Origin of the sequence: Bacillus sp. 5mfcol3.1 (genome assembly GCF_900114335.1) — a bacterium.
GTDB lineage: Bacteria > Bacillota > Bacilli > Bacillales > Bacillaceae_G > Bacillus_A > Bacillus_A thuringiensis_S.
The window spans coordinates 1,537,284-1,699,093 of the sequence record NZ_FOST01000002.1 but is presented as its reverse complement, the minus strand read 5'-3'; the positions used below and the strand labels follow the sequence as shown (position 1 = coordinate 1,699,093).

Below are 161,810 nucleotides of genomic sequence, written 5' to 3'. Positions count from 1 at the left end.
CAAAGTTGAGTAAGAGAGGTAGTAGCGATTTGTTGATTTAACCATACACACAAAGATAAGAAATGGTGCCCGTGGCACTTGCGTTTTCGTTTCATTCCGCCTGCTTCTATAGCTAATTGATTAAGTGTAGCGGGAGACATATATCGATATAGCTCTTCGGCAAATAAAGATAACTCTTGTTTTTGATGCATATTCATAAAAAGCACGTCACCCTTTCTCATTAACATAAGAAAATAGTAACGTGCTTTTAACTTCAAAAATAGTCTAAATCCTTAAGTTGATGGATGTGGGGTAGCACCACATGCCCATCAACTTAAGGTATATTTTTATACAAAATGCGGTCTTTCCATATAGCTTTTTATTATCTTTTATAGATTTTATAAAAGTGGGCATATCAAATAAACCCTGACAGGCTTCAATTTTTTACTATGCTACATGATGAGTAGAAGTGGTATAATCATACACAACACCCAAAATATCAAAGACTGTCTTTTTCTCATATCGATGAGATTTTCGTCCGTTGTGCTGTAGGAGGTTAAACAGACGAAGGAGAACCTTTGATAATTCTTGGGTGTTTTTGTGTAATGCTTGGTAAAAAAGTAAAAAATAATCCTTAATTATGTACATCGCTTTATATTCACTTAGCTCTTTCTGTTTCTTCCGTAACAGGAGTTCTCGCATTTTAAACATAGTAGAAGAACATAATAGAATACTAATGAGTTGCCCATAAAGGTGACATTCTAATCGTTCTTGTTTAATAGATTTACAACGATGAATTTGAAACCAAGATTTCCATATTTTAAATAACAGCTCAATTTGCCAACGCAGTGAATATAGATCATAAATTTTCTCTTTTGGTACCCATTCCGTAGGAATGTTTGTCATATATACCGTAATACCTTGTAAAAGCTTCGTACGCTCTGTATAAGTAATTCCTTTTTTCTTTTCGCGAATAGCTCGGTCACGTAGGCGTTTCTGTTTTTGCTCCTCGGTACATCTATAAACCACAATGCGAGTAGGTAGTTTGTCTTTACTCCCTACATAAACATCATGTAATTCATACACTTGGCCAGGTTGTAATTGTGTCATGATGTCTTCCAAATGAATTTGTATATATACCGGTCTCAATTGAGTGGGCTTTGTTTTAAATACAACTGTTTCGAACTTTTTTCTGTATATTTTAGTTGGTAACTTAAGACGTGATAAATAATATCCTTGCTTGTCTTGAATAGACTTAAAGTCTTGTAGACGAAAATATCCTAAGTCACGAATATATAGTTCATTCTTTTGTGCCATGCCTGTTCGAGTCGCACTATATGCCTGATCACTTCGTTTTCCTGGTTCAATTTCCACATCAGAAAATTCCCCACTCAACAAGTCATACTCTAGTTGAATTTGCACACCAGCTTTATGACTGCATCCTCCGGCACCAGGATAAGTAGTTGCGAATCGATCTGGAACTTGGAAGGTTGTAGAATCAAGGATGCGAATGCGCTCAAAGTAAGCTGAAAGAGAATGAGAAATCTTAGATAAACCTCCAATTTTAGCTTGTAGAAGTGTAGTAAATACAGTGCGAAAGAAGGCTACAGAATCCGAATTAAATCGTCGATTAAGTCCCTCCGGACTTAATAAAATTCCTGTTGAGGTTTCTAACTGACTACAAAGTTGAGTAAGAGAGGTAGTAGCGATTTGTTGATTTAACCATACACACAAAGATAAGAAATGGTGCCCATGGCACTTACGTTTTCGTTTCATCCCGCCTGCTTCTATAGCTAATTGATTAAGTGTAGCGGGAGACATATATCGATATAACTCTTCGGCAAATAAAGATAACTCTTGTTTTTGGTGGATATTCATAAAAAGTACGTCACCCTTTCTCATTAATATAAGAGAATAGTAACGTGCTTTTAACTCCAAAAATAGTCTATATACGGATTTGGAATAAAGTCACGAAGTTTAAAAAAGACGTGTTGTTTTAATAAGGTGCAACGCTTTTGCTCGAGATTACTTATCTAGAGCTTGTTTTATTGAACTAACAGGGCAGGTTACTTCAATAAAAAGAGGGGTTTTAGTGACAAAAGCTAATTCTTATTGCTATAAACAATTATATAGGGGAGTATTTACATTGATAAATTTTTTTAAATATAACTGGCAAGTAAGAGACGAATGGTTTGAATGGTGTAATCAACTATCAAATGAAGAGTTGATAAAAGAGCGAACTGGAGGAGTAGGAAGTATTTTATATACCCTTTTTCACATTATTGATGTTGAATATAGTTGGGTTCGTGGTATTCAAGGCAAAGAAGACATAGTAGTTGAATTTGCTGATTATGATACACTTGAAAGGGTTAAATCTCTTTCAGATAGATTCCGGAATGAAATAGCTGAATTTCTCAAAAAAAATTTAGATGAATTAAAAGAGAAAGCTGTATGTGTTGCTTGGGATGAAGATAAATATACTGTTGAGGAAATATTACATCATATAATTGCTCATGAGATTCACCACATTGGTCAACTCTCTGTTTGGTCAAGAGAAATAGAACTCAACCCTGTACCTGCTAACTTTATTGGAAGAAAGTTTAAATCCATTCATTCTTATTAAACTAAATGGTGCGTTAGTGGTATAAGGAAAATTAAATTAATCAGACTTTTTTATGAAAAACAGTTCTGGAAAATAAAAGAGAGCCATCGTTTTGTTCAATTACTGTTTAAAACAATGGCTTTTTATATGCATTGAAATTATGGGTTTAGAATGATTTTTTAACCAAACTTTATTTTAAACCAGCACAAAATCCTTAAGTTGATGGATGTGGGGTAGCACCACATCGCCATCAAGCTAAAATTTTATAGCATCCCCAGAACGAAATTTTGTACTATCTTGTAATAAAATGCTCATTTTTTCGTTTTGAGGTATTTGCGTTTCTTAGTCTGATAGTGATGGGGTGGGCCCCCACACAGTACGATTTTATTTCAAAAACACAACGATTTTACTACACACTTTTTATTTATCCCAAACTCTCATCTGCTAGTATTACTATTTTTCATTACTAATGTTGCCGTTTCACTCGGATGGCTAAGAGGAAAATGATGGCCATATGGAACAAAATCAACCTTACCAAGATGCGATGGAGCAGAATAACCTCTGTCATAATCCCCCCAAATAATGTGAAGATTATACTTTGTTACTTCATTGAAATCACCTTGATCGTTTTTCAGTAGTAAACTGTTAAGCTGAACCGTAGTATTTAAAATTCTAGGAGAAGTAAAACTGCTCCTTATTTTTTCAATATAATGTTCAGGGATACTCTCTATACTTTCAAACAAACCATTACTTAATAAATATCGCTCTATGAAATTAGTAGTTGCCAGTTTTAATGTCCATTTGTTCATAAATTGAGGAACATTTAGCAATTTAGCATTTTTTTTAACAACAGGTGGCTGAAGTAAAGTGATTGAATACTTCTTATCTATGTACTCTTGTACCAATGCTTCCAGAAGAATAAATGCACCGAATGAATGACCAATTAGATGTGCACCATTCGTAGCTTTCTCCAATAACTTTTTCACTACATTCAAATAGATATCTAGAAGATTTTTCTCTCGTTTAAAAGGAGAACGTCCCAAACCTGGAAGATCCAAGATCCATACAGGTTGACCAGTTTTTTCATGAAGCTCTTGTGCTAAAGGAAATAAATCCTCTCCATCACTCAATAAACCATGTAATAAAATAAACGGTTTACCCTCTCCTTGTAATTGGTAAAGGGTAGTGTTATCGCATAATGTTCGTTTAAATAAATGATTATGCTGGCCATTTTGATCTATCATTCGATAATCCAGATCAGCTACTACGGCAGGGAGAAATTTCATTACACTCGTCTTCTTAAACCAATCCCCTCCCATAATTTTTTTCGCTGAAACATTTGAAAATTTTCGTTTTGTAATAAAATTCAGTCCATCAGAAGGAATTTTTGTTATTTTACTTACTCCACTATTCATAATTGCTTTCATAAGTGGCATTGGGACAGAGATTTTTGGTGCCCTCATATTCATACTTTCTGACATAATACTTAATAACTCAGCAATGTTCTGATCGTGCTGTTTGTCTTCAACAAGTCTATATGTTTGAATAGTCGGTTGCTCTAATCTGAAAACCTGCACAATAAACTTCGCAAGCTCATCGTTTGAAATAAGTGGTAACCTATATCCCTTACCTCCAGGAATCATTGGCATGAGCCCTCTTCGCATACTCATCACAAGCAAACCTAATCCTGCTATCTGCTCTGTACTCCCTGTTTTACTACTACCGACTACAGTTGGCGGATTAATTACAGAAAGCGGATAACCTACTGCTGATGCCTGCTGACGGATATAAAGATCTGCTAAAAATTTTGTTCTCTCATATGGATTTTTTATTTTCAAATAATTATTTCCTTCTTGAAACACATCAATTGCAATCTTGCTATTTTTATCATTAAAGGGACTCATATAACCTACAACATGAATAAATTGTTGCAAGCCCTTCAATTGATGAATACTTTTAGCTAAGTCACTAATATGTTTGGCACCATGTAAAAATACGGAAGCTGCCTCTTTACTTGTCGCTTGAATATCCATGGGGCCTCCTGCGTGAATAATCACATCCGTTTTCAATACCCTCTCCTTATCTTCAGCACTTAGATCTAAATCTATTTTCGTCAAATCACCTTCAATAAAGTGCATAACTTCCTTTTTTAAGTTTCCTCTTTCTTGAAAAAGGCGTATTGCTTTACTTTTCGACCTTACTAAAAGAAGAATTTTAACATCCTCTTTGGCTAATTCTTTCACTAATTGCTGTCCAATAAAGCCTGTTCCACCAGTTAAAAATACTGTTCTCATATAAAATCCCCCTTTTAGTACTAATCAGTACTAATTTGATTTTAAAAAAATGCTTCTTTTATCGAAGCAATTTTAAAAAATGATCTGCTGTTTTCGTGATTACAGTTGCATCCTTCAATGTTTCTGAAATAAATAACGCTCCTTCAAGATTTGTAATAAAAAGTGATGCAACCTCATCAATATGAATCGTATTTCTAAATTCTCCATTCTCTACCCCTTGTTTAAGTAATAGAGAAACTTTCTTTTGTAATCCTGTAAAAAAAAGACCTATTTTTTCTTTTATTTGCGTGGCCTGTTTAGGACTTTGAATATAAAGAGTAATAAATGGACAGCTCCCCTTATACTCTCTCGACTGAACTCCTTGTGATAATTGCTTTAAAAACAGTTGGATACGATCTTCAACTAAAAATTGGTTCTGAGAAAGTACGTCATCAATTGCAGATTGATACATTTCAATCCAATAATCAACGACCGCTTCTAATAATACTTCCTTATTAGAAAAGTGATAATACACATTAGACTTTGAAACTTTGCTTACACGTACTAATTCATCCATACTTGTATAAGCAAACCCTTTTTCTAAAAATAATGTTGCAGCTACTTCAATCACACGTTTTTGATTCATTAATTTTACCTTTGTCATAACTAGAACTATATAGTACTAATTTAAATATTACAAGTATTTATGTTAATTTAGAAAAAAGTTTGTTTAAAAAAGTTCCACTAACATTGACTGCAAAAAAAATCTTATTTTGAATAAAGTTGAACTGAACCCCGAAATTGTTAATTCACTATCGTCTAATAGAGGTCACCATACATACCCATCAACTTAAGAAAAAGAAATGCCCCCTTATTCAAGTTGCCTAGCCAAAAAATCACGTTTTAATAGACTTCTTTAGCATGCCTATCTTTCTATAAATTACCAGATATGAAACAAGGATCGTTTCATATCTAGTAATTTACTTGATTAGCTTGATGGGTATGGAGCAGTGCCCCTATAAACAAAACCCTCCAGAAACATCTAAAATCTGCCCTGTTATCCAGCGGCTATCAGCAGAAGCAAGGAATGCTACTGCATCTGCAATATCTTCAACTTGCCCTATTCGTTCGAACACAGATGAATTCGTAGCAAAATTTCGTATTTCCGGATCATCTAGCAATTTCGCATTTATATCTGTCTTCGTATATCCAGGCATAATTGTATTCACTGTTATACCTCTTTCTCCAAGATGTTTAGCTAGAGGAAGTGTCATCGTATTTAGTGCACCTTTACTTAAACCGTATGCAATGGACCCTGTAAAACCAAGTCTTACTTCCGCTGATGAAATGTTAATAACGCGCCCTTCTACTCGTAGTAACGGTAATGTTTGCTGAATTAAAAAGAATGGCGCCTTAATATTTACGGCCATAATTTCATCAAAAATTTCTTCTGTCGTATTTTCAATCGTCCCTTGTGTACCTATCCCTGCATTGTTTACTAAAATATCAATCTCTGATGTACCAACTCTTATTTGTAATTCATTCTTCAATTGTTCTACTAACTGTTTGACACCATCCATTGAATTGAGTTCTGCTTCAATTAAGAATGCTTTTCCTCCATTAGATTCAATCTCACTAATTGTTTCATCTGCAGCTGCCTTATTTCGGCCGTAGTGAATCGCAACTAATGCACCGTCGTTTGCCAATCTCATCGCAATCGCACGACCAATTCCTCGACTCGCCCCTGTTACTAACGCTACTTTCCCATCAAGATTCTTCATATATTTCCAACCTTCCTAAATTCCCTTTTGATAAATCCTATACTTATATTTTCATGCAAAAACCAAACATTTTAAATACAGATTTATAGGTAATTTAGTTCGTTCACTTATGATATTATAGTTATAATTTGTGATTCACTTTAGAAAATAAAATAAGGAGGCTACACAATGCAAAACACAGTAAAACTGGATGAAATCGATCATAAGATTATGAACTTGTTGTATGAAAATGCGAGAATTTCTGTTTCAGAAATAGGACGGATTATATCCATGACGCAACCTGCTGTAAAGGAGCGTATGAATAAACTTGAAGATCAAGGAGTTATAGCGGCTTACCGAACGAAATTTGAGCCTTCCAAAATTAATAAAAGCATTCAAGCATTCATCATGTTTAAAACGAGCCAATGCTCTGATTTCATCCAATATTGTAATGCCGCTCCTGAAGTAACTGATTTATATCGAATTAGCGGGGAATTTAATTATATGATGAAGGTCATGAGCGATTCGATGGATTCCCTCGCTGCGTTTTTAGACTCGTTAATGCAATTCGGATTATCATCTCCTTTAATTGTTTTAAAGAGTGAGTTCGAGGAGAAATTGTCATTCTAATAAAGGGATACGTATTATTATCCTCACTAACAGTAAAATTTTCTCTTTCTTGAGAAAAACCAACAAAATCAATGACTAGCAAACAAAAAAGAACATTGATTTTTCAATGTTCTTTTTATATCTCTACTTATTAATTCGATTGCTATTCGAAAAAAGCACCTTAATCCCTTACCCTTGATTCCTCTGTGTCTCCCTAAACTCCTCCTTCACCTTCTCTAACAACCCTTCTTCTGTAATTAATCGATACGCTGTATTCGCTAATGCTTTTGCCGATGTAATTAATGCTTTATCTCCTAGTTCTGAACGTGCTGCTTCTCTAAATTCATTCGTATGCGCAATTAAGTCATCTGGACCAATTTTAATGTACGGATGAATTGTCGGCACAACTTGGCTGACGTTTCCTGCGTCGGTTGAACCAATCCCTACTCTTTCTTTACGATTTACATCTTCACCTAATAGTTCTAGTTCTTCCGCTACGATATCGTTATATGTTTTTGTTACGAGTAATTCATCGATTTCATTTTGGAATTGATGGATTTTTACTTTTGCACCTGTTGCTAACGCTGCTCCCTCAGCAATGTTTCTTACTTTTTCTGTTACTTCCGCGCATCTTTTTCGCGTTGCTGCACGGATGAAGAACCTAGCCGCGGCATAGTCAGGAATAATGTTAGGTGCTTTTCCGCCTTCTGTAATGACGCCATGAATTCTCACGTCTGCCGGAAGTTGTTGGCGAAGTGCGTTTATACCGTTATAGAGCTGAATAACCGCATCTAATGCATTAATCCCTTCTTCCGGCGAAGCTGCAGCGTGAGCTGTTTTTCCGTAAAAATGAAAATCAAGTGGATCGACTGCTAGTGAAGGACTCGTTGTTGCTGTTTTTCCGCTCGGATGAATCATAAGCGCCGCATCAATGTCTTTAAATAAACCTGCCTTTACATAACTTGATTTCGCGCTACCATTTGGCCCACCTTCTTCTGCTGGTGTACCAAACACGACAACTTCCCCGCCAATTTCTTCAAGTGTTTCTGATAATGCAATTGCTGCTGCAACGCTAATTGTGCCAATTAAATTGTGACCACACGCATGACCGAGTCCTGGTAAAGCGTCGTACTCCGCTAAAAATGCAATTGCCGGTCCTTGCTTTCCAGAACTTTTTCGCGCAATAAACCCCGTTTCATGTCCAGCTATATTGTGCTGCAACTGAAATCCTGCACTGCCTAGCAATAAACTTAACGTCCTAGATGCGTAAAACTCTTGGTTACCAATCTCTGGATTCGCATGAATATCATGACTTGTTTCTATGTACTTTTCCTTATTTCTTTCGATACTCTCTTCAATTGTTTTTCTTTGTGACGTTACTCCTGTCGCTCCCATTGTTCTTCCTCCTTTTATTTTCACGTAAAAAAGCCTCTTTCTAAAAGATAGAAAGAGGCTTCTGTATATACAGTCAAAATGAGCTTCTTTCTTATCTTTCAAGTTACCTTGCTGGAATTGGCACAGTATTCATAACGAATCCGCTGCCGAGGTATCATAGGGCCAGTCCCTCCACCTCTCGTGATAAGAATTTTCATAAAATTATATTAAATTATTTTTTATTCTAAGTTCATTCCAAGTAAAAGTCAAGGAATTCCTATCCGAATTTACCGAATATCTAAAAATCCTTTTAATACACCAATTGTCTCAGGTGCTTGCAGTCTTGCACATACGTACGGAAATTCCGTACTACCTTCAAATATCATTTGAGATGTAAGCGGTGCGCCTGCCCAGAAGATTTCATCATCAATTACTAAGAATGGGAATGCTTTATTTTGTCTTTGTAACTTTACATTTTTCAGCGGAACTGGTCCATCACTATAAACTGTTATTTGTGCATTTGTACGCATTAACGCTTGCCATACTCGTTTATCTACTTGTTTCGTACTTGGCAGTGAAATAATAATTTTTCGTTTTGCGGCTAAAATATCTTTTAATAGCCCTTTCGGCTCTTCAAGATTCATTTCCATAAACCAGCGTAAACGTTTCGAAATTTTCCGTTCCCACAATTGTCTTGATGTCGTGCGATCATACACATCTCCGTGACGTTCTATATGAGCTGTTAATTGTGATAACGCTTGTTTTCTAGAAAGATTTTTACGCATATAATGGCAATCTGATAATTGAATGAACTTCCCTCTCGCCCTTGTCACTGCTACATTGACGAGGCGATGATTTTTATGGTCAAAGAATAACACGCCAGGTCGTTCTTGCGGATAACTGTCAACCGTATCAAAGATCATCATATCTCTTTCAGAACCTTGAAACTTATGAACTGTCGCCGCTAAAACTGGTATGTTTTGATATTTCGTTCTCTGCAACATTTCTCTAATATACGTCGATAAAAAGCGTGACTGCGCCCTGTAAGGTGTCACAACACCAATCGACTGAACACCGTCTAACAATCCGATTAACATCATTTGCATCGCTACTAAACCAGACATAATGTTAAAACGGGAACCAGAAGCAGCATCTTTTAACGAAAAAGCTCCCATTTGGCTCGTATCAAATAAAACACTCGCTTCATTTGCGAACGGCTGCAATTGCGCAAGTTCTTTACGCTCTGAAACAGACGGATGATCGTATACTCTATTTTTATAAATAAACGAATTCGTAAACTTCGATATATCCGCATGCATACGTCTTTGTTCCTGCAACATAAATAGGTTTGGGTGTGCTTCTGATTTATTAACAGACTCAACAATCCCAGCATGGTAAAACATATCTTCCCCAAGCCATTTGCGAACGAGTTCATGGTTCGCCATCGCAATTGGAGGTAACTGTAAAAAGTCACCGCAAACGACGATACGTTTCCCAAGTGAAGCAGCTAATGCGATTTGCGGAACGAACGCCATACTCACTTCATCTACGACAACTAAATCGAATGTACGCTCATAAATAAGTGAATCAATGGCACATTTCGATAAAGTTGCACCAATTACTTTCGCATTTTCAATATATTCTTTTTCTACTTCTTTAATTTTCGCCTTTTGCTTTCGAAGCTCACTTTCAATCTCTTGTATACGCTTCTTATCAGCAGATGTTGCTTTATACGATAAGATTTTTTCACGAAGATCTTGGCGTGTCTCTTCTAAGTAGAGTCTTTCCTCACCCCATGATCCGTTCGTCGTTTCAACTAATTTCGATGCAAGTAACGTTTCATGATTTCGTATATGTTCATGCTGACTATAACCGTAACGAACAATTTCGCCAGGCGTCCATTTCTTTTTCTTTTCAATTTGCTTCGTTACTTCACTCATTAATACGTCTACTGCCGCGTTACTATGAGCTAACACAAGTACCGATTTTCCTTTTTGATAATGAGCCGAAATAATACGTGATAAATTGTAAGACTTCCCTGTTCCAGGTGGTCCCCATACGTACGTTGTCGGATTGTAAAATGCGCGATATGCCAGTTCATTTTTCGGATTTTTCATCTTCTCAATATGTTTCGGACTGCTCGTCCCATCAACGAGACGCTTTATACGATTACGTTTTAGCTTATCTTTACGTGCTTCTTTCAATCGCTCTTGCAGTTGCTCTAAAAGTTGCCACGGTTCACTGTATAAAACCGCTTCTCTTATTTCACCTTGTATATAATCATTTAATTTCAGTTCTATTTCTAATCCATGTACAGATAATACTTCTCCTGTCGCTTCCTCACCATCGAACTCAATTCGAATTGGTGAACCTTCAGGTAAGCTTACTTCCGAAATAAGCTGAAATACATACACTGTATTCTCATAATCTGTATATAAAAAACGACCGTTCATGATAGAAATTTTACTACCACCTATCGTTTTCCAATGTTTAATTTCATATGCTAATGCATAATGCCACTCTTTCATCGTTTCTGATAATGAAGGAGTTTGAGTAGGTGTATTCATCGTATAATCTCCTTCCTTCTCCCCAAACATACTTTCTCACTATACCATACAACACGCTAAAATTTGTAAGGTTTTTATCTTGCTTATTTTCTTAATTTTCAATAATATATTGTATATAATTTTCAGAAAGAAGGAATCTACATGCCAGTTAGAAGAATTGAACACGTAGGACTTATGGTTGCAAACTTAGAAGCATCTATCTCATTTTATGAAGAAGTAGTCGGCTTACAGCTCCTTCAACTTATGGGGCACCCGAATCCAGACTTAAAACTCGCTTTTTTAGGTGTGGAAGAATCGAAAGAAACGATACTCGAATTAATTGAAGGCTACAATTCTTCCTTGCCAGCAGAAGGAAAAGTACATCACATTTGCTTTAAGGTAGATTCATTAGAAGATGAAATCGAGAGACTAAAGAAACACGCAGTAACCTTTTTACTAGGAGAAGAAATCGAAACATTACCAGATGGAACACGTTACATATTCTTCGCTGGTCCTGATGGGGAGTGGATTGAGTTTTTTGAAACGGAGAGATAATCTGAAGAGACTTTTTACTTCAATAAAGTATAATAAAAGCCGTAGGAGTTTAATGCCTACAACTTTGTAAAAGGATCTTGATTCACTATAAAATATCCTCTATAGGTTTATTCTTAAAATTTACTTTTAACTTGATATTGATGTGACGTAACCTTAAATATGTAGAAATTTAAAAAGCCCCCTAATATTGTTAAAGGGGCTTTACTCATACGAATGATAATTTTTATAAATAATTGCTAAATAGTGAATTTACATAAATGCTTTTAGAAGCTCTTGAACTAATGGGATTGCTCCACCTATAAATTTTAAAACTGCCATTGCGATTTCCATATTATTTCCTCCTCTTTTGTTAGTACTGGGATGTGATTAAACTTTATACACTTATTATAGTAAACGCTTACATTTGTAACAATACATTTCTGTATGCAATATTGCATATTTATACGTTTTGACAATATTTGACCTCTATTAGCCATTCTTTAATGGTACCATAACGAAGTGAGAGTCTTTAAGGGTTCGCCTTAATAGGAGGAAATATGGAAAAAGTTCAAGATATTTACAGTAATATAAAATTTAAGAGTTGGTTTAAACAAGTATTAGCTGTAGGAGGAATATTAGGATTCTGCTACTTGGTGTTATATGGTTTCTGTTTTTTAGTTGATATGTAAATATTATACAGCTACACTAGTGGAGTCTTGCCTACAGAGGTAAGACTCTTTTATTGTACTTGAGATGAACAAACTACATACAATAGTTTTCAGGTTCTTCAGATTTCTCTATATGTTTCCTTGTTCCTCTATGTTCTAGCCCCACTATTTCCTATCATTGAAAATAAATAAACTTCCGTTTATATTGAAAATACAATTTTATTGATGAAAAATGTCTTTTTACTAGATACATATTAAAAAGAAAAGTATAAGTTTTATTCCATTTCGGTACAATCTTTTTATCTTTGAAAAGGACTTAAATCTTATTAATAAATTTGAGTCTTTTTGTATACGTCCATTTCTATATAACCATATAAATATAATATATTAAAAATAATTTAAATGCAAGAATACTTGTAGAGGAACCGCCAGCACTTCGAAAAAAAACAAGCTAAACCAAAAAATACAATAAGCTGCCCATATGGACAGCTTATTTACATAATTTTCTTTATGGGAAATATACTTAAGGCCATTTTTAACTTAATAGGAGTCTAATATCTCAAGTTTCTTAGCTAATACCCAGCTATTTAGACCTAAATATGCATAAATATTGTAATAAAAATAATTCCGGTTTCTCAGTGTTTCCTATAATCTTTTAATATCTTCATAGAATATAGGCCAACCTTGCATTAAGATATTATATATATATTTCTTACTACAAATATGGACGGTATTATCCTTGTTGCAGTTTTAATTTTAATCAAGTCTATTGTAATTACACAGATTGAAATATCTATTCAATTTCAAAAATAGCAAAGGAAATGTATATAAAAAGATCACTTGTCTTAGAAACAAGTGATCTTTTCATTAGATATACTGCAACTTGCTAACAGCAGGTAATTGTTATCCTATTCATATGTTCAATAGATATTATAATACATTTTTTAGTTATATAGACGGAATTGTTTCTAATGAAATGAGACCAAAAATATTTCAAAAGGTAGCATTAATTATTTAGTGCTTTAAAAATGCAATTTTGAACCTCTCGAAGCACTAAATCAGGTAAATTTTAATAAACTTCAAACTTTGTCTGCATCTGGATCTCACAATTGAGCCTGAGTAATTAATCCTGTCAACATAACAAAAAGAGTCCTGATTGAAACAAACTCTTTTATGAGTTTTTACAAGAGTAAACTTTTAAGCACATAATTACATTTCTATTATTTATTTTACCACTTGTACAGATGCTGGTTTCCACCCCTGATTCTCTACCCAATCAATATTAACCTTATATTTTTTATTACTTTGTTTATCTCGTACATTACCGTAGGCTTTATTATTACCATTATTTCCAATAAAATCGAAAATCAATTGGCTCTCTGGAACATCAACAGCATAAGAGATTGCTTTTTTCATCTCACTCCAATCTACTGTTCCTTCTTTAAATTTCATATCAGGTTTTGCTCCTTGCTCTGTACCAATTGGCTTCCATGAAGGATTAGTTTGAGGATCCTTTTCTTGAGATACCGTTTTTTCTTCCTCTTTATTTTCAGTTCCGTTCGTTTTTACCGATTTTTCTACTTTTTGTTTCCCTTCTAACTGTGCTGCTTCTTTATCTTCGCTTTTCTTTTCTTCTATCTTTGCCATTTCTTTATCTTCAGTTTTCTTCTCTTCTATCTTTGCCATTTCTTTATCTTCAGTTTTCTTCTCTTCTATCTTTGCTGTTTCTTTATCTTCGGTTTTCTTCTCTTCTATCTTTGTTGCTTCTTTATCTTCAGTTTTCTTCTCTTCTATCTTTGTTACTTTCTTTTCTTGAGCAATTGCTTTCTTTGATGTATTAGAAGGGGTAAACAACTGGTATGTCACTATACCAACTGTCACTAATACCAAAGTAAATGCAATATTAAAAATTGCCTTTTGACGACGATTCTGTTGTTTTTCTTGAAATCTGCTTACTTGTCCCATTCTTCAAACCTCCGTTTTTACTTTCTCCTCTACTCTTTATGTATTATCCCTAAAATTCTTAATATTTTTATTAAACAATAGAAATAAACTACACTTTCCATACAGGATTTCATATCATAATATAATTTGTGTTTTTTCAAGTATCTGACATATGTTATTCAAAATAGTTTAATACATTAAAAATTGATAAGCTTCTGCACTTAAGAAACCTTCAATTTTATTCAAAGGTGATTCCAATTACGTCCACATTAGATCTCCTGTAGAAAGCTTTTTAACAATTAAGCCTCTTCTTCCCTTATTTATAATTTTTAAATTAAATTTCCCTCTATAGTATAATAAAGATGTTTCGTTTTCTAATGGGGTATGTCGTAAAATCAAAAGAGATTTTATCTCTTTTACCTTCTTTTCAGAGTAAATTTCACCACTAGGAAATTCTATTATTCCTAATGTAATCTTTAATTCGCTCTCATCAAAAGTCCACTCTTTATTAAGTTCTCTTATCTTTTGTATAAAGCTTCTTTTGGTTTGTCCTATATAGAGCAATGTTACATTCTTAGCATATACTCTAGAGATTGCAAATATCCCCTTCTTAGAAGCTTCTTCCCTATTATAAAAGTCATTTATACTATACATGCCATACCACTTAATATGTACTGTTTCTATGAATCTCACCTCGTTTTTAGACAATATTATAATTTCTGAATGTTCAAATTATTATAGGTACATATGCTTGATTACTTGAATTATAAATTGTGCTTTTCAATAATACATTTTATTATTACTAATTTCAATAATGAAGAAAAAATATAATACTATAGTTTAATTACAAAGCTATATAAAAAACAAAGTGATGTCGTGCCACATATTTTCTTTTTTTACAATATCAAACTATCGTGAACAAAATTTTAAAAGTTATGGAATGAAAATACAATGTGTATGTACATACATTTCTATTAATTGAAGAAACCTTCTTAATTGAGGTCGTACCCCAATTAAGAAGAAAAAGAGTAGAAATTTAATCTCTCTACGCTGTTAAAATTATTCAACTCCCAAAAAACTGTACATCTTCTAGAGATACTAATTTTCTAGTTTTGATGTTTTTATAGTGCTTGAGAGTGATATTATTCAAGTTTTTTCATTGAGAATGCATAAATACAAACAAAACCAGTAATACATCTTTTCTGTACCGTACTGGTTTTGTTTAAGATCATCTTAAATTATAGCTAGTTCACCGAGATTGCAAATTCCGATTTCGGTGCCCCAGCGAATACGATTGTTCCGTTCTTCGGAAGTTCCACCTTGTTATTGCCACTCACAATGGTGAAGTTGACGCAAACTCCCTTCTCATCATACACCGCAAATGAACCATTTGATGGCAGCGTTACGGTCATCCTTTTGTCTGTTGCCGCTTGTGGAATTGTAAACCATTTCGCATGTCCATTTGCATCCAACGTAACTTTGGATGATTGGCCTACATCAATTGGTTTTACATTAGATTCACTTACGTATAACAATCCAGCCATCTCCATATATTCATTGCCGCCTTCTGTATAGAAATGCGTTTCCGTCGTATCACGACCATTCATCACGGGTACTTGGATCTGATGCACCGCGGTGTTCGGACCTGTAATTTTTCTGCCATCCCAATAGCCTGCTGGGCCTTCCTTGCGAGTAATTTGAGTACTAAGAAGTTTCGGTTGAACGAGATATTGAATAGAACTAAATTTCTCGTTCACAAGATAAAACTTGACACCTTCCCTCTTTGCCCATGCAGCAGCGGTTTTCTTCGAAAGCACGTTGTCTTCTAGTTTCTCAGCTAAATAGTGGGTCATCACACTTTGCCCTAAACCTGGATGCGATTTATATGCGCTCTCCTTCAAATAAGTTCTTCCATTCTTCTCGGTTACGAAGTTGAGCTTGGAAGTACCCCCCTCATTAATAAAGCTTCCATCAGCAGTATATACATATTTTTCTTGTGGATTAGATGGTAAGAATAGTTCACCGTTCTTCGTAATTTCAATCTTGAAATGAGTTTCGCTATTACCATAAAATCCAGCTTTCTTTGCTACGCCTTGAGGCATTTTGACTTTGACCGGCTTGCCAAAGGATTTGTTCGGCTTGATGTCCTTAATAGTACCTTTTTCTTTAAGCGTGGCGAGTAGCAATTCAGTTGCCATTAGTTGATTTGTAGAGCTCCGTCCACCAGATGACAATACAGCCGCTGCTATTTTCTGTTCCGGAAGCACGACTAATATAGCATGTTGCAGTGCCGTATCGCCGCCCTTAGTCAAAGCTTTGATCCCATATTCACTGAATGGGTATAGTTTCACACTATCCCAGCCAAGACCATAGTTAAAAATATTATCACCATCCCCCGGCCACATTCCTTTTTTATATTCATCTTGCTCCATCGCCTTGACTACCTTATCAGAGAGGATTCCTTTTCCCTGTCCCATAAATAGTTGTGAGAATCGCACCATATCTTCTGCCGTAGAAGATATGCCTCCCGTACCAATAACATTCACCGATTCAATTGGAAGTTGTCCTTGGTACGCCGGGAAATATAGTCCAGCCCGATTTTCATCCCTCCATTTGTCCTGCGGCGTTTTCGTATGATTCATCTTTAAGGGTCCTGTAAAGCTTTGATGTAGATATTCGGTAAAGCCCATACCACTAACTCTTTCCACCAAAATTTCGGCCAGCGTAAAGCCATCGTTACAGTATACCGAGAAAGCACCAGGGTCCGCCTTCAAGTTTTGATTTGACAATTGTTGTAACAAGGTATCATGGGCATAGGTATCATTATCGTTAAATAAAAATGCATTACCTAACGTAGAACCTTGCAATCCAGAGGAGTGGTTCAATAACATACGTGGTGTAATACGTTTATATCGACCGTCTTTCATCTTAAAATCAGGAACATAGCGGACAACAGGAGCATCTAAATCGACTTTTCCTTCATCGACCAATTTCATTACAGCCGCTGTTGCATACATTTTACTGACTGAACCAATCCCATATTGAGTATCTTTGGTTAGCGGCTTTTCCCCTTCCAAATCATTCTTGCCAGCCTGACCCGACAAAATAAGTTTTCCATTATCAATTAGCGCATACTGCACGCTATTCGCTTCATAAGACTTTGTAAGTAGCTCCGCCTTCTCTGCTGCAATCTTCTTCAGTTCCTGACTAGCTACTTCTTCACCAGTTACAACTGTAGTCTCACTTTCAGAAAATGCTTTCACTCCTGTTGGTAGAATCATAGTTACCGCTAATGCAGTGGCTAACACACCAGTTAGCTTATTTTTCATCACGGAATTACCTCCTTAGATAAGTGACCGTTTTCATCATTTGTTTGTTCCACTATGAAAATATGATAAAATTTATCCGTTCTCCTCTTTGACCTACTTGCTAAATTCAGCAAGTAAAATATTTTTAAAAGGATCAGGACTATCAGCTTTAATACTGTTTAAATTGACGGCCAATGTATGCTTGCCTCCAAGTGTGCCCCCAGCAAAAGTTAAAAAGCCAGGAATGGTTCCTCCATCCCCCCATATCGATTCACCGTTTGAAAGCTTCATTTTGAAAATTCCAAGCCCGGAATCGCCAAGCTCATCTACTCCTGTAGGGACTGTTGTAAGCATTTGCTTTAGTTGCTGTTCTTTCAATAATTTGCCCCCAAGTAAATAAGAAAAGAATTTGTTTAAATCATCAGCTGTAGAAATCATATCTCCGGCCGAGCTCCCCATACTTGGGTTATAATAAGTAACATCTTTCGGCTCACTTGCTCCGTCTAATTGGATATATCCACGGGCATGCTTGGTTCCTGGAATGACGCTTGAATTTCCAGGTAAGAATGTATTCGCTAATTCAAGTGGTTCAATAATTCGATTTTCAATCTCTTCCGCATAGCTGTTCCCAGTTACTTTTTCAATAAGAATTCCTAGTAATACATATCCTGTATTTGAATACGACCAGCTCTTTCCTGGAGCAAAATCTGGAGGCATGGATATTCCCATCTTTACTAATCCTTCAGCAGTATAGGATTTTTTTGTATCCATCATATTAAAATCCTTTGACCTTGTGTAATTAGCGATACCACTTGTGTGATTCAATAATTGCCGGATAGTAATTTGTTTATCATCATATCCATTCCCTTGAATGACACCAGGCAACCATTTTTCAATAGAATCGTCTAGATTTAGGCGGTTTTCTCCTGCTAATTGAAGCACAACTGTTGCAGTGAACGTCTTTGTCACGCTGCCAATCCGAAAACGAAAATCTGTTTTCATTGCTTTCTTGTTACTCAGATCAGCTACACCAGCCGCATAACTCCATGTTTTTCCACCCTCAGAAGTTTTAGCAAGTATCCCTGGATATCCAAGTTTCAATGTATCCCGCATGGCCTCTTTGACGGAATTTCGATTTCTTTGGTTGCTTGTTTGTAACGAACTAGATACATTTTGAATGGACTCCGCTTTTACACTTGAGGTTGGAGTTGTATAAAACAGGGAACCTCCAGTTATTAAAAGGGCTAAACCTGTACATGTAATTTGACGATGCTTTTTCATCAAAATAATCCTCTCCCCTATTCATATTGTATAAATGGTTATTTGCTGTTTGGAACTAATCACACAGCTTTCTTCTTAACCCACTGCAAAAGGACGACATTGAATCTGTAATGTCTCTTTTCCTCCAAACAAGTCTTATTAATTGATTTGTTTTTTATAGAAATATATAGTATTTTTCTCCTCTCACTCTTCTTTCCATTTTCATCTTACACAAGGAAAATCTCTTTTTTCTTACCTCTTCCTTACAAATTCCTTACGTTCAAAATCACTTTTATAATTGATTATTTTTTATGTGAGCCCCCTTACCATCAATTTAAGAATTAAAAAAAGAGGGGATTATCCCCCTCCTTTTTACGCTTGCTCCAACTGTCGAAATTATTTAATATACCCACGATTCAGTTCCGTTAATTTTTCATTGATGTTAAAAATTCTTACTCTAATATCTTTAACACCAGCTGCTTCAAGTCTGCTCTTGTGCATTTCCGCGTATTTTTCAGCATCTTGTTTTTCTTCAAATATATAAATGCCTCCAGCTTCTTTTGTTTCTTCATTCTCAGTCCATATTTTCCAGTGGAATCCTTCTTCTTCGTTAATACTATTTGCTAAATCCCAAAATCCTTTTTCCATTTCTTCACCAAAAGGACCTTCAAACGGAAAATCAACTTGTAATAAATATGCCATTTTCACTCACTCCTATTTTTAATATAAAATTCATCGGGAATTCCTTTGTATAAAAATTCTTCCCATTCTTTTACTGATTATGATCCGAATGATCGTAATGTCTAAATTCGTATTGCTATTATTATTCAAGCACTAATTGGAGAATCCCCCTATTTGTAACATAATCACAAAACGATAGTAACTTGAACGCATAAAGTGAAAGTTTAATAGTTTTCAGTTATGTTTAAAAAATGTGATACAAACTTATCCCTAAACTAAGGACAAACAAAACAAGTGCAGGTATTGCTTTCTTAAAGGGATCTCTCGCTAATACAATTAGAGTTAATGCGGCTGCAAGCATCGTACCGCCTAATAACAATCCTGCTAATAAAGCTACTGTTGGAATCCAAATTCCTATCAACATTCCAATCGCTCCTACAATCTCAAAAGCTCCAGTTAAGAAATTAAAAAACGAAGGTAAACCAAATCGTTTGAATTCATCTGCCATTTTCCCGGATATAATTTTCGTTCCTGTCATTAAAAAGAACAGAAACAACACTACTTTTACAATATTGATGAAAATTAAAATAGTAATCACACCTTTCTTATTATTTGATAAAAACTCAGTATTGTTCAGGTAGTAGTCACTACCTTTACCCTATTTCCTGAGATTACCCGTATGGAAGTCGCTTCAATTTACATTACCCTTCTCAATATTAAAGGGCCGAAAATTATATGCTATAGCATATATAATACAAAAATTTGACTGGTACTAGGCAAAAAAGTGACCCTGAATCAGATATCATACAAAATAAAGTTATCTTCCCATTCGTCCAAACAAAAATTATATGCTATAGCATATGTAATACCTAAAACAAAGTTTGTTCCTTATGAATAGCGTAGCATCAATAAGGAACAAATATTAATAGTGTGTATCATACAATTTGTTTAATAACGATTGTAATACTTTAATTTCTTCCTCGCTCAAATTACTCGTAACGAAATGGTGAGCGTCTTTCACTACAGGCAAGATTGTTTTCTTTAACTCGTCACCTTTTTCAGTTAAAAATAGGTTATGTGAACGCCTATCTTGGTCATTCAAAGCCTTCTTTACAATCCCTTTTCTCTCCATTGACTGTATCATTCTAACAACAGTAGTTTGATCTTTATCAATAGCTTCCGCCAACTCTTTTTGAGTAGTGCTCCTTTGGCTACAAAGAACACTAATAATCCCCCACTGCTCTGGCGTAACTCCATAAGGCTTTAATTTCTTCGTAAAATAGTTGGTCATTTTCACATCAGTACGATGAACAAGATAGCCTATTAAATCATGTAAGTTCATATATCACCTCTATAAATTAAGATATAAAAGGATATAGCATACCAGTCAATCATTCACAATGAATGTATTTGTTTCACCATATATATGCTATGGCATATATATTAAAGTAGATTATTTTAATTGTCAAATGATTTACCTATTATTTTTCGAAAACAAAAACGTCCCCTTAGATTATAGAAGGAATGACTAATTTGACGTATTTCTCTGGCGATTTCTCCCCTGTCGTTTTATGATATGCTAATAACATTTGATAAAATATGGTATATACGGACAGTCAAAAACTTTTAAAGATACCTCGTCCAGTTTTTGCTGTTGCAAGATAAACAGCATATAATCCGTTAACCACCCACATTAGTAACGAAAACATAAAGAAAAGGCATTCCAAATATGAAACACCTTCTTTCGTTTTATAAAACCATCCAACACGCTGAACTTTTCAATTTAATATAATCACTCGTTTAACTAAAGAAATTGATTACGTGCATAACGCTCTTCTCACTTTTCTTGCAAAATTTAGTGGATCATCAACGTCTTCGATATTAACGTAAATCAAATTTGGATCATCACATAACCACTCATTGTGTATAGACGAAACGATTATTCCTTGTTTAATAATTGTCGCCACAAATTCAGTGACTTCTTTTTGTAAGAGTGCTACTCGGCCTAGGCATAATGCCCGTCCAGTTTTATTGTCTCGTGATTCGAATGAAAAGGAAGTTGTTACTCTAAAACGTTTTCCTAAGATTGTTGCTCGTATTTCATCCCTGTTTATTGTTGCCACGCATTTCCCACCGGCGAATCCTTCTTGCCCGCCGATAATTCTTGCAAACTGTTGACAAATTAATTCATCATTAAACGCCATACCTTTAATCATCCCCCCTTTTACTGTTAAGTTATGAATGAATACATAGGTCTGAAACGGTAATGAATCTAATCTATTAAAAAAATGATGGCAATCTACCGAGAGCTATTAGCTCAATTATTCTTGATTATTTAAATTAACTCGGCTATATATGTTAAGACATTTTTAAAGAGCGTAAAAAAAGACACCCTAAGGTGCCATCCTCCGACTTGAGAATCGTATCTATGTATGGAGAAATTTAGAAAAGACAAATACAAAAGGGAAGATTCTAACTATAATTTATAGAGCTCTTATGCCATGAATTACTTGCATATTTCCTTATTTACCAGAAGAAGAATCTCAATTACTTTATTGTCTGATCAGTCTCGTTAAAGCCATCCCAAGAAATCCAGCGCCCATTCCTATTAGCCATCCAGTTTGGGCATTACCTAACATAGATCCTACTCCTCCACCAAGGAACATACAGCCAACGAATACTAATCCTCCAATTCCCCAATTCGGCCGTTCCATAATTCAATCACATCCTTTCAATAAAATATATGCGATTAGCTCCCTCAACTTTCTTCCATAGGATAGTTCATTATTTTACTTAGGTTTAGCACTTCAGGGCATTCAAAAGATGCGAAGCTTGAGTCATTTATATAGATTGTAGAAGTATGGAGATTTTCCACATTTTAAAATAGTAAAGTATAAACATGAAAAAACTCCTAACAAATTTTGTTAGGAGTTTTTTCAAATAAGCGATATTTATTTAATCTTCATTATTGAGTTCTATTGTACCTGTTCTAGCACTAACTTTTAAAATATTTAACAGATTATCAGGTGTCTTGATTTCCACTTCATATTCAAATTTTGATTGTGCTAAGTTGTCATCTTCTAATTCAAATTCTTTTTTCACATTAATAATTTCTCCATTTGTATGAGCTAAAGAAATTTCACGAACTTGTTTCTCTGTGTAGTTTTCATTCTTTTTTGCATAATTGTAACCCATACCATAATATCCACCAACAATAGCAATACCACTTACTAAAATAGTAATTACACTTATAATTATTTTCTTTTTATGTTTTAACATTTTCATCCACTCCTTAATGATTAATCCTCTATTCCAAATCTTGCTTCAAGTGCATTTTCTGCTTGCTCTAATTGATCTTCCAGTATATCGTGTTCTTTTTCTTGCGTTTGATATTGCTCAACAGTTATCGTTCCAGCGTGATAATCTGCTTCTAGCTGATTATCAGATAGATCTATCTTGTCATCCAATTGGTCAATTTCTTTTTTTGCTGCTAAGTACGTATTTAAGTTATCTTCTTTTGCTCCAACTGGTTTCGTGTTATTTGCTTTTTCTACAATAGATGTGACTTCGTTTTTGAAATCTTGTGTTTGCTTCGTATCATTCGTAGCAGGCCCTATTTTGTTTGGTTCTTGTTGTAGTTGAGCAACTTCTTTTTGTAATTTATCATTTTCCACTTTCAGTTGTTGTACTTCTGTATTGTTATCAGCTTGAGTAGAACAAGCTGTTAAGAATAAACAGGACATTGCTCCAATCAGCATCCATTTTCCCATTCTGTTTTCCTCCCTTTACAGGTGCACCTTATCCTTGCCTTTATATTACTGAACAAACATTAAAGGAAGATTAATGTACAAAAAAATAAAGTGAAGGCTTTTACAGGCAGTTAATCCCTACCTACCTCGCATTCACCGAATTTTGAGGGAGTAGTCGTACTGCCCGTTAATGCGGGATAAAATGATATAATTAACTAGTTTCTAATCTTTCTTTAATGTTTTGAAATTATAGTGATACATATTAATAAGAAGAAAAGGAGAATGTTAATGCGAGTTCTTATCGTCGAAGATGAACAAGACTTACAAAATATATTGGTGAAACGATTAAATGCAGAACATTATAGTGTCGATGCATGTGGGAATGGAGAAGATGCCTTGGATTATATAAACATGGCTACCTACGATTTGATTGTGCTTGACATTATGATTCCCGGAATAGATGGTTTACGCGTATTACAAAGATTACGCGCGGACAATAATGCAACTCCTGTCTTGCTTCTTACAGCTAAAGATACAATTGATGATCGTGTAACAGGACTCGACTTAGGTGCAGATGATTATTTAGTAAAGCCGTTTGCTTTTGATGAACTGTTAGCAAGAATTCGAGTGTTAATGCGAAGAAAAACAGGAAATACATCTAATGTGTTTGAAATCGCTGACCTAGTGGTAGATTGCAATATGCATAAAGTAACAAGAGGAGACCAAGTTATCACTCTTTCCAGTAAAGAATTTGCTATTTTAGAATATATGATTCGTAATAAAGAAGTTGTGCTGACACGAGATAAAATTGAGCAACATGTGTGGAATTACGACTATGAAGGCGGATCGAATATTATTGATGTTTACGTCCGCTATCTTCGTAAAAAAATTGATAGCCAGTTTGAAACGAAGTTAATTCATACAGTGCGCGGAACTGGTTACGTATTGCGAGTAGAATCATGAAAAGACTATCAATAAAAATGAGAGTGACCCTGTGGTATACGGGGCTAATTGTAATTATTATGGCACTCGTGTTAGCTTTTATTTTAACTTCTTCAGATAAAGTTTTGCTTTTTAATATGAAAGATCAATTGAAGAGCACAGTAAAAGAAAGCATGGAAGATATCAAATATAAGCATGGGCAGTTAAAGATTGACGATGATTTTGAAACCTTAGAAGATGGAGTAAATATTAGTATTTATAGTAAACAAGGTGAGCTGTTGGTAGGACATAGTCCAACAAGCTTTAATAAAAAGATATCGCTTAAATCCGATGAAATACAAACCATTAAAGACGGCAATAAAGAATGGATAGTATATGATTTTCTCCATAATGCAGGCGGCGATGAGCAAGTCTGGGTTCGTGGAATAATGACTATGAACCAATTATCCTCAACGATGAATACGCTTATTGTGGTAACAATCATCTCATTCCCATTACTTATTCTCATTGCGGCAGTCGGGGGATATTTTATTACGCAAAGAGCGTTTCGACCTGTGCAACAAATGAGTGATTCAGCCAGTAAAATTGGTGATGGTAAAGACCTTTCGAAGAGAATTAATTTACAAGGTTCACCGAAAGACGAAATGTATCATTTAGCACAAACCTTTGACAAAATGTTTGAGCGATTGGAGACATCATTCGAAAGTGAAAAACAATTTACATCTGACGCATCTCATGAATTAAGAACACCAACATCTGTTATTATTTCGCAATGCGAATACGCTTTATCGCAGAGAAATAATCCGAAAGAAATGGAAGAATCGTTAGAAGTAATTTTAAAACAATCACGTAAAATGTCCGCTTTAATCTCACAACTCTTATTATTAGCACGAGCTGACCAAGGAAACCATAATACTTTCCAATTTGAATGTATCAATATGAGTGAATTAACGGAAATCGTTGTAGAAGAGCTTTCATTAATGGTTCAAGAAGCTTCGATTGATATAACAACTAATATAGAGGAAGACCTATTTATTAAAGCAGATCAAACATTGATGATGCGTTTATTAATGAATTTACTAACGAATGCGATTGCTTATAGTAAAGCGAGCGGAACTGTGCATATGCAACTATTCCGTGATGAAACCAACATAATAGGTAAAGTCTCCGATAATGGCATCGGCATCAGCGAGCAACATATTACAAAAATATGGGACCGCTTCTATCGAGTTGACGCAGCACGAACATCTTCAAACATCGGAAACACAGGTTTAGGATTGTCGATGGTAAAATGGATTGTCGAACTACATGGAGGAGAAATTACGGTTGAAAGTAAATTAGGAGAAGGCAGTACTTTTACATTTAAACTACCAATTGAAAAAAGAGCATAATTTATACGTGTCTGTCGCTTCAGAATAAAGATTGATTCAAAGGCTCTCTACAATCCTTATGTAAAAATAACTGACGCATTTTAAACATCATCGATTTTATCATTTTGGACAACCTATTCTGTTAAATTAATATACATGCGAAAAAACTATCAAAATAAAACCCCAGAAATCCAATGGTCTCTGGGGCTTCATTATATATTTAGCTCTTTTTGCTTTTTGTTTTGTTTATGTCTATACAGTAACTTTCGACTTATTAGAGAAATCACTAATAAGGTCAGAATTAATAAGATAAGTTGCATAAATGATAAATCAAAATATTTAGCACCTGTAACGATTAAAAGTGTAGAAATCGTGCCTTTTACAACGAAAAAAATAATAACCCATAACCCGCCTTTTTTCCAGTTCATTTTATATTACCCTTTCCTACGTTTAAATTCTTAAAATATTTAATAATAGTTCGTAAATATGACAACTTAATAGAAATCTATTATATTAACAAAAAATTCATGTCTAATTAAATGCGACGATTCTATATTAAGTGAAAATGATATTCATTGTCAATTTTATTGATTATTTGAATACTTATTCTTAATCTCTTTCTACTTTGTTTCTTATAAGCAATACACTCTTGTATTCAAACAAAAACACCTCCATTGCATTTGCACACTTAGTATGCGAATGCAAGAGGTGTTTTTTCATATACCATCAGATAAGATTTCCTGCTTTGTTTATTTCTTGATACGTAGCTATTTTCTAGTACACGATAACTGGATCATACGTGTTCAAACTATCATATACAGTTTTTGCAACATTAGGAAGAAGGTTCACACACCCACCTGATCCACCTGTTAAATAAGCATTATTTGCCCAGTCTTTTCGCCAGCCGGCATCGTGGAATCCTTGACCGCTATTTGTGAATGGAACCCAGTAATCTACTTTAACCGCATAATCAGCTTTCCCTACTGCGCTACCTCTTAGCGTGTATGGTGTTCGTTTGTATAGGACGTACCAAACACCTGGTGATGTATCTTCACCCGTGCTATGTTTACCCGTTACTACATTTGTTGTAACGACTAATTTTCCATCTTTATAAATCCAAATTTGTTGCTCTGCAATTGAAACTTCCGCATACGTGTCTCCGATGCCATTATTCGCTGTTGTTTTATAACCGATACCTTCCTTCTCCCAACCATTTCCGTGAATATTAGAAGCAGAAAGCGACTTTTCGCCTTTCTCAAAGGCTTGTTGAACTTGTTTAGTTTCTTTTTCAACATCTAGTGCCCAGCCGTATCCTTGCCCTTTTACTGATATGACTGAACCGGAATGCGTTTTAAATGAGAAATCTTTATTTAATGTTGATTTGGCATTATTAATTTCAGTAATTTTCTTCTTAATGTCACTCGCATCAATTGTAACTTTCATATCCTTTGACATAGAGGCATTTTGAATTAAATCTTTCGCTTTTAAAGGATAAACTTCATCCTGCACTTTATACTCAACAGACTGCCCAAGAAGATTCTGTAGTGCTTTCTCCTCTTTTTTGACAATCGGATCGTCTTCTTTAATAGGTTTTATGTATGCAGACTTCAGATGAATTTCGCTTTTATATTTTTGCTTATCGTAATCTTTCAGTAGACTAGTAACATCATACTGTTTTCCTTCAACACTTTTCGAGATAACAATTTTCCCTTGTTCTAGCTTCGCCATAGCATCTTGAGGCGCTTTTAATTTTTCATTCATAGAGATGAGCGTTTCTTCTACAAGTTTCTTCATCGTTTCACTACGATACTGATCTGCCTTCTCTGGTAGCAATGAATAATTTTCTCCCTTTGAGGAAGGGAAAAATGTCCACTGACTTTTTAATAGTTTCTTAACTTGAGGCAAATCTTTTTCCGTAAGTTCCGTTTTTGTATCTTTTTCATCTAAAATTTGTTGTTGATCAACATAGACTTTGTTTGCTAGTCCAGATGTCTTTAATTTCTGTATTGCCTGATCAGCGCTCAGACCACCAACTTTTGTGTCATTAATTGTAACATTCGAATTGAAGTGAGTTGCCTGATAATAACTCATTCCCCCAATAAGAAGTGCAATTACACCAATACCCGCTGCGATAAACTTCCAATTTGTATAACGTTTTTTTGATCTTACTCGTTTTTGATCAATTTCTTCAACTGATTCATTTGTTGTATTGTTGTTCATCAATCTTTCCCCCGTATGCATTAACGTCAAACGATTTTTAACTAAAATCATAGACTAGTGTACCTTATTTTTCCTAAAATTTCATTATTTCCGACCACATTTTATCGCAATTTAATGATTTAATTTAGATTTTTTAATAGTACGATGCATTGAACAGCCCTTTACAAGTCATAAAGTGAAACTTAAATTAACCGTCACACCAAGAAATTTAGCTTAATATTCTAGGGGAAAATTTTTCTCTTTACGTAAAATACGAATTATATTATCCATTTTTATGAACATCAACCCCTAATTTTGTCAAAAAAATAAACGATAGTCCTTCTACATTTTTGATAAAAGGACTATCGTTTTTTCAGTTAGAGTATTTGTATAATCGTTTAACTTTTTATTTCCTGAAGGTCAAACTTGATGAAGATGATGAAATTTCATCTCATAGCCTTTAAATGAAAACATTATGTTTTTTATGGCAACCAAGTTTATTTTTATAAATTAAACCCTTAGCTTGATGCCTCCCATATATCCAGCAGCCTAAGATTAAGTAAGAGTCCATTCAACTAGATTTTTTCTAATATTTTTAGGTGCATCTTATTTCGCCTCGTCATATTTCACTAATTGAATTTAAAACACATCCGTATGCTATTTAGTAAAATTTACGATTCGAGACGTAATTATTGCAGTAACCAAGATAATAATAGCGGTTATCAAGCCAGATTCTCCAATCCAAATCTCAGTTTGATATCCTGTACTTGCACGTGCGAAAGGTCCTTGAATAATGGCATTCCAAGTAGTATGGATGATAACCGAAGGCCAAACGCTACCTGTGATAAGTCGTAAATAGGCTGTAATATAACTGAAGGGCACAATACAAAAATAGATGCCAAGTACTGAAAGTAGGACAGATGATCCCTCTACATATAGACCAGCAATAACAATTGGAACATGCCACGTTGCCCAAATCAATCCACTAATAAGGATAGGCCGTGAAAACTCTGCATCGACTAGCCTTGTAAGCATATAACCTCGCCAACCCATTTCTTCTCCTAAAACTGGGATTAAGTTAAGCAAACTTCCTAAAACGCCGCTCAATACTACTAGATAAATAAAACTGAATGGTTCCGGTACATACTGAAGTCCAAGTATATTGTAGATTGGTTCTAACATACCACCTTCGGGATGCTGAAACCCCGCAATTCCGCTCAACCAGGCGATAGAATAAGTAATTCCACAAATAATCATAGGTATTAGCAGAGCAAACCCAATCCCCTTCCATATCTTTAAGTTACCGAGACTAAAAGATACATCTTTAAACCCTTCTTTCAGTATTATGCGAGTCAAAATAGAAGAAAATGCTGGGGTAAACATATATACCACAATAAGCGGCATACTTTTCGTAATTATTACTACTACATTTAGGATAATAGAAGTAATGATTAAGACACTCAAAAAGAGTTGAAGTCCTATTTTAGCACGTTGGATTTTATCTTTATTGTGGAACGATTTTGCGTGTAATATCATTTTAATCCGCCCTTCCCCTTTCATTCACTTGTTTATCGAATTTACTTCTTGTCATTTCCACAGACACAACTTAGAATAAAAATGTTTTTGTATACAGATTCATTCATCTTTAAAATCCCTCCCCAATTTATAGTCTAGTCTTACTTACGACTCATCAATGTAATTATTATTTATAAGTTGTCATAACCGATAGTACAAAAGTGTAATGATTAGTCTATGACCTGTGTCAATTAACCTTATGACAATATGTAACTAGAAAATATGATATGGAATAGATAACAATTGAATTAAGGCAATTGATTCATGCAAGTACAATGAATCAATCTTGCTTTACAAATAATTCAATTGAGGTGGAAAAAATGAATAAGAAAAGCATAATTGCAATGGTTAGTACAGCTTTATTAGTCACAGGATGCGCGGAAGTAGGAAAGGCTCAAACAGTAGCAGTCGAAAATTCAGGTCAATCAATACAAAAAAATATAGTTAAATCCATACAATCACAGGCTTACCCATTAAAAACGATAGAGCCGTCAAAATCATTTGAGGATTTAAAACCACTTAAGAAAATGATTGGGAGCGCACAATATGTAGGATTAGGAGAGAATACTCATGGAAGCTCTGAAATTTTCACTATGAAGTTTCGCCTTGTGAAATATTTGGTTACTGAGATGGGTTTTACAAATTTCACAATGGAAGAAGATTGGGGAAACGGCTTAAAACTAAATGAATATATCCAAACAGGAAAAGGAAACCCTAGGGAATTTTTAAACTTGTTATATCCTACTGATGAAATTATAGCCATGATTGAGTGGATGAAAGATTATAATGCTGATCCATCCAATAAAAAAAAGATCCAATTTATTGGGCTCGACTTAAAGGAGTTGGACCAAGGTTGCTTTAATAAAGTGATTGATTATGTAAGACTACATCGACCAGATTTGCTGGCAGAAGTAGAAGGAAATTATAAAGAATTGTCGGCTTTTAATGGAAGTACAAAGGAATATATGGACCTTGCTCCTGAAATAAAAGAAAAGTTCAAAGCAAACGCTGAGAGAGTAGCCCAATTACTAAAAGATGAGAATGGGCAAGCCAACACAGAAATAGCTTCACCCGAGTACATCTGGGCGCAAGCAACGGCAAGTGCAATAGAGAAATTTACCACAATGCTAATTCCTAACGACTATCCAAGTATGTTAAAGCTACATGAGCAATACTTGGCCGATCATGCAATGTGGGCACAAGAAACATTTGGTGGTAAAACGATGGTATGGGCACACAATATTCATATAGCTAAAGGAATTATCGATGAGAAATTATACCCTTATGTTGCGGGGCAATTTTTGAAGGAACGTTTAGACAATAATTATGTCACAATTGGTAGTACAACTACGGAGGGGAATTTTACCTTATACAGCGAATATGATCCTTCCACTGGAGGTAAGATTACAACCGACACTATTCCACAAGATGTAAAAAGTTTCAATTATACTCTCGGAAAAGTACCATATAACATGTTTTTATTGGATAACCGTCACCTTAAAGGACAAGCTGAAAAATGGGTTAAAGCAAAAAGACCATTACTAAGTATAGGGGGACAAATCTTCCCGAACGAATCGGCATACTTTGATACGTCATTGCTTGAGCAATTTGATATTATGTTTCATATTCGAAAAACAAGTCCATCTCATATTAAATAAAAGTATAAAACAATCCCGTTCTTGCATCTGCAAGAACGGGATTGTTTTATGGTGATTGATATAAGCATCTTTTTTAACCAGAAGTAGGTTACTCTCCCCCTTTTTATCATCATTTAGAAATGTCATATGACACTTTTACACTAGTGAGAATGACAAAAAAAGCAGTACAATTCGGTTATTACATAGATAGGAGCGAGAACTTTATGAAATCAAGATTCATCCAGAATGGTTATTTTTTATTGCTAACTTTCGTTACAGGATTTTTTTATTTTTGTTTTTATCTAATAGCTCTGCTATTCAGCTTCACCCTTTCATTTACGGTAATTGGAATTCCACTAGTTATACGCGTACTACAGACTACTACACCTTTTATCCAATTCGAGCGCATACAGACGAAAATTTATACAGATATTTCAACAGACTCTTATGATAGAAGTATAACAATAGATACATCAAACTGGGCTCAGGTGAAATTAGTGCTTACAGATCGTCGTACTTGGTGTGCTATCTTTTGGTTAATGCAGAAATTAGTGATTGGCATTTTCAGTCTCATTAGCGCAATCATTTTTTATGTAATGCCACTTATGTTGCTATTGGCACCACTACTGTATCAATACATCGAAATGAATATTATATTCATACAGATAGATACCTTTACTAAGTCACTCTTTGTAATGTTTATGGGTATAGTATTTACCGCCATAAGTATTAGAATAGTAGATCGTTTGACAAAGAAAATCGGTGGCTATACACGTAGCATGATTCGGCAACTAAATCGATAGAAGTTTGCAATCTGTGAGTAGTATCACAGTTTTAAATTTAAAAGTATAATAGGCATGAAGGATTAAATTATAATATATGAAGTAAAAAGGTAGGCTACTTAGGGGGTAAATGACTTGTTAGATATGGTTAAGTATTGGTTTTGGTACGATTGGATTATGTTAGGAGTCCGTATACTTGTTAGTGTCTCTATCGCCATAACCACATTCGATTTTCAGGATAGTTTAACATTGCCACTTTGGATTGTTATTTTTTGGGAGGTTGTTGCCTTCTCGATTCCATGGGTAGCCTTACTGTTCAATTACAAATATTATTTGTTCACAGAAATACTGCTATATGGTGGACTGTGTATATATTTAACCTCTTTATTTCCGGAAGCTAACGTTACATTTCTGATATCGGCTTTTCTAATTGCTGCGAATAGTAAGCATTTGTCCTATTATTGGACAGCTCCAACAACAGTTTTTATAACAACTGGAATTCTCTATGCGGTTGCGCCAAGTAATAGCTATTGGATTTTAGTTACCTACTATGGACTTGCTTATGTAATGGGCTTCGCTTTCCATTTATTAATCGTCAATCATAAGCAAAATGAAGCGATTCGTAAACAAAACGCGGTACTTGAGCAATATATGTCTCAGATTGAACGCATTACACTGGCGGAAGAACGAAACAGACTGTCGAGTGAGCTTCATGATACAGTTGGTCACGCTTATACTTCTATTATTATGGGGATGGAAACGTTGCGTACCGAAATTGCTACTGAAATGGGTATACAGAGGCTAGATTCTCTGCTTGAAATGGGACGTAAAAGCATCGAGGATGTGAGAGGTTACTTACATCAAATGGAGTCTCCGTGTCAATCGCCTTCCTTAATTCAATCTCTACAAAATCTTGGAGTCGAATTTCAGGAGCACGCTCAGGTAAATGTAAGTTTTAGGACATTCGGAGAGGAATATCCACTGTCTCGGCAAGCGAAGATCGCATTCATTCGTTGTTTACAAGAGTCCCTTACGAATGCAGTACGTCATGGTCAGGGAACTGAAATTATAGTTTCATTGCAGTTTGAACAACAATATACGAGATTAGAAGTTCAAGATAATGGAAAAGGAAATGTAGAATGGCAGGAAGGCTTCGGTCTGAATGCGATGAAAGAACGAGCAATGAATTTACAAGGGCAATTGTCTGTATATACAAAGCCAGAGGAAGGAATGCTTGTTACATGTACCATACCGCGACAAACTGAAATAAAAGATGGACTTATTCGTTTGTTAATTGTAGACGATCAACCATTTGTTCGGGAAAGTTTGAGGACACTACTCGATAGATATGAAGATTTAAATGTAGTCGGTTTAGCTGAGGATGGCAATCAAGCCATCGATTTGTGTGGACGTCTTCAACCCCATGTTATACTTATGGATTTAGATATGCAGCACATGGATGGAGTTGAAGCAACCAAAAAGATTAAGCAACAATGGCCACATATCCGCGTATTGATTTTCACAACTTTTCAGGATACCGAACAGGCGTTGGAATCGCTTCGCAACGGTGCGGATGGCTTTTTACTCAAATCCATTGAAACATTGGAGCTAGCTAATACGATCCGACTTATTCACAAAGGTGGGACACTGATTGATCAAGGAATGTCTCACAAAATATTTGAGAAATTTGATGAGCAAAAAGAGACACCACAATCAAAAGCAACCGCTTATGAGCTAACAGCTAGGGAGATAGAAATATTGCAACTAGTAGCAAAGGGACTTCGATACACTACCATAGCATCAAGGTTATATTTATCAAATGGTACGGTCAGAAATTATGCTTCCACAGCTTATACAAAGCTAGGAGTCCGCAACAAAGAAGAAGCTGTGCAAAAGGCTCTAGAAATTGGAATTATTGAATAAAAAAACGTTTTTTGTTTCTTTACAGCAAGGTAAAATGTAGTTACAAGGTACAGTAAAAGATAAAGTGAAACTTTAATCAGTGGGGTTTGTTCATCCCCCACTGATTATCTGCCCTCACCAATCGTGCTGCCCGTTAATGCGGGATAAACAACATCATTACATTAATCTTTTTTAGGGAGTACAATTCCTTTAAATAATTGAACAGTAATCCAGTAATACATCGAATAAATTACTACAAAAATAACAAGTGGTAACCAAATGCGAGAGTACGGATCGATTACAAGAGGGCTAAACATGTTCATACCAACTAATATATGAGTAATCCCTACAATTGCTGGGAATAAGAATATGAAGAATAACTCTTTATAGATTGATTTTGTTAATAATTCTCGGCGAACACCAATTTTACGAAGCATTTGATAACGTGCTACATCTTTTGATGCTCCCGACAGAACTTTAAACATTAAGCAACTTGCCATCATTGCTAAAAATGCAACTCCAACGAAAAAGCCCATAAACATTAGTCCGCTGGAAAAATCATGACTCACAATATTGTGACGCAAAACCGGGAAAATAATAATAACTAGTTACTATTATTATTTATTTGTCACTTTTAAAGCATCTAACACTATTTTGGTTGCTTCTGCAATAAGCTTATCATCGTATTTAGCATCCTCTTTATCATGATTAGAAAGTATCGCAAGAACAATTGGCTTTTTATTTGGTGGCCAAATAATTGCGATATCATTTCTGGTTCCATAAGATCCCGATCCCGTCTTATCAGCTACTTCCCATCCTCCTGGAACTCCAGCACGAATTAAGTTGTCTCCCGTAGTATTCCTTTTCATCCAATCTATTAATAAATCCCGTTTCTCAGTTGAAAGTACATCTCCTAGCGCAAAAGCCTGAAGACTAGTAGCTAATGCCTTTGGGGTACTAGTATCATGTACGTCTCCTGGATGCACTTCGTTTAACTCTGGTTCAAAACGTTCAGGATTTGTAACGGTATCTCCTATTTCTCTCAGTGATTTTTTGAATTCACTAGGTCCACCTAATTGTTTAAGAATAAGATTTTGCGCAGTATTATCACTATATCGAAGGGAAGCATCTGCAAGCTCTTTCAGAGTCATACCCCTATCAATATACTTTTCTGTAATTGGATTGTAATTAACAAGATCTTCACGAGTATACAAAACTCTTTGATTTAGATCTTCTATTGATTTCTTTTGTAAAAGTACTCCCACAGCTAAAGCTTTGTGGGTAGATGCGTATGCAAACCGTTTATCTGATTGATACGTAACGGTTTGATTCGTATCAGTGTCCAATGCATAAATACCGAGTTTAGCATCAAATTCTTTTTCAAGTTTAGCAAAAGAATCATTACCGTTAGTTTCTTGTTTGGTTTGATTTGTTTGTTTCGTTTGTTTAGGTAATTCAGATTGAGTATTGCCATCGGAACAGCCTATAAGCGTTGCACATGAAAGAAATACTACAGGTACCATCTTTTTGTAATGTAAAATGTTAAAAAACTTGTTTAAGACTATCATACATTTTCAACCTCTTTCAAGAATATATGTTTTTTTAGGTGTTATACATATCGATACAATTAAAGAGTGTATCGGATATCACTCTTCTTGCATCTCACTTTTCATAAAATGATTGAACTATCATGAACACCTGTTTTATACGTATACTTAATAGACAACCTAAGTAACAAGTTTGTTCCATTTTTATCAGTAGTCGTATCTAGAAACCTAAAAAAGTCCATTTAGAAGATTTAAATGGACTTTTTCACTCATATAATACTATCTATAGTTAAACAAATAAGATTAAATACATTTAAATTTTCTTGTTTTATCTAATAAACTGTTTAGGCATTTCTTTAACGTGCTTATCATCATCACGCCAATCATAGGTTTCTTTCTGCGAAACATCTAAAGTTTGATCTCCAATTCTAACAATATTCTTATTTACCCATTCAATATATGGATCGGTATCTGGATAATTCCAATATATATTTTTCTCTGAATCTGTATCAAGGTTAACTAATTCACCCCTAACAGCATCCGCACTTAATGATCCTGCATTATGAAAATAAGTCTTGATGAGATATTTTCCATCTGGAGATTTCACTGTTCGAATGAATTCCCCTTTTGGAACACCTTGCAAACTAAAAAGTTTCCAATATCCAAATCCAATTATAATTACTAACATAGTAAGTATAGTTAGTAATACTTTTCTTTTTGTTTTTTTTATTTCACCTTTTGTATTTATAATACTCATTCAACTCCATTCCACAGAACACATACCATATTATACCATTAAATAAATGGTATAATATATCAAAAATAAAAATCCTCCCGTAATAGTATTATAAAAAGAGCATGTGATGGTCTCCCTATTTATAAAGTGAAACTTTAATCACCCTCACCAATCTGGCTACCCGTTAATGCGGGATAATCATGAAAATTCCCCTTTAAGAAAAATATAAAAAATCAGACAGTATACTTGAATTGCTCTTCGCAAGAGAATATACTAATAAAGCAGGCTATGACGTTCCTTCCTTCTAACTTCTTTGGCGAAATAGGGATGTTACTTTCCTGCTAAACACATAGGCTATGACAATTCTTCCTTCTTTGTAGAAATTTCAAATTGTTTTAGAGTTGTCAATTTCCTATGAAAATAATTAGACTATAAAACCTCTTTCTTCTTTGGGATTGAATAAACTTTAGTTTATCAACCATTGATGTAGAGGTTTTCTTTTCTTAATTAACAAATTACCACTTAACAACTAAATGTTATACCTCTAATTTTTCACTAAAAAATAACTATGTATCCTCTGTGCATTTCTCTACAATTAGTGTCTTTATGCATGTAAAAATAAAAATCTACCACTGAAAGGAGGACAGTCGGACTATTCCCCCTCTTTTATAAGGAGTGAATAGCTGGCGTTCTCATGAAAAATTCTATTTACATAAGAAGAAGTTTGAAAGTAATTATAAAAAGAGAAGAAAATAAACTACCGAACATGTATTTAGCCACTGTTTTAAAAAACTTGGAAAGTTTAGGATTTACTTTTTCCGAGCCTTTAATAGAAGAGTTGCAAACACTTTCGGTTGATGCATTCACATCGTTTTACAAAGAATTGGTAAAACATTTAAAAGAAATGGTTGGTGCACATATTCAGTTTACTCCTATGTATCCAAACTTTCCGCAACAAATGATGGATTTAAGTGACGCTGATTTATACATCAATGCCGTTATTCATTATGTGACGTTGTGCCTACCTGTATCAAAAGTAGAAGAACGACTTCCTCTTTTAGATAGCGTTGATTTGAAAGTTATTGACTTAGGAAGTGAAGAAGATTTCAATCAAATGATTTCTCAATTGATTAGTGCAAACAGCTCTATTTCCTCAACTGATAAGACAGATGTAGAATGGGCTATTACACACACTGAAGATGTTTCCTGTTTTCTACCTAATGTAATTCCTCATAAGGAAAATATGTCTTTTATACTTGGGGTTTTATTAATAAACAGAAAAATATCAGCCGATGCTGCTGCAAAGTATTTTAAAACAGCAACTGATGTTCTTCGCCTTGCAGTTGCTTTATCTGAAGGTGATGTGAGTTTAGCATCCTCCGTTCGATTCAAGAAGTTTAACCGAGTAGAAAGACGCTTCCTTTTAGGATTGTTAGAGCAATGCGGAAACATTACCGAAGATATGATTCGATACAAAAAACGTTGGATTCGTTTAGGTGAAATTCTTCATCCAGCAGAATATCATACTCGTTTCCCAAAAACCCACCGAGCATTTGAGATGCTTCGCAACAACATTAAAGTTGAAACATTTAATGGAAAAATAGAAGCAGCTTTGTTGAATCGTGATATCATGACAGCAAAAAATCTTTTAAAAACTCGCCCGGGGGAATTTGCCAGACGCTTGGATCATTTAATCCGTTTATGTAGTGATAAGTCAACAGATGTTTTCAATATTCTCGAAGATTTTCTAAGTATAATAGGAAACGTTTCTACTCCTGTATTACTTCAACTCACAGCTCATTTTAAGCATCGAAATGATAAAAATGAATTTCGTACCTTTTTTCCAAAGGGAAATGTAGCAAAAGCTATAGGTATCGAAAATACACTTCCATTTATCTCAGAGGATATTTGTTTAATGATTGTAAAAATGTGTGAAGATACTTTAAAAAATCGCTTCGCAGAACTTCCAAGTCTCGGAAAAGTATTTTTGGATGAACAGTTAAAAAATCACTTAGTTCCCTTCTCTCAACGTTCAGCCAGCAAAGCGCTTCGCACATTATCTCGAGGAAGTAAAGTAGATTTACCAGAAGGAGATACGATTCGTTTTTTCCTATGGTGGAAAGAAGGCTATGTGAATGGACAACATACAGGACGTGTTGACATTGATTTGTCTGCTGCAATGTACGACGAAGATTGGCAATACAAAGAACATGTATCCTTCACGAACTTACGTTCAAAAAATTTCAAAGCCTACCATAGCGGAGATATTACTTCTGCACCAAAGGGAGCATCTGAATTCATTGATTTCGATATTCCGTCTGTGCTGAAATATGGTGGACGCTATGTAGTTATGACTTTGCTTTCTTACACAGACCAACCATATAAAGATTTACCAGAATGCTTTACTGGTTGGATGGTTCGTCAATATCCTGGTTCAGGTGAAGTATTTGAACCTTCTACTGTTCAAGATAAAGTGGATATTACTGCCGACACCCAAATCTCTATTCCAGTTATTTTAGACTTAAAGGAACGAAAATTGATTTGGACAGATTTGTCTCTTACAAGAGATCTAACTTATGATAATACCATCGAGGCTAATCAAAAAGGTATGATACTAGTTGGAAAGGCTTTAACTAATTTAGTTAAACCGAATTTATATGACTTGTTCCGATTACATATTGAAGCTAGAGGTGAACTCGTTCAAGAAATCGAAGAAGCAGAAAGCATTTTTTCTTTGGATAAAGGGATTACTCCTTTCGATATCGAAAAAATAATATCTGATTTTATTGCTGACCCACAAGACTAACTACATTACAAACATTGATAATGTGTGGAAAATATCCATGTATAATGTCTATGTGAAACAGGACCTGATAGATGAATATCAGGTCCTGTTTTTTATTTAGTAGATACTAAATAGTCCGGTTAATCACTATTCATCTAAATACACTATACTAATAAAGTGAAATTTATTCGAAAAAAATTCATTAGTTAATACGTAACTAATTAAGAAACATTCATATACCAGCCCAAACATCTTTTCCATATCGCCCTTCATCTTGCACACGATCCAACCAATTTCTTGCTTCTTGTTCACTGACTTCATGAATTTCTTGATACGCTTGACAAAGGGTATCTTCTACATCCGGAGCCATTTTACTTCCATCACCACATATATAAAGATGAGCTCCATTATCTAATAACGAAATTAAATTGATTCTATCTTGTTTTATTAAATGCTGTACATATGTTTTTGGATGTCCCTCTAGACGAGAAAAAGCTGTGTGTAAAGAGATTAATCCATCTCTTTCATCATTTTCTAGTTCTGTACGATAGAGATAATCTTTTTCAGGATGACGACAACCAAAATATAGATGCGCTTGTCCTAAGTTAATACCTTTTTGCTTTTGAACACGACGCGCTTGCAAGAATCCACGGAATGGTGCAATTCCAGTACCTGGCCCAACCATAATAATTGGTGTTTCTGGATCTTTAGGCAATTCAAAGTTTGATTGTGGCGTTCGAATGAAACAGATAATCTCATCTTTACTATGACGCTGAGCTAAGTAATTAGAAGCGACGCCTTCATATGTCCCTTCTCCACTCCATGCAGGCGCATTAACAACACCGACCGTAATGCTCAGACGATTGTGTGCAACGAGTGGAGAGCTTGAAATAGAATAGTAACGCGGTTTGAGCGCAGGAAGAAGTTCTAAAAAGCGTTCAAATCGGATTTCACAAGCCTCATACTTTTCAAGAAGGTCCAACATTGAAATCCGTTTCTTTAGTATTTGTTCATGGTAAACTCCTTCTTCTAATAATGCTTCCAATTCTTTTTTATGAGGAGGACATGCTGTGAATGTTACCATTTCTCGTATTTGTGCTCGAGTGGCAGCTTCTTGAACTTCAACACTATAACTAAGAAGGTCCAATAAACTAACAGGACTGTCTAAAGGTATGTGATTTATACTTCGTCCACTTGCACTCAGTATAACTTGATCCTTCCCATTTAATCCAAAACGTTTTAAAATTCGGTTGATATTTTTCTCGCTATTAACTGGCAACACTCCAAGGTGGTCTCCTTCTTTATATGTAGCGCCTTCTGGCAAAGATACCTCGATATGTCGTGTACTTCTATCACTGCTGGGTGATTGGAGTTCACGATTTTCTAGTATAGATGCATAAACTGCTTCATATGTTCGTGCAAGAGGAGATCCTCCAAGACGACTAACAAATTGCAGACTCAAAGTACTGCGCTCTTTTTCCATATTTTTGTTGAGCTCCAATCCAAATGCCTTCATCGCATCAGACCACATGTTTTGTTTCCATTGCTCAAGCTGTTCCTCGAAATCACCACTTGCATCTGCTTCTCCGCGTTTAGAAAATCTTGTTGCTCCTTTTTGAGCCATCTGCTCATCAATGTATCTTGGAATCCGTTGGTAGGTACTAGCCCAATTATGATCTCCACAACCAAAAACTGCGTATTGAACCCCTTTTAGCTCATCTGGTTTTAGTTCCTCCAACCATTGCACAAACTGCCCTGCATTACTTGGCGGTTTTCCATTATAAGAAGAAGTCACAATAAGTACCGCTCCTTCTTTTGGCAAATTTCCAATTCGATCGTTAAGAGCTACCACTTCCGTTTGAACTCCTTCTAAACTAGCTGTATCTGCTAATTCTCTTGCAATACCTTCTGCTACACCTGTATCCGAGCCATACAGAACAAGAAGTGAAAGATTATCGGCCCCAATAATAGAAGGTGTCTTCTGGACGTGCTGCTTAATTTCATCGTTTTTCAGCTTGTCCTCTGTAGGTGCAAGAACAGTAGGATGACTAATAGTTTGTTTTCGGGGTAGAATCCTAATCTTAAAATCACCGGGCTTTAGCGTTAATGTTTGTTTTACGTCCAGCTGATAGTTTTGATAATCGATTAATTCAAAATGTTGAAGAAGCATTCCCATTACAAGAGTCGCTTCATGAAGTGCAAATTGCATACCGATACATGCTCTCTGGCCATTTCCAAATGGCTTATAAGCATGATGAGGAACCTTATCCAGCTCTTCAAATCGTTCAGGTTGGAATTCTTCTACATTGTCTCCCCATGCATCTTTATCCCTATGTAGCTGTGGAATAAGAACAGAAATACGATCTTCTCCTTTCTTAATTGGGTATTTCCCGCCAATCACTGTATCTTCTTTTGCATAGAGACTGAATGCTGGAGCGGTAGGCCATAGACGTAGCGATTCATTTAAAATCATCCGTATATACTTCAGTTTCATAACTTGTTGGTATGTTGGAGTAGGATCCGTCAAAACACGGTCTACTTCTTCATAGGCTTTTTTCAACTTATCCGGATTCTTTAATAAAAAGTAAATTGCAAAAGATAACAATCCACTTGTTGTCTCATGTCCAGCTATTAAAAAAGTGATAATTTGGAAACGAATGTTTTCATCATCTAATTTTTCACCAGTTTCCGGATCCTGTACATTTAACATACGGGAAAGTAAATCATTTTCTTCCTGATTTCCACTACTTTTACGTTCAGCAATAATATTATCTACTAAAGAAAACATAGATTGGATATCATGTTGAAATTGACGTTTCGTTCTCCACATGAGTTTGTCTTCTATATCTAGCCGCTGCAATTGGTGCATCGCCTCATCTAGAGCACGGCTCATGCTAGTGATAAAAGGATGAGGGGTCTCACGATAAAAGCTATTAAATCGGTAATTAAAACCACATAGACCAATTGTATCTAACGTAAGACGAGTCATATCCTCCGGAACATCTACGTTTTCATTCGGATTAAGCCGTGCCCATTTTTGAACGAGTTGTACAGCAAGATCGACCATCATGGCATGGTAATCTTTCATTGCCCGTTGGCTAAATGTAGGCATCAAAATATTATGAGCTTTTTTCCAGTTAGGCTCGTGAGTCTCGCTAGTAAATAATCCGTCCCCAGCAAAGGCACGAACTTTTGCTAAAGCACCCTCTATACTTTTATCGAACCGTGTTTCATCACAAACTTCTGCTACCAATTCATGTCCAGAAACGACAATGATGGTATCACTTAAAGTTTGAATTTGAAAAATGGGACCATACTCTTCCGCTATCTTGATAAAGGATAGCGTCGGTTTATCTTTATCGATTAATGGGAGATTACCCAGCGGTCCATATGTTTTCGGCTGAGGAATGGCAGATACTTTTTTTTCCATTTAAAACACCCTTTCAAAAAAGCATGAAATAAAGTGAAACTTTAATCAGTGGGGGTTTTGTTCATCCCCCACTGATTATTAGTTGAACCAATCGGGCTTTTACGGGCAGTTGGTCCCCCACCTAACTTCTTTGCTTCCGCTAAATTTTGAGGTGGGGGTCTTACTGCCCGTTAATGCGGGATAACATATCCCATTTAATAAAGAAGAAATAGCAACTAATCGCCTGGGATAAAGATATGTAATTGATTACCTTATTTTATCTTTTCCCTAACTATTCATGATTATGATATTGAGTATAAGCTTGGCAATTAGATTTATAACTTGTAGAAAAATACTAAATTAAAATGAAGCGAATAAATATAATTGGAGCCTTTTAATGTTGGTGTTAAAAGATAATCTAAACTTGTAATGTTTATGAGAAATTGCAAACGGATCTCATCTCTTGTATTTGTTTATAAAAAAGATTATTTTGATTCATTTTCTTCTAAAACACCCAAAAATAGAGAAGTTGACGAGCTTAAGATTGTAGTATTCGAAAAATCAGTAGTTTAGTTAAACCAATACGATAAGCAAGTATACCTTGTTATTAATGAAAGAGGACCTGATATGAACATCAGGTCCTCTTTTACTATATAATTATTTCCCTGCTTCTTTTAGTTTTTTCTAGCTTTAAATACCGGCGCCTTAGCAGCAAAAAAACTTGTAGGAATCTTTATCTAGCGTTTTATTCTTCTCTACCGATTTAACTTCTCGACAGCCTCCGCACTTGTATCTACACGTTTAACGAAAAAAACTAATAGTAGTGCAACAACATTCATGCCAAGCGCTACATAAAATGAATATTGAATTCCAGATAATAAAGCCTTCTGAGTTACTATTGCCTTCGTAGTTTCTGTAAAGGTTGTTGGATCTATATGAGACATTAAACTTTCAGCTTTTGTTTTTGTTACAGAGTTCATAATCGTAACAAGGATAGCAGTACCAATCGAACCGGACACTTGTTGAGCTGTATTATTAACAGCTGTACCGTGCGGATTTAAACGAGTTGGTAATTGATTAAGACCATTTGTCATAAGTGGCATCATCACCATCGCCATCCCAAACATCCGCAGTGTGTAAATAAGAATAATATGTGTGTGACTAGAGTCGAGTTGCAGGTTTGCTAGCATATAAGTTGAAACAGCTGTAATGGAAAGCCCCACTATGCCAAGAATCCGAGGACCATATTTATCAAATAGTTTACCTGTAATTGGTGACATAATCCCCATTATAACCGCACCTGGAAGCATCATCAGCCCAGAGCTCAGCGGCGAAATACCACGGACGTTTTGTACATAAGCTGGTGTTAAAATCATACCCGAAAACATGGCCACCGCGTTAACAATTGCAATTACAGACGCAAGTGCAAACATTGGGTACTTGTAAACACGTAAATCCAATAACGGCTCATCCATTTTTAATTGACGAATAATGAAAGCAATTAGGGCAATAGCACCTATGATTAAGGTTGTTAAGACAACTTTATTTGTCCAACCATCGGAGCTTGCAGAACTGAATCCATATAACAAACCGCCAAAACCGACAGAAGATAATAGTAATGAGAGATAATCAAGTTTTGCATTTTTGTTTTGTTTCATGACATTCTCAGATTTCCAAATCCCTAACAGTAAGCTAATGATTGCTAACGGTAAAATCATTTCAAAAAGCAAACGCCAGTCATAATACTCTACAATATAACCTGATAGTGTCGGTCCAATTGCTGGAGCTGTAATCATAACTAGTCCAAAAATCCCCATTGCTGTTCCCCTTTTTTCTCTCGGAAAGCTTACTAGCATAATATTCATTAACAAAGGCCCCATAACTGAAGAGCCTGCCGCTTGAACCATCCGACCAGTAAGTAATAAACCAAAATTCGGCGCTACAGCCGCTAAGGCAGTACCAAGAATAAAAATCACCATAGAGGTAATAAATAGGCTTCTATTCGAGAAACGCGTTATTAAAAATGCTGATGCCGGAATTAATATACCACTTACAAGCATATACCCTGTAGAAAGCCACTGGATCGTTGAATAATCTTGAATGTCTAAATCTTTCATTATTGATGGCAAGGCTACATTTAAAAGCGAGTTATTTAGAAATGAAACAAATGCCCCAATAAAAAGAATTACAAGCATTAAATATGGTGGTTTTCTTTTATGTAATGTTTCACTCATATATTTAATTGCCCCTTCATTATAAATTTCATTGATTCGTTTAAATCGTTTACATATTTGCACAAGAAAACATTACCCTTGCAGTATTTTGCCAAACTCTTCGAATGGATATTCTCTTTTTAGCAATTCCACTTGCCCAACATAACATTTTAAAATCTTTTTGTTGATTAAACCTTTATAAAAATGTTTGTTAACGAAATTTAAATTAGGCTGAAATATATAAAAGAAGCAACTGAAAATACCCTTCTAAAATAAAGTGAAACTTTAAATCAACAAGTCCACACACCCATTCCTTTAAATACAGGCTTGTAGATCTAGTTATGTAACCATCCATAAAAAGGAATATTACATAGGCTAAGTCTAACATTACATTTTTAAAGTGAGGAGAATAAGCGTATGCACCAATATTGGTATTTGAATTCAAAGGGAAACGGGGAACAATATACTAACCAAATTTCATTATATTCACAGCCCGAAATAACTAAATCTGAGGTAATGAATGATTTGAAGCTTCCTGAGAATTGGAGTTACCGAGTCTATCCAGTTAGTTGGGATTCACCAGCCAATTATACGGGGTTCAGTCCCCAACCCCCTCCCTTCTCTTGGGGGCAGCCAATCAATTATGCAGGGATGATGCCCCAAGGACATCCCGATAATTGGACTCCACTACCAGGTCATGAAGGTTTTAATTTTCAAAAACCTTCCTTCCCCTGGGCGCAACCATTCAATCATACAGGGATGTTCGCACAAGGGCATCTTGCCGCTTTACTATCGCCGCCAACTAAGCCTTTTCATTTCAATACCAATAACTCGGGTGTTTTTGGAAACCCTCCAGGATGGGGTAGTCCGTGGGCCCCAATGGGATGGGGAAATAACGGAGGTAACGGTCAGCCAGGAATGCTTGGAAACTTACTTACAGCAGGAAAAGGCACCATGAGTGGAATAGGAATGATCAGTAGTCTAATCGGGATGGGGAAGTTCTTCTTTTAGTTAATTAAAGTGATAGAATTGGTCCGCAGCTCAGACATTCCAACAAAATATTTCATTTTCCATTGATTTAATGTTTTCAAACATGTACTCCTCAATATATTTATTGTGTGCTTCCAATACTCCATCCAAGTTCGTCTCCTTGTCTTTCAATTTATAAAAAAATCTGTTGCAACTCTTTAGACAACAATTCCAGTTCATAAAAAATCGATAAGTTCATAACAAAAACGCCATCTCTTCCTATGATTCTAGGGAAAGAATAGCGTTTTTGTTACGTAACAATTAAGTTGTTTCATTCTTGTTTATTCAATAATTTCATTGTCATTTCTCTGCATTTTTAGCCTGATAGCGATATGATCATAACCCGTAAAATGCCATTTCTTTTACTTATGCTTTGCTAAAAATTCTGTTATGCGACGATATACATATATTTCATTTTCTTTTTTTGAAAATCCATGCCCTTCATCGTCTAATACTAGGTATTCTACATCTACTCCTTGTTTTTGCAACGCTTGAAAAATTTGATCCGATTCTTCCTTTACAACTCGTGGATCATTTGCCCCTTGGATGATAAGGAGTGGTTTATTCATTTGATTTAAGTAAGTAATTGGTGAATCTTGTATAAGCTTATCTTTATCATTATTAATATCACCTATTAAATTAACTGCGAGCGGTTTCCAATTTTCAGGCATAGATTCGATAAAACTAAATAAATTGCTAGGTCCAAAAATGTCAATGGCTGCACGGAAATACTCTGAATGACGCCCGTGAAGCAATAAGGTCATATATCCTCCATAACTACCGCCCATAACAAATAACTTATCAGGAGTTGATATCCCCTGTTCAAATAACCATTCGATCCCTGCTACACAATCTAAACGCGGTGCTTCTCCCCAATCACCTTCAATCATTTTTGTAAACGTTGAACCATATCTTGTACTACCTCTAAAGTTTGGCGCAAAAATATTATATCCCTGCCTTAATAAATATTGAAATAATGCTCTGAAATCTTTCGTCTCAGCACTTTGTGGACCACCATGAGGCCAAAATATTGTATATCCGTTTTGTACTTCTCCTTTCGCCCGGAATAATAATGCTTCTATGTTTAACCCATCAAAAGAGGCATATGTTATAACATCCGGTTCAACAAAAGAAGATTCAGATAAACCAATAACATAGTTTTTTGTTAATGCTGCCCATTCTGTATCTCTATTCTTCTTGTAATAGATGTTTGCTGTTTTCTTCGCACTTTCACCTAGTAAATATAAATTTTCCGATTTTGTAATTTCAATTTGACTTATCGTATCTACCGGAGAATTCAATAGAATTAACTCTTTTTTATCCCATACAAATTTATATAACCTATCTGTAACACCTTTCGACGAAACAATGTAGCCATTTTTTGTTTCAGCATGCCATTTTATATCGGAAATATCTTCCTTCTCTATTTTACAGATTGGTTTGAATTCCTGTTTATTTAAATCAAAAGAAGCTACATAGGAAAACTCTTCTTCATAATTTGTAACGAAAATCACTGTATTTTCATCAATATAAGAAATGGAGCCTACAGTATGTTCTTTCTCAATGGAAGGTACTAAACAAATAAGTTCTTCTCCTTTTTTTACATATCCTACATTATATGTATTACTATATGACTTTAAAACAATGTAATTTGATTCATTCGGACTTACTGCCTCTACATATGTAGGTGTCTCCACACCAGTTAACAACAGCGTATCTTCTTTTGTGCGTATATTATAACAACGAGAGTTTAAGAACATTGGGTTATCTTTACTTGTGACATAGTATAATCGTTCCCCATCCTCTGTTAAATGCACAAAGTAATCCTTTTCTGTCTCTCCTGCTGGAATCAATTCAAGCAATCCACCACCCTCTGGTTTTAATGCATAAATATGATAATTTTCATCCCCATCTTTATCAAATCCAGCTAAAATAAATCGATTTAAAGAATCCATTTTAATAAAATTGCTTGATTGATTACAATATGTTAATGGATAAGGGGATAAATTGGGTAAATCCATCGCCCATAAATTAGAATGACCATTTAAGTTTGTACTAAAAATTAATTTCCCTTCATCTTCACTAACTGTAAACCTACCAATACTATAGGATCTAAAAAATTGTTCAGCATCTTCCATAGGAAATTGAATCATCTTTCTTCCTCCACTCTACCTTATATCTAAAAATTCAGAACATCTTATATATAAAGATTCTACATTTTCCTATTTATCCCTTTTGGGTTTTATTTAGATTTACTTCTACCTTCTACTTCTTCTTATTAACATTACATAACGATGCGGAGAGTTTTTTAAACAACTCCTCTTTTAGCCGTGAATATATTCTTTACTATTTCACGATTACTTCTCATTCGATATTTCTCACTAATTATCCCTCAAAGCGAAAAATAAGTGGGGAATTAGAGAGCAAAATCTACCATATACTTTTATTCAGCTAACTTCTCACCAGTAACAATCTTCATAAAAGCAGCTGCGTCTTTCTCTGCTAATTGAGCGTACTGATTATCCCCCGCCATTATTTCTAATTTATCCTTATTAGGACTAATCCACATTTGATATAAAACAGCTTTCGCTTCTATTTTCGGATTTTTAAACTGAAAAACAAACTGATAATCAGCTGAACGAGACATTTCCACCTTTTTATTTTCAAAGTTAGTATCATTTAATATTTTCTTTACTTGCAATACTTTATTCTTGTCTGTAATTACCTTCAAATCCTCATAATGATTATCACCAGCATATTTTTGCACTTCGATTGTTTGATTATGATTTCCTATATTATTTGAACAGCTGGTTACTACAAATAAACAAATCACGCTGAAGACTAAATACAAATTTCTCATTTGCATAGCGCTCTCCGCCTTTAGTGTATATAATAGTTCACTTCCATTACGCTTTTAAAATGTAAAATAAGAATACACCCCATAAGCCACAAATAAGATTAATAGAATAGAAATGCCGAGTACCGTATATATAATCCATTTTAAATTTGAATTCATATCATCCTCCTACCTCTCGATAATTCCAGTATATAACAAAAAAGCATTGGATACCCAATGCTTTTTACACTTACGCAAATAGAGACGTATTCGCATATAAAGCTGGTGAACCACCTGAATGTACGAATAAAATATTGTCTTCCTTATTAAAATTACCTTTTCTAATTAAGTCGATTAATCCCGCTACTGCCTTACCTGTATACACTGGATCAAGTAAAATACCTTCTGTTTTCGCAAGTAACTGAACTGCCTCTACCATTTCCGGCGTTGGTAACGCATAGCCTGGCCCTACATATTCATCAAAGCACATAACAGCGTCGCGCGGGATAAAGTTTGGAATACCAACGTGTGCTGAAGTTTCATCTACAAGTTTTGCTACTTTCTCTTCTTGCTCAGCTTTTCCTCTACTTACGTTAATCCCGATTACAGGAATATGGCTTTGCGTTCCAGAAAAACCAGTAATTAAACCCGCATGCATACCAGCGCTACCGCTTACGCAAACAACTGAACTGAAATCAATTCCTTGCTCAAATGATTGCGCCATAATTTCTTGGGCACAAGCAACGTATCCCATTGCGCCCGTAGGGTTTGATCCACCAACTGGAATTACATATGGTGTACTACCTTTTTCACTTACTTCTTGTGCTACTTTATGCATCTCTTCCATCAGGTCTGCTCCGTTCGGTACAACAATGACGTTTTCAGCACCTAATAAGTGATATAAGAAATAGTTTCCGTTAAAGTCTCTCTTCTCTTCTGGCTCAAGCCCTTCCTCTAATACAAGAATACATTTCATTTTTTCTTTTACCGCAGCAGCAAGTGTCAGGCGGCAATGATTTGACTGAATACCACCAGCTGTAATTAACGTATCTGCACCCTTTTCCTGTGCATCCGCAACTAAAAATTCTAACTTTCTCGTCTTATTACCACCGGCTGTTAAACCAAGTAAATCATCTCGTTTAAAATAAATAGTCGGGCCACCAAGTGCTTCTGAAAAATTGTTTAACTTTTCAATTGGTGTATATGATTCTGTATATTTTTTTCTCGGGAATTTAGCTAAATTCATTGTAACGCTCCTTTTGTACTTCTTTCACAATATATGTAACGTTACTATTATTACATGTAAAAATGGTGAAGTCACCTTTCTGGGTTAAAAATGTATTAGAATTTCATTTTGATAAGTAAAACCGTATTAATGATTTTAACTTAATTACGGTACATGAAATTTACATCAACGATTTTTTTAATATATCGTTCATTACTTACAATATATCAACGATTTTTCAAATATATCGATCGTAACTTGCAGTATATCAACGATTTTCTTAATATATCGATCTATCGACAAAAAACGACAGACAGGCAACCCCTTTCTCATCAACAAAAAAAGAGCCCACACATTCAAATGCAGACTCCCTCCAATCACTTATTTACCGAAAAACGAAGTAACTGCGTTAATCCCGGCTCTAAATTCATTTCACCTTTATGACGTACGTATACAGTTTTATCTCCATCAAATTTCGGAGGATTTGCTTGACTATACGTATGCCACTCATTCGTTCCTTCTATAGAATACTCCATATATTCATTTGCACCGACAATTATATTTTTACGATCATCTGCCGTTACATTTGGTGCCATCTGCGCAATTTTTGAATCACTAATTAATAACTTCTTTATATCCTTATCACGTTTGTAATCGTAAGCTGTCACAATTACATCGTTACCATATGCTTTCACTTGTAACCCTTGTTTAAATGAATAGCCATCTGGAGCAGTTTTCTCTCCTCCATTTGGCCCTGCTGACATCCAGCCTGTTTCAATCCCGCCCGTATTTACAACAGTGAAACCTTTTTCATCTCCGCCTGTAATTTTCTTTTTACCAGCCCAGTCAGGTAAGTTTAAATCCCAATGTGTATGACTCGTGAAGAAAACAACCTGCGGATAGTCTTTTAATATATCGTACAATTTATCCACGTTTAAATAATCTTGTAAATATGGTGATTGTCTTGATCCAGATACTGTATCAGGTAAAACGTGATGAGAGAAAATAAAGATTGGCTTATTTTTATCTTTTTGACTATACTCTTCTAAATTTTGTTTTAACCAACCTAATTGCTCATCACTCATATATACTTCGTCCCACATTTTTGAATCGTGGTATTTCATATATTTTTCAGTTCCTAAAAATAAAAGTGGATAGCCATCTAATTCTTTTTTATGATATACCTTTTCTTGTCCACTAAATTGTAAGTAGCGACCAAATAGTGTTTCTTCCGTTACACCATTTGGCCATGTACTTTGAGAGAGTTTCCCATCCGCTGTCCATTTACCAGCATAAAACTCATGATTCCCAACAGTAGACCATACATTTTCTGGATGCTTATTTTTATTTAACACACGCTTTACATCCTCATATTGTGACTGTTGTCCAGTCGGCGTTATATCCCCATTCATAATAAGCGCTCTAGAAAGTGGCGTCACTTTGTTCATATCTTTTAGCACATGATCAAAATCCCCTAAATCACCTTGAATATCACTAATAACATTAAAAGTTGTAGCTGATTTTCGCGCTTGCTCTTTCCCTTCCGCATGCACTGAAAACGTCGGTAATAATGCCGCCATAACTGCTAACGAAGCAACTGTCTTTTTCATACAAATTCTCCCCCTAATAATAGAATGTACAAACTGACATGTTCTGCTTTCTCTTAGGTGCTTGTCCAATTCACATTATAAGGAGGGATTGTAAAGATAGATGGAATAAAAAATTAAGTGTTTTTTAAGAGATTTTGTCTTTTTTTCACACTCCACAATTAGTAATTCGCGCCAATCTAGCTTTCTAGTCTTTAACATTACATAAATGTAAATGAATATGATGAATCTCTTCGTTTGATATGTTGTCTTTTTAATCTTTGTTATATAACCGCCACAAAATACGCTCTCTTTTCAAGTTCTCTTCATTTAATAAACGTTACTCCCCTTCTAGTTCGCTTTAAAATTATAAATCGGCTTAATAATATGTTTAATATCAATTGTTTCTTTTGTATTCTTAATAATTTCATCCATTGGCTTATATACCATTGGTGCTTCATCTAAAGTACTTTCTGCAACAGATGTAGTCCAAACCTCTGTCATTGTATTTTGAAAATCCTCTAAGTTAAGTACTTCTTTCGCCTTCTTACGGCTCATAATACGTCCTGCTCCATGAGGGCCAGAAAAGTTCCAATCTGGATTTCCTTTACCAAATGCAATGATAGAACCGTCTCTCATATTAATTGGAATGATTACTCGTTCATCTTTCTGAGCTGAAATAGCACCTTTTCGTAGAATCATATTTTCCATATCGATGTAGTTATGAATTGTAGTGAATTGATCGGTTACATTCCAATCCATTTTAGTGACGATTTCATCAATCATTGCTTTACGATTTAACTCCGCATATTTTTGAGCAATTTTCATATCATTCATGTAATCTTTAAATCCTTGTCCTTCTAAATAAGCTAATTCTTTGCGAATCACCGGTTTCTTAATTTCACGTAAAGCTTCATGTATTTCTTGTTGTCTACCTTCTTTCGTTAAACGTTCAATGATTTCTTCTTTAATAGATTTAACGTTTATAAGTTGCTCGTAAGCAAAGTTTTGATAATACTCTGCTACCTGTTTCCCTAAATTACGCGAACCACTATGAATGACAATGTATACATTCCCTTTATCATCCTCATTCAGTTCGACAAAATGATTGCCCCCGCCAAGTGTACCAATACTTTTTTGAGCACGTTGCAATGTAAACGGGGCTCTTACACTATCAAAATCAATCATTTTTGAAAATCTATGTTCCTTATCTCGAATACGAAAACCACTTGGGACAAATTTACGTATCGTTTCGTCTAAGTGATCGAAGTTGATTTCCTCTTTTTTCTTATTAATCATAACAACTTCCATGCCACAACCAATATCGTACTTACCTCTCAGTTTCCTGAAAGAGTGGACTATACCTTCTCTACAGTCATCGAGATATGCAGTCTCTACTGTAGGCTCACCGTATTAATTATTCCTCTTCAATTCAAAATGGATGAGGAATAATTCTGTACCTTAGTCTGCTAACATGGTACAAGTCTCTGAACCATTCGATTATGTCACCATAACCACTGGCTGCTGATTGCCCTCGCCTTTTATCGTTAGGGTTCCCAGTCAATTGAGTGAGTAGTTTAAAGTCTGAGCCGATTAGTTAACCCCGACTAAATTAGGAACAATCTTATCTTGAATTGTCATTGTTGTCCCAATCGTACAACCTGCGCCCGCATGTGTATCTGGCATAATACGGATCTTGCTATCCTTTACGAATTGTTGGTTACAAAGATCAATAATTTGACCTGCTGCAGTTTTTTCTACATTCGTAGTAAACACTTTTGCTTCATTGTATTTCCCTTGTAATTTCAACATCTTCTATTTCCCCTTTCCTTTAGTTTCTACAAAACATTAATTTATAGATATTATATATTTATAATTATATTTTCCACCACTACAGCTCATTTCCTTTTTTATAAAGAAAGACACAGAGATTCCTCCCCATGCCTACTAATTTCCTACCTTTTTACCGCATGTACATAATGTACTGTCTCAAAAGCTTCTAAATAATCGTTTCGTCCTTCAAAATATAATACATCAATATCCTCTGGTGATAAATGCTCATAAATGAGTAAGCCCGCCTTCTCTAACAGTGCTTCCATTTCAGCATAAGAATAACATGATTTCATCGGTTCTCCGCCTACCGCAGCCATTTTCACCATATTTTCAACTCGATTGGACAGTCCTTTTTTCGTAAATAAGTTTTCATCGGGATAATCGAAAACGATAGAACTCCCTTCTGGAACCATAGCGAATAAACATTCTATTAAACTAGAAAACTCTTCTTTTGTTAAATAATACGAAACACCTAAAAGACTAAAGAAAGTCTTTTTATTTTCAAATCCTTCATTGCGTAACTGTTCATAGGAAAATCCTTTCGTAAAATCCATTGAAACAAAATGAAGGTTATTTGGAACTTCAAGTTCTACTTCTTTTATTCTTTCCTTCTTAAACGCCTGCGTAGAAGGATGATCCACTTCAAATGTTTCTATTTTATTTTCTAATTCTCGGTGTCTAAAACTGAACGTATCTAAGCCTGCACCGAGTATGACGTATTGTTTCGCTCCTAATGTAATTTCATGTAGTAATACTCTTTCACAATATGCAGCACGTGCTAAAGGTGTTGGTGATAACTGAACTTGCGTAATCCATTTTAATATTTCTTTTGGATTGTCTTGAAACTGCTCTGCAATGTCTTTATTGAAAAAGTGAATCCCTTGAACCATGTTCGTTTCAATATTGTTACGTTCTTTTTGTGAAATGAAATCTTTAGCTACATAATCATCAAAGATTTTAGGATTATCAAATTCACTATGATACGCCCTTCCGAAAGCTGATACTAACGACGTTACACTTGCTTCACCTTGTTTCACGCACATACACTCTCCTTCATTTTCACAACAAAAATAGGGTTCCCCTGGCCAGGAGAACCCTATTATACACCTTATTTTTATATTGGTAAATTATAGCATAAATAAGTTTTTTTGTCAAGTTTTCAACCTACTAACGCTCCAACAATTTGTGTAATCTCTAGCAGGAAGACTTCGATCTACACCGAATATTCCAGTTTATAACAACACAAATGGAGGGCGTCATGAAAAGATTAGTCATCATTACAGTAGGGAAAACACACAGTGGAAAAACTACATTTGCAAAAGAGCTAGAAAAAGAGTTACCTAATTCTTTTATTATGGACCAGGACAACCAAGCTGAATTTATTAACACACATTATGAAAAATTACAGCCGACAGAAGGTTCAAATATACTAAAGCACGGTCTTTCAAAATTCATTGTTGATTATGCGAAAGAACATACAAATTTACACCTTATTATTTGTAACTCCAATCGCAGTAAAAACGGAAGATTCTATTTACTAAACGAAGTATTTCCACAAAATGAATATATACGCATACTCGTTCATTTTGCCATTCCAGATGATGTACTTTATGAAAGAGTAGGCCTTAGTAAACGAAGTACAAATATTTTTAGGGGAAACTATTCCAGTTTCAAAGAAGTCCTCCACCGCCAACAAGTTAAATCACTACATGAAGACGTAGTAGATCCTATAGAAAATGGAGCTGATTATTTGTTTGTTATTCGTAACAGTAAGGATGTAAACTCTACTATATTAAAAATTGTCCATCTTGCTAAAGAGTTCTCCCCTACTCCAAAATAAGAGACTATAAAAATTACATAATCATAGATTATTATGCAAATACTTCCTCTAGACGGCGCAGATGGTATATAATGATGGAAGAATCTACTTCTATATGCTCATTTTTACACAAAACAGCTCATGCATATGAAAGAAAAGAGGTACAAAAATATGAAAACAAAACAAACAATCGCTGCGTCTACACTAGCTTTAGCAATGATTGCTGGCGCAAACTCTGCTCATGCAGAAGTAAATGATGCTACTCCTCAGCAAAGTACGGGAGATCGATTAGCTGAAATTAAGCAACATAAACAAGAGTTAGATGCGAAATTACAGCAACACAAAGAAAACGTGGATCAAACATTAAATGAACTTAACAAAGTTAAGGAAAATGTTGATACTAAGGTGAATGAACTACATGAACGTAAACAAGTTGCTGATGAAAAGATTAACGAAGTTAAACAGCATAAACAAGAACTAGATGCAAAACTTCAGCAAGACAAACAAATCGCCGAAGATAAAATTGCTGAAATTAAAGAGCATAAAAAACAAGTAGAAGATAAAGTTGCTGAAGTAAAAGAGCATAAGCAAAATATCGATAACAAAGTTAATGAGATTAAAGAACATAAACAAACTGTCGATGAAAAAGTGAATGAAATGAAGCAACATAAAGAGAACATTGATCAAAAGGTTAATGAACTTAAGGAAGTTAAAAAACAAGTAGATGAAAAATTAGCTGAGTTAAAGAAAGCGAAACAAACTGCTGAAGACAAACTCGCTGAACTAAAAGAAAACAAGCCGAATACTGGTAACACGTTAGAGGAACTTAAGAAAATTAAAGGCAATTTAGACAGTCTTTCCGCTAACTTAGAACTAGCTAAACAAGATGTAAAAAACAAACTAGCTGAATTACAAAAGGCTAGAGAAGATTTACTAAATAAAATTAACGAAATTAAACAATCGAAACAAACTGTTTCAGACGATTTAACAAAGAAAAAACAAGACTTAGATATTAAAATCAACGACTTTAAGCATACTGAGAAAAAAATTGACGACAAATTAGCTGAGTTACATACAACGAAGCAAAATGTTGATAACAAGATTAATGAAGTATCACAGTCTAAACAAACGCAAACAGATAATGGTACTAAAAGCAATAACGCTAAAGAACTTCCTAACGCTGGTAGCGAGCAATCAAACAATATGGCTCTAGGAATGCTATCTGTATTAGGCGGGATTTTATTACTTACTCGTAATAAAATTAAAACGTTATTCTCTAAATAAATCCATTAAAAAAAGGAAAACCGCACATACAGGTACGGTTTTCCTTTTTTTATATTAACTGTCCATCTCGAAGCGTCAATATACGATCACATACATCAAGCATTCTTTCATCATGTGTAATCATAATTGCTGCTTTTTGGCTCTCTTTCACTTCACGTTTCATCATTTCAACAACTTCACGTGCGCGTTTTGAGTCTAAGCTTGCCGTTGGCTCATCCGCTAATATTAAATCTGGGTTGTTCATGAACGCACGAGCAATTGCTACCCTTTGTTTTTCCCCGCCAGATAGTTGATTTGGATAATGATTCTTTCTTTCTCCTAATCCAAATGCCGCTAATAAATGATCTGCACGCTTTTCGGATTCTTGTTTACTTTCTTTTTTTAGCTTTGCAATGTAAAGTAACTGTTCTTTCACATTTAAATATGGAACAAGGTTTGCAAACTGGAAAATGAATCCAATTTTTTTCAAACGAATGTCTGTCATTTCCTTTTCTGATAGCTTCGTAATATTTTGCTCACGAATGTAAATATCTCCTTTTGACGGTGATAATAAAGCACCCGCGATCGATAATAACGTACTTTTCCCTGATCCAGAAGGGCCAACGATTCCGATAAATTCTCCAGCTTTCACATCAAGCGACATCGGATGAAGGGCTGTTACTTCCGTATTTCCTTCTCCATACACTTTACTTACTTTGTCTAATTTTAATAATGAAGTCATTACATCCCGCCTCCAATTGCTTCTAATGCATCAACTTTTAATACTTGGTATAACGAAATAAGTGTTCCTAAAATACTAATTACGATAAAGATTGCTGCGTATTGTGCAATCATCGGTGTTGTTAATAAGAACGGCATACCCGCTGGTAAAATTTGTTCTAACCCTTGTACAAGAACGATACTAATTACCATCGCAACCACTGATAAGAATAACGCCTGTACGACTAAGCTATTTGCTAAATACGAGTTCTTCGTACCAATTGCTTTTAATACACCTAGTTGCTGTGTTTTTTGCAGTGTAATGACGTAGAAGAATACACCAATTAGTAATGCAGCGATTACAAGTAAGAACGCAATAATCATCGTTAACGTTCCTTGCTCTTCTTTAAATCCTGGAATACTTTGCAGTACTTCTTTTTTATCGATAACGTGAGCATTTTTAATTTCTTTATCTGTGTTAAGTGCGATTGCACTATAATCTTTTTGGTTTGGTTGTGAAATAGCGCCCCATACGTCTTCATTTACATAAACGACTGGTGTATGGCTAAACATTTGATCTTTCGTAAATCCGACGATTTTAAATTCTTTCTTTGAAACAGGATCGATAATTGTATCCCCAATATCGATTCCTTTTTCTTTAATTGATTCATCAGCAACCATTTCGTTGTTTGCTGTACCTAACTTCTCACCTTTTACAATGTTCGGTTCTAAAAATGTATCGCGTTCACTTGAGAAAATAGCGATATCAACCTTTTTCGAACTATCTTTCTTTTCATATGTTGAAACTTTCACACGAAACGGAACTGCCTCTTTCTCGCCTACTTGACTTACTACATTATCTACATCGTCTTTCTTAATTTGTGAACGAAGTAATTTATTTTCCGCATCATCTGCTAAAACGAACTTATTTGCCTCCATATTTTGAATCGATGAAGCATTATCATATGATAATCCATTTGCTAATCCTGAAATAACAAGGACTAAAAATGATAGTAACACCATAATGAGTCCGATTAATCCGTATCTTAATTTTGATTGTTTCAATTCGCGCAGAGCTAAAAACATTTCGCTCGCTCCTTCCTCTTTCTTTCTATGCACTAATCATAAAAAAGAAATATGAACGGAATATGAACAGAAGATTACAGAGTAAAAAAATAAATTTTCTGAAAGTATTGAAAATAAATAGAATCCTTGATACAATTCAGTCAAATAATATTGACCGAGTAATTTAATTCAAGGAGTTGATCATGTTGAAGCCCGTATTAACACTAACTACTTATAGCCAACTAAAAGCATTAAGCGATCCATTACGTGCCGAAATGATGATACGTCTATGCGAACGTCCTTATACTGGACAATTACTATCTGAGAAATTCGGCATTTCAAGGGCGAAAATTCATTATCATTTAAAAGAATTAGAAAAGAATGGTCTTATAGAGATCGTTTATACAGAAGAAAAGAATGGGATTGTTCAAAAGTTTTATCAATCTGTCGCTAAAGGCTTCACCCCTGCTACAGATCTATTACCTCATTTAGAAATATTAAGCGAATCAGGTCGCCAAATCTTTTTACAAATGATAGAAAGAACGAAAAGCCAAATTCTCGCTGCACCAGAAGAAGCTTTTACATTACGAAATGCAAGTGAAGATCCAGCTAAGTGGAATTACGTTTCATCCTGCTGGGAATTTGATGCTACGCCAGAACAATTTCAAGTGTGGGTGAAAAAGTTTCATCAATTGATGGCTGAATTAAACGAAATTACAAAAGGTGCAGATAAAGATCCGAATAGTAAACCTTATTATATTTCTACTACTGCACTTCAAATCGCTGAGAGAACAATGCAGCAATTTATTAAAAAAGAAGAAAAATCGTAATACGATTTTTTTTACATAAACGGTCAAATTTATTTTACCGAATAAATTTATTATAAAGGAGTAGATAAAGTGGACATATTAAAAAACCGGAATTTCCTCTTATTATTTTTAGGAAGAATTTTCACCAACATAGGAGATAGTTTGTATTATGTAGCCGCGATGTGGCTCGTATACAAATTAAGTGGTAATCCTTTTTATTCTGGATTGGCTGGTTCCCTTACGTTATTACCTTCTGCATTACAATTTCTTACTGGTCCATTCGTTGATAGATGGTCCATTAAAAACACCCTCGTCATCACACAAGTTTTGCAATGCATTCTTATTTTAATCATTCCTATTACACACTACTTCGACCTATTAACAGTCCAACTACTACTCATCATCATGCCCATCGTAGCCTTTATCGAACAATTCGCCTATCCCGCACAGTCAAAAGCTTTACCACTTCTACTGCATAAAACACAATTATTAAAAGGAAATTCACTTTTCTCATTTGCATACCAAGGCATTGATTTAATTTGCACGACTCTTTCCGGAATATTAGTAGCACTATTTGGCGCAATTACTTTATATGTGATCGACTCTTTTACATTTGCGATTACTGCCCTTTTGTTCGTTTCATTGAAAATGCCAAAACAAACCGAAGCAAACACAGTACTTTCAACTAAGCAATATTTCACTGATTTAAAAGAAGGGTTTTCAATCGTCTTTCGTTCCTTAATGGGCGTCTTCTTAATCGGTTCCGTTGTCGCTAATTTTTCAATCGGTATGACGATGGCAATACTCCCTTCTTTCGCTGATTCTTTAGGCGGTGTAAAATTATATGGTTTCTTTTTAGCCGCTATATCCGCCGGTTGTTTAATTGGAGCACTATTCAGTTCATGGGTTGGTAAACATAATGTTGGCCGTGTCTCCATTATTAGCTTCGCAACTGGCGCTTTCTTTTGGTTTCTCTCTACAGTTGTACCGTTTCAATGGTTATCCATTTTTTTATTCGGCTTAGCTTGGATACCAATTGGTGCGACCAACATATTATTTGCGACTATTGGTCAAATTGTAATTCCAAACCAATATCTTGGGCGTATCAATTCAGTCACACGAAGCATGGGCACAATTGCTATGCCACTCGGCTCTTTAATTGGCGGATATACTGCGAATGTATATAGTAGCCAACTTATTTTCGCGCTTGCTAGCATTGGGATTTTATTCATTTCCCTCGTATGGCTACTTCATCCGAAATTACGGACTTTTCCAAAAGCTGATGAAATTACAGCGGATACTTTTGAGCTTCGGTTTAAGGAAGAACGCGGGAAAGGTGCGGCTTTATAGCAGAAACAAGCATAACCCCGTTCTAAATTTAGAACGGGGTTATGCTTGGATGTTAAGTTTTATTCAATAATAACGCCTTTAATAGAACGATCTAAAACGTTCAATCAACGTTTTGCTGGCCATGCCCCCTGCATTTTCCTTAATTGAATAATTTGGCCTGTATGATAAGCATCATGAAGCATGATGTCCAGTAATTTACCTTCAATTGAATTTTGTTCAAGCTCTCTTTCAGAAATTGCATTTAATACCTGTCTTAAATTACGCTGAGCATTTTCAGAGCGTTCAACGACTTCCTTCCATTCCGTATCATTATTAGATTGCTTAGTAAGATAAAAGGTGTCATTACCGTCAAGATTATGTGTCCATTCACGTCCTTCCAAGTTTGCAGCAAATCTTTCTTTGTAATAAGTGAGATGATTAACATTCTCCCAAATGGTATTTGTTGTCTCTCCAGCTGGTTTCCACATAGCCTGTTCAGCTGTAAGTCCTTCTATAGCATGTTTAAACGGTGCATACCAACTCTCTTTATCGAATGTTGAATCTAGTACGTTTAATAACAAGTCAATTCGTTTCAAAATAATCTCCTCCCTACACAGTTCAAGTTTTAATACACTCCCTCTAACTCTGTAGAGATTCTACATTTTTAAATAAACTTCCTCCTAATCCCACTCCATAAACTCATCCGATTATGCAATTAAAATGACTCATATTTTTTCATTTTACACGTATACTAGCGACAAAAAAAGAAGAGGCCGCTCCAAACAGCCTCTTCCCTTACATCTATTTCGGAAGCTCCACCCGAACAGTCGTCCCTTCCCCTTTCGTGCTATATACCGAAACGTTTCCGTTATGCAGTTTAACAATCTTCTGCACGATTGATAATCCTAAACCGCTACCTTCTATGTTTCTTGCCCTTGCTGTATCTACTTTGTAAAAACGATCAAAAATACGTTCCATCTCTTCTTTTTCCATTCCGATTCCGTTATCGGATATAGAGATAATGACACTAGACTCTAACTCTTCCACGAAAAACTCAATCGTCCCAGCATCGTTTGAAAACTTAATACTATTCGTAAAAATATTACTCCACACTTGATGAAGCAAGTTTTCATCACCTTTAATTGTAATGTCCGGCACATCAAACTCAACAGCGATATCTTTCTCACGCCATTTCCACTCAAGCATAAAAATGACGTCTTTAATTTGCTTCTGCAAATTGAATTCCCTTATTTGTAGAACCTTCTCTTCTTTATCTAAAGAAGCGAGTGTAAGTAACTGTTTACATAAACTAGACATTCGCTTACTTTCGCCTTCAATAATTTGTAAGTAATGATTTCTTTCTTCCTCACTCATCTTTTCTGTTTGCAACGTCTTTGAAAAACCTTGTATGGAAGAAAGCGGCGACTGAAATTCATGTGAAACGTTCGAAACGAATTCTTGTCTCATTTCATCTAGTTCTTTTATACTTTTCGTCATCTTTTGGAAGCTTGTAGATAACGTTCCTATTTCATCTTTTCGTTTTACATCTAATTCAATTTCATATTCCCCACTCGCAATTTTTTGCGTAGCCTTCGTAAATTTACGGATTGGGCGAACGATATAACCTGCTGCAATCGCTATAAAGATAATGCTTAATAGTACGATAAACCCAAGTAATACCGCTAAGAAAATTCGCATTTCCCCAAATTGGTTCTGAATGTCGGGGCGAATAAATAACGCGTACTGTTTATCACCGTGCTTTACCGGTACACCAACACTATTTATTAATTCATTATCGAAAAATCCTGTAATAAAAAGACGCGTTGGATACGTAGAAACACCATTAAACGTTTCTCCTTGCAATACTTTATGAACAGTAGCATCGCTAATAGACGTCTTACGAAACGCATTGCCGATACGCTTTCCATTCTTTTGATCATCGACAATATAAATTTCATACCCTAACTTTGCGATAGAATGTAAGTACGCCTCTTGATTTTCTTCACTTTGCTTTTCATATAACGATTTAACTTCTTCAGCATACTTTAAAATCTTTTCACTGTTATACGGTTTTAACTTCACTTGATAATATACGTTCGTTAATAAAAAGCCGATAATACTACTAAGTAGCATAATGCCGACCGTCATAAATACAAATCTAGAATATAGTGATTTCATCTTATTTCAACTCCAACTTATACCCGAGGCCGCGCACTGTCGTAATTTGAAAATCATCCGTTCGTTTTGAGAAACGATCTCGTAGTCGCTTCACATGAACATCAACTGTTCGTTCATCTCCTTCAAAATCCATTCCCCATACTAATTCAATTAATTCTTCTCTTGAAAATGTTCTTCCAGGATAACTAGCAAGTTGTGATAATAGCTCAAATTCCTTTAAAGGAAGCAAAATTGTTTGACCGTTACACTTTACTTCCACACCTTTTCGATCAATTGTCGTTCCGTGCAACGTAATAATATCTGCACTCAGCATTTGATAACGACGTAATAAAGCTTTCATACGAAAAATCACTTCAGCTGGTTCAAATGGTTTCACAATATAATCGTCTGTACCAGAAATGAAGCCTTTTTCTTTATCCACTAACTGGTCTTTCGCAGTTAATAAAATAACAGGAATATCATGATACTTCCGTATTTCTTCACATAACGTATAGCCATCAACAAATGGCATCATAATGTCTACGATCGCAAGATGAATATTTTCCTTCTCTAATACGTCTTGCGCTACCTTTCCATCTTCCGCCTCAAAAACTTGAAATCCCTCTTTTTGTAAATGATAATGCAACAACTCTCTAATATGTTTATCGTCATCAGCTAATAAAATATGTATCATCTTCATTAAACCCTCTCTCGTTCATCCTTCTACATCACTACATTAAGAAACAATTGAATTTTTTGCAAGAAAAAGAAAAAGAATCTATTTTGAAAAAAGATTATTCAAAATAGATTCTTACGTTTTAGTATTAAGATTATTTTAATGAAAAATAATTTCTATGCTTTAGAAATATCAACGAATCCTTCTCCAAATACGTCACGAACATCGTGTATAGCGATGAACGCAGCCGGATCTGTAGTTTGAACAATCCGTTTTAGCTTCACTACTTCTTGCTTATTAATAACAACATAAAGAATTTCCTTCGGAGTTTTCGTGTAATAGCCATGACCTGAGTACACAGTAACCCCTCTGCCCATTAAGGTAGTTACCTTCCCGGCAATTTCATTCGGATTATCAGAAATAATCGTAATGGCTTTCTTCGGATTTAAACCTTCAATTACAAACTCCATCACTTTCGTTGCTACATATAACATAATAATTGTTATCATCAGTTTTTCTGCACCAATGATGAAATACGATGAAAACGCAACAATTAAATCGAAGAACAGTAGACCGTAGCTAATGCTCCATCCTAAATATTTATGTGTCATCCTTGCTAAGATGGTAGTACCTGCAGTTGTTCCGCCAACACGAATGATTAGACCAATCCCGCATCCAATAAATATTCCTCCGAAAATGGCATTTACGAGCATTTCATCCGAAGCGATCGTCCAACCTTCTGTCAAATGAAGAAATAGTGAGTTTGTAACTACAGCAATGATTGTATAAATTGTTGTAATCTTATTTAAAAATTTATAACCGGCTATTAACAAAATCGCATTTAAAATTAAGTTAACTAAACCCGGTGACCATTCAAATAAATAGTACGTAATAATCGTGATACCTGTTACCCCGCCCTCACCAAACTCATTCGGGATAACAAACAAATTGACACCTAACGCAAAAAGAAATGCACCGATAATAATAAAAATAATGTCTGTCGTTCTTTTTTTCATACAGTACCTCACTTCTTATGTAAATATTTATTCTGTCATAAACTCTCACCATTATATCGTGGAATATTCAAATCGAACAGTGGTTTGTTTTTATTTTAATATAAGATAAAAAATCAACATTATTTATTATGTACTGCAAATAAAGTTTTGATTTCACCCGTAATTTACTCTTAAAAAGAAATGCTGAACATTGACTTGCACAAATTTCAAATAAAAAAGTATCCACCTAATTGTCATACGCAATGATAATTAGATGGGTACTGCATGATACATTTAGTTTTTACATGTATTGTTTGGAGAAAATTGCAAATAACGACTTATACTCGCCTTATTAAGACCAAATCCATACATCATCATTATTTTCAACGTTCGTCTTTGCTTCATGAACTTTTTCAATATGGTCAACTGTGTTCCAGTTAATAGAACTTCCGCCCCACCCTACATACTTCATATCAATTTTCACTTTCTCACCCACATTAAATACTTGTCCCTTTGTTAAGAGAACATCAATAATATCTTTCTTCCCGTTTAGCGATGGATACTCAACTACAACATATTTAGTAGCACCGTCTCCCTCATCTTCCATCGTTCCTACTTTTGATACTTCTCCAATTACATAATCGGGCGAGCCATCTTCTTTCATGTGCATACCTAACTTGTTTGTTGTATTTTCAACTGCAGTTGCAACCATGTATTCTGTAAAATTACGCATCATAGATCCAGTAGCTTTTACTTCATCTCCTACTTTCACGTTTGAAAGTGAATCAATATACACACTAACAGGTTCCTCATATTGCTTAGATTTTACAACAATCACACCGTTATCTACTTCTACTACTCGTCCTTCTAACGTCGAGAAATTCGATTCAATAGAAGCTGCACTCGCTTTTGTTAGTTCTAATCCTGGTACATTTGTTCCTGATAATGCTGCGATCCCTAAAGCACCTGCTAAAATTATTTTTTTCATACCCATATGTAACATCTCCATTCATGATAATTTTATTTTTTTTGATTGGTATCGACCAACCTGTAATCATTATAGTTACAGGTTGTAAAAATAACAACCGTTTTCCTCATGCAATGATGCATACTGTGATTTTCAAATATAAATTTTAGCAAAAAATATTTGTAAATTATTCCTATATTCAGCACTAATACTAAATTCTCAAATTACAGCAGGTGAACTTATTGAAGGCGGAGAAACTAATGTCATGTACAATGTTCTTCAACTCTACGGTTTGTATAGCCGTAGTTCATTAAATTATATAGGAGCGGGATTCATATGTTAATAAAGCCAAAGAGATTACAGCCAGGAGATATCGTAGCAACAGTAAGTCCTTCATGGGGCGGTGCAGGTGATTCTGAAATAAGATGGCGATATGAACAAGGAGTAAAAAGATTAGAAGAAGTTTTTAGTCTTACGGTTATCCCAATGCCAAATAGCTTAAAAGGTAGCGAATACCTTTATAACAATCCAGAGGATCGTGCGGAAGATATAATGACAGCATTTAAAGATACACGCGTGAAAGCAATTATCGCGAATATTGGCGGTGAAGATAGCATCCGGTTACTTCCCTATATAGATTTTAATGTGATACGCGAAAACCCGAAAATTTTTATGGGGTACTCTGACGTTACTATTTCACATTTATTTTGCCATAAAGCAGGGCTTTCCTCTTTATACGGTCCAGCAATTTTGACCGACTTTGCCGAAAATGTAGAGATGGATCCATATACAATTGAAATGGTAAATCGTACTCTCTTTTCAAATGAAACGATTGGAGAGATTCAACCAGCTTATGAATGGACAAGTGAGCATTTAGAATGGATTGAAATAAATAAGGATACAAGACGTACGATGCAGCAAAACAATGGATATGAGCTACTTCAAGGCTCTACCACTGTACAGGGGCGCTTAATTGGTGGTTGTATTGAAGTATTGGAATTTGCAAAAGGAACGGAACTTTGGCCTGAGAAAAAACATTGGGAGAATAGTATTCTCTTCTTTGAAACTTCTGAAGATCATCCAGAACCAAGTTATATAAAATATTGGTTACGAAATTATGCAGCACAAGGTATTCTGCAAAAAGCAAAAGGAATCATTTTTGGTAAACCGAAAGATGAACAATACTATGAAGAATATAAACAGGAAATATTGCAGGTTATGAAGGAACATAACTTAGAAGATTTGCCGATTCTTTATAATTTAAATTTTGGCCATACTGAACCGAAGTTTATTTTACCTTACGGTGCAATGGCAGAAATTAATTGTGAAAATGAATCTTTCTCTATTTTGGAAAGTGGCGTGGAATGAATAAAAACACTCCTATGAGATATGTCTGTGAATTGGTACTTTTTAAAAGTATATAATTGGAGGGAGATTACGTGTATGGAAGTAACATTTACAGTAAGTAAATGGGATGAAAAACCAATTGATGATACTAGAAAAGATTTCCCTTTTAATATTGCTCATGTCGAATATGATATTGATGGGGAATTAAAAGGAAAGGCTTTTGTTGAATACTTATTATATTATTTAGACTCAAATATAAATGATGGTCACTTAGCTACTGCTAAAATTTCTGGATTTTTACACTTTGAAGGGATTTATAAGGGGCAACAAGGGACATTTACAGCTCTAGAGCAAGGAATATTTGATAAAGGAAATTTAGATTCCCCAGGAACAATTATTAAAGCTACCGGTAACTTAGAAAACCTGAGAGGATCCTATAATTATCAGTTTACAGGTCAAACTAGTAAACTAATTTTAGAGTTTGAATTTCAGCAAAATACCTTATAATTTAGTGGAAAGGACATTTCTTGTAATACTAGGAATGTCCTTTTTGTTGACGAGTTTATTCAAGTTAAAAATGAACAGAGTATATTATCAGTATTCAGCAATGTATAAAATTTCTTCATGGGGGAATTAAAAATCTACACCCTAGAGACATCATGCCCCCACCTATTCATTTCTTTTCTTACTAATTAAAGAATAATCCCCGAAAAACTCCCCTTCATAACTTCCTTTTCAAGTTGATTCCTACATATAAACGTCGCAATAATTTTTGTACGATTTTTTTCATCAGGCTCAAATTGTTCAATAGTTACGTCACAACGAATGGTATCACCACTAAAAACAGGACGTAAAAATTCAAAACCCATTTTGCGAGCTAGTACGTTATAATCACCGCCAATTTTTGTAGGCAATGTTGATGTTAACAGCCCTTGTACAACAAATCTTCCCTGCTCATCTGGTGTAACATGATGAACGCCTTCATCTTTCGATACTTCTGTAAATAACGCAACATCCTCTTTCGTAAAAGTTCGTTCAAAGGTGATTTTTTCGCCTACTTGCAATTTCATCCATACCCCTCCTCAAAAACACTTGTAAAATAAGAAAAACCGAAACTAAAAATCATTTCGGTTTTTCTAACTAAAGAAGTCTATTTATTTTAAAGAATGTACAAACAACCCGCTACGCAGTTTCGGTTCAAACCACGTTGATTTTGGCGGCATGACTTCTCCGGCATCTGCGATTGCTAATAAAGCTTCCATTGATGTCGGATATAGTGAAAACGCCACTTTATATTCACCGCTATTTACAAGACGTTCTAGTTCTTCTAATCCACGGATTCCTCCGACAAAGTCGATGCGTGAATCAGATCGCGGATCATGTATTTCAAGCACTTGGCTTAATAAATGATCTTGCAGGATAGATACATCTAAACCTCTAACAAGATCATTCGCATCAAACGTTTCCTCTTTCACAGTAAGCTTATACCACTTCTCATTTACATACATACCAAATGATTTGGGCTCATTTGGTTTATACGGAGAAACAGTTGCTTCTTCTACATAAAAGTACTGCGTAATTTGATTTAAAAACTGTTCCTCTGATAAGCCATTTAAATCTTTCACAACTCGGTTATAATCCCAAATCGATAATTCATCATGAGGGAATAGAACCGATAAGAAGAAATTAAATTCCTCTTCTCCTGTGTAATTTGGATATTGTTCTCTTCGCATAAGTCCTACTTTTGCAGCTGATGCAGAACGGTGATGCCCGTCTGCAATATAAAGATTAGGAATATCTTCAAATGCGTTTACTAAAGTCGTAATTACATCTTCATCTACAATCTTCCACACAACATGCTTAACACCGTCTTCTGCTGTAAATGTATAAATTGGCGTATGTTCTTCTTTCCAGCTCCTAATTAAATGCTTTACTTCATCTTTTGTACGGTACGTTAAAAAAATCGGACCTGTATTTGCGTCACACACATCTACGTGGCGAATACGATCTAGCTCTTTTTCATGACGTGTTCTTTCATGTTTTTTAATTGTATCATCTTCATACTCATCAATAGATGTACAAACGACAAGGCCTGACTGCGTTCTTCCTTGCATCGTCAGTTCATAAATATATAGCGCTGGCTCTTCATCTTGTATGAACACTTCTTCTCGTATAAATTGCTTTAAATTGTCGCCCGCTTTTTCATACACGCGATCATCATACGGTGACAGTTCAGGATCTAAATCAATTTCTGCTTTATCAACATGCAAGAAAGAATATGGATTCCCTTTTACAACTTCCCTTGCCTCTTCACTATTTAATACGTCATACGGTAAAGCTGCCACTTGTGCCGCTTTTTCCTCTACTGGACGAATGGCCCGAAACGGTCGTATTTTTGCCACATTCCTCTCTCCTTTACACAATCATTCGAACGGCTACAACACCTGTAATTTTGCTTATATTTTCTACAATATTCTCTTTTATTATATCATCAATTCCGTTATCGATATCAATCATTGTGTATGCCCAAGAATGTTTACTACGATTAATCATATCGGCAATATTAATATGATGTTCTGCTAAACATCCTGTAATTTGTCCTACCATGTTTGGAACGTTTTGATGCATAATTGTAATTCGTTTCTTTCCGATATACGGCAATTCTACGTTTGGATAGTTTACTGAATTACGAATATTTCCTGTCTCTAAATATTCACGTAATTGACGTGCTGCCATTACTGCACAATTTTCTTCTGATTCAGACGTAGATGCACCAAGGTGAGGCGTCGCTGTTACATTTTTCATCTTTATTACATTTTCATTTGGGAAGTCCGTTACGTAATGTGTAATAATATCTTCTTCTAATGCTTTTTGAAGAACCTTTTCATCTACAAGTTCTCCTCTAGAGAAATTAAATAGACGCATCCCTCTTTTCATCTTCTCTACAGCGTGTTCCCCAATAATCCCCTTCGTTTGATTCGTAAGAGGAATATGCAGTGTAATATAATCACACGTTGCAAAAATTTCATCAAGGCTAAATGCTCTTTGCACATGTGTAGAAAGACGCCAAGCTGTTTCAACTGAAATATAAGGATCATATCCGATAACATCCATCCCTAATGCTAACGCATCGTTCGCAACTAAAGCACCAATTGCGCCAAGTCCGATAACACCTAGACGTTTCCCTGCAATTTCTGATCCAACAAATTGTTTTTTTCCTGATTCAACAAGCTGTGGTACTTCTTCACCCTCTAAGTTTTTCGTCCAACTTACACCATTAATAATGTTACGTGAAGACATAATAAGACTGGCAATAATGAGTTCCTTTACAGCGTTTGCATTTGCCCCCGGCGTGTTAAATACTACAATTCCTTTTTCTGTACATCGCTCGACAGGAATATTATTTACACCAGCGCCAGCTCTTGCAATCGCCTTTAAGTCTTTTGAAAACTCTTCTTGATGTAAAGAGTAGCTACGAAGCAAAATCCCATCTGGGTGATTGATTTTATCCCCTACTTCATAACGTTCTTCAGTAAAAACTTGTAAACCTTTTTCTGCAATTTGATTTAACGTTTGAACACGAAACATATCCCCATCTCCCTATCTATTCTCAAGCTCAAATTCCTTCATATAATCTACTAATTGTTGTACGCCGTGTGCTGGCATCGCATTATAAATACTTGCACGCATACCGCCGACTGAGCGATGTCCTTTTAGCGTAACGAAACCGCGTTCCTTCGCCTTTTGTAAAAACTCATTATTAAGTTCTTCTGACGGTGTTGTAAATGGAATGTTCATAAGTGATCGATACGCAGGGTCAACTGGTGAAGTAAACAATTTAGATTCATCTAAAAAATGATAAATAAGTGAAGATTTCATTTTATTTTGTTCTTCAATCGCAGATACTCCGCCTTGCTCTTTCAACCACTCTAGTACAAGTTTTGTTACGTAAATACTAAAGGATGGCGGTGTATTATATAAGGAGTTATTTTTACTGTAAGTTTCATAATTTAACATTGTCGGACAAGAGCGATCTGCTCCCCCAATTAAATCTCTTTTTATAATAGCAATCGTTAAACCCGCAGGTCCTAAATTCTTTTGCGCCCCCGCATATATAAGACCAAACTTCGAAACATCATATCTCTCTGATAAAATATTTGAGGACATATCCGCAACGAGCGGCACTCTTTCTACATGTGGAATTTCCACATATTTTGTCCCCTCAATTGTATTATTCGTTGTAATATGTACATAATCTAGTTTTTCATCACTTAATAAACCGTCCAGTTTAGGAATCGTAGTAAACTTCTCTTGCTCGGAAGAAGCAATCACTTGTACTTCCCCAACTTTTTCGGCTTCTTGCAATGCCTTTTTAGACCATGAGCCAGTTAGTACGTATCCAGCTTTTTTATACGTATTCATTAAGTTCAACGGTATCATAGAGAATTGTAATGACGCACCGCCTTGTAAAAATAAAATATCATACTCATCAGGGATGCTCATTAATTCACGAAGTAAGTTACTCGCTTCCTCTATAATACTTTGAAAATAAGAAGATCGATGACTCATTTCCATAATAGACATGCCTGTCCCGTTATAATTTAATAGCTCCTTTTGCACTTTCTCTAAAACTGGCAAAGGGAGTATTGATGGTCCTGCTGAAAAATTATAGACTCTCTCCATTACCCTCATAACCTCCCTATTTCTCATCGGATTATTTTTTAAACTTTCTGAATTATAACCCAAAATATAATATGTGGTCAATTTGTTTTCTATTATTACGGCGCAAGACGCGATGGAATCGCTTGCAAGTGCAGACTTTTTTATGAACATATAAAAAAGTGTTAAGTACATAATCGTACTTAACACTCTAATAATGAAAGAATAATAGCTAATCGTTCGTAAAGAACCGATCAAAAATTTGATAAATAGCAGAGAGACCAATGAGCCAATAAATAGTGTCCACAAGCGCCGGCATAGAACCAAACCATTTCTCAACTACATTGTAATCTAACGCTACAAATAACCAATTCAAACCGCCAAGAATCACCAAAATTACTGTAAGGTAAGACAAAAATTTCATTATGATTGCCCCCTAGGTGATAAGATGGTGAAAGGCCTTTCACTAGAAATATATGTAGTAAACTTTAAAACTTACCTATTTTATAAAATTTATTTTCGGTACCACCCGTTAATAACTGCCTCTGCTTCTTTACTATGTATTTGATACGGATGTGTACTATCATTAGAGCCAATAAACCAAATTGAAAAACCTTTAAAATATGGTTTCGGTTCTAATACATCGCGGTAAGCACGCCATCCATTTAATTGTACATCTTTCGAAAACACATTTGAAACATCTGGATTCCATGGATTTTGTAATCCAAGTTCACGTGCTGGAACGTTAAATCCACCGAAGTAAACTGGCTTTCCTGTTGCATTATGTAATTGTTCCAATTGCTGAACAACATTTTGCCCACGATTATATACTGTTGTCGCAAATAAACTTTGTTTCACTTCTTCATATGTTGGATTCCTTTTTCCTGAAACTTCAAACCAACTATCTATGCTAACAATATCCACCTTTTTTAAATACGGGCGATTGATTTTTTCTTTAAACTTCGCTTCATAAGAAGAGTCCCAACTTGCTGTTAACCACCAGTTCATTTGATACAAAACATTTCCTTTATACTGATTACGAACAAAATTAATTGTATCGCTCCAGTATCCTTCTGCATACTCCATATTCACGAAATTAGAAGCAATCTTTAGTCCATACACATTGTATTTACTTGTAATGGAATTAAAAATATCTTGCAGAATAACCGTCTTCCAATTCCAGAAGAAATCATTAATGTTACTTGGGTTCCATTCTGTCTCTCCAACATTCCCCTGCTGAATATACGGGAACGGTTCCACTATAACTTGAATATTACGCTTTAATAATTCTTGAATTAAAATAGTAGCTTGTTGCTTTTGCGCTTGATTAATTACCATATTCGTAGAAGTCACATTCGGGATATCCACTTGAATCGGTACATTTACTGTATTTAAATTTAAGCGCTCCACATCCGCTAATACTTTCGCTACATTTCCAACTTCCCATACTGTTACGTTTCCTGATTTGATTTTTCCAGATTGAACAGTATTTACATCTGCCTGTACATTTCCTTGAAAACAAAAAGAAAACAACATAATAAACACTCCTAAAAAACTTATTAAACTCTTATTTTTCTTCACAACTTTCCCCCTATAATTTTTGGCTTTCTTGATTATTTTATACAACGTTTCATATATATTCCACAAAAAATCCAATAAATTTTTATTGATAAAAATGCTATTCATCCTTTATTCACATCTTACTCATACTAAGCTCCTAAAAATAGTAAGATAAATAAAAAAGGAACGGATTTCCGCTCCTTTTTTATCTTTTTACGATTATCAATCCATTTCCCTTTTAGGCTCTACCAACATGATGTGGGATTCCTTTTCAGTGAAAGGTTTATGCTCAACGCCTCTCGGGACAATAAACATCTCGCCCTTAGAAATTTTCACCTGTCCATCACGGAAATCGATGAACATCTCCCCTTCAAGCACAATAAATAGCTTATCCGTATTAGGATGCTCATGCCATATAAAATCTCCATTAGCTTTAAAAAGCTGAATTTGATCATCATTCATTTCACCAATCACTCGTGGATACCAATAATCGTTGATTTTAGATAACTCGTCATTTAGTTTAATAGGTTGGTAATGGATAATAATCCCTCCTCATTTTTAACTTCCACTATATTACAATAATCTAAGTAAAAAAGTCGTCATTACGCTTAAAAAGAAAATGCTCCGGCCAGAACTTTTCATTCAGATAGTACAAAGGAGTGATTTCAATGAAAGTTCTTTCAATCCAATGTTTCCTTTAACTCTCCATAAGTATAGAACAGTGATTTTCAAATAAGAATGGACCCCTGTTGACATTAGTATGGATTATTGATGAACTTCTCGCGATATTTAGTAGGCGAAATGCCAACTCGCTTCTTGAAAACTCTACTAAAATAAAAAGGGTCTGCGATTCCAACAGCCTGCGCAATTTGTTGTACAGGCACACCACTTGTACATAACATTTTTTGAGCCATCTTTATACGATAGTTCAATACATATTCTGCTGGCCCCATACCTGCATGCTTTCTAAACACGTAAGAAAGACGATTTCGATTAACATTATTTTGTTCTGTAAGCGTATGTATTGTAATATCTTTATAATAGTATTTACGAACATAACTAGATATTCGTTCGAATAAAGTATGCGACTCATAGTTGTTTTCTCTATTGACAACACTTAATAAAGCTTCATTCAACGCTTCGCGAAACAGCATTTCGGTCTGAAGCATCGAAATGCCTCCACGCTGATTATACACATCCCAAAGACGCATAAGTAATTCGACAAGACGAGGAGATTGTCCTGTTAATAATTCAAAATGCTGATGAGTAAAGCCAGAGTCTTCTCGTTCTGAATTACTTATCTGATATAAAACAAGAATATATTCCCAGTTTATTTCACCAAGCATTTTATGGGCTAATGTCATTTTTGCACCCCCATGTATAACTTTTCCTGGGGAAAGGATATACGGCGTACCATTAAATTGAAATTGCGTCTTCCCTGTAAGTGGAAATACAAATCCTGGGAAAGAATCTGTAGACTCAGCACAAGGCACACCTGGATTTTTAGCATAACGATATACTCCTTCTACTCGGAAAGGATTATTGGCAAGATACTCTGCTAACTCATTCACGTCCAACTTCACAATGCACGCCTCATTTCAATAATAGTTTTCTTGTAATTCGCGAGATTAATTGGTGTACATTCTGGGCAACGCTAAACTAAAAATAGTACATACGACTTAACAAGATCTGGTTATTAACCTATAAATATATTGTTTTTCATTTATTGACAAAAGTATCCTCCCTATATTATTGATAATGTTTTTCATTGTAGTTTGATAAAAAAACATTTGTCAAGTTGGATGGCGTAGAAAAATGACGAAACAAGGGGTACAGAGGGACCGTTCTGTTGCAAATAATACCTGGTCTTTGTTAACTAATTCCCCTCAAAACTGGAATAATCATGTTAATAGTTGTAATGGCTTTATTTGTTACAGCACTTGCAGCATGTGGAAATAATCGTAATCCTGAAGAAGTTGCTACAGCGTATTTCGAAGATGGAAACAGCCTACTATCAAATTAAATGATAGTAGGCTGGCTGTTAAAATTATTTAAGAACTGGGTTATGTTCTAAATGATAAGCTTTCATTATCAAAAAGATTATTACTAGTCCCTCCACAAACAAAAACACCCTATCACTTCGGTTCTAAATTTAGCACCTTCCCCTCTATTCCCTCCGTATTCAATGTAGTCGTATGATACGTTCCACTTACCCAATCATCTATTTGATCATGATACCAATCGCTTCTAAAATGTCCCGATTGTCCTGGCCCTACGATATGATAACCGTTTGACATATCTTTCGTATCAATAACAAATCGCCAAGAAGCCCCGTGATTTACAATGCCGTTATCGCCGTAACTCGCTGCTTGAACGGTAACTTGACTTCCGCCAATTGGAACTGGTTTCTCACGATTAAAAGCGAGTAACGCTAACATACTAGATGATTTCGAAATTGGATGTGTAAAAGCGAGTTGATGATAATCGCCCCACTTCCAGGCCCCAACATCGGGTCCATATTCCTTCTGCAATTTCTTCATTACATTCTCGTACGATGTATGCACAATTTTTGTGAAACCTCCGTACTTAGAAAACCATGCACTATTTTCTCCTGCTACTTGTTTCCGGATTAATTCATCCACAACTTGTGACTTCCCTTTAAATAACTCCATTACATCTTTCGGTATTTCTTTTGAAAATAACGTATTTGAAATCTCTTTCATTAATAAATGGAATATTAATGGTGCCGCTTCATCTTTACTATCGTAAAAATTCCACTTTGTTAATTGGTTTACACCTTCTTTCTCTACCTCATTTAAAGATGCTTTATTTAACTCTTTTAAAAATATAGGAGTAAACTCTTTCCCGTATAAATTCTTTTGATCCATCTGTAACTCTTCTAAATCTTTCACCGTATACTTTTCCTTCTCTTGCAAAAATTCTTGAATACGCATTTGCCTATATGGCTGTGCCCACGTATTGCTAATATGGTACGGATAATCATCATCAACAATTTTATTATTCGCAGTTGAAATAAAACCTTCTTTCGGATTTATAACTTTCGGCAGCTGATCAAATGGAATATATCCTTCCCATTCATATTCATCTGTCCATCCTGGAACAGGCAAGCTACCATCGCCTTTTTTACGCACTGGTATATTTCCATTCGCTTTATAAGCAATCGTGCCATCGTTTGATGCAAACACAAAGTTTTGCGTTGGTGTATGGAAATCTTGAAGAGCGGTTTCAAACTCCGTCCAGTCTTTTGCTTTGTTCATATTTAATACAGCTTTTAACTCAGCTGACGGTTCTAAAGCTGTCCACTTTAAAGAGAATACGGTTTTCGTTTTCTCCTTCCCCTTATTCGCAAACTCTGAAATTACTGGTCCATGCCTCGTAATTGTAACGTTATAAGGAATTGTCTTCCCGCCTTTTACTTTAATAGACTCGTCTACAACGGTAGCTTTCTCCCATTTATCGTTATACAGAAATTCATTTTCATTATTAGGATTTCTCTTCTCAATATATAAATCTTGCACATCAGGCCCTGTATTCGTAACGCCCCACGCTATTTTGTCATTGTGTCCTAATATAACACCTGGTACTCCAGCGAAAATAACGCCACTCACATTTAAACCTTGCATTTCAAGTCTCGTTTGATACCAAATAGAAGGCGTCGCAAGAGATAAATGAGGATCATCTGCTAAAATTGGCTTACCTGATGCACTCTTCTCACCGCTCACAACCCAGTTATTACTACCGTTAAACTCCGGCGGAATTATCGTTTTTGAAAAACTTTGCGCTACGTCCACATTTGTATTTTTCAGTTCAGCTAGCAATCTAGGAGCATCTTTCGGATATTTAGGAAATAGCTCATTTGCTTGCTCTTTCGGAAGGTTTTTCAGCGCCCAATATCGAAACGCCTGTCCATGCCAATGTCCTCCTAAGTCAAACGCCATATACTTCCCGATCGTTAAAGTATCAACAATTGACCACTCAGCAGGTTCATAACCTAATATAGTAAACTCAACTGGTAATTTCTTTTACTTTTTCGCCTCACGTATAAAAGCGTTCACCCCATCAGCAAATGACTGCAGGGCATATTTTGCTTCTCCATCATATTGACTAACTGAAGCTTCTGCCGCTCGCCGTAAACCGAGTGTTCGAAACAATTTATCTCGGTCAACAGCTGCTTCCCCAACAACTTCACTTAACATACCAGAAGCTTGTCTTCTACTTAAATCCATTTGAAACAACCGATCTTGCGCTTGTACATACCCTTGTGAAAAATATAAATCATGTGCATTTTCCGATTTAATATGCGGGACACCTTTACTATCCCGCTTCACCGTAACAGCGTGTTGTAAATCCTCTAGCTTTATCGTTCCATCTATCTTTGGCATAGATTTCAGCGTATATATATTCAAAAAAATCGCAGCGGAAATAACTAACAAGAGAACGATACTACTAGCCCAAATAAAAATTCTTCTTCCCCTTTTTCGTTTCTTCTTTATAACTACCTCCATATAACCACCCCTTTCTCACACTATTCGCTTCTTTTTGAGAATGAACCTTTTAAAAACATTAAAAAACCCCCTTCATTTTCCTACCAATGAAGGGGGTCTTTCTTATCGTTTGCTACGCCAACTTTCATTATGCCCAAGATTTGCACCTGTCGCTACTTGCACATCATATAACATTTCACTAAAGAAGCGTTTATCTACTTCTTTTGGTACAATGCGTCTTTCATCATCAATTTCATCGTACTCATATGAACCACGATTCACTGTACCTGCTTTATAAAATTGAATGTCAAATACACATACATCTTCTTCATCTTCATAACCAATCAGCGCTCCGCTAAATGACAATTGCACTCCTAATCCGTTACAAGTATCTTCTTTGTAAAATGTATAATACACACCGCCATCTTGAACAGATCCACGGATCCATCCAAGCTTCGTCATCTTACCGAATAACGAACGACCATTTAGTAAAATACCACCAAATCTCTCAATAGCACTCTCATCATTCTCTTCTACTACAAACATTGGACGCTCAATTTGTAGGAACGGCTGAACAATTCCCGCACTTTCTAATTGCTCTTTCCATAATTCCTTCTCCGCCCCAGACAATTCTAACGGATGAACGAAACCAATAACAGTGCCAAATGAAAGTTCATAACTCTTCCCTTCAATTGTACAGAACACGCCACCTTCTGCATAACGGAATGCGTTCAGCAACTTCCCTTCCTTATACTCACCCCAAATGAGTGAAATAGAAAATTGCTTCATAATTGAATTATCCATAAATACAGACTTCCATGCATTATGTGACCAATAACGCTTTAACGAAAGTGCCGCTTCTAATCGTTGTTTTTGCATTGAAAGAGTAGTTCGGAGCTCCTTCTTTAAAGAGGCTAATTCTTTTTTAGCCTCTTCAGCCTTTTCTACATCATCTTTTGCATTCGGCTTTGGAAGTGACTTCATACGTTTTCCTTCCTCTGTCTCTAATTCAATTTTTGACTCTGTAGTTAAAATGGCAGTAAAACTTCGATTCCCGAAATCAATTATCTTTTCACCATGTATAGTAAAGCCAAGGTCCGGCACCAATTGATCTTCCAGCTCTTCCTCTGTTATACCACGTGTTTTCGCAGCAAGACTTAGGGCTTCTTTTGCTGCATTACGTACTTGCTTATGTTTATATTTAAATGCTATTGCATGAATAGACATAAGTGCAAGCTTAGATGAAGACAAACCTAAAGCACGAACGGCATCCGCTGCTATCTTTCCTCTCATTTGAAGCACCCATTCATCAATTTGCTTTATAAGTATGTCGACCATTTTGTCGTCACTATACATTCCGTATAACGAAAGAATTCCACGCTTCTTCACATCTGCGTCTTGAGAAATCCATATTTGATATATTGTTTGCACATATTCTTTTAAGTCCTCTTCATTTAAAGCTCTACCAATTACTTCTGCCGTTTCTTTCTTTTCAATAACAGCATCTGAAATATACTGTTGTAAATAGGCTAACGGAATTGCAGCATCAGCAATTTCATTAGAGTCACGTAAACGGATTTGTGGCTCATCCCCAATCAATTGCAGAAGTGAATTTCTTGTTTGTTCCGTTAAAATACGTGCACATAGTTCTTCGATCTTTTCTTCCTCCGTTTGAAATAAAAACGACAATTTTCCTGCGAAAGATGCATTTTTACTTTCTTGCAAAGCTTCCTGTACAAGTTTCGTATATTTTTCAAGCTTATACTCTATTAGTATTTTCATCACATTTTCACGAACAATCTTCTTTTTATTATGAAGTTCAACTGCTACATCTGCTGCAGCTTCTATATCTTTTGAAAGCAGTTTAACTACAGACTCACGCATTTTTTTAGATGAATCTCCTAAGCTTTTAATTAAAATCGGACGCATTTTAACCATGTTATCCTTTGCTAACTCTTCTAAAATATATGCTTTTGCCATAGCAGAATACTCATCAAACCGTTCAATTATATATGCTTGTTCTTTTACAATTACACAAACAAGCGCTTCCTTCGCCTTATTTCTCTCTTCACTGTAGCATGCAGCTTCTTCAACTGCATAAGCGATAAGTTTTTCCTTACTTAACCCATACGAAAGCAGATCTTCTAATACTTGTTTCGGCTCTACTCCTCTGACAGAACATTCGTAAAGAAGTTCGTATAAATTAACACTATCATCATCTCCAAACTGTAGTGTAAGTACAGCTTCCCTTTTCGCTACATCATCTATATCCCAAAGAAGCGCAACCTCTAACACCGGCATACCCCAATACATACTTCTATATTTCGGATTTTTAAGTATTTGCTTTATATCCTCAAGTGACAACTTCCCTAGTAAATAATCACAATATGTATCCCGCACTGTAGACAATTTAATTTGCAAAGCAGCAACAAAAAATTCTTCTCGCATTTTCCCTCTATTTAGCTCATATCCTTTTTCGGCTAGCGTTCGTGCGATGATGAGATAATTCATTTTACTTACATATTGCAAAGTTTGTTGAATAAATTCAGGGTTTTCCTCCAACATAAAGCATAGCAATTCATATTCATACGTCTTACAAAAATCCTCACTATTCAAATCATGTTGCCTTAGACGATGCGCAAAAAATCTTTCCTTAGAAATCCAAAACTGTGTACAAAAACTTTGAATTTCTTCATATGTTTCTCTATTTACACTACCAGTTTTTTTGTGGTTTTGAGACTGACCGAGAGTGTGACACATATAACGTGTTGCATAGTTTATAAAACCCCAAACATTTTTCTTCGCCAATATCTCAATATATCGCCTCGCAACATTCGAATGTTTATGAACACAAAATAATAGCCGCCAAATATGTTCCGGTAAATTCCCACCTATAAATACTTCACTATCATCTTCACCTTTTAAATACCGTTTAACTGCTTCAACCTTTTCCTTTTCCCCTAGCAGTTTCAATATAAATTCTGTATGTTCTTCTAACCTCTCATTCAATAAAGAACTATATGTACGAAACTTTTCATACTCTACATCAAACATTACGAGAAGTAATGTTAATTGCTGCTTAGTTGGTAAAGTATGTAATTGTTCCTCTATATAGTTCGGTTTCTCTTTTGTTAACTCTCTAAGAAAAACATCTGCTTCATTGACGTAACTTGAAATACTAGATAAATACCTACATGCAATTGCTACAAGTTTGTCCAAAGGTAGTGCACTTTTTTCTAAATAAACCTTCATTTTAGAAAAACTGACATGCGCAAAACGGACTACAAGAACATTTAATAATTGCTCCTCGAGTATATGATAAAATAACCGAAAGAAACCCGGATCTTGTTTATGTACTTTCCTAAAATCGTTTATAAATCGCTCCGCAAAATCGCTTCTTTTTTGATCACGAATCGTCGTTAGTTCAATATCTTTTAAAATCTCTTCTTCTTTTGTCTGTAAATATCGTAGTGATAATTGTTCCTGTTCTTCTATCATATTAATATATTGAAACAACTCAGATGTACTAGTAGTCAAACTTTGTACCCCCGCATCTTTTTATCTATTATAAAAATACCCTTATTTAATGGTAGTATAGCATAAAACCCACAAAAACGAACGTACATTCTACATTAAATTAATTTAAATTAAAATACACTACTCAACATACATTTCCTTCTCTCTAAACTTCCCATTACACACTTCTCTCCACTAAAATCCTTTAACTTTTTGCTACACCAATTCCTCAAAATCCCCTTCACATAAGCTAACGTTTTCTTATTATTTTCAAACGCAATTTTAAGTGCCACTAACACTTTCTCTCCAGAAAATCTTTGTATCCAATTCTTCAATTCTTTCACAATATATGGGGATAAACTACTAATATTTTGTTCATAAAACTTATAAACTTCACTATTTGGAACGTTCTCTTCTATACTTTCTACCTCTTCCGCTTCTTCTTTCTCTTCAATAACTACTTGTGAACTACTATTATCCTCTTCTTTTGGCATACCAAAATGCTGCAATAATAATGGAATCGTGTATTCTTCTTCAAGGCATTTACGTAAAAAGATATGTATGAACTCATTACTTTTTACAGTCTTTAACTCACGTAATACGCACTTTTCTACATTCGTATTTGAAATAGGGTTATAGTGTAACCAGTTTATTATGAATACCTCTTTCGTTTCCGTATCATATAAAATCTTTCCATACTCAACAAACCTGTTTAGCAACTTCTCAACAGTCTCCATACTATAACCTGTTTCAAGCTCTGCCACACGCTTCGGTAATATGTAAATACCACATTGCTTCGTTTTCGTACCAGTTAACAAATATATGTAAAAATAACGCTCCTCTGGCGTTAAATCTAATATGAATTCATCTTGCCAAAAGTTCACCTGCACATTACGGTATACCGCCATATGTTTCCCTCCACTCTTTGCTAGTAAATAGGAAGATTTTAATCCTTCATTATAAAAATAGGAATGCGGGAATGGTTTTGGCATTCGAATTACAATTTTTTTTACTACTACAACGCCGGTTTCATTTTTTCGTGCTTGTTTTGTTCTTGTAGTTGTTTTTGTTTTTTCTTAGTGATTTATTACTTGGTAGGGACTTATGAGGGGCTTATGAGGGGCTTGGAAGGGCATTCTGCATTACAATCTATGAAATACAATTTGTTCTTCCTACTAAATAGGAGCTATCCCAAATTATTATTTTGGATAGCTCCTTTCAAATTCTTCTTATTTTTTACTTCTACCAATGTCAGCTTCTACATACAATTTATTCTGCTATTTGCAGGCAGTAAAACCCTCATTTCAAAATTCGGTGAATAAACTGCTCGATTGCAACGCGAGTGGCCCCACTGATTAAAGTTTTATTTTTGCATTGAATCTAACATCTTCACAATAAAAGCAGCTGCCTGACCACGAGTCGCTGTACCTCGGGGATCAAACTCATTATTTCCAACACCATTAACTACCTTTAAGCTGTATAATCGTTGAACCGATTCTTTATATGTTATTAAATGCTTATCTGTAAATGGTAATGCTACTAACTCACCTGTAATTCCTTTGTATCGTAATGCTTTGTCAATCATAATAGATACTTCTTCACGAGTAATTGGTGAGTTAGGATCAAAAACCCCTTCACCACGACCATTAATAATTCCTGCACTTGCACAACGTTTAATACCGTCATGAAGTGATGGATGTGCCTCATTAATATCTACAAATGACTTATTTCCCTCTGGTAGTTTAAGAGCATTCGAGATTAATTTCGCAAACTCCGCTCTCGTTACATTTCGATATGGCGCAAATACACCATTGCCTTCGCCTTGCATAATACCTAGACTGTTTAATTTACGAATATGCCCTTCAAACCAGCCACCTGTAATATCATCTTTTGGTTTTTGTACTTCTTCCTTAGGCTTTTGTACCTCTTCCTTTGGTACATTGTAGTTAATTTTAATCCAACTTGGGTCATAGAAAATCCATTCTCCATTACCTACTTTATACCAACCATTTTTAACCGCTAATACTTTGTAACGATCTCCGTTTGAAGCTTTACGTACAACACGATGTTCAATACCCGCATCACTACGTACATTGATGCCACTACCATTTACCACTAGTTCCATGCTAGGTTCAGCTGGATTATTTTCATTTGGATTAAATGAGTCATTTTTATCTTGTAAAGGAGTATCAATCTGCGCATTTATATTTGCATACCACTGAATTCCTTGTACGAAACCAGCCCAATTACCACGTGAAATTAAAATGTCAGGACATTTTTTCCCGCTCCATTGTTGATGCTTGTAAATATGATCTGCACCAATTCCTTCTTTGTTCATTAAATAACCCGCAAGTCGTTTTGCATTTTCTAAAGCTTTATTGTAATCACCGTCTTGGTTAACCGCGATCTCGATACCGATAGACTCCCTGTTTCCTGATCCATCTCCATCTCCTGCATGCCAACCGTTTTCGTTTGTTGGTAAGTGTTGATAAATTTGTTTATCGTCTACTGTAAAATGCCATGAAGCTGTTCGGAACGTCCCCTCTGTTGCTTGTTTATACAAATATTTCGCATGATTTTCAGCATTAGCACCAGCGGCCGTATTTGCCGTCTCATGGATTGTAATGTAACGTGCTTTCATCGGATTTGCAGGACGAATATCAGAGTTTCCTGCTGGAACAATCCACTCTACAAATGGAACTCCTGCAAGTGTTCCATATTTCTTCGTACTCGGTGCACTATATTGAATACCTCTTGGCTTTGCAACAGGTTTCATTTGACGATCAGATCCATCATTTCGACCATCTACAGATTCAAATGCCTTTTCAATATTTAAAATAGCTTCCTTTTCTGCTACTTGCCCCTTCTTTGCATCTTTCATTTTGTTTAATTCTTCTGTTTCATCATGTTTATGCTTATATTCTTCTAAAAGCATTTTTTCATTTTCAGATACTTCTGCTTCGTTAACTTGTACATAATCAGGAACTTCCAACTTGAAATTAGAATAATTTAATCCGCTCGTTCCATGTTCTCCTTGGGCAATATTTAGTTGATCAGTTTGAGCTTTGTTTATCTCTTCTGCTGATGCTGATAAAGGTACACTCCCTAAAATCACTAGACTTGTTGATAGTGCGATTACTTGTTGTTTGATTGTCTTATTCATTATTATAAATAGATATACACACATTTTCGCCGTGTATATATCTCAACCTCCTTTTGTTGTCACATTAATTTTAAAAATACGAATCTATTATGTACTTCTAATATATTTTCTTTTTATTTATATATTTAAATTATATTATTTTATGCCCGTTAAGAAAATATTTATATGTCATACCTACAAATGAATTTCATCTAACATACTTTTTACAAAATCCGTCAACAAAAATTATTTTACAACTAATTACCAATACCGTCAAAAGCATTTTCAACAATCCACACTTTAATAGCTATAGTAAATGCTATTTCTTTCACATTATATACTATTACAAATTATCTTTAACTTGTCCGACAATTTCGTTTATCGTATTTCGATCAAACTTATCACTAATTTCGTATGGCTCACGATCTCCTACGAATTGCACGCCTACAATATCATTGCGATCCTTACCGTATTGCACTTCAATAATAGATCCACGCTCTATTTGTTTCCAAATGAGACCTACTTCATCTTTATTATCTAAAATAATGCAGTCTTCAATATTTTCATCAATCCCAATTAACTTGTTATCATCTATATATCCAATCTCGTATTGTTGCCGTTCTTTCGCTTTTCCGCTTACTAGTATACCTTTGCTACCATATGAGTAATCCGTATAGTCCTTTTTCTCCTTTTGTACCCCTTTCGGCTTTTGTGCTTCAGTTTTTTCAGCAGCTCCACAACCTGTAATAAGACTGATTGGCATAACCATAGTTAATACTACTCTAGTAAATTTCTTTATCATTTATAACTAACCTCACATACTTAATTTAAAATGCTATTTATTTCCTTATTATAAAATAACATGATAATACAGAGAAAGAGCCAAAGATAAAATATTATTTACATCCGTATTGTCCCTCCCTTTACATTAATATAGTACCCTCATAAGTATGAATAGCTAGGCTTTCAAAATTAATACGGGAATATTATAGAAAGTAGACATCCTACTCACATACGATTAGTATTAGAATTGAAAATATATAAACTAGATGATTACTTATATTAAGGAAGGAAGTGCACAGCTATGGATTTTAAAACAGTCATGCAAGAGCTTGAAGCCCTTGGTAAGGAAAGAACAAAAAAAACATACATCTCTAACGGTGCACACGAGCCGGTTTTTGGCGTAGCTACAGGTGCTATGAAACCAATCGCTAAGAAAATAAAAGTAAATCAAGAGTTAGCTGAGGAACTTTATGCTACAGGTAACTACGATGCTATGTACTTTGCAGGCATTATTGCAGATCCAAAAGCTATGAATGAGTCTGATTTTGATCGCTGGATGGACGGGGCATATTTTTATATGCAATCTGATTATGTGGTAGCAGTAACTTTATCGGAGTCAACTATCGCCCAAGACGTTGCGGATAAATGGATTGCAAGTGGGGATGAGCTACGAATGTCAGCGGGCTGGAGTTGCTACTGCTGGCTTTTAGGAAATCGCAAAGACAATGAATTTGCCGAAAGCAAAATTTCCGATATGCTTGAAATTATAAAAAATACAATTCATGCTGCGCCAGAACGAACAAAATCTGCTATGAATAATTTTATAAATACTGTAGCAATTTCATATGTGCCACTACACGAAAAAGCAGTCGAGACTGCAAAAGAAGTTGGTATAGTTGAAGTAAAACGTGATAATAAAAAAAGCAGTTTGTTAAATGCTTCCGAAAGTATTCAGAAAGAAGTCGATAGAGGAAGAGTTGGTTTCAAACGTAAATACGTTAGATGTTAGATTATTAAAAAAGGTGTCAATCAAGAAAGATTGGCACCTTTTTTAATGTAGAAGTAGAAAATGGACTACCTCCCTAAAAATCATTCATTTCCCTCTTTACAACTTATATGTTAGAAATTTCTTCTTTCACTTTATACACCCTATCTCTTTTCTCATCGTTTTTAACAAAAGTAAGCTTTCCTTCTGTAACAAAACCTTCCAATGCTAAGCATACTTTTCCATATGCTTTTGGCTTATTCGTTGTAAATCTTTCATCTGATATTTTACCAGATCGTATTAATTGTTCGCATAGCTCCAGTGCACTTATTTCTTCAGAATCCATTAATTCCAATATATCTTTTTGCAATGCTGATAAAGGTGCAGGTATTTCGGCTACCTCTACCTTTTCTTTTTTATCTTCTTTTTCGTCTTCAAATAAATCTTCAAATGAAATTTGATTCATTACATCTTTTCCTTTCTCATAACGAATTTGCTTAACATGAACTGAATCCTATATGTACTAGAACTTTTACATTTAGTTATTGTTATGTAGTCCTTACCTCTTTACATAGATTTTATAACTCATGTACATTATTTTAAGTAGTATATTTCCATTATACCAAATATACGTTCTGTCATCTATTGTAGAATTCGTTATTACTGAACTGAAATCAATAGTGAATATCCGGTGCACAAATCATGCAAACAAAAAAATGCTAATCGCATTGTTTGAACTACTTCCACATGTCTATCAAGCTAAGAAAAACGAACATCCAAAATAAAAAAGCGAGGTTACTATTATAGTACCTGAAAAGCAGGCAGTCTTTAAAGCTTAGTTAAGTAAGTATTCTATGTTGTGAATGAAAAAGGATCTGATATGAATATCAGATCCTTTTTCATTGTTTCTTTTATAAATGTAACTTTTTTTATACATACATCGTTTCACACGATAACTGGTTCATACGTGCTTACATTATCATACACAGTTTTCGTAATTCTAGGAGGAAGATTAACACACCCTCCAAATCTGACTTTTTAATAGAATCAAAGTGTATTTTTACTTACCAGACTTAATTTTTTCGTTATATTCTTCTAAAGTTAACCCTTTTTCTTTTAGATAAACAGCAACTTCTTTTCCTACATAACGATAGTGCCATGGCTCATACTTAATGCCAGTAATATTCTCTTTATCTTTTGGATAGCGGAGAGTAAATCCATACTCTGCAGCATTCTTATCTAACCATTTGAATGCATCGGTAGTTTCAAATTTTGCATTTAAATCTTCTACAGTATTCTGCCATTCAACTGAAATAATGTCTAACGCTAATCCAGTATGATGTTCACTTGCACCAGGATACTGAAGATATTCCAATGCTTTAGCACTAGCCTCTTTATCCGACAAACCTTGCGATTTATAGCTTTTAACTGAAGCATCATAATACGTTTGTTGTAATTTTATAGCTCGATAACCTGATCTTAAATAAAGATTGATTCCCTCTTTTTTTGCAGCCGCTACCATATCCTGATAGGAAGTTGCAATTCTACTATCTATTTTCATATTCGGCTTAGCATTTTGGGTAATACTTGTTAATTCAATTCCTAGTTCCTTTGATAACATATGCTCTCTATTTACAAGAATAATTCTCCAATCATTAGGATCAGAGATAGGTAAAACATCTTTTTTATTCGCATGTATCTCTTTTTTATTTTTATCGTTATTATTAGTAGTTTCCTGAGATGTTTGCTTTCCACTACAAGCAGCAAGACTCCATCCCATTGCCAATACCAATGCTAAAATTATAAATTTTTTAATTGTATCTCATTCCCTTTTTGTTTATTAGTCTTTATACCAATTTCCCAACACGTCTCTAGGAATCTCCTTGAAATCCTTCAAAGAAACGGGGCCGACAAATTTTTTAATTCCATGTTTTTTAGACTCTTCATCCGAATAATCTTTTAAAAATTGAATTTTAAATTGTTTCTTACCATCAGCGTAGTCGGTTACTGTCGGTACGATTGCCGCTTGTCGTATACCAAAAGTTTTATCTTCATACTTGACGAATTGTATATAAGATAGTCCTCCAACCAATGTTTCTAATTTTTCTTGCGCAGAAATAAGATTTCCAAGAGAATAATAGATTAGCGTTTCATGTCCATCTTTATTTTGTTTCCACTCAATTGGTTGAATTACATGTGGATGATTTCCAATTACTACATCTACACCTAAATCTGTTAAATATTGAGCAACTTCTTTTTGTTGCTTTGAAGGTGTTGAGGTATATTCTACTCCCCAATGCACCATAACAATCACCATATCAGAGCTACTCTTTGCCTTTTCCACATCATTTTGTATCGCTTTTTTATCAATTAAATTTAAAGCCCAAGACTTATCAGCTGGAATTTTAATTCCATTCGTACCATATGTATAATTTAGTAACGCAAAGCGAATACCATTTTTTGTAATCGTTTTTATTTCATTACGCTCGTTTTGACTCCCATTAATGCCTACTGGGATAACATCCGGATATTTCTTCCAGTATTCTCTTGTATTCGCAACACCTTTAATACCCATATCCATAGCATGATTTGTCGCTTGAGTCACTATATTGAATCCAGTGTCCACTAAAGATTGGCCTACTTCTTCAGGTGTATTGAAAGTCGGATATCCCTGTACTTTTAGATTATTTCCTGCAATTGGAGTCTCCTGGTTCACGATAGCAAGATCACTTGATTTAACAGCTTTTTTGATATTTTCATAAATATAGTTATAATCATATGAACCGTCTTTTTGTTTGCCATCTTTAATTACTGCGTCATGATATAAATTATCACCCGTTGCTATTAAATTCACAACCGATTTTACTTTTTTATCTTCCGTAAAATTAGGAGACTGTTGGATAGGACTCTTCTCTACCCAATTTGGTGCTTTTAATGATGTATCTATATTAGATTCAGCCGGTGGTAATGAAGCTTTAGATGTCTTAACATCTGTATTACCACAAGCAGTTAAAAGCACTAAAAAAATAAGGCATAATAAAAAAAACTTTTTACTTCTCTGTAAAGTATCTAACATGTGATCCTCTTTTCTGTTTTATTACTTATAACCAGTTCTAACAAATCATTCTTTAAAACAACGTATTTTGGTTTTACCCTTAATTATGGAAGGACACTCTGTTACATCTGCTTCGGAATATACAGATAATCATTTTCCATTCTCTAGCAATCTATCAATTCCATCAGGATGTCGACTAGTTTCATATACCTGTTCCAATTGCAGTAACTCGTTTAATCTAAACAAGATAGAAGAATAGTTCATATAGCCTCTTCTCTTGCTTTACGTTTGTGAGTGGCTCCAAAAAGAGGGGATCGTTGCTGTACCCCCTTTAAATATTATGGAATCTTTGTAACTAATTTCTTTACGTTAAGCGACAAACATTATACCGATAACAATAAGTAAGACCCAAGAACTTATTTTACCAATATACGAAAAAAGTAGCAATCTTTTGACCCATATAATGAAGCCAATTAGGAGAAATGAAAGGGAGATTCATTTTAATTAATTCCTTCCTTCATTGATTAATAAAAAAACAAGCCACCCAGCTATTGGATGGCTCTATACGATAAAGAGAATTTGTTATTGGATTACTTCAATTTCCCTTCAAAAACAATCTTCCTACCGCACGGCTCAACTACTGTTTTGCCGTCTTTCTTTACTTCATGAAAGATCGGCTCTTCCATACGACGAGACGGAGCGTAGCCTTCTTGTTCCATACGTGCTAAGCAGTCTGTAATTGTTTCATTTTCAAGTACTTCAAATTTCTTTTTATTAGGTTGTTTTGTCATGCCCTAACCTACTTTCTATTTTTCTTGATGCGAATTGATTCTTCATGTAGACCATGTATAACATTGCTAGAATTCCCATTATAATCATAACCGCAATAAAAAAGCTTGTATACTGTATTTTTTCTATAAATACGCCGCCTAATACAGGCCCCATAATACTTCCTAAACTAAAAGCGATTCCGGATAATATATTACCTGCCGGTAGTAAGTGTCTCGGTAATAAATCAGTCATAAATCCAAGCCCTAAAGAGAAACACGATCCAATAACCATACCCGCTAAAAGCATGCAGGCAAAGACGATCCAGTAATATTGATCAAATACGGCGGCAAGTAGAAAAATGCCCGTACTTATGCTAAACGTCCAGGTTAATATACGATCCCTTCCGTATTTATCACTCAATATACCGAGCGGAATCTGTGTAATAATACCCCCAACTGCAAATGCTGGTAATAAGAAGGATACATCTGAAACAGACCACCCTTTACGAAGTGCGTATACTGGTAAGTTACTATTTAACATCGCCTCAAGTACACCGTATGCAAGTGGTCCTAGTAACGCAATCCATCCTAATCCAACAACTTGTTTATAACGAGAAAATGATGATTCACTCTTCACTTCTCTTTCATCTTGCGCTGGGAATGCATTTTTTGTTGGTAATAGTAACAGCCAACCTATTAGACAAAGTATAGTAGATATAATAAATGGCGTTGCAAGACCGTACTGTACAGTGCTTGCTAAATACGGACCAACGGCAAAACCAATTCCGAAGAATACACCGTATATCGATACTTGTCTCCCTATTTTACTTGGGTCCGATGTTGTCGTAATCCATGTTTGTGTTCCGACATGAAGCATATGATCTCCGACTCCAACTAGAAATCTAAGGATAAACCATACCCAAAATGAAAATGTTTGTGTAAAAAAGAATAATGAAATAATAACGAGAAACCCACCTATAACAATAATTGGCTTCATTCCAAACCTTTGCATCGGTTTTTCAAGAAACGGCGAAATAACTAATATCCCGATGTACAATGCCGTCGCATGAATACCGTTAATACTTGAACTAACCCCTTCTTGTTCAAAAATCATTGCAATGGCAGGTAAGAGCATTCCTTGTGATAAACCAGAAATTGCTACAATCCCAACCATAATCCAAAATGTAAAACGCATTGACATCCCTTTCCCTCTCCTTCTCACGCTTTCCACTTTTCATTATAAACTGTTTCTGCAAATGCGTGTACGAATATTCGCAATAAAAAACAAGCTAAAAGAATGAACCTTTTAGCTTGTTATCTTATCCTTCCCAAACTTGTGCTTTCACATTATAATGAAAATGTTTAAAATATGGATTTTCATAAAATGATGGTCCATATAAGTAATGTTGCATATGAGCTGTTAGTGGCTGCTGCATTTGTAAAGGAACTACAGCTGGTGAAACTTGCATATACATCGGATCTATCATTATTTTTGTATAGATATGATGATCATATGGCGAATAAGCGATTAAGGATGGTTTATGCATTGATAATCTCCCCTTATACATACAAATGTTATAGTATATGCAAAACTTTTCATTTTGGGGATTCTTTCTATTCTAGCCAATCTTCTACATGTTTTATAAATACATCTAAACAATCAATAAACGGTGAGTGTCCGCAATCTTCTAATACCTTCAACTCTGCATTTGGCAAATGTTTCGCTAATTCCTCACCGACTACTTGCGGTACGACATAATCTCTATCACCTTGTATGACGAGTGTCGGCGCTTTAATATGATGAATTTGCTTACTTCCCTCTACAACCCCATTATGTTCATCCGAAATATTAAATGTAATGAGCGCATAATTCACATCTACGAAATTACGTTGCGTTAACATATCATCTAAATACTTTTCATAACGGTCCGGTTCAGGTTGATTATGTGTATATATTAATAGATTCCATACTGTACGGTAATATAGTTTGTTCATATTTTTTATCGCGTCTAATACTGGAGCGATTTGTACTGGATCTTGCGCAATTTCTTCTTTTGTCTTTACTAAACTTGATACGATTGGCTGCCCATTCGTATCTTTTTTAAAGATTGGGTATCCTTTCATTCCTACTGATTCTACTAAAATTAACTTTTCTACAAAAGTTGGGTGATTCGCTGTAAATTGCATCGCAACGCCACCGCCCATTGACCAGCCCATTAATGAGAATTTCTCTAGCTTTAACTCGTCGATAAATAATTTTACATCTTCTGCAAAGTCTTGTAATGAATCTATCGACTGATTATACGTTGATTGTCCAAACCCTCTTAAATCAAGAGCGTAAATATGGTATTGATCTTGCAACTTTTCAATAACTAAATCCCAATGTTGTGACGATGTCATGTTCCCGTGAATGAGTACAAGAATATCTGTATTTCGCCTTCCAACTTCCTGATATGCAATCGTTTCTCCGTTCGATAGTGAAACAAACTCCATTGTTGCAGGCTTAATCATCACAAGTTCCCCCATTCTATTTAATAGAAAGAAAATTCTTTACTTAATTAAAGAATAGCACGTAGAATATACGTTCGCAACATAAAACCTATAAGAATTTTTCACATAAATCAATATGTCTATTACTAGACAATTATTATAAAAAAGTATATAGTTAGCTAGGTAACTAATTTGAAAGGATCAAAATACATGGACGAAAAACAACATTTTTTTCATATCGTCAGCCAGACTTCTCGAAAGTTTACGAAGAAATTTAATGAACGTGTATCTCCAACTGGGTTATTTAGTGCGCAGTGGGCTGTTATTTTCCGCATTAATCAAACTGGTTCTTGTACGCAAACAGAATTATGCCAATATTTAAATGTTGAATCACCAACGATGACTCGTACGTTAACACGTATGGAAACGATGGGATGGATTATTCGTACAGAAGGTAAAGATCGCCGCGAGAAGCTCATTTCTTTATCCGAAACAGCGATAAAGATGATTCCAGTATGGCAAGAAGAAGTTGATACTTTCGAAGAAAAAACGCTAGAAGGTATTAATGAAGATGATTTACATCAAGCATTTCAAGTGTTACAACAAATTATTAAAAATTTAGATTAAATTGGAGGGATGACGATGCAAAGTGAGAAACTTTGGACGAAGGATTTCCTCGGAACTTGTTTTAGTAGTCTATTTCTCTTCTTAACATTTTACATGCTTATGACTACTCTGCCTGTCTATGTAATAGACGGCCTAAAAGGAAAACCTGAGGAAATTGGTTTAGTTGCAACTGTGTTTCTTATTTCTTCTGTTTTATGTAGACCATTCACAGGAAAATGGCTCGATGATTTAGGAAGAAAGAAAATATTATTTATTTCACTTTCATTATTTTTAGCCGCTACTGTTATGTATTTCGGTGCGCAAAGTTTATTCTTATTACTTGCCCTTCGCTTCTTGCACGGTATTGGGTTCGGGATGGCAACGACAGCTACCGGTACGATTGTAACTGATGTTGCGCCAGCTCATCGACGAGGCGAAGCACTTGCATATTTCGGCGTATTTATGAGTCTGCCGATGGTAATTGGTCCTTTTTTAGGTTTAACAATTATTTCTCATTTTTCGTTTACTGTTTTATTTATCGTTTGTTCCGTATTTTCATTACTTGCATTTTTATTAGGACTACTTGTAGATATTCCGCATGAAGCACCTGTGAGCAAACAAAAACGTGAAAAAATGAAATGGAAAGACTTAATCGAACCATCTTCTATTCCGATTGCACTTACAGGATTTGTTTTAGCCTTTTCTTATAGTGGTATTTTATCCTTTATTCCTATTTATGCGAAAGAACTCGGTTTAAGTGAAATTGCAAGTTATTTCTTTATTGTATACGCACTTGTTGTTGTCATTTCTCGTCCATTTACAGGAAAGATTTTTGATCGCTTCGGTGAAAATGTACTCGTTTACCCCGCTATCATTATTTTCACAATCGGAATGTTCATATTAAGCCAAGCACAAACTTCATTTTGGTTCCTTGGCGCAGGTATGCTAATCGGTTTAGGTTACGGAACATTAATTCCGAGTTTCCAAACGATTGCGATTTCTGCTGCTCCAAACCATAGACGTGGTTCTGCGACAGCTACGTATTTCTCATTCTTTGATAGTGGTATTGGCTTTGGTTCTTTCATTTTAGGTATTGTCGCAGCGAAATCTAGTTATCATAATATGTATTTTATCGCAGCTATTATCGTTGCTTTCACTTTACTTTTATATTATGGATTACACGGACGAAAACAAAAATTCAAGAAACAATCTACAGATGGAAAAATTTCCGCTTAACGTTAATAAGGAAAGTAAACTTCCCCGTTTACTTTCCTTATTTTGTATTTCTTTCAAGACGAGCGTATACTTATAGTAGAAATAAAAAGGAGGGCCATATATGAAACTAAAAAAATCTCCCCTACTCTTACTTATACTAACATTCATATTTGTAATTACAGGACTTGGGTTTACTTACTTCAAACAAAATAAAACGACCCCATCAAAACATAATGTGACAAAAGAAAACTGGTTAAATGACCCTTACTTACGTTGGTCGTATACACATATGAAAGAATTCACTTTAGTTAATGACGTAAAAATCAATCCTGACCAAACTGCTCACTTCCCTTCCGCATTGCAAAACTTAGACGATTTTGCTGTGGAGCGTAGATTCGGAAATACAACTCCTCTAAAAAAACTTTTAGACGATAACAAAACAGATGCTTTTGTCGTTGTACATAATGGACAACTTGTTTATGAACGATATTTCAATGGGTATAAACAGAATGAACCTCATGGTATGGCATCATTAGCAAAAGTCTTTACCGGGGCAATTATACAATCTCTCGCTGAAGAAAATCGTATTGATTTAGAGAAAACAGCTGACACTTACATAAAAGAATTAAAAAATACACCGTTCGGAAAAGCGACACTTCAGCAATTAATGGACATGCAAGTTTCAGCAGAATACCCGACCCACGGATATGAGCAGCCTGGGCTAGAAAATCAAGATGCACAATTATATTTAGCTAGCAATATTTTACCCCGCGGCAAAAATTACGATGGTCCGATGAAAATTTATGATATGTTACGAGAAGCCGAAGAAACTGCACCGCCTGGTTCTTCCTTTTCTTACAATAACGGATCAACAGAAACGCTCGCTTGGATTATTAGAACTATTACTGGTAAATCACTAGCTGAAAATGTAAGCGAACGAATTTGGTCTCAAATTGGTATGGAAGAAAACGCGTATTACGTTACAGATGAAACAAAAATAGAACAAGCAAGCGCTGGCTTAAATGCAACTGCTAGAGATATGGCGAGATTCGGGCAATTACTATTAAACAACGGGGAATATAACGGAAAACAAATTCTCCCTTCTTCTATTACTGAAGATATAAAAAATGTCCAAGAAGGTGAACTTGCAATTGGCCCTGGAGCTTCCATTTCTTATCATAATCAATGGTGGATTCCCCACAATGAACAGGGTGCTTTTGAAGTGTTAGGTAGTTACGGACAAACACTTTACATTGATCCGAAAGCAAATATGGTAATTGTCCACTTCTCTTCTAACGCTACGCCAAGTAATGAAATACATTCAGTTTACTCAAATATGTATATTGATATTGCACATCATTTGGAGAAGCTTCCACGGTAGTGGAAGCTTCTTCTTATTGCGTTGTTTTATTTGAAACCACTACCCTCATCACGGTTATTCATAATGAAACTTTTTATTAGCAATCCAATAATACGTTACGAAGAGTGTCAATAAAATCCACACTATAGTTAGTAATCCAGTAATTATTGCGTTTGAATTTACTACCCCCGTGACTAACGTTTCCATTGCATACTTACTCATACCGGCTGGATTAAGCTGATCCATTATTGGATTCAAACCGACGATTACTCTGCAGGCTAAAAGGAATACAATTGAAATTAATGCAATAATACCTTGACTGTGAAAAATAGCACTTATCATTGTTGTGAAAGATACGATAAAAAGAACCCAAATTAGATAAAATAGTAATCCAGTAATTAGGTGTGCAAATGGAACGGCAGTAAAAAGAAAATTTACATATAGATAAGAAGCTACGTATCCAATTGTTACACTAAACGCTACCATTAAATAGTTTGACACTATTTTCCCACCTACATATGAAGTAACAGTAACGGGCCTTGTTAAAATAAAGGCCAACATACCATTAGCTTTATCTGTTTGAATTGCACCCATCATAGAAATCACTAGAATCATAAGTCCAAGCTGATCAAACTGGGATCCCAAAGTACTCGCTAATACTTCGCCCCCTTTTTGCGTTGCCATACTCGGATCAATGGTAATTCCCTGTCCTCCACCTAACGCTTCTAAAATTGATGGCAAATAATGAATTACTATCGGTTGTGTTGCGCCTAAAAATATAAAAACAATTGGTAGCCAAATAATCTTGAAATCACGTAACATTTGAACACATTCTTTTTTTATCAATACAATTGAGTTATTCATTTTTGCACCACCAAATTCAAGAAGATTTCTTCTAAAGTATCGTTGCTCATTTCAAATTTAACGATGTTCACTTTCTGTTCGAGTGCATTTTGCAATAACATATTTTTATTTATTTCAATACTTTCAACCTTCACTTTGATTTTAAGCCCAACCACTTCAACGTCCTTCACATACGGTAATTTTTTTACAATTTCAATCCACTTTTGATCTTTTGCTGTTATTTCAATCATTAATTTATTTTCACTATTACGATGTAAAAGTTCCGTAATCGTTGTATCTTCTATTTTTGTTCCATCTTTTATAATGACAAATCGTTCACAGATTTCTTCTGCATCGCTTAAGATGTGGGTTGATAATAAAATGGTTGTATCTTTTTTTATTTCTTTAATCAGATTCAATACTTCCCGCCGGCCGATCGGATCTAATGCGGATACTGGTTCATCCATGACAATAAGCGAAGGTTTATGCAATAATGCTTGTGCAATACCAAGTCGTTGTTTCATTCCACCAGAAAATGTACTAACCTTTGCATTTTCTTCTTCCTTTAGTCCAACTTTCTCCAACATTTTTGGAATCGACTTTGACAATTCTTCTTTTTTCAACCCCGAAAGTTGGCCCATAAAGGTAAGTGTTTCTCTCGCTGTCATCCAATGAAAAAAATTAGGATATTGCGGTAAATAACCAATTTCACTTTTCATTTTTGATATTTTTATCCCATTCAATAAAACTTCACCAGCAGTTGGATGAATAATATCCGAAATTACTTTTATTAATGTGGATTTCCCTGCTCCGTTCGGTCCAATTAATCCGACGCATTCCCCCGCTTGCAGTTCCATCGAGAAATTATTCACAGCAATTTTTCCTTTAAATGATTTTATTACATTTTTAATCTCTAATTTCATAATTTCTCACTGTCCTTTCTCCCTATAACAAAGTACAAGATAGGTCCCAATATATTAACGAAAAGAATAATTAACGTCCATACAAGTACATTTTTTCTTGTTTTCCTATGTCGATATAAATCAATGAATGCAATTAAAACTAAAAGTGCTCCCACTGCAATAACTGGTAATATAATGGGTAGAAAAGCCATAATATCAATGTCTTTAAGATCATTCAATCCATAATGTATTTTCATTGTCATCACTCCTTTTAAATCTCATTATCATTATTGATAATGATAAAATAAAAACGGATGGATTGCAATCATTATTCTCATTATTTATAATGAGAATAAAAAACAATACATAAGGTGATATAATGAGTAATAAAGTTGAAATTTTAATGCATCCGGTAAGAATGAAAATTTGCCAAGTGTTAATGAGAAATAAAGAAGATGGGTTAACACCATTAGAAATGGTAAAAATCATTAAAAATGTACCACAAGCAACACTATATAGACAGCTACAAACTATGGTTGATTCAGGTATCGTTCATGTAATTAAAGAAAAAAAGGTAAAATCTGTTTCTGAAAAATATTACGCAATCAATGAAGAAGATGCAAAAATTGAAGGAAGTGAATGGAAAGGATTATCTGATGATGAAAAGTTAAACTACATTTCCTATTATCAGTTATCACTTATGACACAATATCAAAGTTACCTTAAGAAATTAGAGGAACAAAACAGTCAAGAAGATAAGGCTACTTTTTCTGTAGTAGAATTAAAGCTAGATGAGGAACACTTTGAAAAATTTCAAAACGAACTTAACGAATTAATGATTAAATACTACAATAACCAAAGTAAAGATAACGAAATAGAGGCTCCGATTCGGACCGTTGCTATTACAATTATTCCAGAAACTTAAATTTAATCGATATAAAAATGCAAATCAATAATCTTAACTAAATCCTGAAAACAGGATACTTCTCAAAACATCTAAACCATCTGCTTCCTATATTCTCTTTAGGAGCTAGGTGGTTTAATTTTTCTTGAATTCGCACACAAATGTAGTAATGAATGTATTATTTTTGTTATCTTTTATAAGTAGAAAGCTTCATCTTTTTAATGAAGCTTTCTATCACTTTATTAAAAAGATAATAAATTAATCGTTTCCTTTAAAACACTTCCCTTACAAAGATTGTCTGTTCATATTGGTCGAAAATTTCTTCTATAGATGAAAATAAAGTTTCTTCCGGGATGATGAACTTTATTTTTTGACCATTTTGCAACAGTTGCTTTGAAGCAAGCTAGTAACCTTTCTCTATACTATCCCTATAAGTGCTACCCCATTTCCAACCGTTTTCTTCTAGTATATTAAAAGCAGAATCTGATACAAGGCTCTATATCAACCTATCAATAAATTACCACTCTATAAATATCTGAATTTTCTTTGCATTAAAGGTTATCTCCCAAACAACCTCGAATAATTTTAATACATATACATAAGGAGGTTGATCTATTTTGTTTCGTTCCTTTACAAATGGTTGCGTCGCCTTAGTGCAACGCTTCTTGCCAGAACCGTTTATTTTATCATGTTTACTAACTGTTTTCGTTATCTTCTTTGGTATGTTTGCGACTCACCAAACACCTGTAGAAATGATTAATCACTGGGGTAATGGAATTTGGGGACTCCTTGCCTTTTCTATGCAAATGGCACTTGTACTCGTGACTGGATCTGCTTTAGCAAATGCTCCTCTTATTAAAAAAGGATTAACGAAAGCTGCCAGACTACCAAAAACGAATGGCCAAGGCATTATTGCCATTTCAATTGTAAGTTTACTTGGTGCATACATAAACTGGGGCTTTGGAATTATTGTATCTGTTTTATACGCAAAAGAAGTGGCAAGGCAACTGGACGGATTAGATTATAGACTAGCAATTGCCTCTTCTTACTCTGGATTTCTCATTTGGCATGCCGGTCTTTCTGCCTCTATCCCTCTTACGTTAGCAACAGGCGGTGAAACGTTAATTAAAACGACTGCTGGAAGTATTAAAGAGGCGATTCCGATAACAGAAACGTTATTCTCACCATACGCTCTCGTTCCAGTTATTATTTTTCTCGTTACGATGCCTCTCATTAATAAAGCGATGCATCCAGATGAAAAACATACGATAACTGTAGATCCTAGCGTGTTCCATGAAGAAGCTGCTGCTCAAGAAGTAGAAAATAATACGTTCGCTGAAAAGATGGAAAATAGCATTATTATTACACTTTGCGTTGGATTGTTAGGTCTCATTTATATTTTCAATTACTTTTATACGAAAGGTTTTAACCTTACTCTCGATATCGTGATTTTTATGTTATTAATTGCAGGTCTTATTTTCCACCGTACTCCGATTCAGTATATTCGCGCTTTTTCAGACTCTACGAAAAGTGCTTCTGGCATTTTACTTCAATTTCCGTTTTACGCAGGAATTATGGGCATGATGATTGGAGTAAATAGTGAAGGACTTTCACTTGGAGGAGCTATTTCTAATTTCTTTATTAGCATTTCAAATGAAACGACTTTTCCGCTCTTTACATTTTTAAGTGCTGGCATCGTTAATATTTTCGTTCCATCTGGTGGCGGTCAATGGGCCGTGCAAGCACCAATTATGATTCCAGCTGGCGCTGAACTTGGTGTACCTGCTGCAAAAACTGCAATGGCCATTGCGTGGGGCGATGCTTGGACGAATTTAATTCAACCTTTCTGGGCATTACCAGCATTAGCGATAGCTGGTTTAGGTGCTCGTGATATTATGGGATTTTGCGTTGTGAACTTACTATATGCAGGTTTTATCATTAGTCTATGCTTCTTATTTATTTAAACGAAAAGCTAGTTTTATACTAGCTTTTTTACATAATAAATCATTTATTTCCCATGCAATTTATAACTGTATTCCACTCTATGTCCTTAAGATGTAATGACTCAAATGCAAAAAAATCTTCGCAAATTTTTCCAATCAGGTGTGGATGTTCCCTCAAAAAATTCCACTGTAATACTTTAGGAAGAAAATGCATTTCATATTCTTTACTTCCCCGTACTACCTCATCAACTTCTCTTTCACAAATTCCCCTTATTAAATAATCATTTCTTAACTCTATTTGAATTTGTTGAAATGTATCGCTGCATTTTTTCAATTGAAGTAAACACGTAATATACTTCCGAAAAAGTTCGTTATCATACTGACAACAGTTTATAATACGATCGACTTCATTCATAATGTACGAGCCTTTTCTTCTATTTGTAATAACCATTTTTCGCGCTTTGATACTTTACTCGTTTTCACAGATTGAAAAACTGACCGTTTTATATCACGAATGCCACAAAAACGTAAAACACCTCTCTTCATCATAATCCAATCTGCTGATCGATATAACAATGCGACGTACCATAGAGGCGAGTCTAACGTATTAATAACCCACGTTTTTTTCCTTTGCAATAATCCTTTCGGCAGAGCCCCTTCATATTTATAAGCAAATCCAGCTACGAAAATACGGTCAATAAAACCTTTTAAAATAGCTGGCATCCCCCACCACCATATCGGATATATAAAGAGAAGTGTATCTGCTTCTTCCACTAATTTTCTATACCGCGCTGTCTCTTCTTCATTTATTAAATCACGTCTTTTCTTCTCTTCATTGAATACAAGTACCGGATCAAATTGTTCCTTGTATAAATCAAGCAACGTAACCGAATGATTTGTTTCCTGTAGCCCTTTTTGCACATGCTCTAAAATTGCCCCGTTAAAACTTGAAGGATTAGGATGAGCGTATATAATCAGTACGTTCACTACAAAACAACTCCCTCTATCGTTAAAGTTACCCCTTCTTTAATAACTTCTCTACAATTTGTACGTTTTTCGAACTTTGCAACAGTCGATTTAATACAGTAAGTAACTCTTCTTTTTCTAAATCTTTCAGTTTCTCTTTAACTGCACTCTCACCAGCACCTTGAATATCATAAACAACTGCCGCCATATGTTTACAATAATTTTCATACGGACATTCGCAACTACTTTTTGAAAAATCTTCGAGATCGATAACTACTTCATAATTCCCTGCATTTCCAGTAACGAAAGCAAACACTTTTTTATCTTGTATTTCAACATCTTCTACATGTCCATCTTCATAATATTCATATCCCTTATCTACAATGTACTTTGGGATCCATTTCGTTATATCTTTTAATAAGTAAGCGTACATAATTGTACCCCTTCCTTTAATTCCCTTTTGACTTCAAAAATCCTGCATGTTATTCTAATTACTGTTAAGTAGCAAGTCTACGTGACAAAACGACTGACACCTATTCGGCGAAGGTGTCTCTTTTCATTTGCAGCCGATACGAATTGCCTCTTTCAGGCACATTCAATTTTTGACACTACACACTCAACACCATTCCCTGTATCAGGCTGCTTAAGCAGTCTTTTACTCTACATACTCCGTTATTTTAAAAAAAAGAGAGCTTAGCTCCCTTTTCTCGCCTTATAAAATACCCCTTTTTCAGTATAGAGATATTCATCAGCTAATGTAATTTTCCCATCCAGTTTCAGTTCATCTAATAGTCTTGATAAATAAAATTGATGTAACATCTTTTTCGTGAATTTTCCTTCATGATGCGAAACGATATGTTCTTGAATATCTAACAATGATATTGGCTTATCTTGCTCTATCATATATTCATAAACTGTACTACGCAGTTTTACGTATTTTTCGAGTGTCACAGCAATGCGCAACCCCTTTCTTCTTAATATAAATTTTCGTAATCGGTTTTTTTGCAACAAAAAAACCTCTCCGATAAGAAGAAGTTACGTATATATCTTCGTCTTATCTCCCAGAACAAATATGTTCTGCTGGAATTAGCACCTGCATCGCGGTTGCTGGGTTTCATCGGGCCAGTCCCTCCACCTCTCTGGATAAGAAAATATTCACTTAATTCTTACTATACGTAATTTCATTTTAATTGTCAAACAAATATAACAAATAATATTTTCTTCTTTACTGTTCATACTATACATATATGAATATGCAAGGAGGATTATGAAATGCATCAAAATGCTCGCGGATATGTACAAGATTCTTTTCAATCATTACAAGAAGCAAAACATTGTTTAGAAGAAGCACTACAGACTGTTGAAAAAGATTTTAATCGCGCTCGTATTGAGCAATCCCTTTATGCGATCGAACAAGCTATTCAACGCTGCGATTACACCGTTCACATTTTAGAACAAGATTGAAAAAACTTCCCATCATAAGGTGGGAAGTTTTTTCAAATGGCATACTTCATAATTATTGCCGTTATGATTAAAAAATATACAGAATTCACAATTTCTAAAATCCCTACTTTTATAATAGAAATTTTTTTGCCATACAATATAATGGCTCGAATGACACTTGGTATAAAAATAAGGGAGCACCACGGATTAATTGCAAATACAATGATTGTTAATAGAATATGATAACCCCAAGATATAAAACGATACTTCGGATTATTTTTCTCACGTATCATCGTTTTCACATAAAACGTACTACCTAAAAAGTATAAGAATGAAATAAGTGCAATGAATAATGCTGTATGATCGATTTGTTTCATTGAAAAATAATAACTAATTAACCCACCAACACAAAACACAATGATCGCACAAATATCATTTAATAGTGCTCTTTCATTTTTTTGACGAGCGTAATACATATTCACTATAAATAATGGAATCATTACTATTACGAATAAAAGAATTCGCCACTCATATAATAAAGAAATCATCCCAAATAGGAACGCGATAGTAAAGTAAACAATAGCAGCATGTAAAAATTCTTTTTTTCTTCTTTGCTTTATGTACGTAAGAAATGGATACGTGGCTAAATAGATAAAGAACCATGCTATAAACAATGGAATATGATAAATAGTAGGTTTCCCAAGTATGATACTTAATAGAAAAGGTATAACAAGCATAGCCCATGCACCATGTTGCTTCGGAATAACTAACTTCATTAACTATACACCTCCCTTTTGAAAAGAGTTCTCACGTACTATTATACAAATAATTTTATATAATAGCGGATGCATATTGAATCTATTTTTTGACAAAAAAATGCTCCTTACAATATGTAAGAAGCATGAAAGAGGCAAACGAATATGTAAGTCGCGACCCTACCTTATATGAGTATGCTTTTCTATGCTATGTTATGCTTATCTAATATACCGTATTTCTTTTTAAATCTTGTGAGAATCGTAATCCAAGACGTACTAAATAGTAGTAAGAAAATAACATTCGAAATCGCATGACTTAAATCAAAGTAAAAACTTGCGATGTAATACGAAATGACAGTTTCCCACGTTGCTTCTCGTATAAAACCGAGAAGGCCCCAGAAATTCATAATCCAACCAAATAAAAAACCAACAATTACTCCGTAAAGAAGTCTCCCCCATAGCTTTTTCATTAAAAATGTATTACGCAATAATCCAGCTATAAAACCAATCATACCCCATGAAAACATTTGCCACGGCGTCCACGGACCTTGCCCTAAAAAGATGTTAGACACAATCGCTGCTGTTGCACCGATCATAAAACCCGCTTCACTTCCAAACACAATTGCAGAAACGATAATAACAAAAGAAGTTGGTTGTACACTCGGTAAAATAGAAAATGGTACGCGGCTAACTGCTGCAATTGCCGCTAATACAGCGACGAGAACAATTTCACGTGAAACAAACGCCTTCCTTTCAAAACGAATATAGAAAGGTAACATAATAACAACTAATAAAAACAAACTACTTAACATGTAATAACCGTCCATAATAAGTGTAGTAAAGAGTAATGTGCCTATTATTACTGCAAAAATACCTATTATGAATGCAACATATCGTTTGGACACGCTTCGTACACATCCTCCCACGTTAATGCATATGGCAATTCTTTTCGAATGAATCGATTAATAGATGTTGTATAAAAGAAGTTACCACTAAAAAATTCTTTCGGTGCATCATTCATAATAACTGCTCCATCAAATAACATCATACATTGATCCACGTATTTCGCTGCAAACTCAATGTCATGCGTTGCCATTACAATTGTTGTACCTTCTTTTTGCAGCTCCCTAAATAGTTCTCCTACTCTTTCTTTCTTCCATGGATCTAACCCCTTTGTCGGTTCATCAAGTAATAATAAAGTTGGCTTTGATAATAATGTCGTACATAACGCAAGTAATTGTTGCTCTCCTCCGCTACAATCGTGCGGATGGCGTTCTTTAAGCGAGTACAACCAAAACTGTTTTAGCGTATCTTCTGCTATTTCTTTTCCTTGTTCTCCGTATAATTCACGTGCACGTTCATACACCTCATCCCACACTGTATCAAATGTAAAATGATAATATGGATGCTGCGATACATACCCAATACTTTTAAACCGTTCTTTCGAATCAATTTTATGTATCACTTTCCCATTCCACTTTACTTTCCCTCTTCTCACTTTTTGCAAACCAGCTAAAAGCGTTAACAGTGTAGACTTCCCTGTCCCATTCTTTCCAACGAGCGCTACCCATTTTCCTTTTTCAATCGAAACTGATAAATCACGTAAAATAAGCGGACTATTTTTTTCGTACTGGAACGAAATATGCTCTGCGCTTAAAATTACCTCTTGCTTTTCACTTTGTGCTATTAGCTCATTTACATATGATATCGCTGAAAAATTATTCATTTTCATTTGCGCCTCTCGCACCGTAAACGGAATATCTCTCACATTCCACTCTAAAAATAGCCTTGGAATTTGCGGAATAAATGGACGGAATGTTTCTACTCCCCACATATTCGTAATAACAGTTTTAGGACTACCATCATACATAATACAGCCATTATCCATACAAACAACGCGTGTTGCAAGCGGGATAACTTCATCTAAACGATGTTCACTTAAAATAATCGTAATTCCAAGTTCTTCATTAATCCGTTTTAATAATCCTAAAAACTCTTTTGCAGCAATTGGATCTAACTGCGCTGTCGGTTCATCTAATAATAGCAATTTCGGCTGCATAACTAATACCGCAGCTAAATTAACAAGTTGCTTTTGCCCACCAGATAACGTGTGAACAGATTGATGCAATAAATCTTGAAATCCTAAAAAGCTAATAAGCTCTGCTATTCGTTTTTGAATAATATGTGATGGTAACCCAATATTTTCTAAAGAAAATGCTAATTCTTGAATAACTGTATCCATTACGAGTTGATTTTCTGGATTTTGAAATACCATACCAATTTCTTGAGCAGATAACAAATCAGGTACATTTTCTAATAAAGTACCATCATAATATGTATCCCCAGTACGCTTACCAATTGGAAGTAATTCTTTTTTAAAATGTTTTAATAAAGTCGTCTTCCCGGATCCTGATCCGCCGGCAAGTGCAATAAACTCTCCTTTTTGAACAGAAAGAGAAATATGCTGTAACGCTTTTTCGTTTTCATCAGCATATACAAATGATAAATTGTTTATTTCTGCATGCGCCACCATAACCATTCCCTTCCTTCCATTATAATTGGTAAACTAATAAACATCGTAAATACGATAAACATCATCCCATCGTATTGCTGAAATAAAATAGATTCGACTTTCGGATAAATGATTAACTTTCCTCCGCCATACGTACTACATATGATAGCAATTATAAATAGAATACTTAAATAACTGAGCGTATACCAATCTCGTTTTTCCATTCTATAGCGAATATATGTCGTACGTTTCGTTACACCAAATCCACGAGCTTGCATAGAATCTGCCGTTTGCAGTGCATCTTCCAATGAACAAATTAATAATACTTGCAGCAATTGCATACCATTTTTGACGCGTTCAATTATCGAACCTGAATCTACCTGCACACCTTTCGTCTTTTGAACGAGTGTGATTTTCTTTAATCGCCTTATAAACAAAGGAACAAATCTCACTGTAATCATCGTTAACAATGCAACTTTCGGTGAAATTCTTGAAAACAAATATAAAAATTTATGACTGGAAATAATATCATTGTATGACGCAAACGTAAACATAACTGCAACTAGTAATAACCCCATTACTATTCCAAACATAATCGCCTCAAGCTTAATACGGCTATCACCTAACCAAAATAATGTCGTTCGACCTCTATGCGTTAATAACGAATTAAATAAAATGACCATAAAAAAGAAAACAATTGTGCTTGGTAACATCTTTCTTATCTTTTCGCTATTTCCTTGCATCACATTTAAAATAACAATTAATAGTATTGCTCCAATTAAAAAAAGAGGATGAAGACACATCATACATAGTATCATCACCCCGATATAATAGAAAAAATTCACAAAAGGATGTAAAGAAGAAAAACTTATTTTCATAGCCCTTTACCGAATGCCTTTCTTATTGTAATACGTATACCCACTCAATTGTATCTCCTGGTTTTACCGTAGCTACACCAGCACTATGGTTTGGAAAAGCACCGTTCACACGATATTTCCATCCACTAGTATCCGCAATATCTTTTTCATATAAATCATTAATACCTTTTACATAAATACTATCTCTAGATCCGCTTGCATCAACATCTAATCCTGTACGTTGTAATACTTTATACACAGTATCGCCATCTTGTACATCCATCTTTTTCGCACCCATTATATATCCGTTATTTCCTTTTACCGAGATTGTTACTTGTTTTGCTTGCGGTTTCGGTACTGGTACTGGATCTGGTTTTGGTGGTTCAGGTTTTGGTACTGCCGGAGTCGGTATCGTTTTCTCCGCTTTATTCGGATCAACTTTTTGCTCCTGCTTCGGTGTTTCTTTCGGCTGATTCACAACCTTTGCTTCTTCTTTTACTTCTGGTGCTTTCGGTTGTTGTTTCTCTTCTTGTGCTTGCTGCTGCTCTGGTTGCTTATTTACAGCCGGCTGTTCTTTCGGTTGTTCCTGTTGTTTCTCTTCTTTCTTTACCTCTGGTTGTGCCTGCGGCTTTTCCTCTTTCGGCTTCTCTTCTACTTTTTGTTCTTGTTTCTCTTTCTGCTCTTCTTGCTGCTTTTGCTCTGATTCAGCTTGCTTTTCTTCTGTTTTTTCTTCCGGCTTCGCTTCATCTTTTTGTTCTTCTTGTTTCGCTACCTCTTCTTGCTTCGGTTCTACCTTCTTCTCAGGCTTTACAGCTGCCTCTTCACATCCGGCAAGTAGCCCAAGCGAAAGCAGTAAAGAAATGAACCATTTCACCTTACTCATCCTATCTCTCACCTTTCATACGAAAATTAGGAGCAAATAATTGCTCCTAATTTTTTGTTAAGCTGCTTTACGTCTCCATAATACATATGCAGAAGCAATACATAATACACCCATACCTACTTCTGTTGCTGCACTATGAGAAGATGCTCCTGTTTTTGGTAGACTGTTACCGTTTCCGATTTTTTTATTCTTAACCGGTTCGTTATCTACAACTACTTTTAGATTTTCATCTTTTGTTTCTTGTTGTACTTGGTTTTGTTCTTTCGGTTCTTCAATAACTTCTTTTTCTACTACATTACTTTCTGGTTCAACGACCTTTTCTGGCTCTTCAATCGGTTTTGGCTTAATTACATCACCAGCGTCTACATTAGACCAATCATAAATAGATTTTCCCATTTCCTTAAATTGAAGTAATGCTAAAAGAGCCTGTTCTGTAGCCATTCCGTTACCATTTTGATCACTTGGTAACCATTTAAATTCACCATTTGAAAGTTGATATGATAATAGGTTTTGCATTGTCTTATGAAGACGATTTTGATCTACATCTTTAACAAGTGATAATCCAATAATTGCTTGCGCAGTACTATTTGAATTTTCTTGTCCATCAGCTGAAAAACCGCCATTTTGCAGCTGTTCGTTATATAAATACGCAACAGCTTTTTGTATAGCTGGTTTCACATCTGATCGCTCTTGATAAGGAGCTAATGCTGATAAAACCATACCTGTTACATCAACGCTACTAGCACTATCTTTACTACCTAAACTATTATAAGTCCATCCACCGTCTGTATGCTGATTATTTAACAGTGCTTCCACTAGAGCAACTCTGTTCCATTTTGATTCAACTGGAATCTCATACTTCTTCGTATCAAATGCAAGTAAAGCAAATGCATAACCTGTAACAGAATTCACTTTATCTGACTCATACAATTTTTGAACTAAATTATGTCCACCTACATTTTTAGGGTCTGCACTAATTGCATTCATCATAATAATTGTTCTAGCTAAATCTGTCGCTGAAAAACGATTAATGCGCTTTTCTACTTTTTCAGTTACTGACTTAACATAATTTAATTTTGCCTCAATTGGCACATTCTTTCCAGAACGAGAAAGCGCTACAGCTACCCAATCACTTTCGATTCCATCTTGTAACATCTTGTCAGATGTTTTTGAGATTGCTTCCTCTAATTGCTTCGCTGGAATTTGAACATTCTCTTGCTTTGGTTGTTCTGGTTTTTTACCATTTTCACCTTCTGGTTTTGGCTCGACTGTCGGTTTACCATTTTCACCTTCCGGTTTTGGCTCGACTGTCGGTTTGCCATTTTCACCTTCCGGTTTTGGCTCGACTGTCGGCTTACCATTTTCACCTTCTGGTTTTGGCTCGACTGTCGGTTTACCATTTTCGCCTTCTGGTTTTGGTTCTTCTGTTTTACACGTTCCGAACTTATCTAACGTTTCTTTCAATGTTTCCTGGCTTATATTGCTCCAGTCTGAAACAAAACGAAAGACAACAACGTCTCCAGATTTTAATTTATAACTATCTGCTCCGACTTCTGCAGACTGATCATTTACATCATACAGCCAAGCACTTGTAGCCCCGGCCATTAAACCATCGATGCCTTTTACATATGTTCCAAACGACATAGTTTCAGATTCTACCTTGTCCCCCATGACCTTTTGCAGCAAACTTAAAGCTGTTTCCCCATCTTTAATTTGCTCTTCTTTCGGACATAACATAATGCCTTTTTGTGATTCCCCAATAATTGCAAGTTTTGCTGTATTTTCTTCAGCAAACGTAATATGTACTGTATTCGCAAAAGAAACAAATACAAGTGTCACTGCCATTAACGACGTAAGCAGCCACTTTTTCAACATTGCCATCCCAAAATTTCCTCCCTTACTACCATTTACACAAAAAAAGGCCCTTCAAGGGCGTGCGATTGACACTCTCTTTTTGTAAGTGTCGAACAAAAATGTACAACACCTCCTACCCGCATCATTCGCGGCTATATTTGTATAGGAAAAATAATTTTGTTTATGAACGTATCATTGTGATAACATTCACTTTTCTTGGCACAACTTACTCCCATTTAAGTTATCGTAAAACGATAAACCTATACATTCTGTAAATTTTAAATTTCTGTATTATTTTACTATTGACAAAGAATTTTGTCCATGCTTTATCGGATTTATTTTCTAAGAATAATAACTTATTAACTCTTAACTATGTAAACTCTTTTCACTAATAATGACGCCATCTTCATCCGCATAGACATATTCATTTGGATTCCATTCTACTTGTCCAAAGTGCAATGAAATATTTCGTTCTCCTTTTCCTTCTTTCACACTTCTATTTGGCATCGTTCCTAACGCTAAAATACCAATATTAATATTCTTTAGTTCACTAGAATCACGAACATACCCATTCACAATAATTCCTGCTAGCTTTCTTTCTTCCGCAATAGCTGCCAAATTATCACCGAGTAAAGCACAATTCGTAGACGCTCCGCCATCAACAACTAATACTGTTCCTTCTGGTAATGTTTGCAATCCTTCCTTCACTAGTACATTATCATCTTTCACTTTTACAGTTGCGATTTTCCCGTGGAATTGTTCTTTCTTCCCAAAAGACCGAAAAGACTGGCGACATATTTGTAATTCCTTTTCAAATTCATCACATAGATCAGTAGTTTTCCACATCTTGTTCCCTCTTTTCCTTTTTCTTTCTACATAACATATTCTTGGCTTATTATCGTTTCCCTGTCTAATATTGCAATAATTTGTATGTACGGGAAAGGATACAAAAACTATTGCCTTAAGAAGCTACCTTTATTATAATCTATTTCACGGATTAAATTCAGAATATTAAAAATTAACAAAGTGAAGAAGGAGGGATTTTATGCAAATACAAACTGAGGCAAAAAAACAACCTAGTAAACCAAAGTTTAAAATGCCTGATGCGTACGTACTACTATTTTTCATTGCCTTACTTTGCGCCATTGCTACGTACTTCGTTCCTGCTGGAGAATTTAAAAGGGTTACAAACGGGACCGTTACAACGACAATACCAGGTAGCTACCATTCTGTTCCGCAATCACCCGTAGGATTTGTTTCTTTTTTTACCGCTATTGAAAAAGGAATGACACTTGCTGCTCCTATTATCTTTCTAATTTTATTTACAGGTGGAGCCATTGCAATTCTTGAAAAAACAGGTGCTCTTGACGGTTTAATCTATCATGTTATTAACAAATTTCGTAATCAGCAATTACTTTTCATTTGTATAGTTGCTGCGCTTTTTTCTATTCTTGGAACGACTGGTATTATCGTTAACTCAGTTATCGGTTTTATCCCCATCGGCATTATCGTTGCACGCACGTTAAAATGGGACGCTATCGTCGGTGTAGCAATTATTTATTTAGGTACTTATGCTGGTTTTAATGCTACTATTTTATCTCCCTCACCTTTAGGCATTTCACAAAAGATCGCAGAACTTCCGATGTTTTCCGGGATTGGTTTACGCACCGCAATCTATATATCTTTTTTACTTGCCACTATCCTTTATATAAATTGGTATGTAAAACGCTTGAAAAAATCAAATAAAGGAAGCATCCTTGGCGACAACTGGTTTCCCAGTAACGCTCTTTCAAGCGAAAAAGAAACAGAGAAAAAAGAAGTCCCTTGGACGATACGTCATAAATTAATTTTACTCGTTTCAGCTTTATCGTTAATTGTATTTTTAATAGGCGCTTTTCGTCTACATTGGACGGACGCAGAAATGACCGCTACTTTTATTTTCATAGCAATTACAGCCGGAATAATAGGTGGTATGAAAGCAAACGATATCGCTTCTACTTTTCTAGCAGGTTGCCAAAATCTCATATACGGTGCTTTAATCGTCGGAATGGCTCGTTGTATTTCAGTCATTTTAGAACAAGGCAAATTACTTGATACAATCGTTAACCAACTCGCACAAACTCTTGAAGGACAAAGCCCTGTATTTGGCGTTATCGGTATGTACGTAAGTAGTGCCGCATTACATTTCCTTATTTCATCCGGGACAGGAGAATCGGTTATTTTTATTCCGATATTAGCTCCATTAGCTGATTTCATGCACATTACACGCCAAGTTACAGTACAGGCTGTTATGCTTGGGGAAGGTGTAGTAAACTGCTTAAATCCAACTTCTGGTGTTTTAATGGGCGTTCTCGCAGCGAGCGGGATTTCTTATGGAAAATGGATTCGTTTCATGGCTCCACTTGCACTCATTTGGTTTATCATTGGACTTGTTTTTCTTATTGTTGGGGTGAATATTGAGTGGGGACCGTACTAAAATACCCATATATAATTAACTTGATAAAATATCTATCCTATTCTCCTCTTCAATCCTATAAAAATCATTTATTCTAGTAAAAATATAAGAAGGGATTGATCATAATGATCAATCCCTTCTATCAAAATATAATACCTTTAAAAATCTTAGTTCCAAATTTTATTTACCCATTCAGGATGATCAATAAAAGGATTGCGGTTATGTTGATATTTTGTAAAAATCACTTCATTACGCTTTCGCTCTAAATCATCGACCGGGTCTTGTTCATTCCATTTTAATAAAACCGATAGTTTCCCCATGTATGGATCTTTATTGTTATTCACTTTTTCATTTAGTTCTAAATCTATTTCGCCGTTGTCCCCCTCGTAACGAACAGCCATATAAAACAGCATTCTAGCAATATCTCCTTTTACACTATCACGAGGTTCCCAAGAATCACTATCATATTTACATTCTGTCGCTTCAGAATGATTCACACCACCATTATCAAAATCTAAATTCCCTCGTGAACTATTTACAGATACATCCGTCGCTCTTAAATGATGTAGATCTGTTCCAGGTCCTGCAGTCGTTCCAAAGTCACCGTGAGATTTTGCCCAAACATGCTCACGGTTCCAGTTATTTACTCCTGATCCATTCGTAAGCTTCCCTTGCGAACGACCAGTATATAAGAGTATCACATTATTTTTATTATTTGGATCTTCATCAGTATCTCTTAGTGCTTCCCAAACCGCACTGTATGATAACTTTGTATGATTATCAATAATATTATGCAGTTCCTTCTTTAATTCTAAGCCCGTTTTTCCTATTGCGTTATTATAATATGTATCGTCATAACTTTTTACAATAATCTCTTGTGCTGATGCAGGAGCTACTTCACCGTGTATAGTATCTGTGAATGATAGAGATGCAGAACCTAAAATAAAAAATGAAGATAGTGTAACCATAGCAATCTTTGTATTTCGAAACTTCATATACCCATTCCCCTTTAAAATATAATTTGAAGCTATTCACTAAAAAATGCTTTCTAACCCCCGAAACCTTTTAGAAACCCATACCCCTTTTCTGTTTATTTAATACAAGACTCTATCCAGTCTGTATCACTTCTAAACTTTTTGTTTATTCACATTCCAAACAATTTCACTTTTTACAAGGAATATCCTTCTCTTATAAAGATTATTAACATATTCTTTACAACTAAAAAGTAGTTTAATATTAACTTATAAATTTAAATTTATTTATGCAATAATGCATATTTGATAAATACTTTAAAAAACAGTTTGAATAAAAAGCATTCAAAGAAAACCGTGCAACAAAACAGATACAGTCTAAGACAGAAATAATAAAAATCAAGATGATAACTCGACTTTTCCCGTTTCCATAACTGTCTTTATTTTTGTGTAAAACCTTTCTTTCTCTGAATAATACGTACAAAAATAGATTGGATACCATGTAGGCACCAATCTATTTTAATTAAAGAAACTGTGTCAATTCTGAGTTCACAATACGTTGTGCAGTAATGATAACACTGTCAGCTGTTAGTCCATAAACACTATATAGTCCACCAGGTTGATTAGGAACAATTTGAACTTCATATTCAAATGCTTGTCCAAGAGCAGGATGAACTAAACTTAGAGTTGCAAAAGTAGAAGCATTAGAATTTACATTGAAGTTTACCTGTTCAATTAATACTAATGAACCGTCAAGTCTAAAAACTCTAGCTACTCCAGTAAGTGGGCCAGCAGTACGGTTAAGGATTTTTACCCTAACTCTATTTGCATTAGCAGGTTGATTTCCTACGTTTTCAATTGGTCCTGTAGTAAGAGCCATATAACATCACCTCCATTATATTATTATTATATTCAATCACAAATATTAACGTTATAATCTAATTACCCAATTTATTTAAAATAAAAAGAAGCTCCAAATTCTATTATATTTAGATCATAGATATTAAACTTAATAAAATTAAATGCAGGAACATATTTGATATGTTCCTGCATTTTTAATGTGGGTACCGCTACATAGTCATCTAGCTAAGATTTTGAAGTACTTCAAAATCAAAAATCTCATCTCAGTTTTCTATGGGAATCCAGCGAACAGCTTATTTACATAATTTTCATTACTGGAAGTGAATACCAATAACTAAGCGTATTACTATTCTTTAAATGAGTAACAGTTCTAAAATTGATTTTTAATAGAAAAAAAGGGTTACAGATTCGATTGTAACCCTTTTTCCAAATATTTTTTGTTTTATACGATTTCTATAATGATTACAGGACTGAAGTATGATTCAAAATAGCGTTAATTATATTATTCCAATCGTCACAGTGAATCTCGTGACCCGATCCTTCTAAGGGTAGTAACACAGCATGCGGTATTTCATTAACAAGAGCAAGACCATGCTCGTATGAAAGCACTGTATCTTCTGTACCATGGATAACCAAAGTAGGTATATTGATTTCTTTTAATCTCCCCTCATAAGAATCCTCACCTTTAAGAAGGGAATGATTAAACATACTGAGTAGATTATTTGCCCGTTTTATTTCGTTTTCTACCTGCTTATAAGCCCTCTTCTTATCGAATTTATGCTTTGAACCACAAAGTAATGCTGATCCTGCAACCAAGTAATTTGCAACAGATTCTTCATCCGACCAATTTAGTTTGGCCGCATTAGTATGGTAAGCGAGTATCTTTTCATCGATAGGAGGCAAATTTCGGTCGTTATCTTCAGAACCAAAAATACCTGATGCAATCAAAGTTATACTTATAACTCTCTCAGGGTTCCTTAAGGCTACAATTTGAGCAATCATTCCACCCAATGACATTCCAACAATATGTGCTTCGTCAATATGATATGCATCGAGTACCCCAATCGCATCATCAGCCATATCTACCACAGTATAGTGGGAACTCCCCGGTTCATAAGTAGTTGACCGTCCGACATCTCTATTATCATAACGAATAACATATCGGCCCGTATCAGCTAATTGTTGACAAAATTCCTCATCCCAATAAACCATTGAACACATGGCTCCCATAATTAGTAAGACTGCTGGATCTGCTGAATTTCCAAAGCTCTCTGTACATATATCAATTTTATTAATTTTAATAATCTTTTCAGTCATGATTAACTCCTCATTTCATTCGTATTTAGTTAATAAAAAAGACACAACCAAATAAACCCACACATTTTGAAAAAAATAGTCAGGCATAACGAATTGTGTTTAAAATTAACGTAAACGAATGAACTTGATAATCATGTTCAACACTCTCCTATATAATGAAAATAAGGATAAAACCCTTATTTTCATTATAACATAGCTCTATCAGTAGTAATATAGGTTCATTTCTTCTTATTTTATAGTTAAAAAAGTAATTTTTACTGTATGAATCTGCACTCTTAGTTGAAGAAAAGACGATGTATACAATATCCAAACCTAATTAATATAACGTCTCATTATCAGTAGTTAATACATCTAGAAGTCTAAAAAATATCCTCCAGTTAAGTACTCTGGAGGATATTCATATTTACATAATCATTCTTACAAGAAGCCACACAAAATGAAACCTCTTTAGTACCCAAAAGGCTTACTCTTATCTATTAATAACTGTACATCGTCTTGCTCCTCTACAGATTAAACGCTCGGCTTCTCTTAATGAAATTGGAACAAGTACAGCTTCATCAACATCGTCTTCTACATCAAAAACCGCAAATGCTTCCCCACCTACGATTAAAACACAAATGAATTCTACTTCTAAATCATCATGAGAACTAGGAATACAATTGGAAATAGTACAACGTTGAATACCCCCTGCTAACAATGTTCTAGCTTCTTGCTCAGATATTCGAATAAAAACAAATTCCTCTATGGCTACATTTCCAACTTCCACTTCAATTTCTACTAGAAGAAAGAATCTGTTTCTAATTCTCACTATACAATTTGCTCCAATTGAAATAATATCTTCATTCATTCTTTTCACCTCCTTTAATACTATAAAATTCACAAAGAGGTGAAATGGTGTGGACAAGCAAACAAAAAAGTTGTTTTTTTGAAATGTGAGACATCAGTTAACAACTATCATCAAAAAAACAGAAAAAATACCCTACACAACAGGAAGTTTTCTCTGTTTTTAGTCTGTATACGATATTCAAAATTAGTTAACCTAACGTCTCATTATCAGTAGCAATGAAAAAGGAGAATCCTGCTCTCACAAGTGAAACTTCTTTTTTAGTTCTATGAATCTATACATTTTTTATACATTCCTATCCTAACGCGGTTTTAGTGTTCTTGTTTGTTACTGGATTAGCAAAAAAACTGTATAAAATCTTTCATACTCTTAGCGTGTTTTTTCAAAAATACTGGCATCCCCCAACTTGTGCTTTCTTATGGATATTTCTTGATCCCTTATTAAAACACTCTCCGGTTCTTTGTCTATCTTTAAGAATAAACTCTGCTTGTTTATTTCAAGTTCTTACATCGAGGATTTACCTTCTCCCAAAGCCAAACAAACAATTCAGATTACATGCCTATATCAAACTAAACATTCAATCTTTATCCAGTTTGTAAATAAAAAAGGACAATTAGCCCCATAATGGACTAACTATCCTATAAATTATTATCTAAATTCAATAAAGTGAAACTTTAATCAGTGGGGGTTTTGTTCATCCCCACTGATTATCAGCCCTCACCAATCGTGCTTTTACGGGCAGTTAATCCCCACCTAATTTCTTTGCTTCCGCTGAATTTCGAGGTGAGGGTCTTACTTACTGCCCGGCGAATAGCGGGATAAAACCAGAACTTCTTTTCCTATGTATCATTACTTCGTTACCTCACCAAACTGCGCTCTCGTCACTTTCGCCAAGTCATCTACTTTAAGCTCAATTTGTATTCCAATTTTCCCGCCACTTACTATCATCGTTTCAAGTGATTGGGCACTTTCATCAATACATGTAGAAAATAACTTCTTCATTCCGACTGGTGAACAACCGCCACGAATATATCCTGACACTTTCGTAATATCTTTCACAGCAATCATTTCAATCTTCTTTTCACTTACTGCTTTTGCGGCAGCTTTTAAATTTAGTTCCTCATCTACCGGAATAATAAACACATGATAATTTTTACTATTCCCTTGAGCGATTAACGTTTTATATACTTCTCTCACTTCTCGTCCAATTTTCTCGGCTACTGATACGCCATCAATTTTCCCATCGTCTGGATCATATGACATCATCGAATATTCAATTTTTTCTTTATCTAATATTCGCATCGCATTTGTTTTATCTTTTTTCATAACGTTCTCCTTAAAAGGTTATTTCATATTATTAAGTTTTATTATACACCCTTTTCCATTTCTCCTACATAACTTCACGTATATTTCAAAACTAAAAATATTGATAATTCAAAAATCATCTGATATAATTTGGAAAAACTTATGTTAAGGAGAGATTTGTAATGCGAATTTTTAATACTTCTTTCCAACTTCATCATCATACGTAACGCCGTGTATCCGAAGAAAAATTTTTCTTCGTGGGTACAGGGCTTTTCCTGTTGACCCACGAAGCGTTCATAAAGCTATGTGGGTATTTTTATACCTGCATAGCTTTTTTTAATTTAAAAAAGGAGTGATTACAATGGAAATGAAAAATGTAAAAGGGACAAAGGACTATTTACCAGAGGAGCAGGTACTACGAAATAAAATTAAAAGGGCTTGTGAAGATACGTTTGAACGTTATAGCTGTAAACCGTTAGAAACACCAACGTTAAATATGTATGAGCTTATGTCTTACAAGTACGGCGGTGGCGATGAAATTTTAAAAGAAATATATACACTTCAGGATCAGGGAAAACGTGAGCTTGCCTTACGATACGATTTAACTATTCCATTCGCAAAAGTTGTGGCAATGAATCCGAATATTCGCCTCCCTTTTAAACGTTATGAAATTGGGAAAGTATTTCGAGATGGGCCAATTAAACAAGGAAGATTTCGTGAATTTATACAATGCGACGTTGATATAGTCGGTGTAGAATCAGTCATGGCAGAAGCAGAACTCATGAGCATGGCGTTTGAGCTGTTCCAAACATTAAACTTAGAGATAACGATCCAATATAATAACCGAAAATTGTTAAATGGTATTCTTCAGGCCATTAACATCCCTACTGAATTAACAAGTGACGTCATTTTATCATTAGACAAAATCGAAAAGATTGGGATTGATGGTGTACGAAAAGATGTATTAGAGCGCGGAATTTCTGAAGAAATGGCTGATACGATATGTAATACTGTATTATCTTGTCTAAAGCTTACAATTGCTGACTTTAAAGAAGCTTTCAATAACCAACTCGTTGCCGATGGCGTAAACGAATTACAACAATTACAGCAATATTTATTCGCTCTCGGAATAAATGAAAATACGATATTCAATCCGTTTTTAGCAAGAGGACTCACAATGTATACTGGTACCGTATATGAAATCTTTTTAAAAGATGGATCGATTACATCCAGCATCGGTAGCGGCGGCCGTTACGATAACATTATCGGAGCATTCCGTGGTGATAATATGAACTATCCAACAGTCGGTATTTCATTCGGTTTAGACGTTATTTATACAGCACTATCACAGAAAGAAACGATATCATCTACCGCGGATCTATTTATCATCCCACTCGGGACAGAATTACACTGCTTACAACTTGCCCAGCAATTACGTTCTACCACTTCCTTAAAAGTCGAACTAGAACTAGCAGGACGCAAATTAAAACGTGCCCTTAATTATGCCAATAAAGAGAATATCCCTTACGTGCTTATTATTGGGGAAGAAGAACTTAGTACAGAAACCGCTATGCTGCGAAATATGAAGGAAGGTAGTGAGGTGAAGGTCTCCCTTTCTTCTTTAAGTAGTTATTTATAATACGAACCACCCTCGTTTGGGTGGTTTTTCTATTTTATAGATAATCAATAATTAGTTTACATAAAAAAATTATAATCTACTTAAAACTAAAAATATATAATATCCAATTACCTGTTATTTTTAGTAATATATAGATATATATTGTTTTAGGAGGATTTACTTTGAAAACTTACATACAAGCACTAAAGTGGATCACAGGAATCTATCACCTTTTATTAATTCCTTGTTATTATTTCCAAGTCTTGTTAACCTATATGGGATACCTTTACTACTATTGATTACTTTACATATCACTACTTTTTTATTAGCTAAACAAGCAGGCATGAATACGTACACTCATTATATAGGTATTATCGTTACTCTAGTTGCCTTCTTTCCTTATATAGAAATCCTTCTACATATTATAGCAGCCATTTTCCTTTTATTAGATGCTGCTTCTATGAATGCAAAAGAAGTTTGTGATTCATAGATGGATAAAATGAAACTTTAATCCATAGAGTTTTGAGATAGGTTGGCAAAAAGGATTTACTTTTTAAGTAAACCTTTTTTCATTTTTAATTACTTTCCTTACTCAAGACTAATAAAAGAATATTCTGTTTAATTTTTATAAATTTCTAAATATTTATAATACATTCAAATTAACATACATTTTAGTTATGTAAAAAATCTAAGTTTTAAGGAGATGAATCCATGCTGAAAAAGTTGGTAGCAGGTGCATTATTAACTGTTTTGTCGTTAACTGGAGGACTGGGATCAGTATCAGCTAGTACCGAAAAAGATTATACGATTTCCTCTTTCGAATATGTAACTGTAGATGAAAAGACTGTTGATTCGTTTAACAAATTGAGTGCTCCATTAAAGGAAGACGTAAAAATAACGTTAGTTCTACCGAAACAAAATCAAAATGGAGACTGGTTATCTTATGGATTTTCGAGCAAAGAAAGTTTAGAGTCTTTTATTGAAAAAGATAAACAAAGGTTGAATAATTCAATCACTCCCCTTGGTGTTGGAGGAAGCGGACCTGGTAGTACAGACTTCTATAAACTCACAAATCAAGGTAGCGAGTATTTTTCTCTAAGTAGCGGTTATAAAAACTTGTCTGCTAGTTGGCAAAATCAAATTGTTTCTGTACGTACAGCATCCCCTACCGCTAGCTATTCAACAACACTATGGGAACGTACTTCAACTGAAGGATATGGAAAAGGTGTTGTTTTTAAACATGCTGATTGGTATGGTCAAATTGCAAACTTAAATAACTTTCCAACTTCAGCAGTTGAAGTTAAAAAGTAAAAATATAGAAATAAAAGGTGTTTTCACGTATGGAAACACCTTTTATTTCTACAACTATTTCACATATCTCGTCTATACCAATTTCAACTCTTAATTATTATCTTTCGTATTCCTACTCTCCAAAACCTTCTCCATATTATGAGTTGCCCATTCCATCATTAATAGAATCATTGGACGAAGAGATTCACCAAGATCAGTTAATGAATATTCTACTTTTGGCGGCACTTCACGGTATACTTCGCGATGTATGATGCCATCTGCTTCAAGTTCTCTCAGCTGCAGTGTTAACATTCTTTGTGTGATATTTGGTTTTAATCTTTTTAATTCATTAAACCGCTTTGTACCATCTAATAAATGATACAAAATTACCCCTTTCCATTTCCCTCCAATCACCTCAACCATAGCTTCAACTGGACAAGAATATTTATTTAAAAATGGGTAATTTATATTATTTTCGTTTGGACAATCCATAATAAATCCCTTCCCTTAACATTAGTATCTTTTTTGATACTATACCACATAAATGTGCGTACTTGTATCTATGTTACTTTAAAAATATAATTTACTTACAAAAATAATTTCATGAAAAGAGGAACTTTTATGACAAATACAAAAGAAATTACAAAAGAAAAAATTATGGAGGCTTTTCATTTCAGACATGCATGTAAAGAATTCGATCCTATGCACAAAATTTCAGAAGAGGATTTCAAATTCATTTTAGAAACAGGCAGATTATCTCCTTCTTCTTTTGGATATGAGCCTTGGAAATTTATTGTCGTACAAAATAAAGAATTAAGAGAAAAACTACAACCGTATTCATGGGGCGCTGGTGGGCAACTTGCAACAGCTAGTCATTTTGTTATTGTTCTTTCAAGAAACATTAAAGATATGCATTATGATGCAGAGTATATTAAATATATGATGAACGATATTATTGGATTGCCTGAAGACACTCAAAAAATTAGATATGAATTCTTTAAAAAGTTCCAGGAAACAGATTTTAACTTATTACAATCCGATCGTGCTGTATTTGATTGGGCATCCAAGCAATCTTATATCGCTTTAGGTAATATGATGACGAGCGCAGCTCAAATCGGTATTGATTCTTGTCCAATAGAAGGATTTGATAAAGAGGAAGTAGATTCTTTACTTCGTCAAGAAGGCATTATACAAGGCGATAATCTTGAAGTATCAGTTATGGTTGCCTTTGGTTACCGTAAAGAAGAGCCAAAGCGTGATAAAACAAGACAGACTATGGATACAATTGTTGAATGGATTAAGTAATATAGCACAGACAAATAATGCTCCTAATAGCTGTATACTCATACTAAAGAAGAATCAATTGTTTTCTTACGTATGAATTTGGTTTTTCATGGAAAGATATGTTAGTATGTATACAGTTTGAGTGCTCTATTTTTAGAGTCGAACAGGAGGAGAATGAATATGTCTGATATTGAAGTTGGCGAAGTGTTTACTCTTAGTGATGAGAATAACGAAGAGCAAGAAGTAGAAGTACTTGGAGCGATGGATGTCGAAGGCGCAGAGTATATTGCAGTTGCCTTTGTTGAAGATATCCAAACAGAAACTGAGGAAGACATTGATATTTTCTTTTTAAAAGTAGAAGAAGATAATGAGTTTTCATACATTGAAAATGATGAAGAGTTTGATAAAGTATCTGCTGCTTTTGATAAGATTTTAGATGAACAAGAACAAGAGTAAACACGAGGGGGATGCATATCCACCCTCTTTTTTTATTCATCACTCATTCAGTGATTTATGCAGTAACTCCAGTGCATCTTTCATCGCAAAAGGTCCATCTTTTTTAACATGCTCCGCAAATTCTGAAACGAGACGTAATGTTCTCACACTTTCGATTGGATGTTCTCCTGATGCACTTTCAGCTGAAAGCATAACTGCATTCGTCCCGTCCAGTACAGCTTGAAACACATCAGTCACCTCTGCTCTTGTTGGAATAGAATGATCTACCATAGATTGAAGCATTTGTGTTGCTGTAATGACATATGTATTCGTTCGATTACATTCCTGAATCATCATTTTCTGTAAAAGCGGAATGCATTGATACGGTAACTCTACTCCTAAATCGCCCCTTGCAATCATAATTCCATCTGCTTCTTTACATATATCTTGAAAATTCTCGATTGCTTCCATCGTTTCTATTTTTGCAATTAAATTAGGTGACGTTTCTTTATACTGTTGTATAAAATCTCGTATTTCTTTTATATGACTAGGTTTTCTTACGAAAGAACATGCGATAAAATCAACATTCTCCTCTAAAAGAAACTGAATATCTTTTTTATCTTTCTCTGTAATAGCTGGTAAACGAACAGCCGCATCTGGTAAATTAACTCCTTTATGAGATGAGATATTGCCACCTGTTTTTACCTTCGTTTCTATTTTGTCCGTACTTATCTTTTCAACAATTAATTCAACTTCTCCATCATTAATTAAAATTCTACTGCCTACTTTCACATCATTCGCAATTCCTTCATAATCAACACTCGCTTCTGTATTACTCCCTGTAACTGGTTGTGTATGTAAAATAAAAGAATCTCCGGCCTGAAGTGTAATTTGCCCTCCTTTCACTTCACCTAATCTTATTTTAGGTCCTTGTACATCACCCAAAAATTTAATAGAGTCATCTAATGATTTCACTAAACGAATGATGTCTTTATGACTTTCATGCGTGCCATGCGATAAATTCAGTCGAACAATTTTCATACCATTCTTTATTAACTGTGCTAATGTTTCTTTATTATTACTTGCGGGTCCAATTGTACAAATTCGATCGATTGTCATTTTTGTCACCATCCTTTTTTTAATAAGTTTCCCATATGAACTTAAAAATAACAGAGATTCTGACATGAATAGATTTAAATTTACATGAATTTCATAAAATTAAACCTGTATCCCTTGCTGGCTAAGCATTAGAAGATATATTCGCTTTTTTGCAAATGAAGACATGTTGAATCGAAAGTAAAAGAAAAGTTAAGTATGGGATAAACCATTGAGAGTTTCGAAATTTTCATATATTGTATGAATTGAGTTCGAACTCAAAAATTTAAAAAGGTGGGAAAATTAGTGAATATGAAAAAATCTTTATCGGTGACAACTTTAGGGTTAGCGGTTTTAGGTTTTGGTTTTACTAATAACGCAAGTGCTTCAGAGGTCGATACTGTAGACAGGCAGCCCGTTTTAGTTGACTTTGATACAATTCAATCAACAAAAACATCTAGTGTTCCTAGTTTGACTGTTGCAGCTGCACCTAAGAATGACTCTAACATTAGCGTATATACTCCCTTTTTTGGTAACCCATATGCAGTTGCGAAATCGAAATCAACTACGACCGAAGACTATGTTTATGCAAAAGCAAGAACTTTCAATGGCGATGGCTCATTAGTAAATACGAAAAGTAATAGTGCAAAAAAATCATCCTTTGTAAGTGCTACAGCGACCAACACAAGCATTTATTATGGAGATGATTACGCTATCGGTAATCATACCTATAAATTAAGTGGTTATAATGATGTGAATCACGAAACAAAAGCCTTCTGGTAAGAAAGAGAAAAAAGATATGCATCTTGCATATCTTTTTTCTCTAATACTTTACATATATTGAGGTGCTATTTATGAAACAAATATATATTATTATCGGTGTTTTACTCATTTCATTACTTACAATTTATATTTTGTTCAATACTTCAATCATACAACCTCATCCACCTTCTAAAGAAAATAAGAGAGAGCAACAAACCAATACTATTTCTTACGGATTGAAGGATAATCAAGGCCAACATATTAACAACGGTAGTACAATTACTAGTGAGGATAATAAAATTAATGTATCATTATCATTCGTACATACTATTAACGAAAACCGAAAATATGGATTAATTGTTCTAGAAGATTACGAACAAAAACCTTTTAAAATAGAAGATACTACTAATGAAATATCACACTATTTTTTTGATATGAAGCCAAACAGTTCAATGACTACGAAAATCTCTTTACACACTTCTCCTAATGCAAGTGAATTAACCTTTTTAATAATTAAAAAACCTGAATACAAATTAAAAGATAATAACTTAAATAAAGCAGCTATTTTAGAAGACATTCTAAGTATGCGATACTCAATGCATCCTCCTCAGAAAGAAAGCGAAAAAATAAAACTCTCCCTTATAGATCCAGATGCTATTTTAAAAGATGGTCTTTACGAACCATTATTTGTTACGAACCGTGAAGAGAACTTACAAACTGTCTTCTTTGAAAAGGAAGGCAAGCAATTAACCCTATCAAACGGTAATGAAACGAATGATGAAATGACTTACGCAATCGTGGCTTTTAAAGATTGGAAACAAGTTGAAATATTTAACAATAGAAAAGTCGTTTATACTAAAGTTGCACCTGAAACGAGGCAAATCTTTAATTTCATATTGCCTTCAGTGGATCAGGAAAGTAATTTTCAACTCGTCGCTTTTCCATTTCCTTTTAAAGTTAGCGAAGAAGATTATGTCAGTCAACAAGCATTCAGTTCTTTTCGCATCGTAATTGAAAATGAAAATAAATAAGTTATACTATGCACAGTATAACAACCAAAAAAGCCTACTGACACGAGTAGGCTTTTGAAACTACGAAAGTTTCGTCAATAACTGATTTAAATCTTTTTTCGTTTTCGTCGTTAAAGATTTCATTTTATTAATATCGATTTTTTCTTTCTCCGCTCCTACAATTAACGGATACATACTTTGACCGATTGTTTTAGAATCCGTCGGATGTGATGCCTCTAGCTCTTTTTCAATCACATCCCACTTTTCATTAATTTGTTTGCCAAGCTTATTCACTGTTTCCAATTTCGGATTAGCAGCTAACTGCTTGTCCAAGCTATCAATTAATGCTACAACTTCTTTAACATTCGTTTTCACAGCAACACTTTTCTTCGGATCTTTCGTTGTCTTTCCGTTATTGTTTGTGCTTGTACTTGTACTTGTACTTGTGCTTTGATCTGTTGTTTTCCCGCTAGTCGTTTGATCATTCGTTTTTCCTGTCGTCTCTTTTTCTTTTGTTTTTACATTTTCGTTTTGAGTTGACGTTTTGCCGTTACTTTCTGTCCCTGATGATTCTTTCGTATTTTTTGCATCCTTATCTGTTTTTTCATTTGAAGAAGTATTTGTTTCTTTTTCAGTATCTTTCGTTGTTTTTGACGCTTCATCTGCACTTGTCGTTTTTGCTTCTCCATCATTTTGCGCAGTTACTTGCTCTTTCTTTTCCGTTTCTTTATCTGCTGAAGGACTACAAGCTGCCATAGTAAGCATTGTACCAATTGTTATCGATGCGATAGCGACCTTTTTCATTTTCATATAAATCCCCCTATGTTTTACATAATTTATCCTCCCCTTTACGATTCGATTCCCCCTTAAAAAATCCCTTTTCATACGAATTATCATCTTTCCGACAGTAATCTTCATAATAATACGTACAAAAACTGATAAACTCATTTTAATATTCGAGTTTCTTCTACTTCATTTTTCTACTTGCAAGTAAAAGAAAAAGAGTATATTGTCACATTAAGAATTACTATCTTCATATGACGATATACTCTTCTATCAAATTTTTATCTTTCTTGACATTTTATTTATACAAAAAAATAAAATTTTCTTTCGTTTTTTGTTTCTCAACATTTGTTAACATAATATTTTTATGAATAACCACCATTCGAGTGAATGACTTGCCCAGTAACCCATTTCGCTTCTTCACTTACTAAAAAAGAAATTAAGCGCGCAGCATCCACCGGTTCTCCTACTTTACCTTGCGGGAACTTCCATACTAAATGATGCTTCAGCTCCTCTGTAATCCATCCTGTATTCGTCGGTCCTGGATCTACAGCATTCACTGTAATCCCCTTCTCCATCGCAACTGGTGCTACTGACTTTGTAAATGCTTCAATTGCCCCTTTCGTTGCTGCATATGCTAGTTCATCTGGCATTGGACCTACTGACTGTCCTGAAGTAAGATTAATAATACTCCCGCCCGTTTTAAGTGAATAATGTTTTATAAACAATGAACTTAATAGCATAATAGCCCGAACATTAACTGTATAATGTTTATCCAACTGCTCTACATCTAATTCCTCAATTCTCGTATGAGTAGAATATACTGCATTATTAACTAGAATAGATGGATCACCTAACCGTTCTGATACCATATAAAACAAACGATTTGGCGAATAAGACTGCGATAAATTGATTTCTGCCATTTCACATCGAACATCGTAACTTTCAATTTCCTTTTTCAGCAAAAAGGGTTCTTGATCACTCATTCCCCATGGCATCGCTTTATCATACTTTGGCCAGTACGTGAAAAAAATGTCTATCCCCTTTTGAGCAAGCACCTTGCATACAGCTGCACCAATTCCATTCAGACGAGTTGCCCCTGTTACAATTGCTATTTTCTTCACCTTTTTCTCCTCCATCTATACACAGATCCCCTGCATGAATACAGAGGATCTATCTTCTTATTGAATATTTGACAGTATACGTTCAGCACCTAATTTTAACATTTTAATAAAGATATAATTTACAATCGTAAACATTACAAATAAAACGATAAACATAACCCACAGTCCGACATGAAGGAAGAAGTATAATACACTTACTCCCCCCACAATAATTAAAGCTATTAAAATATTAGCTAAAAAATTCCATAAAGTTGTATATCGACTTTTAAATAATTTCTGCTCTGTATCCCAATGAATATCTGCAGTTTGTGCGTCCCAGCGTGTTCCAATTAAATTAATTAACAGTAACCCGTTCGCACTTAGTAAAAACCACAGTATCATAAAGACTGGAGAAATCCCAGCTACAACTGCCATCGTAATACCGAATACTGCTAAAATGATTACATTAATTAACCAAGCAGTGATTGCTTTCGCAAAAAAGATATCCGCAGCCTTTACTGGTAAATAACGATTCACAAACCAAGAGTTTCCATCTCGCGAAAATGACGTTGTTGCAATGACGTTACTCCCCATTAAAAATAACGATGCACAAAGGCCAACACCTATTGCAAATCCCGTTGTCTCTGGATTGTTAATATACTCTGTAATAAACTTTAAATTTCCATCTTGCACAAATAAAATAAAGAACAACATAATTGGCATAACGAAAGTTTGTACAATGCAATTTAAGAAAAATTGTGGTGTACGGAATAACGTTTTAAATTCTTTTTTCACATACGCTTTTAAATGCGAACTTTGTACTGTTGATTTCTGTAAACCTTCCGCCGAAATAACTTGTTTCTTTGCTGTACTCGTTGAAAGTCCAATAACCCCTTTTAAATATGTACGCTCTGCTATGTAATAAAACAACACAAAGAAGACAAATGAAATAACTGCAAAGATTATTACATATAAAGGTCCCTTCCAATTTGCATTTTCTACTAATGCCACTGCTCCAAAATATGTAGTTGGAAAATAATTTGTCATTTGTACTAAAAGAGAAGATTGATTATTTACAAGGTATTCCGCAGCCCCATCTCCAGAAAACGCACTTTTATTTCTCCACTGCATAAATACGTTAATTCCTACAATAAATAATATACTTACGATTCCAATAAATATATTTCCTCGATCTTTATTTTTCGCTATATTTGTATACCTCATAATAATTGTCATCAGTAACGAAGCTAATACTAACGGCACGATTGGGAAGAGTAAGTAAATAAAAATCATATATATGTAATATGTAATAAATGCGCCACTTTTTAAACCGTACGTAATGAAGATTGGTAATAAAATAAATGAACTCATTACGTATTGTGTAATTAATACCGTTAAAAATTTTGCCGAAATAATTTGCGCTGGTTTTAATGGTAACGGCAGTAACATTTCAATATCATTGCTGTAGTAAAATACAGTTAAAATGTTCGTTATACTCATTAAAAATACCCATATACTCGCAATCGCAAGTCCCATTGCAATAATCATTCCCGGCCCTTGCCCTAATTGTTTCAAACCTTCATACATTCCGTGCGTCATCGAACCAAATATTAAAAATCCAACAAATAAAATAGCTGCAAATGAAAATAAATACGCCCATCGCTTCTTCTTATCTGCTATAAAATCTGCGTAATTTAACTTTAATAGTACCTTCGTTAACGTCCAAATTTTACTCATTGCCCGTCATCTCCAAGAACATTTTTTCAAGTGATTCATTGGATTTAAAATGATCTCTCATTTCATCTAAATTTCCTTTAAACTGCAAATTCCCCTTATTAATAATAGCAACCCGGTCACATATTTTTTCCGCTACTTCTAATACGTGCGTAGAGAAAAATACAATCTTTCCTTTATCCGCATGTTCTCTCATCATTTCTTTTAAAATATATGCAGATTTCGGATCAAGCCCTGTTAACGGTTCATCTAAAATCCATACATCTGGTTCATGCACGAGCACACCAATAATAACGATTTTTTGTCTCATACCGTGCGAATAACTTTGAATTTGATCAGATAATGCATTATAAAGATCAAACTTCTTCGCTAAAGACTCTATTCGTTCTTGTCTTACTTCCTTCGGCACTTCATACATATCAGCCATAAAGTTTAAATATTCAATTCCTTTTAAACGTAAAAACATATCTGGGCTATCCGGCACATAACCAAACGTCTTCTTTGCTTCCATCGGCTCTTCCATAATATTTTTTCCATTAATCGTAATAGTCCCTTTGTCCACCCCGTGAATGCCAGTAATCATCTTAATTGTCGTGGATTTACCCGCACCATTTGGTCCTAAAAATCCAAAGATTTCGCCGCTAGGTACAGATAAACTTAAATCTTTTACTGCATAAGTAGACCCATTATAACTTTTTGACACATTCGTAATTTCAATCATTCCATCCAATCCTTTCCTTAATTACCAAATAACTATATTGATATTATAGCATACTTCCATTTTAAGATTTTTACATTTTTCAGTTTATTTAACCTTTAAAATAAATATACACCCCTAATCCAACAACTAAAACGACAGCTAGTATAATATAAATCATTGTTAATCGTTTAATATTCCCCTTTGTCGCTTTGCTATAATTTGCATCACCATTCCGCCCAATTAACACCGTCGCAATGACAGTAATCACTACAAGTAATACAACGATCATGATCCAAGTTAGCATTTCTTCCTCCCCCTCCTTACAACCATTTTACAATATTATCCTCTTTATTTCGCAGCATATTTCCTCTTTTTACTATTATTATGAAGCAAACTGGAAAACTATTATTACCATTCCTATCCAATTGTGATATATTTGTAACATAACGTGACTTATTTCTAACAACGTAAGGAGGACCTATCATGAAAACAACTTGGATAAAATATTTAGGATTTCTCGGTTTCTTCGGTTTCCTCGGATTTTTTTATGAAAAAGGATTGTTTACTATGTTCTGTTTCTTCTCCTTTTTCACATCGTATAGAACAGTTCAACACGATGAACTGTTTGAACAAATTGTCAATAAATCGTGTCGCAATGCATTTATCGTTACATTACTAACTACCGCTATCATTATATTTATTGAAATGTTATTTCCAAACCCGGCGCTACAAGAAATTGATATCGCTCTTATTTTCGGCACACTCATTCTTACGTTCGGTTTTTCTATGTTCTTTTATGATAAACCTGTTGATGAAATGGAAGATGCGCCATGGCGTTCGTAACGAAGATAAAAGAATACCGCGCAAAATTGAACATGACACAAGAAGATTTAGCGAAGCAAGTTGGTGTACGGCGTGAAACAATTAGCCACCTTGAAAAAGGTAAGTATAATCCTTCATTGCAACTCGCTCACGATATAGCGAAGGCACTTCATAGTACGATTGATGAGATTTTTATTTTTGAGGATAAATAAAAAATACCGTCATTCTTTCCAAGAAGAATGACGGTATTTCTCATAGATTATCCATATAAAACCGCATGAAATACGCCTAATAGTAAGTATTGATCCTCCATGTAATCTCCATCATATGCATTCATCTCGATGTAATACATATCTTCCTCAAGACGAATGTTCCAATCTGCGATTAAATAGCCTTTTCGTAATAATTTTCCCATTCCAAATGAAGTTTTATGAACAACATATTCTTCTGCCTTATATGTAAAGGTAAATATAAAATTTGCATCCAATAACTTTCCGTCACATACAAGTATTTCATGCTCTGCATCATTATTATCGATGTACGTTACTAAAATCTTTCTTTGGCGCTGCCTACTTACATCCTTTGCAATGACGCGAATATTGCCCTTACTATCCTTTATTTCATAAATGATATTACTACCAATTTTCGGAATGAAGTCCAGCACTCTCATCAACGTATTTTTATAATAACCCCGTACTACGCCTACTTGCTCACTTCCATTATAAAACTCTATCGGCGTCGTATCTGCTTTGCTATCACACGGTCGTTTGTAAGAGAGCTGCATCATTCGCTCTCCTCTTAAGTACTGATCAAACGTCACAGGATATTCTATCATGCGCAGTTCTTTATTTAGCTCATACAAATAGTGTTGAACACTCTCTATTAATGTTGTAGTAGATATAAGCTCTTGAAGTTCAAATTCTTGCCAGCTGGAAGAAACATTCCATTGATTATGATCCTCTTCATAGAAGAAACCAAGAATTACCTCTTCACGGTCAGCCGTTTCATATTTCATAGGTACGTTCTGCCCGTGTTGAACTTGTTCCATCCACTGACCTAAATAAATGCCCAGCTCCGCAACCTTCATACATGATTTTTGAAAAAATACGCTGTCACTCGCGCAAATCGTTACATCTCCTTCGATAAAGCCCTTTGAATAAGCATCATACCGTGGCTCATCCTTCTGCGGGAGATTCTTGTCTAACTCAAATAAAAACTTTAACATTCTTTATTCACCTCTAGTTGTTACACTAATCATACATGACATCGCATCACGCTAGGAAACTATTTATATACGCATATTTAATTCACGCATTATAACACGTGAATGACCTTGTATAGTAGCTCTATTTTTTTGTTCTATATCTTAGTATATGAATTTATATGAGCGATTTTTCAAATATATCTATCGCAACTTACAATATATCAACGATTTTTCAAATATATCTATCACAACTTACAATATATCAACGATTTTTTCAATATATCTATCACAACTTACAATATATCAACGATTTTTTCAATATATCGATTTTTCGACAAATATCAGCATGATTAAAATGAAGCTACCTTTTCTTCCGCCACTTCTACAATTTCTAAAATTTGTAGAAGACTCTCCACTTCATAAGTCGGGTTAACATCTGTCCCGTTTTCTTTCAAACTCGGATTATACCAACACGTATCAATGCCGTAATCTTCTCCGCCTTTCATATCAGAAGTTAACGAATCTCCAACCATTAGTACGCTTGATTTATCAGTAATCCCAAACTTCTCAAACGCATAATCAAAAATCTCACGTGCTGGTTTTTGATGACCAACTTCTTCAGAAATAATAATGTGATCAAAGAAATTACATAAAGGCGAATTTCCGATTCTTGATTGTTGCACCTTCGTATATCCATTCGTAATAATACCTAACTTGCAATCTTGTAGATTTTCACATAATTGTACTGCGCCTTCTATAAGATGTACTTCCTTCCCTAAATTTTCAAGGTATACATCACTAAATTGCTGCGCATCTACGTCTATATTATGAATTGCAAATAATTGTCTAAATCGCTCTACGGCTAATTCACTTAGCGTAATCATTTTATTTTCTAAATCTCTCCATAATCCATTACTAATCTCTTTATAACTTGCAAGATAATCATTATACCCTGTAGACATACCAAACTGTACAAACGCATTATGTAATGCGTGTCTTTCCGTTTTTGGGAAATCTAATAATGTATCATCTACGTCGAATAATATAACTTTGTATTTCATGATGTTTTTCTCAACTCCTATATTCTCATAGCTTAATTATAACAACAATAAGAAAGGGAGGCTAATTAAAACCAGCCTCCCTTCTTTTTACTTTTCTTCCAGCAGTAACTCTTTCATTTCCTCTAACGACTCTTTCGTAAAGCCAAGAGCCCTTTCAGCGTATGCTTCAACTGATCCGTATTGCTTTTGAATTTCACCAATCGCAGCTTGTAAATATTCGGCGCGCGCTTCAAACATTGCACCTAATATCGCTCTGCTCTCATCGTTTTGTAATTTCGCACCTAAAAAGGCCATCATTTTTTCATTTAACTTTTCACGGAATCCGTTACTTAATAAGTAATCTTCCATTACCGTTTTTTCCGGTACGCCTAGTAAAAGTAATAATAATGCTGAACCAAATCCAGTACGATCTTTTCCAGCTGTACAGTGGTTTACTAACGGTAAGTTTTCCGGGTTTTGCGCTAAGTTTAAGAAGCTCACGAATGCCTCGTTGCCACTTACGAAATCTTGATTCATTTTCACAAGATACTCACCTGGTTTTCCTAACATTGAAAGGTCACCAACTTGGAAAAACTCATTTATATTTAAGTCTTTCGCTAAGTCTTGCATAACTGGTAAGCACACTTGACGAGCACCTGTAATTTCTGGATTCGGCTTATGCTTCACTTCAAAGTCTGTACGGTAATCACAAATTAACTTTAAGCCAGACTTTTGTAAATACGCAATATCCCATTCTGTTAGTCCTGCTAATTCTTCAGAACGGTATAATTTGCCCCATTTCACTTTACGGCCTTCAGTCGTTTCATATCCTCCCATATCACGGAAGTTAAACGCGCCTTGTAATGGCAGTCTACGCTCAGCTACTGTTACTGCTTGTCCATTACTTCCTACTAATCTAAAATATGGACGTTCATTTTCACTCGGGTTTTCAATTGTATATGATAATTCTCCATTTACCGTTGCAAGTAATTCTCCAGTTTCTTCAATATGTTCTGGTGAAGTACTCCAATAAATACGAACTTCTTCTATATTATTTTCCCATTTTATTTGTAACGTATTATCTTCATTTCTCTCTACAGTTGCTTGTAACCAATGTCTTTGCTGCTCCATTCTTTCACCAACGCTTTCTCTTATAGTCAAATCTTACTCTATTTTATTATAGGAATAACTACTTTGTCGTTCTCATTTTTCTTTTTATCTTACAAACAGGCGAAAAGTTCTTTTACTTGTTCAAAATTTGTACACGGGTTCCCACTAGATGTGTCCCAGGGTATATCTTAAAACTCCCTCACATACCGCTCAGTACAACTCAGCAGCTGACATCCGTTCTTTTCAAAAACATCCTTCATCCACTCATTTTGTACATTTGTCTCACCAATATAATAAGATGCACCTATTTCCTTTAAGACAAACATCGCACCTGCAAATAGTGCAGCTTCATATCCCTTGTTACGTATATTTGGAGTAACTGCGAAGTACATAAGTTTCCCTTCTTCTAACGTACCTCTTTCAATATGCGGGATTACAATTCCTATCGGCTCTTCATCGACACTCGCTGTTAAGCAATGTTCTTTCCATTGCTCACCAATTTCTTGTAGCATCATATGCACAAATTGATCATGAGCGACTGGTTCTCCCGTCGCTTCATTCCACAGTGAATAAAAAGCCTCTTCCCCTACTTCTTCAATTAACTTAAAATCAACTTCACTTTCTACATCTTCTACTTCGTATATATCTTTAAATACAATCATGTTTTCAGTAATATATTCAAATGAATACGTTTCAAAACATTTTTTATACACATCATAATTTGGACTTTTTGAAGAGATTTCAAAATGTAGTTTTTCTAATCCATCTTTTTCAGCTTCAGCAACGCAATATTGCAACATCTCTTCTAATTGCTCTTCTGTAAAAATCTCTGCATTATTTTCTTTTATCATAATAGAAGAAGCACTTCTTCTTATTTTAAAATGTTTTTCTAACTGTTCTATCGTCGTCATATTCTTCCCTCATCTATATCATACTCGAATTTCTAATCGTTCTCCTTGCATGAGCAGGATTGTCCTTGAATATATAGAATACTAGAAAAGATCGCATCTTTAAAGTGCGGAGGAGGTTCTCCAGTGGATATTACAGCATTGCAACAACAGTTAGAGCTTATACAACAAAATGACTATACGCAACTGCAACATATAGACGTAAATGAGTTAACTTTGAACATGCTTCAGTATATCGGAACGACTGATAGCTACGTTCGTTACCAACTTATATATAAATGTTTTGCGCATTTCATTCATCATGAATTCCTTATGGACGATCAGCTGAAATTACTTCTGCAAACTTGTTTAAGTGATGAGTATTTATATTGTGACATTTACTCCCCACATACAGATGGGGTTTTCACACGTTCTTACACTGTTTCGTTAATTGCGTTAATACTCCAATTCGCTAATTCGCACTACTTTTGTACAGAGGAGGATATCGAAGAAATAAAAAATAAACTCATTACTTACACAAACTTAGAAACAGATTTTCGGGGCTATATCGAAAATAAAGGATGGGCTCATTGTCTTGCTCACGTATCTGATGCCTTTACTGAAATTGTTCATAATACGTATACCACTTTTGAATGGTACGAAGAATTAATTCATTGTTTATTAAATAAAATCTTTATTCCATCTGACCTTTTTCATAATAACGAAGATGAGCGCATCGTTACTCCATTACTAGCAATGCTGTATCATGATTTTCCTCAAAACGAGTTAATTTCTATTATTCAAAAAAAAATAAAAAGGCTTCCTCAAATTAGAAAACGCCTTTCGCTTACTGAGTATTGTATTTTATGTGCCAATATTAAAACCTTTTTACGCACATTATTTTTCAGAACGAAAGATGACCATAACTTAGCCTTTACAGCACGTAAAACAGAAAGAATGTTAAAAGAACTTCCTAACTATTATTAAATACAAGGAGCAATGACATGGGTTATATTGAAGATATGAGAAATCTAGTAGGAAATCATCCACTTATTTTAATAGGATCACACGCCATTATATTAAATGAAAAAGATGAAGTATTGCTGCAGTTCCGTACAGATTTTAACCTCTGGGGCATTATTGGTGGTGCCCTAGAATATAACGAAACGTTAGAAGATGCTTTAAAACGAGAAGTGTTTGAAGAAACTGGACTTATTATTAAAGAGCCAGAATTATTCCGTACATACTCAGGACCAGACTTCTTTCAAATCTATCCAAATGGTGATCAAGTACATGGTGTACTCGTTGTTTATATTTGCCGAGAATTCCACGGTGAGCTTGTATGCGATCAAAGGGAATCGAAAGAATTACGCTTCTTTCCGCTTGATGAGTTACCTAGTAATCTTCATCCAGTCATTGAGAAGATTCTTCGCGATTTTCATCAATCCAATAAAAAATAGAAATCAAACAACCTCATTTCCCGTCATTACAACGTGAAATGAGGTTGTTATCGTTCACCGTAAATCCCTATTTCCCCAAAATGATATTAACGCTCTCTTTTTACAACTTTATATCCCTTTATAAAAAGGATAGTTATATAAGAAACAATAAATGAAAGAATAGTATACATGCCCACCCAAAAGAAAAATGCTGGATCGTGCGCTGTAACATTTAACATAAGAAAAATAAGAAATGTTACTATTGGCATCACATAAAATGTACCTACTTTATATGCTCCAGCTATTGAAACAATACAAACAAGCAATGGATATATACAGAAAATAAAAATGATTTCACTCAACGTTATGTCCCCCTTTCTGCAGAAATAATAGGTTTCTCGTTCACATTTGGGGGAACAACAAAATTTTATTTTTTATCAATTATTAGTAAATATAATGTTAGATTGTTATCTCAATCTGATTTCCTTCAGGATCACTTACTACACTTTCATAATAACCATCCCCTGTAGTACGCGGCCCATTTAACACTGAGTATCCTGCTTCTCTTAATGTATTAGTTAATTTGTTCACTTTTTCTTTACTATCTACTGAAAAAGCAATATGCGCATATCCTATTGTTTGTGTTTGTACTTTCTCGTCTATCCCTACCTGCTTCATAAGTTCTAGACGCGCACCGCCTTCAAAAGTTATGAAATAAGATTTAAACTGCTTTTTCGGATTGTGATATAAGCTATTTTCTTCACCACCGAAGTACTGTTTATAGAAATCACGCATTCTTTCTAAATCATTCACCCAAATTGCTACATGCTCAATTTTCATAATCGACACCTTTTCTTTTATGTTATTCAACTGGCAATTGGATGCTTCATTGCCAGTACATTTAATTTTCTTTATTTGTTCTCGTAATCATAAGATCAAGTCCAAGGCTTTTTAACCCATATAAATAATCTTCTTTCCAGTTGCTCACTGTTATTTTCGGAATATGTTCTGCCGGAATGTACTGTGGACAACTTTTTACAATCTGATCTATAACAATTTGGTTCACTTCATCATCACAGAAGATGAATCCATGAGGGTTAATAATAGCTATACATGTAGCTATTAAACGAGTAATAGCATCTATATTATATTCCTCTGGATTATTCGAATCTTCACTTCTCAAAGCTTGCAAGAAATTTTTATTATCGTACTGCGGGACGAAAGATATCTCTCCTGAGAAAAATGTGCTTCCGCGTACGACATCTCCATTTACCATAATCCCCGCACCTGGGCCATTTTGACCTGAATACAAATATACAAGAGAGGAATTTTCATTGTTTCCAGTATTTTTATGATAGCCGAGCACTGCAGCATTCATATCGTTTTCTATTACTACTGGTATAGAAAACAGTTCCTCCAAGTGACTTTTCAAATTAAAATTTTGGAACTTTTCATATCCAGGAATATAGAAAATACGCCCATTATCGACAGCACCAGGAACACCAATTGAGATTGAACTTATCTTTGGAAACGTAGCTATAAGACTTTCTATATGTTCTGTCAATACACTTAGACCCGTATCAATTAATGCACTTGAAGTACTGCCTTGTTCTTTTACTTCCCCTAAACAGTTAAAAATTGTATAGTTCGTCTCATTTTTTTCTAAAAATATCGCTAAACCTAACATATATTCTGGATTATATTCATATCGTTTTGCTCTTCTTCCACCACTTGAATCATCTAAACCGGCTAAAGTGACTTCACCGTCTTGTTTCATTTTTTCTATAAATTTACTTATCGTTGGAAAACTGATTTCTAATGTATTACTAAGTTCAACTTTCGTTGCACTACCTCGCTCTAGAAGAGCTGTACGAATGCCGCGAAGGATCGTCTCTTTAATCGATTTTTGAGTAACAAATTGTTCACTCAAATCGCTCACCACCTTAATCAACATACTTATTAAACACTTTTAATAAGTTGCGTTGACAATATATCATACATCATTTTCTAAAGCAATAGAGATGATATATTTCTACTAGCGGCACTCCGTATTTAACTCGATGCATTCTCTCTCATAACAGACGATACAATTCCAGACAAGATAACAAATAATAAAACAGCTAGCAAAGCATTACGTATTCCGAATGCTTCTCCAAGTATTCCTAAAAATGGTGGTCCGACTAAAAACGCTGTAAAACCGATGATAGAAACTGCAGCAACATTAGAAGTCGCATTTTCACTGTCATCTCCAGCAGCAGAAAGCCCAATCGGGAAACCTAACGCGGCACCAATCCCCCACAGTACTACACCAAGTGCTAGAAAATATGAGTTACTCCCAAATATGACGATTGTCATTCCTATAATCGCCATCATAATAGTAGCACGCATAACCGCGACACGACCGAATCGATCAAGAAAATAACTACTGCACATTCGAGCTAATGTCATTGCCAATACAAAAATAGTGTACATAATAGAACCTGTCACTATACTTTGCTGATGTCCATCTACCATCACAATAGGTAGCCAATCATTTGCACTCCCTTCTGCAAATGCCATTCCAAGCACGAAAAGACCAAGTAAAAGCACCCTTCTTTCCATACGTAAGGAAGTATGCTTCGCTCGCTTTTTGTTTCGCGATTTCTCCTTCTTTCCTGTCCCATGCGGAAGAAAACGATACAACATACATACAAGTAATACAAACATGACCGAAATCGCAAGAAATTGATACAGAATTGGGATGTGAAGCGAGATGGCGGCAGAACCACTGAGCGCGCCTACTAAAGTTCCTATACTAAAAAAGCCATGGAATTTCGGAAGAAGAGTTGTTCCTAATTTCTGCTCAATGGCAGAACCTTCTACATTCAATGCGACTTCTGCTAATCCATATCCTACTCCAAATACTAGTAAGCTACCAAAAGTCCCCATACTAGAAACAAAATAAATAGTAATACCTAAACAAAGCAATCCAACAATCATAAAAAACATACTGCCTATAATAACGTCTCTAGCTCCCTTACCGTCAATAAAATGACTTGCACTCAGTAAACCAATTATTGAACCGACAGATAATCCGAACAAAATCCAGCCCATTTCTGCATTTGACACTGTTAAAATATCTCGAGTAGCTGCTGTTCTAGAAATCCATGTAGCAAATGCCACACCTGGCAAAGCAAATAAGAGGAATAGAGCATTTCGAGAGGCAATTAGCGTCTTTGTATCATTTTCCGCAAAATCTTTCTTCATATGAAACACCTTTTACTCTTCTATCGTTTTAATAACTTTAGCTGGGTTACCACCAACAACTACATTATTAGGTACATCTTTTGTCACAACTGCCCCTGAAGCAATTACAACATTATCTCCAATTGAAATACCAGGGTTAATAATAGCGCCTCCGCCAACCCAAACATTGTTACCTATCTTTACCGGTTTTCCATATTCTTTGCCAGAGTTTCGTTCCACCGGATGTAATGGATGAGTAGCAGTATAAATGTGAACACCAGGTGCAAACATACAATTATCACCGATTCGAACTTCACAAACGTCTAAAATCACACAATTGAAATTTGCAAAAAAGCTCTTTCCAACATGGATATTGTAGCCGTAATCACAACGAAAATCAGGATTAATTTGGGATTTCCCATCAGCTGAAGAACCTAAAAGCTGATTTAACAACGTAAAACGCCTCTCATCTCCTGTCTCCATCGCCTCGTTATAAAGGCGTGTTAAACGTTTTGCCTCCACCCTATCAGCCACCAATTCTTCGTCATCCGCAATATACATTTCTCCTGCCACCATCTTTTCTTTCTCCGTTTTCATACAATCCTCTCCTTTTTTATTATATGGGATGCACTTATTAAATACCTTTAATAAGTGCCTTTAATTAAACTTATTAAACACGTTTAATAAGCAACCCTATATTAGCATACTTTTTCATATATGCAACTAATAAGTTCGGAAAAGAAGTGCGAACTCCTTGCTCTACGTATCGATATAAAGAATAATTTATATCGAAAAACGAGGGAACGCTCAGCGCCCCCTCTCAAATCCAATCCGTTTTTTAATTTCCGCTAAATTTACCTTCGCGATTTTTCTTGCTCGCTCAGCACCTTTTTCTAAAGCTTCGTATAATAAATTCGGCTCATTCATATACATAGTATATTTCTCACGAGGTCCAGCTAACTCACGATCTACAACGCGAAATAACTCTTTTTTCACATCGCCCCATCCGATTCCAGCCTCATACTTTTCACTCATCGACTGTATTTCATCTTCCGTCGCAAATTCTTTATAAATCGTAAATAACGTTTCTAGTTCTTTCGGTTCATTTGGAAGTGAAGAATCTGTTTTGATTTTAAATATTAACTTTCGTAGTTTTTCTTTCTCTGCAAATAATGGGATCACATTCCCGTAACTTTTACTCATCTTTCTTCCATCAAGTCCTGGTAATATTGCTCCTTCTTCTTGCACTACATACTCTGGAAGTGTAAATGTCGTGCCGAATGTATGATTAAAATACGTCGCAATATCACGTGCAATTTCAATATGCTGAATTTGATCTTTCCCAACTGGTACATGAGTAGCTTGAAATAGTAATATATCCGCCGCCATTAAAATCGGATACGTATATAATCCCATATTCACTCCTGCATCTACCTCTAAACCCGCTTCTTTATTTTGCTCCACCTTCGCTTTATACGCATGAGCACGGTTCATAAGACCTTTCGGAGTTAGGCAAGCTAAAATCCAAGCTAATTCTAGAATCTCCGATACTTCTGTTTGCCGATAAAAAACAACATCTTCCCCAAGTCCAAGCGATAACCAAGTAGCTGCTACCTCTTTCGTATAACTGCTGAACTTCTCTGGATCATGAACAGCATTTAATGCATGATAATCAGCTATAAAGTACAATGCTTTTCCTTCATTATTCTTTGACATTTGTAATGCAGGTTTAATCGCACCAATATAATTTCCTAAATGCGGATAACCTGTCGGCTTAATTCCTGTTAACATTATTTTCTCACTCACACTAACTCCTCCTTTCTCAAAATAAAAAGAGCCTCTCATCCTTAAAAAAGGACGAGAGACTCCCGCGGTACCACCTTAATTAGCTATCATTATAGCTCACTTCAACTTCTTAACGTGAAGTAACCGTCTTTACCTACTCATTTCAGTTAGAAGCTCCAGAGCCCATTCCATATTCATCCCTTACTGATTTCCACCACACATCAGCTCTCTAAAAAGTTTCGAATATGTACTCTTCTCTTTCATTGCTTTTTCGTTATTTTTTACAGTTTATCACATTTCACTTCCAAACAAACCCTAATTTTCTATTTTATATAGCAGGAATTTCCACTTCAATTGTCTAATTTTATATAGGTTTGCAGAAATATTCGAAACAACTTTGGAGGTTTTTTCATGGTAAAATATATATCAATTTTAGGTTCAACAGGATCCATCGGCACATCTGCATTAGATGTCATTTCAGCTCATCCTGAACATTTTAAAATCGTCGGTTTAACCGCAAATTATAATATCGATCTTCTTGAGCAACAAATCAAAACGTTTCAACCTCGTATTGTAAGCGTTGCGACAAAAGACTTAGCAGACAAGCTTCGTACGCGTATTTCAGCAAATACAAAAATCACACACGGGACTGATGGCTTAATTGCAGTAGCTACTCACCCTGATTCAAATCTTGTATTAAGCTCTGTTGTAGGTGTTTCAGGATTACTCCCAACAATTGAAGCATTAAAAGCGAAGAAAGATATCGCTATTGCTAATAAAGAAACTTTGGTTGCAGCTGGACATATCGTAACTGAACTAGCGAAACAAAACGGATGTCGCTTAATTCCAGTAGATAGTGAGCATTCAGCTATTTTCCAATGTTTAAACGGAGAAAATAATAAAGAGATTGAGAAGTTAATTGTAACAGCTTCCGGTGGTGCTTTTCGTGATAAAACACGTGAAGAAATGCAAACATTACAAGCTAAGGACGCTTTAAAACATCCAAACTGGTTAATGGGTGCAAAACTAACGATTGATTCTGCCACATTAATGAATAAAGGCTTTGAAGTAATGGAAGCGAGATGGCTATTTGATATTCCGTATGAAAAAATTGATGTAATGATTCATAAAGAAAGTATCATTCATTCTTTAGTAGAATTTATTGATGGATCAGTTATGGCACAGCTCGGTGCTCCTGATATGAGAATGCCGATTCAATATGCGTTTCACTATCCTGCTCGGCTACCTTCTTCCTATGAAAAATTAAATTTATTAGAAATCGGTAGTTTACATTTTGAAAAACCAGATTTAGAGAAGTTCCCTTGTCTACAATACGCATATGAATGTGGCAAAATCGGTGGTACTACTCCCGCTGTATTAAATGCAGCAAATGAAATTGCGAATGCACTATACTTAAAAAATGAAATTGCCTTTTTCGATATTGAAAAAACAATTTACAAAACAGTTGAAGCTCATCATAATGTAAAAGATCCTTCACTTGATGCTATATTGGAAGCGGATCAATGGGCGCGCCAATATGCAAATGAATTGTTAATAAAAAAGAGCTAAAACAGTTCCCACTGTTTTAGCTCTTTTTTTCATGTATTCAACTTAACAAATCTATAACCGTGTGTAACTAACACTTTTAATATCGCATATCCTGGAATGGCTAAAATAATGCCCATAATCCCGAATAAGTTTCCGGCAGTTAAAATAATAAATATGATTGTAATTGGGTGGATATCTAACTTCTTACCCATAACTTGCGGAGAAATAAATTTACCTTCTGCTAATTGTACAACCATCATTACAATAATTACCTTTAAAACCATCCCTGGCGAATCAATAAACGCAATAATTAACGCTGGTGTAATGGCGATAATTGGTCCTACGTACGGAACGATATTTACAATCATCGCTAAAATAGCGAGTAGTACTGCATATTTAATACCGATAATAAGGTAACCAATTAATAGCATAATACCGATAAACAAGCTAACTATAATTTGCCCCCTAATGTACGAACTAATCGCATAATGCATATCATCTAGTATTCTCATTGCTGCTGGTTGTCTTTGCTCTGAAATGAACTTTAAAAAGTGATTCGGTAATTGCTCACCATCTTTTAAAAGATAGAACAATATAAATGGAACCATTACAAATGTTAAAACAACCTCTGTAATAGTACTCAAAAATCCAGTTACATTACCAGTTACTGATGATAATGACTTTGTAAAATCAACTGTGTAGTCTTTTACAATATTCGCAACATCAATATTTAAATTCTCCTGAATTTTACCGAGTAAGTTACTTTCCCCAAATCTACGTGCTGCCCTTTCGATTTCATGACCAAAATATGGTAGATTATCTATCAATGCGTCAATTTGATCTTTGATAATAGGAATAACCGTTAAAACTAAAAACACAAATAATCCAATTACTATTAAGTATATTGAGGCTATCGATACGATTCTTGAAACACCTTTCTTTTCTAAAAGCGAAACGAATGGATGTAAAATATAGAATAGCACGCCCGCTAATAGTACTGGGAAGAAAATTGTTTTTAAAAATACGATAAACGGTGTAAAAACAAATGATATTTTTGTTAGCAATAAAATATTAATGAACAATAACGCAAATCCAAGTAATACCGCCAAATAATTTTGTTCTCTAAAAAACTTTCTTAACTTATCTCTTTTTCTTATATTTATTTTCTCCAATGAAACCACCTCTTCGAATGATGAAAAGCCCTTATTCAGGGCTCTTCATCATAATCTATATCTCTATTTCCTTGCAGCTTTCACTACAAATGATACAATAAGAATTAACACGATTGCACCTAATAATGCTGGCACGACATGAATCCCACCAAATGATGGCCCAAAGGATCCAAATAATCTACCACCTAACGAAGCACCTAATAAACCTGCGATAATATTTCCGAACATACCACCTGGGAAATTTTTACCCGTTATAGAACTAGCAATTGCACCTATAATAGCACCAACTATTAATGTGATAATCCATCCCATTTTTAGTCCTCCATTTCTATTATGGTGTATTTCTTTTTCATACTAAATTGTTATGTAACTATTATAATTATTATATCCAATAAAGAAAAATCTTGTCAAATCTATGAAAATACAGCCAACAAGGAGGTTCTTTCTCTATGATTCAAAAATTAATAACAACTTCTCACAAAAACGCTACTTCTATTTTAAGCATTCAAATACCAGCTTATGAAATTGAGGCAAAATATATAAATAGTACAGCTATCCCTCGCCTTTATGATACTGTAGCTGATATTCAATCCTGTGATGAAATTTTCTACGGCTATTTTTATGAAGATACACTTGCTGGGTTTATTTCTTTTAAAGTAGACGAAGAGGAAGTGGATATTCATCGTTTAGTAGTATCCCCTAATCATTTTCATAAAGGGATTGCAACAAAACTACTACTGTATGTATTTGACATGTTTTCCCCTTCCAAAACATATATTGTACAAACAGGGAAAGAAAACACCCCTGCTCTGTCTTTATATAAAAAACATGGCTTTATTGAAGTAAAGGATATCATATTACCCGATGGAGTGGTTTTAACCTCACTTAAAAAATCAGAAAACAATAAATAGTTTGACTCGTCAATTTATTTATGTTATCTTTTACTTTATAAAACCTTTTGCTGAGTCCAAATTTTGGAGCGGGGGAACCATTTTTGTAGCTATGCTACTTGGGGCGAATCTTTTTTAAGTAGGGAAACTCTCACTTCCCGAGTCCGACAGCTAACCTCGTAAGCGTAATGGGAGAGGAAGGTGCTTTTTGCCTATGTTACACATTTTGCCTCCTTAATTATAAATATGGGATCGATATCAAATAGTCACCTATATTTATAGAAAAGGAGAATGTATTATGTTACGTTTATCTGATCACGCAATAAAAATGATGGAGCAAAGACTACGAATTGAAAAACAACGCACATATCAAGCAAATAAAGTTGTAGATAACTTACATCACAAATACTTCTTTCAGCATATTTTTCAACCGAAAAGATAAAGAAAATGTTTATTTAATATTAAAAAACACAAGGTGTGTCTTACAAAGACATTCCTTGTGTTTTTTATATTCTTTATAAAATTCTCACTACATTTAAACTTGCTGTAATCGCACCTGCTATAGTAGTCACATGCCCTACACCTAACGGGCCATTTTGTAATATTAATGTTGAATTGGCACTCGTCACATTCACAAGAAGTGTATTTGAAATAGCTGGTTCGATTACTACAGTTGATGTCGTTACGTTTTGTATAAAACTCCCTGTTAGTTGCGTTCCATTTAATAGTAATCTAACAGATACTGTCTCATTTCCACCATTTGCATCCCCTTGGAAATAGTAGCTTACTAAATATATTCCTGGCGTCGCTACTGTGACTGTCGTAGCACTAGTTAAAGATACACCCGTTCCATATACAGTGGATCCAGAATTAATTGGAATGTTAGTATTTGCTGCAATTGTACTTGTTGATGTAGAGAAGAAATAGCCACCACCTGTAGATATAGCAGATGATCCTGTTGCTCCAGCTAAGCCCGTTGGGCCAGTAGCACCTGTTGGGCCTGTTACTCCCGTTCCCCCTGTTGCTCCAGTTATTCCTTGTATGCCTTGGATTCCGGTTGGTCCAGTTGCACCAGTCACTCCCGTCTGGCCGGTTGCTCCAGCCTGCCCTGTTATTCCTTGTGGACCTTGGATTCCTTGTGGACCTTGAGGACCCGTTGCTCCCGTCTGGCCGGTTGCTCCAGTTGGACCTGTTGCTCCTTGTGGTCCTTGGATTCCTTGTGGACCTTGAGGACCCGTTGCTCCCGCCTCGCCGGTTGCCCCTGTTGGGCCGGTTACTCCTTGTGGACCTTGGATTCCTTGTGGACCTTGGGGACCCGTTGCTCCAGTCGGACCTGTTACTCCGGTTGGACCGGTTGGGCCCGACTGACCGGTTATTCCTTGTAGACCTTGAGGGCCGGTTGGACCAGTTGGGCCTTGGGAACCTTGCACGCCTTGTATCCCCTGTATTCCTTGGGGACCGGTTGGACCAATTGGACCTTGTATTCCCTGTATTCCTTGAGGACCCGTTGCCCCCGCCTGGCCGGTTGGGCCTTGTGGACCTTGCACACCTTGTATTCCTTGAGGACCGGTTGGGCCTATACTTCCTTGTGGTCCCTGAATACCTTGTATTCCTTGAGGACCAGTTGGACCTGTTATGCCACTCGGACCTTGTACGCCTTGCACTCCTTGAGGACCGGTTGGACCACTCGGACCTTGGATTCCTTGTAGCCCCTGTAAACCAGTTGGACCGGTCGCTCCCCTTACTCCTTGCTCACCTTGTATTCCTTGTATTCCTTGCGGGCCTGTTGGACCAATTGGACCTTGTGCCCCTTGCACTCCTTGTTGACCGGTTGGGCCTGTTGCTCCTATCGGTCCCTGTACTCCTTGTAGACCTTGTAAACCCGTTGGACCGGTTGATCCCATTACTCCTTGTGGACCTTGAATTCCTTGATCACCCGTTGGACCGGTTACCCCCATCGGTCCCTGTACTCCTTGCAAACCTGTTAAACCGGTTGCACCTGTCGGTCCCTGTATTCCTTGCACTCCTTGAATTCCAGTCGTTCCTGTTGCTCCGGTCGCCCCGGTTGCTCCGGTTGCTCCAGTTGGACCTGTTGGCCCCCCTGGTGATCCTGCTGGACCGGTTGGACCGGTTGGACCTCCTGGCGGACCTGTTGGGCCCGTTGCTCCGGTTGGACCCGTTGCAGATCCAGTTGGTCCAGTTACCCCTGTTGGACCGGTCGAGCCGGTCGGACCCGGATCCCCTTGCAAGCCAGTTGCACCTATTGGCCCTATTACACCTTGCACTCCTTGAATTCCTTGAGAGCCTGTTGGACCAGTTACCCCCATCTCACCTTGTGGACCTTGTAAACCTTGAACACCAGTTGCACCTGTTGGTCCCATTGGCCCTTGTTCTCCTTGTATTCCTTGTGAACCTGTTGGACCGGTCGGACCCATCGGACCTTGAATACCTTGTATACCTGTTACACCTTGTAAACCACTACTTCCTAAATTTCCTTGAACACCTTGTATACCCGTATTTCCAGTTGGACCGGTCGGACCGATTTCACCTTGCACTCCTTGTATACCTTGTATTCCGATTGGGCCGGTTAGACCAATTTCTCCTTGCACTCCTTGTATACCTTGTATTCCTGTTGGACCTGTTTCTCCCATTGGTCCAGGTATTCCTTGTATCCCTTGAATACCTGTTGGACCAGTCGGCCCCCTTTCGCCTTGAATACCTTGAACACCTTGAATTCCCTGTGGACCTTGTTCCCCCATCGGACCTTGACTACCTTGAGCACCTTGGGGCCCAGTTGCTCCCGTCGGTCCAGTCACCCCTGTAGGACCAACAGGCCCTTCATGCCCTCCAGTTGGACCGATTGGACCACTATTACCTGTCGGACCCGTTGCTCCTATAAGCGGAAGAGGCAGTGCCACTCCAAATTTTTTGCACTTTCTATGATGACGCACAACAATCCCCCTTCCCCAAAATAATTACACCTTTTATATGAAATGCATTTTTATAAGAAAAGTACACCTTTGACCTCATTTTTTTAAAATAAAGAAGCCTATCATTTCATCTATTTGAAATGATAGGCTTCTTTTTATAAAACAATTTACTTCCTCGCCTTAATAATAAAAGTAGTTGGCACCATCCTAGCTTTATATAAAGAATAATATTTCGTAGACGGCTCAGCTAGTTCTCCATCAAGCAAGCTCGATGGTTCAGGCTCTTCTATTCTCTCAATTTTAAATCCCGATCTATTTAACTCATTTATGTATGTACTTATTTTTCTCTTATATAATGTCGCTTGTACATTTTCTCCTTTAAATGTTTCAAACGTAATGGGCGTTTCCTCATGATAAGAAGACTTTATAGCAACTTCTTCCGTACCATACTGTAAGCTTGAATATACTGGGTGCTCCCAACTAAAAATAAAACTTCCCCCTGGCTTTACATATGAATAAATCAGTTCCAACGTTTTTCTTAAATCTGAAGTCCAACCTAATGCATAAATGGAATATACAATATCAAAATACCCTTTCGGAATATCTCCTTCTTCTTCCATTGCTCCGCATACTAACTTTGGATTCCAATCCTTTAACGTCTTATTCGCTATTGCAATTTGTGCACTTGAAAGATCAAGTCCCCACAATTCCTTTGCCCCTTGTTCCGCCATATACTGCAACGAATGTCCACTTCCACACCCAATATCAAGTACCTTTTTATCTTTAATTGAATCGAACAAATGGATCTCATCTTCAGATGCCGTATACGGTCCGTATTTCGGTAAACAATCCACTTGAAAGAAATAAGGTGCAACTGTATCCCAACACTTTTTATTTGTAGCTAGCATTTGTGTGCCTTTCATATTATTCATTCCCCCCATCCATTTTTCTTTCTCTAATATTAATTACATATCATAACCAGATCGCCCTTTTCTCTTCGCCCGGTAGTTTTTCACTTTTGCAATCGTACCGCATGCTCTTCCTCCTTCTTCTCCAGCATACATACCGCACCATCTTTTACTTCCATTTCGCGAATAATCATAAAATACCCAGCGACAATCTGGACATGCTTTTAACCTTCCCCACACATTTTCTTGAATTGACATTAACACAATGCTTAACATTTTTGTATACACATTCTCTTCATATACTGGTTCATATGTAATACCTTTCATATCATCCTTTATATGTACATGAAATGGGTATTTCTCTAACCATTTTTGCAATGATCCTTCGCCTTCAATTGTCATCCGAATATCTTCTCGAAAACCTCTTAATTCCTCTATCGTATGAAATGGAAACTCTTCATCAAAATATTCTTTCATAAAGAGCTTTATATCTTCTTTTGTTTGCAGCAAATCAATTGGCTCTCTCGTATCGTTTGGTATTCTCCATGTATTTAAAAATTCCCGAATATATTCTAGTTCATTTGGAGCGTTTTGATTCAATTCGATCCACCTTCTTCTTAAAATTTACTTTTTTCTGACTTTATGTATAATTATAGTATAAAATAGTTAACCATCAAATAATTTTACTGGTTACATAATTAGGGGGATTTCTATGAAAAGTTTCTCAACACCGATACGTTTCATGCTTATTTCTTCATTTTTTATGTCTTTTGGATATTTTGCAGTATACGCATTTTTAGCTATTTATCTATTAACCTTTCTTCATTTTTCTGCTGTCCAAGTAGGAACAGTGTTGACGGTTATGACAATTACATCACGAGTTATCCCATTATTCTCAGGGTTAATTGCTGACAAAATAGGCTATATCATTATGATGATAGCTGGTTTATTTTTGAGAGGAATCGGATTTATCACTTTAGGAATATGCTCTGATTTCTATACAATTTCTATTTCTTCTGCACTTATTGGCTTCGGAACTGCATTTTACGAACCTGCCGCTCGCGCTATATTTGGCTCACAGCCAGCTCATTTGAGAAAAAATTTATTTACATATTTAAACCTTAGCTTTAATTGCGGTGCAATAATCGGACCAATTGCAGGAGGGTTCTTACTCTTACTCGATCCACTCTACGCTTTCTCTCTAACAGGATCTCTTATGCTGTTATTTGCTTTTATCTTTTACTTACTTAAAAATCACTTCCAAGTCACTACTGAAAACACGTCTATTACATTAGGAATACAGGCCATCTTACAAAACAAGTCTTTCCTTCTGTTTTCCTTTATCATGATTTTCTTCTATATTATGTTTACTCAGCTTACTGTCGCACTTCCACTTCATATGAAAAACATTAGTAATAGCAATCAACTTGCTACACTCGTTATTACGATAAATGCGATAACAGGCGTCATATTTATGGTATTATTCCGAAAATTATTCCACAAATACAACACACTTTCGATTATTAAATACGGTGTTTTATTAATGAGTATTTCCTTTTTACTCATTCCTTTATTTCAACACCCATATTGGCTCTTTATTTGTGTAATTTTATTTACAATCGGTGAAACACTCGTATTACCTAACGCTGATATCGCTATTGCAAATTACAGTAATGAATCATATACAGCCACTTTCTTCGGATTTTATCAACTATCACTCGCATTTGGTTTTATCATTGGTAATTATACCGGTACATCTTTTACATCCAACTTAAGCGGAATGTATACACCATGGCTTATTTTTGGCGGAATAGGACTTATTGGTTTTATTTCACTACATATTTTGAATATAAAAAAAGTGGCCTCTAAAGAGGATATACACCTATGTAATACAAGCGACCTATAACGAAAAAGATTCGACCATCATATGTGACAGTCGAATCTTTTTATTGTTCATATTCAAGATGATTATGCCTTTTACAACCAAACAAATAGCACCCACCTATATGATAAGTTTCAAATTCTAACCCTGGAACATATCCAGATTTGATACGTTCTACCATTGTTTTATAACAATTATTCTCTTCTGTATATTCCTCAATTAACTCTTTCTTATCATTTTCTGTCCAGTTTTCTTCTACTTCTTCATTCTGAACATCTTCTATTTCTGCTGTTTTCGCTTCGATAGATTCCCGTATAACTTCATTTATACGGGAGAAATTATTCGTTTTATATAGAGCATACACAAATCTATCAATCCAATTAGGACTTTTCCAGCATTCTTTATATCCCTTTTCGAACCATTCAATTGCTTCTTTATAGCAATTCAACTCAACATATAAATCTGCTACATTAATTTCCCCTAAAAAATTATCAGATTCCCTGTTAAAAGTATCTAACTTCTCTTTTGCTTCTGTCGTTCGTTCTAAATCAATTAAACATTTTACATAGCTATACATGATATAGTCCGAATCCCCTGCAACTCGCAAGAAAAAGTCTGAAGCTTTTTCCAGCTCTCCAAGGTTATAATGCGCTACAGCTACATTATGATATGCTTCATCTGATGGTTGAATCGAAATAGACTTTTGTAATGCTTCTTTCGCTTCTGTCCATTTTTCTTGTTTCATGTAAATGTCCCCTAAGATGTTATAAGGAAAGTATGAAGAAGGATTCAACTTAACAACTTCTCTTATTAATTCAAGAGCTTTATCATCATTCTCTTCCTCATAAAAGTACATCCAAGCCAGATTATTGAGAGATTGTACGTCTCTAGATTCATGTACTGCTTGTTGAAACAGTTCCATTGCTTCCTCATATTTATTTTGTTCAAACATTTCAATTGCCTTCTCATTAATGTTCAAATAACTACCTCCGAATTAAATGAATTCATCTATTCCCTATCATTATTGTAAAATGTAAAAATTATAATTTCTATAAGAAAATTTCTTTCTCTCGTCTACATTTCGATTGAAATAGAAGCTAAAACATACGAATTTACAAAAATCAGTAATTTTTTCATTCTCCCTTAAATTGGATATACATCCTGTTTCATTTTACATATTATGGTACAATTAAGAGGATACTAACTAAACATTTACACTCCACACTAGTAATCTAGCAATACCAAAATCAAAAATCACATGGAATTGAGGGATGTTATGAAACAGAAATTAGCTGTTCTTCTATTCACTGGAATCATATTATCAGGATGTTCAACTATAGCAGAGAATTCTTTAGAAAGCGGGAAAGGCAGTATGGAATTATTAACACCAACGATTACAGCAAAAGACAATGAATTAGAAATTAAAACTAAAGGCATTGATGAAAATAAAGTAACTTTTATTTATGTTGCTAATAAAAAAGTGTTGGAACAAAAACTAAAAAATGGTGAATCCTACAAACTTAACATTAAAGATATCGAACACGCTCATAGGACGGACTACAAACCAAAAGTTCAACTTTTACAAACGAAAGACGATGATGATGATGGAGAAATAGTAACCTTCAAACAAGTTAGATATACAGTTAAAAACTGATTTTAAAGTTGTTTCATTATAAATGTAACAAAAGAAAATATACTTTTAACAGTAGATAAATGTAGGGGGTGCTAACATGAAAAAACGATGGATTTCTTGGTGGATTGGTAACATATTTTGGATTATCGTTTTTGGAATATGGGCAGCTCTTATTTGGCTACGAGATGTTGATGGGGCCGGTGTTACTCAAACACCCGAAATTAAATCAATATCACTTATCGTTTTATTAATCACGTTTATCATACCAGTATTTTTTCAAATTATATGGCTAATCATTAATTTGAGAATGAGTAAAAAAAATAATTATACGATTTAGCTTTTTGAATTAATAAATGAATATTTTTCATAAAAAAAGAGAGGAATCTACATCAAAATAGATTCCTCCCTTTTACATTTGGACTTATACTGCGCTTTTAATGCATCACTATTCCTCTTTTTTACGATGCATGTTCATCTTTCTTCTTCATTAACGCTCTTTTCTTCATCGCCTTCGTTAAATATCCACCCTTAAACGAGCGAATTTCATACGAAGACATAAACGCTTTCGGTGCAATTTCATTAATGATTTCTAAAAGCTCTTTCTCTCTAGAACGCTTTGCGACGATATCTAAGCGATAACGTATAGAATTAATACCTTCGCCTTCAAATACTGTAACGCCAAATCCAGAGTGACGTAATTCGTCTACTAATTCATTACAACGGTCTAGTAAACTAACTTGATACGTAATATAACCAATTGCTAATTTATTCTCTATATAACCGCCTAATAATAGTCCTGTACTAAAGCCAATGACATAGGCAACGATGTTCATCCAATTTGATAAATCTTGAAACACAATACCTAAACTGACAATGTAAATAGCCCCTTCTAACAATCCAACACCAGCAGCGGATCTTGTTTGATTCTTTACAAGCAAAATCGTACGGATTGTTAAAATGGGAACGTAAATAATTTGAAGCACAAAAATAAGTAACGCTTGTAACATTGGTATCCACCTCTTTCAAAAAGTCTTTTGTCATAATAACATACATAACCTTTAGAAATCGATGGGTTTTTTAAAATTTTTTTATTATTTTTCATACTATTGAAAAACACAAAAAAGAAGCGTATTATATTTGTCGTTAATTTGATTACTTGTATATTATCGCTAAACTAAAAAAGGAACCCGATTAGGTCCCTTTCATCATAGCTCTATGTTTTTCGAAGCATGTTCCCTTTGCTTCTCTTCTTCTTTCACTAACTGCATATTTGCATACGCTAAATTTGCAATCATTAAAAAGTGACCACCTAAAATACCTGTACCAAATGCCCACATTTCCATTTCATGCTCAATTTCATACATGATGATAGCTCCTAAAATAGCAGCTGCAAATCGGTTTAAAACTCCTAATCCAGGAGCCTTTTCCTTCATTACGATACTTTTCCCGAGTTTCTCCACTCTGCGAGCTAATAACCAAAGACAATAGGCGCTTACTGCTAATCCAATACCGAACCCTGTCACTTGTTTTCCAAACGGAGTAATCGTCCACATAAGTAGTAAACCACTAAAGATCACATACAATTGTAATCGATATACACGTAAGGCTTCTTGAATCAAAATATCCGCTCCTAAGTTCTCATTTTTTGTACTTTAGAAGAAAAGCAGCAACTTACACAGTTGCTGCTTTCTCTTCTTCTTGTTCTTGTTCCATCTTACGAATTTCAACACGTTTAATTTGGTAAGCGTCTTTTTCTAACACTTTAAATTCATAACCTTCCGCCTCAACGTGTTGTCCTTCTTCGATTTCATGATTTTGCATCATAATCCATCCACCGATTGTATCCACATCATCTTCTTCGATGTGTAATCCAAATAAATCTTTCACTTCTGAGATAAGCACTTTTCCATCAACAATAATATGTTGCTCGTTCACATGTTGAATTGGTGGTGCTTCATCTTCATCATATTCGTCACGAATTTCGCCGACGATTTCCTCCAAGATATCTTCAAGCGTTACAATTCCAGCTGTTCCTCCGTACTCATCATATAAAACAGCCATCGGAATTCGCTTCTTCTGCATTTGAAGTAATAAATCGTGAATTGGAGTCGTTTCCATCACTTCAATAATCGGACGCATATACGAGCGAATAGATGATAAATCTTTTTGATCCTCGGTCATATATCGAATAAAGAAATCTTTTACGTTGACCATACCGATAATATCATCTTTATCTTCTCCAAAAATCGGATAACGTGTGTATCGCTCATTTTGGATCACTTTCATGTGTTCTTCTACTGAATCTTCCAGGTAGAAACCAACGATTTCTGTTCGCGGTACCATAATCTCTTTTGCAATACGATTATCAAATTCAAAAATGTTATTTACATACTTGTATTCAGCTTGATTAATTTCGCCACTTTCATAGCTATCTGAAAGGATAAGACGTAATTCTTCTTCTGTATGAGCTACTTCATGTTCTGAAGCTGGCTTTAAACCGAATAAACCAGTTATCACACGAGCTGAACCGTTCAATACCCAAATAAATGGATACATTACTTTATAGAACATCATTAATGGACCTGCCAATAATAACGTTACCCTTTCAGCCTTTTGAATTGCCATCGTTTTCGGAGCTAATTCCCCTACTACAACGTGTAAATACGTCATAATCATAAAAGCAAGACCAAATGTTAATACTGATGAAATAGAAGGATTTAAGTTCCATTTCTCAAATAACGGGTGTAATAACTTTTCAATTGTCGGTTCACCTAACCAACCTAATCCCATAGCTGTAACTGTAATACCTAATTGACAAGCAGATAAATATTCATCTAAATTTGTTGTTACCTTTTTCGCTGCTAAAGCACCGCGTTTTCCTTCCGCAACAAGCTGATCGATACGGCTTGAACGTATCTTTACAATCGCAAACTCTGCTGCTACGAAAAATCCAGTAAATGCGATTAAAATCGCAACCATGACTAAATTAAATATTTCCAATGAATCCCCTTAGTTAAAAAACTAAGGTGTCCACCTCCTGTATACTATAATGTTTTCTTATTTGTTTGTTAGAAAACATAGCCCGATACAAAAATTAAAGAGGTCGGATTTCACTTATTCTATAATAATAGAGCAAGTGTCTGTATTAAAGCTGTCGTTTGACCAGATAAAGATTTCGATATTTTTTCACGTTGTGAATCAGTCAATCCATCTAAAAGCGGCTTTAACTCAGTAAGCTCCACTTCTAATTGATGAATATGGTCTGTCACTTCATCCACTTGTTTCGAAACGTGTTCATTGATACCGAGCAGCTTCTTCTTCTCCTCGATTTTCTCTTTAATCTCACAAAGCGGCATATGCATTTCTTTGCACTTCTCAATAAATTGTAATGTCTCAAATGCTGTTTCGTCGTAATAGCGATAATTAGATTGAGATCGCTCCGCTTTTAAGATACCTAGATTCGTATAATAATCAATCGTTCGTTTCGACACGTGAGCCATGAGAGCCAACTGTCCGATTCGATACACCTTCCCAACGATCTTCCCCCCTTGTTTATATTACTTACATCATACAACACATAAACTGTACAGTCAAACGTGACGGTTTATTATTCACAATTTATACAAAATTCCAATCTCCTCCTATGATGATTCAATACGAGTAATCTACACTTATACAATAAAATTACTAAACTACTACCTAATCACTACATTGTCTGCCACTTTTAACCTTTCTTATTTAAAAGCATATCCTACTAATAATGATTGCTTGTATAGGAGGGAATTAATATGAAAAAGACAATCATTTCTCATTTTTATAATGAAGAATACCTACTTCCATGGTGGCTTATGCATCACACGAAAATATTCGATCACGGCATTTTAATTAATAGGGGGTCTACAGATCGTTCCGTAGAGATTTGTAAACTATTAGCACCCCACTGGGAAGTACGAAATTCAAGATTTCTTGAGTTTGATCCAACTAATACTGATATTGAAGTGATGGAAATTGAAAGAGAAGTTTCAGGTTGGAAAATCGTTTTAAATACTACTGAATTCTTTTGTTGTAATAATACTGAAGAATTTTTTTCATCTCTTCATACACTAGGCCAAAACATGTATGCGATTAGAATGATTTTAATGATAGATAATCATAATTATAATTATTCAAAGCCTAGATATTCTATCCCCTTAGTAGAACAGCGATACCACGGTGTCTTCCCTTATAACCCAAATCTCGGATGTGCTTGGAGATTTATTCACAATCATCTAGACGGTGCATATTTACCTGGTAGACATCATTCGCGACACGGATATATAATTTATGACTATCCTTCATTTATTTTAAAATTTTATTTTAGCCCTTGGAATGAACAATCAAAGGCAAGAAAATTACAAATTACACCTACCCTTTCAAAAAGGGGTATTCAAATGGGACTTCAAACGCATTACGGTCAATCTCCTGAAGTACTGGACATACGTTTTTTAGAGCTTAGTAACCTAACACAAGACCTCCGTCATAACCCTGAATATCAAGAATTATTTCCAAAATTCAAACCGTAATATTTTCTGCATCGTCATCACCTCAAACATTTTCATTCACTTAATCAAAAACAATTTCATTTGCATAAAACATGAATACTGTATAAATAATAAATTTTTATTTTAGGAGGAAAAAATGAAAGCTGTTATTCTTGCTGGTGGGTACGGTACAAGAATTGGGGAAGAAACACATTTAAAACCGAAACCTATGATTGAAATTGGAACAAAACCTATTCTATGGCACATTATGAGTTTGTATAGTCATTACGGGATTACTGAGTTTATTATTTGCTTAGGCTATAAAGGATATGCAATTAAAGAGTTCTTTCTAAATTACAACTTACACATGTCTGATTTCACAATACAGTTAAACGATAATACAATTACTAGCCATTCTCATCGTGTAGAACCATGGAAAGTTACACTAATCGATACTGGTGTAAATACCGAAACGGGTGGCCGAATGAAAAAGATTCAAAATTATGTCGGAGACGAACCTTTCTGCCTCACTTATGGTGATGGATTAAGTAATGTAAATATAAAAGAACTTATTACATTCCATAAAAAACATGGAAAAATGGCTACTGTTACTGCCGTACAACCTCCTGGTAGATTTGGTTCTCTCATATTAGATAAACAGTCTGTAACATCTTTTCAAGAAAAACCATTAGGTGATGGCGGATGGGTTAACGGTGGATTTTTCGTTTTAAATCCTGAAGTTTTCAATTACATTAGTGGAGATAAGTCTGTTTTTGAAACAGACTCTTTAGTTCAGTTAGTAAACAAAAATGAATTGGCCGCATATCAACATTCTGGTTTTTGGCATCCGATGGATACATTGCGCGATAAAAATAAATTAGTCGAGCTATGGGAAAGTAATAACGCTCCGTGGAAGGTTTGGTAATATGGCTTCATCATATTTTTGGAATAAGAAAAAAGTATTTATTACGGGACATACTGGATTTAAAGGCTCCTGGCTCACCCTTTTCTTAAGTTCTTTAGGTGCAGAAGTAGTAGGCTTTTCTTCTCATCCCCCATCCATTCCTAACATTTTTGAACAAGGTAACGTAGCAAAAGAGTGCACGACAATGAAAGGCGATATTACAGATTACCATTCTTTATTTCATGCCATGAAGCAGCATAAACCTGACATAATATTTCATTTAGCAGCTCAGCCAATCGTAACCGCTTCATACAAAAACCCTATCGATACATTCAAAACGAATGTTTTAGGTACTGTTCACGTGCTAAAAGCAGCAAAGTCCATCGAAAGCGTACGTGCCATTATTAATGTGACAAGCGATAAATGTTATGAGAATGACGGTAGTGGCGACCGAGCGTTCGTGGAAAATGACCGACTAGGAGGTTTCGACCCTTATAGCGCTAGTAAAGCTTGCGCTGAAATAGTGGCAACATCCTATCAAAAATCATTCTTCCGCACTAATACCCAGAAACTCGCCTCAGTCAGAGCTGGTAACGTCATCGGCGGTGGTGATTGGGCAGAAGATCGATTATTCCCTGATATCATTCGGGCATATTTGCACAATCATACTTTGTGTATTCGAAACAAATATGCCATCCGTCCGTGGCAACATGTTTTAGATCCTCTACATGGCTATATCCTTTTAGCTGAAAAACTTTGGAGTGATGCTAAATATGCAGAAGCATGGAATTTCGGACCGATTAATGAATCTAGCAGAACCGTAAATGATGTCATTCAATCCGTAATGAAATTATGGAATAAACGACTCACAATCCATTCTCCCTCTACGAAAACTCCTTATGAATCACCAATTTTAACACTCAACAGTACAAAAGCAGTAAACAAACTCGGCTGGACTCCTAAGTTATCAACAGATGATTCTATCGTTTGGACTGTTGATTGGTATAAAAAATATGCATCCGGTGAAAATATAGAATCTTTCACACGACAACAAATCGATGCATTCAAAAATTTATAAGGGGGCTATAAAATGGAACAGAAAAAATGCCGTTTTTGCCACTCATTACTAACCAACACTTTTTTAGATTTGGGCGTTTCCCCTCTTGCTAATTCATTTGTAGCTCCTGAAAGCTCATATAAAATGGAACCTTTTTATCCGCTGCACACATTTGTTTGTAACTCTTGTTTACTCGTACAACTAGATGAATTTGAATCTCCACAAAATATTTTTCATAACTATTTATACTTCAGCTCTTACTCCTCAAGTTGGCTACTACACGCTAAACAATATGTAGAAATAGCGATTAAGCGTTTCAACTTAACGAAACATTCAAAAGTGATTGAAATCGCAAGTAACGATGGGTACTTATTACAATACTTTAAAAAAGAAAATATCGAGACATTGGGAATTGAACCCGCGAAAAACGTAGCAGAAATTGCTATCAAAAAAGGAATTCCTACTCATGTGAATTTTTTCAGTAATGACTTAGCAAAAAAATTGCCACAAGCTGATTTAATCGTCGCAAATAACGTATTAGCACACGTTCCAAACTTGCATGATTTTGTTGCCGGTTTAAAAACGTTATTAAAACAAGATGGCACGATAACAATTGAATTCCCACACTTATTAAACCTCATATCCTTTAAACAGTTCGATACTATCTACCATGAGCACTTTTCCTACTTCTCACTTATAAGCCTTCAAAAAGTTTTAAGTTATCATCATTTACAAATTGTTGATGTAGAAGAACTTTCAACGCATGGTGGTTCCTTACGGATTTTTGTAAACCATCTAAGTGCCCAATCAACTATCCATTCCAATGTTACAAAATTAATTCAAAAAGAAGTCGACCACGGGTTAGATACTTTAGATTGCTATCTCCTTTTTTCTAAACGCATCGAACAATTGAAAATAAATATTTTAAAGTTTTTTATTGAAGCGAAAGCTTTAAACAAACAAATTATCGGTTACGGTGCTCCAGCTAAAGGAAACACCCTTTTGAATTATTGCGGGATAGGTAAAGAATTTCTAGCTTATACAGTAGATAAAAATCCTCACAAACAAAATCTCCTTTTACCAGGAACTCGTATTCCAATAAAATCTCCAGCAGAAATTAAACGTACAAAACCAGATTACATTCTTATACTTCCTTGGAATTTGAAAGACGAAATTATGAAAGAATGCTCTTTCATTCGTGAATGGGGCGGTAAATTTTTAGTGACGGTTCCAGAAATTGAGGTGATCGAGCCATGAAGAAAGTTGTTGTAACAGGTGGTAGTGGCTGGATAGGTAAATATGTTGTACATTCACTTATACAAAAGGGATATGAAGTGCACGCCACGTATAATAAAAATAAATCCTCTCACCTCCCTTGCCATTGGCATAAAGTAAACTTGCTTCGCGATGACGTAGTAAAACAATTCATTTCCGACGTTCAGCCTAGCCATCTCATTCACCTTGCTTGGGAAGCAGTGCCACCAGCATGCTATGTATCTATTAATAATTACTATTGGCTAAAGTCTAGTATTTCATTGATTCAATACTTCACAACATACGGCGGAAAGCGTGTTGTCGTTGCAGGTACTGGCGCAGAATATGAATGGTTTAACGGCGTATTATTTGAAGATTCGCCGCTTCTTTCTTATAAAACCCCGTATTCATTATGTAAAAACACACTGCACTCCTGGTTAGAAACGTATGCACAACAAACAGGCCTCAGCATGTGTTGGAGCCGCATTTTTCATATGTATGGACCTTACGAACAAGGTAATCGGCTCGTTTCTAACATTATCACTTCCTTATTAAAAAATGAGGAAGCACTATGTACACATGGAAAACAATCGAGAGATTTCCTCCATGTGAGTGACGTCGCTGACGCTCTCGTAACAATATTAGAACATGGCGTTACAGGCACCATCAATATCGCTTCAGGTCAATCTGTACAAATTAAAGAACTAGCTTCTATCATCGCTAAAAAAATAGGAAAAGAACATTTAATTAAACTAGACGCGATTCCTTTCTCTAAGGATGAACCTTTATTTGTCGGCGTTAGTGTAGAACGTTTAAAAACTGAAGTAAACTGGAAACCAACATACGATTTAAATACAGGAATAGAAGAAACAATTTTATGGTGGAAATCATTTATACAAAAACATAACGATATGCATCACTAAAACGTAAATCCTTTGTTCCTCTCGCTAATTCCTTATACCATTCTTCTAATCTTTCCGGCGTAATAATATGGTGCGTCCCCATTCCCCCATGCTTACTAGCTTCAGAAAGAGTCGGACCAATTTGTAACTTTCTCTTTCTCATCACATCGTTCCACGGACTAAATCCAAACCATAATATACAAGCAAGGGGCGGATAAATCATAGATTCATGCGCGGATAGATGTCTTCCAACCGTATAACTTCCATGTTCATGATTATGAATAAATCTACCTCTTCTCCATGACGGCCAATCTTCTGGTAAATAACCATGAAATCGCTGTTTCATTAAAGGTATTCCAAAGTTAAGGTACGGATAGTTGTAGTTAGGATCATCAACCATAATAAGCCCGTCCAGCCAATACATCCTCCCTCCCAATTCATTTAGTGATTTCCAAAACTGATTTTTATCTTGCATGCAAAGAAACTCAGTCGTATTTAAAACCATTTTCCATCCTTGTACTTCTTGTTCTATCCTCATCACTTCATGATCTGTCGCATATGCATCAAACTTTGGATTTACAGAATCTCGCACTTCCCAATGCGGTGCGAATTTTTTACAAATCTCAACGGAACGATCTGTTGAACCTTTATTAATTAAAATACCATGATCAAACAGTTTCGTGTGATGCATAAGCCACCATGGTAGTAAATACTCTTCGTTATAAAAATGAGAAATAACGGTTCTAGTTATTACAATCTCCTCCTCTTTCTCTATTAATCTACTTTTTACTCTACAACCAATATACTCACAAACAAAAAATATGTGTCCTAATTATTAAACAAATAGTATTACTAATATTTTTGTAAGTTTTCCTTTGGTGTCCAGCCCTTCTCATCATCTGTTCCTTCTCACCAAACCCATCCTTTCCAGTTATACTTCTCTTCGTGATAAAACATCCAGTTTTCCCAGTCTTCTGGACCAACGTAACTCTCTATCATTTTCACTACACCCCTCTCTTCTAAGCGAATTGGATTAGGATAATTGCTAACATGTGATTTTATAACGATATATTTCATAAGAACCTCCAATAAACTGAAAATTAAGTTATAATATCATTATAAAATTATGAAGGAGGAATGCACTCATGTACTACAACACTTCATTCGAAAACGATCAACCTGTAGGCCGTCTATAAACTAAGACGGGCATTCATTTAGCACATACACTATGCCTCGTCTTAGGGAGCTCATATTACCCTAAAAATAGACGGAGGTATTTCAAATGAAACAAACAATTTTAGGAGCTATATACTTATCACTAGCAGCAAGTATATGGGGCGGTATGTATGTTGTTAGCAAATACGTACTCGATTTTATCCCACCACTAACACTCGTTTGGCTACGCTTTATTATCGCTTTTGTTGTTTTATATGGCATTTTGAAACTAGCTGAGAAAAAGCAAAAGAAAAAAGTAACCATTCGCAAAAAAGATTGGCTCCTATTTGCTTGGATTGGATTTATCGGCTATTTCATTTCGATCACATGCCAATTTATCGGAACAAAATTATCCGACGCTCATACAGGCTCGTTAGTTACATCAGCTACACCTGCATTTATGGTTATATTTGCAGCGCTCATTTTGAAAGAAAAACTAACTGCTCGTAGACTTTTATCTACTATAATAGCGACAATCGGTGTCATTATCGTAATCGGATGGGATATTGAAATCGGCTCCTATTTTATCGGAACAATCATTTTAGTTGGAGCCGCTATTACGTGGGCTTTACTATCTATTTATGTAAAAATCGCTTCAATCCAATTTTCATCCTTAGTTATTACAACGTACGCAATTTTCTTTTCACTCTTTTTTATTACACCTTTTATGATATGGGAGCTACAAGCGGCCTCTATCGGAACAGTAAATACGTACGTAATATTAGGCATATTATACTTAGGAATCGTCTCAACAGCAGGTGCCTTTTTCCTTTGGAATAAAGGATTAGAATTACTGGATGCAAGCATCGGCTCCTTATTTTTCTTCTTCCAACCTATCGTTGGATCGTTACTTGGTTGGTTGCTCTTAAATGAAACATTAAATAGTAACTTTTTTATTGGTGGTATTCTTATTATATGTAGCGTTTTAATTACTACTTTTGAAAAGAAATAAAAAGCAGGCAGAGATTCTTAGTCTCTGCCTGTTCGCATTATTGGATCTTGGTCGTGAAAACCAATACAAATCGGTATATATCATAATACTTCGCTTCTATTTGCTCTACTGCTAACGAAAAGACATCCTCTTGCATCTCTTCTAAATACTGAAATATCTCCACACTAAATACTCCTCACTCTTTACGCACTCCAATGCGATGGACGAGACAATAATTTCGGTAATTTCGTATGTTTGTCCCCTCTAGCAGCATTAACTTGAACTTGCGTCAGAAAAATACTATTAGTAAAATCAGCCCCGCGAATATCTGCATCTCGCAAATCTGCTCCGATGAGATCTGCCCCTCTTAAATCTGCACCATTTAAGTTAGCCGCAATTAAGTAAGCTCCTCTTAAATTTGCACCTTGTAAATTTTT

General features: G+C 35.2%; 154 protein-coding genes, 5 pseudogenes, 3 riboswitches and 1 other annotated feature (1 of these 163 only partly in view). Of the genes and pseudogenes, 48 read left to right on the top strand and 111 right to left on the bottom strand.

The window, feature by feature from the left end:
* A pseudogene (locus BM089_RS18135) lies at window positions 1–197 on the bottom strand (IS4 family transposase); the annotation flags it as partial.
* Window positions 198–426: 229 nt separating this feature from the next.
* Window positions 427–1,857 carry an IS4 family transposase gene (locus BM089_RS18130; protein ID WP_139213281.1) on the bottom strand — a complete coding sequence of 477 codons (1,431 nt, stop codon included), beginning with the start codon at window positions 1,855–1,857 and terminating at the stop codon, window positions 427–429.
* A gap of 268 nt (window positions 1,858–2,125) precedes the next feature.
* Here BM089_RS18130 and BM089_RS18125 point away from each other — a divergent pair, with 268 nt between their 5' ends.
* Window positions 2,126–2,602, top strand: coding sequence for a DinB family protein (locus tag BM089_RS18125; RefSeq protein ID WP_033667686.1), 477 nt, complete (start codon window positions 2,126–2,128; stop codon window positions 2,600–2,602).
* Window positions 2,603–3,018: 416 nt separating this feature from the next.
* Here BM089_RS18125 and BM089_RS18120 read toward each other — a convergent pair whose 3' ends face one another.
* From BM089_RS18120 to BM089_RS18110, 3 genes are all read right to left on the bottom strand, one after another.
* The gene (locus tag BM089_RS18120; protein WP_090977614.1) at window positions 3,019–4,875 is read right to left on the bottom strand and encodes an alpha/beta fold hydrolase; all 1,857 of its coding nucleotides are present in this window, start codon (window positions 4,873–4,875) and stop codon (window positions 3,019–3,021) included.
* Window positions 4,876–4,933: 58 nt separating this feature from the next.
* Window positions 4,934–5,500, bottom strand: a complete 567-nt coding sequence (locus BM089_RS18115) for a TetR/AcrR family transcriptional regulator (RefSeq protein WP_001072309.1) — start codon at window positions 5,498–5,500, stop codon at window positions 4,934–4,936.
* A 370-nt stretch (window positions 5,501–5,870) separates the two neighbouring features.
* Entirely contained in the window at window positions 5,871–6,635 is a 765-nt protein-coding gene (locus BM089_RS18110) for an SDR family oxidoreductase (protein WP_065229047.1), read from the bottom strand.
* 168 nt (window positions 6,636–6,803) lie between these two features.
* On the opposite strand from BM089_RS18110, the gene BM089_RS18105 reads away from it, so the two are divergent.
* The gene (locus tag BM089_RS18105) at window positions 6,804–7,244 is read left to right on the top strand and encodes an Lrp/AsnC family transcriptional regulator (RefSeq protein WP_001181724.1); all 441 of its coding nucleotides are present in this window, start codon (window positions 6,804–6,806) and stop codon (window positions 7,242–7,244) included.
* 168 nt (window positions 7,245–7,412) lie between these two features.
* On the opposite strand, the gene BM089_RS18100 is transcribed toward BM089_RS18105, so the two are convergent.
* Both BM089_RS18100 and BM089_RS18095 read right to left on the bottom strand, forming a co-directional pair.
* A complete protein-coding gene (locus BM089_RS18100) occupies window positions 7,413–8,618 on the bottom strand; it encodes a M20 family metallopeptidase (protein ID WP_072938982.1) in 1,206 nt (401 codons plus the stop codon).
* Between the two features lie 88 nt (window positions 8,619–8,706).
* Window positions 8,707–8,808, bottom strand: a riboswitch (SAM riboswitch).
* A 76-nt stretch (window positions 8,809–8,884) separates the two neighbouring features.
* Window positions 8,885–11,194: an AAA domain-containing protein gene (locus BM089_RS18095; protein WP_002094077.1), complete on the bottom strand. Its 2,310-nt coding sequence runs from the start codon at window positions 11,192–11,194 to the stop codon at window positions 8,885–8,887.
* A 111-nt stretch (window positions 11,195–11,305) separates the two neighbouring features.
* Between BM089_RS18095 and BM089_RS18090 the strand changes: the two genes are divergently transcribed.
* On the top strand, window positions 11,306–11,698 hold the full coding sequence (locus BM089_RS18090; protein ID WP_090977611.1) for a VOC family protein: 393 nt from the start codon (window positions 11,306–11,308) through the stop codon (window positions 11,696–11,698).
* Between the two features lie 249 nt (window positions 11,699–11,947).
* Here BM089_RS18090 and BM089_RS31915 read toward each other — a convergent pair.
* Window positions 11,948–12,135, bottom strand: a pseudogene (locus tag BM089_RS31915) (hypothetical protein).
* 99 nt (window positions 12,136–12,234) lie between these two features.
* On the opposite strand from BM089_RS31915, the gene BM089_RS31785 reads away from it, so the two are divergent.
* The gene (locus tag BM089_RS31785; RefSeq protein WP_000416932.1) at window positions 12,235–12,366 is read left to right on the top strand and encodes a hypothetical protein; all 132 of its coding nucleotides are present in this window, start codon (window positions 12,235–12,237) and stop codon (window positions 12,364–12,366) included.
* A 1,203-nt stretch (window positions 12,367–13,569) separates the two neighbouring features.
* Here the strand turns inward: BM089_RS31785 and BM089_RS18085 are convergent.
* The 11 genes from BM089_RS18085 to BM089_RS18040 all read right to left on the bottom strand — a co-directional run bounded on the left by BM089_RS18085 (window position 13,570) and on the right by BM089_RS18040 (window position 23,308).
* The gene (locus tag BM089_RS18085) at window positions 13,570–14,310 is read right to left on the bottom strand and encodes a YrrS family protein (protein WP_090977609.1); all 741 of its coding nucleotides are present in this window, start codon (window positions 14,308–14,310) and stop codon (window positions 13,570–13,572) included.
* Window positions 14,311–14,547: 237 nt separating this feature from the next.
* The gene (locus BM089_RS18080; RefSeq protein ID WP_002094078.1) at window positions 14,548–14,982 is read right to left on the bottom strand and encodes a hypothetical protein; all 435 of its coding nucleotides are present in this window, start codon (window positions 14,980–14,982) and stop codon (window positions 14,548–14,550) included.
* Between the two features lie 551 nt (window positions 14,983–15,533).
* Window positions 15,534–17,618, bottom strand: coding sequence for a serine hydrolase domain-containing protein (locus tag BM089_RS18075; protein WP_090977659.1), 2,085 nt, complete (start codon window positions 17,616–17,618; stop codon window positions 15,534–15,536).
* A 93-nt stretch (window positions 17,619–17,711) separates the two neighbouring features.
* Window positions 17,712–18,878: a serine hydrolase domain-containing protein gene (locus tag BM089_RS18070; protein WP_090977607.1), complete on the bottom strand. Its 1,167-nt coding sequence runs from the start codon at window positions 18,876–18,878 to the stop codon at window positions 17,712–17,714.
* A 375-nt stretch (window positions 18,879–19,253) separates the two neighbouring features.
* The gene (locus tag BM089_RS18065) at window positions 19,254–19,559 is read right to left on the bottom strand and encodes a monooxygenase (RefSeq protein WP_016512594.1); all 306 of its coding nucleotides are present in this window, start codon (window positions 19,557–19,559) and stop codon (window positions 19,254–19,256) included.
* Window positions 19,560–19,782: 223 nt separating this feature from the next.
* Window positions 19,783–20,133: a DoxX family protein gene (locus tag BM089_RS18060; RefSeq protein WP_033657524.1), complete on the bottom strand. Its 351-nt coding sequence runs from the start codon at window positions 20,131–20,133 to the stop codon at window positions 19,783–19,785.
* Window positions 20,134–20,460: 327 nt separating this feature from the next.
* On the bottom strand, window positions 20,461–20,880 hold the full coding sequence (locus tag BM089_RS18055) for a MarR family winged helix-turn-helix transcriptional regulator (protein ID WP_001048563.1): 420 nt from the start codon (window positions 20,878–20,880) through the stop codon (window positions 20,461–20,463).
* A gap of 475 nt (window positions 20,881–21,355) precedes the next feature.
* Window positions 21,356–21,754, bottom strand: coding sequence for a DUF1259 domain-containing protein (locus BM089_RS18050; protein ID WP_000589730.1), 399 nt, complete (start codon window positions 21,752–21,754; stop codon window positions 21,356–21,358).
* A gap of 336 nt (window positions 21,755–22,090) precedes the next feature.
* Window positions 22,091–22,252, bottom strand: a complete 162-nt coding sequence (locus tag BM089_RS31135) for a hypothetical protein (RefSeq protein WP_175495691.1) — start codon at window positions 22,250–22,252, stop codon at window positions 22,091–22,093.
* A 241-nt stretch (window positions 22,253–22,493) separates the two neighbouring features.
* Window positions 22,494–22,817, bottom strand: coding sequence for a PepSY domain-containing protein (locus tag BM089_RS18045; protein ID WP_000912137.1), 324 nt, complete (start codon window positions 22,815–22,817; stop codon window positions 22,494–22,496).
* 20 nt (window positions 22,818–22,837) lie between these two features.
* On the bottom strand, window positions 22,838–23,308 hold the full coding sequence (locus tag BM089_RS18040) for a hypothetical protein (protein ID WP_000521297.1): 471 nt from the start codon (window positions 23,306–23,308) through the stop codon (window positions 22,838–22,840).
* Between the two features lie 267 nt (window positions 23,309–23,575).
* Here BM089_RS18040 and BM089_RS18035 point away from each other — a divergent pair, with 267 nt between their 5' ends.
* Window positions 23,576–24,250 carry a response regulator transcription factor gene (locus tag BM089_RS18035; protein WP_001264528.1) on the top strand — a complete coding sequence of 225 codons (675 nt, stop codon included), beginning with the start codon at window positions 23,576–23,578 and terminating at the stop codon, window positions 24,248–24,250.
* Window positions 24,247–25,620, top strand: a complete 1,374-nt coding sequence (locus tag BM089_RS18030) for a sensor histidine kinase (protein ID WP_072938990.1) — start codon at window positions 24,247–24,249, stop codon at window positions 25,618–25,620. Before BM089_RS18035 ends, BM089_RS18030 begins: the two co-directional genes overlap by 4 nt.
* A gap of 191 nt (window positions 25,621–25,811) precedes the next feature.
* Here BM089_RS18030 and BM089_RS18025 read toward each other — a convergent pair whose 3' ends face one another.
* From BM089_RS18025 to BM089_RS18015, 3 genes are all read right to left on the bottom strand, one after another.
* On the bottom strand, window positions 25,812–26,027 hold the full coding sequence (locus BM089_RS18025; RefSeq protein ID WP_001104104.1) for a hypothetical protein: 216 nt from the start codon (window positions 26,025–26,027) through the stop codon (window positions 25,812–25,814).
* A 346-nt stretch (window positions 26,028–26,373) separates the two neighbouring features.
* Window positions 26,374–27,819: a L,D-transpeptidase family protein gene (locus BM089_RS18020; RefSeq protein WP_001064063.1), complete on the bottom strand. Its 1,446-nt coding sequence runs from the start codon at window positions 27,817–27,819 to the stop codon at window positions 26,374–26,376.
* Between the two features lie 636 nt (window positions 27,820–28,455).
* Window positions 28,456–29,334, bottom strand: coding sequence for a CPBP family intramembrane glutamic endopeptidase (locus BM089_RS18015; RefSeq protein ID WP_072938992.1), 879 nt, complete (start codon window positions 29,332–29,334; stop codon window positions 28,456–28,458).
* A gap of 359 nt (window positions 29,335–29,693) precedes the next feature.
* Between BM089_RS18015 and BM089_RS18010 the strand changes: the two genes are divergently transcribed.
* From BM089_RS18010 to BM089_RS18000, 3 genes are all read left to right on the top strand, one after another.
* The gene (locus BM089_RS18010) at window positions 29,694–31,031 is read left to right on the top strand and encodes an erythromycin esterase family protein (RefSeq protein WP_016512591.1); all 1,338 of its coding nucleotides are present in this window, start codon (window positions 29,694–29,696) and stop codon (window positions 31,029–31,031) included.
* 203 nt (window positions 31,032–31,234) lie between these two features.
* On the top strand, window positions 31,235–31,813 hold the full coding sequence (locus tag BM089_RS18005; RefSeq protein WP_072938994.1) for a sensor domain-containing protein: 579 nt from the start codon (window positions 31,235–31,237) through the stop codon (window positions 31,811–31,813).
* 114 nt (window positions 31,814–31,927) lie between these two features.
* Complete coding sequence (locus tag BM089_RS18000) at window positions 31,928–33,715, top strand: helix-turn-helix transcriptional regulator (protein WP_000886414.1); 1,788 nt, start codon at window positions 31,928–31,930, stop codon at window positions 33,713–33,715.
* Between the two features lie 161 nt (window positions 33,716–33,876).
* Here the strand turns inward: BM089_RS18000 and BM089_RS17995 are convergent.
* From BM089_RS17995 to BM089_RS17985, 3 genes and pseudogenes are all read right to left on the bottom strand, one after another.
* A pseudogene (locus BM089_RS17995) lies at window positions 33,877–34,266 on the bottom strand (ABC transporter permease); the annotation flags it as partial.
* Window positions 34,267–34,311: 45 nt separating this feature from the next.
* Window positions 34,312–35,262, bottom strand: a complete 951-nt coding sequence (gene bla, locus BM089_RS17990) for a class A beta-lactamase (protein WP_072938996.1) — start codon at window positions 35,260–35,262, stop codon at window positions 34,312–34,314.
* Window positions 35,263–35,569: 307 nt separating this feature from the next.
* The gene (locus BM089_RS17985; RefSeq protein WP_000022538.1) at window positions 35,570–35,998 is read right to left on the bottom strand and encodes a DUF5412 domain-containing protein; all 429 of its coding nucleotides are present in this window, start codon (window positions 35,996–35,998) and stop codon (window positions 35,570–35,572) included.
* A gap of 673 nt (window positions 35,999–36,671) precedes the next feature.
* Here BM089_RS17985 and BM089_RS30670 point away from each other — a divergent pair.
* Window positions 36,672–38,783: a TerD family protein gene (locus BM089_RS30670; protein ID WP_072938998.1), complete on the top strand. Its 2,112-nt coding sequence runs from the start codon at window positions 36,672–36,674 to the stop codon at window positions 38,781–38,783.
* Between the two features lie 211 nt (window positions 38,784–38,994).
* On the opposite strand, the gene cypD is transcribed toward BM089_RS30670, so the two are convergent.
* Complete coding sequence (gene cypD / locus BM089_RS17970) at window positions 38,995–42,192, bottom strand: bifunctional P-450/NADPH--P450 reductase (protein ID WP_090977605.1); 3,198 nt, start codon at window positions 42,190–42,192, stop codon at window positions 38,995–38,997.
* Window positions 42,193–42,926: 734 nt separating this feature from the next.
* The gene (locus BM089_RS17965) at window positions 42,927–44,405 is read right to left on the bottom strand and encodes a DHA2 family efflux MFS transporter permease subunit (protein WP_090977603.1); all 1,479 of its coding nucleotides are present in this window, start codon (window positions 44,403–44,405) and stop codon (window positions 42,927–42,929) included.
* A gap of 396 nt (window positions 44,406–44,801) precedes the next feature.
* On the opposite strand from BM089_RS17965, the gene BM089_RS17960 reads away from it, so the two are divergent.
* Complete coding sequence (locus tag BM089_RS17960; protein WP_000554433.1) at window positions 44,802–45,395, top strand: hypothetical protein; 594 nt, start codon at window positions 44,802–44,804, stop codon at window positions 45,393–45,395.
* 380 nt (window positions 45,396–45,775) lie between these two features.
* Here BM089_RS17960 and BM089_RS17955 read toward each other — a convergent pair whose 3' ends face one another.
* The 7 genes from BM089_RS17955 to BM089_RS17920 form a co-directional block, all read right to left on the bottom strand.
* On the bottom strand, window positions 45,776–47,566 hold the full coding sequence (locus BM089_RS17955; RefSeq protein ID WP_090977602.1) for a S9 family peptidase: 1,791 nt from the start codon (window positions 47,564–47,566) through the stop codon (window positions 45,776–45,778).
* Between the two features lie 290 nt (window positions 47,567–47,856).
* Window positions 47,857–48,279 (bottom strand): YhfM domain-containing protein, encoded by a 423-nt coding sequence (locus tag BM089_RS17950; RefSeq protein ID WP_001178454.1) that lies wholly within the window; start codon window positions 48,277–48,279, stop codon window positions 47,857–47,859.
* A gap of 220 nt (window positions 48,280–48,499) precedes the next feature.
* Window positions 48,500–49,495: a D-cysteate sulfo-lyase gene (locus BM089_RS17940; RefSeq protein WP_090977601.1), complete on the bottom strand. Its 996-nt coding sequence runs from the start codon at window positions 49,493–49,495 to the stop codon at window positions 48,500–48,502.
* Between the two features lie 356 nt (window positions 49,496–49,851).
* A complete protein-coding gene (locus BM089_RS17935) occupies window positions 49,852–51,084 on the bottom strand; it encodes a DUF4073 domain-containing protein (RefSeq protein ID WP_072939020.1) in 1,233 nt (410 codons plus the stop codon).
* 327 nt (window positions 51,085–51,411) lie between these two features.
* Window positions 51,412–52,371, bottom strand: coding sequence for an RtcB family protein (locus BM089_RS17930; RefSeq protein ID WP_000454386.1), 960 nt, complete (start codon window positions 52,369–52,371; stop codon window positions 51,412–51,414).
* 282 nt (window positions 52,372–52,653) lie between these two features.
* Window positions 52,654–52,872 carry an RtcB family protein gene (locus BM089_RS17925; protein ID WP_000916241.1) on the bottom strand — a complete coding sequence of 73 codons (219 nt, stop codon included), beginning with the start codon at window positions 52,870–52,872 and terminating at the stop codon, window positions 52,654–52,656.
* 143 nt (window positions 52,873–53,015) lie between these two features.
* Window positions 53,016–53,936 (bottom strand): class I SAM-dependent methyltransferase, encoded by a 921-nt coding sequence (locus BM089_RS17920; protein ID WP_072939024.1) that lies wholly within the window; start codon window positions 53,934–53,936, stop codon window positions 53,016–53,018.
* 215 nt (window positions 53,937–54,151) lie between these two features.
* Between BM089_RS17920 and BM089_RS17915 the strand changes: the two genes are divergently transcribed.
* Complete coding sequence (locus BM089_RS17915) at window positions 54,152–54,733, top strand: AAA family ATPase (RefSeq protein ID WP_072939027.1); 582 nt, start codon at window positions 54,152–54,154, stop codon at window positions 54,731–54,733.
* A gap of 150 nt (window positions 54,734–54,883) precedes the next feature.
* Complete coding sequence (locus tag BM089_RS17910) at window positions 54,884–55,996, top strand: LPXTG cell wall anchor domain-containing protein (protein WP_072939030.1); 1,113 nt, start codon at window positions 54,884–54,886, stop codon at window positions 55,994–55,996.
* Window positions 55,997–56,045: 49 nt separating this feature from the next.
* Here the strand turns inward: BM089_RS17910 and BM089_RS17905 are convergent, their stop codons facing one another.
* Together BM089_RS17905 and BM089_RS17900 are read right to left on the bottom strand one after the other, a co-directional pair.
* On the bottom strand, window positions 56,046–56,717 hold the full coding sequence (locus tag BM089_RS17905) for an ABC transporter ATP-binding protein (RefSeq protein ID WP_000202606.1): 672 nt from the start codon (window positions 56,715–56,717) through the stop codon (window positions 56,046–56,048).
* Window positions 56,717–57,781, bottom strand: coding sequence for an ABC transporter permease (locus tag BM089_RS17900; protein ID WP_072939034.1), 1,065 nt, complete (start codon window positions 57,779–57,781; stop codon window positions 56,717–56,719). The genes BM089_RS17905 and BM089_RS17900 overlap by 1 nt, the downstream gene beginning before the upstream one ends.
* Before the next feature lie 185 nt (window positions 57,782–57,966).
* Between BM089_RS17900 and BM089_RS17895 the strand changes: the two genes are divergently transcribed.
* Both BM089_RS17895 and BM089_RS17890 read left to right on the top strand, forming a co-directional pair.
* Window positions 57,967–58,590: an ArsR/SmtB family transcription factor gene (locus BM089_RS17895; protein ID WP_072939518.1), complete on the top strand. Its 624-nt coding sequence runs from the start codon at window positions 57,967–57,969 to the stop codon at window positions 58,588–58,590.
* 69 nt (window positions 58,591–58,659) lie between these two features.
* On the top strand, window positions 58,660–59,919 hold the full coding sequence (locus BM089_RS17890) for an MFS transporter (RefSeq protein ID WP_090977599.1): 1,260 nt from the start codon (window positions 58,660–58,662) through the stop codon (window positions 59,917–59,919).
* Window positions 59,920–60,023: 104 nt separating this feature from the next.
* On the opposite strand, the gene BM089_RS17885 is transcribed toward BM089_RS17890, so the two are convergent.
* The 5 genes from BM089_RS17885 to BM089_RS17865 form a co-directional block, all read right to left on the bottom strand.
* A complete protein-coding gene (locus BM089_RS17885; RefSeq protein WP_090977597.1) occupies window positions 60,024–60,494 on the bottom strand; it encodes a DinB family protein in 471 nt (156 codons plus the stop codon).
* 205 nt (window positions 60,495–60,699) lie between these two features.
* Window positions 60,700–62,076, bottom strand: coding sequence for a sensor histidine kinase (locus BM089_RS17880; RefSeq protein ID WP_090977595.1), 1,377 nt, complete (start codon window positions 62,074–62,076; stop codon window positions 60,700–60,702).
* Window position 62,077: 1 nt separating this feature from the next.
* Window positions 62,078–62,755, bottom strand: coding sequence for a response regulator transcription factor (locus BM089_RS17875; protein ID WP_000781973.1), 678 nt, complete (start codon window positions 62,753–62,755; stop codon window positions 62,078–62,080).
* A 152-nt stretch (window positions 62,756–62,907) separates the two neighbouring features.
* Window positions 62,908–63,747, bottom strand: a complete 840-nt coding sequence (locus BM089_RS17870) for a YitT family protein (protein WP_000747488.1) — start codon at window positions 63,745–63,747, stop codon at window positions 62,908–62,910.
* Between the two features lie 331 nt (window positions 63,748–64,078).
* On the bottom strand, window positions 64,079–64,720 hold the full coding sequence (locus tag BM089_RS17865) for an ATP F0F1 synthase subunit alpha (RefSeq protein ID WP_090977594.1): 642 nt from the start codon (window positions 64,718–64,720) through the stop codon (window positions 64,079–64,081).
* 309 nt (window positions 64,721–65,029) lie between these two features.
* Here BM089_RS17865 and BM089_RS17860 point away from each other — a divergent pair, with 309 nt between their 5' ends.
* Both BM089_RS17860 and BM089_RS17855 read left to right on the top strand, forming a co-directional pair.
* The gene (locus BM089_RS17860) at window positions 65,030–66,061 is read left to right on the top strand and encodes a S66 family peptidase (RefSeq protein ID WP_000905881.1); all 1,032 of its coding nucleotides are present in this window, start codon (window positions 65,030–65,032) and stop codon (window positions 66,059–66,061) included.
* 75 nt (window positions 66,062–66,136) lie between these two features.
* Window positions 66,137–66,547, top strand: a complete 411-nt coding sequence (locus BM089_RS17855) for a DUF3224 domain-containing protein (protein WP_090977593.1) — start codon at window positions 66,137–66,139, stop codon at window positions 66,545–66,547.
* 185 nt (window positions 66,548–66,732) lie between these two features.
* Here the strand turns inward: BM089_RS17855 and BM089_RS17850 are convergent, their stop codons facing one another.
* The 13 genes and pseudogenes from BM089_RS17850 to BM089_RS17785 all read right to left on the bottom strand — a co-directional run bounded on the left by BM089_RS17850 (window position 66,733) and on the right by BM089_RS17785 (window position 84,224).
* Entirely contained in the window at window positions 66,733–67,110 is a 378-nt protein-coding gene (locus BM089_RS17850) for a hotdog family protein (RefSeq protein WP_075720234.1), read from the bottom strand.
* A gap of 84 nt (window positions 67,111–67,194) precedes the next feature.
* Window positions 67,195–68,442, bottom strand: coding sequence for a DUF1015 domain-containing protein (locus BM089_RS17845; protein WP_001063081.1), 1,248 nt, complete (start codon window positions 68,440–68,442; stop codon window positions 67,195–67,197).
* A 13-nt stretch (window positions 68,443–68,455) separates the two neighbouring features.
* Window positions 68,456–69,628, bottom strand: coding sequence for a 3-phosphoglycerate dehydrogenase family protein (locus tag BM089_RS17840; protein WP_000490222.1), 1,173 nt, complete (start codon window positions 69,626–69,628; stop codon window positions 68,456–68,458).
* Between the two features lie 12 nt (window positions 69,629–69,640).
* Window positions 69,641–70,723 carry a 3-phosphoserine/phosphohydroxythreonine transaminase gene (gene serC, locus BM089_RS17835; protein WP_075720042.1) on the bottom strand — a complete coding sequence of 361 codons (1,083 nt, stop codon included), beginning with the start codon at window positions 70,721–70,723 and terminating at the stop codon, window positions 69,641–69,643.
* Window positions 70,724–70,931: 208 nt separating this feature from the next.
* Window positions 70,932–71,123, bottom strand: coding sequence for a DUF378 domain-containing protein (locus BM089_RS17830; protein ID WP_000670804.1), 192 nt, complete (start codon window positions 71,121–71,123; stop codon window positions 70,932–70,934).
* An 89-nt stretch (window positions 71,124–71,212) separates the two neighbouring features.
* Complete coding sequence (locus BM089_RS17825) at window positions 71,213–72,280, bottom strand: glycoside hydrolase family 113 (protein WP_139213280.1); 1,068 nt, start codon at window positions 72,278–72,280, stop codon at window positions 71,213–71,215.
* Window positions 72,281–72,481: 201 nt separating this feature from the next.
* Window positions 72,482–72,721, bottom strand: coding sequence for a cupin domain-containing protein (locus BM089_RS17820; protein ID WP_000997182.1), 240 nt, complete (start codon window positions 72,719–72,721; stop codon window positions 72,482–72,484).
* A gap of 293 nt (window positions 72,722–73,014) precedes the next feature.
* The gene (locus BM089_RS17810) at window positions 73,015–73,842 is read right to left on the bottom strand and encodes a helix-turn-helix transcriptional regulator (RefSeq protein WP_061660427.1); all 828 of its coding nucleotides are present in this window, start codon (window positions 73,840–73,842) and stop codon (window positions 73,015–73,017) included.
* 552 nt (window positions 73,843–74,394) lie between these two features.
* Window positions 74,395–76,785, bottom strand: a pseudogene (locus BM089_RS17805) (penicillin acylase family protein).
* A 102-nt stretch (window positions 76,786–76,887) separates the two neighbouring features.
* A complete protein-coding gene (locus BM089_RS17800; RefSeq protein WP_090977589.1) occupies window positions 76,888–80,301 on the bottom strand; it encodes a DUF4132 domain-containing protein in 3,414 nt (1,137 codons plus the stop codon).
* Window positions 80,302–80,411: 110 nt separating this feature from the next.
* Entirely contained in the window at window positions 80,412–81,188 is a 777-nt protein-coding gene (locus tag BM089_RS17795; RefSeq protein WP_090977587.1) for a DnaD domain-containing protein, read from the bottom strand.
* A 455-nt stretch (window positions 81,189–81,643) separates the two neighbouring features.
* A complete protein-coding gene (locus tag BM089_RS17790; RefSeq protein WP_025117791.1) occupies window positions 81,644–83,443 on the bottom strand; it encodes an S-layer homology domain-containing protein in 1,800 nt (599 codons plus the stop codon).
* A 322-nt stretch (window positions 83,444–83,765) separates the two neighbouring features.
* A complete protein-coding gene (locus tag BM089_RS17785) occupies window positions 83,766–84,224 on the bottom strand; it encodes a hypothetical protein (RefSeq protein WP_090977585.1) in 459 nt (152 codons plus the stop codon).
* A 282-nt stretch (window positions 84,225–84,506) separates the two neighbouring features.
* Here BM089_RS17785 and BM089_RS17780 point away from each other — a divergent pair, with 282 nt between their 5' ends.
* Window positions 84,507–85,214: a DNA alkylation repair protein gene (locus tag BM089_RS17780; RefSeq protein WP_090977583.1), complete on the top strand. Its 708-nt coding sequence runs from the start codon at window positions 84,507–84,509 to the stop codon at window positions 85,212–85,214.
* Between the two features lie 103 nt (window positions 85,215–85,317).
* Here BM089_RS17780 and BM089_RS17775 read toward each other — a convergent pair whose 3' ends face one another.
* The 7 genes from BM089_RS17775 to BM089_RS17745 all read right to left on the bottom strand — a co-directional run bounded on the left by BM089_RS17775 (window position 85,318) and on the right by BM089_RS17745 (window position 91,526).
* Window positions 85,318–85,656, bottom strand: a complete 339-nt coding sequence (locus BM089_RS17775; RefSeq protein ID WP_072939051.1) for a DUF3895 domain-containing protein — start codon at window positions 85,654–85,656, stop codon at window positions 85,318–85,320.
* A 594-nt stretch (window positions 85,657–86,250) separates the two neighbouring features.
* Window positions 86,251–86,982: a M15 family metallopeptidase gene (locus BM089_RS17770; protein ID WP_000241993.1), complete on the bottom strand. Its 732-nt coding sequence runs from the start codon at window positions 86,980–86,982 to the stop codon at window positions 86,251–86,253.
* Window positions 86,983–87,030: 48 nt separating this feature from the next.
* Window positions 87,031–88,266 carry a CapA family protein gene (locus tag BM089_RS17765; protein WP_072939055.1) on the bottom strand — a complete coding sequence of 412 codons (1,236 nt, stop codon included), beginning with the start codon at window positions 88,264–88,266 and terminating at the stop codon, window positions 87,031–87,033.
* 569 nt (window positions 88,267–88,835) lie between these two features.
* Window positions 88,836–89,036 carry an NETI motif-containing protein gene (locus BM089_RS17760; RefSeq protein ID WP_000166303.1) on the bottom strand — a complete coding sequence of 67 codons (201 nt, stop codon included), beginning with the start codon at window positions 89,034–89,036 and terminating at the stop codon, window positions 88,836–88,838.
* Window positions 89,020–90,216, bottom strand: coding sequence for an MFS transporter (locus BM089_RS17755; RefSeq protein WP_000062798.1), 1,197 nt, complete (start codon window positions 90,214–90,216; stop codon window positions 89,020–89,022). Before BM089_RS17755 ends, BM089_RS17760 begins: the two co-directional genes overlap by 17 nt.
* Window positions 90,217–90,334: 118 nt before the next feature.
* Complete coding sequence (locus tag BM089_RS17750; protein WP_000549496.1) at window positions 90,335–90,562, bottom strand: hypothetical protein; 228 nt, start codon at window positions 90,560–90,562, stop codon at window positions 90,335–90,337.
* 67 nt (window positions 90,563–90,629) lie between these two features.
* Window positions 90,630–91,526, bottom strand: coding sequence for an intracellular short-chain-length polyhydroxyalkanoate depolymerase (locus tag BM089_RS17745; RefSeq protein WP_000594880.1), 897 nt, complete (start codon window positions 91,524–91,526; stop codon window positions 90,630–90,632).
* 189 nt (window positions 91,527–91,715) lie between these two features.
* Between BM089_RS17745 and BM089_RS17740 the strand changes: the two genes are divergently transcribed.
* From BM089_RS17740 to BM089_RS17730, 3 genes are all read left to right on the top strand, one after another.
* The gene (locus tag BM089_RS17740; protein WP_000343680.1) at window positions 91,716–92,132 is read left to right on the top strand and encodes a MarR family winged helix-turn-helix transcriptional regulator; all 417 of its coding nucleotides are present in this window, start codon (window positions 91,716–91,718) and stop codon (window positions 92,130–92,132) included.
* A 15-nt stretch (window positions 92,133–92,147) separates the two neighbouring features.
* Window positions 92,148–93,347 carry an MFS transporter gene (locus BM089_RS17735; RefSeq protein ID WP_001190321.1) on the top strand — a complete coding sequence of 400 codons (1,200 nt, stop codon included), beginning with the start codon at window positions 92,148–92,150 and terminating at the stop codon, window positions 93,345–93,347.
* Window positions 93,348–93,447: 100 nt separating this feature from the next.
* Window positions 93,448–94,707, top strand: a complete 1,260-nt coding sequence (locus tag BM089_RS17730; protein ID WP_090977581.1) for a serine hydrolase domain-containing protein — start codon at window positions 93,448–93,450, stop codon at window positions 94,705–94,707.
* A 54-nt stretch (window positions 94,708–94,761) separates the two neighbouring features.
* On the opposite strand, the gene BM089_RS17725 is transcribed toward BM089_RS17730, so the two are convergent.
* The 3 genes from BM089_RS17725 to BM089_RS17715 are packed head-to-tail and all read right to left on the bottom strand — an operon-like array spanning window position 94,762 to window position 96,688.
* Window positions 94,762–95,550 (bottom strand): ABC transporter permease subunit, encoded by a 789-nt coding sequence (locus BM089_RS17725; RefSeq protein ID WP_061660432.1) that lies wholly within the window; start codon window positions 95,548–95,550, stop codon window positions 94,762–94,764.
* Window positions 95,547–96,452: an ABC transporter ATP-binding protein gene (locus tag BM089_RS17720; protein ID WP_000763099.1), complete on the bottom strand. Its 906-nt coding sequence runs from the start codon at window positions 96,450–96,452 to the stop codon at window positions 95,547–95,549. Before BM089_RS17720 ends, BM089_RS17725 begins: the two co-directional genes overlap by 4 nt.
* Window positions 96,449–96,688, bottom strand: a complete 240-nt coding sequence (locus tag BM089_RS17715) for a PLD nuclease N-terminal domain-containing protein (RefSeq protein WP_000690914.1) — start codon at window positions 96,686–96,688, stop codon at window positions 96,449–96,451. Before BM089_RS17715 ends, BM089_RS17720 begins: the two co-directional genes overlap by 4 nt.
* A gap of 122 nt (window positions 96,689–96,810) precedes the next feature.
* On the opposite strand from BM089_RS17715, the gene BM089_RS17710 reads away from it, so the two are divergent.
* Together BM089_RS17710 and BM089_RS17705 are read left to right on the top strand one after the other, a co-directional pair.
* Entirely contained in the window at window positions 96,811–97,356 is a 546-nt protein-coding gene (locus tag BM089_RS17710) for a transcriptional regulator (RefSeq protein ID WP_090977579.1), read from the top strand.
* Window positions 97,357–97,952: 596 nt separating this feature from the next.
* Window positions 97,953–99,299: a short-chain fatty acid transporter gene (locus BM089_RS17705; RefSeq protein WP_000490008.1), complete on the top strand. Its 1,347-nt coding sequence runs from the start codon at window positions 97,953–97,955 to the stop codon at window positions 99,297–99,299.
* Between the two features lie 40 nt (window positions 99,300–99,339).
* On the opposite strand, the gene BM089_RS31550 is transcribed toward BM089_RS17705, so the two are convergent.
* The 4 genes from BM089_RS31550 to BM089_RS17685 all read right to left on the bottom strand — a co-directional run bounded on the left by BM089_RS31550 (window position 99,340) and on the right by BM089_RS17685 (window position 101,255).
* The gene (locus BM089_RS31550; protein WP_001006466.1) at window positions 99,340–99,693 is read right to left on the bottom strand and encodes a hypothetical protein; all 354 of its coding nucleotides are present in this window, start codon (window positions 99,691–99,693) and stop codon (window positions 99,340–99,342) included.
* Window positions 99,690–100,265 (bottom strand): NAD(P)H-dependent oxidoreductase, encoded by a 576-nt coding sequence (locus tag BM089_RS17695; RefSeq protein WP_072939069.1) that lies wholly within the window; start codon window positions 100,263–100,265, stop codon window positions 99,690–99,692. The genes BM089_RS31550 and BM089_RS17695 overlap by 4 nt, the downstream gene beginning before the upstream one ends.
* A 28-nt stretch (window positions 100,266–100,293) precedes the next feature.
* Window positions 100,294–100,677: an SWIM zinc finger family protein gene (locus tag BM089_RS17690; RefSeq protein ID WP_000271532.1), complete on the bottom strand. Its 384-nt coding sequence runs from the start codon at window positions 100,675–100,677 to the stop codon at window positions 100,294–100,296.
* Between the two features lie 260 nt (window positions 100,678–100,937).
* A complete protein-coding gene (locus BM089_RS17685) occupies window positions 100,938–101,255 on the bottom strand; it encodes a hypothetical protein (protein ID WP_002094089.1) in 318 nt (105 codons plus the stop codon).
* A 40-nt stretch (window positions 101,256–101,295) separates the two neighbouring features.
* Window positions 101,296–101,394, bottom strand: a riboswitch (SAM riboswitch).
* Between the two features lie 122 nt (window positions 101,395–101,516).
* Between BM089_RS17685 and BM089_RS17680 the strand changes: the two genes are divergently transcribed.
* On the top strand, window positions 101,517–101,708 hold the full coding sequence (locus BM089_RS17680) for a hypothetical protein (RefSeq protein WP_000554029.1): 192 nt from the start codon (window positions 101,517–101,519) through the stop codon (window positions 101,706–101,708).
* A gap of 32 nt (window positions 101,709–101,740) precedes the next feature.
* On the opposite strand, the gene BM089_RS17675 is transcribed toward BM089_RS17680, so the two are convergent.
* From BM089_RS17675 to rraA, 7 genes are all read right to left on the bottom strand, one after another.
* The gene (locus tag BM089_RS17675; protein ID WP_072939075.1) at window positions 101,741–102,463 is read right to left on the bottom strand and encodes a YwiC-like family protein; all 723 of its coding nucleotides are present in this window, start codon (window positions 102,461–102,463) and stop codon (window positions 101,741–101,743) included.
* A 182-nt stretch (window positions 102,464–102,645) separates the two neighbouring features.
* Window positions 102,646–103,347: an ECF transporter S component gene (locus BM089_RS17670; RefSeq protein WP_071714306.1), complete on the bottom strand. Its 702-nt coding sequence runs from the start codon at window positions 103,345–103,347 to the stop codon at window positions 102,646–102,648.
* Window positions 103,320–104,981, bottom strand: coding sequence for an ABC transporter ATP-binding protein (locus BM089_RS17665; RefSeq protein ID WP_016512560.1), 1,662 nt, complete (start codon window positions 104,979–104,981; stop codon window positions 103,320–103,322). Before BM089_RS17665 ends, BM089_RS17670 begins: the two co-directional genes overlap by 28 nt.
* Window positions 104,954–105,832, bottom strand: a complete 879-nt coding sequence (locus tag BM089_RS17660) for an energy-coupling factor transporter transmembrane component T (protein ID WP_002152639.1) — start codon at window positions 105,830–105,832, stop codon at window positions 104,954–104,956. The genes BM089_RS17665 and BM089_RS17660 overlap by 28 nt, the downstream gene beginning before the upstream one ends.
* Before the next feature lie 22 nt (window positions 105,833–105,854).
* On the bottom strand, window positions 105,855–106,694 hold the full coding sequence (locus tag BM089_RS17655) for a DUF4430 domain-containing protein (protein ID WP_090977577.1): 840 nt from the start codon (window positions 106,692–106,694) through the stop codon (window positions 105,855–105,857).
* A 57-nt stretch (window positions 106,695–106,751) separates the two neighbouring features.
* A complete protein-coding gene (locus tag BM089_RS17650) occupies window positions 106,752–108,575 on the bottom strand; it encodes a DUF4430 domain-containing protein (RefSeq protein WP_090977575.1) in 1,824 nt (607 codons plus the stop codon).
* A 339-nt stretch (window positions 108,576–108,914) separates the two neighbouring features.
* Window positions 108,915–109,394 (bottom strand): ribonuclease E activity regulator RraA, encoded by a 480-nt coding sequence (rraA, locus tag BM089_RS17645; RefSeq protein ID WP_029442832.1) that lies wholly within the window; start codon window positions 109,392–109,394, stop codon window positions 108,915–108,917.
* Between the two features lie 199 nt (window positions 109,395–109,593).
* On the opposite strand from rraA, the gene BM089_RS17640 reads away from it, so the two are divergent.
* Window positions 109,594–111,024, top strand: a complete 1,431-nt coding sequence (locus BM089_RS17640) for a YfcC family protein (protein ID WP_090977573.1) — start codon at window positions 109,594–109,596, stop codon at window positions 111,022–111,024.
* A gap of 146 nt (window positions 111,025–111,170) precedes the next feature.
* Here BM089_RS17640 and BM089_RS17635 read toward each other — a convergent pair whose 3' ends face one another.
* From BM089_RS17635 to ybaK, 5 genes are all read right to left on the bottom strand, one after another.
* Window positions 111,171–111,998 (bottom strand): endonuclease I family protein, encoded by an 828-nt coding sequence (locus tag BM089_RS17635; RefSeq protein WP_016512554.1) that lies wholly within the window; start codon window positions 111,996–111,998, stop codon window positions 111,171–111,173.
* Between the two features lie 499 nt (window positions 111,999–112,497).
* Window positions 112,498–112,854 (bottom strand): hypothetical protein, encoded by a 357-nt coding sequence (locus BM089_RS17630; RefSeq protein WP_001229424.1) that lies wholly within the window; start codon window positions 112,852–112,854, stop codon window positions 112,498–112,500.
* A gap of 443 nt (window positions 112,855–113,297) precedes the next feature.
* Window positions 113,298–114,152, bottom strand: coding sequence for an alpha/beta fold macrolide esterase (locus BM089_RS17625; RefSeq protein ID WP_016512553.1), 855 nt, complete (start codon window positions 114,150–114,152; stop codon window positions 113,298–113,300).
* A gap of 469 nt (window positions 114,153–114,621) precedes the next feature.
* Window positions 114,622–114,999: a hypothetical protein gene (locus tag BM089_RS17620; protein WP_090977571.1), complete on the bottom strand. Its 378-nt coding sequence runs from the start codon at window positions 114,997–114,999 to the stop codon at window positions 114,622–114,624.
* Window positions 115,000–115,845: 846 nt separating this feature from the next.
* Window positions 115,846–116,322, bottom strand: coding sequence for a Cys-tRNA(Pro) deacylase (ybaK, locus tag BM089_RS17615; protein ID WP_000710852.1), 477 nt, complete (start codon window positions 116,320–116,322; stop codon window positions 115,846–115,848).
* 340 nt (window positions 116,323–116,662) lie between these two features.
* On the opposite strand from ybaK, the gene BM089_RS17610 reads away from it, so the two are divergent.
* The 3 genes and pseudogenes from BM089_RS17610 to BM089_RS17600 all read left to right on the top strand — a co-directional run bounded on the left by BM089_RS17610 (window position 116,663) and on the right by BM089_RS17600 (window position 119,230).
* Entirely contained in the window at window positions 116,663–117,940 is a 1,278-nt protein-coding gene (locus BM089_RS17610; RefSeq protein ID WP_090977569.1) for a histidine--tRNA ligase, read from the top strand.
* 161 nt (window positions 117,941–118,101) lie between these two features.
* Window positions 118,102–118,409, top strand: a pseudogene (locus BM089_RS17605) (hypothetical protein).
* Between the two features lie 221 nt (window positions 118,410–118,630).
* The gene (locus BM089_RS17600; protein WP_000914418.1) at window positions 118,631–119,230 is read left to right on the top strand and encodes a hypothetical protein; all 600 of its coding nucleotides are present in this window, start codon (window positions 118,631–118,633) and stop codon (window positions 119,228–119,230) included.
* Window positions 119,231–119,320: 90 nt separating this feature from the next.
* On the opposite strand, the gene BM089_RS17595 is transcribed toward BM089_RS17600, so the two are convergent.
* Complete coding sequence (locus BM089_RS17595; protein ID WP_000340576.1) at window positions 119,321–119,701, bottom strand: winged helix-turn-helix transcriptional regulator; 381 nt, start codon at window positions 119,699–119,701, stop codon at window positions 119,321–119,323.
* A gap of 129 nt (window positions 119,702–119,830) precedes the next feature.
* Between BM089_RS17595 and BM089_RS17590 the strand changes: the two genes are divergently transcribed.
* On the top strand, window positions 119,831–120,514 hold the full coding sequence (locus tag BM089_RS17590) for an NAD(P)H-dependent oxidoreductase (protein ID WP_000185605.1): 684 nt from the start codon (window positions 119,831–119,833) through the stop codon (window positions 120,512–120,514).
* A 153-nt stretch (window positions 120,515–120,667) separates the two neighbouring features.
* Complete coding sequence (locus BM089_RS17585) at window positions 120,668–120,949, top strand: DUF1292 domain-containing protein (protein ID WP_025118598.1); 282 nt, start codon at window positions 120,668–120,670, stop codon at window positions 120,947–120,949.
* A 39-nt stretch (window positions 120,950–120,988) separates the two neighbouring features.
* Here the strand turns inward: BM089_RS17585 and BM089_RS17580 are convergent, their stop codons facing one another.
* On the bottom strand, window positions 120,989–122,047 hold the full coding sequence (locus tag BM089_RS17580; RefSeq protein ID WP_139213279.1) for a pyruvate kinase: 1,059 nt from the start codon (window positions 122,045–122,047) through the stop codon (window positions 120,989–120,991).
* Between the two features lie 282 nt (window positions 122,048–122,329).
* On the opposite strand from BM089_RS17580, the gene BM089_RS17575 reads away from it, so the two are divergent.
* On the top strand, window positions 122,330–122,806 hold the full coding sequence (locus tag BM089_RS17575; RefSeq protein ID WP_001056360.1) for a hypothetical protein: 477 nt from the start codon (window positions 122,330–122,332) through the stop codon (window positions 122,804–122,806).
* A gap of 71 nt (window positions 122,807–122,877) precedes the next feature.
* The gene (locus BM089_RS17570; RefSeq protein ID WP_000810149.1) at window positions 122,878–123,816 is read left to right on the top strand and encodes a hypothetical protein; all 939 of its coding nucleotides are present in this window, start codon (window positions 122,878–122,880) and stop codon (window positions 123,814–123,816) included.
* A 60-nt stretch (window positions 123,817–123,876) separates the two neighbouring features.
* Here BM089_RS17570 and BM089_RS17565 read toward each other — a convergent pair whose 3' ends face one another.
* From BM089_RS17565 to BM089_RS17540, 5 genes are all read right to left on the bottom strand, one after another.
* On the bottom strand, window positions 123,877–124,605 hold the full coding sequence (locus tag BM089_RS17565) for a hypothetical protein (RefSeq protein ID WP_090977565.1): 729 nt from the start codon (window positions 124,603–124,605) through the stop codon (window positions 123,877–123,879).
* Between the two features lie 338 nt (window positions 124,606–124,943).
* The gene (locus BM089_RS17555; RefSeq protein WP_090977657.1) at window positions 124,944–125,702 is read right to left on the bottom strand and encodes an SDR family oxidoreductase; all 759 of its coding nucleotides are present in this window, start codon (window positions 125,700–125,702) and stop codon (window positions 124,944–124,946) included.
* Between the two features lie 57 nt (window positions 125,703–125,759).
* Complete coding sequence (locus BM089_RS17550) at window positions 125,760–127,418, bottom strand: putative ABC transporter permease subunit (protein ID WP_090977564.1); 1,659 nt, start codon at window positions 127,416–127,418, stop codon at window positions 125,760–125,762.
* Window positions 127,411–128,136, bottom strand: a complete 726-nt coding sequence (locus BM089_RS17545) for an ABC transporter ATP-binding protein (protein ID WP_000570204.1) — start codon at window positions 128,134–128,136, stop codon at window positions 127,411–127,413. The genes BM089_RS17550 and BM089_RS17545 overlap by 8 nt, the downstream gene beginning before the upstream one ends.
* 88 nt (window positions 128,137–128,224) lie before the next feature.
* Window positions 128,225–128,419, bottom strand: coding sequence for a hypothetical protein (locus BM089_RS17540; protein WP_000958863.1), 195 nt, complete (start codon window positions 128,417–128,419; stop codon window positions 128,225–128,227).
* Window positions 128,420–128,598: 179 nt separating this feature from the next.
* Here BM089_RS17540 and BM089_RS17535 point away from each other — a divergent pair, with 179 nt between their 5' ends.
* Together BM089_RS17535 and BM089_RS17530 are read left to right on the top strand one after the other, a co-directional pair.
* The gene (locus tag BM089_RS17535) at window positions 128,599–128,958 is read left to right on the top strand and encodes a DUF3796 domain-containing protein (protein WP_000859208.1); all 360 of its coding nucleotides are present in this window, start codon (window positions 128,599–128,601) and stop codon (window positions 128,956–128,958) included.
* Window positions 128,946–129,149: a helix-turn-helix transcriptional regulator gene (locus tag BM089_RS17530; RefSeq protein ID WP_000896294.1), complete on the top strand. Its 204-nt coding sequence runs from the start codon at window positions 128,946–128,948 to the stop codon at window positions 129,147–129,149. Before BM089_RS17535 ends, BM089_RS17530 begins: the two co-directional genes overlap by 13 nt.
* A gap of 47 nt (window positions 129,150–129,196) precedes the next feature.
* Here BM089_RS17530 and BM089_RS17525 read toward each other — a convergent pair whose 3' ends face one another.
* The 4 genes from BM089_RS17525 to BM089_RS17505 all read right to left on the bottom strand — a co-directional run bounded on the left by BM089_RS17525 (window position 129,197) and on the right by BM089_RS17505 (window position 133,202).
* Complete coding sequence (locus tag BM089_RS17525) at window positions 129,197–130,162, bottom strand: tubby C-terminal domain-like protein (RefSeq protein WP_072939108.1); 966 nt, start codon at window positions 130,160–130,162, stop codon at window positions 129,197–129,199.
* 329 nt (window positions 130,163–130,491) lie between these two features.
* Window positions 130,492–131,202, bottom strand: a complete 711-nt coding sequence (locus BM089_RS17515) for a YjjG family noncanonical pyrimidine nucleotidase (protein WP_090977561.1) — start codon at window positions 131,200–131,202, stop codon at window positions 130,492–130,494.
* 87 nt (window positions 131,203–131,289) lie between these two features.
* Window positions 131,290–132,312, bottom strand: coding sequence for a tyrosine-protein phosphatase (locus BM089_RS17510; RefSeq protein ID WP_090977560.1), 1,023 nt, complete (start codon window positions 132,310–132,312; stop codon window positions 131,290–131,292).
* 167 nt (window positions 132,313–132,479) lie between these two features.
* Window positions 132,480–133,202, bottom strand: coding sequence for a GNAT family N-acetyltransferase (locus BM089_RS17505; RefSeq protein WP_090977558.1), 723 nt, complete (start codon window positions 133,200–133,202; stop codon window positions 132,480–132,482).
* Window positions 133,203–133,325: 123 nt separating this feature from the next.
* Between BM089_RS17505 and BM089_RS17500 the strand changes: the two genes are divergently transcribed.
* Window positions 133,326–134,165 carry a DUF2785 domain-containing protein gene (locus tag BM089_RS17500; protein ID WP_000355455.1) on the top strand — a complete coding sequence of 280 codons (840 nt, stop codon included), beginning with the start codon at window positions 133,326–133,328 and terminating at the stop codon, window positions 134,163–134,165.
* A gap of 17 nt (window positions 134,166–134,182) precedes the next feature.
* Window positions 134,183–134,638, top strand: a complete 456-nt coding sequence (locus BM089_RS17495; RefSeq protein WP_000540454.1) for an NUDIX hydrolase — start codon at window positions 134,183–134,185, stop codon at window positions 134,636–134,638.
* An 86-nt stretch (window positions 134,639–134,724) separates the two neighbouring features.
* Here BM089_RS17495 and BM089_RS17490 read toward each other — a convergent pair whose 3' ends face one another.
* The 6 genes from BM089_RS17490 to BM089_RS17465 form a co-directional block, all read right to left on the bottom strand.
* The gene (locus BM089_RS17490) at window positions 134,725–134,979 is read right to left on the bottom strand and encodes a YbeF family protein (protein ID WP_090977556.1); all 255 of its coding nucleotides are present in this window, start codon (window positions 134,977–134,979) and stop codon (window positions 134,725–134,727) included.
* A gap of 97 nt (window positions 134,980–135,076) precedes the next feature.
* A complete protein-coding gene (locus BM089_RS17485) occupies window positions 135,077–135,457 on the bottom strand; it encodes a VOC family protein (protein WP_090977554.1) in 381 nt (126 codons plus the stop codon).
* Between the two features lie 61 nt (window positions 135,458–135,518).
* A complete protein-coding gene (locus BM089_RS17480) occupies window positions 135,519–136,547 on the bottom strand; it encodes an ROK family transcriptional regulator (protein WP_000003038.1) in 1,029 nt (342 codons plus the stop codon).
* Between the two features lie 122 nt (window positions 136,548–136,669).
* Complete coding sequence (locus BM089_RS17475) at window positions 136,670–137,863, bottom strand: MFS transporter (RefSeq protein WP_090977655.1); 1,194 nt, start codon at window positions 137,861–137,863, stop codon at window positions 136,670–136,672.
* A 12-nt stretch (window positions 137,864–137,875) separates the two neighbouring features.
* Entirely contained in the window at window positions 137,876–138,439 is a 564-nt protein-coding gene (locus BM089_RS17470; RefSeq protein ID WP_090977552.1) for a maltose O-acetyltransferase, read from the bottom strand.
* 210 nt (window positions 138,440–138,649) lie between these two features.
* On the bottom strand, window positions 138,650–139,648 hold the full coding sequence (locus BM089_RS17465) for a tryptophan--tRNA ligase (RefSeq protein ID WP_090977550.1): 999 nt from the start codon (window positions 139,646–139,648) through the stop codon (window positions 138,650–138,652).
* Between the two features lie 44 nt (window positions 139,649–139,692).
* Window positions 139,693–139,900 (bottom strand) — a binding site (T-box leader).
* Between the two features lie 138 nt (window positions 139,901–140,038).
* Between BM089_RS17465 and BM089_RS17460 the strand changes: the two genes are divergently transcribed.
* Window positions 140,039–141,196, top strand: coding sequence for a 1-deoxy-D-xylulose-5-phosphate reductoisomerase (locus tag BM089_RS17460; RefSeq protein ID WP_090977548.1), 1,158 nt, complete (start codon window positions 140,039–140,041; stop codon window positions 141,194–141,196).
* A 29-nt stretch (window positions 141,197–141,225) separates the two neighbouring features.
* Here BM089_RS17460 and BM089_RS17455 read toward each other — a convergent pair whose 3' ends face one another.
* A complete protein-coding gene (locus tag BM089_RS17455) occupies window positions 141,226–142,347 on the bottom strand; it encodes an AI-2E family transporter (protein WP_000411478.1) in 1,122 nt (373 codons plus the stop codon).
* Window positions 142,348–142,410: 63 nt separating this feature from the next.
* Window positions 142,411–142,659, bottom strand: coding sequence for a GlsB/YeaQ/YmgE family stress response membrane protein (locus BM089_RS17450; protein ID WP_000539733.1), 249 nt, complete (start codon window positions 142,657–142,659; stop codon window positions 142,411–142,413).
* 137 nt (window positions 142,660–142,796) lie between these two features.
* On the opposite strand from BM089_RS17450, the gene BM089_RS17445 reads away from it, so the two are divergent.
* Together BM089_RS17445 and BM089_RS31130 are read left to right on the top strand one after the other, a co-directional pair.
* A complete protein-coding gene (locus tag BM089_RS17445) occupies window positions 142,797–143,258 on the top strand; it encodes a GNAT family N-acetyltransferase (RefSeq protein WP_072939134.1) in 462 nt (153 codons plus the stop codon).
* Between the two features lie 38 nt (window positions 143,259–143,296).
* Window positions 143,297–143,439, top strand: a riboswitch (cyclic di-AMP (ydaO/yuaA leader).
* Between the two features lie 96 nt (window positions 143,440–143,535).
* A complete protein-coding gene (locus tag BM089_RS31130; RefSeq protein ID WP_000945243.1) occupies window positions 143,536–143,679 on the top strand; it encodes a hypothetical protein in 144 nt (47 codons plus the stop codon).
* Between the two features lie 73 nt (window positions 143,680–143,752).
* Here BM089_RS31130 and BM089_RS17435 read toward each other — a convergent pair whose 3' ends face one another.
* The 3 genes from BM089_RS17435 to BM089_RS17425 all read right to left on the bottom strand — a co-directional run bounded on the left by BM089_RS17435 (window position 143,753) and on the right by BM089_RS17425 (window position 147,675).
* The gene (locus BM089_RS17435) at window positions 143,753–146,194 is read right to left on the bottom strand and encodes a BC_3345 family exosporium-associated protein (RefSeq protein WP_090977546.1); all 2,442 of its coding nucleotides are present in this window, start codon (window positions 146,192–146,194) and stop codon (window positions 143,753–143,755) included.
* A 140-nt stretch (window positions 146,195–146,334) separates the two neighbouring features.
* Window positions 146,335–147,090 carry a class I SAM-dependent methyltransferase gene (locus BM089_RS17430; protein WP_090977544.1) on the bottom strand — a complete coding sequence of 252 codons (756 nt, stop codon included), beginning with the start codon at window positions 147,088–147,090 and terminating at the stop codon, window positions 146,335–146,337.
* 42 nt (window positions 147,091–147,132) lie between these two features.
* The gene (locus tag BM089_RS17425; protein WP_001072944.1) at window positions 147,133–147,675 is read right to left on the bottom strand and encodes a CGNR zinc finger domain-containing protein; all 543 of its coding nucleotides are present in this window, start codon (window positions 147,673–147,675) and stop codon (window positions 147,133–147,135) included.
* Between the two features lie 112 nt (window positions 147,676–147,787).
* Between BM089_RS17425 and BM089_RS17420 the strand changes: the two genes are divergently transcribed.
* On the top strand, window positions 147,788–148,981 hold the full coding sequence (locus tag BM089_RS17420) for an MDR family MFS transporter (RefSeq protein WP_090977542.1): 1,194 nt from the start codon (window positions 147,788–147,790) through the stop codon (window positions 148,979–148,981).
* Window positions 148,982–149,021: 40 nt separating this feature from the next.
* Here BM089_RS17420 and BM089_RS17415 read toward each other — a convergent pair whose 3' ends face one another.
* Window positions 149,022–149,936 carry a tetratricopeptide repeat protein gene (locus BM089_RS17415; protein ID WP_090977540.1) on the bottom strand — a complete coding sequence of 305 codons (915 nt, stop codon included), beginning with the start codon at window positions 149,934–149,936 and terminating at the stop codon, window positions 149,022–149,024.
* A gap of 279 nt (window positions 149,937–150,215) precedes the next feature.
* Between BM089_RS17415 and BM089_RS17410 the strand changes: the two genes are divergently transcribed.
* A complete protein-coding gene (locus tag BM089_RS17410; RefSeq protein WP_002041528.1) occupies window positions 150,216–150,611 on the top strand; it encodes a hypothetical protein in 396 nt (131 codons plus the stop codon).
* 76 nt (window positions 150,612–150,687) lie between these two features.
* Window positions 150,688–150,927, top strand: a complete 240-nt coding sequence (locus tag BM089_RS17405) for a DUF3923 family protein (protein WP_016512531.1) — start codon at window positions 150,688–150,690, stop codon at window positions 150,925–150,927.
* Window positions 150,928–151,048: 121 nt separating this feature from the next.
* Here BM089_RS17405 and BM089_RS17400 read toward each other — a convergent pair whose 3' ends face one another.
* The 4 genes from BM089_RS17400 to BM089_RS17385 form a co-directional block, all read right to left on the bottom strand.
* The gene (locus tag BM089_RS17400; protein ID WP_000938441.1) at window positions 151,049–151,597 is read right to left on the bottom strand and encodes a DUF2179 domain-containing protein; all 549 of its coding nucleotides are present in this window, start codon (window positions 151,595–151,597) and stop codon (window positions 151,049–151,051) included.
* A gap of 198 nt (window positions 151,598–151,795) precedes the next feature.
* The gene (locus tag BM089_RS17395; RefSeq protein ID WP_000613876.1) at window positions 151,796–152,209 is read right to left on the bottom strand and encodes an ATP synthase subunit I; all 414 of its coding nucleotides are present in this window, start codon (window positions 152,207–152,209) and stop codon (window positions 151,796–151,798) included.
* Window positions 152,210–152,261: 52 nt separating this feature from the next.
* Window positions 152,262–153,590 carry a hemolysin family protein gene (locus BM089_RS17390; protein WP_000402258.1) on the bottom strand — a complete coding sequence of 443 codons (1,329 nt, stop codon included), beginning with the start codon at window positions 153,588–153,590 and terminating at the stop codon, window positions 152,262–152,264.
* Between the two features lie 119 nt (window positions 153,591–153,709).
* Window positions 153,710–154,117 (bottom strand): MerR family transcriptional regulator, encoded by a 408-nt coding sequence (locus BM089_RS17385; RefSeq protein ID WP_075719021.1) that lies wholly within the window; start codon window positions 154,115–154,117, stop codon window positions 153,710–153,712.
* A gap of 261 nt (window positions 154,118–154,378) precedes the next feature.
* On the opposite strand from BM089_RS17385, the gene BM089_RS17380 reads away from it, so the two are divergent.
* The 5 genes from BM089_RS17380 to BM089_RS17360 all read left to right on the top strand — a co-directional run bounded on the left by BM089_RS17380 (window position 154,379) and on the right by BM089_RS17360 (window position 159,248).
* On the top strand, window positions 154,379–155,152 hold the full coding sequence (locus tag BM089_RS17380; RefSeq protein ID WP_000750972.1) for a glycosyltransferase family 2 protein: 774 nt from the start codon (window positions 154,379–154,381) through the stop codon (window positions 155,150–155,152).
* 115 nt (window positions 155,153–155,267) lie between these two features.
* Window positions 155,268–156,035, top strand: coding sequence for a glucose-1-phosphate cytidylyltransferase (rfbF, locus tag BM089_RS17375; protein ID WP_090977536.1), 768 nt, complete (start codon window positions 155,268–155,270; stop codon window positions 156,033–156,035).
* Window position 156,036: 1 nt separating this feature from the next.
* Window positions 156,037–157,092: a CDP-glucose 4,6-dehydratase gene (gene rfbG / locus BM089_RS17370; protein ID WP_090977534.1), complete on the top strand. Its 1,056-nt coding sequence runs from the start codon at window positions 156,037–156,039 to the stop codon at window positions 157,090–157,092.
* Window positions 157,093–157,104: 12 nt separating this feature from the next.
* On the top strand, window positions 157,105–158,328 hold the full coding sequence (locus BM089_RS17365; RefSeq protein WP_090977532.1) for a class I SAM-dependent methyltransferase: 1,224 nt from the start codon (window positions 157,105–157,107) through the stop codon (window positions 158,326–158,328).
* Window positions 158,325–159,248 carry an NAD-dependent epimerase/dehydratase family protein gene (locus BM089_RS17360; protein ID WP_000758373.1) on the top strand — a complete coding sequence of 308 codons (924 nt, stop codon included), beginning with the start codon at window positions 158,325–158,327 and terminating at the stop codon, window positions 159,246–159,248. The genes BM089_RS17365 and BM089_RS17360 overlap by 4 nt, the downstream gene beginning before the upstream one ends.
* On the opposite strand, the gene BM089_RS17355 is transcribed toward BM089_RS17360, so the two are convergent.
* Together BM089_RS17355 and BM089_RS31125 are read right to left on the bottom strand one after the other, a co-directional pair.
* Window positions 159,217–160,029: a glycosyltransferase family 2 protein gene (locus tag BM089_RS17355; RefSeq protein WP_090977530.1), complete on the bottom strand. Its 813-nt coding sequence runs from the start codon at window positions 160,027–160,029 to the stop codon at window positions 159,217–159,219. The two genes, BM089_RS17360 and BM089_RS17355, sit on opposite strands and share 32 nt — an antisense overlap.
* A gap of 107 nt (window positions 160,030–160,136) precedes the next feature.
* Complete coding sequence (locus tag BM089_RS31125; RefSeq protein ID WP_000875292.1) at window positions 160,137–160,304, bottom strand: SH3 domain-containing protein; 168 nt, start codon at window positions 160,302–160,304, stop codon at window positions 160,137–160,139.
* Between the two features lie 205 nt (window positions 160,305–160,509).
* Here BM089_RS31125 and BM089_RS17350 point away from each other — a divergent pair, with 205 nt between their 5' ends.
* Window positions 160,510–161,394, top strand: a complete 885-nt coding sequence (locus BM089_RS17350) for a DMT family transporter (protein WP_000814761.1) — start codon at window positions 160,510–160,512, stop codon at window positions 161,392–161,394.
* 37 nt (window positions 161,395–161,431) lie between these two features.
* Here the strand turns inward: BM089_RS17350 and BM089_RS31780 are convergent, their stop codons facing one another.
* Window positions 161,432–161,557 carry a hypothetical protein gene (locus BM089_RS31780; protein ID WP_254904540.1) on the bottom strand — a complete coding sequence of 42 codons (126 nt, stop codon included), beginning with the start codon at window positions 161,555–161,557 and terminating at the stop codon, window positions 161,432–161,434.
* A gap of 19 nt (window positions 161,558–161,576) precedes the next feature.
* Window positions 161,577–161,810 carry the 3' portion of a pentapeptide repeat-containing protein gene (locus BM089_RS17345; RefSeq protein ID WP_000181428.1) on the bottom strand. 588 nt of this gene lie beyond the right edge of the window, so only the last 234 of its 822 coding nucleotides appear in the window; its start codon lies beyond the right edge, outside the window; it ends in the stop codon at window positions 161,577–161,579.

What these genes read in the sequence shown, in the direction of transcription:
- BM089_RS18005 (WP_072938994.1), top strand. Translation starts at nt 31,235, where the DNA reads ATGAAATCAAGATTCATCCAGAATGGTTATTTTTTATTGCTAACTTTC.
- BM089_RS17760 (WP_000166303.1), bottom strand. Translation starts at nt 89,036, where the DNA reads ATGACAAAACAACCTAATAAAAAGAAATTTGAAGTACTTGAAAATGAA.
- BM089_RS17720 (WP_000763099.1), bottom strand. Translation starts at nt 96,452, where the DNA reads ATGAAATTAGAGATTAAAAATGTAATAAAATCATTTAAAGGAAAAATT.
- BM089_RS17565 (WP_090977565.1), bottom strand. Translation starts at nt 124,605, where the DNA reads ATGAAAATGAAAAAGGTCGCTATCGCATCGATAACAATTGGTACAATG.
- BM089_RS18095 (WP_002094077.1), bottom strand. Translation starts at nt 11,194, where the DNA reads ATGTTTGGGGAGAAGGAAGGAGATTATACGATGAATACACCTACTCAA.
- BM089_RS17505 (WP_090977558.1), bottom strand. Translation starts at nt 133,202, where the DNA reads ATGACGACGATAGAACAGTTAGAAAAACATTTTAAAATAAGAAGAAGT.
- BM089_RS17840 (WP_000490222.1), bottom strand. Translation starts at nt 69,628, where the DNA reads ATGTTTCGTGTTCAAACGTTAAATCAAATTGCAGAAAAAGGTTTACAA.
- BM089_RS18115 (WP_001072309.1), bottom strand. Translation starts at nt 5,500, where the DNA reads ATGAATCAAAAACGTGTGATTGAAGTAGCTGCAACATTATTTTTAGAA.
- BM089_RS17600 (WP_000914418.1), top strand. Translation starts at nt 118,631, where the DNA reads ATGCTGAAAAAGTTGGTAGCAGGTGCATTATTAACTGTTTTGTCGTTA.
- BM089_RS17820 (WP_000997182.1), bottom strand. Translation starts at nt 72,721, where the DNA reads ATGAATGATGATCAAATTCAGCTTTTTAAAGCTAATGGAGATTTTATA.
- BM089_RS17915 (WP_072939027.1), top strand. Translation starts at nt 54,152, where the DNA reads ATGAAAAGATTAGTCATCATTACAGTAGGGAAAACACACAGTGGAAAA.
- BM089_RS17665 (WP_016512560.1), bottom strand. Translation starts at nt 104,981, where the DNA reads ATGGTTATGGTGGCGCATGCAGAAATAAACAATTTATCATTTGTATAT.
- BM089_RS17735 (WP_001190321.1), top strand. Translation starts at nt 92,148, where the DNA reads ATGCAAAGTGAGAAACTTTGGACGAAGGATTTCCTCGGAACTTGTTTT.
- BM089_RS17730 (WP_090977581.1), top strand. Translation starts at nt 93,448, where the DNA reads ATGAAACTAAAAAAATCTCCCCTACTCTTACTTATACTAACATTCATA.
- BM089_RS17460 (WP_090977548.1), top strand. Translation starts at nt 140,039, where the DNA reads ATGGTAAAATATATATCAATTTTAGGTTCAACAGGATCCATCGGCACA.
- bla (WP_072938996.1), bottom strand. Translation starts at nt 35,262, where the DNA reads ATGATAGTCTTAAACAAGTTTTTTAACATTTTACATTACAAAAAGATG.
- BM089_RS17865 (WP_090977594.1), bottom strand. Translation starts at nt 64,720, where the DNA reads ATGGGTATGAAAAAAATAATTTTAGCAGGTGCTTTAGGGATCGCAGCA.
- BM089_RS17450 (WP_000539733.1), bottom strand. Translation starts at nt 142,659, where the DNA reads ATGGGATGGATTATCACATTAATAGTTGGTGCTATTATAGGTGCAATT.
- BM089_RS17525 (WP_072939108.1), bottom strand. Translation starts at nt 130,162, where the DNA reads ATGTTAAAGTTTTTATTTGAGTTAGACAAGAATCTCCCGCAGAAGGAT.
- BM089_RS17910 (WP_072939030.1), top strand. Translation starts at nt 54,884, where the DNA reads ATGAAAACAAAACAAACAATCGCTGCGTCTACACTAGCTTTAGCAATG.
- rfbF (WP_090977536.1), top strand. Translation starts at nt 155,268, where the DNA reads ATGAAAGCTGTTATTCTTGCTGGTGGGTACGGTACAAGAATTGGGGAA.
- BM089_RS17900 (WP_072939034.1), bottom strand. Translation starts at nt 57,781, where the DNA reads ATGTTTTTAGCTCTGCGCGAATTGAAACAATCAAAATTAAGATACGGA.
- BM089_RS17580 (WP_139213279.1), bottom strand. Translation starts at nt 122,047, where the DNA reads ATGACAATCGATCGAATTTGTACAATTGGACCCGCAAGTAATAATAAA.
- BM089_RS17725 (WP_061660432.1), bottom strand. Translation starts at nt 95,550, where the DNA reads ATGAATAACTCAATTGTATTGATAAAAAAAGAATGTGTTCAAATGTTA.
- BM089_RS17475 (WP_090977655.1), bottom strand. Translation starts at nt 137,863, where the DNA reads ATGAAGAAAGATTTTGCGGAAAATGATACAAAGACGCTAATTGCCTCT.
- BM089_RS17775 (WP_072939051.1), bottom strand. Translation starts at nt 85,656, where the DNA reads ATGAATCAAATTTCATTTGAAGATTTATTTGAAGACGAAAAAGAAGAT.
- BM089_RS17405 (WP_016512531.1), top strand. Translation starts at nt 150,688, where the DNA reads ATGAAAAAACGATGGATTTCTTGGTGGATTGGTAACATATTTTGGATT.
- BM089_RS18065 (WP_016512594.1), bottom strand. Translation starts at nt 19,559, where the DNA reads ATGGCATATTTATTACAAGTTGATTTTCCGTTTGAAGGTCCTTTTGGT.
- BM089_RS17960 (WP_000554433.1), top strand. Translation starts at nt 44,802, where the DNA reads ATGCACCAATATTGGTATTTGAATTCAAAGGGAAACGGGGAACAATAT.
- BM089_RS17875 (WP_000781973.1), bottom strand. Translation starts at nt 62,755, where the DNA reads ATGAAGATGATACATATTTTATTAGCTGATGACGATAAACATATTAGA.
- BM089_RS17660 (WP_002152639.1), bottom strand. Translation starts at nt 105,832, where the DNA reads ATGAAAATAAGTTTTTCTTCTTTACATCCTTTTGTGAATTTTTTCTAT.
- BM089_RS17445 (WP_072939134.1), top strand. Translation starts at nt 142,797, where the DNA reads ATGATTCAAAAATTAATAACAACTTCTCACAAAAACGCTACTTCTATT.
- BM089_RS18120 (WP_090977614.1), bottom strand. Translation starts at nt 4,875, where the DNA reads ATGAGAACAGTATTTTTAACTGGTGGAACAGGCTTTATTGGACAGCAA.
- BM089_RS17780 (WP_090977583.1), top strand. Translation starts at nt 84,507, where the DNA reads ATGGATTTTAAAACAGTCATGCAAGAGCTTGAAGCCCTTGGTAAGGAA.
- BM089_RS17955 (WP_090977602.1), bottom strand. Translation starts at nt 47,566, where the DNA reads ATGATTCAATTTCCTATGGAAGATGCTGAACAATTTTTTAGATCCTAT.
- BM089_RS17635 (WP_016512554.1), bottom strand. Translation starts at nt 111,998, where the DNA reads ATGAAGTTTCGAAATACAAAGATTGCTATGGTTACACTATCTTCATTT.
- BM089_RS17510 (WP_090977560.1), bottom strand. Translation starts at nt 132,312, where the DNA reads ATGGAGCAGCAAAGACATTGGTTACAAGCAACTGTAGAGAGAAATGAA.
- serC (WP_075720042.1), bottom strand. Translation starts at nt 70,723, where the DNA reads ATGGAGAGAGTCTATAATTTTTCAGCAGGACCATCAATACTCCCTTTG.
- BM089_RS30670 (WP_072938998.1), top strand. Translation starts at nt 36,672, where the DNA reads ATGAAAAATTCTATTTACATAAGAAGAAGTTTGAAAGTAATTATAAAA.
- BM089_RS17485 (WP_090977554.1), bottom strand. Translation starts at nt 135,457, where the DNA reads ATGAAAATTGAGCATGTAGCAATTTGGGTGAATGATTTAGAAAGAATG.
- BM089_RS17715 (WP_000690914.1), bottom strand. Translation starts at nt 96,688, where the DNA reads ATGAAAATACATTATGGATTGAATGATCTTAAAGACATTGATATTATG.
- BM089_RS17880 (WP_090977595.1), bottom strand. Translation starts at nt 62,076, where the DNA reads ATGAAATCACTATATTCTAGATTTGTATTTATGACGGTCGGCATTATG.
- BM089_RS17400 (WP_000938441.1), bottom strand. Translation starts at nt 151,597, where the DNA reads ATGTTACAAGCGTTACTTATTTTTGTGCTTCAAATTATTTACGTTCCC.
- BM089_RS31130 (WP_000945243.1), top strand. Translation starts at nt 143,536, where the DNA reads ATGTTACGTTTATCTGATCACGCAATAAAAATGATGGAGCAAAGACTA.
- BM089_RS17620 (WP_090977571.1), bottom strand. Translation starts at nt 114,999, where the DNA reads ATGAATGAAGATATTATTTCAATTGGAGCAAATTGTATAGTGAGAATT.
- BM089_RS18050 (WP_000589730.1), bottom strand. Translation starts at nt 21,754, where the DNA reads ATGATTAAAGGTATGGCGTTTAATGATGAATTAATTTGTCAACAGTTT.
- cypD (WP_090977605.1), bottom strand. Translation starts at nt 42,192, where the DNA reads ATGGAAAAAAAAGTATCTGCCATTCCTCAGCCGAAAACATATGGACCG.
- BM089_RS17640 (WP_090977573.1), top strand. Translation starts at nt 109,594, where the DNA reads ATGCAAATACAAACTGAGGCAAAAAAACAACCTAGTAAACCAAAGTTT.
- BM089_RS18015 (WP_072938992.1), bottom strand. Translation starts at nt 29,334, where the DNA reads ATGATATTACACGCAAAATCGTTCCACAATAAAGATAAAATCCAACGT.
- BM089_RS17755 (WP_000062798.1), bottom strand. Translation starts at nt 90,216, where the DNA reads ATGTCAATGCGTTTTACATTTTGGATTATGGTTGGGATTGTAGCAATT.
- BM089_RS31785 (WP_000416932.1), top strand. Translation starts at nt 12,235, where the DNA reads ATGGAAAAAGTTCAAGATATTTACAGTAATATAAAATTTAAGAGTTGG.
- BM089_RS17470 (WP_090977552.1), bottom strand. Translation starts at nt 138,439, where the DNA reads ATGAAAACGGAGAAAGAAAAGATGGTGGCAGGAGAAATGTATATTGCG.
- BM089_RS17745 (WP_000594880.1), bottom strand. Translation starts at nt 91,526, where the DNA reads ATGATTAAGCCTGCAACAATGGAGTTTGTTTCACTATCGAACGGAGAA.
- BM089_RS17930 (WP_000454386.1), bottom strand. Translation starts at nt 52,371, where the DNA reads ATGGAAGTTGTTATGATTAATAAGAAAAAAGAGGAAATCAACTTCGAT.
- BM089_RS17795 (WP_090977587.1), bottom strand. Translation starts at nt 81,188, where the DNA reads ATGGCGGTATACCGTAATGTGCAGGTGAACTTTTGGCAAGATGAATTC.
- BM089_RS17690 (WP_000271532.1), bottom strand. Translation starts at nt 100,677, where the DNA reads ATGTACGCTTACTTATTAAAAGATATAACGAAATGGATCCCAAAGTAC.
- BM089_RS18045 (WP_000912137.1), bottom strand. Translation starts at nt 22,817, where the DNA reads ATGTTAAAACATAAAAAGAAAATAATTATAAGTGTAATTACTATTTTA.
- BM089_RS17380 (WP_000750972.1), top strand. Translation starts at nt 154,379, where the DNA reads ATGAAAAAGACAATCATTTCTCATTTTTATAATGAAGAATACCTACTT.
- BM089_RS18025 (WP_001104104.1), bottom strand. Translation starts at nt 26,027, where the DNA reads ATGAACTGGAAAAAAGGCGGGTTATGGGTTATTATTTTTTTCGTTGTA.
- BM089_RS17535 (WP_000859208.1), top strand. Translation starts at nt 128,599, where the DNA reads ATGAAAACAACTTGGATAAAATATTTAGGATTTCTCGGTTTCTTCGGT.
- BM089_RS17860 (WP_000905881.1), top strand. Translation starts at nt 65,030, where the DNA reads ATGTTAATAAAGCCAAAGAGATTACAGCCAGGAGATATCGTAGCAACA.
- BM089_RS17710 (WP_090977579.1), top strand. Translation starts at nt 96,811, where the DNA reads ATGAGTAATAAAGTTGAAATTTTAATGCATCCGGTAAGAATGAAAATT.
- BM089_RS17570 (WP_000810149.1), top strand. Translation starts at nt 122,878, where the DNA reads ATGAAACAAATATATATTATTATCGGTGTTTTACTCATTTCATTACTT.
- BM089_RS18055 (WP_001048563.1), bottom strand. Translation starts at nt 20,880, where the DNA reads ATGAACTTACATGATTTAATAGGCTATCTTGTTCATCGTACTGATGTG.
- BM089_RS31125 (WP_000875292.1), bottom strand. Translation starts at nt 160,304, where the DNA reads ATGAAATATATCGTTATAAAATCACATGTTAGCAATTATCCTAATCCA.
- BM089_RS17855 (WP_090977593.1), top strand. Translation starts at nt 66,137, where the DNA reads ATGGAAGTAACATTTACAGTAAGTAAATGGGATGAAAAACCAATTGAT.
- BM089_RS17515 (WP_090977561.1), bottom strand. Translation starts at nt 131,202, where the DNA reads ATGAAATACAAAGTTATATTATTCGACGTAGATGATACATTATTAGAT.
- BM089_RS17985 (WP_000022538.1), bottom strand. Translation starts at nt 35,998, where the DNA reads ATGAGTATTATAAATACAAAAGGTGAAATAAAAAAAACAAAAAGAAAA.
- BM089_RS18075 (WP_090977659.1), bottom strand. Translation starts at nt 17,618, where the DNA reads ATGAAAAATAAGCTAACTGGTGTGTTAGCCACTGCATTAGCGGTAACT.
- BM089_RS17790 (WP_025117791.1), bottom strand. Translation starts at nt 83,443, where the DNA reads ATGAATAAGACAATCAAACAACAAGTAATCGCACTATCAACAAGTCTA.
- BM089_RS17350 (WP_000814761.1), top strand. Translation starts at nt 160,510, where the DNA reads ATGAAACAAACAATTTTAGGAGCTATATACTTATCACTAGCAGCAAGT.
- BM089_RS17740 (WP_000343680.1), top strand. Translation starts at nt 91,716, where the DNA reads ATGGACGAAAAACAACATTTTTTTCATATCGTCAGCCAGACTTCTCGA.
- BM089_RS18010 (WP_016512591.1), top strand. Translation starts at nt 29,694, where the DNA reads ATGAATAAGAAAAGCATAATTGCAATGGTTAGTACAGCTTTATTAGTC.
- ybaK (WP_000710852.1), bottom strand. Translation starts at nt 116,322, where the DNA reads ATGAAAAAAGATAAAACAAATGCGATGCGAATATTAGATAAAGAAAAA.
- BM089_RS17550 (WP_090977564.1), bottom strand. Translation starts at nt 127,418, where the DNA reads ATGAGTAAAATTTGGACGTTAACGAAGGTACTATTAAAGTTAAATTAC.
- BM089_RS17360 (WP_000758373.1), top strand. Translation starts at nt 158,325, where the DNA reads ATGAAGAAAGTTGTTGTAACAGGTGGTAGTGGCTGGATAGGTAAATAT.
- BM089_RS17765 (WP_072939055.1), bottom strand. Translation starts at nt 88,266, where the DNA reads ATGTTAGATACTTTACAGAGAAGTAAAAAGTTTTTTTTATTATGCCTT.
- BM089_RS17630 (WP_001229424.1), bottom strand. Translation starts at nt 112,854, where the DNA reads ATGGCTCTTACTACAGGACCAATTGAAAACGTAGGAAATCAACCTGCT.
- BM089_RS18040 (WP_000521297.1), bottom strand. Translation starts at nt 23,308, where the DNA reads ATGGGAAAATGGATGCTGATTGGAGCAATGTCCTGTTTATTCTTAACA.
- BM089_RS18130 (WP_139213281.1), bottom strand. Translation starts at nt 1,857, where the DNA reads ATGAATATCCACCAAAAACAAGAGTTATCTTTATTTGCCGAAGAGTTA.
- BM089_RS17905 (WP_000202606.1), bottom strand. Translation starts at nt 56,717, where the DNA reads ATGACTTCATTATTAAAATTAGACAAAGTAAGTAAAGTGTATGGAGAA.
- rfbG (WP_090977534.1), top strand. Translation starts at nt 156,037, where the DNA reads ATGGCTTCATCATATTTTTGGAATAAGAAAAAAGTATTTATTACGGGA.
- BM089_RS17410 (WP_002041528.1), top strand. Translation starts at nt 150,216, where the DNA reads ATGGAATTGAGGGATGTTATGAAACAGAAATTAGCTGTTCTTCTATTC.
- BM089_RS17595 (WP_000340576.1), bottom strand. Translation starts at nt 119,701, where the DNA reads ATGGATTGTCCAAACGAAAATAATATAAATTACCCATTTTTAAATAAA.
- BM089_RS17430 (WP_090977544.1), bottom strand. Translation starts at nt 147,090, where the DNA reads ATGAAAGGCACACAAATGCTAGCTACAAATAAAAAGTGTTGGGATACA.
- BM089_RS17675 (WP_072939075.1), bottom strand. Translation starts at nt 102,463, where the DNA reads ATGAAGTTAGTTATTCCGAAGCAACATGGTGCATGGGCTATGCTTGTT.
- BM089_RS18020 (WP_001064063.1), bottom strand. Translation starts at nt 27,819, where the DNA reads ATGAACAACAATACAACAAATGAATCAGTTGAAGAAATTGATCAAAAA.
- BM089_RS18100 (WP_072938982.1), bottom strand. Translation starts at nt 8,618, where the DNA reads ATGGGAGCGACAGGAGTAACGTCACAAAGAAAAACAATTGAAGAGAGT.
- BM089_RS17540 (WP_000958863.1), bottom strand. Translation starts at nt 128,419, where the DNA reads ATGCTAACTTGGATCATGATCGTTGTATTACTTGTAGTGATTACTGTC.
- BM089_RS17850 (WP_075720234.1), bottom strand. Translation starts at nt 67,110, where the DNA reads ATGAAATTGCAAGTAGGCGAAAAAATCACCTTTGAACGAACTTTTACG.
- BM089_RS17940 (WP_090977601.1), bottom strand. Translation starts at nt 49,495, where the DNA reads ATGAATTTAGCTAAATTCCCGAGAAAAAAATATACAGAATCATATACA.
- BM089_RS17935 (WP_072939020.1), bottom strand. Translation starts at nt 51,084, where the DNA reads ATGAAAAAGACAGTTGCTTCGTTAGCAGTTATGGCGGCATTATTACCG.
- BM089_RS17590 (WP_000185605.1), top strand. Translation starts at nt 119,831, where the DNA reads ATGACAAATACAAAAGAAATTACAAAAGAAAAAATTATGGAGGCTTTT.
- BM089_RS17650 (WP_090977575.1), bottom strand. Translation starts at nt 108,575, where the DNA reads ATGGCAATGTTGAAAAAGTGGCTGCTTACGTCGTTAATGGCAGTGACA.
- BM089_RS17680 (WP_000554029.1), top strand. Translation starts at nt 101,517, where the DNA reads ATGCATCAAAATGCTCGCGGATATGTACAAGATTCTTTTCAATCATTA.
- BM089_RS17830 (WP_000670804.1), bottom strand. Translation starts at nt 71,123, where the DNA reads ATGAAATTTTTGTCTTACCTTACAGTAATTTTGGTGATTCTTGGCGGT.
- BM089_RS18110 (WP_065229047.1), bottom strand. Translation starts at nt 6,635, where the DNA reads ATGAAGAATCTTGATGGGAAAGTAGCGTTAGTAACAGGGGCGAGTCGA.
- BM089_RS18030 (WP_072938990.1), top strand. Translation starts at nt 24,247, where the DNA reads ATGAAAAGACTATCAATAAAAATGAGAGTGACCCTGTGGTATACGGGG.
- rraA (WP_029442832.1), bottom strand. Translation starts at nt 109,394, where the DNA reads ATGTGGAAAACTACTGATCTATGTGATGAATTTGAAAAGGAATTACAA.
- BM089_RS17950 (WP_001178454.1), bottom strand. Translation starts at nt 48,279, where the DNA reads ATGCAAATGAGAAATTTGTATTTAGTCTTCAGCGTGATTTGTTTATTT.
- BM089_RS17750 (WP_000549496.1), bottom strand. Translation starts at nt 90,562, where the DNA reads ATGCATAAACCATCCTTAATCGCTTATTCGCCATATGATCATCATATC.
- BM089_RS17610 (WP_090977569.1), top strand. Translation starts at nt 116,663, where the DNA reads ATGGAAATGAAAAATGTAAAAGGGACAAAGGACTATTTACCAGAGGAG.
- BM089_RS17785 (WP_090977585.1), bottom strand. Translation starts at nt 84,224, where the DNA reads ATGATAAAGAAATTTACTAGAGTAGTATTAACTATGGTTATGCCAATC.
- BM089_RS18070 (WP_090977607.1), bottom strand. Translation starts at nt 18,878, where the DNA reads ATGAAAAAGCATCGTCAAATTACATGTACAGGTTTAGCCCTTTTAATA.
- BM089_RS31550 (WP_001006466.1), bottom strand. Translation starts at nt 99,693, where the DNA reads ATGAATGAAGTCGATCGTATTATAAACTGTTGTCAGTATGATAACGAA.
- BM089_RS17625 (WP_016512553.1), bottom strand. Translation starts at nt 114,152, where the DNA reads ATGACTGAAAAGATTATTAAAATTAATAAAATTGATATATGTACAGAG.
- BM089_RS17530 (WP_000896294.1), top strand. Translation starts at nt 128,946, where the DNA reads ATGGCGTTCGTAACGAAGATAAAAGAATACCGCGCAAAATTGAACATG.
- BM089_RS17925 (WP_000916241.1), bottom strand. Translation starts at nt 52,872, where the DNA reads ATGTTGAAATTACAAGGGAAATACAATGAAGCAAAAGTGTTTACTACG.
- BM089_RS17870 (WP_000747488.1), bottom strand. Translation starts at nt 63,747, where the DNA reads ATGAAAAAAAGAACGACAGACATTATTTTTATTATTATCGGTGCATTT.
- BM089_RS18085 (WP_090977609.1), bottom strand. Translation starts at nt 14,310, where the DNA reads ATGGGACAAGTAAGCAGATTTCAAGAAAAACAACAGAATCGTCGTCAA.
- BM089_RS18035 (WP_001264528.1), top strand. Translation starts at nt 23,576, where the DNA reads ATGCGAGTTCTTATCGTCGAAGATGAACAAGACTTACAAAATATATTG.
- BM089_RS17545 (WP_000570204.1), bottom strand. Translation starts at nt 128,136, where the DNA reads ATGATTGAAATTACGAATGTGTCAAAAAGTTATAATGGGTCTACTTAT.
- BM089_RS17495 (WP_000540454.1), top strand. Translation starts at nt 134,183, where the DNA reads ATGGGTTATATTGAAGATATGAGAAATCTAGTAGGAAATCATCCACTT.
- BM089_RS17965 (WP_090977603.1), bottom strand. Translation starts at nt 44,405, where the DNA reads ATGAGTGAAACATTACATAAAAGAAAACCACCATATTTAATGCTTGTA.
- BM089_RS17420 (WP_090977542.1), top strand. Translation starts at nt 147,788, where the DNA reads ATGAAAAGTTTCTCAACACCGATACGTTTCATGCTTATTTCTTCATTT.
- BM089_RS17585 (WP_025118598.1), top strand. Translation starts at nt 120,668, where the DNA reads ATGAATATGTCTGATATTGAAGTTGGCGAAGTGTTTACTCTTAGTGAT.
- BM089_RS31135 (WP_175495691.1), bottom strand. Translation starts at nt 22,252, where the DNA reads ATGGAACGGCCGAATTGGGGAATTGGAGGATTAGTATTCGTTGGCTGT.
- BM089_RS17365 (WP_090977532.1), top strand. Translation starts at nt 157,105, where the DNA reads ATGGAACAGAAAAAATGCCGTTTTTGCCACTCATTACTAACCAACACT.
- BM089_RS18090 (WP_090977611.1), top strand. Translation starts at nt 11,306, where the DNA reads ATGCCAGTTAGAAGAATTGAACACGTAGGACTTATGGTTGCAAACTTA.
- BM089_RS18105 (WP_001181724.1), top strand. Translation starts at nt 6,804, where the DNA reads ATGCAAAACACAGTAAAACTGGATGAAATCGATCATAAGATTATGAAC.
- BM089_RS17920 (WP_072939024.1), bottom strand. Translation starts at nt 53,936, where the DNA reads ATGTGCGTGAAACAAGGTGAAGCAAGTGTAACGTCGTTAGTATCAGCT.
- BM089_RS17655 (WP_090977577.1), bottom strand. Translation starts at nt 106,694, where the DNA reads ATGAGTAAGGTGAAATGGTTCATTTCTTTACTGCTTTCGCTTGGGCTA.